At 71.2% G+C, this 228,694-nt stretch carries 193 protein-coding genes and 8 pseudogenes (2 of these 201 cut by a window edge); 92 read left to right on the top strand and 109 right to left on the bottom strand.

Annotated features, from left to right (window positions below):
• On the bottom strand, positions 1–391 hold the 5' portion of the coding sequence (locus tag ACLIN4_RS34290; protein ID WP_411576547.1) for a TetR/AcrR family transcriptional regulator. The gene continues 182 nt to the left of window position 1, outside the view; the window shows 391 of its 573 coding nt (coding positions 1–391); it begins with the start codon at positions 389–391; its stop codon lies off the left edge, out of view.
• Between the two features lie 62 nt (positions 392–453).
• Between ACLIN4_RS34290 and ACLIN4_RS34285 the strand changes: the two genes are divergently transcribed.
• The 7 genes and pseudogenes from ACLIN4_RS34285 to ACLIN4_RS34255 all read left to right on the top strand — a co-directional run bounded on the left by ACLIN4_RS34285 (position 454) and on the right by ACLIN4_RS34255 (position 5,478).
• Positions 454–1,425, top strand: a complete 972-nt coding sequence (locus tag ACLIN4_RS34285; protein WP_107476041.1) for an SDR family NAD(P)-dependent oxidoreductase — start codon at positions 454–456, stop codon at positions 1,423–1,425.
• Between the two features lie 106 nt (positions 1,426–1,531).
• Positions 1,532–1,675, top strand: a pseudogene (locus tag ACLIN4_RS34280) (short-chain dehydrogenase); the annotation flags it as partial.
• A gap of 444 nt (positions 1,676–2,119) precedes the next feature.
• Positions 2,120–2,656 carry a dihydrofolate reductase family protein gene (locus ACLIN4_RS34275; protein WP_411576546.1) on the top strand — a complete coding sequence of 179 codons (537 nt, stop codon included), beginning with the start codon at positions 2,120–2,122 and terminating at the stop codon, positions 2,654–2,656.
• A 5-nt stretch (positions 2,657–2,661) separates the two neighbouring features.
• Positions 2,662–2,769, top strand: a pseudogene (locus ACLIN4_RS34270) (IS5/IS1182 family transposase); the annotation flags it as partial.
• 25 nt (positions 2,770–2,794) lie between these two features.
• On the top strand, positions 2,795–3,382 hold the full coding sequence (locus ACLIN4_RS34265; RefSeq protein ID WP_411576545.1) for a PH domain-containing protein: 588 nt from the start codon (positions 2,795–2,797) through the stop codon (positions 3,380–3,382).
• Positions 3,383–3,455: 73 nt separating this feature from the next.
• A complete protein-coding gene (locus ACLIN4_RS34260) occupies positions 3,456–4,316 on the top strand; it encodes an MBL fold metallo-hydrolase (RefSeq protein WP_411576544.1) in 861 nt (286 codons plus the stop codon).
• 544 nt (positions 4,317–4,860) lie between these two features.
• Positions 4,861–5,478: a hypothetical protein gene (locus tag ACLIN4_RS34255; RefSeq protein ID WP_411576543.1), complete on the top strand. Its 618-nt coding sequence runs from the start codon at positions 4,861–4,863 to the stop codon at positions 5,476–5,478.
• Positions 5,479–5,562: 84 nt separating this feature from the next.
• Here ACLIN4_RS34255 and ACLIN4_RS34250 read toward each other — a convergent pair whose 3' ends face one another.
• From ACLIN4_RS34250 to ACLIN4_RS34225, 6 genes are all read right to left on the bottom strand, one after another.
• Entirely contained in the window at positions 5,563–6,513 is a 951-nt protein-coding gene (locus ACLIN4_RS34250) for a formylglycine-generating enzyme family protein (protein WP_382053296.1), read from the bottom strand.
• Positions 6,510–8,042: a sulfatase-like hydrolase/transferase gene (locus ACLIN4_RS34245; RefSeq protein ID WP_411576542.1), complete on the bottom strand. Its 1,533-nt coding sequence runs from the start codon at positions 8,040–8,042 to the stop codon at positions 6,510–6,512. The genes ACLIN4_RS34250 and ACLIN4_RS34245 overlap by 4 nt, the downstream gene beginning before the upstream one ends.
• Positions 8,039–9,040, bottom strand: coding sequence for an aliphatic sulfonate ABC transporter substrate-binding protein (locus ACLIN4_RS34240; RefSeq protein ID WP_179342226.1), 1,002 nt, complete (start codon positions 9,038–9,040; stop codon positions 8,039–8,041). The genes ACLIN4_RS34245 and ACLIN4_RS34240 overlap by 4 nt, the downstream gene beginning before the upstream one ends.
• A 112-nt stretch (positions 9,041–9,152) precedes the next feature.
• Positions 9,153–9,962: an ABC transporter ATP-binding protein gene (locus ACLIN4_RS34235; RefSeq protein WP_411576541.1), complete on the bottom strand. Its 810-nt coding sequence runs from the start codon at positions 9,960–9,962 to the stop codon at positions 9,153–9,155.
• Positions 9,959–10,816: an ABC transporter permease gene (locus tag ACLIN4_RS34230; protein WP_381912101.1), complete on the bottom strand. Its 858-nt coding sequence runs from the start codon at positions 10,814–10,816 to the stop codon at positions 9,959–9,961. The genes ACLIN4_RS34235 and ACLIN4_RS34230 overlap by 4 nt, the downstream gene beginning before the upstream one ends.
• Positions 10,803–12,068, bottom strand: a complete 1,266-nt coding sequence (locus ACLIN4_RS34225) for an ROK family transcriptional regulator (RefSeq protein WP_381912099.1) — start codon at positions 12,066–12,068, stop codon at positions 10,803–10,805. The genes ACLIN4_RS34230 and ACLIN4_RS34225 overlap by 14 nt, the downstream gene beginning before the upstream one ends.
• 238 nt (positions 12,069–12,306) lie before the next feature.
• Between ACLIN4_RS34225 and ACLIN4_RS34220 the strand changes: the two genes are divergently transcribed.
• The 5 genes and pseudogenes from ACLIN4_RS34220 to ACLIN4_RS34200 all read left to right on the top strand — a co-directional run bounded on the left by ACLIN4_RS34220 (position 12,307) and on the right by ACLIN4_RS34200 (position 16,720).
• Complete coding sequence (locus ACLIN4_RS34220) at positions 12,307–13,662, top strand: family 43 glycosylhydrolase (RefSeq protein WP_411576540.1); 1,356 nt, start codon at positions 12,307–12,309, stop codon at positions 13,660–13,662.
• 274 nt (positions 13,663–13,936) lie between these two features.
• Positions 13,937–14,399 (top strand): annotated as a pseudogene (locus ACLIN4_RS34215) (pyridoxamine 5'-phosphate oxidase family protein).
• A gap of 317 nt (positions 14,400–14,716) precedes the next feature.
• A complete protein-coding gene (locus ACLIN4_RS34210; RefSeq protein WP_107476052.1) occupies positions 14,717–15,490 on the top strand; it encodes an SDR family oxidoreductase in 774 nt (257 codons plus the stop codon).
• Between the two features lie 29 nt (positions 15,491–15,519).
• A complete protein-coding gene (locus ACLIN4_RS34205) occupies positions 15,520–15,840 on the top strand; it encodes a nuclear transport factor 2 family protein (RefSeq protein ID WP_411576539.1) in 321 nt (106 codons plus the stop codon).
• A gap of 46 nt (positions 15,841–15,886) precedes the next feature.
• A complete protein-coding gene (locus tag ACLIN4_RS34200; protein ID WP_381912095.1) occupies positions 15,887–16,720 on the top strand; it encodes a MerR family transcriptional regulator in 834 nt (277 codons plus the stop codon).
• A 131-nt stretch (positions 16,721–16,851) separates the two neighbouring features.
• Here the strand turns inward: ACLIN4_RS34200 and ACLIN4_RS34195 are convergent, their stop codons facing one another.
• On the bottom strand, positions 16,852–17,766 hold the full coding sequence (locus ACLIN4_RS34195; RefSeq protein ID WP_107476055.1) for an SDR family NAD(P)-dependent oxidoreductase: 915 nt from the start codon (positions 17,764–17,766) through the stop codon (positions 16,852–16,854).
• Positions 17,767–17,914: 148 nt separating this feature from the next.
• On the opposite strand from ACLIN4_RS34195, the gene ACLIN4_RS34190 reads away from it, so the two are divergent.
• Positions 17,915–18,784: a helix-turn-helix transcriptional regulator gene (locus tag ACLIN4_RS34190; protein ID WP_107476056.1), complete on the top strand. Its 870-nt coding sequence runs from the start codon at positions 17,915–17,917 to the stop codon at positions 18,782–18,784.
• A 443-nt stretch (positions 18,785–19,227) separates the two neighbouring features.
• Positions 19,228–19,761, top strand: coding sequence for an EF-hand domain-containing protein (locus tag ACLIN4_RS34185; RefSeq protein WP_107476057.1), 534 nt, complete (start codon positions 19,228–19,230; stop codon positions 19,759–19,761).
• 89 nt (positions 19,762–19,850) lie between these two features.
• On the opposite strand, the gene ACLIN4_RS34180 is transcribed toward ACLIN4_RS34185, so the two are convergent.
• The 4 genes from ACLIN4_RS34180 to ACLIN4_RS34165 all read right to left on the bottom strand — a co-directional run bounded on the left by ACLIN4_RS34180 (position 19,851) and on the right by ACLIN4_RS34165 (position 24,114).
• Positions 19,851–20,756, bottom strand: a complete 906-nt coding sequence (locus ACLIN4_RS34180) for a class I SAM-dependent methyltransferase (RefSeq protein WP_107476058.1) — start codon at positions 20,754–20,756, stop codon at positions 19,851–19,853.
• A gap of 81 nt (positions 20,757–20,837) precedes the next feature.
• Complete coding sequence (locus ACLIN4_RS34175) at positions 20,838–21,944, bottom strand: NAD(P)-dependent alcohol dehydrogenase (RefSeq protein ID WP_290013553.1); 1,107 nt, start codon at positions 21,942–21,944, stop codon at positions 20,838–20,840.
• Between the two features lie 2 nt (positions 21,945–21,946).
• The gene (locus ACLIN4_RS34170; RefSeq protein WP_411576538.1) at positions 21,947–23,350 is read right to left on the bottom strand and encodes an aldehyde dehydrogenase family protein; all 1,404 of its coding nucleotides are present in this window, start codon (positions 23,348–23,350) and stop codon (positions 21,947–21,949) included.
• Between the two features lie 8 nt (positions 23,351–23,358).
• Entirely contained in the window at positions 23,359–24,114 is a 756-nt protein-coding gene (locus ACLIN4_RS34165; protein ID WP_107476059.1) for a (5-formylfuran-3-yl)methyl phosphate synthase, read from the bottom strand.
• A gap of 425 nt (positions 24,115–24,539) precedes the next feature.
• On the opposite strand from ACLIN4_RS34165, the gene ACLIN4_RS34160 reads away from it, so the two are divergent.
• Positions 24,540–25,100: a DUF6328 family protein gene (locus ACLIN4_RS34160; RefSeq protein ID WP_107476060.1), complete on the top strand. Its 561-nt coding sequence runs from the start codon at positions 24,540–24,542 to the stop codon at positions 25,098–25,100.
• 520 nt (positions 25,101–25,620) lie between these two features.
• Here ACLIN4_RS34160 and ACLIN4_RS34155 read toward each other — a convergent pair.
• From ACLIN4_RS34155 to ACLIN4_RS34145, 3 genes are all read right to left on the bottom strand, one after another.
• Positions 25,621–27,978 (bottom strand): Orn/Lys/Arg decarboxylase N-terminal domain-containing protein, encoded by a 2,358-nt coding sequence (locus tag ACLIN4_RS34155; protein ID WP_373420250.1) that lies wholly within the window; start codon positions 27,976–27,978, stop codon positions 25,621–25,623.
• A 341-nt stretch (positions 27,979–28,319) separates the two neighbouring features.
• Positions 28,320–28,853: a 2'-5' RNA ligase family protein gene (locus ACLIN4_RS34150; protein ID WP_107476062.1), complete on the bottom strand. Its 534-nt coding sequence runs from the start codon at positions 28,851–28,853 to the stop codon at positions 28,320–28,322.
• Positions 28,854–28,903: 50 nt separating this feature from the next.
• Positions 28,904–29,503, bottom strand: coding sequence for a TetR/AcrR family transcriptional regulator (locus ACLIN4_RS34145; protein ID WP_107476063.1), 600 nt, complete (start codon positions 29,501–29,503; stop codon positions 28,904–28,906).
• 116 nt (positions 29,504–29,619) lie between these two features.
• On the opposite strand from ACLIN4_RS34145, the gene ACLIN4_RS34140 reads away from it, so the two are divergent.
• The 3 genes from ACLIN4_RS34140 to ACLIN4_RS34130 all read left to right on the top strand — a co-directional run bounded on the left by ACLIN4_RS34140 (position 29,620) and on the right by ACLIN4_RS34130 (position 31,470).
• Complete coding sequence (locus ACLIN4_RS34140) at positions 29,620–30,441, top strand: SDR family NAD(P)-dependent oxidoreductase (RefSeq protein WP_289908248.1); 822 nt, start codon at positions 29,620–29,622, stop codon at positions 30,439–30,441.
• 44 nt (positions 30,442–30,485) lie between these two features.
• Positions 30,486–30,590, top strand: a complete 105-nt coding sequence (locus ACLIN4_RS34135; RefSeq protein ID WP_290013546.1) for a helicase associated domain-containing protein — start codon at positions 30,486–30,488, stop codon at positions 30,588–30,590.
• A 568-nt stretch (positions 30,591–31,158) separates the two neighbouring features.
• Positions 31,159–31,470 carry a hypothetical protein gene (locus tag ACLIN4_RS34130; RefSeq protein ID WP_179342228.1) on the top strand — a complete coding sequence of 104 codons (312 nt, stop codon included), beginning with the start codon at positions 31,159–31,161 and terminating at the stop codon, positions 31,468–31,470.
• Between the two features lie 172 nt (positions 31,471–31,642).
• Here the strand turns inward: ACLIN4_RS34130 and ACLIN4_RS34125 are convergent, their stop codons facing one another.
• Positions 31,643–32,443, bottom strand: coding sequence for a class I SAM-dependent methyltransferase (locus tag ACLIN4_RS34125; RefSeq protein ID WP_381912086.1), 801 nt, complete (start codon positions 32,441–32,443; stop codon positions 31,643–31,645).
• A gap of 605 nt (positions 32,444–33,048) precedes the next feature.
• On the opposite strand from ACLIN4_RS34125, the gene ACLIN4_RS34120 reads away from it, so the two are divergent.
• Positions 33,049–36,774, top strand: a complete 3,726-nt coding sequence (locus ACLIN4_RS34120; protein WP_411576537.1) for a tetratricopeptide repeat protein — start codon at positions 33,049–33,051, stop codon at positions 36,772–36,774.
• 272 nt (positions 36,775–37,046) lie between these two features.
• Here the strand turns inward: ACLIN4_RS34120 and ACLIN4_RS34115 are convergent, their stop codons facing one another.
• Genes ACLIN4_RS34115 through ACLIN4_RS34105 form a run of 3 tightly spaced genes read right to left on the bottom strand, consistent with a single transcriptional unit; the run spans position 37,047 to position 39,871 of the window.
• Positions 37,047–37,739, bottom strand: a complete 693-nt coding sequence (locus tag ACLIN4_RS34115; protein ID WP_107476065.1) for a response regulator — start codon at positions 37,737–37,739, stop codon at positions 37,047–37,049.
• 5 nt (positions 37,740–37,744) lie between these two features.
• Entirely contained in the window at positions 37,745–38,965 is a 1,221-nt protein-coding gene (locus tag ACLIN4_RS34110; RefSeq protein ID WP_290012640.1) for a sensor histidine kinase, read from the bottom strand.
• Between the two features lie 27 nt (positions 38,966–38,992).
• The gene (locus ACLIN4_RS34105) at positions 38,993–39,871 is read right to left on the bottom strand and encodes a CPBP family intramembrane glutamic endopeptidase (RefSeq protein ID WP_107476066.1); all 879 of its coding nucleotides are present in this window, start codon (positions 39,869–39,871) and stop codon (positions 38,993–38,995) included.
• A gap of 318 nt (positions 39,872–40,189) precedes the next feature.
• On the opposite strand from ACLIN4_RS34105, the gene ACLIN4_RS34100 reads away from it, so the two are divergent.
• Positions 40,190–41,755, top strand: a complete 1,566-nt coding sequence (locus tag ACLIN4_RS34100) for an alpha/beta hydrolase (RefSeq protein ID WP_290012641.1) — start codon at positions 40,190–40,192, stop codon at positions 41,753–41,755.
• Between the two features lie 215 nt (positions 41,756–41,970).
• On the opposite strand, the pseudogene ACLIN4_RS34095 reads toward ACLIN4_RS34100, so the two are convergent.
• Together ACLIN4_RS34095 and ACLIN4_RS34090 are read right to left on the bottom strand one after the other, a co-directional pair.
• A pseudogene (locus tag ACLIN4_RS34095) lies at positions 41,971–42,300 on the bottom strand (nuclear transport factor 2 family protein); the annotation flags it as partial.
• A gap of 322 nt (positions 42,301–42,622) precedes the next feature.
• Positions 42,623–43,048 (bottom strand): contact-dependent growth inhibition system immunity protein, encoded by a 426-nt coding sequence (locus tag ACLIN4_RS34090; RefSeq protein ID WP_290012642.1) that lies wholly within the window; start codon positions 43,046–43,048, stop codon positions 42,623–42,625.
• A gap of 216 nt (positions 43,049–43,264) precedes the next feature.
• Between ACLIN4_RS34090 and ACLIN4_RS34085 the strand changes: the two genes are divergently transcribed.
• Positions 43,265–43,810, top strand: a complete 546-nt coding sequence (locus ACLIN4_RS34085; protein WP_107476084.1) for an MOSC domain-containing protein — start codon at positions 43,265–43,267, stop codon at positions 43,808–43,810.
• A gap of 456 nt (positions 43,811–44,266) precedes the next feature.
• On the opposite strand, the gene ACLIN4_RS34080 is transcribed toward ACLIN4_RS34085, so the two are convergent.
• Complete coding sequence (locus ACLIN4_RS34080; RefSeq protein ID WP_107476070.1) at positions 44,267–44,662, bottom strand: Imm7 family immunity protein; 396 nt, start codon at positions 44,660–44,662, stop codon at positions 44,267–44,269.
• Positions 44,663–44,728: 66 nt separating this feature from the next.
• Complete coding sequence (locus ACLIN4_RS34075; RefSeq protein ID WP_107476071.1) at positions 44,729–45,196, bottom strand: MarR family winged helix-turn-helix transcriptional regulator; 468 nt, start codon at positions 45,194–45,196, stop codon at positions 44,729–44,731.
• 309 nt (positions 45,197–45,505) lie between these two features.
• Between ACLIN4_RS34075 and ACLIN4_RS34070 the strand changes: the two genes are divergently transcribed.
• The gene (locus ACLIN4_RS34070) at positions 45,506–46,690 is read left to right on the top strand and encodes a phospholipase D-like domain-containing protein (protein ID WP_107476072.1); all 1,185 of its coding nucleotides are present in this window, start codon (positions 45,506–45,508) and stop codon (positions 46,688–46,690) included.
• Here ACLIN4_RS34070 and ACLIN4_RS34065 read toward each other — a convergent pair.
• The gene (locus ACLIN4_RS34065) at positions 46,620–46,949 is read right to left on the bottom strand and encodes a hypothetical protein (protein WP_257101380.1); all 330 of its coding nucleotides are present in this window, start codon (positions 46,947–46,949) and stop codon (positions 46,620–46,622) included. The two genes, ACLIN4_RS34070 and ACLIN4_RS34065, sit on opposite strands and share 71 nt — an antisense overlap.
• Before the next feature lie 4 nt (positions 46,950–46,953).
• Positions 46,954–47,142, bottom strand: coding sequence for a hypothetical protein (locus ACLIN4_RS34060; RefSeq protein ID WP_257101381.1), 189 nt, complete (start codon positions 47,140–47,142; stop codon positions 46,954–46,956).
• Between the two features lie 109 nt (positions 47,143–47,251).
• On the opposite strand from ACLIN4_RS34060, the gene ACLIN4_RS34055 reads away from it, so the two are divergent.
• Together ACLIN4_RS34055 and ACLIN4_RS34050 are read left to right on the top strand one after the other, a co-directional pair.
• Positions 47,252–48,088 carry an AraC family transcriptional regulator gene (locus tag ACLIN4_RS34055; RefSeq protein ID WP_290012741.1) on the top strand — a complete coding sequence of 279 codons (837 nt, stop codon included), beginning with the start codon at positions 47,252–47,254 and terminating at the stop codon, positions 48,086–48,088.
• Positions 48,089–48,170: 82 nt separating this feature from the next.
• Positions 48,171–48,641 carry a cupin domain-containing protein gene (locus ACLIN4_RS34050; protein WP_107476073.1) on the top strand — a complete coding sequence of 157 codons (471 nt, stop codon included), beginning with the start codon at positions 48,171–48,173 and terminating at the stop codon, positions 48,639–48,641.
• A gap of 55 nt (positions 48,642–48,696) precedes the next feature.
• Here ACLIN4_RS34050 and ACLIN4_RS34045 read toward each other — a convergent pair whose 3' ends face one another.
• Positions 48,697–49,014 carry a hypothetical protein gene (locus ACLIN4_RS34045; protein ID WP_411576536.1) on the bottom strand — a complete coding sequence of 106 codons (318 nt, stop codon included), beginning with the start codon at positions 49,012–49,014 and terminating at the stop codon, positions 48,697–48,699.
• Positions 49,015–49,088: 74 nt separating this feature from the next.
• Between ACLIN4_RS34045 and ACLIN4_RS34040 the strand changes: the two genes are divergently transcribed.
• Positions 49,089–49,856 (top strand): class I SAM-dependent methyltransferase, encoded by a 768-nt coding sequence (locus tag ACLIN4_RS34040; RefSeq protein ID WP_290012646.1) that lies wholly within the window; start codon positions 49,089–49,091, stop codon positions 49,854–49,856.
• Between the two features lie 502 nt (positions 49,857–50,358).
• Here the strand turns inward: ACLIN4_RS34040 and ACLIN4_RS34035 are convergent.
• The 7 genes and pseudogenes from ACLIN4_RS34035 to ACLIN4_RS34005 all read right to left on the bottom strand — a co-directional run bounded on the left by ACLIN4_RS34035 (position 50,359) and on the right by ACLIN4_RS34005 (position 58,741).
• A complete protein-coding gene (locus ACLIN4_RS34035) occupies positions 50,359–50,538 on the bottom strand; it encodes a hypothetical protein (RefSeq protein WP_290012648.1) in 180 nt (59 codons plus the stop codon).
• Between the two features lie 87 nt (positions 50,539–50,625).
• Complete coding sequence (locus ACLIN4_RS34030) at positions 50,626–51,213, bottom strand: NADPH-dependent FMN reductase (protein ID WP_107476076.1); 588 nt, start codon at positions 51,211–51,213, stop codon at positions 50,626–50,628.
• A 95-nt stretch (positions 51,214–51,308) separates the two neighbouring features.
• Positions 51,309–52,220, bottom strand: coding sequence for an NADP-dependent oxidoreductase (locus ACLIN4_RS34025; RefSeq protein WP_290012651.1), 912 nt, complete (start codon positions 52,218–52,220; stop codon positions 51,309–51,311).
• A gap of 200 nt (positions 52,221–52,420) precedes the next feature.
• Positions 52,421–53,638: an FAD-dependent monooxygenase gene (locus ACLIN4_RS34020; RefSeq protein ID WP_290012653.1), complete on the bottom strand. Its 1,218-nt coding sequence runs from the start codon at positions 53,636–53,638 to the stop codon at positions 52,421–52,423.
• A complete protein-coding gene (locus ACLIN4_RS34015; RefSeq protein WP_107476087.1) occupies positions 53,635–55,032 on the bottom strand; it encodes an MFS transporter in 1,398 nt (465 codons plus the stop codon). The genes ACLIN4_RS34020 and ACLIN4_RS34015 overlap by 4 nt, the downstream gene beginning before the upstream one ends.
• A gap of 360 nt (positions 55,033–55,392) precedes the next feature.
• A pseudogene (locus ACLIN4_RS34010) lies at positions 55,393–57,926 on the bottom strand (FtsX-like permease family protein).
• On the bottom strand, positions 57,923–58,741 hold the full coding sequence (locus ACLIN4_RS34005) for an ABC transporter ATP-binding protein (protein ID WP_289908263.1): 819 nt from the start codon (positions 58,739–58,741) through the stop codon (positions 57,923–57,925). Before ACLIN4_RS34005 ends, ACLIN4_RS34010 begins: the two are co-directional and overlap by 4 nt.
• 524 nt (positions 58,742–59,265) lie before the next feature.
• On the opposite strand from ACLIN4_RS34005, the gene ACLIN4_RS34000 reads away from it, so the two are divergent.
• Positions 59,266–59,934, top strand: a complete 669-nt coding sequence (locus ACLIN4_RS34000) for a response regulator transcription factor (RefSeq protein WP_107476080.1) — start codon at positions 59,266–59,268, stop codon at positions 59,932–59,934.
• Positions 59,927–61,018 (top strand): sensor histidine kinase, encoded by a 1,092-nt coding sequence (locus ACLIN4_RS33995; RefSeq protein ID WP_290012657.1) that lies wholly within the window; start codon positions 59,927–59,929, stop codon positions 61,016–61,018. The genes ACLIN4_RS34000 and ACLIN4_RS33995 overlap by 8 nt, the downstream gene beginning before the upstream one ends.
• A gap of 401 nt (positions 61,019–61,419) precedes the next feature.
• Here ACLIN4_RS33995 and ACLIN4_RS33990 read toward each other — a convergent pair whose 3' ends face one another.
• Positions 61,420–61,845: a winged helix-turn-helix transcriptional regulator gene (locus ACLIN4_RS33990; RefSeq protein WP_257101428.1), complete on the bottom strand. Its 426-nt coding sequence runs from the start codon at positions 61,843–61,845 to the stop codon at positions 61,420–61,422.
• A gap of 109 nt (positions 61,846–61,954) precedes the next feature.
• On the opposite strand from ACLIN4_RS33990, the gene ACLIN4_RS33985 reads away from it, so the two are divergent.
• Positions 61,955–62,806 (top strand): alpha/beta fold hydrolase, encoded by an 852-nt coding sequence (locus ACLIN4_RS33985; protein ID WP_107476373.1) that lies wholly within the window; start codon positions 61,955–61,957, stop codon positions 62,804–62,806.
• Positions 62,807–63,238: 432 nt separating this feature from the next.
• On the opposite strand, the gene ACLIN4_RS33980 is transcribed toward ACLIN4_RS33985, so the two are convergent.
• The 5 genes from ACLIN4_RS33980 to ACLIN4_RS33960 all read right to left on the bottom strand — a co-directional run bounded on the left by ACLIN4_RS33980 (position 63,239) and on the right by ACLIN4_RS33960 (position 67,528).
• Positions 63,239–64,699: an amidase gene (locus ACLIN4_RS33980; RefSeq protein ID WP_290012659.1), complete on the bottom strand. Its 1,461-nt coding sequence runs from the start codon at positions 64,697–64,699 to the stop codon at positions 63,239–63,241.
• A gap of 174 nt (positions 64,700–64,873) precedes the next feature.
• Positions 64,874–65,593 carry a cation transporter gene (locus ACLIN4_RS33975; RefSeq protein ID WP_290012742.1) on the bottom strand — a complete coding sequence of 240 codons (720 nt, stop codon included), beginning with the start codon at positions 65,591–65,593 and terminating at the stop codon, positions 64,874–64,876.
• The gene (locus ACLIN4_RS33970) at positions 65,593–65,928 is read right to left on the bottom strand and encodes an ArsR/SmtB family transcription factor (protein ID WP_107476384.1); all 336 of its coding nucleotides are present in this window, start codon (positions 65,926–65,928) and stop codon (positions 65,593–65,595) included. Before ACLIN4_RS33970 ends, ACLIN4_RS33975 begins: the two co-directional genes overlap by 1 nt.
• Positions 65,929–66,062: 134 nt before the next feature.
• Positions 66,063–66,668: a dihydrofolate reductase family protein gene (locus ACLIN4_RS33965; RefSeq protein ID WP_290012660.1), complete on the bottom strand. Its 606-nt coding sequence runs from the start codon at positions 66,666–66,668 to the stop codon at positions 66,063–66,065.
• 179 nt (positions 66,669–66,847) lie between these two features.
• Positions 66,848–67,528 carry a TetR/AcrR family transcriptional regulator gene (locus ACLIN4_RS33960; protein ID WP_107476369.1) on the bottom strand — a complete coding sequence of 227 codons (681 nt, stop codon included), beginning with the start codon at positions 67,526–67,528 and terminating at the stop codon, positions 66,848–66,850.
• Positions 67,529–67,601: 73 nt separating this feature from the next.
• Here ACLIN4_RS33960 and ACLIN4_RS33955 point away from each other — a divergent pair, with 73 nt between their 5' ends.
• A complete protein-coding gene (locus tag ACLIN4_RS33955) occupies positions 67,602–69,104 on the top strand; it encodes a monooxygenase (RefSeq protein ID WP_290012661.1) in 1,503 nt (500 codons plus the stop codon).
• Positions 69,105–69,375: 271 nt separating this feature from the next.
• On the opposite strand, the gene ACLIN4_RS33950 is transcribed toward ACLIN4_RS33955, so the two are convergent.
• Both ACLIN4_RS33950 and ACLIN4_RS33945 read right to left on the bottom strand, forming a co-directional pair.
• Entirely contained in the window at positions 69,376–70,488 is a 1,113-nt protein-coding gene (locus tag ACLIN4_RS33950) for a sensor histidine kinase (protein ID WP_290012662.1), read from the bottom strand.
• Between the two features lies 1 nt (position 70,489).
• Positions 70,490–71,254, bottom strand: a complete 765-nt coding sequence (locus ACLIN4_RS33945) for a response regulator transcription factor (protein WP_289908271.1) — start codon at positions 71,252–71,254, stop codon at positions 70,490–70,492.
• Positions 71,255–71,499: 245 nt separating this feature from the next.
• Here ACLIN4_RS33945 and ACLIN4_RS33940 point away from each other — a divergent pair, with 245 nt between their 5' ends.
• Positions 71,500–72,069 carry a DM13 domain-containing protein gene (locus tag ACLIN4_RS33940; RefSeq protein ID WP_107476365.1) on the top strand — a complete coding sequence of 190 codons (570 nt, stop codon included), beginning with the start codon at positions 71,500–71,502 and terminating at the stop codon, positions 72,067–72,069.
• Between the two features lie 164 nt (positions 72,070–72,233).
• On the opposite strand, the gene ACLIN4_RS33935 is transcribed toward ACLIN4_RS33940, so the two are convergent.
• Both ACLIN4_RS33935 and ACLIN4_RS33930 read right to left on the bottom strand, forming a co-directional pair.
• The gene (locus ACLIN4_RS33935; RefSeq protein WP_411576535.1) at positions 72,234–74,579 is read right to left on the bottom strand and encodes an esterase-like activity of phytase family protein; all 2,346 of its coding nucleotides are present in this window, start codon (positions 74,577–74,579) and stop codon (positions 72,234–72,236) included.
• Positions 74,580–74,775: 196 nt separating this feature from the next.
• Positions 74,776–75,522, bottom strand: coding sequence for a DUF1838 family protein (locus ACLIN4_RS33930; protein WP_107476364.1), 747 nt, complete (start codon positions 75,520–75,522; stop codon positions 74,776–74,778).
• A gap of 500 nt (positions 75,523–76,022) precedes the next feature.
• On the opposite strand from ACLIN4_RS33930, the gene ACLIN4_RS33925 reads away from it, so the two are divergent.
• Positions 76,023–77,189, top strand: coding sequence for an alanine--tRNA ligase-related protein (locus ACLIN4_RS33925; RefSeq protein ID WP_307651611.1), 1,167 nt, complete (start codon positions 76,023–76,025; stop codon positions 77,187–77,189).
• A gap of 241 nt (positions 77,190–77,430) precedes the next feature.
• Here ACLIN4_RS33925 and ACLIN4_RS33920 read toward each other — a convergent pair whose 3' ends face one another.
• The gene (locus ACLIN4_RS33920; protein ID WP_107476362.1) at positions 77,431–77,871 is read right to left on the bottom strand and encodes an OsmC family protein; all 441 of its coding nucleotides are present in this window, start codon (positions 77,869–77,871) and stop codon (positions 77,431–77,433) included.
• 199 nt (positions 77,872–78,070) lie between these two features.
• On the opposite strand from ACLIN4_RS33920, the gene ACLIN4_RS33915 reads away from it, so the two are divergent.
• Entirely contained in the window at positions 78,071–78,844 is a 774-nt protein-coding gene (locus ACLIN4_RS33915) for a class I SAM-dependent methyltransferase (protein ID WP_289908273.1), read from the top strand.
• 118 nt (positions 78,845–78,962) lie between these two features.
• Here ACLIN4_RS33915 and ACLIN4_RS33910 read toward each other — a convergent pair whose 3' ends face one another.
• A complete protein-coding gene (locus tag ACLIN4_RS33910; protein ID WP_289908274.1) occupies positions 78,963–79,706 on the bottom strand; it encodes a nitroreductase in 744 nt (247 codons plus the stop codon).
• A 102-nt stretch (positions 79,707–79,808) separates the two neighbouring features.
• Here ACLIN4_RS33910 and ACLIN4_RS33905 point away from each other — a divergent pair, with 102 nt between their 5' ends.
• Positions 79,809–80,402, top strand: a complete 594-nt coding sequence (locus ACLIN4_RS33905) for a TetR/AcrR family transcriptional regulator (RefSeq protein ID WP_411576534.1) — start codon at positions 79,809–79,811, stop codon at positions 80,400–80,402.
• Positions 80,403–80,625: 223 nt separating this feature from the next.
• Complete coding sequence (locus tag ACLIN4_RS33900) at positions 80,626–81,090, top strand: hypothetical protein (RefSeq protein WP_411576533.1); 465 nt, start codon at positions 80,626–80,628, stop codon at positions 81,088–81,090.
• A gap of 37 nt (positions 81,091–81,127) precedes the next feature.
• Here ACLIN4_RS33900 and ACLIN4_RS33895 read toward each other — a convergent pair whose 3' ends face one another.
• Entirely contained in the window at positions 81,128–81,289 is a 162-nt protein-coding gene (locus ACLIN4_RS33895; RefSeq protein WP_289908276.1) for a hypothetical protein, read from the bottom strand.
• A gap of 253 nt (positions 81,290–81,542) precedes the next feature.
• Here ACLIN4_RS33895 and ACLIN4_RS33890 point away from each other — a divergent pair.
• Positions 81,543–81,932: pseudogene (locus ACLIN4_RS33890) on the top strand (zinc-binding dehydrogenase); the annotation flags it as partial.
• A 233-nt stretch (positions 81,933–82,165) separates the two neighbouring features.
• Here ACLIN4_RS33890 and ACLIN4_RS33885 read toward each other — a convergent pair.
• A complete protein-coding gene (locus ACLIN4_RS33885; RefSeq protein WP_381939591.1) occupies positions 82,166–82,807 on the bottom strand; it encodes a maleylpyruvate isomerase family mycothiol-dependent enzyme in 642 nt (213 codons plus the stop codon).
• Positions 82,808–82,877: 70 nt separating this feature from the next.
• Here ACLIN4_RS33885 and ACLIN4_RS33880 point away from each other — a divergent pair, with 70 nt between their 5' ends.
• The gene (locus ACLIN4_RS33880; protein WP_100044306.1) at positions 82,878–83,321 is read left to right on the top strand and encodes a MarR family winged helix-turn-helix transcriptional regulator; all 444 of its coding nucleotides are present in this window, start codon (positions 82,878–82,880) and stop codon (positions 83,319–83,321) included.
• A gap of 257 nt (positions 83,322–83,578) precedes the next feature.
• Positions 83,579–84,226, top strand: coding sequence for a maleylpyruvate isomerase family mycothiol-dependent enzyme (locus ACLIN4_RS33875; protein WP_382022497.1), 648 nt, complete (start codon positions 83,579–83,581; stop codon positions 84,224–84,226).
• A 145-nt stretch (positions 84,227–84,371) separates the two neighbouring features.
• Here the strand turns inward: ACLIN4_RS33875 and ACLIN4_RS33870 are convergent, their stop codons facing one another.
• The 3 genes from ACLIN4_RS33870 to ACLIN4_RS33860 form a co-directional block, all read right to left on the bottom strand.
• Positions 84,372–84,944, bottom strand: a complete 573-nt coding sequence (locus ACLIN4_RS33870; protein WP_107476382.1) for a GNAT family N-acetyltransferase — start codon at positions 84,942–84,944, stop codon at positions 84,372–84,374.
• A 193-nt stretch (positions 84,945–85,137) separates the two neighbouring features.
• The gene (locus tag ACLIN4_RS33865; RefSeq protein ID WP_107476355.1) at positions 85,138–85,803 is read right to left on the bottom strand and encodes a maleylpyruvate isomerase family mycothiol-dependent enzyme; all 666 of its coding nucleotides are present in this window, start codon (positions 85,801–85,803) and stop codon (positions 85,138–85,140) included.
• Positions 85,804–86,209: 406 nt separating this feature from the next.
• Entirely contained in the window at positions 86,210–86,860 is a 651-nt protein-coding gene (locus tag ACLIN4_RS33860) for a hypothetical protein (RefSeq protein ID WP_411576532.1), read from the bottom strand.
• Between the two features lie 167 nt (positions 86,861–87,027).
• Between ACLIN4_RS33860 and ACLIN4_RS33855 the strand changes: the two genes are divergently transcribed.
• Positions 87,028–87,327: a hypothetical protein gene (locus ACLIN4_RS33855; RefSeq protein WP_257002914.1), complete on the top strand. Its 300-nt coding sequence runs from the start codon at positions 87,028–87,030 to the stop codon at positions 87,325–87,327.
• 324 nt (positions 87,328–87,651) lie between these two features.
• Here the strand turns inward: ACLIN4_RS33855 and ACLIN4_RS33850 are convergent, their stop codons facing one another.
• The 3 genes from ACLIN4_RS33850 to ACLIN4_RS33840 all read right to left on the bottom strand — a co-directional run bounded on the left by ACLIN4_RS33850 (position 87,652) and on the right by ACLIN4_RS33840 (position 89,442).
• On the bottom strand, positions 87,652–88,383 hold the full coding sequence (locus ACLIN4_RS33850) for a dienelactone hydrolase family protein (RefSeq protein ID WP_107476353.1): 732 nt from the start codon (positions 88,381–88,383) through the stop codon (positions 87,652–87,654).
• A gap of 373 nt (positions 88,384–88,756) precedes the next feature.
• Positions 88,757–89,239 carry a GNAT family N-acetyltransferase gene (locus ACLIN4_RS33845; RefSeq protein WP_257101426.1) on the bottom strand — a complete coding sequence of 161 codons (483 nt, stop codon included), beginning with the start codon at positions 89,237–89,239 and terminating at the stop codon, positions 88,757–88,759.
• Positions 89,236–89,442: a hypothetical protein gene (locus ACLIN4_RS33840; RefSeq protein ID WP_107476352.1), complete on the bottom strand. Its 207-nt coding sequence runs from the start codon at positions 89,440–89,442 to the stop codon at positions 89,236–89,238. Before ACLIN4_RS33840 ends, ACLIN4_RS33845 begins: the two co-directional genes overlap by 4 nt.
• 101 nt (positions 89,443–89,543) lie before the next feature.
• Here ACLIN4_RS33840 and ACLIN4_RS33835 point away from each other — a divergent pair, with 101 nt between their 5' ends.
• The 4 genes from ACLIN4_RS33835 (at position 89,544) to ACLIN4_RS33820 (ending at position 93,654) form a co-directional block, all read left to right on the top strand.
• Complete coding sequence (locus tag ACLIN4_RS33835; protein ID WP_257101425.1) at positions 89,544–90,206, top strand: ArsR/SmtB family transcription factor; 663 nt, start codon at positions 89,544–89,546, stop codon at positions 90,204–90,206.
• Positions 90,207–90,464: 258 nt separating this feature from the next.
• Complete coding sequence (locus tag ACLIN4_RS33830) at positions 90,465–91,727, top strand: MFS transporter (protein ID WP_107476350.1); 1,263 nt, start codon at positions 90,465–90,467, stop codon at positions 91,725–91,727.
• A gap of 160 nt (positions 91,728–91,887) precedes the next feature.
• Positions 91,888–92,511 carry a histidine phosphatase family protein gene (locus ACLIN4_RS33825; protein WP_381912040.1) on the top strand — a complete coding sequence of 208 codons (624 nt, stop codon included), beginning with the start codon at positions 91,888–91,890 and terminating at the stop codon, positions 92,509–92,511.
• Between the two features lie 168 nt (positions 92,512–92,679).
• Positions 92,680–93,654: an aldo/keto reductase gene (locus tag ACLIN4_RS33820; RefSeq protein WP_107476349.1), complete on the top strand. Its 975-nt coding sequence runs from the start codon at positions 92,680–92,682 to the stop codon at positions 93,652–93,654.
• Positions 93,655–93,672: 18 nt separating this feature from the next.
• Here the strand turns inward: ACLIN4_RS33820 and ACLIN4_RS33815 are convergent, their stop codons facing one another.
• The gene (locus ACLIN4_RS33815; protein ID WP_107476348.1) at positions 93,673–95,136 is read right to left on the bottom strand and encodes a PLP-dependent aminotransferase family protein; all 1,464 of its coding nucleotides are present in this window, start codon (positions 95,134–95,136) and stop codon (positions 93,673–93,675) included.
• A 98-nt stretch (positions 95,137–95,234) separates the two neighbouring features.
• On the opposite strand from ACLIN4_RS33815, the gene ACLIN4_RS33810 reads away from it, so the two are divergent.
• Positions 95,235–95,699, top strand: a complete 465-nt coding sequence (locus ACLIN4_RS33810) for a GNAT family N-acetyltransferase (protein ID WP_269960484.1) — start codon at positions 95,235–95,237, stop codon at positions 95,697–95,699.
• Between the two features lie 23 nt (positions 95,700–95,722).
• Here ACLIN4_RS33810 and ACLIN4_RS33805 read toward each other — a convergent pair whose 3' ends face one another.
• Positions 95,723–96,292 carry a chloramphenicol phosphotransferase CPT family protein gene (locus ACLIN4_RS33805; protein WP_107476346.1) on the bottom strand — a complete coding sequence of 190 codons (570 nt, stop codon included), beginning with the start codon at positions 96,290–96,292 and terminating at the stop codon, positions 95,723–95,725.
• 180 nt (positions 96,293–96,472) lie between these two features.
• Here ACLIN4_RS33805 and ACLIN4_RS33800 point away from each other — a divergent pair, with 180 nt between their 5' ends.
• The 3 genes from ACLIN4_RS33800 to ACLIN4_RS33790 all read left to right on the top strand — a co-directional run bounded on the left by ACLIN4_RS33800 (position 96,473) and on the right by ACLIN4_RS33790 (position 98,773).
• The gene (locus tag ACLIN4_RS33800) at positions 96,473–97,042 is read left to right on the top strand and encodes a YdeI/OmpD-associated family protein (protein ID WP_107476345.1); all 570 of its coding nucleotides are present in this window, start codon (positions 96,473–96,475) and stop codon (positions 97,040–97,042) included.
• Between the two features lie 220 nt (positions 97,043–97,262).
• Complete coding sequence (locus ACLIN4_RS33795; RefSeq protein ID WP_107476344.1) at positions 97,263–97,745, top strand: GNAT family N-acetyltransferase; 483 nt, start codon at positions 97,263–97,265, stop codon at positions 97,743–97,745.
• A gap of 302 nt (positions 97,746–98,047) precedes the next feature.
• The gene (locus ACLIN4_RS33790; protein ID WP_411576531.1) at positions 98,048–98,773 is read left to right on the top strand and encodes a GntR family transcriptional regulator; all 726 of its coding nucleotides are present in this window, start codon (positions 98,048–98,050) and stop codon (positions 98,771–98,773) included.
• Positions 98,774–98,788: 15 nt separating this feature from the next.
• Here ACLIN4_RS33790 and ACLIN4_RS33785 read toward each other — a convergent pair whose 3' ends face one another.
• The 5 genes from ACLIN4_RS33785 to ACLIN4_RS33765 are packed head-to-tail and all read right to left on the bottom strand — an operon-like array spanning position 98,789 to position 102,942.
• Positions 98,789–99,661 carry an amidohydrolase family protein gene (locus tag ACLIN4_RS33785; RefSeq protein ID WP_411576530.1) on the bottom strand — a complete coding sequence of 291 codons (873 nt, stop codon included), beginning with the start codon at positions 99,659–99,661 and terminating at the stop codon, positions 98,789–98,791.
• Positions 99,658–100,686, bottom strand: a complete 1,029-nt coding sequence (locus ACLIN4_RS33780) for an aldo/keto reductase (RefSeq protein WP_179342261.1) — start codon at positions 100,684–100,686, stop codon at positions 99,658–99,660. Before ACLIN4_RS33780 ends, ACLIN4_RS33785 begins: the two co-directional genes overlap by 4 nt.
• Positions 100,686–101,441: an SDR family NAD(P)-dependent oxidoreductase gene (locus ACLIN4_RS33775; protein WP_364911329.1), complete on the bottom strand. Its 756-nt coding sequence runs from the start codon at positions 101,439–101,441 to the stop codon at positions 100,686–100,688. The genes ACLIN4_RS33780 and ACLIN4_RS33775 overlap by 1 nt, the downstream gene beginning before the upstream one ends.
• Positions 101,438–102,802 carry an enolase C-terminal domain-like protein gene (locus ACLIN4_RS33770; RefSeq protein WP_307651621.1) on the bottom strand — a complete coding sequence of 455 codons (1,365 nt, stop codon included), beginning with the start codon at positions 102,800–102,802 and terminating at the stop codon, positions 101,438–101,440. The genes ACLIN4_RS33775 and ACLIN4_RS33770 overlap by 4 nt, the downstream gene beginning before the upstream one ends.
• Complete coding sequence (locus tag ACLIN4_RS33765; RefSeq protein ID WP_179342260.1) at positions 102,802–102,942, bottom strand: hypothetical protein; 141 nt, start codon at positions 102,940–102,942, stop codon at positions 102,802–102,804. The genes ACLIN4_RS33770 and ACLIN4_RS33765 overlap by 1 nt, the downstream gene beginning before the upstream one ends.
• Before the next feature lie 333 nt (positions 102,943–103,275).
• On the opposite strand from ACLIN4_RS33765, the gene ACLIN4_RS33760 reads away from it, so the two are divergent.
• Together ACLIN4_RS33760 and ACLIN4_RS33755 are read left to right on the top strand one after the other, a co-directional pair.
• Positions 103,276–104,322, top strand: coding sequence for a helix-turn-helix domain-containing protein (locus ACLIN4_RS33760; RefSeq protein WP_290012686.1), 1,047 nt, complete (start codon positions 103,276–103,278; stop codon positions 104,320–104,322).
• 148 nt (positions 104,323–104,470) lie between these two features.
• Entirely contained in the window at positions 104,471–107,149 is a 2,679-nt protein-coding gene (locus ACLIN4_RS33755) for a M4 family metallopeptidase (protein WP_411576529.1), read from the top strand.
• Positions 107,150–107,207: 58 nt separating this feature from the next.
• Here the strand turns inward: ACLIN4_RS33755 and ACLIN4_RS33750 are convergent, their stop codons facing one another.
• Both ACLIN4_RS33750 and ACLIN4_RS33745 read right to left on the bottom strand, forming a co-directional pair.
• On the bottom strand, positions 107,208–108,266 hold the full coding sequence (locus ACLIN4_RS33750; RefSeq protein WP_289908289.1) for a DUF6215 domain-containing protein: 1,059 nt from the start codon (positions 108,264–108,266) through the stop codon (positions 107,208–107,210).
• A 119-nt stretch (positions 108,267–108,385) separates the two neighbouring features.
• The gene (locus ACLIN4_RS33745; RefSeq protein ID WP_107476337.1) at positions 108,386–109,321 is read right to left on the bottom strand and encodes an SDR family oxidoreductase; all 936 of its coding nucleotides are present in this window, start codon (positions 109,319–109,321) and stop codon (positions 108,386–108,388) included.
• 269 nt (positions 109,322–109,590) lie between these two features.
• Here ACLIN4_RS33745 and ACLIN4_RS33740 point away from each other — a divergent pair, with 269 nt between their 5' ends.
• Positions 109,591–110,439, top strand: coding sequence for a helix-turn-helix transcriptional regulator (locus tag ACLIN4_RS33740; protein ID WP_100044329.1), 849 nt, complete (start codon positions 109,591–109,593; stop codon positions 110,437–110,439).
• On the opposite strand, the gene ACLIN4_RS33735 is transcribed toward ACLIN4_RS33740, so the two are convergent.
• A complete protein-coding gene (locus tag ACLIN4_RS33735; protein ID WP_411576528.1) occupies positions 110,361–111,206 on the bottom strand; it encodes a YrhB domain-containing protein in 846 nt (281 codons plus the stop codon). The genes ACLIN4_RS33740 and ACLIN4_RS33735 overlap by 79 nt on opposite strands.
• 530 nt (positions 111,207–111,736) lie before the next feature.
• Here ACLIN4_RS33735 and ACLIN4_RS33730 point away from each other — a divergent pair.
• Genes ACLIN4_RS33730 through ACLIN4_RS33720 form a run of 3 tightly spaced genes read left to right on the top strand, consistent with a single transcriptional unit; the run spans position 111,737 to position 115,151 of the window.
• Positions 111,737–113,026, top strand: a complete 1,290-nt coding sequence (locus ACLIN4_RS33730; RefSeq protein ID WP_411576800.1) for a uracil-xanthine permease family protein — start codon at positions 111,737–111,739, stop codon at positions 113,024–113,026.
• Positions 113,023–114,444, top strand: a complete 1,422-nt coding sequence (locus tag ACLIN4_RS33725; protein WP_411576527.1) for an amidohydrolase family protein — start codon at positions 113,023–113,025, stop codon at positions 114,442–114,444. Before ACLIN4_RS33730 ends, ACLIN4_RS33725 begins: the two co-directional genes overlap by 4 nt.
• A 14-nt stretch (positions 114,445–114,458) precedes the next feature.
• Positions 114,459–115,151 (top strand): sulfite exporter TauE/SafE family protein, encoded by a 693-nt coding sequence (locus tag ACLIN4_RS33720; RefSeq protein WP_107476376.1) that lies wholly within the window; start codon positions 114,459–114,461, stop codon positions 115,149–115,151.
• A gap of 20 nt (positions 115,152–115,171) precedes the next feature.
• Here ACLIN4_RS33720 and ACLIN4_RS33715 read toward each other — a convergent pair whose 3' ends face one another.
• On the bottom strand, positions 115,172–116,212 hold the full coding sequence (locus ACLIN4_RS33715; protein WP_107476333.1) for a substrate-binding domain-containing protein: 1,041 nt from the start codon (positions 116,210–116,212) through the stop codon (positions 115,172–115,174).
• Positions 116,213–116,790: 578 nt separating this feature from the next.
• Here ACLIN4_RS33715 and ACLIN4_RS33710 point away from each other — a divergent pair.
• The 4 genes from ACLIN4_RS33710 (at position 116,791) to ACLIN4_RS33695 (ending at position 123,412) form a co-directional block, all read left to right on the top strand.
• A complete protein-coding gene (locus ACLIN4_RS33710) occupies positions 116,791–119,133 on the top strand; it encodes a beta-N-acetylglucosaminidase domain-containing protein (RefSeq protein ID WP_290012693.1) in 2,343 nt (780 codons plus the stop codon).
• 603 nt (positions 119,134–119,736) lie between these two features.
• Positions 119,737–120,969 carry a sensor histidine kinase gene (locus ACLIN4_RS33705; RefSeq protein ID WP_107476332.1) on the top strand — a complete coding sequence of 411 codons (1,233 nt, stop codon included), beginning with the start codon at positions 119,737–119,739 and terminating at the stop codon, positions 120,967–120,969.
• The gene (locus ACLIN4_RS33700) at positions 120,966–121,640 is read left to right on the top strand and encodes a response regulator (protein WP_100044335.1); all 675 of its coding nucleotides are present in this window, start codon (positions 120,966–120,968) and stop codon (positions 121,638–121,640) included. The genes ACLIN4_RS33705 and ACLIN4_RS33700 overlap by 4 nt, the downstream gene beginning before the upstream one ends.
• A 467-nt stretch (positions 121,641–122,107) precedes the next feature.
• On the top strand, positions 122,108–123,412 hold the full coding sequence (locus tag ACLIN4_RS33695) for an MFS transporter (RefSeq protein ID WP_257101422.1): 1,305 nt from the start codon (positions 122,108–122,110) through the stop codon (positions 123,410–123,412).
• Between the two features lie 222 nt (positions 123,413–123,634).
• Here the strand turns inward: ACLIN4_RS33695 and ACLIN4_RS33690 are convergent, their stop codons facing one another.
• Positions 123,635–124,030, bottom strand: coding sequence for a RidA family protein (locus ACLIN4_RS33690; RefSeq protein WP_100044336.1), 396 nt, complete (start codon positions 124,028–124,030; stop codon positions 123,635–123,637).
• Between the two features lie 130 nt (positions 124,031–124,160).
• Between ACLIN4_RS33690 and ACLIN4_RS33685 the strand changes: the two genes are divergently transcribed.
• The 3 genes from ACLIN4_RS33685 (at position 124,161) to ACLIN4_RS33675 (ending at position 129,419) form a co-directional block, all read left to right on the top strand.
• Positions 124,161–125,132 (top strand): helix-turn-helix transcriptional regulator, encoded by a 972-nt coding sequence (locus ACLIN4_RS33685; protein WP_289908294.1) that lies wholly within the window; start codon positions 124,161–124,163, stop codon positions 125,130–125,132.
• Between the two features lie 249 nt (positions 125,133–125,381).
• Positions 125,382–127,169, top strand: a complete 1,788-nt coding sequence (locus ACLIN4_RS33680; protein WP_290012696.1) for a beta-ketoacyl-[acyl-carrier-protein] synthase family protein — start codon at positions 125,382–125,384, stop codon at positions 127,167–127,169.
• Positions 127,170–127,259: 90 nt separating this feature from the next.
• On the top strand, positions 127,260–129,419 hold the full coding sequence (locus tag ACLIN4_RS33675; protein ID WP_381939533.1) for an acyltransferase family protein: 2,160 nt from the start codon (positions 127,260–127,262) through the stop codon (positions 129,417–129,419).
• A 16-nt stretch (positions 129,420–129,435) separates the two neighbouring features.
• Here the strand turns inward: ACLIN4_RS33675 and ACLIN4_RS33670 are convergent, their stop codons facing one another.
• Together ACLIN4_RS33670 and ACLIN4_RS33665 are read right to left on the bottom strand one after the other, a co-directional pair.
• On the bottom strand, positions 129,436–131,175 hold the full coding sequence (locus ACLIN4_RS33670; RefSeq protein WP_290012698.1) for a lysyl oxidase family protein: 1,740 nt from the start codon (positions 131,173–131,175) through the stop codon (positions 129,436–129,438).
• 209 nt (positions 131,176–131,384) lie between these two features.
• Positions 131,385–132,026 (bottom strand): TetR/AcrR family transcriptional regulator, encoded by a 642-nt coding sequence (locus tag ACLIN4_RS33665; protein ID WP_381912017.1) that lies wholly within the window; start codon positions 132,024–132,026, stop codon positions 131,385–131,387.
• A gap of 180 nt (positions 132,027–132,206) precedes the next feature.
• Between ACLIN4_RS33665 and ACLIN4_RS33660 the strand changes: the two genes are divergently transcribed.
• The 3 genes from ACLIN4_RS33660 (at position 132,207) to ACLIN4_RS33650 (ending at position 136,119) form a co-directional block, all read left to right on the top strand.
• On the top strand, positions 132,207–133,157 hold the full coding sequence (locus ACLIN4_RS33660) for an NAD(P)-dependent alcohol dehydrogenase (RefSeq protein WP_100044363.1): 951 nt from the start codon (positions 132,207–132,209) through the stop codon (positions 133,155–133,157).
• Positions 133,158–133,752: 595 nt separating this feature from the next.
• Entirely contained in the window at positions 133,753–135,054 is a 1,302-nt protein-coding gene (locus ACLIN4_RS33655; protein WP_290012699.1) for a phytase, read from the top strand.
• Positions 135,055–135,192: 138 nt separating this feature from the next.
• Positions 135,193–136,119 (top strand): NAD-dependent protein deacetylase, encoded by a 927-nt coding sequence (locus ACLIN4_RS33650; RefSeq protein ID WP_100044342.1) that lies wholly within the window; start codon positions 135,193–135,195, stop codon positions 136,117–136,119.
• Positions 136,120–136,159: 40 nt separating this feature from the next.
• Here the strand turns inward: ACLIN4_RS33650 and ACLIN4_RS33645 are convergent, their stop codons facing one another.
• From ACLIN4_RS33645 to ACLIN4_RS33620, 6 genes are all read right to left on the bottom strand, one after another.
• Positions 136,160–136,969: an endonuclease/exonuclease/phosphatase family protein gene (locus ACLIN4_RS33645; protein WP_382086087.1), complete on the bottom strand. Its 810-nt coding sequence runs from the start codon at positions 136,967–136,969 to the stop codon at positions 136,160–136,162.
• A 174-nt stretch (positions 136,970–137,143) separates the two neighbouring features.
• A complete protein-coding gene (locus tag ACLIN4_RS33640; protein ID WP_107478606.1) occupies positions 137,144–138,736 on the bottom strand; it encodes a hypothetical protein in 1,593 nt (530 codons plus the stop codon).
• 167 nt (positions 138,737–138,903) lie between these two features.
• On the bottom strand, positions 138,904–139,917 hold the full coding sequence (locus tag ACLIN4_RS33635) for a DUF2891 domain-containing protein (RefSeq protein WP_411576526.1): 1,014 nt from the start codon (positions 139,915–139,917) through the stop codon (positions 138,904–138,906).
• Positions 139,917–140,567 (bottom strand): pyroglutamyl-peptidase I, encoded by a 651-nt coding sequence (gene pcp / locus ACLIN4_RS33630; protein WP_107478608.1) that lies wholly within the window; start codon positions 140,565–140,567, stop codon positions 139,917–139,919. The genes ACLIN4_RS33635 and pcp overlap by 1 nt, the downstream gene beginning before the upstream one ends.
• Positions 140,568–140,618: 51 nt before the next feature.
• Positions 140,619–141,593, bottom strand: coding sequence for a DUF979 domain-containing protein (locus tag ACLIN4_RS33625; RefSeq protein WP_411576525.1), 975 nt, complete (start codon positions 141,591–141,593; stop codon positions 140,619–140,621).
• On the bottom strand, positions 141,590–142,219 hold the full coding sequence (locus ACLIN4_RS33620; RefSeq protein ID WP_411576524.1) for a DUF969 domain-containing protein: 630 nt from the start codon (positions 142,217–142,219) through the stop codon (positions 141,590–141,592). Before ACLIN4_RS33620 ends, ACLIN4_RS33625 begins: the two co-directional genes overlap by 4 nt.
• Before the next feature lie 191 nt (positions 142,220–142,410).
• Between ACLIN4_RS33620 and ACLIN4_RS33615 the strand changes: the two genes are divergently transcribed.
• From ACLIN4_RS33615 to ACLIN4_RS33590, 6 genes are all read left to right on the top strand, one after another.
• On the top strand, positions 142,411–143,163 hold the full coding sequence (locus ACLIN4_RS33615; protein WP_411576523.1) for a LamB/YcsF family protein: 753 nt from the start codon (positions 142,411–142,413) through the stop codon (positions 143,161–143,163).
• Entirely contained in the window at positions 143,160–143,822 is a 663-nt protein-coding gene (locus ACLIN4_RS33610; protein ID WP_411576522.1) for a 5-oxoprolinase subunit B family protein, read from the top strand. The genes ACLIN4_RS33615 and ACLIN4_RS33610 overlap by 4 nt, the downstream gene beginning before the upstream one ends.
• Complete coding sequence (locus ACLIN4_RS33605) at positions 143,819–144,676, top strand: biotin-dependent carboxyltransferase family protein (RefSeq protein WP_107478610.1); 858 nt, start codon at positions 143,819–143,821, stop codon at positions 144,674–144,676. The genes ACLIN4_RS33610 and ACLIN4_RS33605 overlap by 4 nt, the downstream gene beginning before the upstream one ends.
• A 146-nt stretch (positions 144,677–144,822) precedes the next feature.
• Positions 144,823–145,905: a P1 family peptidase gene (locus tag ACLIN4_RS33600; RefSeq protein WP_411576521.1), complete on the top strand. Its 1,083-nt coding sequence runs from the start codon at positions 144,823–144,825 to the stop codon at positions 145,903–145,905.
• Between the two features lie 109 nt (positions 145,906–146,014).
• On the top strand, positions 146,015–146,929 hold the full coding sequence (locus tag ACLIN4_RS33595; protein ID WP_107478611.1) for an AurF N-oxygenase family protein: 915 nt from the start codon (positions 146,015–146,017) through the stop codon (positions 146,927–146,929).
• Positions 146,930–146,952: 23 nt separating this feature from the next.
• Positions 146,953–148,476, top strand: a complete 1,524-nt coding sequence (locus ACLIN4_RS33590; protein ID WP_411576520.1) for an FAD-dependent oxidoreductase — start codon at positions 146,953–146,955, stop codon at positions 148,474–148,476.
• A 126-nt stretch (positions 148,477–148,602) separates the two neighbouring features.
• Here ACLIN4_RS33590 and ACLIN4_RS33585 read toward each other — a convergent pair whose 3' ends face one another.
• From ACLIN4_RS33585 to ACLIN4_RS33565, 5 genes are all read right to left on the bottom strand, one after another.
• On the bottom strand, positions 148,603–149,424 hold the full coding sequence (locus ACLIN4_RS33585) for a siderophore-interacting protein (RefSeq protein ID WP_411576519.1): 822 nt from the start codon (positions 149,422–149,424) through the stop codon (positions 148,603–148,605).
• A gap of 65 nt (positions 149,425–149,489) precedes the next feature.
• Positions 149,490–151,049 (bottom strand): APC family permease, encoded by a 1,560-nt coding sequence (locus tag ACLIN4_RS33580; RefSeq protein ID WP_289908306.1) that lies wholly within the window; start codon positions 151,047–151,049, stop codon positions 149,490–149,492.
• A gap of 249 nt (positions 151,050–151,298) precedes the next feature.
• Positions 151,299–152,327: an MASE1 domain-containing protein gene (locus ACLIN4_RS33575; protein WP_107478614.1), complete on the bottom strand. Its 1,029-nt coding sequence runs from the start codon at positions 152,325–152,327 to the stop codon at positions 151,299–151,301.
• A gap of 52 nt (positions 152,328–152,379) precedes the next feature.
• Positions 152,380–153,210, bottom strand: a complete 831-nt coding sequence (locus ACLIN4_RS33570) for a PP2C family protein-serine/threonine phosphatase (protein ID WP_107478615.1) — start codon at positions 153,208–153,210, stop codon at positions 152,380–152,382.
• A gap of 205 nt (positions 153,211–153,415) precedes the next feature.
• Entirely contained in the window at positions 153,416–155,242 is a 1,827-nt protein-coding gene (locus tag ACLIN4_RS33565; RefSeq protein ID WP_411576518.1) for a glycoside hydrolase family 35 protein, read from the bottom strand.
• Between the two features lie 206 nt (positions 155,243–155,448).
• Between ACLIN4_RS33565 and ACLIN4_RS33560 the strand changes: the two genes are divergently transcribed.
• Positions 155,449–156,489, top strand: coding sequence for a LacI family DNA-binding transcriptional regulator (locus ACLIN4_RS33560; RefSeq protein WP_100045133.1), 1,041 nt, complete (start codon positions 155,449–155,451; stop codon positions 156,487–156,489).
• Positions 156,490–156,543: 54 nt separating this feature from the next.
• Here the strand turns inward: ACLIN4_RS33560 and ACLIN4_RS33555 are convergent, their stop codons facing one another.
• Entirely contained in the window at positions 156,544–160,554 is a 4,011-nt protein-coding gene (locus ACLIN4_RS33555; RefSeq protein ID WP_411576517.1) for an endo-alpha-N-acetylgalactosaminidase family protein, read from the bottom strand.
• 379 nt (positions 160,555–160,933) lie between these two features.
• Between ACLIN4_RS33555 and ACLIN4_RS33550 the strand changes: the two genes are divergently transcribed.
• Positions 160,934–161,548 (top strand): dihydrofolate reductase family protein, encoded by a 615-nt coding sequence (locus ACLIN4_RS33550; protein WP_382086058.1) that lies wholly within the window; start codon positions 160,934–160,936, stop codon positions 161,546–161,548.
• A 50-nt stretch (positions 161,549–161,598) separates the two neighbouring features.
• Here ACLIN4_RS33550 and mgrA read toward each other — a convergent pair whose 3' ends face one another.
• On the bottom strand, positions 161,599–162,645 hold the full coding sequence (mgrA, locus tag ACLIN4_RS33545) for an L-glyceraldehyde 3-phosphate reductase (protein ID WP_411576516.1): 1,047 nt from the start codon (positions 162,643–162,645) through the stop codon (positions 161,599–161,601).
• Positions 162,646–162,869: 224 nt separating this feature from the next.
• Here mgrA and ACLIN4_RS33540 point away from each other — a divergent pair, with 224 nt between their 5' ends.
• Positions 162,870–163,760, top strand: coding sequence for an SDR family oxidoreductase (locus ACLIN4_RS33540; RefSeq protein ID WP_100045129.1), 891 nt, complete (start codon positions 162,870–162,872; stop codon positions 163,758–163,760).
• A 41-nt stretch (positions 163,761–163,801) separates the two neighbouring features.
• Here ACLIN4_RS33540 and ACLIN4_RS33535 read toward each other — a convergent pair whose 3' ends face one another.
• Both ACLIN4_RS33535 and ACLIN4_RS33530 read right to left on the bottom strand, forming a co-directional pair.
• A complete protein-coding gene (locus ACLIN4_RS33535) occupies positions 163,802–164,464 on the bottom strand; it encodes a phosphoribosyltransferase (RefSeq protein ID WP_382020842.1) in 663 nt (220 codons plus the stop codon).
• Positions 164,465–164,538: 74 nt separating this feature from the next.
• Complete coding sequence (locus ACLIN4_RS33530; protein ID WP_382020845.1) at positions 164,539–165,210, bottom strand: dienelactone hydrolase family protein; 672 nt, start codon at positions 165,208–165,210, stop codon at positions 164,539–164,541.
• A 357-nt stretch (positions 165,211–165,567) separates the two neighbouring features.
• Here ACLIN4_RS33530 and ACLIN4_RS33525 point away from each other — a divergent pair, with 357 nt between their 5' ends.
• The 9 genes from ACLIN4_RS33525 to ACLIN4_RS33485 all read left to right on the top strand — a co-directional run bounded on the left by ACLIN4_RS33525 (position 165,568) and on the right by ACLIN4_RS33485 (position 177,930).
• Positions 165,568–166,572 carry a glycoside hydrolase family 125 protein gene (locus ACLIN4_RS33525; protein WP_381912000.1) on the top strand — a complete coding sequence of 335 codons (1,005 nt, stop codon included), beginning with the start codon at positions 165,568–165,570 and terminating at the stop codon, positions 166,570–166,572.
• 184 nt (positions 166,573–166,756) lie between these two features.
• Positions 166,757–167,779, top strand: a complete 1,023-nt coding sequence (locus tag ACLIN4_RS33520; protein WP_289908316.1) for a YncE family protein — start codon at positions 166,757–166,759, stop codon at positions 167,777–167,779.
• 113 nt (positions 167,780–167,892) lie between these two features.
• Entirely contained in the window at positions 167,893–168,696 is an 804-nt protein-coding gene (locus ACLIN4_RS33515) for an SDR family NAD(P)-dependent oxidoreductase (RefSeq protein ID WP_257101570.1), read from the top strand.
• 447 nt (positions 168,697–169,143) lie between these two features.
• Positions 169,144–169,974 (top strand): class I SAM-dependent methyltransferase, encoded by an 831-nt coding sequence (locus ACLIN4_RS33510; protein WP_100045144.1) that lies wholly within the window; start codon positions 169,144–169,146, stop codon positions 169,972–169,974.
• A gap of 331 nt (positions 169,975–170,305) precedes the next feature.
• The gene (locus ACLIN4_RS33505) at positions 170,306–171,394 is read left to right on the top strand and encodes an urea transporter (protein ID WP_382052278.1); all 1,089 of its coding nucleotides are present in this window, start codon (positions 170,306–170,308) and stop codon (positions 171,392–171,394) included.
• A 100-nt stretch (positions 171,395–171,494) separates the two neighbouring features.
• Positions 171,495–172,115, top strand: coding sequence for an SRPBCC family protein (locus tag ACLIN4_RS33500; RefSeq protein WP_381911995.1), 621 nt, complete (start codon positions 171,495–171,497; stop codon positions 172,113–172,115).
• Positions 172,116–172,151: 36 nt separating this feature from the next.
• Entirely contained in the window at positions 172,152–174,464 is a 2,313-nt protein-coding gene (locus ACLIN4_RS33495; RefSeq protein WP_107477520.1) for an FdhF/YdeP family oxidoreductase, read from the top strand.
• A 432-nt stretch (positions 174,465–174,896) separates the two neighbouring features.
• On the top strand, positions 174,897–177,023 hold the full coding sequence (locus ACLIN4_RS33490; RefSeq protein WP_411576515.1) for a SpoIIE family protein phosphatase: 2,127 nt from the start codon (positions 174,897–174,899) through the stop codon (positions 177,021–177,023).
• Positions 177,024–177,255: 232 nt separating this feature from the next.
• Positions 177,256–177,930 carry a hemerythrin domain-containing protein gene (locus tag ACLIN4_RS33485; protein ID WP_306416632.1) on the top strand — a complete coding sequence of 225 codons (675 nt, stop codon included), beginning with the start codon at positions 177,256–177,258 and terminating at the stop codon, positions 177,928–177,930.
• 12 nt (positions 177,931–177,942) lie between these two features.
• Here ACLIN4_RS33485 and ACLIN4_RS33480 read toward each other — a convergent pair whose 3' ends face one another.
• Positions 177,943–178,092, bottom strand: a complete 150-nt coding sequence (locus tag ACLIN4_RS33480; protein ID WP_257101567.1) for a hypothetical protein — start codon at positions 178,090–178,092, stop codon at positions 177,943–177,945.
• Positions 178,093–178,190: 98 nt separating this feature from the next.
• Positions 178,191–178,364 (bottom strand): hypothetical protein, encoded by a 174-nt coding sequence (locus tag ACLIN4_RS33475; RefSeq protein WP_179342407.1) that lies wholly within the window; start codon positions 178,362–178,364, stop codon positions 178,191–178,193.
• Positions 178,365–178,475: 111 nt separating this feature from the next.
• On the opposite strand from ACLIN4_RS33475, the gene ACLIN4_RS33470 reads away from it, so the two are divergent.
• Positions 178,476–178,646 (top strand): hypothetical protein, encoded by a 171-nt coding sequence (locus tag ACLIN4_RS33470; RefSeq protein WP_381939495.1) that lies wholly within the window; start codon positions 178,476–178,478, stop codon positions 178,644–178,646.
• A gap of 137 nt (positions 178,647–178,783) precedes the next feature.
• Here the strand turns inward: ACLIN4_RS33470 and ACLIN4_RS33465 are convergent, their stop codons facing one another.
• On the bottom strand, positions 178,784–180,004 hold the full coding sequence (locus ACLIN4_RS33465; RefSeq protein WP_107477518.1) for an ABC transporter substrate-binding protein: 1,221 nt from the start codon (positions 180,002–180,004) through the stop codon (positions 178,784–178,786).
• 714 nt (positions 180,005–180,718) lie between these two features.
• On the opposite strand from ACLIN4_RS33465, the pseudogene ACLIN4_RS33460 reads away from it, so the two are divergent.
• Positions 180,719–180,805: pseudogene (locus ACLIN4_RS33460) on the top strand (1,4-alpha-glucan branching protein); the annotation flags it as partial.
• Between the two features lie 194 nt (positions 180,806–180,999).
• Here ACLIN4_RS33460 and ACLIN4_RS33455 read toward each other — a convergent pair.
• The 5 genes and pseudogenes from ACLIN4_RS33455 to ACLIN4_RS33435 all read right to left on the bottom strand — a co-directional run bounded on the left by ACLIN4_RS33455 (position 181,000) and on the right by ACLIN4_RS33435 (position 185,640).
• On the bottom strand, positions 181,000–181,716 hold the full coding sequence (locus ACLIN4_RS33455) for a hypothetical protein (RefSeq protein ID WP_179342405.1): 717 nt from the start codon (positions 181,714–181,716) through the stop codon (positions 181,000–181,002).
• Positions 181,717–181,744: 28 nt separating this feature from the next.
• Positions 181,745–182,585 (bottom strand): annotated as a pseudogene (locus tag ACLIN4_RS33450) (IS5 family transposase).
• Positions 182,586–182,952: 367 nt separating this feature from the next.
• Positions 182,953–184,167 carry a phospholipase D-like domain-containing protein gene (locus tag ACLIN4_RS33445; RefSeq protein WP_100045123.1) on the bottom strand — a complete coding sequence of 405 codons (1,215 nt, stop codon included), beginning with the start codon at positions 184,165–184,167 and terminating at the stop codon, positions 182,953–182,955.
• A gap of 358 nt (positions 184,168–184,525) precedes the next feature.
• The gene (locus ACLIN4_RS33440; protein WP_107480516.1) at positions 184,526–185,023 is read right to left on the bottom strand and encodes a hemerythrin domain-containing protein; all 498 of its coding nucleotides are present in this window, start codon (positions 185,021–185,023) and stop codon (positions 184,526–184,528) included.
• 194 nt (positions 185,024–185,217) lie between these two features.
• Complete coding sequence (locus ACLIN4_RS33435) at positions 185,218–185,640, bottom strand: ATP-binding protein (RefSeq protein ID WP_100045121.1); 423 nt, start codon at positions 185,638–185,640, stop codon at positions 185,218–185,220.
• Positions 185,641–186,459: 819 nt separating this feature from the next.
• On the opposite strand from ACLIN4_RS33435, the gene ACLIN4_RS33430 reads away from it, so the two are divergent.
• A complete protein-coding gene (locus tag ACLIN4_RS33430; RefSeq protein WP_307651640.1) occupies positions 186,460–188,358 on the top strand; it encodes a CASTOR/POLLUX-related putative ion channel in 1,899 nt (632 codons plus the stop codon).
• 145 nt (positions 188,359–188,503) lie between these two features.
• On the opposite strand, the gene ACLIN4_RS33425 is transcribed toward ACLIN4_RS33430, so the two are convergent.
• Positions 188,504–189,037, bottom strand: a complete 534-nt coding sequence (locus tag ACLIN4_RS33425; protein WP_107479508.1) for a GNAT family N-acetyltransferase — start codon at positions 189,035–189,037, stop codon at positions 188,504–188,506.
• Between the two features lie 164 nt (positions 189,038–189,201).
• Between ACLIN4_RS33425 and ACLIN4_RS33420 the strand changes: the two genes are divergently transcribed.
• Both ACLIN4_RS33420 and ACLIN4_RS33415 read left to right on the top strand, forming a co-directional pair.
• Positions 189,202–189,684: a GNAT family N-acetyltransferase gene (locus tag ACLIN4_RS33420; RefSeq protein ID WP_257002993.1), complete on the top strand. Its 483-nt coding sequence runs from the start codon at positions 189,202–189,204 to the stop codon at positions 189,682–189,684.
• A 456-nt stretch (positions 189,685–190,140) separates the two neighbouring features.
• A complete protein-coding gene (locus tag ACLIN4_RS33415) occupies positions 190,141–191,442 on the top strand; it encodes an alpha/beta hydrolase family esterase (protein WP_373420341.1) in 1,302 nt (433 codons plus the stop codon).
• A 122-nt stretch (positions 191,443–191,564) separates the two neighbouring features.
• Here the strand turns inward: ACLIN4_RS33415 and ACLIN4_RS33410 are convergent, their stop codons facing one another.
• From ACLIN4_RS33410 to ACLIN4_RS33400, 3 genes are all read right to left on the bottom strand, one after another.
• Positions 191,565–192,416, bottom strand: coding sequence for an oxygenase MpaB family protein (locus ACLIN4_RS33410; RefSeq protein WP_289912773.1), 852 nt, complete (start codon positions 192,414–192,416; stop codon positions 191,565–191,567).
• A 224-nt stretch (positions 192,417–192,640) separates the two neighbouring features.
• Positions 192,641–194,062, bottom strand: coding sequence for a sugar porter family MFS transporter (locus tag ACLIN4_RS33405; protein ID WP_107479510.1), 1,422 nt, complete (start codon positions 194,060–194,062; stop codon positions 192,641–192,643).
• The gene (locus ACLIN4_RS33400; protein ID WP_382086053.1) at positions 194,055–194,906 is read right to left on the bottom strand and encodes a phytanoyl-CoA dioxygenase family protein; all 852 of its coding nucleotides are present in this window, start codon (positions 194,904–194,906) and stop codon (positions 194,055–194,057) included. Before ACLIN4_RS33400 ends, ACLIN4_RS33405 begins: the two co-directional genes overlap by 8 nt.
• Positions 194,907–195,029: 123 nt before the next feature.
• Between ACLIN4_RS33400 and ACLIN4_RS33395 the strand changes: the two genes are divergently transcribed.
• Positions 195,030–196,055: a LacI family DNA-binding transcriptional regulator gene (locus ACLIN4_RS33395; protein WP_289912776.1), complete on the top strand. Its 1,026-nt coding sequence runs from the start codon at positions 195,030–195,032 to the stop codon at positions 196,053–196,055.
• A gap of 278 nt (positions 196,056–196,333) precedes the next feature.
• On the opposite strand, the gene ACLIN4_RS33390 is transcribed toward ACLIN4_RS33395, so the two are convergent.
• Positions 196,334–197,050: a lytic polysaccharide monooxygenase gene (locus tag ACLIN4_RS33390; protein ID WP_411576514.1), complete on the bottom strand. Its 717-nt coding sequence runs from the start codon at positions 197,048–197,050 to the stop codon at positions 196,334–196,336.
• Positions 197,051–197,283: 233 nt separating this feature from the next.
• Here ACLIN4_RS33390 and ACLIN4_RS33385 point away from each other — a divergent pair, with 233 nt between their 5' ends.
• Positions 197,284–198,912, top strand: coding sequence for an amidase (locus ACLIN4_RS33385; protein WP_290012720.1), 1,629 nt, complete (start codon positions 197,284–197,286; stop codon positions 198,910–198,912).
• A gap of 207 nt (positions 198,913–199,119) precedes the next feature.
• On the opposite strand, the gene ACLIN4_RS33380 is transcribed toward ACLIN4_RS33385, so the two are convergent.
• From ACLIN4_RS33380 to ACLIN4_RS33365, 4 genes are all read right to left on the bottom strand, one after another.
• Complete coding sequence (locus tag ACLIN4_RS33380; protein WP_143657596.1) at positions 199,120–199,419, bottom strand: hypothetical protein; 300 nt, start codon at positions 199,417–199,419, stop codon at positions 199,120–199,122.
• A gap of 420 nt (positions 199,420–199,839) precedes the next feature.
• A complete protein-coding gene (locus ACLIN4_RS33375; RefSeq protein ID WP_411576513.1) occupies positions 199,840–200,268 on the bottom strand; it encodes a DUF6892 domain-containing protein in 429 nt (142 codons plus the stop codon).
• Positions 200,269–200,624: 356 nt separating this feature from the next.
• Complete coding sequence (pepN, locus tag ACLIN4_RS33370) at positions 200,625–203,042, bottom strand: aminopeptidase N (protein ID WP_411576512.1); 2,418 nt, start codon at positions 203,040–203,042, stop codon at positions 200,625–200,627.
• Between the two features lie 304 nt (positions 203,043–203,346).
• Positions 203,347–203,790 carry a winged helix-turn-helix transcriptional regulator gene (locus ACLIN4_RS33365; RefSeq protein WP_411576511.1) on the bottom strand — a complete coding sequence of 148 codons (444 nt, stop codon included), beginning with the start codon at positions 203,788–203,790 and terminating at the stop codon, positions 203,347–203,349.
• Positions 203,791–203,924: 134 nt separating this feature from the next.
• Between ACLIN4_RS33365 and ACLIN4_RS33360 the strand changes: the two genes are divergently transcribed.
• Positions 203,925–204,797, top strand: a complete 873-nt coding sequence (locus tag ACLIN4_RS33360) for an aldo/keto reductase family oxidoreductase (RefSeq protein ID WP_289912788.1) — start codon at positions 203,925–203,927, stop codon at positions 204,795–204,797.
• A gap of 360 nt (positions 204,798–205,157) precedes the next feature.
• Here ACLIN4_RS33360 and ACLIN4_RS33355 read toward each other — a convergent pair whose 3' ends face one another.
• Both ACLIN4_RS33355 and ACLIN4_RS33350 read right to left on the bottom strand, forming a co-directional pair.
• Positions 205,158–206,129, bottom strand: a complete 972-nt coding sequence (locus ACLIN4_RS33355; RefSeq protein ID WP_107479532.1) for a pirin family protein — start codon at positions 206,127–206,129, stop codon at positions 205,158–205,160.
• Positions 206,130–206,218: 89 nt separating this feature from the next.
• Positions 206,219–207,049 carry an alpha/beta fold hydrolase gene (locus ACLIN4_RS33350; RefSeq protein WP_289912792.1) on the bottom strand — a complete coding sequence of 277 codons (831 nt, stop codon included), beginning with the start codon at positions 207,047–207,049 and terminating at the stop codon, positions 206,219–206,221.
• Positions 207,050–207,286: 237 nt separating this feature from the next.
• Here ACLIN4_RS33350 and ACLIN4_RS33345 point away from each other — a divergent pair, with 237 nt between their 5' ends.
• Entirely contained in the window at positions 207,287–208,276 is a 990-nt protein-coding gene (locus ACLIN4_RS33345; RefSeq protein ID WP_289912795.1) for a GlxA family transcriptional regulator, read from the top strand.
• A 123-nt stretch (positions 208,277–208,399) separates the two neighbouring features.
• Positions 208,400–209,038: an HD domain-containing protein gene (locus ACLIN4_RS33340; protein ID WP_100045104.1), complete on the top strand. Its 639-nt coding sequence runs from the start codon at positions 208,400–208,402 to the stop codon at positions 209,036–209,038.
• A 12-nt stretch (positions 209,039–209,050) separates the two neighbouring features.
• On the opposite strand, the gene ACLIN4_RS33335 is transcribed toward ACLIN4_RS33340, so the two are convergent.
• Positions 209,051–209,809 carry a PIG-L deacetylase family protein gene (locus ACLIN4_RS33335; RefSeq protein WP_107479535.1) on the bottom strand — a complete coding sequence of 253 codons (759 nt, stop codon included), beginning with the start codon at positions 209,807–209,809 and terminating at the stop codon, positions 209,051–209,053.
• A gap of 407 nt (positions 209,810–210,216) precedes the next feature.
• On the opposite strand from ACLIN4_RS33335, the gene ACLIN4_RS33330 reads away from it, so the two are divergent.
• Entirely contained in the window at positions 210,217–210,861 is a 645-nt protein-coding gene (locus tag ACLIN4_RS33330; RefSeq protein ID WP_269956078.1) for a dihydrofolate reductase family protein, read from the top strand.
• 43 nt (positions 210,862–210,904) lie between these two features.
• On the opposite strand, the gene ACLIN4_RS33325 is transcribed toward ACLIN4_RS33330, so the two are convergent.
• The 4 genes from ACLIN4_RS33325 to ACLIN4_RS33310 form a co-directional block, all read right to left on the bottom strand.
• Positions 210,905–211,633 (bottom strand): DinB family protein, encoded by a 729-nt coding sequence (locus tag ACLIN4_RS33325; protein WP_107479529.1) that lies wholly within the window; start codon positions 211,631–211,633, stop codon positions 210,905–210,907.
• A 60-nt stretch (positions 211,634–211,693) separates the two neighbouring features.
• Positions 211,694–212,587, bottom strand: a complete 894-nt coding sequence (locus ACLIN4_RS33320; protein WP_107479528.1) for an aminoglycoside phosphotransferase family protein — start codon at positions 212,585–212,587, stop codon at positions 211,694–211,696.
• Between the two features lie 138 nt (positions 212,588–212,725).
• Complete coding sequence (locus ACLIN4_RS33315) at positions 212,726–214,303, bottom strand: amidohydrolase (protein ID WP_107479527.1); 1,578 nt, start codon at positions 214,301–214,303, stop codon at positions 212,726–212,728.
• Positions 214,304–214,309: 6 nt separating this feature from the next.
• Entirely contained in the window at positions 214,310–214,522 is a 213-nt protein-coding gene (locus ACLIN4_RS33310) for an MbtH family protein (protein ID WP_107479526.1), read from the bottom strand.
• A gap of 88 nt (positions 214,523–214,610) precedes the next feature.
• On the opposite strand from ACLIN4_RS33310, the gene ACLIN4_RS33305 reads away from it, so the two are divergent.
• Complete coding sequence (locus tag ACLIN4_RS33305; RefSeq protein WP_411576510.1) at positions 214,611–215,726, top strand: alpha/beta hydrolase-fold protein; 1,116 nt, start codon at positions 214,611–214,613, stop codon at positions 215,724–215,726.
• A gap of 86 nt (positions 215,727–215,812) precedes the next feature.
• On the opposite strand, the gene ACLIN4_RS33300 is transcribed toward ACLIN4_RS33305, so the two are convergent.
• From ACLIN4_RS33300 to ACLIN4_RS33290, 3 genes are all read right to left on the bottom strand, one after another.
• A complete protein-coding gene (locus ACLIN4_RS33300; RefSeq protein ID WP_370443954.1) occupies positions 215,813–215,890 on the bottom strand; it encodes a 50S ribosomal protein bL37 in 78 nt (25 codons plus the stop codon).
• Between the two features lie 142 nt (positions 215,891–216,032).
• Positions 216,033–217,733, bottom strand: coding sequence for an ABC transporter ATP-binding protein (locus ACLIN4_RS33295; protein WP_107478731.1), 1,701 nt, complete (start codon positions 217,731–217,733; stop codon positions 216,033–216,035).
• Positions 217,720–228,694, bottom strand: the 3' portion of a protein-coding gene (locus ACLIN4_RS33290; protein ID WP_411576509.1) for a non-ribosomal peptide synthetase. Its footprint extends 35 nt past the window's final position; 10,975 of the gene's 11,010 nt are visible here — the last part of the coding sequence; its start codon lies beyond the right edge, outside the window; the stop codon is at positions 217,720–217,722. Before ACLIN4_RS33290 ends, ACLIN4_RS33295 begins: the two co-directional genes overlap by 14 nt.

Genomic DNA, 228,694 nt, shown 5'->3' with positions numbered 1-228,694 from the left:
TCTCGGCGATCCCTCCGAGTAGGTCAGGGTTGTCCTCGATAACCGTCGCGACATCGCGCGTCAGCGGACCGATGTAACGGCCCGCCCACTGGTCGAACGCTTCGACGAGACGCTCCGAAAGGGGGCGACCCCTGTCGGCCAGGACCTGTTCGACCGCGGTGATATCGCGATCCAAGGCTTGGGCGACCGCCGCACGGAACAGAGTCTCCTTCGACGAGAAGAGGAAGTAGAGCCCGGGCCGGGAGATGCGCGCTGCTCGCGCGACCTCCTCCATCGAGGTCTTCCGGTAACCGAATCGCGCGAACGTGGCCATGGCGGACTCCAGGACCAGGGTCCGACGGTCGGCATCAGCGACTGTCGACAACGGGTGGCCGGCGTCGGGACTGCTCATGGAACGAGCATACGAGCGAGAATCTCACTATACAAATCAAGTCTAGTCCGTATAGTCGCGCCATGGACACTCGCAAGCTCATCTCCACGCCCTTCACCTCCTCCAGCACCGCGGAAGAGGTGTTGCGGGACATCGACCTCACCGGCGTCCGCGCGATCGTGACGGGAGCCTCCTCCGGACTCGGGGTCGAGACGGCTCGTGCGCTGACGGCTGTCGGCGCGGAAGTGACACTCGCCGTCCGGAACACGACTGCGGGTGACGTCGTCGCCGAGGCGATCGAGAAGTCGACCGGAGGAATCCGGCCCCGCGTCGTCTTGCTCGACCTCGCCGACAGGACCACCGTCACACGGTTCGCCGAGGCGTGGAGCGGCCCGCTTCACCTGCTCATCAACAACGCCGGCGTGGTCACCGGTGGCCTCGAACGGACGCGTGAGGGCTGGGAGCTGCAATTCGCGACGAACCATCTCGGCCACTTCGCGTTGGCCACCGGCCTTCACCATGCCCTGGGCCGGGGAGCGGTCGACCGCGACGGAGCACGGATCGTCTCGGTCAGTTCGACGGCACACATGCGGTCCGGCATCGACTTCGACGACCTCCACTTCGAGCGCCGCAGCTACGATCCGCAGATCGCCTATGCCCAGTCGAAGACGGCGAACTCCCTCTTCGCCGTAGAGGCGACCCGCCTGTGGGCGTCCGACGGTATCGTTGCCAACGCGGTGAATCCCGGCGGTATCGCAACGGGGCTGCAGCGGAACTTCACGCCGGAACAGAAGGCGTCGCTCGACGCGGCCGAGGCCGCCGGAGTCTTCACGTACAAGACGGTCGAGCAGGGGGCCGCCACCACAGTCGTCGCGGCCGTCGCCCCCGAATTCGCTCGCTCCGGAGGCCACTATCTCGACGATGCGCAAGAGGCCTACATAGTGCCGAACGACGCCGACCTGGCGCAGCACCCGCACGGTGTCAAGGAATGGGCACTCGACCCCGCCACCGCCCATCGCCTCTGGGCCGTCTCGACCGACCTGCTCCGCATCTGACTTCCCGACCTCACGGCAAGCCTCACCGACGCGACCCACCGCTCGTCCGCGAGCCCGCGAGCCTGCGAGCCCGCGAGCCTGCGAGCCCGCGAGAGTGATCCGACCCCTGAAGACCGCCCCCGACAGGCTGGACCTCGATCACCTCGACGCGGTGGTCCACAACGCAGGGGTCGCGCGCGATGCCCCGCCTCGTCGGGAGACCGGGGACGGTCGCGAGCCGATGTCCGGCACCAACCACCTCGGCCACTTCACGCGACCGGGGCCGGAACCGGTACCAGGGACCTCGGCCGGTCTGGCCTGGCCATCCGGAGCTGGATGTCGCTCGGCCATCATGTGTGCGCAACCTACCGCCCGTCTTGGGCGGTTTCTGGGCAGGGATGAGGCCCTTCCGCAGGTGGCAGGCAGCACGATCCTCCGCACGGGCGCGATCCTCTCCGTCGCGCCCCAGTCGAAGTCCGCCAGGTCGAACCCGACTGCACCGCGCCCCATGTCGTTCTGGTCCCGCAGGGTCAGCGGCACCGCGAAGCGGAAGCTTCGGTCAACGGAGGCGAGATCGGACACGGCAGGCATCAGCGCGTCCATGAACACCGCGGTGGCGCATCGGGCAGGTCGGGGTCGTGGCTGCCACCGGAGAAGATGCTGCTCACCGACCTATGATGCGATCCCGGTCCTCCACCTGCTTGGAGAATGACGCATGACCGATATGAGCACCGGCAAAGTGGCCGTGAACAGGGCGATGTCCCTCGACGGGTTCATCGCCGGCCCCGGCCACACGATGGACTGGATCTTCGAGCACATGACGTCGGCGACGTTCCCAGAGGTGATGACGGCCACCGGCGCCATGCTCATCGGCCGGGGCACGTACGAGGTCGGCAAGCGCATGTCCGACGAGAACACCGGCTACGACGGCGGGGCGCAGTTCGTCCTCACCCACCACCAACCGGACGAGCCGGACCCCAACGTCACCTTCCTCACCTGTGACGTTGAGGAAGCCGTGGCCACGGCCCGCCGCGCCGCCGGCGACAAGAACCTGGAGATCCTCGGCGCCGACGTGGCTGCCCAGTGCCTGCGGCGCGGTCTCGTCGACGAGATCCTGGTGTACGTGCTGCCTGTGCTGCTCGGCGACGGTGTCCGCTTCGCACCCCCGGGCCTCGACCGGATCGACCTGGAACTGTTCAGCAACGTCCAGTCGGGCGGGGTCACCATGCTGCGTTTCCACGTGCGCAAGTAGGCACAGTGTCCCTCACCGGCGGCGATCGCGATGACGCCACCCGTCTGATCTCGCTGCTGCAGGCGGTCCCGCCCGCGCGGGGCAAGCACGGCCGGCCCGGGCGCGCCCGGAGACTCGCCCACCGGTGTCGGCCAGGAGTTGACACTGCGTCCGCCCCGCTTTGCGCGGGATCGGCGATCGATCGGCTGGTCGACCGCGCAGGCGCTGGCCGTCTTCCTGCCTACCACGCTGATCCTGGTGCTGCTCGGAGTGCTGATCACCCCGGCTCACGACTGGCTGTTGCTGCTGCGCAGGCTGCGGTGGGCGTTCCTCGCGGGCGCAGGTCTGGGGAGCCTGCTGGTCCTGCTCGGGTCGTTGCTGTCGGACGTGCCGATCCACCTCGGTTGGGTTTCCGCACCGGTTGGGTACGTGGCCGGGGCGCTGTTCGCGTTCGACGGCGCCCGCAGTCTCGGGCACTGCATCACCGGCCGTTACCTGGTGACCAATCACCGCTCGGTGAAGCGCCGAACCGTCGCGCTGCGCCGCGACGGCGTGATCGGCTGGAAGGTCACCCAGCGGGCGTGGCACCGCCGTTCGTGCCTGTGCAGGCTGACGGCCACCACGGCGGGCGGTCGCGGCGCGTACGACGTGAAGGATGTGCTGATGCCTGAGGGGCTACGCTTCACCGACGCGTCGGTGCCCGGTGCGCTGGAACCCTTCGTGACCTGCCGGGAGGTACCCGCGTGATTCCTCGATCGCCGGTCGTGCAGGGCGATGGGCGGCTCGCCCGCCGTGTGGAAAGCGTGTCAGGATCACGGCCATGGCTACCAGCGTTCCTCACATCGACATCGGCTCGACCGAGGTAATCGCCCTCGCCGACGCCGAGGGACCGTTCTTCTCCCCGCGGGCCGAGGCATTCCCGGAGGCCACAGCCGAACAGTGGGCCGAGGCCGACCGCTACGATCCGGGTGGGGTCGATGCAGAGGGCCGCTGGTGGCTCCAGTTCCGTGCGTACGCGATCCGCAGCGACAAGGGCCTCACCGTCGTGGACGCCGGGATCGGCCCGGCGGACAGCCCCGCCGCCTCGTGGGCGCCGGTTCCCGGTGCCCTTCCCGCCTCACTCGCCGCCGCGGGCATCGACCCGGCCGAGGTCGACACCGTGGTGCTCACACACCTGCACACCGACCACGTCGGGTGGGCTGTCGTCACCGAGGCGGCTGACCCTTCGGGGAGCGGTGCGGCACCCGACGACGCTTCGGCCGACGGCCGTCGCCCCTATTTCCCGAACGCCGAGTACCTGCTCCAGCGCGACGAGTTCGACGCTCTGGACCTGCTCAACCCGCAACTCCGCGAAACTCTCGTCGACCCGCTCGCGGCCGCCGACCGGCTCCGGCTCCTGGACGGGGACACGCCACTGCGAACCGGGCGCGTGGTCACCACGCCCGGTCACACACCCGGGCACCAGAGTGTGCTGGTCGCCGATGGACACGAACTGGTACTGGTCACCGGCGACCTGCTGGTGCACGCGCTCCAACTGCTTCACCCCGAGCTCGCCTACGCACAGGAGTGCGACCCCGAGGCGGCCAGGCATTCGAGGGAACGCATGCTACGCCGTACGTCCGCCACCACCACGTTTCACCTTGCGACGCCGCATCTGACGGAGCCTTTCCTCTCCGTGTGACGCCTTCTGGGGACACGGCGGCACAGTCCGGGGCGCTGGAAACGCTTGCCATGACCGGCGCCGACGGCCGGCGGCAGACGGCCGGCGCGGTGAACATACGGCGGTGGAGCAAGTTCGACTCCTCGGGCACGCCGAGAGGGACGGCTGGCAGTTGATGACCTCCTCGCATCCGTAGAGGTCGCGGTTCTGGTGACACCGTCAGCGCACGCAACAGTCCAGCACCGCGCGGGCCCCGGCCCCCCATACAAGCAGGGCGGCCCGATCCACATCGAGTTTCACGAGCTCATCCTCATCGACCGCCACATGGGCGTTCCCGCCCTCCCGGTTGCCGGCGACGAATGAAGCAGTTGCCTCCACCGAGGTCAGACCAGACGACGCATCGCATGCTGCGCGCTTCGTCGCAGACCTCGCGGACCGAGCACCGAACACGTCATCGGCACACCGCTCGGCGGGATTCCCCCCTCGTGGCGAAGGAGTCTCGGAGAGCCGCGAGCAGAGCCGCACGTGGGACCGCCTCATAGCGGGCGGTGGGTACCCTGCGGGAATGAGCAACGCGATGTGGGACGCCCTGACGGTGACGTCCCTCCCGGAGATACGGCGCCGCGCCGCCGTCATGGACGACCTTGCCGAGGTCGAACCGGTGACGGTGCCCGGCGCACGCCGTCTGGCCTGGAACGACCGCGGCGGCCAGTCCGCGGTCTGGTACTTCACGGAGGACGGCCGCGTACTGCTGCTGACCTTCGACCACGAGTCGCAGTTGAATCTGTACGCCGAGGACGATTTCGTCCTTCAGGAGTCCTTCTTCGAGGGTGTCCCCGACTCCCTCGTCACCCTGGTCCGCGACCGTCCCGAGAACTACGAGTCGCTCAACCTGACGGACGCCACGACGGGCCGGACGATCCACTACGCGGGCGGTGTCTTCTGGTACGACGGCACGCGCTGGCACGTGTCCGACGGACTGGCGGAGTACTGTCGCCGTGAGGACCTGGACCTCTTCGGCGAGTCCGGCTTCGACTACTGCCTGGACGCCTACCGCTTCGGCCAGGACTTCACCCCGGAGTCCGTCGCGGCGGTCCGGGAGGACGACGGCCGGTACGAGGACGACCAGGAGAAGGAAGCGGACCTGGCCGGTCTCCGTGAGGTCTTCGACCGGCACCGCTGACGAGCGCGGGCAGGGCGGCGGTGGGACGCGGCGAACCCCCCGACCCGGGTTCCCCCCCTCCCCGCAGACCGAGGCGGCACGGGGCTACGCCGCGTCGTTGGCGCAGCGGAAGCCGAGGTTGGCCGAGGAGGAGTCCGGGGTGTTGGAGGAGCGGGCGGCCACCCGGTAGCGGTTGCAGTAGGAGTGGTGGCAGAGGTAGGAGCCGCCGCGCATGACGCGTGCCGTGCCGGTCTCGGGGCCGTGCGGGTCCTCGCGAGGGGAGTGGGCGTAGTAGGTGGGCGAGAACCAGTCCGAGCACCACTCCCACACGTTGCCCGCGGTGTTCCACAGGCCGAAGCCGTTGGGGCGGTAGGCCTTCACCGGGGCGGTGGTCAGATGGCCGTCCTCGGCGGTGTTGGTGTGGGGGAAGCGGCCCTGCCAGATGTTGCAGCGCCAGCGGCCGTCCGGGGTGAGTTCGTCCCCCCAGGCGTAGCGACGGCCGGCCAGGCCGCCGCGTGCCGCGTACTCCCACTCCGCCTCGGTGGGCAGGCGTTTGCCCGCCCACCGGGCGTAGGCGCTCGCGTCGTTCCAGGAGACGTGGACGACGGGGTGGTTCTGCCGGCCGGTGATGTCGGAGCGGCTGCCCTCCGGGCGGCGCCAGTGGGCACCTCTGACGTTGATCCACCACGGGGTTCCCGCGGCGTCGCCGAGGACGTCGGCGGAGGGGGCGTCGACCGCGAGGTGGAAGACGGCCGAGGATCCGTGGCGTTCGGCGTCGGTGACGTGTTCCGTCGCCTTGACGAAGGTGGCGAACTGGGCGTTGGTGACGGCCGTCTCGTCGATGTGGAACGGCTTGAGACGTACCGGGTGGACAGGGGTCTCGCCGTCGGTGAGGTAGCCCTCGTCGAAGGCGTCGCCCATGGCGAACTCGCCCCCGGGCAGGCGGATCTGCCCGCGGGTCGAGCGTGCTCCGGCGGGTACCGTGGACGCCGGTGCGGTGAGGGCGACCGGTGTACCGGAGGCCGGGGCGCAGCAGGTGGGGCGGTGGCGGGTCACGGTGTTCCCGGTGTTGCCGGACAGGGCCGGTAGGTGGACTCGTCGAGGCCGCTCAGGGTGGGGTCGTGGGCGACCTCGCCGACGTCGTACATCGAGGTCATCCAGTGGTGGAAGTTGTCGCCGCGCTCCCGCAGCACGTCGTACAGCCGGCGGGTCATCCGGGAGCGGACCTCCGCCTGTTCGGGATGGTCGTGGATGTTCTGCAACTCGTCCGGGTCGTTGTGCAGGTCGTAGAGCTCGTTGACCGAGTCGGGGTTGACCACGAGTTTGTAGCGGTCCTCGCGCAGCATGCGTTGCGGGTAGGGGAAGTGGTGGCCGTGGAACTCGCAGACGATGTCCTCGTCCCAGTCCGCCGCCTCGCCGTGCACGAGGGGCAGCAGGCTGCGCGAGTCGACCGCGGGTTCGGGGTCGATGCCGGCCAGGGCGAGGATGGTCGCCGTGCAGTCCAGCAGGCTGACGAACTCGTCGCGTACGACGCCGCCGGGGGCGCCGGGAACGCGGAGCAGGCCGGGTGTGCGGTAGATGTCCTCGTACATCGCGGGGCCCTTGTCGTGCAGCCGGTGGGCGCCGGTGAACTCGCCGTGGTCGCAGGTGAAGAAGACGGCGGTGTCGTCGGCCAGTCCGAGGCGCCACATGGCGTCCATGACCCGGCCGATCTGCCGGTCGATGAGGGCGACGTAGCCCCAGTAGACCGCGATGAGTTTGCGGGTGGTCTCGATCGGCATGGTGTCGAAGGTCCAGTGCGCGCTGTAGTTGCGCTGGACCGGTGGTTTGCCGTGGAAGGTCTCGGCGATCGACCGGGGCAGCTCCACGTCCGCCGGGTCGATCAGGTCGAAGTACTCGTCGGGGAGGATGTACGGCAGGTGCGGTCCGAAGAAGTGCAGGGCGAGGAAGAATGGCCGGTCTCGTTCGCGGGAGTCCGCTGCGTACTGTTCCAGCTTCTCGATGGCGCGGGTGGCGAGGTAGTGCTCGAAGGTGGCTTCGACGGGCTGGTGCAGCCGGGCGGCGAGGAGGTTGCCGGGGCCTCCGTTGGGCAGGGTGCCGCGGACGCGGTCGCTGATCTCGTACGGCGGCAGTCCGTGCTCGGCGAGGTAGGCGAGGTAGTCCGGGTGGTCCACCGGGTTGTGCCAGCCGGGCAGTTCTGGGCCGTCGAAGCCGTAGTCGGCCGCGGTTCGCCTGGTGCCGACGTGCCACTTGCCGATGAGGCCGCAGTTGTAGCCGTTCTCGCGCAGGGCGTGGGAGAAGGTGAACTGGTCCTCGGCCAGGTCTTCGAGGTAGCCGACGTTGCGCTCGTGGTTGGCGAGCAGCTTGTGGCGGAAGGGTGCCTGTCCGGTCAGCAGGCTGGCCCGGGCCGGGGCGCAGATCGCGGTGGGGGTGTACCAGCGGTCGAAGCGGGTGCCGGTGGCGGCGAGTTCGTCGAGTACGGGGGTGTGTGCCAGGGGGTTGCCGTACGCCCCGAGGGTGTCGGCCCGGTGCTGGTCGGTCATCAGGAAGAGGATGTTCTTCCTGGACGTGTCGGACGCCGTCACTTGCCCGCTCCGATGAAGAGGTCTCCGGTGTAGTACTTCTCCGGGTCGACGGGCTGCTTCAGCTTGCCCGCGTCGACGAAGTAGTCGTTCATGCCCTTGAGCCACGTGTGGACGGTGCCGTCCCGGGTCAGTTCGTCGAGTTCCTCGACGCTCAGCAGTTTGTTGTTGGCCGCGTCGGCCTTCACCTGGTCCGCGGGGAGGTCCAGTTTCTCGGCGGTGAGGGAGATGGCCTCGTCGGTGTGCTCGGACCGGAAGGCGATGGCTTCGCGCAGGACGGCGAGGACCTTCCGCACCTTGTCCGGGTTCTCGGCGACGAGCTCGTTGCCGGCGACGAAGGCGGTGGGGAAGGCGACGTCTTGCTCGAAGTCGCTGTTCTCGGCGAGTTCGACGAGGTCGGGGACCTGCTTCTTGATGGTGGCCGCCGCCGGGTACCAGAAGCCCGCGCCGTCGACCTTCTTGGAGGAGACGGCGGACACGATGGTCGACGGGTCCATCGGGACGATCTCGAGGTCGTCCTTGGTCATGCCCGCCTTCTCCAGGGCGAGCGAGAGGATCATGTCGCCGGAGGTGCCTTCGGGGACGGCGACGGTCTTGCCCTTGAGCTGCCGCATCGAGGTGATGCCCGGCTGGGCGAGGACCCGGTCGGAGTTGCCGAGGGTGTTGATCGCGACGATCTTGGCCTGGCCCGATGCGGGGAGCCACATCGCGCCTGGTCCGATGTACCCGAAGTCGAGGTTGTCCGTGCCGAGCGCCTGGATCTGCAGGGGTCCGTTGGTGAACACCTTGCTCTCAGCGGTGAGTCCGTGCTTCTTCCACAGGCCCTTGGCATCGGCGATGGCGATGAGGCTGGCACCGTTGAAGTCGCCGATGTAGCCGAAGCGCACCTTGTCGCCCGAGTCGCCGGAGGAGCCGCCGCTGCCGCAGGCGGTCAGCAGGGCCAGCGCGGCCGCGCCGGCGAGGGTGGCGGTGAGGTGTCTGCGTATGAGGGAGGGGGGCATGGTGCTGGTCCCTTTCCGGGGCAGGGAGTCGTTTCCGGAGCAGGCAGTCGTTTCCGGAGCAGGCAGTCGTTTCCGGGGCAGGCAGACGTCGCGGGTAGGCAGACGTCGCGGGTCAGGTGGTCGCGGAGCCGGCGGCCGCGGGCGCGGTGCGGCCTTCCTGGTGGTAGACGGAGTGCCACACGCGGTTGCGCAGTGCGGCGAACTCGGCGCTGAGGCGGAACGACTCGTCGCGGCGCACGGCGGGGTCGACCTCGATGACGTCGTAGACGCGCCCGGGGCGGGCCGCCATGACGATCACGCGATTGGCGAGGAACACGGCCTCGTCCACGTCGTGCGTGATGAACAGGACGGTGCGTCTGTCCTGGCTCCACGTCCGCAGCAGCTGCTCCTGGAGGGTGACCCGGGTCAGGGCGTCGAGGGCGCCGAAGGGTTCGTCCATGAGGAGGATGGAGGGGTCGACGGCGTAGGCGCGGGCGATGGCGCACCGTTGGCGCATGCCGCCGGAAAGGGTCTTGGGGAGCGCGTCGGCGAAGCGTTCGAGGCCGACCAGTTCGATGAAGTGCTCCGCCCTGCCGCGTCGTTCGGCCTTCGGGACACCTGTGGTCCGCAGTCCGAACTCGACGTTCTGCCGCACGGTCAGCCAGGGGAAGAGGGCGTACTGCTGGAAGATCACCCCTCGTTCCGGTCCCGGCCCGGACACGGGTGCGCCGTCCACCAGGACGCGGCCCGCCGTAGGAGTGGCCAGTCCGGCGAGGATGTTCATGAGGGTGCTCTTGCCGCAGCCCGAGGGGCCGACGACGGTGACGAACTCGTGCTCGGCGATGTCGAGGGAGACCTCGTCGAGCGCGGTGATGGTCTCGCCGCCCAGGGCGAACGTCTTGGTGACGCCCTGGACGGATATCTTGGCGGGCTTGCTGGTCATCGGCGTTCCTGCCATCCGGTGAGCTTGCGTTCCGCGAGGAGCAGGATCCGGTCCATGAGCAGGCCGAGGATCCCGATCGAGATCAGGCCGACGAAGATGGTCGGCAGGTCGTAGTAGAGCTGGGCGCTCTGCATGCGGTAGCCGAGGCCCTGCTGGGCGGCGATGAGTTCGGCGGCGACCAGGGTGGCCCAGGCCGAGCCGAGACCGACGCGCATGCCGACGAGGATGAAGGGGGTGGAGGCGGGCACCACCACGCGGGCGAAGATGGCCGCGTCCTTGGCTCCCAGGACACGGGCCGCATCGATCAGTGTGCGGTCGACGTTCACCACGCCCTGGAAGGTGGAGATCACACACGCGAGGAACGCGGCGAGGAAGATGACGAAGATCTTCGGCGTCTCGTCGATGCCCATGACGACCACGGCCAGCGGGATGATCGCCAGCGGTGGGACCGTGCGGAAGAACTGGATCCACGGTTCCATCAGACCGCGGGCGACGCCGTACCAGCCCATGAGGAAGCCGACCGGTACGGCCGCGGCCGTACCGAGGGCGAAGCCGATGAGGACGCGGGTCAGGCTGGCGACGACGTCCTCGCCGAGCGTCCCGTTCTCGATCAGCGTTCCCGCCCGGGAGACCACCTCGGGCGGTGTCGGCAGTTTGAAGCCTGCGGCCGCCAGGGCCCACCACAGCGTGATCCCGAGGGTGACGGAGACGGTGTTGAGGAGGAGGGGGAGGCCGCGCCGGCCGGCCCGCCGGGGTTCCGCCGGGGCCTTCGAGCCGTCCGGGCCGCCGGCGTCGTCCGAGGCCGGGTCTGTCTGCTCGGACGCTGCGGCGCCCTGCTTGTCAAGGACGGACATGGGCGGCTCCTTCGGTGGTGGTGTCGCGGGCGGCGGTGCCGCCCTTGACGTCGGCGGTCTCCGGGTACCGGGCCAGGAGGGGGGAGTTGTGGAAGACGGCGGCGAGGGCGCCCAGGGCACCGTCGTCGTCCGAGAGCCGTGCCGCCTCGACGGCGGGACCGGCCGGCGCGGTCGGGAAGAGATCGGCGGCGAGCGTGGCGGCGACCTGCTCGACGATGACGGGGGCCAGTTGGGTGATCTCGCCGCCGATGACGACCTTCGAGGGGTTGAGGGTCATCGTCGCGGCCCCCACGACGCGGCCGAGTGCACCGGCCGCCTCGCGCAGCACCCGGTCGGCGACGGGATGGGCCCGGGCCACGGCGTCCGCCAGGTCCCCCAGGTTCTCCAGGGGCAGACCGAACTCCCAGCAGGTCGCGAGGATCGCGGGGACGGAGGCGACCGTCTCCAGACAGCCGCGTTTGCCGCACCGGCACGGCCGGCCCGCCGGTTCGACGGTCACGTGTCCGAGTTCGCCGGCCAGACCCGACGAGCCGGTCACCAGGTGCCCGCCGACGACCAGCCCGCCCCCGACACCGTCCGACAGGCGTACGTACACGAGGTCGGCGACGCTGTCGGCGCCGCTGATGGCCTCCGCGAGGGCCGCCAGGCGTGTGTTGTTGTCGACGATCACCGGGGCGTCGAAGCGTTCGGCGAAAGCGACGTCTACGCCCTCGGGGGCGGGGCGGAGCACCGTGCCGAGCGGTGAGGTGCGAGGACGGGCCGTTCCCTCCGGCGCCGGGTAGGGTCCCGGCACACCGATGCCGATGCCCTGGAGGGCTCCGTAGTGGACCCCTGCCTCGGCGGTCAGCCGTTCCACCAGCGCGAGTGCGAGTTCGGTCCGCTCCTGCCAGGGCGTGGTGTCCTCGTAGCGGGTCGCGCCGGAGGCCATGATCTCGTGCGAGGCGTCGGCGACGGCGACGTGGACGCGCCGATGTCCGAAGTCGACGCCCATGAACTGGGCCGACGCCGGGTCGAGCGCCAGCCGTTCGGCCGGTCGGCCGCTGCCTTCGCGCCGAGACGCGTCCGTGTCCACGACGACGATGGCGCCTCGCTGCAAGAGGTTCCCCGTGATCTCGGAGAGGGTCGTGCGGGACAGGCCCACGACCCGGGCGATCTCACCGCGGCTCATGGCGCCGTTCTCCTGCAGCGCGCGCAGGACACGTTCCTCATGGGTTCGCCTGACCAGTGCGTGCACTCCGCTGGGCATCTGCATGCCGGTCAAGGTAGGGAGGCCGAGTTATTCCGTCAACACCCCGACAGAAAGCCGAAACGACTTGTTCATAAGCGCAGGTGGCCACAATCCTTTGCCAGCACGCCTCACCTGATTATTTGTTCGGGGTGTTGACGTAAATGTGTGGCCGTTCGCATGCTGTGCGCCATACCCCCGTCCCGCGGCTCGCCTTGAGCCGCGCCCTGAGGGTCCCGGCGGGGACGACGAAGGAGAACGCGTGATGGCCGATGCCCAGCACCGTGTGCGCCGACGTTCCTTGCTGGCCGGTGCCGCCGGCGTGGGGGCGGCAGCCGCCCTTCCGACGACGCCCGCCCACGCCGCCGAACCGGCACCGGAAGGCGCCGCGTCGGTGACGTCACCCGCCGCTTCCGCTCCGCGTCAGCCGGCCAACTGGCCCGACCCCGAGCCCTACGGTGTCGCGGACACCCGGCTGGACCTGTGGCCGCGGGAGGACAACTCCTTCGTCCTCCCGCTGCAACTGCGCCCCCGGGACGAAGAACTCGGCCGGGTGTGGATGCGGGACACCTACGTCAACTGCTTCGTCGTCGACGGCCGCCCCCTCTACGTGGCCACGGGCACCACCCGCGTGCCCGGGCTGGACGCGGCGGGCCCGTGGAACGACGGGATCTTCGTCTGGGTGTCGCCCTCGCTCGAAGGGCCCTGGGGACTCGCCGACACGACCGGGATCCGGCCGGACGCCGAGAAGGGCAAGGTGTGGTCGCCCGAGTTCGCCGGGGAGAACCGGCCCGGCCGAACGGTCGTCGCGCCCTGGCAGGAGTACTGGCACGACGACCGGTTCGGCAAGCGCGGCAACGCCTGGGCCCCGGAGCTGCACTACTTCAAGGGCCGCTGGTACATCGTCGCGTGCATGGGCGACCACTCCCGCAAGGTCGGCTCCTTCATGCTGGTCAGCGAGGGCGGCGTCGAGGGACCGTACCGGCTGATCGAGGGGAACCTGGAGAAGCCCTTCGGTGAATCGTTCATCGGGGGGCCGAGTTTCATAGAGCCCGGCGCCTACCACCACATCGACGGCGGCCTCTACAGCGAGGGGGACGACGCGTGGCTCGTCCTCCACAACGACCTCTACGCCAGGTTCCGGGACGACATGGAGGACATCGTCACGCCGACCGACCTTCCGAGGTTCCGGCAGACGCCCTACTCCCCCGAGCCGTACCTGGAGGGCGCGTACGTGTTCAAGTACAAGGGCAAGTACTACCTGGTCCACGCCGCGTGGGACCGCACGTCGGTCGATGCCTACGGAAGCACCCGCAACGCCTACGACCCGCCCGGGACGGGACGTGTGCAGTACCAGTACGACGCGATCGTCGCCGTCTCCGACCGCTTCGAGGGCCCCTACTCCGAGCGGTGGACCGCGGGCGTGGGAGCGGGACACAACAACTTCTTCGAGGACCACAGGGGCGGCCTGTGGGCGACGTTCTTCCGCAACCCGGCCCAGGGCCACTGGAAGCACCCGGAGCGCGTGGCCGATTCCGCCGTGCCCGGTGTCGTACGGCTGGAGTGGACCGGCCGGAGAGGTGGCCGCCTGTACGTGCGGCGCCGCGACGGGCGCCAGTGACCGGCATACGACTCCTTGAGCCGGTGGGGGACGAACGGCGCTCGTCGTCCCCCACCCATCGCCACGAGCAGCGATCGAAGGGGGGCCGAACAGACGCGTGCCCGCCGCCGAACGGTGGAGCGAGGCCGCCTGCCGTGTACTCGGGGAGGCTGGCTCCTTCCGTGCGGACGGGGAGCAGCACGCCGTCGGTGGTCCTCTGCGCGCGGCCGGTGCCCGGTGTACGGTCTCTCGGCGGCTCTGAAATTCCCGGGCGGGCATGGACGTTGGGCAGGTCATGACTCAGGGACCAGCACCTCGCCCACTGTCCGACGAAACCCTCTCCATCCTGCTGGGCAAGCAGCAGTTCGGCACGCTCGCCACCGTCAAGCGCAATGGCCACCCTCATCTGACCACCATGCTGTACAGCTGGGATCCCGAAGCCCGCTTGGTGCGGTTCTCGACGACCGCAGACCGGGTCAAGGTCGGGCACCTGCGGCGCAATCCGCGTGCGGCGCTGCATGTGCAAGGGGGCGACGTGTGGTCGTTCGCCGCCGCTGCAGGCGAGGCCGAGGTGTCCGAGAGTACGACCGTCCCCGGTGACGCCGTCGGGCAGGAACTGCTGGAGATGGTCCCGCGAGACGCGAAGCCGGAGGACGAAGGTCCCTTCCTGGAGCAACTCGTCGCCGACGCCGGGTGGTCTGGTCGTCCGGTTGAAGGTGGACCGCCTGTACGGCACGGCGCTCGACGTCGACGGCTGACGGCTGACGGCTGACGGCTGACGGGGCATCAGACGCGTGCTGGTCACCGCCACCGTGGAGGCCTGCGACCAGCACCGTCGCCTCGTGACGGACTGCGAGGTCGTCGCATCGCGTGACCTTGCCTGTCCGGCAAGGAACCTTGACGGCTCGCGCACCGGCGGGGCCGTTTGGTCAGTCGGTGGGATGGGTGCCGGGGGCGTGGCCGAAGGCGCGGCGGAAGAGGCCGGAGCGGCGCGCAGGATGTCGTGCAGCTCGCGAAGCCCCCCCCGTGGTCCGGGCTTGAGTCTCTCCCGGGGAGAGGGCCCAGGCTGACGGACATGAACAGCAACGATCTCGACGGACGCGTCGCCGTGGTGGCGGGCGGCAGCAAGGGTGCCGGACTGGCGACGGCGCGACGGCTGCGGCAGGCCGGGGCCAGGGTCGTCACCATCGCCCGCACCTCACCGGAGACGTCCGACGCCCTCTTCGTCCCCGCCGACCTGAGCACGTCCGAGGGCGTTCTCACGTCGTCCGCCGCCGTGACCGACCTCGTCGGCGTGCCGGACATCCTCGTGCACGTCGTGGGCGGATCCCACGCCCCGGCCGGTGGGTACACGGCTCTCGACGACGACCTGTGGGCACAGGAACTGGCGCTCAACCTCCTGCCCGCCGTCCGTCTCGACCGGGCGCTGGTCCCCGGCATGGTGACCCGCGGTTCGGGCGCGGTGGTGCACGTGACCTCCGTCCAGCGCCGGATGCCGCTGCACGACTCGACCCTGGCCTACGCCGCGGCCAAGAGCGCCCTGACCACGTACAGCAAGGGGCTCGCCAACGAGGTGGCGCCCGCGGGTGTCCGCGTCAACTCGGTCGCCCCCGGCTTCATCCGCACCGACGGCGCCGAAGGCCTTCTGGCACGCCGGATGAGTGAGGGCGGCATCACCCGCGAGGCCGCGCTCGGCGATCTGATGCGGGTGCTCGGCGGCATTCCGCTGGGACGACCCGCGGAGCCCGAGGAGGTGGCCGAGGTGATCGCCTTCCTGGTCTCGAACCGGGCGAGCGCGGTCACGGGTGCCGAGCACGTGGTCGACGGCGGCACGCTCCGCACGGTCTGAACCCCAACCAGCACGACAATGGAGGCACCATGCACGACACCCGTGGATTCGTCGAGGAGTACTTCGCCGCGGCGACCGGACCCGACCGCGAGCGCTACTTCGCGCTGTTCGAGGACGACGTCGTCGTACACGACGACGGACGCGGCGTCCAAGGACTCGCGGAAGTCCGCCGCTGGCGCGAGGAGACGCCGGACGTGCACTACGGCGTTCGCGAGGTCACCGGCACTCCCACCGTCCTCGAAGCAGTCGCGGAGGTCTCGGGTGACTTCCCCGGCAGCCCGGTCACCCTCCGCTTCGCCTTCGAACGCGACGCACAGGGCAAGATCACCACGCTGACCATCACACCCTGACCACCGGCACGGTCCCCGACCGGTCACCTGCGACGAGGAGAGCACCATGGCGGAACGACTGACGATCGGAGAGTTCTCCCGCATCACGCACCTGAGCATCCGCATGCTCCGCCGCTACCACGAGCAGGACCTGCTCGTCCCCGCCGAGGTCGACCCGGACACGGGCTACCGCTACTACTCCCCCGCCCAGGTCCGGCCGGCGCTGACCATCAGGCGCTTCCGCGACCTGGACCTCCCGCTGGCGGACCTGCGGCGCTTCCTGCGGGCCGAGTCCGCCGGCGGAACGGGCGACGACACCGCCCAACAGGTCGTCGTCGCGCACCTCCGCCGGCTGGAGGACCGGCTCGGCCGCACCCAGCGAGCCCTCCGAACACTTCGGGAACTCCTAGACCCGGGGACCGAGCGGACGGTGACGCTGGAGGAGCTCCCGCCCCAGCGGGTCCTGGCGGTGAGCCTCGACGTGCCGGAGGCGTCGGACCTCGGCTGGTACGACTCCGCGATGCGCGACCTGGACGCGGCAGCCGCGCAGCGCTCCGTCCATCCGCCGGGCGGCCGCTACGAGCACTCCCTCTTCACCGCAGGCCACGGCCGCGCCACCGTCTACCGGCCCTTCGACGCACCGCTGCCGCCGAGCGCACCGGACACCGTACGCGAGCTACACCTGCCCCGGCGGACCGCCGCCGTCGCCACCCATCGAGGCGAGCACGACGACATCGACCTCACCTACGCCGCGGTGGGCTCCTACGCCGCCGGCAACGCCCTGCGCTCACACGGTCTGGTCGAGGAGATCTACCTCGTGGGACCTCGCGACACCGACCAGTCCGACCAGTGGCGCACACTCGTGGCGTGGCTGATCGCCCCGACGATGACTGATCAGTGAGGTACGAGGTACTCACCACCGGCCCCGACAGTATGGACTCCTCGCAGGTGCGGGCTGCCCGACGTGGCCCGAAAGCGGGAGCGGCCAGTCCCCCAGCGTACTGCCGACCGCAGCGCACCCACCCTGGCTGCTCACGACGCGGTGAACCGTTCAGCGGCCTCCCAGAGTTCGGCTTCACGCCGCGGGTCGTAGGACTCGTCCGACGAGCGGTCCGCACGGCCGCGGTCGACGTAGGAGCCGGTCGGCGCCTGGGTCCTGCCGAGGACCACGTCGGCGAGGCAGCGGCCCGCCGTGTCGCGGCTGGTGGCGAACGGGGTGAGGGCCATCGCCGGCAGGATGCGCCGCATCGCGAACCGGGAGACGGGGTCCGCGTGGCGGGCGAGGCCGGTGCCGGGTACGAAGCCCGGGTTGTAGGCGACGGCGTCGATCCCGGCCGGCAGGCGGCGCGCGTACTCGTGCACGAGGTAGATGGCGGCCAGCTTGCTCGTCGAGTACGCGGTGCGCCCGGCTACCGCGGTGTCCGGCTCGGGGAAGGCGCGTGTGCGGGCGAGAACGTCCGGGGACTGCCAGGACGGGCCGGGCACCATGCCCATGTTGTGCTTGAAGTCGCCGAAGTGGGTGTCACTGGCGGTGATCACGATCCGGGCGGGAGCGGTGAAGCGGTCCTGGAGCACGCGGACGAACAGATGGTTGGCGAGCACGTTGACCGTGAAGGTGGACTCGAACCCGTCGGGTCCCTCGGTAAGCGCGTTCGTGTGCTGGATGCCCGCGTTGCCCACGAAGCCGCGCAGCGGCGGCAGATCACCGCCGTCCAGCCGGTCGCGGATACCGGTGGCGGCCGAGCGGACGCTCACCAGCGAGCCGAGGTCCGCCGAGACGTGCGAGACCGTGTTCCCGCCCTTGGCGAGTTCCGTGGCGAGCTGTGCGCCGGAGGAGCAGCGGGCGACGACGATGAGGTGCACGTCCGGCAACTGGCGCAGGATGTGCTCCGCGGCGACGCGGCCGATCCCGCGGCTCGCGCCCGTCATCACGATGGTGTGCTTCATGGAAGGCCCCTTCACTGGTCAGCCGATGTGGCCCGGCTCGGGCCCAGCCCCACGTTCGCCGCTCGTGCCATCGCCGGCCAGTGCCGTCCCCGTCACCAGGACCGGCAGTACCCAGGCTGACGTGTCGCCGCTCGGCGAGAATGAACCCATGGCTGCCTCCCGTTCCGATTTCGCCGCGCTCCTGCGCGCCTGGCGCGACCGTCTCTCCCCGGCCGACGCCGGTTTCACAGCGACGGACGGCCGCCGGGCCCCGGGGTTGCGCCGCGAGGAACTGGCGCAGTTGGCCGGGGTCTCCGTCGACTATGTCCTGCGCCTGGAACAGGGACGCGCGAAGAACCCCTCGGCCCAGGTCGTCGGCGCCCTCGCCCGGGCCCTTCAGCTCTCCCGCGCCGAGCGCGACCAGCTGTACCGAAGCGCCGGGCTCCTGCCGCCCCGGGACGGGACGGTCAGCACCCATGTGCCCCCAGGCATCCAACGGCTGGCCGCGCGGCTCGGCGACGTTCCGATCGGCGTGTTCACCGCCGACTGGACCCTTGTGTGGTGGAACGCCATGTGGAGCGCCCTGCACGGCGACCCCGCCGTCATCCCGACGGCCGAACGGAACCTGGCCCGCGCGCTCTTCGGCGACGGCGCCGCACACGCCTCGATGCTTCCCGTCCAGTCCGAGCGCGGACCGGACGCTTTCGAGGCGTCGGTCGTCGCCGACCTCAAGGACGCCGTGTCCCGCTACCCTGCGGACCGCCAGCTCGATCGACTCGTGCGGGAACTGCGGGAATGCTCCCCCGTCTTCGCTCATCACTGGGCCACGCGGACGACCGCCGCCCCGCACACGACTGACTGCAAGAGGATCCGGCATCCGAAGATCGGCGACATCCTGCTCGACTGCGACGTCCTCGTCGTTCCCGGGGCCGACCTGCGCATGGTCACCTACACGGCAGCGACCGGAAGCAGCGACGCGGGGAAACTGGACCTTCTTCGCGTCACGGGTGGCCACCGCAGCGCCACAGCGCTCATCTGACCGGCGGCCGCCGGACGGTTCGACGAGCAGACCGGGCGAACCCGACGGTGCGTCGGGCCACCGCCTACTGCTGAGCCGTCCGCTCGCCATGAGTGCGCCGCCCTCGGGGACGGTCAGGCCGACCAGCCATAAGGGTCCACGACGACTCCGGCTCGGCGCCGGATGCCGTGATCGGGTCGGCCCGGAGAGGCGGAGGTCGGATGGCGACGAACGGTCCGGTTGCGACAGCACAGGCATCCGACTTGTCGCAGACGGTCATCGGGCAGTCCTTGCACCACCAAAAGCGGAGCTCGGGAGCGTACGGACATTTATGGCTGTTCCATGGGACATGGCCGCTACGCGCATGGCGGCGGCAGGACGTTCGCGCCTTGCCCCGCTCGGTCACGTAGAGGCACTCATTGGGCAGGCCCGCGATCGTCGGGCCGCAGCAGACAGGTGATGGAATGCGAGACGAGGCCGCCAAGCGGGTCGAGCTGGTCTTCTCCCTCTTCGACGCCAACGGCAACGGAGTCATCGACTCCGACGACTTCGACCTGATGACCGACCGTGTCGTGGAGGCGGCAACCGCGTCGGACGACAGCGCCAAGGCCGCCATCCGGGCTGCGTTCCGCCGCTACTGGACGACACTGGCCGCCGTACTGGACGCCAACGGTGACGGCGTGATCACCGTGGACGAGTTCCGTCCGTTCGTGCTCGATCCCGAACGCTTCGGCCCCACCATCGCCGAGTTCGCTCAGGCGCTCTCCGCGCTCGGCGACCCCGACGGGGACGGACTGGTCGAGCGTCCCCTCTTCGTCTCGCTGATGAAGGCGATCGGATTCGAGGAGGCGAACATCCACTCATTGTTCGACGCCTTCGCTCCGGACGCCGCGGACCGCATCCCCGTGGCCACGTGGGCCGCCGGCATCGAGGACTACTACGCGCCGGACATGGCGGGGATCCCGGGCGACCACCTGGTGGGCACCCGGGCCGTCTGACGTCGCTCGTCCGGGGGCGTTTCCGAGCGGGGCCCGCGGCAGGCCCCGCTCTCCGGCGCGCGCGGACGCCGTCGCGAGCGCTGCGAACGTCAGGGCGCGGGCTTGCGCGCGAAGACCCACCGGTTCCCCTCCAGCGCGTCGTTCGGCTCGGGAAGGGGGCCACGTCCGTACCGGCGGGTGAAGTCGAAGGGCGTGTGCATCGAGGTGGACCAGCCCCTGGCCGTCAGGTCGCCGGCGGAGTCGGGTCGTGACCCCTTGTCGAAGAGGAGGAGGAGGTCGATGCCGATCTGCTCGCGCGTCGCCGTGTAGATCGCGCTGTCGCGGTACGCCAGCAGGTCCTTCTCCAACTTGGCCTCGAAGGCCAGCGCGCTGCCGCCGGTGGCCAGCCTGTCCACCGTGTCGACGAGGAACGACTCGGCGGGGCCCGGCAGGTAGAAGAGCAGTCCCTCGGCCAGCCAGACGCTGGGCGCGGTGGGGTCGAAGCCGACCCCGGTCAGCGCGCCGGCCCAGTCCGCGCGCAGATCGACCGGGACGGGGACGCGCTCCGCCTTCGGGGCGGCCGCCAGGTCCGTGAGCACTCGCTGTTTGAAGACCAGTACGCCCGCCCGGTCGATCTCGAAGACCGCGCACCCCGACGGCCAGTCGAGCCGGAAGGCACGGGTGTCCAACCCCGCGCCCAGCAGGACCACTTGCCGGGGACCCGTCCGGACCGACCGGAGCAGGAAGTCGTCGAGGACCCTGGTCCTCAGGCCGAAGTACCGGGCGAAGCGGCCCCACAGCGGGTTGCCGTCCCCGTCGGGGACCTGCTCGATGCGCACCGGCCAGTCCGCGCACGCCGGGGCGGCGCGCACGAAGTGTTCCGCGTAGACGTCCTCGGCCAAACTGTCGTCGCGGTGGGTCTCGATCGCCCGTGCGGCGGCGACCAGGAAGGCCGTCAGGCCCACACCCTCGTTCACACCTTCCGCGTCCATGTGCTGCGGCGCCGTGCCGGTCATGTCTCCTCCGTTAGCGGAAGTGGGGGCCGCGAGCTTCCTGCTCGTCGGATGCGGTGAGGACCGCGGTGCTGCGGACCGTGCTCACCGGCTCCTCGCCTGCGGGAGCAGGACGGGTTTGACCACGAGGCCCGCGTCGCAGTCGCGCTCGGCCTCGTTGACGTCGGCCAGCGGGTAGGTGCGGATGAGTCGGTCGAAGGGGAAACGTCCGGCCTGCCAGAGCCGGGTCAGCAGCGGTATCAGCAGACCGGGTACGGCATCCCCCTCGCAGATGTGGCGGATGCCGCGGCCACGGTCGAGCGTTCCCGGTTCGAGTGGCAGCGCGGTGTGGAGCCGTGCCACCAGGCCGATAGTGCCGGTGGGGCGCAGTGCGCGCAGCGCCTCGTTGATCAGTGGGGCGGAGGCGGTCGTGTCCAGCGCGTACTGCGCGCCACCGCCCGTGAGCCGCCGGATCTGCTCGGCCGGTGCGGACGTTCCGACGGGCAGCGGGAGCGCGCCGAACTGCTCGGCCAGCGCCAGGCGACGGGGGTGCCGGTCCACGGCCACGGACAGTGCGCCGGCGGCGGTGGCCGCCATCACCGCGGCCAGGCCCACGGCGCCCGCGCCGAGCACGACGACGGTGTCGCCCGGGCCGGCGGCGAAGGTGTTGAGCACGGCTCCGGCTCCGGTGAGGAAGCCGCAACCGAGCGGGCCGAGCAGTTCGACGGGCAGGGCGGGGTCGACCCGGACGGCATTACGGGCGGAGACGAGCGCGTACCCGGCGAAGGCGGACTGACCGAACCACCGGGGGGCCAGTGCCGCCCCGGACGCGTCGGTGAGCCGCGGCGCTTCCTCCGCACGGCCGCCGAAGAGGTTGAGGGAGGCGAAGGAATCGCAGTAGGCGGGGGCCGCCGCGCGGCAGTTGCGGCAGTGCCCGCAGGAGTCGAAGCTCAGCACCACGTGGTCACCGACGCCGATCGCGGTGTCCGAGCCGCCGCCCGTCCGCACCACGACCCCGGAGCCCTCGTGGCCGAGCACCACCGGCAGCGGGCTCCTGCCGGCCGAGCGCCGGACGGCGAGATCGGTCCGGCACATCCCGCAGCCGGCGATTTCGACCAGGATCTCGCCCTCGGCGGGCTCCGTCGCCAGATTCACCTCCTCGACCGTGAACGGACCCTCGTACGAGCGCAGTACGGCCGCCTGGAAGCTCACCGTCACTCCCCCTGCGGCCGGTGGACCACGAACGGGCGGAGGTTGCCGTACAGTCCCCACGGCCCGCCCGCGACACCGACGCCGCTGTCCTTGACGCCGGCGAAGGGCTGGGCGAGGGAGAGTTCGGCGTGGTGGTTGACCCAGGCAGTGCCGCATTCGAGCCGGTCGGCCACCGCTTCGGCCCGGTCGAGGTCGGTGCCCCACACGGAGCCTCCCAGTCCGAATCCCGTGCCGTTGGCCGCGTCGACGGCTTCGTCCAGGCTCCGGTACGGCAGCACCGGCAGCACCGGCCCGAACTGCTCCTCGGTCACCACCGGGCTGTCGGGCTGGACGCCGGTCAGGATCGTGGGGGCGAAGAAGTAGCCCGGCCCGTCGAGCCGGTGGCCGCCGGCCGCCGCCCGGGCGCCGTCCGCCAGAGCGTCCCGTGCGATCTGCTCGACCCGGGCCAACTGGGGGGCGTTGGAGACCGGTCCCAGCCGGGTGCCGGGGTCGAGGCCGGGCCCGACGGCGACGGCCTTGGCGCGCTCGGCGAGGGCTTCGACCACCTGGGCGTGGAGCCGGACCGGGGCGTAGACGCGCTTGACCGCCATGCAGACCTGCCCGCAGTTGCGGAAGGCGGCCCAGAACAGCCGGTCGGCGATCCGGTCCACGTCGACGTCGTCCAGCAGGACGGCGGCGTCGTTGCCGCCCAGTTCCAGGGTGACCCGGGCGAGCGAGGCCGCCGCCGCTCCGGCGACGGCCCGACCCGTGGGCACCGATCCGGTGAAGGTGACGTGGCGGATGCCGGGGTGGGTGACGAGGTGAGCGCCGAGCGGCTCGCGGCCGGTGACGACGGTCAGCACGTCCTCGGGCAGGGCGGTGGCGAGGACGGACCCGAGCAGCCGGGTGGCGAGCGGGGTGAAGGGGGACGGTTTGAGGACCATGGTGTTGCCCGCGGCGAGCGCGGGCGCGAACTTCGCCGCCGCGAGTTGGAGGGGGAAGTTCCACGGCACGATCGCAGCGACGGGTCCGAGCGGGCGCCAGCGGACCTCGCTGCGCACCGGCCGGCCGTCGGTGATGCGCCGGGTCCGGGGGGCCAGGCCGGCGAAGTAGCGCAGGCGGGCCGCCGTGCGGGCGACCTCCGCGTGCGACTCGGCCAGGGGCTTTCCCTGTTCCCGGGTGAGCAGCCGGGCGAGGTCGTCCCCGGCCGCCTCGACCGAGTCGGCGGCCGAGAGCAGCGCGCTGGTGCGGGCGTCGGGATCGGCGCGCCAGCCGTGCCAGGCCCGGCGGGCCCGGTCGACGACGGCGTCCAGCACATCCGGTCGCTGGTCGGGGGCCTCGTCGAAGACCGTTCCGGTGGCCGGATCGACGACCGTGAGACGAGAGGCCCGCTGTTCGGGGGCGTGGTCGGGTAAGGGGGTCGGCATACCGGCGGTCAGCTCGCCGCGGTGACGCCGGCCCGGTGGTCCCGGGCGTGCCGGTCCATCTCGGCCCGGAAGGCGGCCACCAGGTGCGGCCGGATGCGTCCGGCGTCGCGGTCGCCGCCCTCGCAGACCGCTCCGCGCACTCCGACGATGTCCGTGCCGATCCGGGTCAGCGGGCCGAGGTCGGTCTGCCTGACACTGCCCGCGAGGGCGGCGAGCAGGCCGGCGGCGTGGGTGCGGCGGACGAACTCGGCGCAGGTGTCCGGCGGAACGTGGTCGAACAGCCGCGTGCCGTCCTTGATCGCGGTGTCGAGCATCGCGGCGTCGGCGCCGGAGCGGGCGGCGATGTCGGGCAGGGCGAGCGGGTTGACGCAGCCGACCCGGTGGGCGTCCGCGTAGCCGGAGGCGACGACGAGCGCTTCGGGACGGTGGTCCTTCACCGCCCGGACCACCGCGCGCATGACCGCGATGCCCTGTTCGGGCGTCGTGCATCCGTAGAGACCGACCTTGATGTACGTGGCCCCCGAGACCACCGCGCCGAGCGCGGCCTGCGCCACGGTGCCGGGTTTGTACGGAACGTCCCCCACGGTGGCGGAGACCGGCTTGTCCGCCGGTACCGCGTCGCGGATCTCCCGGATGACCCACGGGAAGTTCGCGCCCAGGGACCCCTCGTCGGGCTTCTTGACGTCGACGATGTCGAGGTGTTCCGCCGCCTTCGCGCAATCGAGGGCTTCCTCGACACCGTCCGGAGAGATGAGAAGCAACACCGTGGACTCCTTCCGTCACCGGCCCCTGACCGAGCGGCAGGGGACCGCGGACCACCTGGCCCATGCGCGGTGTGCTCATCATTTCCGTCACCCAGCGGAGCCGGGAGGGCGCAAAGGGTATTCATCGGGTGCTCTCGCCCACTTCCGATGCGCCGTACATAACGGGACATAGCTTCTTCACTGAAGAGATCCAGCCACTGCGGCGCCGGGACGTCGGTGTTCCGTCGACGCGTCCGGATGCTCCACGAACCCCGGGTTGCATCGCCATAGACGGTGGAGAGCCGGTGTCCGGGCGCCATGGGTGTCCGCCACCGGTTCACGCGGACACTTGCAGAGTCCCCACGGAAGAATCGTCAGGTGCCTTCTGCATGTGAACGGCTTCAACGGGCACATGCACGTTCCATGACGGGAGGGGAACGACGAACATGACGACTGAGCCGATCACGTGGTCGGAGGCGAAGCCCGGCAGTTGCGGCGCGTGCGCAGGACACGGCACCGAGTCCCCGGACGAGGTGCCGGAGACGCCGCGCGAGCGCGTCAACCGGAGGTGGAACGAGATCATGCAGGAGACGCGCGTCGCTCAGACGGGCGTCCAGATCCTTTTCGGCTTCCTGCTCAGCGTCGCCTTCACACCTCTCTTCCACGACCTGGGAACGTTCGAGCACGCCGCCTACGTCCTCACCGTGGTCTCGGGTGCCACGGCCACCGCCTGCCTGATCGCCCCGGTCTCCATCCACCGCTTCCTTTCGGGGCAGCGGATGAAGGACGAGATGGTGGAGGTGGCGCATCGCCTGATGATGTGCGGCATGCTCCTGATGGCCGTGACCATCGGGTGCACGCTCCTCCTGATCCTTCACGTGGTGGTGCCGGGGCTCCTGGCGAAAGTGCTCGTGGGCGGCGTCATGGCCTGGTTCGCCCTGTCGTGGTACGCCCTTCCCCTGTGGCTCCGCCGCCGGTCCGCCCGGCGCGCAACCCGGGAGGAGTGAACCGTCAGCGCGTCGAAGGACGTACACCGTCTGCTGAACGCGCCGGCCGCCTCCATCACCGCCCGCTGCCCCGTCGGCTACGGGCCCGCCGCAGTCGTCGACCGGCGCGGCCTTCGCTCCGCCCGGGACGACAGCGGTGAGACGCCGTTCCGATCACCTACGGCGCCCTCCGCTCCGTCCTGAACGGCGCATACCGGCCCCCTGCCGCAGTGATCACCGGGCACCGTCCTTCGCAGCGCCCTGCCCGGCCGCCACGGTCTTCATTCCCGCCGCCACGGAGGGTCCCCGACGCTCCAGGGCGATTCCCGCGTCGGGTGGCCTCCCGGCAGGTCTCGGGCCCGGCGGGACGGGAGGGGATGCCGCGCAGAAGACCCTCGAAGCCGCGGAGCCAGCCCCTCGGCGACGCCGTTACGCAGATCAACTGGGCCGCGGCGTGAGCGAGCGGGCCAGCCGCTCAAGGGAGCGACCAGGCTGTGCTCGACGTGGTCCGGGCGCCTGCCCGGCGGAAGCGCCTGCAGTCTCAGCCCACGGCCCTGACGCCCTCCTCCCCCCGCCGTTGCGTCGGCGTCATGGCCCGGGCCGGGCCCTCCTGGTCATCCGGCCGCAGGCACTCGATCAGGTAGTCGCCGGTGTCGGGGACGCGGGTCACCCCGTGGGTCTCGCTGCCGAAGCCGGGGAAGCTCCGGTCGAAGGACTCCAGGGCCGTGAGGTAGCGGAGGAGAGGCCCGTCCTCGGGTCCGACGCTCTCGCCCGGCATGAGGACCGGGATGCCGGGCGGTGTCACGGTGACCATCGCCGCGGCGACCCGGCCCGGCGCGTCCGCCAGGCGGACACGTTCCGTACCGCCACGGACCAGGCGCTGGTAGCAGTGCTGAGGCGGAGCGACCGGGTCCGGGAGTTGCTGGAAGGCCGTGTCGAGGAGTTCGACCAGGCGGGCCCGGCGCAGGTGGTCGTGCATCTCCTGACACAGGTCCCGCAGACCCCGCCCCGAGTAGCGGCTCGAGTGCTGGGCGACCAGCGCGGGCAGCACGCGGTCGAGCGGCGCGTCGTCGTCGTAGAGGTCCTTGAAGTCCATCAGGGCGTCCAGCAGAGTGCCCCACTTGCCCTTGGTGATGCCCATGGAGAACAGCACCAGCGTCGTGTAGCTGTCGGTCTTCTCCACGACGATGCCGCGTGTGGTCAGGTAGGCGGTCAGCACCCGGGCGGGGATGCCCCAGTCGCCCATCTCGCCGGTCGCGTCGAGCCCCGGGCAGGTCAGGGTGACCTTGATCGGGTCGAGCATGCAGTAGCCGTCGGTCAGGCCCGGGAAGCCGTGCCAGTCGGCATCGGGCGCCAGGTGCCAGCAGGAGGGCTCGGTCCGCAGCAGGTCCGCCGGAGCCTCGTCGAAGGGCAGCCGCGCCCCGCTCTCGGGGTCGGTCACCTCGGTCGGCTGCCACACTCCGAAGAACCAGGCCGGCCGGTCCCCGGCGGCCTCGATCCGACGTCCGATCCGGACCATCTCCTGGCGGAACCGGACCGCCTCCGACACCGCCTCGTCGACCAGCCACTGGCCTTGCGGACCGTCCATCATCGCCGTGGCCACGTCCAGCGAGGCGATCATCGGATACAGCGGTGAGGTCGTACCGTGCATCATCAACGCCTCGTTGAACCGGTCGTGGTCCACCGGCGCCCGCGGCGCCGGCCGCACGTGCACCATGGCTCCCTGGGACAACGCCGCCAACAGCTTGTGCGTGGACTGGGTCGCGAACACCGTCGGCCGATCGGCCCCCGGGAAGGCGCTCGCGTCGACCGACATGCCGTAGCGCCCCTTGTAGAGCGGATGAAAGCGGGCGTAGGCGAACCACGCCTCGTCGAAGTGGAGCCGGGGCGTGCTCGCCGCGAACGCCCGGGCTGCCGTCACCGCGTCGTAACAGAGTCCGTCGTACGTGGAGTTGGTGAACACCGCGTACTGGGCACGCGCCGACACCGCGTCCGCCGTGAGGGGACTCTGCGCGCTCCGCGCCGCGACCGAATCCGCCGCGATCTCGGCCGGTGGCAGCGGTCCGGCGAGACCGTAGCCGTTGCGGGTGGGGACCAGGTACACCGGCCGCGCGCCGGAGACGACCAGGCCGTGCAGGACGGACTTGTGGCAGTTGCGGTCCACCAGGGCGATCTCGTCGCGGGTCACGCTGAAGTGGCCGACCAGACGGTTGCAGGTGGAGTCGCCGTGCAGGACGAAGTACGTCTGATCGGAGCCGAAGATCCGCGCGGCGTTGCGCTCGGCCTCACCGATCGGACCGGTGTGCTCGAACAGCGAGCCGAGTTCCTCCACCGAGATCGACAGGTCGCTGCGCAGCAGCCGTTCCCCGAAGTAGTCGTGGAAGGCGCGGCCCACGGGCGACTTGAGGAAGGCGACACCGCCGGAGTGCGCCGGGGTGTGCCACGAGTACTCGTGGGCGTCGTCGAAACGTCGCAACGCCTTGAAGAACGGTGGAAGCAAGGCGTCCTGGTAGGCGCGCGCGGCGGTGGTGATCCGCCCCGCGACGAACGCCGGCGTGTCCTCCAGCGGCCATACGTAGCCCACCACGGACTGAGACACCCACAACGGCAGCTCGCGGAGCCCCTCGTCCTCCATGACGAGGAACACCGGCAGGTGCTGGAACCGGCACCCGATCCGGCGCAGTACCGTGGCTCCGCCCGGGCCGTCATCCGCTGCGGGCGGCAGGTCCCAGGCGACCACCGCGGCGGCCAGACCGGCCTCCGTCCTGAGCACCGCCTCCGCTTCGGAGGCACTCCTCACCCAGCGGACCTGTAAGCCGCTCGTCCGGATCCCGTCGGCGACGCGCGCCAACTGTCCGGCGGCACCTGCGCCCTCCGGGTGCTCAGCCACCGCCACCATGATGATGCCGTCGGTCACGCCCGTCCCCCTCGTGTGATGCCCTGCCGGTTCCCGGCCAGTGTCCTCGCCCTGAGGACGCGCCGATCTCCCGACGGCGCCCAAACCACCCCCCAGGGGCACAGCACGGATCGATCCTTGACTCGCCGGCTGCTCCACGGCCGGGGCGTCCCGGCAGTCCTCGATCGCGTGCGACGGCCAGCCGTTCCGGGCGCTCGCGGCCTCGGCGGTCCTCAGTCCTACTGCATCGTGGCGGCCATGGATCAGCCCCGTGGGTACGTCTGTCCGGGAGAGATCGCCGGCGTGAAGCACCGACGCGCTGCCGACCGGTGGCGGCAGTTCGTTCAGAGGCGGGGTCCCAGCACTTCCAAGGCACCGGTCACGGTGTCGTAGCTGCGCAGGGTGGTGAGTCGGGCCGACAAGGGCGGCGCCGGCAGCAGGCCGGGGACGTGCCGGCCGGCGAACGCACCCGCCCGCCGGGTTCGGCCGAGGGTGATGTGCGGGTTCCAGTCCCGAGGGCTGTGGAACGGACTGAGCGATCCCGGTGGGCTGTCCGAAGCCACCGCTTCCCACACCCGGCGATGCAGGGACGCCAGCGCGGAGTCGAGCTCCAGAGACCAGGCCAGCACCGAGGTGGGACGCTCGAAGCGGACCGTGCCGGCGAACCGTACGGGCAGTGGCAGGTCGGCGGCCGCCTCTGCGAGTTCCCAACGGATCGGGGCGGTCAGCTCAGGGCAGGTGGCCAGCGTGAGGTGCGGTCTGTTGGTCGTTGAGGGGTGTCGCGCCTGGCTGGGCAGTCCCGCCTCCGCCAGCCGCCGCCAGGCGTCCCGGACATCGAACTCCGCCGCCTCATCCAGAAGAAGCTCCACCGTGCGCACCCACCGCAGCCTATCGGCGGCCGGGCGGCTTCTCGCGCTCTCCTCTTGGTTCAGGGGGCGAAGGCTTTGAGGGTCGCGTCGACGAGTGCGTCGGCGTAGGCAGCGGTCAGCGGGCCGCTGCGGTGCAGCCAGCGCTGGAAGAGGGGGGCGTAGAGCACTTCGAGGACCAGGTCGAGGTCGGCGGCGGAGTCGAGCTGGCCGGCCTTCTGGGCGCTGCGCAGTCTTGCTCTCTTCGCCTCCTCCAGCGGCTGGGCCACTTTGTCACGGTACTCGGCTGCCAGTGCGGCGTCGTTGGCGATTTCGGTGTTGAGGGCGCGGATGAGCCGGTCGAAGGGCGGGTTGGTGAACTCCTCCACGGTGGCGCGCATGACCAGCTTGAGGTCTGCTTCGAGGTCTCCTGTGTCGGGGAGCGTGAGCGATTGTCCGTCCGCGTCCTCGCTGAGAGCCAGTAGGGCGGCGAAGACGACGGCGCTCTTGGACGGCCAACGTCGGTAGATCGTCTGTTTGCCGACACCGGCACGGACGGCGATGGCTTCGACCGTGACCTTCTCGTACGGCTCTTCCGTGACCAGGGCACGGGTGGCCTCGAGGATTGCCTGCCGAGAGCGCTCCTTGCGCCGGGAGTGGTCCGGCCCCTTGTCGTTGGGCATGCGGACAGCCTACCCCTGTAACGAAACGAGACGAGCCGTATTGATAGGCCGCAGCAGAAGCACTAGACTAAAAACGAACCGAGACGAACCGTTTCATTTACTGAGAGTGAGATTCAGTGACAGGCGCACGAGTCTGGCTCATCACCGGCGCCTCCCGCGGGCTGGGCAGGGCCTTCGCCGAGGCTGCCCTGGCGGGCGGCGACCGCGTGGTGGCGGCCGCCCGCAACGTCGGCCCCCTGGAAGAGCTGACCGAGAAGTACCCCGGCCACCTGGTACCGCTTCCCTTGGACGTCGCCGACCGCCAGGCGGTGTTCAAGGGGGTGGAGCGAGCAGCAGCCGCGTTCGGCAGGCTGGACGTCGTGGTGAACAACGCCGGCGGGATGCTTTACGGCATGGTGGAGGAAGCCACGGAGGAGCAGATTCGGGCGCACTTGGACGTGAACTTCTTCGGCGCCGTGTGGGTGGCCCAGGCCGTCCTCCCGCACCTGCGCGCCCAGGGCGGGGGGCGTCTGCTGCAGGTCACCTCGATGGGCAGCGGCGGCGGCATGGCCACCGTCGGCTACTACGGCGCGGGCAAGGCCGCGCTGGACTCGGTGAGCGAGGCACTCGCGATGGAGGTCGAAGGGTTCGGCATCAAGGTCACCATCGTGCAGATGGGCGGCTACAACACCGGCCTGTTCACCGCCGGCACCACGAGCACCGAACCCATGGCGCAGTATCAGCCCCTGCGCACCGAGATGGAGGCGATGTGGGGCGACGCCGTCGCCCCGGAGCCGGACACCGCCGCCCCCGTCATCATGGAACTGGCCGCACTGCCGGACCCACCCCGGCGGCTGATCGTCGGCAGCCAGTCCTTCGACCACGTCCTGGAGATGGACCAGGCGCAAGCGGATCAGTACCGATCCTGGGAGCAACTCAGCCGTATGGCTCCGGGCTGATCGACCCCAGCCTGCCGATCTCGCCCCGCCCGGAACGAGACCGGGTGCTCAAGCTCGGCGCGTGGATCGGGAACCAGCGCAGCAGAGCCGCGACGCTCTCCCCGGAACGGATCGAGCAGCTCTCCGCCATCGGCATGCGATGGACGTGATGGGAGCCATCGTCGCCTCGGCCGGTGCGCTCGCGACCGGCCGGGGGCGTAAGGGGCGCGCCATGTGGCGTGCGTGCCGAGCCCGCACCGGGCAAGTTCCAGCCATGAGCGCGCGAGGTCGGCCGGGGCTTCGGGGAGGGGCCGGCCGGTCTTCGCCCGCCGAATCCCGGCGCCGGGCCACGGCTGTGCTCGCGGCCTTGTAGGCCCGGTCCCACTGGCCCACTCCCCGGCACCGCAGCGGGAGGTTCTGCCAGGCCCGGGCCGGCCCGGCGCATTACCGCGGCGGTCGCCTCCGGGGCGGTGTCGGCGTCTTCGACATGGATGCGCGGCAGGACCAGGTCGTGCCCTAGGTGCACGCCACCGCTGCGCGGGCGGATCGCGAGGGCATCGGGCCACTTGCGGAACGACGACGGCGGGGCCTCGCTGGTACCCCATACCGAAGACGCGCTTTGGCTGGCCCGGACGACAGATCCACGGGACAATGCCGAGTGACAAGCCGTCACCCACGTGGCGGCGACTGTGTCAGGTCCCGGGGGGTGCCGCTGTGTCGCGGGGATGGAAGATCACGGTGGCCGTGCTGGCGACGATCGGCGTCTTGTCCACACCGCTGGTCTGGCTTTTGGGCAGTCCTGGTGCGGGACAACTGGCCGGGGCCACGGTCCAGGCTGCTGTCGGCATCGCCGCCCTGGTCTGGACCTTGCTTCAGCGTCCGTCCGCTACCGGGCCCACGGACCAGGCCACCCGGACAGGAAATGCCAGCCGCGGCGGCATCACCGGAATCCGGCGGCCTGGTGGCAGGGGACGTGGCACGGCCACAGTGGAGCGGACGGGAGAGGCCAGTGGCGAGAACTCCGTCTCCGGCATCGACTACTCGAACTAAGGCCTGTCCGACGGGTCGAGTGAGCTGGTCAGGACGGCGCCCTGGCATGCGGCGCTGAACGATGGGCCGTATGTCACCCGATGCGGGCTGAAGCAGGCGGGGATGGCGGGGGTCGCGTTACGTGCCTGGCGCGCGAAACGCTCATGCTGCTCCGCACAGGTTCCGCCGACGGCTAGTGACCGGCTCCGGCCTTGACCGCTTTCGTGGCGAAGTAGCCGGAGAGCCAGCCGGCGGTGGCGTCCGAGTGGTGTGGTGCCTCGGCGAAGCCGGTGATGGCGAAGCCCGCCGCGATCTGCCCGCCGAGCTGCTCGGTGAGCGTATGGCTGTACTCCACCGGCGCGTCGAGGCCCCACAGCCGTTCCCGCTCGGCGGGCTCCAGGTGAGTGATGTCGCTGTAGGGCAGACTGTGGCGCACCACCAGCTCGCCGCGCGCCTCCAACGACTCGGCGTCGAAGAGGTAGACGTCCGGGTTGAGGAAACCGGACAGCAGCGTCCCGCCGGGGCGCAGCACGCGGTGGCACTCACGCCAGACCGGCTCCAGCTCCGGGATGAACAGGTTGGAGACCGGGTGGAGGACGAGGTCGAACGAGGCGCCCGGGCACGTACTCAGGTCGCGCGCGTCGCCGAGCACGGTGCGCAGGTCGAGCCCCTCCCGCGCCGCCACCACCTCGTCCTGCGCCAGCTGGCGGGGCGAGTTGTCGAAGACGGTCACCCTCGCGCCCGCCGCGGCCAGCACCGGGCCCTGCTGCCCGCCACCGGAGGCGAGGCAGAGCACGTCGCAACCGGCGATCTCCGGCGGGAACCAGGTCGGATCGACCGGCTCGTACCCGATCAGGACGACGGACCACTGGCCGGCCCGCGCCTTCGCGATCGCCTCGGGGCTGACCGGACGTGACCACTCGTTGCCCTCCTCCACCTCGCGGTCCCAGGCGAGGCGGTTGTGCGCGACGGGGTCGACGGGAGTCTGGCTCATGCGCCGTACCCTAGTTGCCGCACCGCGCACGGTGTGCCGATGGCGGCATCGAAGGTGCCGCTGATCCGGTCGAGGAGTTCTCCGTGCTGTTCGTGCCGGGGGTCGGTGAACGCGGCGAGGAAGTTCGCGTAGCCCGGGGCCGCCGCAATCCTCGGACGGGCAGGCTCGACGGCCGATCAGGCAGCGCGGATGCGGTGCGAGGGCGGGGGAAGCGCGGGGTGGAGGGGAAGGGCTGGCCCGGGCGGCACGCGCCTGCCGGCGCGAGGCCGTGAGAACGGCCCAGTCACGGTTTTCCGGAAACACCGAGCGGCCGGGGCCGCAGGCCATAGCGTGAGCGTATCGACTGGACCTCCTGACCGGCCGGACCGCCGGAAGGAAGGCGTTCGAAGACCAAGCGGGAGGCAAGCCGGGTGGTCAGATGGGGCAAGCGTCGGCGGGGCATCGGGAAAGCGGCCGACGCGACGACCAGTGTCAGCGACACCGGGGACGCCACGGCCGGGCCGGGCGCCACCTCGGTCACCGGATATGTGGGAGCCGAGCGAGGCGACGCCGCCGGCCCTGTGCACGTGTCGGGAACGGGGAACGCCCAGGCGGGTCCGGGTGGTTTGGCGAGCACCGGCCCGATCATCGGCTCCCAGATCAACATCGGCCCAGGACGCCCCTACCGGCTCGAGCGGTTCTCCTTCGCGCCGGCGGTGGACGACCAGGCCCTCCCCAGCGTGTTCGGCGACCAGCCCAGCAGGCTGCTCGACGCACGCAGTCAGATCGTCCCGTTCAGCGGCCGTCATGAGGAACTGGCCGCCCTGGCCGAGTGGCGCGACGCCGGGACGGCACCGCTGTCTGCCCTGCTGCTCCACGGCCCGGGCGGTGAGGGGAAGACCCGACTGTCGGCGAGGTTCGCCGAGCTGTCCGCCGAGGCCGGGTGGCAGGTGGTCGAGGCATGCCACCGCGACAGCCCTCGGCCCCGTCAGGAGGAACCGGTCCCGGCCGAGGGCCGGGGACTGCTGGTGATCGTGGACTACGCCGACCGCTGGGCGCATCCGGAACTGGTCGAGCTGTTCCGTGACCCGCTGCTGGCCGGTCCGGCCGCCCGGGTGCTGCTGATCGGCCGGACCGTGCAGTGGTGGGCCGCGATACGCGGCGAGCTGCGGTCCGTCGGTGCCACGGTCGCGGACCTGCCGCTGCGTGAGTTCGCCGCCGGTGTTCAGGATCGCGAGCGGGCGTTCGTGGCGGCACGCGACCGCTTCGGTGCCGTTCTGGGGGTGAGCGAGCCGATCACCGAGGTCGTGCGGGGGCTCGACACCCCGCCCTACGCGCAGGTGCTGACGCTTCACATGGCCGCCTTGGTCACGGCGCTCGCCGCCGGCCGGCCCGGCAGCCCCGTACCGGACAGCGTCGAGGAGATCGCCGCGTACCTGCTGGACCGTGAGCGCATGGGCTGGCGCCGGCTGTACGGGTCGCGGCTGGCGGGAGAGGAGTTCGACACGCCGCCGACGGTGATGGCCCGTGCCGTGTTCACCGCGGTGCTCGCAGGACCGGCATCGCACGCGGAAGGTGTCGACCGGCTGGATGGACTCGGGCTGCGGGCGGCCGACCGTGTCGTGACGGACCACCGGTTCTGCTACCCGCCCCTGGACCGCGCCCAGGTGCTCGAGCCGCTCCGTCCCGACCGGCTGGCCGAGGACTTGGTCGCCCTCCTGATGCCCGGCCACGACGTCTCCGGTTACGACCCGGACCCGTGGACCGCGTCCGTGGCCCGGACTCTGCTGGCCGCCGACCGACCCGACATGCCGGTTCCCGCCTTCGCGGACCGGGCGGTCACCGTGCTGGCCTCTGCCGCGGACCGCTGGCCGCACGTCGGAGCCGAACTCGGCAGCCTGATCCGGCAGCGGCCGGAGATCGCCGTCGGGGCGGGCAGCGCCGCGCTGGTCGCGCTCAGCCACGCCAGGTACGTGGACACAGACGTGCTCCTGGGAGTCGAGATGCGGCTCCCCCAGCAGCGCCACGCCGACCTCGACGTCGGCGCGGCCGCGGTGACCGAGCGGCTGGTGCGCGAGCGGGTGGACGACACGACCCGCTTGCAGGACGCGGCGTCCTGGTACGCGCGGCTCGGCGTACGTCTGGCCCACGCCGGCCGCAAGAACGAGGCTGTCCGCGCCAACCACAAGGCCCTCGCCGCCCTGCACCGGCTCGACGAGCTCGACCCGCGGACGTACGGCACACATGTGGCACTGTGTCTGATGGACATCGGCGGCTACCAGTCCGACCTCGGACGGCACAAGGAAGCCGTGGGTTTCACACGGCGGGCGATCGAACTGCTGCGCAAGCGGGTCGAGGAAGGGTGCCGTGAGGCCCGCCCCCAACTGGCCCTGGCCCTTGCCAACTTCGGGAACCAGTTGCAGAACACCGGGCAGCGGGGCAACGCGGTCGAAGCCGCCCGGGAATCCGTCGCGCGGTATCGCGAGTTGGCGGGGAGCGACTTGGCGGACCCGCCCCGTCTCGCCTTCGCGCTGTGCGGTCTGGGTACCCGCCTCATGGCAGCCGGCCGGAACGAGGACGCCCTCACGGCACTCGTCGAGAGCGTGGCCAGGTACCGCGAGTTGGTGGCTGCCGCTCCGCAGACGCATCTGCCCGGCCTGGCACGAGCCCTCACCAACCTGGGGACCGCCCAGCAGCGCCTCGGGCAAAGCGGTGAGGCGGTCCGGTCCGCCGAGGAATCCGTGCGCATCCGCCGAGACCTGGTCGAACTCAACGGCCAGGCCCACACCGCCGACCTCGCCACCTCGCTGCTGAACTACGCGGGCCGGCTCGCCGACGTCGAGGAGGACGAGGAGGCGGTCGCCAGAGCCGAGGAGGCCGTGAAGCTGGCCAGGCGGCTGTGGAGGACCGACCGGCTCGCCCACGAGGCCCTGCTGGCGAACGCGCTGGCGAGCCAGGGAGCCGTCCTCGCGCGCGCGGGCCTGGGCGGCGCGGTGGCGTCTCTGCGTGAGGCCATCACGCTCTACGAGCGGCTGGTCGTCGTCGATGACGGACACCGGACCGCGTTGCACACGGCCAGGCACAACCTCCGGGCCCTGAAGGCGGACAACGGACCGGACGGCGCCTTCGCGACCGAGGCCGAACCGGACGACGAAGCCGTGAACACCTACAACGAGGGTGTCCGTCTCGCCAGGGCCGGAAGCCGCGAACAGGCGCGGGAGTGTTACCGGCGCGCAGCCGAAGCGGGGCTCCCCCAGGCCATGTTCAACCTCGGGAACATGTGCTGGGAGGGCGGTAATGCGGCCGACGCGAAACTCTGGTGGACCCGGGCCGTCGCCGCCGGCAGCCTGGAGGGCTGCTTCAACCTGGGCGTACTGCACTGGAGGCAGGGCGACCGGGACATGGCCCGCCACTGGTTCCGCCGGGGTGCCGAGGCCGGCGCGACGAACGCCATGACGTCCCTGGGCGCGGCACTGTGGAGTGACGGCGATCTCACCGCTGCCGAACGCTGGTTCCGTGCCGCGGCCGAGGCGGGCGATCCCGACGGCGACCACCGGCTGGGGCTGCTGCTGGATGAGCAAGGCCGACACGACGAGGCCGGAGCCAGATTCGAGCGGGCGGCCGAGGCGGGGCACGCCGAGGCCGCCGGGTCCCTGGCCGACCATCGCATGCGGCACGGCCGGCTCACCGACGCACACCGCTGGTGGCGGCTCGACCAGGTACGGCAGGACCCTCCGCCTCCGTCCCGGTCGGAGTCCGATCCCGTGACCGAGCCGGGTCGCGCCCATCCCCTGGTGGACGCCGCCTCGGACCAGGGCATCCCCGTCCTGTCCCTGCAGCCGGACCAGATGGTGGAGCTCGCGGGCTCGATCCTCGACGGGCAAGTGGCGAAGCTGGTCGGTGAAGGCCGCCTCGAGGAGGCAGTCGCCCTGTACCAGGAGCAGGCGGCAGGGTACCGACGGCTGCTGTCTTCCGGCGCGGAGGGCCGTCTGCCGCTCAGCGCCGCGATGACATACCGCCTGCTCCAGCAGCACGCGACGTACCTTGCCGCCATGGCGCCCCTCGAACAGGCACTGGGACGCGTCGACCAAGCCTTGGCTCACAGCGAGGAGGCCGTGACGGCCTTGGGCGCGCTCGCCGCGCGCGGCGGTGACCTGTTGCCTCACGCCTGGGCCCAGTACGTGTTCGCCGCGATCCGTGCCGACGCCGAAACCGACACCGAGCGGGCGCTCCGGGCGGTCGACGAGGCGATCCAGGTATTCGGCCGGCCGGATCACGCATCACATGAGCAGACGCTGCAACAGCTGTCCAAGGCACTCGCCGTGAAGGCGGCCTTGCTTCGTCTGCACTGAAACCGGTCGTACTCACCGAGTCGGTGCCCAGCGGCGCGACCGACGCCTTCGCGACCGGCCCCGAGCCGCTGCGGGACCGGGGGGCACCGTGCGGGTGCGGACGGTCGGGGCCGACGTCGAGGTGGACCCTGGTCGGCAGAGGGGCCGATGCGGGAAGCTGCCGTGGGGGGAGGCCTGTCGGCATGCCACCGGCGCACCACCCCCAGCGCTGGAGCCCTCGCGGTTACGGATGTCCGCCAGCCGGTTCTGTACGGGGCACACGCGCAGGTCGGTCACGGTGTGCCGGGCACCAGTCCGACCCGGTACGCGAGGACGACGGCCTGGACGCGGTCGCGCAGGCCGAGTTTCGCCAGGATGCGCGACACGTAGGTCTTGACGGTCTCGGGCGTGATGAACATCGACGCGGCGATCTCCGCGTTCGACAGCCCCTCGGCGATCAGTTGGAGCACCTCCAGTTCGCGGCGGGTCAGCGCACGCACTACGTCTTGTCTGGCCGGCCGGGACGTGTCGGCCGGTCGCAGATGCTGGGCGAAGTGACCTATGAGGTGGCGGGTTACGGCGGGTGCCAGCAGGGCCTCGCCCCGGGCGACGGTCCGGATGCCGTTGACCAGCTCCGCCGGAGGCGCGTCCTTGAGGAGAAAGCCGCTCGCTCCGGCGCGCAACGCGTCGTAGACGTAGGCGTCGACGTTGAACGTGGTGACGACCAAGACCTTCGGTGCGCCTTCGGTATCGGGGCCGGCCAGTTGCCGTGTCGCCTGGATGCCGTCGAGCAGGGGCATCCGGATGTCCATCACGACCACGTCGGGGCGCAGTCGCCGCGCGGTCTCGACCGCCTCGTGGCCGTTCTCGGCCTCCCCGACGACCTCCATGTCGGGCTGCGCGGAGAAGATGGTGACGTAGCCGGTCCGCACCAGTGCCTGGTCGTCGCAGACGAGCACACGGATCGGTGGCGGCGCATCGCTCACGGGACTCACTCCTGTAGGGGTTTGGACGGGATCGTGGCACGGACCTCGAACCCGCCTCCGGGCCGGGGACCGGCCTCCAGTCCACCATCGAGCATCTGCACCCGTGCGCGCAGCCCGGCCAGCCCCCGTCCGCCCGAGGGACCCGGCTTCCGCTCGACCGGTGCGGCGGCAGGTCCGTCGGTGGTCACCACGATCTCGATGTGCTCGTCACCGTGCCGGAGCAGGACCCGTGTCGGCTTCCCCGCCGCGTACTTCAAGGCGTTGGTGAGCGCCTCCTGCACCACCCGGTACGCGGCCAGCTCCACGTCCACGCTCTGCGGCCGCCGCTCACCCTGCTCGCCGAACTCGACCGACTGACCCGACCTGCGGGCCTGCTCGACCAGGTCCCCCACCCGCCCGAGGGCGGGTGCCCGGCCCACACCCGCCGGGTCAGCGGACGCCGACTCGCCGGTCGCCTCCAGGACACCGAGCAGGTACCGCAGTTCCGTCAGCGCCCGACGGCCGGTGTCGCTGACGGCCGTCAGTCCCTGGCCGGCGCGTTCCGGCGCGGTCGTCAGCAGGAACTGCGCCGCGTCGGCCTGGACCACCATGGCCGTCACGTGATGGGTGACCACGTCGTGCAGCTCGCGGGCGATCCGCGCCCGCTCGGTGGCCGTGGCCACCTCGGCAGCCAGCCGCCGTCGCTTCGCCTCCTGTGTCCGCCGCGTGCGCACCGTACTTCCCACCAGCCAGGCCGCGGCCGGGGCCAGAGAGAACGCGAGGTAGTCCGGGAGCGAAAGCGGTGAGCCGAGGTGGTTCAGGACGACGGCCAGCACGGCGTAGCCCGCACTCGCCATGACGGCCAGGCCGTGGCGGAAGCGGACCTGGTGGGCCCCGGCGGAGTACAGCGCCAGGTACAGCCCCAGGCTCGCGAACGTCGTCGCGAAGCCCAGTGCCTGATGCACGGCGAACGCGCCCGCGACGACGGCCAGACAGGCTGCGGGCCACCTGCGGCGGACCGCCAGCGGCAGGCACTGGGCCAAGAGCAGCCCGGCACTCAGCCCGTTCGGCGGCCGCTCGGGCAGGTCTCCGATCTGCGCACCGAGGTTGGACAGGGTCGGCACGAAGGCCAGCAGGGTGAGCGTCAGGGCGAGGACGCCGTCCTTGAGAAGAGCGTCCCGCTCCAGCCACCGGTCGAACGGCGCACGGAGCAGCGGGTGGCTGCGCCAGGGTGTCTGACGTGACATCACTTCTGTTTCCTCCAGTCGCCTGTCTCAGCGGCTCGCGCGTCGGCGGGTCTTGATGCCACCGTTGCGGTGGGCGAGGACGAGCATCGAGACGGCGAGGGCCACGCCGACGAGGACGGGCACGATCGACGTCTCCAGGCCGAAGTCGCCGCCGTGCAGGAGGGTGGAGCCGTGGACGTCGACGGTGAACAGGCCCTCGGGGGTGTGTCCGGAGACCGGGATACCGAGCAGCTCCTGCGTGGTGTTCCAGGCGAAGTGCAGACCTACGACGAACCAGATGTTACGCCGCCACAGGAACGCGGCTCCGAGCAGGACGCCCGCTTCCAGAGCGATCGCCACTCCGCTCCACGCGTTCGCGCCCGGGGCGCCCAGGTGGGCGACACCGAAGAACAGCGAGGTGATCACGATGGCGGCCCCGCTGCCCCACAGCTTCTCCAGGGCCTGCAGGGCGAGACCGCGGAACATCAGCTCCTCGGTGACCGCCGCGCCGATCTGCACCGCGGCCGCGGGCCAGACGACCGACACGAAGCCGTCGCCCGCCCAGGAGAACGAGTAGCCTCCGAACGCGGTGACCACGAGGGCGGAGGCAAGGACGAAGCCCAGGCCGATCCCGCCGCCCAACAGCACCTCCCGGCCGGCCCCGGACCGGGCGATCTCCGGTGTGGAGCGTCGTGCCACACGGCGCATGACACAGCAGTACACAGCCACCGCGGCGACCGCCCCCAGCACCGGCACAGGGCCGGGACCGGTCGCCGTCAGCCCCGAGACCAGGCCGACGCCGACCATTCCCGCCAGCATCCAGCCCAGCGGAGTCCGCACGATCCGACCGAAGCGGCCGCCACCCCGGTCGCGGTCCTCGCCCGGGCCTGAGCCTGCGCTGTGTCGTACGGCGGACGTCGTGCCCATGGTGGCCTCCCCGGCAGTGGGTCACCCCTGCGGCGACCTGACGACCACACTAGGAATCCGCAGACGTCCACGAATCACCCCTGCATGGACAGCTCATGTAGCTCTCCCGGGGGATGCACCACCCGCCCACGCCCTTTCCGCCCGTTCCGCCACGGGACGCGGCCGAAGCACTGGGGGGCGCGGCTCAGGGTCCCCCGAGCGAGCTACCTGTTTCGTCCTCTCTGGGGTGACGTGCGCCACCGGGGATCTCTTGTTGACTCGAATCGTCAGCACAACGGCCGGACAAGGCCGACCAGCCCAGTAGCTAAGGACAACACCATGACCACGGCACGCAGTTCCGCGCAGCTCGGTTTCCCCAAAGGCCGCCGAATCGCCGCAGCTCTCCTGGTTTCCACGCTGGCAGGGACCGCACTGGCCGCGTGTGGCACCGACGCCAAGGACTCGCAACCGGCCAAGATCACCTGGGGCAAGTGCCCGCCCCTGGCCAAGGGACAAACGCGTGACCCCAACCTGGCCTGCGGGACGTTGGAGGTGCCACTCGACTACCGGAACCCGGACGGCACGAAGATCGACGTGGCCGTCTCCCGGCTGTCCACCGCACAGCCCGGGAAGCGACATGGCGTTCTGCTGCTGAACCCCGGCGGGCCGGCCCTGGGCGGTCTCGGCATGCCCGAAACCATGGCGTCCACACTGCCGAAGTCCGTGCTGGACCGCTACGACCTGATCGGTTTCGACCCGCGCGGCGTCGAACACAGCACCCCACAGAGTTGCGGTCTGAAGGACCCCAGCGTGTCCGGGCTCTTCCCCTATCCTGCCGAGGACGGCTCGATAACCAAGAACGTGGCCCTCGCCAAAGCCGACGCCAAGCAGTGCGCCGACACGGTGGGCGAGAACCTGCGGTACTACAGCACCGCCAACACCGCCCGCGACATGGACCGCATCCGACAGGCGCTCGGTGAGAAGAAGATCTCCTACTGGGGCCAGTCCTACGGCACCTACCTCGGCACCGTCTACCGCTCCCTCTTCCAGGACCACACCGACCGGATGGTCCTCGAAGGCAACGTCGACCCCACCAAGGTATGGGCCGACCAGGTGGCGGACACCTGGGGCAAGGGCATGGCCGACCGGTTCCCCGATGCCGCCCGCGTCGCCGCTGCCCAGGCAAGCACCCTCAAGCTGGGCACGAACGTCGAGGAGGTGACCCACAGCTACCTCACCCTCGCCGACCGGCTCGACCGCACGCCCGCAGCGATTCCCGGCGCATCGGTATCGCTGGACGGGCCGCTGCTGCGGAACATGACCTACGCCCTGCTTCAGCACAACGACACCCTTCCCGTACTCGCCAAGTTCTGGAAGGCCGCCGACAACCTGACCCACGGCAGCACCACGGCCGCCGACACCGCGGTTCTCAAGCAGGTGTTCGCCGACACACCGAAGCCCCCGGGCATCCCCGCGGACAACCAGGCCACCATGTTCATGGCTCTCACCTGCGGCGACGCCGAATGGCCGCACGACGTCGACGGCTACGCCGCCCGCACCACCGCCGACCGTGAGAAGTGGCCGCTCACCGCCGGCATGCCCGCCAACATCTGGGCATGCGCCTACTGGGACAAGCCGGCTGAGGCGATGGTCAAGGTCGTGGAGGGCGGCCCGCGCGACACCCTGATCCTGCAGAACCGCCGGGACAATGCCACCCCGTGGGAAGGCGGCGTCGGACTGCACAAGTCCCTCGGTGACGGCTCTGCCTTCGTCGGCGTCGACAACGGCGGGCACTACGTCTACGGCGAAGGCTCCGCCTGTGCCGACGAGGCCACCGTCGGCTTCCTGACCACCGGCCACCTGCCGGACGAGGACGTCTACTGCACCGACGTCACCCAGAAGTAGCCCGCCCGAACGCGGTACTTGCTTCCCCGTCCAGCCCGGCGCAGTTCTCGCCGGTGGAGCCCACGACAGCCTGCCCCCCCCAGCAGCCGGCGAGCCGACCGGTCAGGCCGGTTCACTTCGAACGCATGGCCGTTCTGAGCTGGCAGGCAGCGGGACAGGCCCGTGCTGAGGGTGCCCGTGTCCTCCGCGGCATCTTCGCGAATGGCCGGTGGTCTTCACGAGCCCTTCGCTCCGAATGCCTGCGCGACAGCCAGGCTGTCCTCGTAGACGTGGTGCCGGGTGACAAGGCCGCCCTCGACGGTGAGATGCAAAGCGAACCGAGCCTTGTAGGCACGTCCGGTGGGACGGGCGGTCTGCCGAATCTCGCCCAGCACGACTGCATCGCTTCCGTCGATCAGGATGCGCTCGACCTCAGTCGCTACTTGCTCCGGCACGTGGTTCTCGGCCAGCTCAGGATAGTGGGCGGCCGCGTCGGCCCGGGTAGACCGGTGACGGATCCACGGCGTGGCAGTACGGCCGTGCTCGGCCTCCGGCCAGTCGAGCTTTGGACGCAGGAGCCGATGACATGAGCCTCTCGAACTGGCAGCCGTTCTTCTCGGCGACGCGGCAGGAGGCCAAGTTGTCGACCTGATGCAGGAGTTCTAGGCACACCGGACCATTGGCTAGGAAGGCGTCGAAGGCCCCCAGGCGGTCAGCGTGTTCATGGCTCTCTGGGCCACGCCTCCTCTGCAAGCCTGTGCCACCGTCCAGTAGCGGACCTCTGCGGAAGGCTCACAGCACGCGCTCGCTGATGTGAAAGTGAAGACGCGAGCGGTCATCCGGTGGACCCCGATCCACGGACCGGCAAGGTCCGTGGATGGCCTGGGGTCAGTGGAGCGATTCAGGCCGGGCGACGAAGCGGGTGAGCTCCTCAGCGGCGCCGCGGGGCAGGACAGCCACCGCTGTGTCCGGCAAGGCCGTTATCACGGTGCGCAACCGCGTCCTGAGATCCGGGAACATGTCCCAGGCCGAAGCCGGGGCGTTCACAGCGGCAAGCAACAGGTCACCCTCGTAGAAATAGGCGTCAAGCATCGGCTCGTCAAGCAGCAAGCGCACTGCGAGCGGAAGCACGTAGGACAGTGCCACCTGCTGGGAGACGAGGGTACGTAGATCCGCCGGCCCGAGTTCTCCTAGCGCAACCCGCCGTAGCTCATGCACCCTGCGCACCAAACGGGTTGCGTCAGAGCCAGGAGGCGCCCAGGCAGGCGGGTCCAGCTCATCGAGCGTGCGGTCGAGGTGCAGCAGACGGTCCATAGGGTTCATTGTTGCTGGATCAGGAAGGGAATCTCCCACTCAGATCACTAGGAGCTGTCTCCTCCTTGGTGTTCAGTGACGGGACGGTGCCCGTCGGGTGCCGGACCTGACGTATCCGCCCGATGAGGTCACGCTCATTGCGTGCTTCCCGCACAGCGCTGGTTGCACCGCCCCTATGATCGACCGACCGCAGAACGACAACAGGTGGGGGGCGTGATGCCTGGTCAGGTGGCCGCAGTCAGCCGTAACGAGGTGTACTCGTTCAGCAAACCCAATCGCGACTCCATCACGTTGCTCACGGGGCTCGGAGTGGAAGGAGACGTTCACGCAGGTGAGACGATCCGTCACCAGTTCCGCATGACCTACGAGCCTGACCTGCCCAACCTGCGCCAGGTCCACCTGATGCACGAGGAACTCTTCGACGAACTCGCGCTCAAGGGCTTCGAGGTCTCCGCGGGTCAGCTCGGCGAGAACATCACCACGCGCGGGGTGGACCTGTTGGGCCTGCCCACCGGCGCTCGGCTCCATCTCGGGGAACATGTGGTGCTCGAGGTGACAGGACTGCGTAACCCTTGCTCGAAGATCAACGACTTCCGCAAGGGGCTGCTCGGTGAGGTCTTCGCCATGGACCCCTTGTCCGGCGAGTTCACCTTCAAGTGTGGCGTCATGGCTGTGGTCCGCCGTGGAGGGGCCGTGCGTCCCGACGATCCCATCCGGGTGGAGCCCCCGCCCCTCCCCCACCGCCCGCTGGAACGGGTCTGAGTTCATTTTCCGTGGCCACCGGCGTGCCGCTCCTGCGCCTGGCGATGCCGGTCGTGTACGGGCATCGCGCGCTGCTCAAGGCCACGCGTTCCAGCGTGTACCTCGCGGGCCAGTCCCGAAGTCCCGGACACCAGCGGGACGTACTTCGACAGCAAGGCCACCGCGTGCGCGTCCAAGTGGGTCAACAGCTGGCGACGGCAGGGCGAAGCGGGCGTGGAGGACCGGCCATCGGCGCACGATCGGCCGCGATCGCAGTCTGGAGCATCCACTACAACCACCACCGACCCCACAGCAGCGCCGACGGGAGACGCCCCAGACGTCGAAGACGCAGTCGATACCGACGAGTTGTTCCAGGACTCCTGGGAAGAGCGCCGACCACGACCCGATCAGGATCCACACGTAGACGAGCGCCGCGCACAGAGACTCTGGCTCCGAGCGTGGACCGCCGCCGGTGCCTCACCCAGTGAAGGGATCTTCCACCGTAGGGATGTACGGAGACAGCAATGCTTCCGTGTGCTGCGTGACCCTGCCGCGGACGAGCCTCAGCACGCGTACCTCGTTCTCGTGTTCCGGTTCCTCGTCATCGATAACGTGGAGGAGCCCGTAGGAACCAGGGGCAACCACGGCCACATGCTCGAACAGTTCGACCACGTCAGGCGACGAGCGGTGATTGGAAGAGCCGCCGAGGTGGATGAACGGCTCGCCGTTCATCCACCTCAGATCAAGCAAGTACGGGCTGTCCATCTGCGCAAGGTGAAGGTGGAGTTCATCGACGATCTGCCGCAACCGGGGCTCATCGTCGTCATCGGTTGCGGTCTCTCTGACCGTGATCCACCCGTGGTACTCAAACATCTCACGATCATAGTGATGACCTGCTTCACCGTTCCGATCGCAGCATGATCCGTCGGACACGCCCTGTCAGGCGACTGTCCCGCCCGCGTTGCGGATCAACCGCTGGAGGACCTTCAGCGTGGTGACGTAGTCGGCGTCGTCGATGCCCTCGTGGAGGGCGGCGCGGATTGCGGGGGCGTTGCGGGCCAGGTCGATGCGGGCCTGTTCCCCCTCTGCGGTGAGCCACAGCCGGTCCCTGGCGTCCCGAATCAGCCAGCCGCGTTCCAGGAGCCCCTCGGCCTCTGCCGCCAGGTCGTCCTCGGGGCGGATGTAGGAGGCCATGGCCCGGCGGAGCTCGGACAAGGTCATCCCCTCTCCGTCGGGCGAAATGTCGTTCTTCGACAAGTTGCGCAGCAGCCAGTACTGGGGCTGGGTGTAGCCCTTTTCGGCCTGCTGGGCCCTGGTGTACGCGATGAGCGCCTCGTGGGCGACACCGGTCCAGTACGCAGCGGGCTGCCCGGCGAGTTCGGCGTCGGAGATCTGCTGGGTCGTCATGGGTGTCCCCTCCAGGTGTTTCAGCGTGGAGCCCGCACACCGTGCAGGTCACGCCAAGAACGTAGGACCTCAAGGACAGTTGAGGGCAAGCGGTTGGTCTTCCCGGCGACCGTCGGCATCTTGCGTGACGGGCCGCCGACGGAGTCGGAGGCCCGCTTTCGTACTGTGGACCGGGGCTGGGCAGGCGAGTCATCTCGGGTCGACGCCGGGTATCCACTGCTCTGATGTCGGGGCGCCAGCACCCACCGACAACGAACAGGACAGCGTAGCGGGGTGAGCGATTCCGCTGACCGGTTAGCATGCGGCGTGATGACGAATCAGCGTCTGAGACGCAACTCCCTCCAGGTAACGCTCATATCCGTCCTGGCTTTGATGCTGGCTGTGTTGGGTGCACCGCCCGCGACGGCAGCGGTGAGCGGCTGCGAGGCCGACGGCAACTATGAGGTCTGCTTCACCTACGGTGACTCAACGGACACCTTGATCGCCAACCGGATCGCGGCCAAGGTAGAAGGTGCGGCCATGGCTGGAGGGCAGAGCGGTGACTACATCCGGGTCGCCATGTACCAGTGGAGCGCGTCCGGTGGCGGCGACGGGGTCATGGCGGCCTTGAAGATGGCCCGCGACAGCGGATTCGACGTGAAGGTCGTGGCAGGCGACCACGTCACCACCGAGGTCGCTGATCAGCTGAAGGGCTGGGGCATCGGAGTCAATCGCTGCGGTGTGAACAGCGGCGGCGACTCGGTCGCCTGCACGGGCGAGTCCGGTGCCATGCACAACAAGTTCCTCCTGATCAGCCGGGGCACCAGCAAGACGGTGCTCCAGACGTCGTCCAACTTTTCCACCACGCAGGCACAGCATGCACAGAACCTGCTGATCAGCCAGAACGACACGGGGCTGTTCTCCCATTACCTGGGCTACTGGAACCGTATGAACGCCGGCAAGTGGACCTATGACGGTGTGACATGGGACGTGGACGACAGGGCACGCGACGGCAGCAACGACCTGTCCCGTGCCTACTTCTTCCCCATGACGGGCAAGGCCCCGCTGACCGGAGTGCTGCAGAATGTCACCGCCTGCACCACGGGCAACGAGCGCGTGTGGCTGGAAGCCAGCTTGTTCGCAGACGGCGCCTACTCCAGCGGCATCATCAGCGAGCTGAACCGACTGGTCGGTATCGGATGTGACGTCAAGGTCATCGTCCAGAAGTACGACGGCAAGAAGTACATGCTGGACGCGGGCTACAAGGGCAAGCTGGAGTGCCACGGCCAGCACCACAACAAGCTGACCCTCATCGACGCCTTCTACGCCGGCGAGTGGCGCAAGGCGGTCTTCGTCGGCTCGTACAACGTCACCCAGAACTCGCTGGACAAGGCCAACGACACGATGCTGCGCGTCATCAACGGGTGGGTCACCAACCGCTACATCAACCAGTTCCAGGCACTGTGGATGGCCGACGTCGACTGCGACGACGATCCGGGCAGCGGAAGCTCCTGACGCGAAACCCGGGGCGGCCGTCATGCGCTTCGTGGGCGACGGTGACCATCGCGCCCCGGCACTGCAGCAAGTGCATCAGAGGGCTCGACCCGACGAGTTCGCCCCAGTCGACGACGACCACGCGGGCGCCCTGCCGATCGAAGTCCTCGGCGTCAAGGAGCCTGATGACACCGCTGGGCGTGCAGGGGCGCAGGCCACGCTCGTCGCGGGCCAGGCGGCCGGCGCTGGCGGTGGTCAGGCCGTCGATGACCGCCGCCACCGCCTCATGGGTAGCGTGCTGGGGCAGGTGGTCGGCGTTCGGCGGCGACGTACACGGCGCTGGCCGGGTCGTCGCCGACCAGGATGGTCGCAAGGCCGGGCATGCGCCCGCCGATCGCGGCCCGGGGGACGTGTCGGCGACCCGGGCAACGGATGCCCCGGGCGATCCGGGCGCCGTCGATCGTGGTGGTCATGATGGCGAACCGCTTTCTGAGCCAGCAGGATCGTCACCAGCCGCAAACGGCGGCGATCAGTCCTTGGACGGTGGCCTTCCTGCGCTGGGCGGCTCGTACACTGACGAAAATGGAGGACCACACGGCCACCGGGATCAGTGCACGTCCGACGCCCGTCCTGCGGCAGTACGTCGACTCGTATGTCGGCTTCGACCTCCGCGGGCTCCCGACGGGGGTGCACTGCGGCCCGCCGAGCCGCGCGCTCACTGCGGTTATCAGCCTGTCAGATCCTTTGGAGGTGGCGGCGGGCGTTGACGACGGGTCACCGGTCACCCGATTCGGCAGCGTGGCCGGCGGCCTGAGGTGCCGGTCCGTCGCGATTCACCACGACGGACGCCAGCGAGGTGTTCAATTGTCGCTGACACCGCTCGGAGCCCGGGCCATCTACGGCATGCCCGCCGCCGAGCTCGCCCACCGACTGGTCCCACTCGACGAGCTTCTCGGAGCGCTTGCCGTCGAGCTGGTCGACCGGCTCCGATCGGCGACAACATGGGCGGCGCGGTTCACCGCGCTGGACGAATTGCTCCTCCGAGCTGTCGGCCGTGCCGCCTGCGGCGACCGTGTGCACTGGGTGCGCCCCGAGGTAGCCGAGGCGTGGCGCCGCCTCGTCGCCGCGCGGGGTTGCGTCCAGGTTGGTGCGGTCGCCGAGGAACTCGGCTGGAGCCGCCGGTACCTCACCGAGCGGTTTCGCCGTGAGGTGGGCCTGTCGCCGAAGACCTTCGCCCGAGTCCTGCGCTTCGAGCACGCGCACGAACTGGCGGTGGCGCAGGAGCCGCTCCCGTGGGGTGATGTGGCAACGGTCTCCGGCTACGCCGACCAGGCCCATCTCGTTCGGGACTGGCGCGAGTTCACGGGCCGATCGCCGACGGCCTGGCGTCGCGGCGAAGTCCTCCTCGGAGCCGGGTAGCGGCCAATCGGCCGCCCGTCGCGGCGGCTTCTCTTCCCATTTCTTCAAGACCGCCCGATCGCTGTCGTGGACGATCGTCGGCATGAGACTCGTCAACCACGGACGCAATGCCATGGACCTGCGGACCACCCCCGTGCACCTCGGACTGGGTTCGAGAGCGAAACCCGTCGAGGGCTTCGCCTGGGACCCGGAGGTGCTCCAGGCCTACAGCGCCGCGGTCGCGGCAGACGGCGCCGAGGGCCGGATGGTGATGATCTTCGACGGCGACGGGCTCGGTGACCATTGGGAGAGCCACCCCGCAGGAGACGAACTGGTCGTTTGCCTCAGCGGGTCCGTGACGGTCACCCGCGATGTGGACGGGGTGCCCGACCGCGTTCTGCTCGGGCCGGGCGAGGCCACCGTCAACCCGGCCGGGGTATGGCACGTGGTCGACATGGAGGGGCCGTCGTCCATCCTGTCCATCACTGCGGCCCTCGGCACGGAACACCGTCCTCGGACCGACACCCACCCGACCGAACGCGTAGGCACGCCCAGTACGGAGGAAGCGCCGTGACCACACGCATCGCGTGCCTCGGCGACAGCATCACCCGCGCGCAGTTCAGCGTCGACTAGCTGGACTTCTCGGACGACGCCACCCCTCCCGGTGACGTGCAGCCTGCGCCAATCGACCCACCGCCGATTTCGTACCGGGCGGTGACACCCGCAGCGGTCGTCGGCGACTTCTTCTGCCGCAGCCTCGACACGACACACAGGTCGAGGCAGACGATCAACCCAGAGGCCCCGGCGTGGTCGATGCACTGTGCACGGCGCTTGCCCGGCGTCGTGAAATTGATCTGCACCACCAGCAGGGCGCCGATGCCGATGGGGAGTTTGATCAGGGAATACCCAGCGCCAGCCGTCCTTCTCCGGACTTCGATGTGTCTCATGAGACATCAGCTCGTGTCTGTGCCCCCAGAAAGGATCAAGCACCGCATGGACCGCTCGTGTCAGGATGCTGGGCATGTCTGGTCGCGCGCTGAGTTTCGGAGTGGTGGCGGAAGCATACGAGCGGTTCCGGCCGGGGTATCCCGTGGAGCTGTTCGACACGGTGATGGCCTATGCGGGCCGCCCGGTCCGGACCGCCCTCGAGATCGGCGCCGGGACAGGCAAGGCAACCCGCCTGTTCGCTCAACGAGGGGTCACGGTCACCGCGACCGATCCTGACGGGGCCATGCTCGCCGAACTGCGGAAGCACGTGCCGACGAGCGTCAGAACGACCCAAGCCGCGTTCGAGGACCTGCGACCGGGCGAACGGTATGGACTGGTCTATGCGGCGGCAGCGCTGCATTGGACGAACCCGGACGGCCGGTGGTCGCGCGTGGCCGCGCTGCTGGAACCGGGTGGCGTATTCGCCTCGTGCGGCGGGCCGTTTCGACTGGCTGACCCGGCTGTGGAGGCAGCTGTCCGCGCGGCGCGAGCACCCTTCTTGGCGAATGACGAGATCCCGTCGCCTGACGGGACGCCTCCGGATCAGGAGATGCAGTGGCCGGGTACGGAGCTGCAACAGTCCGAGTGGTTCACCGGCGTTCGGCAATCCGTGATCGCACGGCGCGTGACGATGAGCGCTCGCGACTACGTTGGTCATCTTTCCACCGTCTCGGCCTATCTCGTCCTGCCGGCCGCAGAGCGAGAGCAGGTATTCAGTCGGATCATGCAGGTACTGCCGGACAGAGTCGAGATGGCCGCTGACATCACCGTCCATCTCGCGCGTCGGCGCCAGGAGGATTGATCACGGCACCTCACACCATGTCAGGCCGCCGGCCCCCGGCTGGTTCCGAGCCACTTTCACTCGCGTGTGGCTTGTGTTCGGTCGAGCGGGATGACGACGGCTGAGCGTTGTGCGGTCTGCTCGCGAAGAGCAGTGTTCTCCGCGAGCAGAGCCGCGCTGACCGTGGCGGCGGCGTCGACTTCGTCTTGGAGTCGTTGTCGCTCTTTTTCGGTTCTTTCGCAGTTGGCAACGGATGCGGGCGATCTCCGCGCCCCGGGCTTGGTCGTGTTCGCTTGCCGCGCTGTGGCTGACGTGGAGCGGTGGCAGAACCCGGCTGGCCAGCGACTGCTCGGCCTCCTCGCCCAGCACGGCGGAGCCGGCCAGTGCCTCGATGTCGCGTTCGGTGAGCGCGGCTACCTCCTCCGGGCCCGGCCAGTGGCTGCCATCATCAGGATCCGATAAGCCTGCAGATCGGAGTTGTACGGGAACAACTGCCTCACCAGGCCCCTGACGACGGCGGCCTTCACAGCGACCGGGCCCATCGCTTGCCGAACAGCGGCGTCGCGATCGTGGAGGTGATCGTGTACGCCGTGGTCGCCCACGCCTGCAGGGTCTGGCCGTGCAGGTGGTCGGCGATCGTCCGCATCGACGCGGCGACGATGACGAAGCCGAGCGAGGACAGCGTCAGCCCGATGATGACCACTCGTACGGCGCGGAACTCCGGTGTTCCCGGCGTCTCCGCGTCTCCGCGGCTACGCGGCTACGCGGCTACGCGCACTCAACTCACCGGTCAGCCCTCGTACGGACGTGCGGCGCGGCCGTCGCGCAGGGTCCGGCCCCACCAGTCGAGCTGGTCCAGCAGGACGGCGGCGGCCTTGGCACAGCCGCCCTCGTCGAGCGGGCGGCCGTTGTCGTCGAACTGCTCCCAGGCCATGTGGAAGCTGACAGTGTCGCGCAGGGTGACGGCGTGCAGCTCGGCGAAGACCTGCCGCAGCTGTTCCACGGCCCGCTGGCCGCCGGCCATGCCGCCGTAGGAGACGAAGCCGACCGGCTTGGCGCGCCACTCGCTGTAGACGTAGTCGATGGCCAGCTTCAGGGAGGCCGGGTAGCCGTGGTTGTACTCGGGGGTGATGACGACGAAGCCGTCGAGGCCGCCGATGCGCTCTGCCAGTCCGGGCGCGCCCTCCGGGGCACCGGACGGGTCGAGGGAGAGCTTCAGCTCCTCCACGAGGGCGGGCTCGGACAGGTCGATGACGTGTGTTTCCATGTCGTCGCGCTTGTCGATCTCGGAGATGAACCACTGCGAGACCTTGTCGGCGAACCGGCCGGTGCGCACACTGCCGATGAGCACGCCGATCTTCAGCGGGGCCTGGGACATGGGGGGTTCCTCGATTCGGTGTAAGACGGGCGGGGAGGTGGGGTAACGCGGGGTGGGGCGGTCTCCGGGCGGTGCGCCGGGACCGCCCGGCGGTGTCAGCCGACCAGCAGAACGATCTTTCCGCGGCCGTGACCGGTCTCCAGCTCGCGGTGCGCGTCCGCCGCATGCGCCAGGGGGAAGGTCTTGCGGACGTGGACCTTTAGCTTGCCGTCGGCGACCAACGCGGCCAGGTCGGCGAGCCGCTCGGCGGAGCGCTGGCTGCCGATCCAGCGCACGCCCAGCTCCTGGTAGGCGTCGAAGGCGAAGATGGTGCCCACCCGATCCTTGTCCTTGACCAGTTCGGCCGCCACACGCAGGCCCTCGACGCTCGCGGCGTCCAGGGCGGCGTGCACGCCCTCGGGCGCGGCCTCGCGCACCCGGTCGATCAGGCCCTCTCCGTAAGTGACCGGGATCGCGCCCAGCTCGCGCAGGTACGCGTGGTTCTCCTCACGCGCGGTGGCGATCACCTTGGCACCCCGCAACACCGCGAGCTGCACGGCGATGGTGCCGACGCCCCCGGCGGCGCCGTTGATGAGCACGGTCTCCCCCTCGCCGATCCGGAGGATCTCGATCGCCGTGTGAGCGGTCTGCCCGGAGGCGGAGAGACTGCCGGCCACCTCCCAGGAGAGCGCGGCGGGCTTGGTCACGATCTGGTCGGCGGGGGTGACGACGTACTCGGCATAGGTGAGCTGGGTCCGGTACCCCAGCACTTCGTCGCCGACGGAGTAGTCGGTGACGCCCTCGCCGACCTGGTCCACCACGCCGGCGAAGTCGCCGCCGGTGATGTGCGGGAAGGTGACGGTGAATCCGGGCGGGTTCCAGCCGGAACGAACCGCGCAGTCGCTGGGCTGTGAGCCGGCCGCCTTCACACGCACCCGCACCTCGCCCGGGCCCGCTTCGGGAGTCGCAACCTCCATCAGTTCCAGGACCTCGGGCCCTCCGAACGCGTGGAAAGCGGCAGCCTTCATGTTCAACACCTCTTCGAAGCGACGTCTTTGCGGTCGTGGGCCCGTGGTGGAGGGCCCGTTGCAGAACCTAGAAACTCAAGTTCGCTTGAGGTCAAGCGTCGCCTGGAGGACGCGTTCGCGCCCGCGCCCTCCCACCGCGCTTGCCCTTGGCCAGGTCCAGGGCGGCGAGCAGACGCCGTACTCCGTCGTAGGGGGCAGGTTCACGACGTGGGCGTGAATTCGGGCAGGGTGAGGGCCGAATGGGCCGGGCGTCCCTCCTCGGCGGGCATGGCGCTGAGATTGCGCAGCCTGTCGTTGCGTTCCTTCAGTGCCTGGGGCGTGGTCGGGAAGAGGGTGGCACCGCCCTTGCCCACCAGCGCCTGGTTCATGGTCACGAACTCACGGGTGGAGTGTTCGTAGGCCGCGAAGCCCGTGGCGTGGTCCCGTTCGGCCAGGGAACCGGCGAGCATGTAGGCGCCGACGAGGGAGAGGCTGGTGCCCTGCCCGGTGAGGAACGAGGGCGCCCACGCGGCGTCGCCCACCAGCGCGACCCTGCCGCTGGACCAGCGGGGCATGCGGATCTGGCTGACCGCGTCGAAGAACACGTCGTCCGCGTCGCGCAGGGCGGCCAGCATCCCCGGGACCTCCCATCCGTCATCGGCGAAGACCGTGGCGACCAGGTCGCGTTGGGCCCGCGGGTCCCGGAAGGCGTCGAACGGCGGTTCCGGCTGGGCGAAGTTCAGGAAGGCGTGCACTTCGTCGTCACCCACGGCGTAGAGGGCCGCGGCCCTGCCCGGCGCGTTCCACATCACGGTCTCGTGGGAGAGGCCGAAGGTGTTGCGCATGGTGAACACGGTGAAGCAGTAGCCCAGGTAGTGGTGGAACCGCTCCTCGGGCCCGAACAGCATCTCCCGGGTGCGTGAGTGCGTGCCGTCCGCGCCGAAGACCATGTCGAAGGTACGCCTGCTGCCCCCGCGGAAGGTGACGTCGACTCCATGGCCCGACTGGTCCAGGGTGTCGATGGAGTCGTTGAACAGGAACTCCGCGTCGTCACGGACCACCGTGTAGAGGGCGTCGGTGAGATCGCCGCGCCGCACCTCCAGGTCCCGTCCCGCGACACCGCCGGTGACGGTGTGCGGGTGGAGCAAGGCCACTTCGCTGCCGTCCTCTTCGAGGAAGGTCAGCCGGCGCAGGTCGATGTGGGAATCCCGCAGTCGGGGAAGGATTCCCATCCTTCGGACGACGTCCAGTGCGGTGCCGCGCACGTCGATGGGGTAACCGCCGCTGCGCGGCGCGCCCGCCTTCTCCACCACCGTGACCGCGTATCCGTAGCGGTTCAGCCAGTACGCGAGGACGGGACCGGCGATGCCGGCTCCGGAGATCAGGACCTTGCGCCTCGGCGTGGTACGGGTCTTCGTCTGCTGGTCGGTCAGGGTCATTCCTTGACTCCTTTGCTCATGGTTCGGACGACAAGCAGGGACAGCACCGCGACGACTCCGGCGATGAGGAAGCCGGCGGTGAAGGCCGATTCGGCCGGGACTTCCGATCCGGAGGACGTGCCCGCGGTGAGGAGCGCGCCGCCGAGCATCCCGCCGACGGCGGAGCCCAGCACGCGGGTCACCAGGACCAGGCTGGTGGCGATGCCGGTGTCGCCTTCGTCGACGGAAGAGGCGATGCTGGTCACCATGGCGGTGACGCACAGGCCGTTGGCCAGCGCGATCAGCGCCTTGCCGACGGCGATCTGCCAGACCTCGGAGTGTGCGACGGACAGTGCGAGCAGGGCGGCGGCCATGAGGACGGCCGCGGTGGTGACCACGGCACGCGAGCCGAAGCGCCGCTCCCCGATCCCGCCGAGCGGGCCGGCCAGCGTCGCGGCCACGGCGCCGGGCAGGAGGACGAAGCCGATCTCGGTGGCGCCGAACCCGAAACCGTATCCGTCGCCGGACACGTCGAGCAGCTGTGGAACGAGATAGACCCCCATCGCGGTGCCGAGGCATATCACGAAAGTCACCACACACGACTTCCAGATCACGGGCCGTGCCAGCATGCGCAGATCGACCATCGGCGCGGCCGCGCGGCGTTCCACGGCCGTCCATCCGGCCACGAAGGCGGCAAGCACCACGATGAGGGCGACGAACGCGAGTGGCTGTGAGCCCGCCTCGGGCGCCAGCGCGAACACGAGCAGGAGGGTGACCAGGATCCCGCTCAGGAGAAGCAGGCCGGGCCAGTCGATGCCGGCGTTGTCCGGTCGTCCGGGCGGATCGGAGGGCATCAGTCGGTGCACCAGCAGGGTGAACCCGATGACCGCGAAGGTCGGCACCGCGAACATCCAGTGCCGGGAGAACGCCTCCGCCACCGGCCCGGCCGACAGCAGTCCCACCATCGAGCCGCCCACGAACATCCCGCTGACCAGCCCGATGGCCGCCTTGGACTCTCCCGCGGGGAGGTGTTTGCGCACCACGATGAACGACAGAGGCAGTGCGCCCACCATGGCCCCCTGAAGGATCTGCCCGAGCAGCAGCACCGGCAGGTTGGGCGCCAGGGCGGACACCAGGCCGCCGACCGAGACCACCGCCATCAGCCGGATCAGGATGCGCTTTCCGCCGTAGCGGTCCCCGAGCTTGCCCGCGAACGGTGTGACGAGGGTGCCGGTGATGGCGAGCACGATGTTGAGGAGCGCCCCTTCGGCCGGACTCATGCCCAGCTCGCGTTGCAGGAGCGGGAGCGTCGGCGCCACGACCGACTCAAGGGCGCCGGTGGAGATCGCCAGCATGCCGAGGGCCGCGACGGCGGCCTTCCCCATGCGGACCGGAGGGGCAAGGGCTGTGGTCATGAGCGTCCTTTCCGTTGTTGCCGGGCGGGTAGGGGGCCTGCCGCCCGCCTGGCGCTGCCGGCCGCGCCGACGGGCGACGGCGCCGGTGGGAAGTCGTTCGTCGAGGGCGCGGCCGGTCCGGTCGTGCTGGGGGCCGCGTGGTCGGCCGAGTGGACGGACGCGTGGCCGAGGACGCGTACGGCCGGCGCGACGAGCGCTGCCGCGAGTACCGCGAGACCTTCGTGCACCCGGCACAGCTCGGCGCCGATGACCGCTCCGGCGATGATGAGCGCGACGGCCGCGGTTCGCCGCAGTGCCCTTCGGGCGCGGGCGGCTCCAGCCGGGGCCGGCATGTGCCGGCTGACGCGCCCTGTGCAGGCCCTACGACCGGCGGCGCAGCGCGGCCCGGGCCGGCAGCGTCACCGCGAGGAGGGCCAGGACCACACCGGCGGCCGCGAAGGAGGCGTACAGCAGCGGCGGCGCATAGGGCGCCTCGCCGGTCACGCCGCGCATCATCGGGATCAACGTTGCCGCGGCGATCGCGGAACCGATGACCAGGCCCGCCGCGGAGACCAGCAGGCTCTCCCAGCTGAGCATCGTCAGGACCTGGCGTCGGGTGGAGCCCACCAGGCGCAGGGTGCCCAGTTCGCGACGGCGGTCCAGGACCGTCATCACCAGCGTGTTGACGGCGGCTATGGCGGCGAATCCGCCGAGGACCGCGGCCATGGTGTTGTTCAGCCAGGCGCCCAGCTTCGCGTCGAGGCTCTTCTCGGTGGCGTAGCCGGAGGCGTCGGTGACCTTGCCCAGGGCCGTGAGTGACTTCTCCGAGCCACCGCGTACCAGCAGCGTGCTGTCGAAGCCCGAGGTGACATGGCCGGCGAGGGACTCCCGGTCCATGGTCACCGTGGCCAGGCCGAGTCCGCGGCCGTAGACCGCGACGACCTCGGGGCTGGCCTCGGTGCCGTCGGGCAGGTAGAGCGGAAGCCTGTCCCCGACGCCGACGTCCGCCGAGTTCGCCAGCGTCTTGTCGATGGCGATACGGCCCTGACCGAGCCGGTCGAGGCTGCCCTCGCGTACGTCCAGGTCCTGCACCTTCGCGAGTGCGGCACCGGAACCGCTGACACCCTGGGTCGCCGCGCCCTGGAGCGACTTGAACTCGCCGGAGCCGGTCGGCACCAGCACCTGCGTGTTCAGCAGGCCGACGGCCGCGTCCACGCCCGGCGCCCGTGCGGCCTGTGCCGCCGCGTCCACGGGGAGCCCTGCCGGGTCCGTCACCACGTGGTCCGCGGTGATGCCCGCGCGCAGCTGCTTGTCGGCGGCCCGGCTCTCGCTCGTGTGCATGAACACGAGGGTCGAGGCGAAGGCCATGGCGAGCACGATCGGGGTGATCGCGGAGGCGAGGCGGCGGGCGTTGGTTCGGGAGTTGGCGGCCGCGAGCTGGGCCGCCGGGCCCGCCCCGCGCAGCGGGAGGCCGAAGAGGGCCGCGCACAGCCGCGCCACCAGCGGGCCGAGCAGCGCGACGGCGAGCATGAAGAGCATGACGACGCCGAGGGCGGCGCCGGCCGCGTCGTCTCCCGCGGAACTGGCGGAGACACCGGTGAGGACGCCCCCTCCGACGAGGGCGCCGATGCCCAGCGTCGTACGGATCAGGCCGGGCCGCAGCCGCTCCACCGATGCCTCGGCGAGCGCCTGTCCCGGCTTGATCCTGGCGGGCCGCCGGCCGGCCGCCCAACCGGCACCGAGCGCGGTGAGCAGTCCGATGACGACGGCGGCGAGCAGAGGCAGCGCGGACACGTGCAGGTCCACGGCCTGCGGGACGGCACCGCGGTCCTTCAGCTCCCCGAGCCACCAGTGCGCGAGCCCGATGCCGGGCAGGCAGCCGAGGATCCCGGCGAGTGGCGCGACGAGCAGTGCCTCGGAGGCGACCGCCCGGCGGACCTGCCGCGGGGTGGCGCCGACGGCACGCAGCAGCGCGAACTCGCGGGCCCGCTGGGACACGGACAGGGCCACGGTCCCGGCCGCGGTGAAGACGGCGACGATGGCGGCGATGCCGCCGAAGGAACCGCCGATGCCGAACAGTGTGACCTTGGCGTAGCCCAGGCCGGGGTCCTCGACGGCGCCGCGGTCGTCGCCGGCGTGCACCTTGGCACCGGAACCGGCGAGTGCCTTCTTCACCGAGTCGGCGAGTGCACCGGCGTCGGTGCCGTCCTGGGCCAGCACGGCGATGGCGTCGGCCTTGCCGGGGTGCCCGGCCAGCACGGGCGCCTGGGAGTCGGCGAACCAGACCAGGGCTCCGGCGTCGCGGGCGGTGTCCGCGGCTCCGGTTCTGGCGACGCCGGCGACTCGGAAGTCCTGCTGACCGGATGCGGTCTGCAGCACGACCGTGTCACCGACAGCGGCATGCGCGGCGCGGGCCGTACCCGCGTCGAGCACGACCTCGCCCTCGCCGGGTGCGGAGCCGGTGGTCAGCGCGGTACCGGTGAAGGCGTGCGCGCCCCATCCGTGAGCGGTGAGCACACCGCCCTCGACGGGCAGTTCGCGTGTGCCGGGACCTGCCCTTCGTGCGCCACGCGCACCGGGAAGGTGAAGTCCGCGACGGCGGTGGACGCGCCCGGCGCCTTCGCGGCCTCGGCCACCAGCCGGACGTCCAGCCGCGCGGTGTCCGGCAGCGGGGTGGCCTCCTTCTCCTGGTCCTCGCCACTGCCCGTGACTACGTACTCGTACTGGTCCGCCGCCACGACGACCGGCGCCTGTGCATACCGCTGTGCCGGCACCGACGCGCGCAGGCTGGTCTCCAGGAGGATTCCGCAGGCCGAAACGATCAGCGCGGACATCAGGAGCGCGAGGAAGGTCCCCGCGAAGGACGCGGGCTTGAAGCGGACGGCCTCACGGGCCAGTCCATTGGGACGCCTCATGCCACCGCACCTGCCATCGCGCCCGTACGGGAGGTGAGCCGAGTCATCCGCGCCGCGATCTGTTCCGCCGAACCCCGTTCGAGGTGGTCGGCGAAGGTGCCGTCGGCGAGGAACAGCACACGGTCCGCCCAGGCTGCCGCGGCCGGGTCGTGGGTGACCATGACGACGGTGGCGCCCAGGGTGTCGACCGCGTTCCGCAGCAGGCCGAGGACCTCGGCGGCGGTGCCGGTGTCGAGGGCGCCGGTGGGCTCGTCGGCGAAGATCACGTCCGGGCTGGTGACCAGGGCACGGGCCACGGCCACGCGCTGCTGCTGGCCGCCGGAGAGTTCTCCGGGGCGGCGGCGCGCCTTGTCGGCGAGCCCGACCTGCGCGAGCACCTCGGCCGCCCGCCGACGGTCCTGGCGCTCCCCGGCCAGCCGCATCGGCAGCAGTACGTTCTGCTCCACGGTGAGTGAGGGCAGCAGGTTGAACGCCTGGAAGACGAAGCCCAGGCGGCTGCGGCGCAGCTCGGTGAGCTCGTTCTCGCTCATACCGGTGATCTCCGTACCGCCCAGGAACACCGACCCCGACGTGGGCCTGTCGAGCCCGGCGGCACACTGCATGAAGGTGGACTTGCCGGACCCGGACGGGCCCATGACCGCGGTGAACGTACCCCGAGAAAGGCCCAGGTCGACACCCGCGAGGGCGTGCACCGTACCCGTGCCACGGCCGTACTGCCGCTGCACACCGCGCAGTTCGACGGCGAGACCGGGCGTTGCGGCCGGGGCCGTCGGCCGCTCGTCCACCGTCTGCCGCTTGCCCTTGCGTAGCCTCATGTTCCGCCCTTTCGCGATCTTTTCGTTCCGACGGGCTACACAGTGCGGGGACGGCTGCGCGCCGGGCGTCATACCCGGGAGCCAAACTGGAGGTGCTACCCCGGTAGGGGGTGGTGGGGGCAGGCCGCCCTTGTCGGCGGTGAGATTCGCCGAGCTGTGTCATGTGCAACCCCGGATCGGGTGCCCTGCGCGACCAACGGCACAGCCGATGGACAGCCCCAGGCACACCCCGATAAGCGCATGCGGACCGCGCTGCCCCGCCGTAGCCGATCGACAGGTACGGCCCCGTTCAAGCGGACTCGGCCAGTACCGCTGTCGCCGTATGCCGGGCTGCGGGCACTCCGCTGAGGCCGGCCATCCTGGACACCGCCCGCAGTCGGCACAGCACGTGCTCGTCGAGCACTGACAGTCCAGAGACGTTCGTCGCCGCTCCAGGACGGCCACGGCAGTGGTGGCGCGGTGTTGTCGGCGCGTCCGCCGTTTTCGATACGTGGACGATACGTGCCCGCTTGTAGCCTCGGAACATGCGCGTGTTGATCGTCGAGGACGAACCCTATATGGCGGAAGCCATCCGCGATGGCCTGCGGCTGGAAGCGATCGCGGCGGACATCGCGGGCGACGGCGGCACCGCCCTGGAACTGCTGAGCATCAACACCTACGACATCGCCGTCCTCGACCGCGACATCCCCGGCCCTTCCGGAGACGAGATCGCCGAGCACATCGTCGCCTCCGGCAGCGGCACGCCGATTCTCATGCTGACCGCGGCCGACCGCCTCGACGACAAGGCGTCCGGCTTCGGTCTCGGCGCCGACGACTACCTCACGAAACCGTTCGACCTGCGGGAACTCGTCCTCAGGCTCCGGGCGCTCGACCGCAGGCGTGCTCACAGTCGGCCCCCGGTCCGTGAGATCGCGGGGCTGCGGCTGGATCCGTTCCGGCGCGAGGTCCACCGGGACGGCCGCTACGTCGCGTTGACGCGCAAGCAGTTCGCCGTGCTCGAGATCCTCATCGCCGCCGAGGGTGGTGTCGTCAGCGCCGAGGAACTTCTGGAGCGCGCGTGGGACGAGAACGCCGATCCGTTCACCAACGCCGTCCGCATCACTGTCTCGGCGCTGCGCAAGCGGCTCGGCGAGCCCTGGGTCATCGCCACCGTGCCCGGCGTCGGCTATCGCATCGGAGGCGACGGTGGATAGAGCGCCCGGCCTCAGCGTCCGCCTCAAGCTCACCCTCAGCTACGCCGGGTTCCTCCTGCTCGCCGGTGCCTTGCTGCTCGCCGCCGTGGGCTGGTGGCTCCTGCGAGAAGGATGGTTGCAGACCAACGAAGAGGGGGCATGGAGAGCGACTCCGGGCACCACCTTCGTACGCGGTTTCACTCCCCTCGCGGCCGCGACCATGGTGTTCCTCCTGTTGTTCGGCCTCCTCGGAGGATGGGTCCTCGCCGGCCGTATGCTCGCCCCCCTGACCCGTATTACGGACGCCACCCGCACCGCCGCGACTGGGGCGCTCTCGCACCGTATCCGGCTGCCGGGCCGCCAGGACGAGTTCCGCGAACTCGCCGATGCCTTCGACGCGATGCTCGAACGGCTCGAAGCACACGTCGCCGAGCAGCGGAGATTCGCGGCCAACGCCTCGCACGAGCTGCGCACCCCGCTGGCCATCTCGAAGTCGCTTCTCGACGTGGCCCGCACCGACCCGTCACACGACACCGGCGAAGTCCTCGACCGCCTCCAAGCTGTCAATACCCGAGCGATCGACCTCACTGAAGCGTTGCTCTTGCTCAGCCGGGCCGGCCAGCGGTCTTTCGCCCGGGAACAGGTCGACCTGTCCCTCCTGGCGGAAGAAGCCACCGAAACGCTGCTCCCCCTCGCGGAAAGGAACGGGGTCGCCATCGAGACACGCGGCGACTTCACCCCCACGAGCGGATCGCCGGCGCTCCTGCTGCAACTGACCACGAACCTCGTGCACAACGCGATCGTTCACAATCTGGGCGAACAGGGCATGGTGTGGGTCACTACCAGCGCCCACCCCGACACCGTGAAGCTCACCGTCGAGAACACCGGCGAGAAGCTGACCCCACCCGTGGTCTCGACGCTCACCGAACCGTTCCAGAGGGGCACCGAGCGCACCCACGCCGACCAGGCGGGCGTCGGCCTCGGATTGACGATCGTCACCAGCATCACGCGCGCACACGACGGCACCCTCACCCTCACCCCGCGTGACACCGGTGGTCTGCGCGTCACGGTGCAACTGCCCGCGCGTACGTACCAGCGGTCGTGACAGGGGTCCCGCCCGCTACGCTTCCGTTCCGGTGGCCGTCGCAACACCCCAGCTCACCGGGTGCGACGGCCTTTCCCGATGGTCCTGGTCGTAGCGGGGGGTAAGCGCGATCCCGAGAGGTGTGCTCCGGGCAGCCGCTCGTCGCCTCGGCGCCCCGGCGCCCCGGCGCCCCGGCGCCCCGGCGCCCCGGCGCCCCGAGACCAGTTCCGCCTGCTACACGGACAGCCCGCGAGAGCCGAAGGGGGCCCATTCCATTGTGTGTGGAGCAGCCTTATTGACTTGCCGTCAGAACAAGAATGATCTGACACCCATTGCCGGAGGCTCGACTCCCTCGCTGTGACAGTCCGGCCGGTCGCTGCGTGGCGATCGCTCTCGTTGCCGCCATCAACGAGTGGCTGTGGTCATCGCTCTTCCTGTCCGGTCTGTCGTGCCTCGGCGAGCCGGTTACTGCGGTCGATCTCCGGCATGTGCGTCTCGGCCCAGACCCGCAGGGCGGAGAGCGGCCTTTCGAGGGAGAGGCCGAGCTCCGTGAGTCGATAGTGGACGGCGGGCGGCACCGTGGGTTCCACACGGCGCGCGACCATGCCGTCACGGACCAGGCTCTGCAGCGTGACGGACAGCATCTTCTGCGAGATGCCCGGAATGCCACGCCGAAGTTCCGCGAACCGGAGCTCGCCGGGAGCCGTCTCGGCCAACACCTTGACCACCATCGACGTCCATTTGGTTCCGATGCGGTCGAGCAACTGGCGGGTCGGGCAGAGCGGATCCAGCACATCACCGCGCTCACCGGACCGCCGGCTGGGTTCGCCGGACATGGACGTGGTCACCCGGGGCTCACCACCTGATGGGAAAGTGCCGTCTTGGAAGGATCAGGTTAGTTCCCTACCGTGACCTTGTCACCATTCCTCACCACCCCACCCACCCCTGGAGTCCTCCATGCCCGAACTACGACGCGTCCCTGTCAACGGTGTCGAACTCAACGTCGCCCTCGCCGGATCCGGCCCGGCCGTCCTGCTCCTGCACGGCTTTCCGCACACCTGGGAGCTATGGACGGACATCATGGCCGACCTGTCCGACCGCTACCGCGTGATCGCGCCGGACCTGCGCGGATTCGGCGCGAGCAGCCCGGCCGCCGCCGGGCATGACGCCGGCACCCTGGCCGAGGACGCCGCAGCGCTTCTCACCGAGCTCGGCGTGCCTTCTGCCACGGTCGTGGGCATCGACGCGGGTACCCCACCGGCCTTCCTCCTCGCCCTGCGCCACCCTCGTCTCGTCCAACGCCTGGTCGTCATGGAGTCCGTGCTGGGCGGACTGCCCGGCGCCGAGGACTTCCTCGCCGACGGGCCCCCGTGGTGGTTCGGCTTCCATACCGCCGCGCCCGGACTCGCCGAGACCGTACTGGAAGGGCACGAGGCCGCCTATATCGACTGGTTCCTGCACACCGGCACGCTCGGCGACGGAGTGCCCCCCGCCGTCCGGGACGCCTTTGTCCACGCATACACGGGCGGTCACGCGTTGAGCCGAGCCTTCTCGTACTACCGGGCCCTGCCCGAAAGCGCACGACAGATCTCGCAGGCCGTCGCCGCCGCCCGTCTGACGGTGCCCACAATGGCGTTGGGCGCCCACCCTGTCGGCGCGGCGCTGGAACGCCAACTCCGCGCCGTCACCGACGACCTCACCGGACACGTCATCGAGGACTGTGGCCACATCATTCCACTGCACCGACCGAACGCCCTGCTCACGCTGTTGCATCCGTTCCTGGCCGGTGACGACGCGATTGCGGCGTGACCGACCGAGGCAGCCTCCGAATGCGCTGAGCGGCCTGATGTGCCGTTCGGCGGATTCGACGGCAGACCCGGAACGGCCTGCAGTGCGAGTGAAAGCGCCTCGACTTTCCGCGCCCCGGCTGTTCCCCGCCCCTGTCAGCGGTCTGCTCGCCCGTCTGTTTCCAGAGGCCCCGGGCGGCGCGGACCCCTGGCTCACCCTGTTGTGGGCCACCGGCCGCGCCGAACTGCCGGGGCACCCTCGCCTCACCACCTGGCGCTCGGACAGCACACCGCGGGCATAGGAGCGGATCGGCTCCAGCCGTGGCCAGGCCGGTGATCATGCCCGTGTCGCGGGAGGTGGGTGACATCAGCGTTCCCGGGAGCGGCTGCGCGCATACGGAGGATGTCCTCGTGGTCCGTACCTCGCCGTCGACGGACACCCAGGCAGTACGCCCTACTTCGGCGCCTGGAAGCCGCCCATCTCCTGCTCAAGCAATTCGGCCAGCCGCAGCGGGGTGCGGTCCTCGAGCATCGGACCGATGAGCTGCACTCCCACCGGCAGACCCTCAGGCGACGGGCCCGTCGGCACAGCGGTGGCGGGAAGACCGGGCAGGGTGGCCAGCCCCGCCCAGACGAGCTGGTCGAAGTACGGACAGTCGAAGCCGTCGATGTCGAGCCGGCGTTTCATCAGGTCGGGGTTGTGGTCGTGCGGGAAGGCGGGAGTGGGCGTGATGGGACACACCACGGCGTCGAACTCGGCGAAGAACTGCCGCCAGCCATGGCGGTGGAGCTCGCGCAACCGGTTCACCTCGATCCAGTCACGGTGGCTGAACACCATGCCGCGCAGCCGCGCCGCATCGAGGCTCTCGTCGTCTGCGCTCAGTTCGGCGGCACGGGCCCGCAGCTGCTCGTACGATTCGATGGGAAAGCGTGCAACGGAGCCCGAGAACAGGAACTTCGTGTAGAGCACCGCGGCTTCGGTCAGGTCGGGCAGGAGCGGACTGTCCCGCTCGACGCGGGCACCGCAGGCGACGAGCGCGTCGGCCACCCGGCCCACGCCGGCCCGGACAGCGGAACCGGTCGGAATGAGCGGATGCTCGTCGAGGACCAGGACCCGGAAGTCGCAGAGCCGTTCGTGGCGCGCGGGCGGCAGGGTCAGTTGGTACGCCCTGCCCAGCGTCAGCGGGTCCGGTCCGGCCATGACGTCGAGCAGGAGGGTGAGGTCGCGAGCGGTACGCGCCATCGGACCGACGACTGCGAGGTCGTGCTCGACCGGCAGGGCCGGCCCGGGCGGCAGGACCATCCCGCGGCTCGCCGCCAGCCCGAGTGTCGGCTTGTGCGCGTAGATGCCGCAGAAATGCGCGGGGGTGCGCAACGAACCGGCGAGATCGGAGCCGATGGACAGCGCGCCGAAACCGGACGCCAGGGCCGCCGCCGAGCCGCCGGAGGACCCGCCCGACGTACGACGGTGGTCCCAGGGGTTGTTGGTGGTCCCGTAGATCTCGTTGAAGGTCTGCACGTCCTGCAACCCCACGGGCACATTGGTCTTGCCGAGCACCACCGCGCCGGCGGCCTTGAGCAACGACACCTGCACCGCGTCCTCGGTGGGCACGAAGGCCCGGTGCGGCTGCTGCGGCCGCATTCCCCAGGTCGTGGGCAGCCCCGCGATGTCGTACGACTCCTTGACCGTCACCGGGATGCCCAGCAGTGGCCGGTCCTCACCTCGGGCGCGCGCCCGGTCGGCACCGCGCGCGGCGGCCCGTGCACGGTCGAAGTCCGGCACACAGATCGCGTTGATCTCTTCGTCGTCCCGTTCGATGCGGGCGATCGCCTCGTCGGTCAGCTCCGCCGAGGTCACTTCACCGGCACGCAAGGCAGCCGCGAGTTGTTCGGCCGTCGGAAAGTTCCGTTCCATGATCCGACCGTATGGGCCTGCGGGAGAGGGCACGAAATGTCGCTCGGCACAACGGGATGGGCGGCTCAGACGGGTGGCCCCATGCCCAACTCGCCTTTCTAGCCGTCCTCTTCGGCGCCGGGGCGACCGGTGCAGGATGTGGTCGCCGCTGGGGGCGCTTCACGCCGTGAACGGTCAGTCGCAGCAGGCGCAGCCCGGAGGGCAGTTGCCGCACGCTTCTGCCTCGGTGTCGCCGGTGACCGTCGCCACCGCCGGGGCGCAGCAGCCCTTGCCCTGCCAGGCGTCGCGGCCTTCCTTGACGGCGATGGCGGCGATGGCGAGGGCGGCGACGGGGTCGGCCCACGACCAGCCCAGGGCGGCGTTGAGGCCCAGGCCGACCAGGAGCACGGCGGACAGGTACGTGCACAGGAGGGTCTGCTTGGAGTCGGCGACCGCGGAGGCCGAGCCGAGTTCACGACCGGCCCTGCGCTGCGCGTTCGACAGGAAGGGCATGACCGCCAGCGACAGGGCGGCGATGGCGATGCCGAGCAGGGAGCGTTCCGCCTCGGCCGTGCCGGTGAGCGCCCGGACCGCGTCAAAGGTGACGTAGGCGGCGAGGGCGAAGAACGAAACCGAGATGATCCGCAGGGCGGTCTTCTCCCGGGCCTCGCGCTCAGCGTGCTCGCGGGCGGAGAACTGCCATGCGACCGCGGCCGCGGAGGAAACCTCGATGACCGAGTCGAGCCCGAAGCCGATCAGGGCGGTGGAGGAGGCGATCGTCCCGGCGGTGATCGCGACGATGGCCTCGATGAAGTTGTAGGTGATGGTGGCGGCGACCAGCAAGCGTATGCGCCTGGCGAGCGCCTCGCGGCGGGCCGGTGACGGCGCGAGGGATATCGGTGTCCCGGCAGCCATCAGCAGCACGCCCTCTCATCGGCGTCCGGGCACGTGCGGTCGGTCTCGACGGCCACCACGGCGGTGCGCAGGTCGTCCAGGGCGTGGCCGAGGCGTTCGTCGGCGAGTTCGTAGCGGGTGCGGCGCCCGTCGGGCACGGTGACGACCAAGCCGCAGTCACGCAGGCACGCCAGGTGGTTCGACAGCCGCGTACGGGAGATTCCGAGCGCGTCGGCGAGGTCGGCCGGGTAGCTGTGGGCCTCGCGCAGGGCGAGCAGGATCCGGCAGCGGATCGGGTCGGCAAGGGCTCGGCCGAACCGGGTCAGTATCTCGATGTCGGGAGCAGTGGTCAGCACGGCCACGACAGTACACGACTTCCTGAATTCAGGAAATCATGGATTCTCCAAGTGGGCGCTTCCAGAGGTTGACCCTCGACGCTCGGCCGCCGGCGCGACGGGCCCGCCGTCGGCGTGCGCGCCGCACCCGCCTTTCAGTAGCTGTCGTAGCTCGGCTTGCCGTTCGGCCGGTACACGCCGACGACGGTGCCGCCCTTCGTCGTCGACACACTGACCGGCTCCAGCGCGGTGGGGATCGTCCCGTCGGCGAACAGCCGCTTGCCGGAACCGATGATCACCGGATGGATGGTCAGCCGGTATTCGTCCACGAGGCCGTGCCGCATGAGGGTCTGGGCGAGATCGCCGCTGCCGACGACGTTGATGTCCCCGCCGTCGGACGCCTTCAGTTCGCGTACGGCGTCGACGACATCGCCCTCCAGCAGCGTGGAGTTCTGCCACTCGACGGACGTGAGGGTCCGGGACACCACGTACTTGTGCATGCTGTTCATCCGACGGGTGAACGGGTTGCCGGGATCGGCGGTCGGCCAGTACGACGCGAAGATGTCGTACGTCTTGCGTCCGAGCAGCATCGCGTCGGCGTGCTCGTACCAGCCGGCGATGGCCGTACCGACCTCGTCGTCGTCCACCGGCTTCTGCCAGCCGCCGTGCTCGAAGCCGCTCTCCGCGTCCTCGTCCGGACCGCCCGGCGCCTGCATCACGCCGTCCAGCGTCAGGAACGTGCAAACGATGATCTTGCGCATGGTGCGCTCCCTTCGTCGACGGGTAGACCGCACAACCGCTGGAAACTCATCGCGGGGACTTCCGGGGGCGCGCAGCGCTGGGCACTGGCTGAGGCGGGGCGTGTTGCAGGGCGGAGCGGTCGGGGCATCGGTCCGACGCCCGCACACCGAGGACGCCTCCGTCCCGGAGCGGGCGTCCGTCAGGCCTCGCCGACCGGACACCGCCGCGCTCTGAGGCCGTCGATGAGCAGGCCGAGCCCGTACTCGAAGTGGCGGTCGAAGTCCGTGCCGGCCAGCGCGGACAAAGCGGCGCGCAGATGCGGGTACGACCCGTCCGCCACCGCGGCCCGCAACCGTCCGGCGGCGCCCGGTCCTCCGTTCTCCTCCGAGTCGGCGGCCTGCTCCTCCAGGGTGTGGCCGACGGTGAAGTTCGACACCGCGTAGAGCGTCCGGGCCGCGTCGTCCGCGGGGAATCCCGCGTCGAGCAGAACGCCGACCAGCGCGTCGGAGAAACCGAGGACGTTGCCGCCCGTCGGGTGCGTGCCGGCGAAGACCCGTGCGCCGTCGCGGTGGTCGAGCAGGGCCGCTCGCAGGGCGCGCGCGAAGTCCGCCAGCCGCTCGTGCCAGGGAGCGTCGCCGCTCGCCAGAACGTTCTCGGTGACGCCCTCCATCATCTGCTCCGACATGGCCGTGAGCAGTTCCTGCTTGGTGGCGTAGTAGCGGTAGAGCGCTCCGGCCCGCACGTCCATCGCCTCGGCGAGACGTCGCATGGTCAGGGCGTCCAGGCCCGACTCGTCGAGCAGTTTCAGTGCGGTCCGCAGGGTGCGCGGACCGTCGATGCGCGACGGGCGCCCCGGGCTGCGGGTTGACGAGGAACTCATGCCCGCCAGTATAGTGAACATCGTTCACGTGAACGGTGTTCACTAATGGTGTGGGCAAGAGAGGGTGACTTCCGTGAAGGACGACGTGATCGTTGTGGGCGGCGGCCCGACCGGCCTGATGCTCGCTTGCGAACTGGCTCTGACGGGCGTGCGGACCCGCGTCCTGGAGCGCCGGACGGAGCCGCAGCGCGACTCCCGGGCACTGACACTGCACCCGCGCAGCGTGGAGCTGCTGGACCAGCGGGGCCTGCTCGACCGGTTCCTGCCCCTCGGCCGCACGGTCCCCGGCTGGCACTTCGCCCAGCTTCCGACCCGGCTCGACTTCTCCCGGCTCGACTCCCGGCACGGCTACACGCTCTTCATACCCCAGGCGCGCACCGAGGCACTGCTGGCCGAACGGGCGGCCGAGCTGGGGGTGGAGATCACGCGCGGCCACGAGGTCACCGGCGTGCGCCAGGACGACGACGGCATCGAAGCCGAGGTGCGGGGGCCCGGAGGCGCAGAGACCGTCCGGGCCCGGTACGCGGTCGGCTGCGACGGCGGGCGCAGCGTGGTGCGCCGGGCCGCCGGGATCGGCTTCCCCGGCACTGACGAGACACTCACCGGCGTCCTCGGTGACTTCGCGGTGATGGACACCGGTCCCGCGGCCCTGGACGCCGCCCGGGCCGGCGGCGTGCTGGTCGCTCCGCTGGAGGACGGGGTCACGCGGCTGGTCGTGGTGGATCCGGAACGGATGCGGGTGCCGGCCTCTCAACCGGTCACCCTGGAGGAGTTCCGCCGGACCCTGCTCCGGATGTGCGGCACCGACCTCGGTATCGCCGACCCCCGCTGGCTCTCCCGCTTCGGCAACGCCACCCGGCTCGCGAACCGCTACCGCGCAGGTCGCCTCCTGCTGGCGGGCGATGCCGCTCACATCCACTTCCCCGCCGCGGGCCAAGGGCTCAACACCGGCCTCCAGGACGCCGCGAACCTCGGCTGGAAGCTGGCCGCCGAGATCGAGGGCTGGGCGCCGCCGGGCCTGCTGGACAGCTACGAGGCCGAACGCCGCCCGGTGGGGCGCAAGGTCACGGAGAACACCGAGATCCAGACCCTGCTCATGGAACTCACCCTCGTCCCCCGGTACCGACGCCCCGCCACCGCCCTGCGCGCCCTGCTGGACGAGCTCCTGGGCCAGGACGAGGTCAACCGCATGCTCGCCGCCCGGGTCTCCGCGCTGGGCACCGCCTACCGGCCCACGGTCCTCGACGCCGATCCGCTGGTGGGACACCGGATGCCGGACATCACGCTGAGGGCCGCGGACTCGCCCGCCGGCCGGGTCTACGACCTTCTGCGCACGGCCCGGTTCGTCCACCTCGACCTGGCACCCGCGCCCGGCACCGCAACGTACACCGACCGCGAACACAGGACGCGTGTCACCACCGCGCTGGTCACCGCGCACGACGATCACCCCGACCTGCGCGGCGCGACCGAGGTCCTCGTACGGCCCGACGGCCACGTCGCCTGGGCCAGCCGCACCACCGACCCGAAGACGCGCCGCGCCGAGCGCTCGGCGGCCCTCACGGCTTGGGCCGGATGAGCGGCACAAGGGCACGCAGCCCCACCGGGCCTGTCCTTCCATCAGTCCGGCCGGCCGTACCTCGACCCACCCGGCGGCACGCCGTTGGAACACCCTGCGGGAGCACGGGCACGGGACCGTCCGCTCCGACGTCCGCGAGGTCCCCGGCGACGACGTGCGCGACCATGGGGCCGTGGCGCGGGCCCCGGCAGGGGTGGACGCCGCGTGTCACCACGAGGTGCTGCCGGCGCGTTTCTCGCCGGCGGAGCTGGGCCGACAGTGCCCCTGGGCCTCACCGCTCCGCCGACGGCAGAAGGACCTCGAAACGGCAGCCGCCCGGGATGTTGCGAACCGTGGCGCGGCCGCGGTGGGCCTCGACGATGCCGCGCACGATGGCCAGGCCCAGTCCCGCGCCGGCCGGGGGCGTACGGGCGTGGGTGCCGCGCCAGCCGGTGTCGAAGACGCGCGGCAGGTCCTCCTCCGGGATGCCGCCGCAGCCGTCGGTCACCGAGACCACCACGCCCTCGGACGAGCGCTCGGCGGCGACCGCGACCGTGCCGTCGGCGGGGGTGCGGCGGATCGCGTTGACCAGGAGGTTGCCGAGCACCCGGCTCATCTCCTTGCCGTCCACCTCGACCGGTACGGCGGCCACGGCGTCGCCGACCAGCCGCACACCGTGCTCGCGGGCGAGCGGGTCCGCACCCGCGAGGGCGTCGCCCACCAGGTCGTAGAGGGAGATACGGGACGGTGCGAGCAGGAGGGCGCCGACCTGGATGCGGGAGAGCTCGAAGAGGTCACCGACCATGTCGTTGAGGCGCTCCACCTCGGTGCGGATCTGCCGCAGATAGCGGTCGGGGTCCGTCGCGACGCCGTCCTCCAGGGCCTCGGACATGGCGCGCAGACCGGCCAGCGGGGTACGCAGGTCGTGCGAGATCCAGGCGACGAGTTCACGCCGGGAGGTCTCCAGGGCCCGCTCCCGCTCACGGGACTCGCCCAGCCGGGCGCTCGTGGCCGCCAGTTCCCGGCTGAGCGCGTCGAGTTCGGCGGTGGCCGGTGTGGCGGGGGCCGCGTAGTCGCCGCTGTCGCCGAACGAGCGTGCCGCCGCGGCGAGTTCACGGCTCCGGGCGACCACCCAGCGGCCCAGCAGCAGCGCGGTGGCCAGGGAGACGACGGCGGCCATCGCCACGACGGTCGTCACGACGGACAGGTCGTGCGGGGACAGGAACATCGCCCAGGCGACCATGAGGGTGCCCGCGAGCATCGCGAGCACGGCCACGGCCGCCACCACGGCGAGCGACGCCGTCAGCGAACGCCGCCGGAGCAGCCGCAGCACGCCCGCGCCGGCCAGGCCGGTGGCGGCGGCGCCGGTGAAGGCGTAGAAGGCTATGAGGAGGATGTCGGGCATGTCAGTCCGCCTCCCGTCCGGCAGGGTCGAAGCGGTAGCCCACGCCCCACACCGTCTGGATCAGCCGGGGCCGGGCCGGGTCCTCCTCGACCTTGCCGCGCAGCCGCCGTACGTGGACGGTGACGGTGGACAGGTCGCCGAAGTCCCAGCCCCACACCTCACGCATCAGCTCCTCCCGGGAGAAGGCCTGCCCCGGGTGCCGGAGGAAGAAGGCGAGCAGGTCGAACTCACGCAGGGTCAGCGCCAGTTCGGCGCCGTCCTTGGTGGCCCTGCGGGCGGTGGGGTCGACGGTCAGGCCGGCCGCGGACGGCGGGCGCGGCGCCGCGGCGGGCCGGGTACGGCGCAGGACCGACTCGACCCTCAGCACCAGCTCCCGCGGACTGAACGGCTTGGTCACGTAGTCGTCGGCACCGACCTCGAGGCCCAGGATCCGGTCGTCCTCGTCACCACGGGCGGTCAGCATGATGACCGGCACGGGTCCCGCGCCGCGTAGCCGCCGGCACACCTCGAAGCCGTCCATGCCGGGCAGCATCAGGTCCAGGACCACGAGGTCCGGCCGGTGCGCGGCGGCTCGCCCGAGCGCGGCGGGGCCGTCGTCGGCCCGGTCGACGACGTGGCCCGCGCGTACCAGGTATCCGGCGACGACCTCGGCGACCGTGGGATCGTCGTCGACGACCAGGATCCGGGCAGGACCGGTCGGGGGCGGCACGTCCGGGGACCGGCCGGGGGACACATCCGCGGAGGCGGACTCGTGGGACTGCTGCATGCGCCCAGCTTCGCACCGCGTGCACGCGGGTGTGGTCGCCGAGGGCTGCCCCAGCCGTGACGTCCGCGTTTCGTAAGGAAAGGCGGAATGCATCGGTTCCTGGCCGGCGGCGCCGGCGGTCCTGGCGCTGCTCCTCGACCACCAGCCGGCCACTGGCGTAAGACTTTCGTCATCTGCCGGGTGGCCCGTGGCGGCCGGTTCTCGCATTGAATGGTCCCAAGTCAACGACCTTCGGGAGGGGCGCAATGGGACGTGTTCGTGGGGTGCTGGTCAGACCATGGGTGATCGGGGCGCTGACCGTGGCTGTCGCCGTGGGCGGCTTCGGCTCCTACTGGTTTCAGCCGTGGAAGCTGTGGCAGGAGAAGACCGTCGACGAGGCACTGCCCGGGACCGCTGCTCCATCGCGGCCGTCCGCTGGGGAGCCGTCCGGTGCCACGCCTTCCACCCCGGCCCCGGCCGGACCGGTGACCCTGGCGAGCGGCGGGCTGATCAGCCACGAGCACGCGACCTCGGGGACGGTGAGACTGGTGCGGCTCTCCGACGGCTCCCACATCGTGCGTGTCGAGAACCTCGACACGAGCAACGGGCCGGACCTGCGGGTGTGGTTGACCGATGCGCCGGTGAAGCGAGGGACGGCCGGCTGGCACGTGTTCGACGACGGGGACTACGTCAGTCTCGGGAAGCTCAAGGGGAACAAGGGCAACCAGAACTACGCGGTACCGGCCGGTGTCGACCCGTCCCGCTACACCAGTGTGAGCGTCTGGTGCGACCGTTTCGACGTGTCGTTCGGTGCCGCCGAACTCACCCGGGTCTGAGGGCGGGCCGGCGGAGTTCGTCCCCCTGGGGCTCACCGCGAGGAGAGCCGGCCGAACCGGGAGAGGCAGAACTGTCCGTGTGCCGTCGAGGAGGGGGAAGGGATCGCGGGCGGCTGGGCCCCCTTCCCCCCTCTCCCCCACGGCTTGGTCAGGTTCTGTCGGTGTCAGCGGCGGTGGCCGAAGACCTGTCGACTCGTTCCGAGGTCCAGGAAGACGGTCTCCCCGGTCGCGTCGTCCAGACCGTCGTTGTCGGTGACGGCGTAGACGTGGCCGTCTCCGCCCACCGTCAGACCCTCGAGCTTCTCCTGCGTCCAGCCGTTCGTGGCCCGCAGGTCGGGCAGCACGTCGTGCGCGAGCCTCTTTGGCAGGACTCGCAGAGTGCCCTCGGGCGCCGCCGACGTCGGCAGGTCGACGGTGTAGATGCGCTTGACCTTGGCGGCCGGACCGTTGAGCTTGTCGCGCTCGATGACCGCGAGCCGGTCACCGACCACCGTGATCTCGGAGAGCCCCATCCAGTCGCCGGGCGTGCTGGTGGACTCGAGCCGGTACCCGAACCAGCTCCAGGTGCCGGCTGTCACGTCGTAGCGGCCCAGTCGCACGACACCCGCCGGGTCGCCCGTGACCTCACGCTGGAGGGCGGCCCAGACGATCTCGTGCCCGCGTCGGTCCGTGGTGGCGGTGACGCCTTCGAAGCCCTGCTTGCCGAGGCCCGCGGCGACGTCCGCCGGCAGCGGGACGACCTGCCGGGTCACGCCCCGCGCGTCGAGCCGGACCAGCTTGTTGTCCGCGCCCTTCTCCCCCTCGACCGCGAGCCAGAAACCGCCCTGCGGCCGGGCGTGGATGCCCTCGGCGTCATAGCCGACGGGCCGCCCGTCGGCGTCCTTGACGGTCAGCTCCCGGGTGATGACGGCGGGGCGGCGGGCCGTGTCGACGGTGAGGACTCGGGTGGTGGAGTACGCGGCGTCGGTGACCGTGTAGAGCTGGTGCGGCCGGCCCGGCACGGCGGACAGCGCGCCGAGCGCCCCCCAACCGATCGGGGCACGGTGAGCGTCGTCGGCCGAGACGACGCCGGGGAACGAAGGAGTGTGTCCGGTGTCCCGGCCCAGGCGGAACAGACTCACGGACGCGCGTACGCCCGCCTCGGCGTCGTCCTCCTCGCTGGAGACCGCGAGCAGTCCGCGCGACGGTATCGGCAGCAGGCCCTCGGGGCCGTTGGTGGCGGGCAGCAGCTGGCGGAAGACCGGCCGGGTGGGCCGGCTGACGTCGTAGACGGCGACGAAGTTGTCGCGCTCGGATCCGACGAAGGCGTAGGGCACTCCGTCGTACTCGGCGATCGCGATGCCTTCCGGCTCGGGGCCCTTCTTCCCCGCCCGGCCCTCGTTGTGCAGGCCGTGGCGTACGGCGAGCCGCTCGAAGCTGTTGCCCGCGTCCCAGGCGGGTCTGCCGGTGCGGCTGTCGAACACGGACCAGCCGCGCGTACCGCCGCGCCAGTCTCCCTCGTTGGCGGTCGCCAGGTAGCGGTCGTCGAGCCAGCCGACGGCGTCGGGCTCGCGCGGGACGTTCTCGATGGCCCCGCTCTGGTCGATCGTGCCGTCCTCGACGGTGTCGATGCCGCGCACGGAGGCGGTGCCGGCGCTGAACGCCTTGGTGATCCGGCCGGTCGGCAGGTCGATGAGAACGACACCGTTGTTTTCCTGCAGCGTCACCGCGAGCTGGTTGCGGCTGTTGATCGAGACGTACTCCGGCTCGGGGTCCGTCGGTTCGGTGATGGACGCCTTGGCGAGCACGGGCAGCGCCCGGCCGTCGGCCATGGTCAGCGGGACCACCCGGGTCCGCCACTGCGCGGGAGCTGTGCCTCGGCCCAGGTCGAGAATCTGCACGAAGCCGGCCGGTGCCTGCGGCAGGTCGCCCTCGTCACGGCCGGGCGGGGTCGCCTCCTCGTCCCGCTCGTTCTCGATCGCGATGGCGGCGTACCGCTTGTCCTTGCTGAGGGCGATGGAGTCGGGCTGCCCGCCGAGGTCGAAGCTCGCCACCCGCTTGCGGTCGCGAAGCGAGACGACGTCGAGCCGTCCGGAGGGCCGGGCGTAGCCGGCACTGGTGTTGACGACCACCAGGACGTACTGTCCGACCACGGTCACCGAGGTCGGCTCGTCCTCGGCGTCGCCGAGCCGATCCAGTGACAGGGTGCCCAGGCCGCGCGGGCGGTCGGGGTCGGCGATGTCGAGGAAGCCGATCCGGCGGGCCACCGCGTCGGTGTAGACGAGGGTGCGGCCGTCCTCGCTGACCGAGGAGATCTCCGCGACGGTCCCGGCCTCCGCGTCCTCACCGGCCGGACGGTTCTGGAAGACCGGGTAGGTGGCGGTGCGCTCGAACAGGCCCGGCCGCTGCCGGTGCTGCTGTTGCCCGCGATGCGACTCCTCCACCGGCGCGGCTCCCGCCGTCCCCAGGGTGCCGGCGGCTACGACCAGGGCAGCCAGCGCGGCGCGGGTTCTCTTGCTCTTCGGGGACATCTTTCCTCCGGTCCGGTCCGTTCCGTCGCCGAACCCTTGCAGCCGAGGACGAGTGCGAAGAGGACGGTGGGTGAATGGCGGGCAAAGTCCGGGAGGTTCGGGCTCCGGGTCGTACGGTCGGGCTCCGGGTCGTGCGGTTCGGGGCGTGCCGCGGGCGGAGCCGCCTCGCCGGGACGGACCTGCGGCGGCTTCGCGGCTACTTCGGCGGGTGCAGTTCGCGGAAGTAGGTCCAACTGGTCTCGTTCGGCTCGGTCCAGATCTCCGGGGCGTGGGCGAACTCGGGGTGGTGGTCGGCGACGTACGCGCGGGTGCGTTCGGGGACTTCGGCGTACGAGCCGAGCTTGCGGCCTCGGCAGTGGAACGTGAGACCGCCGGGGCGCTGCCCGCGCGCCATCCACGGCAGCCACGGGGACATGCGGGTCCACGACATGGTGGCCGGGACGCTGGGTGCCCGTCCCGCCAGGTCGGAGCGGCGGGCGAAGAACTGGAAGCACTCCAGCGCCTTGTACGTGTCGCCGGCCGAGTGGACGGGGTACTCGGCGACCGGCAGGGGCGAGGGGTAGGCGAGCGGGATCTCCAGGCTGAAACAGACCTGTTCACCGAGTTCGGTGACCGGGACCGGGAAGGGGCGCCATTTCTGATTGGCCGGGTCGTTCCATACGTGTACCACCGGCAGGTCCTGCCAGGTCTCCAGGATCTCGCGGGTTCCGGGGTCCAGGTAGAAGGCGGCCTCGCGGGTGAGCAGCCGGTAGGCGTCCGGGCCGTCCTCGGCGTCCTGGACGAGACGTGCGACGTTGAGCCCTTCGAAGCCGAAGAGGCGCTCGTAGGGCTCGTCCGGGGCCCAGGAGTACACGTCGCCGGTCCACCAGTACGTGACCTCCTCCCCGTCGAGCGAGGCCCGGGTGCGGGCGAGGGAACGGACCAGTTCCGCGGGTGTCGTCATGGACGTACCTTCTCAGTGCCGCCGGGGACGTGATGCGGCCGCGGAGCTTTTTGGCCGACTCGAGTCGGCGGCCGGGGCCGCCGTCCGGCGAAAACCCCCGCGGTCCGCCTGTCGTCGGTGCGCGCTCACCGTGCACCGGCGAACCGGTCCTGCTGCGGGCCTTGGCCGCGAGCGCACCGCAGTCGGAGCGGAAGTTCCGTGGGCCGCGGCGAGCACGACCGTCTACGTGGGAAGGTCCCGCAATCATGGATTAATCACGTGCCTCGTGCGACGGGGTGCGTTACCTTGGGGCCATGAACATCATCGGGCGAAGCGTCTTCATGACCGCGCGAGCGACCAGCTCGCCGGTTGCCGCCGCCTGACCTTCTCCCCTCCCCCATCGGCGACCGGAAACGGCCCGCCGATGGTCACGTGGTGCTCTGTCACCTCCGCCTCGCTGCGACGATCGCGCGGTCCCGTTCTCCGGTGCCTCTCTTGCCGCGACGCGAAGGAGTCACCTCATGAACACCGAGCAGCTGATCCGTACGTTCGTCGAGTACTACGAGGACCAGGGCCATCGCCGGATCACCGGCTCGACGCTGCTGCCCCCGCCCGGCGACCCCGTACTGTTCACCACCTCCGGAATGCATCCGCTCACCCCGTACCTGGAGGGCCGCCCCCATCCGCTGGGCCGGCGGCTGGTCAACGTGCAGCGGTGCCTGCGCACCACCGACCTGGACGAGGTCGGCGACAGCACCCACCTGACGGTCTTCGAGATGCTCGGCACCTGGTCGCTGGGCGACTACGAGGGACCGCAGAGCCTCGACTGGGGTTACCGGCTGCTCACCGAGGGACTGGGCGTCGATCCGGGCCTGTTGCACGCCACCGTGTTCGGCGGCGACGACCAGGTCGGGCCCGACGTCTCCTCGCTCCGGCTGTGGCAGGAGCGCGGTGTGCCCGTGGAGGAGACGGTGGAGGACAACTGGTGGTCCAACGGGCCGGTCGGCCCGTGCGGACCCGACTCGGAAATCTTCCTGTGGACCGGCGACACCCCGCCCCGCTCGACGCCCACCCGCGACGACCGATGGGTGGAGGTGTGGAACCACGTCATGATGCGCCATCGTCGCCTCGACGACGGCAGCCTCGTGCCGCTTCCGCAGCGCAATGTCGACACCGGCTTGGGTCTGGAACGCCTCGCCTCGCTGCTGCAGGGCAAGCCGTCGGTGTTCGAGTGCGATGTCTTCGAACCGTGGCGGCGTCTCGTCCCCGCCCTGTGGCCGCTGGACGAGCCGTCGCTGCGGCTGGTCTGCGACCACCTGCGTTCGGCCGTCGTGGTGGTCGGCGACGGGGTCCGCCCGGCCAACACCGGGCAAGGCTATGTGCTGCGGCGCCTCCTGCGCCGGGTACTCACCGTCCTGTGGCGGGACGACCCCTCACGCGGACTCGGCGACCTGCCCGGCGAACTCCTCTCGCACACGCTGGGGCACTTCCGGCAGGAGGGCGGCACCGAGCCCGTACGCCGACTGCTCCTGGAGGAAGAGCGCCGGTTCCGCCGGCTCCTGGAGCTCGGCCGGAAGGTACTCGCCCGGCCCCGTTTCCGGGGCCCGCTGGGAGAGGAGGACTTCCACTACCTCCACGACACCCACGGCCTGCCGCGCGAACTGGTGACGAGCCTGCGCGAGGAGTGACGCCTCGGCTCTTCGTCCTGTCCCCTTCGGTCGCTGCACGGCCGGAGCGCCGGCACAGCACAGCACACCAACGGTCCGGCGCGGTCGTCCGCCTGAACGGCACCCTGGTCCCGCGTTGTTCCTCGCGCTGACCGACGTCGAGGGCCGGCAGGACGAATGCACTCGGTGCCTCGGTGCCGCAGGCGCTCGCGCGGGGCACAACGCTTCGCCGGTGCCCCGTCGAGCGGATGGGGCCCGGTGGTCAGGCGTTGGTGACGGTCGTGGTCACGGGTGTGCCGATCTCGACGGTTCTGCTCACGGTGCAGAGACGGTCATGGGATGCCTGGACTGCCCGGGGGAGGATGGCGCGGGCGCGCTCCGCTCCCTCGTCGTCCGGGAATTCCACGGTGAAGGTGGCCTTGAGGTTCGTCATGCGGTTGCCCAGGTCGTCGCTGACCTTGTCCCCGGTGACCGTCACGGAGAACTGGGTGGGCTCTGCGTGACGGCCGGTGGCTACATCGACGTCCACGGCCGTGCAGCCGCCGATCGCGGCCAGGAGCAGCTCCACAGGGGTGAATCCGGTGTTCCGGTCGCCTTCCGACGACGTACCGAAACTGATTGATCCTCCGCGGGCATTGGTCGCTACGAACTGCCCGCTGCTGGTGCGTTCGACGACGACGGAACGTTCCGAGTGTTCGCTCATGGCGCCGACATTAGCCGCGTCGACGCACGAGGCCACGCCGCCGTTCCGACTGACCGTCGAGGACGCGGGCCCCTGGACGCTGCGGGCAGGCGGACTCAGAGCTGAGCGGCCTGCCCGCCGTACCCCGCCTGACCGTGAAGGAGAGCTGGACAGTCGAGCAGGGCGACACGACGGATCATGTGACTACTAGGCTGCGACGATGGAACGCGCAACCGCCGTACCCGACAGCTCGGCCCAGCCTGGAGATCCGGGCCGGGTGAACGACTACGACAGTTTCGCCGAGGCGTACGCGGCGGAGAACGAGAACAACCTCGTGAACGCGTACTACGAACGGCCCGCGATGCTAGCCCTCGCCGGAGACGTCGCCGGCCGCCGGGTCCTGGACGCAGGCTGCGGTTCGGGCCCCCTCACCGCCGCACTTCGCGACCGCGGTGCCACCGTCACCGGCATCGACGCCAGCGCCGGAATGCTGGCCCTGGCCAGGCGGAGGCTCGGTGACGACGTAGCACTGCACGTGGCCGACCTGAGCGACCGATTGCCGGTCGATGACGGCGCGTTCGACGACGTGGTCGCGTCGCTGGTCCTGCACTACCTGGAGGACTGGGGGCCGACGCTGACCGAGTTGCGGCGAGTGCTCAGGCCCGGCGGTCGGCTGATCGTGTCCGTGGACCACCCCATCACGGCTTACACGCACGGGGATCCTCGGCCTGACTACTTTGCGACCACGAGCTATACGTTCGACTGGATGCTCGGTGGGCAGTCCACCCCGATGCGACTTTGGCGCAAGCCGTTGCACGCGATGATCGATGCCTTCACCACCGCGGGTTTCCGCCTCTCCGTCATCAGTGAGCCGCAGCCCGACCCAGCCGCCCGTGAACTGTTCCCCGACGGCTTTCACGACCTGTCGACCAAGCCCTGCTTCCTGTTCTTCGTCGTCGAGGCACTGCCGTCGGTCACCGGCTCGGTGGACTAGGCCTCGGGTCCTGGGCGGTCGGCCACCGGCCTTCGACAAGGACGACGACGGATACGACGCGACCGTGCTGGTTGCATTGCTCAACGAGTCGCTGTGACCAGCACTTTCGCGACCGGCTCTAGATGTGGAATGTGGTGGTTGCCTCCAGAGCCGCCCGGCCGGTCATGACCCGGTTCACCGGCGCGTCCTCGTCGGCGTAACCGAAGGAGATCCCCACGAGCAGCTTCCCCTCGTCCACTCCGAGTTCGTCGCGGACGGTGTCGGCGTAGAAGCTGAGCAGGCCCTGCGGGCAACTGGCCACGCCGTAGGCGGCCATGGCCAGCAGCAGCGTCTGCAGGTAGGCGCCGGCGTCGGCGGCCAGTCGCGGCCCGCCGTCGCCGGTGACGAACAGGAACGCGGCATGGGGCGCCCCGTAGAAGCCCAGGCTCTCGGCGTCGTAGGCCGCGCGGGCCGTGTGGTCGTCGGGGCCGATGCCCAGCGCTCCGTACAGGTCCGCGCCGAAAGCGGCCCGCCGTTCCTGGTGGACGGGGGCGTACATGTCCTCGGAGTACGGGTAGTCGGCCGTGAGGCGTCGCTCGGCGTGGGCCGTTCGCAGGGCCTCGGCCAGACGGTCTCGCCGCGCGCCGCCGACGACTTCGACCCGCCACGGCTGCGCGTTGGAGTTGGACGGCGCGGCGCCGGCCAGGGAGAAGATGCTGTGCAGAGTGTCCTGGGGTACCGGGTCGGGGCGGAAGGCGCGGGTCGCGTGGCGCCCGCGGATCAGCTGCTCGGCGTACTCCCACGTTCGTGTCCCGCCCGTCCGTGTTCCGCCGGTGGCCGGCGCCTCGCTCGTGCGTGTCCGGGTGAAGATCGGTGCGCTCATGGAACTCTCCCTGAAATCGACGAAGTAAACGGAACCGTTTACTTAGGAACACACTATAGCCAGCCTCCCCCTCAGAAGTAGACGAGTACGTATACTTACTTCATGGCCACGGTGACGACGGCGCCTCGGCGGCAGGGACGCGGAGGACGGGAGCGCATCCTGGCCGCCGCGGCTGGACTGTTCGCGGCCCAGGGGATCAACGCGACCGGTATGGAGCAGATCGCGGAGCGGGCGCCGGTGTCCAAGCGCACCCTCTACGCACACTTCCGGACCAAGGACGAGCTGGTCCTCGCCCACCTCAAGGACCTCGCTTCCACGGGGCACACGCTGGAGGGCGCGCTGGCACGCGAGGACATTCCTCCCCGGGAGCGAATCCTCACACTGTTCGACCCGCCCCCGGCCGGCACGGATCCGGTGCGCGGATGTCCGTTCATCGATGCCGCCGTGGAGTTTCCCGACCCGCAGAACGCGGTTCACTCCTATGCCCGCGAACGGAAACTGCTGATGGTGCGGCTGGTGACCGAGTTGGTGGCGGAACTGGGCTGCCGCGAGCCCTCCGTCCTCGCCGAGCAGCTCGTGACCCTCGCGGACGGCGCCGCCAGCCGCGCCATGGTGCTGGGCGACCCGAACTACGGCCGGCACGCGCGGGCAGCGGCGGAGATCCTCCTGGACAACGCACTGCCGACGACGGTCTGACCGGCCCACCGGGTTGCCCGGGTTCGCCCCGCACCTGATCGAAGATCCCGTCACTCGGCCGAGAGAAGACCAGGACCTTCACAGCACGCCCTGGCCAGTCGCGGAGCAGAGAGACGCCGAGCCGTCCCCGGAGGGATCTCGGAGAGGGCCGACCCAACGGGCGGACCTGTCCGCATCACAAGATCGGCAGCGGGCGGTCGACAAGCGCTGGTAGTAATCAGCCATGGCAGGAGATCTGTGGACGCCGGTGGCTTCGATGGTCGGTGTGGCGGTGGGAGGTGGGCTGACGTATCTGACCCAGCTCACGACGCAACGGGCGGCCGACCGGGCTGAGGAACAAAGACGGACTGCGGCGCTGGCGGAGGAGCGACGTGCGGAGCGCATCAGGACCGTATTGGAATTCGTCCGGTTTGCCCTGGAGGCTGAGGGCGTCGCACATGCACGACCGCCCCAGTGGGAGGTCGGTGATGAGTGGTACCGGACGGCCAGGCCGGCGATGGACGGCCTGCGCATAGCCGAGAACGGCGTCCAACTCCTGTGCGCCCCTGACCTTCACGCACCGGCGACCGCCTACACCCGCGCCTTGAATCAGGCGGTCTGGCAGGAGGGCGACGGGACCAGCGTGGCCGAGCTCTTGGAGCCGTTCAAGGCGGAGTTCCTCGCCGTCGCCCGCCGCAGCCTGGACTGACACCGCAAGGCGACGGCGAAGGCACGTCCTTCCCCGGTCAGGTGCGTAGTCGTTCGAGTTCGTCCGCGCGGCGGTGGTCCTTCGGGCGGCCGAGGGCTCGCCGCATGCGGATCAGATCGTCAAGTCCGGCGTAGCGGATGGTGAAGCCCGCGGGGTCACGAGTGGTCTCGGCCCTGGTCAGGCAGGGGGTGACATCCATCGTGCCCCAGCGAAGGGCGGGGGTGCACAAATCTCCGCCGGCACCGGGTCGGCCATGACGCTCGGGTCGAAGGGCTGTCCAGCAGGGCGTTGTCGGCGCAGTACGGAGTGGGCCGGAGGCCGGTCGCGATGGCGCTGGAGTGGGTGCGGCCGACGCCTCGCAAGCAGATTCCCCCTGATCTCGCGCCTGGATCCGTTCAAGGCGACGATCGACCAGATCTTGCGGGATGACCTGGACACCGCGAAGCACTCTTGAACGCAACCACGAGTTCCTCACCTCTCTCGGCGCCGTTCCCACCACCTACGGCCCCGGACTCGCCCAGCGCCTCACCACCCTCGCTCCGCACGGCGTCGACATCGTGCTCGACACCGCGGCCTCCGGCTCCCTGGACGACCTCGTCGCGATCGCGGGGGACGCCAAGCGCGTCGCGACGGTCGCCGACCACGCGGGCGGGCAGCGCCTGGGCGCGCATGTGGTCAACGCGGAGAACGATTCCACTCTCCTGTCCGCTGCGGCGGAACTGGCCGGGCGAGGCCGCTACACACCCCGTATCGAACGGGCCTACCCCCTGGAGCGGATCGCCGACGCCCACGCGCACGCCGAGCGCGGACGCACCCGAGGAAAGATCGTGATCTGCATCTGATCAGGCCGATCTGTATCTGAACGGGCCCACAAGGTAGGTAACGCGCAACGCGCGGGCCCGCGTGGCGAGCGTGCCTTCGATCGGTACCGGCGAGCGGGCGGTCCGGAGCGGGCCGATCTCCATGGCGCCTCGTCAAGCGGGCCGCCCCCGCCCAGGAACCGCACGTGGCACATGAGTCGTCGTCCACGGAACACTGGCCACATCCGGCTTCAGCCGCCCCGTGAGCGAATGTCTCAGCGGGTTGCGTGCGAGGACTTGAGGCGGTCGACACCGTCACCGTGCAGGGTGTCCAGGCAAGCGGTGCGTCCGGTCAGCAGCAACAGTAGGGACAAGGAGGGCCCGCGGACCTCCGGCCCGTCGCCCACCGCCCAGTCGGAGTCGGTCGCCCGGAGAGAGAGGCCGGCCAGGCGGCGTTCGGCACGGAAAGGCCAACCCATCGCCCAGACCCGCCGCAGTGCTTCGCGGCTGTGTTCGGCTGGAACGGGAAACTGTCGACCGAGCGGGAGGGCGATGTCCTGGCCGTGGACGATTGCGTCGAACAGCGCGTTGCGGGTGTCCAGCACCTTCGCCGTCCGCCGGGTGTCGGCGTGGGTGCGGATCGCGGCGATCAGGTCCGCGGGGTCGCGGGATCCATGGCGCCGGGCCAGCACGGTATTGATCCGGTCGGGACTGAATCGTGCACGCCATGCGACCGCGATCATGTCCCAGGTGGTGATGGTGGGGACGAGAGCGAGGTGCCCCGCAACGTCCCGCACACGCCAGCCCCGGCACAGCGACTCGTGCTCCCATTCGGCCGGGGCGAGCTCTTCCAACAGGTCGGCAATCCGCAGACGGGTCGCGCGGACCGCGGACCAGTAAGGGTCCGAGTCACACATGACAGCCTCCAAAGGTCCGCATATCGGACTATATTAGTACGAGGTACGGACCTTCTGCAATGATGGAGACATGCCCGACGACGACGCTGACGAGCTCAACCTCGGACTCCTGATGTTCATCCCCTACCGCTTCATGGAGTCGGCCGTGATGGCCGCCCTGAAGTCCGCCGGGCACGACATCTCACTCACCCAGGCCCGGGTCTTCCAGCGAATCGGCCCGGAGGGGACGCGGCTGGCCGAGCTGGCCGAGGCGTCACAGGTCAGCAAGCAGACCATCGGGTCGATCGTCGACCAGCTCGAACGAGCCGGGTACGTCCGACGCATGCCCGACCCGCGCGACGCACGAGCCCGACTGGTCACCATCACCGCCCGGGGACACGAACTCATCGAACTGAGCCTGCCCATCGTCCGCGACATACAGAGGCAATGGACGGCCCACCTGGGCCCCGGGCGCACCCGGCAGCTGAGACAGGCCCTGGAAGCGCTGCGGGAGATCACCGATCCACACCGCTGACCTCCTGTGCCCCATGCCCACTGGCCCGCGGACCGGAGACCGCGCGATCTGCGCACCGAGATCATCGCGTCGGCCGTCCAGCCGTCGAGGGTGTCGGACCGGAATCACAGGCGTCGAGGCGGTTACGGACGAGGGCTACGAGTCGGTCGAGGCAGCACCCGGTGACACAGGCGAGGGACCGCTCCGCGCGATGAGTTTTGCGGTGATCGTGAGTCTGCGTCCCTACGGGGCAACAAGCCGATCATCGAGGAAAGACGATGGCCATGGGAAGTCCGGAACGCGTCAGTGATGTCTGGTCGATCGTGCACACGGAGCGTGCGGCACTGATCCACGACCTTGAAGGTCTCGATGACAAGCAGTGGGAGCAGCCGTCCCTTTGCGAGGGGTGGACGGTCCATGACGTCGTGGCCCACTTGTCCGACTCGGCTCGCACGACGCGCCTCGGCTTCGTGGTCGGCCTCGCCCGGGCGCGGTTCGGCTTCCATCGCCAGAACGCTGACGGTGTGGCGCGCGAGCGCGGTGACTCGCCGCGGGAGACGTTGGCGCGGCTTCGTCGGGCGGCCTCGCGGACGTCGACCCCTCCGGCGCCCCTTGACAGCCGGATCGTCGAGCAGGTCGTCCACGGTGAGGACATCCGCCGCCCGTTGGGACTCACCCGCCTCTACCCCCGGGACGCCGTCGTCAGGGCGATCCGCTTGCAGGCCCGTACCCCGGCGTCGTTCGGCGGCGCCAAGGAACTCGTGGCCCCACTGCGCCTCACCGCAACCGACGCCGAGGTATCGATCGGCGATGGTCTGGAAGTGACCGGACCTGCACTTTCGCTGCTTCTCGCCATCACGGGACGGCGCGTGGCGCTCAACGACCTGGACGGCCAGGGAGCCGATGCGCTGAGGCGGCCGGCCTGACGATCGTGGCTAGGACCTCGGCCTGCCCACTGACGACTTTGCGATCGACGTCGCCGCCGGTGCCTGGGACGACGACTCGTCCGCGAAGGCATCTTTTCCCCCCCTCCCCCGGACGCGACCTCACCGGAGGCGGAGAGAACGCGCTCTATCGAGCTGGGATCGGCTTCGCCGACGGCCGCCACTCTCGCCTGATCAACCCGAACACCCACGTGTCGGACACCTCGCCGTTCACGACGCAGTCTTCTCGCAACGTCCCTTCCCGCACGAATCCGATCTTTTCCAGGACCCGGGCGGACGCCACGTTGCGCGTATCGGTCTCGGCCTGAACTCGATTCAGGTCCAGTGTGTCGAATGCCCACTGCAGCAAGGCGTGCGCGGCTTCCGTCGCGTAACCGTGGCCCCACATCGCATCGTCGAGGCAGTAGCCCAATGACGCGCTGCGGTAGTCCGGATTCCATTCGGTCAGACCGCACCAGCCGACGAAGGCCCCGTCGGAAGCACGCTCGATGGCCACCCGCGCCCCGGTGCCTTCGTCCGCCACCTTCTGGCAGATCGCGATGAAGCGCTTCGCGCGAGCCTGATCGCTCCATGGCGCGGAGTCCCAGTAGCGCATCACACGGGTGCTGCTGTGCAGCGCGAAGAGGAGGTCCGCGTCGGCGTCGGTGAAGGGCCGCAGTCGCAGGCGAGCGGTACGGAGCACGGGAGTGGCCAAAGTCATGGGCGCCATCTTGGCTCCTCCCGGGTCGGGCAGAACACCGAATATCCGCTCTCGGTCCGGTCCGCACGACCAAGGCACCACCTCCTGCCAGCAGACCTTGCACGCCCACAAACGGCGACGACCCTTCACGACAGGCCGGCCCGGACTCCACGTCGCCGCGGTCCGAGGCAGGGCCGGATGCCACAACGTCGTGTCACGTTGTTCCGCAGCGACTGCGCAGGAGTTCCACGCCGTCGCCTTCGAGATCGTCGCAGTACGTCGCGCGGCCGGTCATGGCCATCACCAGAGCCAGCGTGGGACCGGACACGAGTGAGCCGGAACCGGTGGTGAAAGGGCTGTCTGTGGCGACGAGTCTCAGACCATCGATGCGTCCTTTGGCGACGACCACGAGGTCCGAGCCCTGGTAGTACTGGGCCACCTGCGTAACGACCTCGATCGGGTAGTCGTGACGGATGCCCAGGGGCCGTCGGATGTCTTCTCCGTGCACGATCGTCTCGCCCAGCATGGCCAGGACGGGCAAGAAGGGCTTGGTCGTGCTCTGGACGCTACGCCGGAACAACTCAAGGGTGTCGCCCGGAGTTGTGCCCAGATACTCGGCCACACGCATGGCCACCTGCTTGTCGAAGTCGAACCGACAGCGGATCACCCCGGTGAGCCAGCGCACGCCGTTGAGGTTCGCCGCCGCAGTGAGATGCGCCAGCACCTGACGCACCGTGAAATCGCTGCACAGCGACGGTGTTGCCCACTGCTCGTCAGTCAGATCCGCGAGATCAGCCGTCAGCGCTGCTCGCTCAGCGTGGATCAAGGGCCAGACCCCCGTCCCGCGGCTGCTGTCTGCTGTCAGTTCCGGATCAGTCACTCGGGGATCTCCTGTCACGGGTCGCGCTCTGCATTGCCCCTGGGCCGGATCGGGTGGGTGATCGGCAGGGGTGTCGGTACAGGAGACTCTTGCTACGGAGCAAGTCATCGCTCGTAACTGCCTCCCCTCTTTTTTCTGGCGATGGTCGAGGCTCTGGTCGCCCAAGGCGCGCCCGAACTCGGCGGGGTACGGCCGGTTCCTTCACGCTCCGGGCGAGCATCTCTGGCGTGCCTCCGCGGAGTCCGGGATGACGTTGCCCCGGGCCCCGGCAATGACCGATGTCGTGGACCAGGAGGCCCGGCGACAGCCCTCCCCCAGAACTCCGCGGTTCGCTGTGCCGATCGACCGGACCGCGAGCCGCGGAAGTACCCCGGCCGTGCGCAGGACGCACGCTGTGGAAGCCCGCTCAGCCCACGAGCGCGGCGGAAGGATCCTCCCCGTTCTGAGCCTGCCGGGCACGCTCCGCGAAGACCTCGGCCAGGTCTCGGGCACCGTCCTCGTCCACGCCGCCCTTGCCCGCGGAAGCCGCCTCGGTCCACAGCAGCGTCGTGCCGACCCGGGTCTGGGTGATGGTGCCGGGCTCGCCGTGGAAGCCGGCCGAACCGAGCAGGGCGTCGCGCTCATCGCCCACGGGGCCGAGCGTGAAGGTCTTCGCCTTCTGGCCCACCCTCTTGCTGTAGTAGCCGTCCCAGAGCACGTCGTACGCCTCCCGGGCGGCCTGCTCGCTGTCATAAGCGATGATCAAGAAGCTGATGTGTGCGGCGTTGTCGTCGTGCTGGAAGGTCGAAACGCCGTAGAAGCGCGAGCCCTCGCAGCCCGCGTTGTTCTTGATGGGGCAGGCCTGCTGGCGGTAGAGCTTGTTCATGGCGACGGCAGTGGGCCGAGCCGACTCCTGCCAGCCCGTCATGGCCTCTCCGTTCGGCAGCGTCTGCCTCACCTGCGCCTTCGTGAGCACCGCCGACTGACCCTCCCCACCGTCGTCCTCAGCACCGCCGCAGGCGGTCAGCAGCAGCGCCGCCGCGGTCGCCGCGCACCACCGGTAGCTCCTCATGATCATGCCATCACCCCTTGGTGAGTGATCTTATGCGGACCGCCTTCGCGTTGAGCCTCTCGGGACAGCCCCTCCGGAGCTATGTGAAGTCCATGTGTTGACAGCGCGGGGATGGCGTGCCCGAGGGTCGGCTATGGTTCGGCCATCGACTTGTGAACGAGAGGGGGGCGCCTGTGAACACGCCTCATCAGCCACCGCAGCCGTACGGGCACCAGCCGTACGGGCAGCCACCGCAACCGCAGTACGGGCAGCAGGGGTACCCCCAGCCGCCGCAGCCTTACGCGCCGCAGCCGATCATCATCAACAACAACGTGTCGGCGGCCGCTTCGGCTGCGGCGTTCGCCGGCGGGTACGGCCGCAGGAAGCGTCAGTCCTTCTGGGCGCACTTCTGGCTGTTCCTGTTCACTGCCGGTCTGGGCAACATCGTCTACGCCTGGTACGTGAGCGACTGGAACAAGAAGCGCGGACTGTAGCGGGAGCACGGCACGCACATCCGCCTCGCACCGGCGGCGACCCCCGGGGGCCGGAGAGGCCGGCCGGGGCCCGCGCCGGTGCGAGGACGGGACGGCAAAAGGGCAAGTCGTCCCGATCCGAGCAGGCCGCCTGCCGAACACCCAACGTCGAAGACACCCTTGACGGCACAGGTGCCAACCGGCGAAGCAGCGCGGTCGACGGTTCGAGGGCGAGGTCGACGTGGGTCGAGGTGCATCCGCGTGGCCGCGACGATCGACGTCTCCCTGACAACCGACAACGGCTGGACGGCTACCGCCTGCTGGTGGCCTGACGGCCGCCCTACCTCACTTCAGATGTCGGGTGAAGAACTGCGCTGCGGCGTCACTCGCGAACTGCGGCACGCCGGTGTGTCCGCCCATGTTGGCGTGGAGCGTCTTCTCCTTGGAACCCAAGGTGTCGAACAGGTCCAGAGCCGCCTGCCGGTCGTTGCCTTCGTCGTCCCACTGCAGCAAGACGTGCAGCGGAAGGCTGACCTGCCGAGCCTCCTCGAAGACGGCGCGAGGTACGAAACTCCCGGCGAACAGAACGGCGGCCGAGATGCGCGGCTCGACCACGGCCAGCCGGACCCCGATGGAGATCACTCCCCCCGAGTAGCCGACCGGGCCGTCGATCTCGGGCAGCGACAGGAGGGCGTCCAGGGCGGTCTGCCACTCCGGGACCGCCTTGTCGACCAGCGGAAGGACGAGCCGGTCCACGATGTCCTCGTCGACCGGTTCGCCGGCCTCCAGCGCCCGGCGCAGGTCGGCGCGGGCCTGCTCGGCGGCGGCGGATCGGGGCCGGTCGCCGCTTCCCGGGAGTTCGATGGTGGCCGCGGCGAAACCCTCCGCCACGGTCTGCCGGGCCCGGGCCACCAGTCGGGGGTACATCAGGTGCAGTCCGCCGGGGTGGCCGAGCAGGATCAGCGGCGCCGGCGCCGATGCGGATCGGGGCGTCCACAGCATGCCGGGGATCTCGCCGAGGACGAATCCGCGCTCGAGGACACCGTCGTCGAGGCGCCGCTCAGAAGTGAAGTGCATGGTCGTGCCTTTCGGGAGTGCTCACGTACGGCGCTCCCGGACGACCTATCGTCCGACCGTGACCCCGGAGGGGAGCACCCATGTCGATACTGCGTTCACGGGTACCACCTCCTCGTTCTCTCGCACGGCCGCCGGAAACGTAGCAGTTGTCGCGGTGGTCAGCCAAGCGGTTTCCAGCGCAGGGTCCACGGCCGGACGGCGAGGAGCCGAACACAGAGCTGCTCGGGGGCACATCGCGATTTCCGAGGCCCTCTCGGCCCGCTCCTCACACCAACGACGGCAGGCGTCATCGACGGCCTCGCCGAAGCCGACGTCTCAGGCGGGTCGGACAAGGCATGCCGGGTGCTGAGGAAACATCACCAAGACCTGGGGGTCAGACGGCTGGGCGATCTTCACTCGCCGGCCCGCCGATGATGAAGCGCATGCGAATCTTCCTGTTGCTCTCCCCGTGCCGGCTCACCTCCCGGAAACCGTGCCGCTGGTAGAAGGCATGGGCACGGGTATTGATCGCGAGCACGTCGAGGACGAGGTGCCGGCCCCGCCGGGCTGCGGCGTCGATCAGGGACCGGATCAACCGGGCACCGATGCCTCGCCCCTGGTAGTCGGGGTGGAGTTCGATCCGCCCCAGGTAGACCTCGGTCTCGCGGAAGTCGACGACCAATGTGCCCGCGTCGGCGCCGTCGACGGTGATGACCTGCCATCGTTCAGGTTCGAACCCCCGCTCGTGATAGGCGCGCTGCGCTTCGTCGTCCCAGCCCCAGATCGCCTCGACGTAGTCGCCCATGGCGGCCTTGTGGAGCTGGAAGCAGAACTCGCTGTCGGCCGGGACCGCCGGTCGCAGGGCAACGGCGTTCACGCGGCAGTCCTTCCAGGGCGTTCGACCAGCCGGCCGCGCTCGAAGCGGGCTCCGTCGCGGACGAGGGTGACCGGATGGGGGCGGCCGTGCCTGAGCCGACGCCGCCCGTGACCTTGGCCCGCAGACGGACGGCGCAGGGACGTGGCGGCGGCGCCCAGATCCTCGTCGGCGAGCGGGATGAGGTGATCGTCCGCGAAGCCCATGGCGTCCTCCGATCTCGGGGGGGGTGGGGAGACGGCCATTCCCCTGAGGCTCGCCTATGCTAATCCATGGATTTATGGAGGATGCCTTGCCGGAGAACACGATGAGCGGGACGAAAGCGCAGCTGTACGAGGCGTTCGCAGCCAGCGGCAAGGCGCTGGCCAGCGGCAAACGTCTGGAGCTGCTCGATCTGCTGGCCCAGGGCGAGCGCACCGTCGACGCGCTGGCGAAAGCGGCTCGGCTGAACCTGACGACCGCGTCGGCGCACCTGCAGACTCTCAAGCAGGCCGGCTTCGTGGCCACCCGCCGGGAGGGCGTGCGCATCCATTACCGTCTGGCCGGCGATGACGTCGCCCAGCTGTTCACGCTGCTGCGCAAGGTCGCCGAAGCCCACCACGCCGCCGTACCGGCTGCCCGTGACGCCTATCTCGGCGAGTACACCGCAGCCGAACTCAGCCGTGAGGAACTGCGGGTCCGCATCGCAGCCGGGGACGTCATCGTGCTCGACGTGCGGCCGGTGGAGGAGTACCGGGCCGGGCACATCCCCGGCGCGCTCTCCATCCCCGTCGAGGAGCTGGCCGACCGGATCGACGAGCTGCCGGAGGAGGTGGAGATCGTCGTGTACTGCCGCGGCGAGTACTGCGTCCTGGCCTACGACGCGGTACGGCTGCTGACCGACCGCGGGCGCCGGGCGATCCGGCTGAACGACGGCATGCTGGAGTGGCGTCTGTCGGAGTTGCCCGTCGACGCCTCGGATCTGACGTGACCGCACGGGCAGCGGCCTTCGGCAGACCCAGGCGATCATCACCACCCACCACGACCCGGACCCCGCCGACCACACCGAGCGCGGCAGCGCGGACAGCGTGATCCTCCTGTCCTTCGGCCTCGTGGGCCGCGACGACCGCATCGCCGACCTCGCCCAGGCTCGGCACCACTGCCGAACGCCCGTCGTGCACCGGCCCCGGGCCGTCAGGTCAGACCGACGGCCGGCGCGTACGGCGCACCACTCACCCCGGAAGAAGGCATGACCAGCACCGCACCCGCCGACACGGCTTCCATATCCGACCCGGCCACGGCTCAGGCCCGGATTCTGCGCGTCCTGGTCGCCTCCCAGGTCCTCAGCGGCGCCGGGCTCGCGGCCGGCGTCACCGTCGGTGCCCTGCTGGCCCAGGACATGCTCGGCTCCACCAGCTTGGCCGGGCTGCCCAGCGCGCTGTTCACCGCCGGATCCGCACTCGCCGCCGTCGCCGTCGGCCGCGTCTCCCAGACCCGAGGACGCCGCCCCGGACTCGCCGCCGGATACCTCACCGGAGCCATCGGTTCCGCCGGCGTCATCGTCGCCGCCGTACTGGACAACCCGGTCCTGCTGTTCACCGCCCTGTTCGTCTACGGCGCCGGCACCGCCACCAATCTCCAGGCCCGCTACGCCGGAGCCGACCTCGCCGCACCCGGCCACCGTGCACGAGCCGTCTCCACCGTCCTGGTCGCCACCACCCTCGGCGGCGTCGCCGGCCCCAACCTCGCCGCGCCCACCGGCACCTTCGCCGAAACCCTCGGCATACCGAACCTCGCCGGACCCTTCATCCTCTCCGGCGCCGCCTACGCACTCGCCGCCCTGGTCCTCGCGCTCCGGCTGCGGCCCGACCCGCTGCTCCTGGCCCGCACCCTCGCCGAGGCGCGGGCCGCCGACACCGCGACCGACAAGGGCACCACCGACGCGGGCGACACGACGGAAGGCCGCGGGGGCGTCGTCCTCGGTGCGCTGGTCATGGTCCTCACCCAGCTCGTCATGGTCGCGATCATGACGATGACGCCGGTCCACATGCACGACCACGGCCACGGCACCGCCGCCTCCGGGCTCGTCATCGCCATCCACATCGGCGCCATGTACCTGCCCTCCCCGCTCACCGGTTGGCTCGTCGACCGCTACGGCCGAATGACGACTGCCGCCGCGTCCGGCATCACCCTTCTGGCCGCCGGCATCCTCGCCGCCGCCGCGCCCGGCGACTCCGTCGCCCTCCTCGCGCTCGCCCTGGCACTGCTCGGCCTCGGCTGGAACTTCGGCCTCGTGGCCGGCACCGCGATCATCACCGACACCGTCCCGCTCGCCACCCGCGCCAAGACCCAGGGCCTGGTCGACGTGTCCATCGCCATCGCCGGTGCCACCGGCGGCATGGCCTCCGGCATCATGGTCGCCGCCACCAGCTACCCCGCCCTCGCCCTCACCGGCGGCATCCTCTCCCTGGCCCTGCTGCCGGCCGTCGCCGCCACCGCCTACCGCCGATGAACCCGACGAACCACGACATCCCCGCTGCGGACCTCACCGTCGACGGCGCCGGGCTCCTCTGTGTCACCCTCCTGCTCGCCTTGGGCCAAGGGAACCGGCCCTCAGGGAGGCAGCGTCTATTTGCTGCACATGATCGCCCATGGGCACGGAGGAGCTCGAGATGACCGGCACGGCCACGCGATACCTCTACCTCGTCCGGCACGGCCAGGCATCACCTGACGAGAGCGGACTGACAGAGGCCGGTCGACGGCAAGCCACACTGCTCGGCCAGCGCCTCCGGGACATTCCCTTCACTGGCGTTCATCACGGTCCCCTGCCTCGGGCAGAGCAGACCGCACGTTTGGTCAGCGACCAACTGAAAGGCGTCCCTCTACAGGTTTCCGAAATCGCTGGTGACTACGTGCCCTACATACCGGAGAGGGACGAGCTACCGGCTGAATCAGCAGACTTCCACCTCGGATTCCTCTCCTGTGCCACCGACGAGGAGCGGAAGAACGGACCTGCGCTGGCCCGCCAGGCACTTGATCTGTTCACCGGTCCGGTGGACGGCGGGCAGGACCGGCATGAGCTGGTGGTCACCCACAACTTCCTGGTCGCCTGGCTCGTCCGGGACGCCATGTACGCACCGAAGTGGCGTTGGCTGGGCCTGAACCACGGCAACGCAGCACTCACGGTCATCCGCTACGCGCCGGATCGACCCGCCTCCGTCCTCCTTGCCAATGACATGCGGCATCTGCCCACGGAGCTGCGCTGGACGGGCTTTCCTCCCGAGCTGCACATCTGAACGCGGCTCGGACACCGGCGCTCGCGCTGCACCGCGCCGACCTGATCGGTCCGGTTTTTCCGCGCGTCTTTGGACCGGGACACCGGACCGTTGTGTTCCTACGGTGGTTCCGTTCCTGTCCGAGCCCGCAAGTCATGGACGTGCGGGGGAAATGTGAAGGTGACACCGATGCTCCGACGCCGTGTCGGGGGCCCGTCAGGCCCCGTCGTCAGCGCCCTGTGCCTGGGCGCGCTGCCCTTCGGCACCACCGTGGACGAGAAGACGTCCTTCGCCATTCTCGACCGGTTCGTCGAGGCCGGCGGCGATCTCATCGACACCGCCGACAATTACGCGTTCTGGGCCCCCGGCGGGACCGGGGACGAGAGCGAGAGCACCGTCGGCCGCTGGCTGGCGAGCCGCCACCTGTACGACAAGGTCGTCATCTCCACCAAAGTGGGGGCCCGGCCCACCGTCCCCGGCAGCGGTCTGGAGACGGCCGAGGGGCTGTCGGCGCCGGTGATACGCAAGGCCGCGGAAGCCAGCCTGCGACGCCTGGGCACCGATCGCATCGACCTGTACTGGACACACATCGAGGACCGGTCCGTCCCGCTGGAGGAATCGCTCGGTGCTCTTGAGGACCTGGTCAGCGGTGGCAAGGTGTCCGTACTGGGCTGCTCCAACCACGCCACCTGGCGAACCGAGCGGGCCCGAGCGATCTCCCGGGCCAACGGCTGGACGGCGTACACCTGCGTCCAGCAGCGCTACTCCTACCTCCAGCCGCGTTTCGACATCGGACTTCCGGAGGGCGGACACGTCCATGTGAGCCCCGAACTCCTCGACTACGTACGCAGCGAACCGGACTTGACACTGATGGCCTACTCGTCCCTGCTCTCGGGCGCGTACACACGGCCGGACAAGTCCTTGCCCGCCGCCTACGACCACCCCGGCACCCGTCAGCGCCTGGCCGTTCTCGGGGAGGTGGCCGCCGAACTCGGTGCCACGGCCAACCAGGTGGTACTGGCCTGGCTGCTCGGGGGTGATCCGCCGGTGATCCCGATCGTGGGGGTGAGCTCCGTCGAGCAGCTGAACGAAGTACTGGGCGCCTTGGAGCTGGAGCTGCCCGGCGAGAGCAGGGTGAGGCTCGACCTCGCCGCGACGGGCTGAGGGGCCGCGCGCCGGCCTTCAGCCCGCCCGTTCCCCGGCTCTCCCGTCCTTGGAGGCTCGCCGGTCACGGAGCCGGGCTGCGTCGACGGCCCGTGCCAGGCGTCTGACGGCGCCGGGCACGGCCTGGTCGGCCAGGTTGCCGTAACCGAGGACCAGCTCCGGGCCGGCGCCGTCCCCGGCCCGCACCATGCGGTAGTCGTCGAGGTCCGCCAGCCGCACGTCGTGCCGGGCCGCCTCCTCGACGACGGCGGGCGCCGAGCAGTCCGTCAGGGACAGCAGCAGATGGAAACCCGCCGCCGCACCGGACACCCGGAACCCGGGCAGTGACGCCGCGAGTTCGCCCAGGAGGTGGTCGCGGCGCCGCTTGTAGCGCAGCCGGGATGCCCTCAGGTGCCGGTCGTAGGCACCGCGGTCCAGGAACCGGGCGAACGCCTCCTGGTCGATGACGGGTGGTGGCATGCCTCCGACGTGCTCCGCGGCCAGGGCGGCGGCCCAGCGCGGCGGCGCCACCGCCCAGCCGATCCGCAGCGCCGGTGAGAGGGTCTTGCTGACCGATCCCATCAGTACGACGTGCTCCGGGGCCATGCCCTGGACGGCGCCCACGGGGTGGCGGTCGTAGCGGAACTCGGCGTCGTAGTCGTCCTCCAGCACCAGGCCGTCGACCTCACGGGCCCAGGCGACCAGATCGGCGCGGCGGGCCGGGGCGAGGACCACACCGGTCGGGAACTGGTGGGCGGGAGCGACGATCACCGACCGGACCTGCGGCGCGTGCCGCAGCAGGTCCACCCGCAGGCCGTCGCCGTCCACGGGAACCGGGACGGGCACCAGACCCGCCGCCCTGACCGTGGCGCCCAGCCGCGACCACCCAGGGTCTTCCACGGCCACATGGGAGTGCCCATCGGCACGCAGGACGCGGCACACTCTGAGCACAGCGTCCAGCGTGCCGCCGCAGACGACGAGTTGCCGGGCGTCCAGCGACGCGCCGCGGCCCCGCACGAGGTACGCCGCGAGCCGTTGCCGGAGCCGGGCGAGTCCGGCCGCGTCGGGGTATCCGAGCTCGCCCCACGTCAGTGCACCGGTGGCTTCCCGTACGGCCTCCGCCCACTGTCTGCGGGGAAACGCCCGCAGGTCGGGCACGCCGGGAAGCATGTCGAACTCCGGCTCCCACCGCGTACCGGCATCGGCAGGGCTCGTTGCCGGTACCGGGACGGCCTGCGCCCGGACCCTGGTGGCCGAGCCGCTGCGCGCCTCCAGATACCCCTCGGCGACGAGCTGCGCGTACGCCTCCGTCACGACCCATCGCGAGCAGCCCAGGTCCGCCGCGAGAGTCCTGCTCGGCGGCAGGGCGCTGCCGGAGGCGATACGCCCGCCGGTCACGGCTGCGCGCAGCGCGCGGGTCAGCCTGACGTGCATCGGGCCCTCTGCCGGCCGGCCTAGTTCGAGGAAGGTCCCCCAGGCCGAGTCCGTCCGATCGTTCGCCACGGCTGCCGATGCTACCGACTGTCCGGGGCGGTCCGGCGGCGGGCTTCACGGCGGCCCGCCGTCGTCCGGAGCCTGAGCCGGTCTGCGAGACTGTGCGGATGAACGTCAGACTCGCCGAGACCCAAGACCTCCCCGGCTTCCTCGCGTTGGCGGCGCAGGTCGAGCACTGGTTCGGCCCGATGGTCGGTGAGGCCGGCTTCCACGCGGCGGTGCGGGACCACATCGTCCGGTCGGAGGCTCTCGTGGCCGCCTCCGCCGGCTCGCCTCTTCTCGGCGGCATGCTGTTCGGTGCGACGGCGCCGGTCTATCACGTTCACTGGCTGGTCGTGTCCGATCAGGCGCGTGGCACGGGCGTCGGCCGGGCGCTCATGGACGACGCGATGCGCCGGTGGGTGCGCGGCCCCGGCACCATCGAGGTGGTCACCTTCGGCAGCGACCACCCCGGAGCACATGTGAGCGGCGCCCGCGCCTTCTACGAGCGCCTCGGCTTCGTTCCCGGGGAGGCCGCCGACCCGGGGCCCGAGGGGGGTTCACGGCAGGTTTTCCGCCGTACGGTCGGCTGAGGCGCGCTTTCGGGCCGGCGTCCTCACGTCTGCCGTCGGCTCGGCAGGTGGCGTTCGCGGAGGCGGGTGAAGGCGGTGGGGGTGGGGCGACGTGGAAGGAACTTCTTGATCCGCTCGGCGCATTCCCGTGGAGTCGCCGTGCTGGTGTCGCACTCCAGGTCGTAGTCCTCGTGCCCGTGCACCAGGTCGTACTGGTACTCCGCGAGGCCCGTGGGCCGGTCGCCACGGGCCAGTTCGCGACGGACCAGTTCATCGAGCGGGCAGCGGACACCGACGAACAGAACGTCCTCGGGCCGCAGCACCGTGAGGCAATCGAGCAGGCGCCAGGGTTCGCTCAGGACATGGTCGACCACGATGTTGTTGCCCACCTCGGCCATGGCCGCGATCGAGCGGTGAAAGCCCTTCCTGGTACGCCGTAGGGCGGCGTCGAGCTCGTCGGGGTCGAGGGCCCGTTTGGTGCGCATCGCGTTGAAGCTGTCCACTGCCAGGTGGAAGTAGACACCTTCGTCCAGGATGTCGAGCAGTTCCCGGGCGATGCTCGACTTCCCGGAGCTGGAAGTGCCGTTGAGGAAGATGATCTGCCCGGATTCCATGGACCTCATGATCACATGCTCTTGAGCGGCGGGTGCGGCGAACGTTCCGGTACCCGCCTCGCCGTCGCGGTCCACGGGGGCGCCGCTGGGGGGAGGGAGCAGGGCGTCCTGGTGCGGGCGCGCGCCTCGCGGGTCGCCGAGAAGGACCCGCGTGCCACCCGGTTCTGATTGGATCGGGCCATGAGTGAGCCAATCATCTCCTTCGAGGATCAAGTCCAGTGGGAGCAGTGGCTGGAGGAGAATCACGAGAGTGCGGCCGGGGTGTGGGTGAAGATCGCGAAGAAGGCCAGCGGCATCCCGAGCATCACCTACGCCGAAGCCCTCGACGTCGCCGTCTGCTTCGGGTGGATCGACAGTCAGCGCGACAAGGTCGACGATCTGTACTGGCGGCAGCGTTTCACGCCACGGTCCAGGAAGAGCCCCTGGTCCCAGGTGAACCGGGAACGGGCCGAACGGCTGGCCGCGGAGGGTCGTGTCCGGCCGGCGGGCCGGCGGGAGGTGGACGCGGCCAAGGCCGACGGACGGTGGGAGGCGGCCTACGCCTCGCAGAGCAGGATGACCGTCCCGGACGACCTGCAGGAGGCCCTGCTGGAAGATCCCGCGGCAGCGGAGTTCTTCGCGACCCTGAACAGCAGGAACCGGTACGCGATTCTGTATCGCGTGCAGAGCGCCAAGAAGCCCGAAACACGCGCCAAGCGGATCGAGAAGTTCGTCACCATGCTGGCGAACGGAGAAAAGATCTATCCGTGACGTTCCGTTCCTGGCGTCCTTCGGTCCCGGTTCGCCGGCGGTCCTTCGGCCGTCGGCCCCGCCCCTCCGCGGGCTACCATGGAGTCATGGAGTGTCTTGCCGCTGAGCGCACGCGTCACTGAGGGCCCTGCTCACCGCCGATCCCATCGGCCGCGAGCGGGCCGGCAGAAGTCCCTGTTCTGCCCGGGCCTCGAGCCCTCAGCCCGAAAGGCGCACTCCCATGCTCATCCGCGCATTCCATCGGCACGATCTGGTGCCGCTCACCGAACTCACCATCGACACCTTCCGCCCGTTCTACGAGGAGTCCTTCCGCCCCCTGGTGGGTGAGGTGGTCTTCGCCAACCAGCACGGCGACTGGCGCGAGGACTACCGCCGGCAGGTCGCCGGGCTCCACGCACCCGAGCGGCACGCCCACGTCGCCGTCGCCGAGGCCGAGGACGGTCTCGCGGGCTACGTGGCGTGGACCGTCGCACCTGAGCGCAGGAACGGCAGCATCACTCTCCTCGCCGTCCGCGCACGGCACCGCCGCAACCGTGTCGGCACTGCGCTGTGCGAGCACGCCTTCCAGGAGATGCGGGCCCTTGGGGCGGAGGTGGTGGAGATCGGCACCGGAGGCGATCCCTTCCACGCTCCTGCCAGGGCCCTGTACGAGGCCCTCGGATGCACCCCGCTCCCGGTCACCGTCTATTACCGGCGGCTGTAGCCGGGGCCGGCTCCGGGACGGAGGCCCTCGTGCGTCCGTCCCGGGCCGGGCCCGTTCGGCGGGCCGGTGTCCGGTCCGCTCATCCGGCGGTGGCCGGGCGGGGTCGAAACGGCTCGGCGTCGGATCAGGCGCGGGCGCCGGGCCGAGGTTCACGTTGCCCGTGAGCGGCTCGCGCCAGCCACTGCCGTGTGCGGAAACGGTCCTCGGCGTCCCGCTGCTCCGCGGTCCCGCCGTCCCCGGGAACCCCCCGGTCACAGCACTAGACTGCCGGTGGCCGCAGCCCATCGAAGGCAGGGAGAAGGATGCCGGCACACGATCCGGATGCCACCGGCGCCGAGGGCGGTGCGGGTGAGCCGTCAGCGCGGCCGGTCCGGCAGGTCCTGTCCGACAGTGTCTACGAGGACATCAAGGCCATGGTCATGGACCACGAGATCGCTCCGGGGGCACGCGTCGGCATCGAGGCGCTGGCCCGTGCGCTGGGCGTGTCGCCGACGCCCGTGCGCGAGGCTCTGGCCCGGCTGGAGTCCGACGGCCTCGTCGTCAAACGGTCCCTGGCCGGGTACCGGGCGACCGAACTGCTGACCCGGCGGGGCGTGGCAGAGCTGTTCGAGATGCGACTGCTCCTGGAACCGCGCGCGGCCGCCCTCGCCGCCCACCACGCCGACGAGCGGCAGCTCGACGGCATCGAGGCGACGCTGGAGGCCATGCAGGCCCACCCCGGTCCCGGCGGGCCGTACGCCGCCTACCGGGACTTCGCGGCCCTCGACCAGCGTTTCCACGACGCCGTCGCGGAAGCCGCGCACCGGCCGCTGCTCGCGGACGCGGTGGAGCGGCTCCACTCCCATCTGCACATCTTCCGGCTGAGCGCGGTCCAGGACGCCGGTGCCCCCACCCTGGACGAGCACCAACGCGTGGTGCGGGCGATACTGCGCCGCCGGCCCGAGCGTGCCGCCGAGGCGATGGCCGAGCACCTCACGCGGAGTCTGGAGCGCCAGCTGTCCCGGTTCGGGGGCAGTGACCGGAGCTGACGCGGCGCGCGCCGGTCACCCGGTGTGCGTCCCGCTCCCGGTCATCCGGTACACGCGCCGGGCGGTACCCGACCACACCTCGGCCCGCTCGGCCTCGGTGAGGGAGGCCGTGAGTTCACGGGCGGAGCGCACGACGCCGCCGTAGCCGGCGGCGAGCGTGCACACCGGCCAGTCCGAGCCGAACATCAGCCGGCGTGGCCCGAAGGCCTCGATCACGGTGTCGGCGTACGGGCGCAGGTCGTCGACCGTCCACGACGTCCGGTCGGCCTCGGTGACCATGCCGGAGAGTTTGCACACCGTGTTCGGCCGGGCGGCCAGGTCCCGCAGTCGCCTCGCCCACGGATCGAGCGCGCCCGAGGCGATGGGTGGCTTGCCGAGGTGGTCCAGGACGAAAGTGAGTCCTGGTACGGCGGTGGCCGCCCGCGTCGCCGCGGGCAGTTGGTGCGGCAGCACGACCAGGTCGTAGACGAGCCCGGCGGCGGCGATGGCGCGCAGGCCGCGCAGGACGTCCGGCCGGGTCAGCCAGTCGGGGTCGGGCTCTCCCTGGACCTGGTGACGTATGCCGCGCAGGAAGCCGCCGCCGGGCAGGGCCCGCAGTGCCTCCAGCGCGTCGGGCACGTCCGGCGCCGTCAGATCGGTCCAGCCCACGGCCGCGCCGACCGGACCGCCCGCCTCGGCGAGGGCCAGCAACTCCGGTGTCTCGTCGGCGATGTTGACCGTCTCCACCAGTACGGTGGCCGTGACTCCGGCCGCCCGTGTCTCGGTCTCCAGGTCGGCGAGGACGAAGGAGCGCCGCAACGGCGCGAGGCCGGGAGCGCGGGTCCATCTCTGGTCGCGCGCGGCGAGGTCCCACAGGTGGTGGTGGGCGTCGATGAAGGCGGCGGTCAAGCGGGGTGTCCTTCCGGGACGGGCGCGTCGGCCCGGAGCAGTTCCCGCTCCCGCAGGGCGCTCCACAGCGCGCCGGGAATCGGCCGGTGGTACCGCTCGGCCGTGTCCTGGACCTGGGCGGCCGACCGCGCGCCGACGAGGACCGAGGCGACCGCCGGGTGCCCGAGGGGGAAGCGGACGGCGGCGGCCCGCAGCTCGACTCCGTGTGCCCGTGTCACATCCCGCATCCGCACGGCCCTGCGCAGCAGGTGCTCGGGGGCCGCCGCGTAGTCGTACCTGGCTCCGGGCCCCGGGTCGGCCAGCAGCCCCGAGTTGAGGACACCACCGACGATGACGCTCTTGCCCGCGGCCTCGGCGGCCGGCAGCAACTCCTCCAGCGCGCCCTGCTCCAACAGGGTGTAGCGCCCGGCGCAGAGCACCGCGTCGACGTCCGTGTCGGTGACGAAACGGGTCAGCATCCGGCTCTGGTTCATTCCGGCGCCGATGGCGCGTACGACACCTTGTGAACGCATTTCCTCCAGGGCTGGGTACGCCTGGGCGAAGACCTGCTCCGCGTGGTCGTCGGGGTCGTGGAGGAGGACCAGGTCCACGCGGTCGAGTCCGAGCCTGGTGAGGCTGTCGTCCAGCGAGCGGCGTACGCCGTCGGCGCTGAAGTCCCACCTGCGCCGGTGGGTGGCCGGCACGGCGAAACCGTGGGCCAGGTCGTCTCCCCCGCCGTCGTGCGGTTCGAGCAGGCGGCCCACCTTGGTGGACAGGGTGTAGGCGTCCCGGGGTTTTCCCCGCAGGGCCGCGCCCAGCCGTCTTTCCGACAGGCCCAGACCGTAGTGCGGGGCGGTGTCGAAGTAGCGGATGCCGGCGGCCCAGGCCGCCTCGACCGTGGCCGCCGCGCCGTCCTCCCCCACCTCCTCGTAGAGACCGGCGATGGCGGCGGCGCCGAAGCCGAGGGCCGTGACGGGGACACCGCTGCGGCCGAGGGTGCGCAGCGGCAGTTGCTCGCGGGGCGTGCCGTGGCCGTCGGTGGCCATCACTGTCCCTTCGGGCGCAGCCGCAGTCCCTGCATCCCGCCGTCCACCGCGAGGGCGGTCCCCGTGACGCTCGCCGCGGCCGGGCTCGCCAGGTACACGATGGCCGCGGCGACCTCCTCGGCGGTGACCAGGCGGCCCATCGGCTGCCGCGCGTTCAGCGCCGCCCGTTCCGCCGCCGGGTCGGGTGCGCGGTCCAGGAGCCGGCCGACCCAAGGGGTGTCGGCGGTGCCCGGGTTCACGCAGTTGACGCGGATGCCCTCGCGGACGTGGTCGGCGGCCATGGCGAGAGTGAGGGCCTGCACGGCTCCCTTGCTCGCGCTGTACAGGGCGCGCTGGGGGAGGCCGGCGGTGGCCGCGATGGAGCACGTGTTGACGATCGCCGGGCTGTCGGAGGCGCGCAGCAGGGGCAGTGCCGCCCGGGTGGTGCGGACGATGCCCAGGACGTTGACGTCGAGTACCCGGTGCCATTCCGTGTCGTCGTTGTCCTCGACGGTGCCGGCGGCGCCGATGCCGGCGTTGTTGACCAGGATGTCGAGACCGCCGAGGTCGTCGGTCGCGGCGGCGACGGCGGACCGTACGGAGGCGTCGTCCGACACGTCGGCGAGGTGGGCGCGCAGGGGCCGGTCGACACAGGAGGGGTCGCGGTCCAGGACGGCGACTTCGGCGCCGCGTGCGGCCAGCAGTTCCGCGGTGGCCCTGCCGATGCCCGAGGCTCCTCCGGTCACCAGGGCCTTGAGGCCGGTCAGTTCACTCATGCGTGGCTGCCCTTCTCCTGCTCGGCGGCGGCGCGGTCGGCTGCCCAGAAGTCGCCGTCGGGGTAGCGGTAGGCGGCGATGGAAGCGGCGTGCATGCGGGACGAGAAGCCGGGTGCGGTGGGGGCCGTGTAGTGGCCGTTCGCCATGACGACCGGGTCCTCGAAGTGCTCGTGCAGGTGGTCGACGTATTCGATCACCCGGTCCTCGGTGGTCCCCGAGAGGGCCACGAAGTCGAACATCGAGAGGTGCCGCACGAGTTCGCACAGTCCGACGCCGCCCGCGTGCGGGCAGACGGGGACGCCGTACTTGGCGGCGAGGAGGAGGACGGCGAGGTTCTCGTTCACGCCGCCCACGCGGGCCGCGTCGATCTGCAGTACGTCGATCGCCCCCGCCTGGAGGAGTTGCTTGAAGACGATGCGGTTCGGCACGTGCTCGCCGGTGGCGACCTTGATCGGCGCGACGCCCCGGCGGACGGTGGCGTGGCCGAGGATGTCGTCGGGGCTGGTGGGCTCCTCGATCCAGTACGGGTCGCTCTCGGCGAGCGCCTTGGTCCACTCGACGGCCTCGGCGACGTTCCAGCGCTGGTTGGCGTCGATCGCGATGCGGATGTCCGCGCCGACCGCCGCACGTGCCGCGCGCAGCCTGCGGACGTCGTCGGCCAGGTCCGCGCCGACCTTCAGCTTGATCTGTGTGAAGCCGTCCGCGACCGCCTGTTCGGCGAGCCGCACCAGCTTCTCGTCGGAGTACCCGAGCCACCCGGGAGAGGTGGTGTAGCCGGGGTACCCGCGCTCCAGCAGCAGGGCCTCGCGGGCGAAGGCGCCCTCCTTGCCCTCGCGCAGCAGCTTCAGGGCGTCGTCGCGGCTGAGCGCGTCCTCGATGTACCGGTAGTCCACCTGATCGGCGAGCCACTCGGGTTCCGCGTCGGCGAGGAGTTTCCAGACCGGCTTGCCGGCGCGTCTGGCCGCCATGTCCCACACCGCGTTGACGACGGCGCCGACCGCCATGTGCATCACGCCCTTCTCGGGGCCGAGCCAGCGCAGCTGACTGTCGCCGTTCAGGGCGCGGCTCACCGTGCCCGGGTCGGCGCAGACGGCGTCCACGGGCAGGCCGACGACGTGGTCGCGCAGCGCGCCGATGGCCGCCGCCTGGACGTCGTTGCCGCGGCCGATGGTGAAGGTGAAGGCGTGTCCTTCGAGCGGCCCGCCCGCGCCGTCGCGGGCGTCGGTCCGCAGGACGACGTAGGCGGCCGAGTAGTCCGGGTCGGGGTTCATGGCGTCGGAGCCGTCCGACTGCCGGGAGGTGGGGAACCGGATGTCGATGACGTCGAGACCCGTGACGCGGGCCGGGGCGTGGTCGCTCATCACGCGTTCCCGAGGGTCTGTCGCCGGCGGCGGAGTCCGTCGATCGCGGTCCACCACTCGCCGGGCCCGGCCTCCTCGACGGTTGCGGCCAGGCGGGCCGCGGTGACCGCCGCGGTCGTGGTTCTGCTGCGTCGGCTCACGGTGGGCGCCCCACTGGAATCAAATAGGATTTGGTTGTCGTGATGCTGGAGGAGGGCGCGGGTCCACGTCAAGGTCCGTGCACGGACAGGGCGTCATTCCTCCATGATGTGGCCGCTTTTGGCGGCATGGGATCCGTGCGCGGTCCGCACGCCCTCCACGCTCGACGACGCCGAGATCGTATAGAAACATGGAGGTTCTACGGCCCCGGAGGGCTGGTGGTCCAGCGCTCCCCGCCGAGCTGCTGGACCGCCGGGCGTGGACGGACACGCCGTCCCTGTGGCGATGTCCTCGCTACCCTGACGACCGGAGCAGCGCGGGAGAGTGGGGCGGGCGTGGGAGAGCGGACATCGCAGCAGGCCGACCCGGCCATGCTGGCACCGCTGGGGTTCGATGCCGTGGAGGAGGCCGTGTACCGGTCGCTCGTCGAGCAGCCCGGCAGCGGGGCGGCGTCCCTCTGCGAAGCCGGTCTGGACATCGAAGCGGTGACACATGCACTGCGGGGTCTTGTGGAACGAGGGCTGGCCAGCGCCGAGCGTCACGACGACGGCCTGCGGTACCAGGCCGCTCCCCCGCTCCTCGCCCTCGGGCCGGTGCTCGAGTCGCGCCGCGCGGCCCTCTACCGGGTCGAGCACCTGCTCGCGGAGATGGCCGAGAGCCACCGGGCGGCCCAGAGCCGCGTCTCCGGTGCGCCGGTCGAGGTGCTGACGGGGGCGGCCGCGATCCGGCGCCGTCTCGTCGCCATGCAGCGCGACGCCCGGTACGAGGTCCGATCCCTGGTCCCCGCGATGGACTCGCCGGTCGTGATCAGCCACTCGGACAACGTCGAGATCGAACTGGAGGCGGTCCGGCGGGGTGTGACCCTGCGGTCCGTGGTGGCGCGCGCCTGGCTCGAGGACCCGGAGGCAGCCCGGTCGCTCGCCGAACTCGTCACTCAGGGCGAGCGGATCACCGTCGTCGACGCGCTGCCCGTGAAGCTCGTGATCGCCGACCACGACGTCGCCCTGCTCCCGCTCGACCCGGAACGGGACGAGGTGGATGAGCCGGTGGCGCTCGTCGTGCACCGCAGCGGCCTGCTCACGGCACTTGCCGCCCTGTTCGAGCAGTACTTCGCGAAGGGCTGGCAACTGAACGGCGGCCCAGGGCCGCAGCCGGATCACGGCTGTGCCGAGCCCGCCGAACCGCGCACGGTGCTCGATCCGCTGGACCGGCAGATCGTGGCACTGCTGCACGTGGGCCTCACCGACGCGGCGATCGCCCGTCAGCTTCGCATAGGGCACCGCACCGTGCAGCGGCGGCTCCGCGCGCTGATGGAGGAGGCGGGTGCGGCGACCCGGTTCCAACTGGGCTGGTACGCCGCGGTGTCGGGCTGGCTCGAGTAACTCCTCCCCGAGGCCTGTGGCGTGATTGCGCCTCGGCGCCTTTACGCCATGCCCCGTCTCTTGTACACACCACCTTCCGTGCCGAAACATCTGCCTCATCAGTCGCGAGGGCAGCCGCCCTCGCGAACTCATGTGCTGTGGAGGCCTCGTGAGGACACATCGGATCCGTCGGATCCTGGCGGCAGGCGTGGTCGCGGCGGCGACCGGCTCGGTACTGCTGACCGCTCCGGCCCAGGCGGAGGAGCCGGACGACCCCGGTGCCCGGGTCGCGCCCCGTATGACGCACGGGCTCGACAAGGGCACTCGTAAGGGCACACCGGCCGAGGCGGCCCGCGCACACCTCAAGGAGCACCAGGACACCTACCTGGTCCCGGCCGAAGACCTGGCGACCGAGCGGACCACGAAGTCCGGCGACCAGTCGTCGGTGCGGTTCCAGCAGAAGCACCGGGGCGTTCCGGTCTTCGGGGCCGAGTACGCCGTGCAAACGGAGGCGGCCGGGGCCGGAAGACAGCGGGTCACCTCTGCCACGGGCACCCTCTTCCCGGAACTGACGGTGTCCACCACCCCGAAGTTGACCGAGGCCACCGCCCGGCAGCGGATGCACAGCCTCGACCGCACCGTCGCCGGCGTCGACGGCGCGAGAACCGAGGCACACGGCCTGACGGTACTGCCCGGCTCCGACGGCGGACGTCTGGCCTGGCACTTCACCGTGCGGGGCGCGGCGGCCGACGGTTCGCCCGTGCGGCAGGAGGTGTTCGTCGACGCCCACGTCGGCGGGATCGCCCTGTCGTACAACAACATCGACGCCGCGGACGCGGTGCCCGCGGAGGGCACCGGAGTGAGAATGGACGGCGTCGAGGAACGCATCGCCGTGAACAAGGAGACCGACGGCTCGTACACGCTCGTCGACTCCTCCCGCGACATGTACGACACGGCCGGGGGCCAGATCCGCACCTACGACGCGGCCCGCAAGAACTACCTCGACGTCGCGAACGGACCGGTCACCGAGGACGTCGAGGTGGTGTCCTCGCCCGCGGACCGTTTCGACGGCGCGGCCACCACGTCCGGCGCGGTGGACGCCCATGTCAACGCGGGCAAGGTGTACGAGTACTTCAAGAACGAGATCGGCCGTGACGGCATCGACGGCAAGGGCGGCACGATCCATTCCGTCGTCAACGTCTCCGCGGGGGGCAGGGACTACGCCAACGCCTTCTGGGACGGCACCAAGATGGTGTACGGACACATGGACGGCGTACCGCTGTCGGTCGGTCTGGACGTCGTGGGTCACGAAATGACGCACGGTGTCACGGAGCACAGCGCCGGCCTGGTCTACCTCAACCAGTCGGGCGCCCTCAACGAGGCGATATCCGACTACTTCGGCAACGCCATGGAGACCGCGGACAAGGGCATCGCCATGAGCGACCCGACGTCCGGCCTCGTCGGCGAGTACCTGTGCAACGGCGCGAAGCCGCTCGCGGAATGCGCGCTGCGTGACATGAACGACGGACGCACGGCGGGCGAGGACTACGTCCGCGCCACCCTCGACATCGACAACGGGGGCGTCCACTACAACTCCACCATCGTCTCGGGTGCCTTGTGGGACATGCGCGAGGAACTGGACACCCGGCTCGCCGACCGCATCGTCTACCGCGCGGCGCAGAACTACCTGACCCCCCTGTCCGGCTTCAGCGACATGCGCAACGCGGTCCTCCTGGCCGCCAAGTCGATGAAGGTCTCCGAGGCCGACGTCGCCGCCATCACGAAGGCCTTCGACGACCACGGAATCGCGGAGGGCTGGGAACGGCGGTCGGGCACCCAGGACGGCCAGGTCCTGAGCCGGGACGCGCTGCCCGCCTACGAGGTCTACAGCGGCGTCGAGGAACAGGCGGCGCAGATCAACGGTGACGTGTACGCCATCGGCCACGGTGACGCCGTCGCCTGGAACACGGGCGGTGCCGCGTTCGGGATCACCGTGGGCCGGTTCGGCAAGCACCCGCAGCGCGAACTCGCCGAGAAGGACGCCTACCTCCTCGACCCGTCCCTCGACGACGACCGGATCGTCTTCACCCGCATCACCGCCGACGGCATCGGCGTGTACCGGACCGGCGCGAAGGGCCAGGGCGCGGTCAAGGCGCTCGTCGACGGACCCGGTGACGAGATGGAACCCGCCACCGAGGACGGCCGTCTCGCGTACATCCTCAAGAAGGACGGCAGGAGCGACGTGATGCTCCGCGACCGCGACGGCTCGACGGTCAACCTCACGCCCGATGCGGCCGGTGACGCCGCCCGCCTGACCATGAAGCACGGCAAGGTGGCCTGGACCGACGGCGCCGGCGAGTACGTCAACGTGTACGACATCGCCGCCGGCACCCACCAGCGGATCCGCATGCAGGCCTACCTCTTCGGCGAGGTGTCGGACATCCAGCTCACGGCGGACCGGGTCTTCTGGCGGGAGACCAGCAACTTCCTGATGCGCTTCGACTCCTTCTGGTTCGCGCCCACGGGCGACCTGTCCGCCAAGAAGCGGCTCGGCAACCCGCGCTCCACGTACGGTGGCCAGTTCTCGGTCAACGACGAGTACTTCGCCTACTCGACCTACGACGCCTGGGGCGCCGCGGGCAGCTGGTCCGGCTACCTGGGCAAGGTCCAGGCGGCGCCGGTCGCCGACGTGGTCGCCGGGACCGCGGAGTTCACCCGGGTCTCGTGCTCGTCCGGCTTCCAGCTGGCCCCGTCGCTCGGCACCGGGCAGCGGGCGGTGTGGCTGGACACGACCGCCGCCTCGACGGACGTCGTGACCCGCGGCTCGTTCGCGCGCACCTGCGAGTAGCGGGACGGAACGTCGAGGGGCCCTGCCGTCCGTGGACGGCAGGGCCCCTTCGGCGGTTTCAGGCAGCCGATCCGGGAATCGTCGGGAGAACCTTCTCGGCGACGGCGAGAAGGACGCTGTCGTCCGGGAAACCTCCGGTCGTGCTCCAGACGGTGATGTCGTAGTAGCCTCCCCGGTCCTTCCGGTCGAAGGCCACCGAGAGTGTCCTGGCCAGGGGGCCTTGTCCGACCGGTCCGCCGGATGCGCCGCTTCCGAGATCGATGGTGATCTCCATGGTGTGGTCCGAGGAGAAGACCGCGGGCCGGCCGAGAACCTGGGCCGGCTCGTAGTCCGTCTCGCCACCGATCTCCAGCACCTTCACGTACTGGGCGATCGACAGGTCGTTGTAGGTGGCCGAGACATGGACCGTGTACGTGTCGAACGTGACCTCGGCCTCCGGCTGGGCGACCTTGCCGTCCGTCAGGGGTGCGGTGTTGCTGCTGCGGGACGTCGCGGTCGCGAGCTCTCCCGGGGTTCCCAGGAGCTGGGCCAGGTCGGGCCGGTTGAGCGCCTCGCACAACTCGTCACCGGTCACCGCCCCGGACGTCTCCCGGTACGCCTTCGGCAGTTCCTCTTCCGCCCCCGGGCACGAGACGGCGCGCGGCGTGTCGTCGTCGGAGGGCAGCACCTGCGGGGCCGCCCACATCGCGACCCCGAGCGCCGCGAAGAGGCCCAGGGCCAGGGCGGCCTGGCCCCACACGTTGGGCTCCTTCCGCGTGGCGTCCGGGACGGGGCGCGTCCCGGGAGCGACCTGCCCCTGGGTCCGGGGCGGGGCCTGGACCGGAGCCCCGGCCGGGGGCGGTACGGCGGCCTCGGCCTGGAGCGGTACGGCGGCCTCGGCCGTGATTCCGTCCGCGTGGGCCGCCGGGCTCGGTTTCCGGCGTGCGCGAAGGGCGCGGACCACCGCGCGGACGCGTATCGCGGTGAACACGACGAACACCACCGCGAGACCGGCCGCGGCCCAGTCGTCATCGCGGAGGGCGAGATACATGATCCGTACACCGAGAACGGTCCCGACCACGATGAACAGCGGCTCGCGGACCCAGAACGGCAGGAGACGGAGGAGGAAACCCAGCACTTGCTGATATCACCAGGCCAAGATCATGTCCGCTATGACGGAAGCCACAGTTCCGGTGGGTGGCCGCGTGCCCGTCCGGTCCTGACCTGGGCAGGCGTTCCTCCCCCGCCGGCCACCGGTCAGGAGCGAACACCCACGAGTTCCTCGGACATCCGCCAGATGCGCTGCGCGTCCTCGACGCCGCGCAGGCGGCTGTAGGGCTTCTGCTCCGCCGGAGGGCCGCCCAGATGGCCGGGCCCGCTCGGACCGTAGAACGCGCCGCCCTTGGCCTCGGGGGAAGTGGCGGCGTGGAGGGCGGGCAACTGTGCCGTGTGCACCGTTCCGACGATGACGCCGCGGGCGGACAGGGTGCGGATCAGGCGTACGCCCAGCGTGTCCTTGGCCCGGCCGACCTCGGGGCGGGCCGCGAGGAGGCTCGTCGGTGCGACTCCCGGGTGGGAGAGATTGCTCGTGATGCCCCAGCCTGCCGCCTTGCTGCGCCGGTCGAGTTCGAGGCCGAAGAGGCCGAAGGCGATCTTCGACTGGCTGTAGGCGCGCATGCCGTTGTAGGAACGCTCCCAGTTCAGGTCGTCCCAGTTGATGGCGTTGCGGTTCGCCGCGACGCTGACCTGGGACGTCACTCGGGCCCGACCGGCGCGCAGCAGCGGCAGCAGGTGGTGGACCAGGGCGAAGTGGCCCAGGTGATTGGTGCCGAATTGCAGTTCGAAGCCGTCGGCCGTCGTCCGCCGGTCGGGCGGGGTCATGACGCCGGCGTTGTTGACGAGGATGTGCAGGGGGCGGTCTTCGTCCAGCAGGGTCTTGCCCAGTTCCTCGACGGAGGCGAGCGAGGAGAGGTCGAGGGCGCGCAGCGACACGTTCGCGTCGGGGATCCGCTCACGGATCCTGGCTGCCGCTTCTTCGCCCTTGCGCGGATTGCGGACCGGCATGACGACCTCCGCGCCGGCGGCTGCCAGGCGCAGCGCGATGCCGAGCCCGATGCCGTCGCTCGCACCGGTGACGACAGCGCGCTTCCCGGTCAGGTCGGGGACGGTGATGTCGAAGTCCTGGCGTGGCATGGGGGCACTCCCTGACGGTGTCGGACGATGTCGTTGCTCCCACCGTGCTCCCGACGTCCGGACGTATCCAGGGACTACCGATCCCCCGATACGCGCGGCCGGGACTCGGCCGACCCGCGCGGACCGCGCGGCATCGGGCCCGCCGTGCGCCCAGCGCCGCGAGGCGGCAGCGTCGGAGAGGGGGATCGGGGATCCGTGGATCAGCGCACGTGCGCGCGCTAGACAGGTGCGCGCGCTGGGAAGGGATCGGTACGAGAGGGAGACCACGTATGGAGATCGACCGGGCCGGGCTCGCGGCGTTCCTGCGGCGCCGCAGGGAGCTGCTGCAACCCGAGGACGTCGGCCTCCCGCGCGGGCAGCGGCGCAGGACCAGCGGGCTGCGCCGCGAGGAGGTCGCCGAGCTGTGCCACATGTCGACCGACTACTACTCCCGGCTGGAGCGCGAGCGCGGCCCGCAGCCGTCCGAGCCGATGATCGCCTCGATCGCGCAGGGGCTGCACCTCTCTCTCGACGAGCGGGACCACCTGTTCCGCCTCGCCGGGCACGCGCCGCCCGTCCGGAGTGCGAGCACCGTCGGCGAGCACATCAGCCCCGGCCTGCTGCGCGTACTCGACCGGCTGGACGACACGCCCGCGGAGGTCGTCACCGAACTCGGGGAGACGCTTCGGCAGACCCCGCTCGGCATCGCCCTCACCGGCGACACGACCCGCTACACCGGCCCGGCGCGCAGCATCGGCTACCGGTGGTTCACCGACCCGGGCACCCGCGAGCTCTACGCGCCCGCGGACCACGCGTTCCTCTCCCGGATGTTCACGTCGGGCCTGCGCGAGGTGGCCACACTGCGGGGCCCCGGTTCCCGCGCCGCCCGCTACGCCGAGCTGCTGCTCGCACAGAGCGCCGAATTCCGCGGCCTGTGGGACCAGCACGAGGTCGGCGTCCGCCCCAGTCACGTGAAGCGCTTCGTCCACCCGGAGGTCGGCGCCCTGGAGCTGAACTGCCAGACCCTCCTCGACCCGGAGCAGTCGCACCGCCTAGTGGTCTACACCGCGGTCCCGGGCAGCGAGAGCCACGACAGGCTGCGCCTTCTCGCGGTCCTCGGCCCGCGGGCGCTGCGCTGACCCGGTTCACCGGCGGTCGTCTCGCCGGACGGCGCGGGACGTACTCGACCGGGCTCTGGTCGAGGGGAGCCTGGGCGCCGTTTCGAGCCCCAGGCGGCGCCCTCCTGAGCTGTGGCCGGGAGCGTGTTCGTCGAGCGAGACGGGACCGGGGCGCGCGACCGGCATACCGACTGGCTTTCCCGTCGCCCCTCGGGTCTGTGACCCGCTCGGGTCTCCGCCCCGCCCAGAACCGTCTCCACGGCAAGTACCGGGTTGAGAGGCTCCACGAGTGCTTCGGTGGCGACGGCCACGAGACGCGCGGGCGCGGCACCGTCCAGCAATGCGCTCACGTATTCGATGGCCTCCGCGGGCGAGAACATCGGCAGCCTCCGGCGCAGTGTCCGCACGGCGTGCACGCGTCCGCGCGCAGCGGTGACTTCGCACAACGCGTCGTGCAGATCGTCTACTGCGGTGCGCACCGGCAGCCCACGTATCCGGGCCCGATAGTCGGCCTCCCACTCCCCGGTCACCGCGGAGACGACGCCGACCCGGTGCAGTCCCCCGTCGACACGGTCGACCAGGTAAGGCCCGTTGCCACCCAGCATGAACTCCGGGTTCCGCGTGCGTACGAACCTCTCGGAGGTCCAGGAGACGATCCACACCAGCTCGTGCTCCTCGACGTCGACCACCGCCATCCGCAGTGCGTCCGCACCCGCGGCCCGCCACTGCTGGTAGTCGCGCTCCAACTGGTCCTCGACAGCCCGAACGGCGGCCTCTCGCTCGATCACGCATGCAGCTTCCCGCACCGGCCCCTCTGCCGCCCAGCGAATTCACACGCCCAGAGCGCCTACGAGGGGGCTGGCAGACCGTTCTGGCCAGTAAGTACGACAGCAATGGAGCAAGTGCCCTGTGCCAGGCGGCAGGCCCGCCGGGGCGTACTGACCACGTCGGGCGTGCCCCGGGAGGGGTAGCACCTCGTCGGCTCCGGCACCCCTTGACGACGACCCGGCCGCCTCCCATACTGACGGCCAAATCGATTTGGCCAAATCGATTTGGCTCTCCGTCCAGGGCCGGATCGCGGCTGAAACCCGAGCGTGCCCGTATGCCCGAACGGAGCCCGAACGTGTCCCATCCCCGCAAGAGCCGGCTCGAAGCCGGCCAACGGCCCGCACCCGGTCGAACAGCGGCCGCCCACCCGGCCGGTGAGCAGGCCGATACCGACGCCACCGGTGCCGCCACCGCCGGTACCTCCTCCGCCGTCACCGGCGACCGGCCGGCGCCTCACCCCGTGGACGAGTCGCGTCCGCTGCTGCGGATCATGCTTTTCGGCGTCCAGCACGTCCTCGTCATGGCCGCCACCCCCATCTCGGCGATGTTCCTGATGAGCGCCACCCTCGGGCTCGGTGCCGAACTGACCGTGGAACTGCTCTCCGCCGCCTTCGTGCTGTCCGGCGTCGGATCGCTGATCCAGTCTCTGGGGCCCTGGAAGTTCGGGCCACGACTGCCTTTCGTCATGCTGCCGGGCGGGGCGCCGCTCATCCTGTTCCTCTCGATCGCCGACCAGCACGGGTTGCGTACCGCCACCGGCGCGGTGATCCTCACGGCGGCGTTCTACTTCGTCGTACTGCCGGTCTTCTCGCGGTTGCTGAGGTTCTTCCCCGCCCTCGTCATCGGCACCATGATCGTCATCGTGGGCGTCAACCTGGTGAAGGTCGGCGCGGTGCTCGTCACCGGACAACCCGGCACGCCTGGCTTCGCCGACCCCGCCGATCTCGGACTCGGCCTGGCGACGATCGGGTTCACCGTCGCCTTTTATCTGGTCTTCACCGGCATCATGCGCCAACTCGCCGTGATGATGGGCCTGCTCGCCGGCACCGCCCTCGCCGGTGTGCTCGGCGCGATCGACGCCGGCGGTGCCGGCGATGGCGAACTCCTCAGCCTGCCGGAGCCGATGCCCTTCGGTTCGCCCGTGTTCAATCTCGTCGCCGCGCTGCCCCTGATGCTGTACAGCCTGGCCTCGATGGCCGAGGCCACCGGACAGACCGTCATCAACGCCGAGGCCGTCGGCAAGGACATCGACGCGCGGACCGACGTACCGAAGACCGTCCGCGGTGATGCCCTCACCTCCCTCCTGGGCGGATGCTTCGGCCTGCCGCTCATGGTCACCAGCGGGGAGAACATCGGCATCGTCCGCGTCACCGGCGTCCGCAGCCGGTTCGTCACCGCCGCGGCCGGAGCCGTCCTCATCGTGATCGGATTCCTCGCGCCCGTGAGCCGCGCGATCAGCGTGATCCCGTCCGCGGTCGTCGGCGGCACCGCCATGGTCGTCTTCGCCGTCATCACCGTGCTCGGCATCCAGATGCTGGGCCGCTCCGACCTCGACAAGCACACCAGCACGTTCATCTGCGCCGTCGCCCTGGCGCTGGGGCTGCTGCCGATCCTCGTTCCCGGTGTGTACGGCCACTTCCCGCCGAACGTCCGCATCCTCCTGGAAAGCGGCGTCGCCGTCGGCGCGTTCGTCGCCGCCGTCCTCAACATCCTCTTCCACCACGTCCGGCCGGGTGTCGCCGCCCGTCTGACCACGGCACGCACAGAAAGCGACCGATGAACCGTTCCGAACGCGATCTCCTCGCCTCCCCCGGCCCGCTACTCCTCGAGCCGGACAAGGTCCTGCTCCCCGAAGGGCCCGTCGACGGCTGGGCCGTGGTGGTCCGCGACGGCCGCTTCGAGGCCGTCGGACCCGTGGAGGAGGTACGGCGCGCCCGACCCGGGCTGCGGCCCGTACGGTTGCCCGGCCGGCTGCTGATGCCCGGCTTCGTCGACGCCCACCACCACCTGACGCAGAGTTTCGGCGCCGCCCTCGCCTTCGGCGAGCCGTCGGAGATCTTCCGCCGGGTCTGGGTGCCGCTGGAGGGCGCGCTGGACGAGGAATCGGCGTACACCGCGGCCAAGCTGGCCGCGCTGGAGGCGCTGCGCGGCGGGTTCACCACCGTCGCCGACGCCGGCACCCGCGCCGGCGTGGACGTCGACGTGGTCGCCTCGGCCGCGCGCGACGCCGGGATCCGCTGCGTACTCGGCCTGGTCTGCAACGACGCCGACGAGACCGGCGGCGGTGACGGCCGGCCGACCGTGCTGGAAAGGGCCGAGAAACATCTCGCGCGTTACGACGGCGACCCGCTCGTCCACGCCTCCCTGGCCGTCTCCATCCCCGAGGCGGCCACCGAGGAGACCCTGCGCGCGACCGCCCGCCTGGCCGCGGAGGCCGGGGCCGTCGTGCAGATCCACGTCAACGAGCATCTGGCCGGCGTGGAACGCTCCCTCGTACGGCACGGGGCTCGGCCCCTGGAGCATCTGCACCGGATCGGCGCCCTCGGCCCCCAGTTGCTCGCCGCGCACGCCACGCTCCTCACCCCGCGCGAGCTGACCCTGCTCGCCGACACCGGCACCGCCGTCAGCTACAACCCCGTGGCCAGCGCCTGGAAGGGCAACGCGGTCGCGCCCGCCACCGCCATGGCCGAGCGGGGCATCCGCTTCGGACTAGGTACGGACGGCACCCGCGGCGACGGATTCCGGCTCGCGGAGGCCGCCGAGTTCGCCCAGCGGCTGGCCTACGGCCTGGTCAACGGAGACTCCTCGTGCGGGGCCGGATGGACCTGGCTGGAGCACGCGACCAGTGGCGGCGCCGACGCCGTCGGGCTCGGCGCCCGCACCGGCACCATCGCGACGGGCATGGCGGCCGACTTCCTCCTCGTCGACATCGACACCCCGGAACTCGCCCTCTCCTGGGACCTGCCCTGGGAGCTCGTGCGCCGCGGCAACCGGGACCAGATCACGGCCGTCTTCGTCGCCGGGCGGCTGCGCCTGTGGCACGGTGGGCCGGTCGACTGGGACGGCCCCGCGTTGGTGCGGCGCGCGGCCGAACTCGCCCGCTCCGCCGTGGAACGGGCGGATGTCACCAGGGTGCACCCCACCTCCACGACGGCACGGGCGCTGCACGGGGAACGGGAACGGAGCACGGCACGGTGACGCTCGCGACACTGATGATCCTCGCGGTCACGGTGGCCGTGGCCGCGTTCGTCCAGGGCAGCAGCGGGCTCGGCTTCGCACTGATCGTCGCCCCCGTGGCCGGCATCATCGATCCCCACCTGGTCCCGGTCTTCGTCCTGGCGTCGATGATCCCGCTCAATCTGTACGTCGCCTGGCGGGAGCGGGCGTCGCTCGACCTGCGCGGCGCGGGCTGGATCACCGCGGCGCGGCTCGCCGCCACCCCGGCCGGGCTGGCGGTGCTCTGGCTGATCCCGGAGCGCAGCCTCGGTGTGTTCGTCGGCGTGGCCACCGTGCTCGCGGCAGTGGTGAGCCTGGCCGCGCCCGCGTTCACGCCGGGCCGGGCCGCCTATGTCGGCGCGGGTGCGGTGACCGGGCTGACGGAGACCGCGACCGGCGTCGGCGGGCCCCCGCTGGCGCTGGTCTACCAGCACCGGCCGCCCGCCGAACTGCGCTCCACCGTTGCCGCCTGCTTCCTCGTCGGAGAAGTGGCCTCCCTGGCGCTGCTGTTCGGCACGGGGGAGGCACAGGTCACGGAGCTCGGCCGGGCCGTCGTGCTGCTGCCCGCGATCGCCGTGGGCGCGTGGCTCAGCCGTCTGGTGCACCACCGGCTGGACGCCCGCAGGACGCGCCTTTTCGTGCTGGTCTTCGCGCTGGTCTCGGGGCTCGTCCTGATGCTGGGGGTGTGACGGGCCGGTACCGTCCGGGTTCAGGTCCGGGCGGTACGCCCCGACGATGCCCGCGGGATCACCCTCGGTTCCGGGGACACGGCCACCGACGGCGCGGCGGTGTCCCCGCGCAGCCGTCCCAGCAACAGTTCCACGGCGTCGGCCGCCGCCCGGTCCAGGTGCAGATCGACCGCCGTGAGCGGTGGCTCGCAGGTGCGGGCGCGCAGGCCGTCGTAACGGGTGACGACCATGACGTCGTCCGGTACGGCCCGCCCGCTGTCCCGGATCGCCCGGACGGCCCCCACCGCGAAGGCGTCCACGAGCGCGCAGACGGCGTCGATGCCGGGGTGCTCGGCGAGCAGGGCGGCGCAGCACTCGTACCCGGCCTGCTCGCCGCCCGACTCCGGCACCCTCGCCACGACCGGCGTCCAGCCGTGCTCCTCGGCGCGTGCCTCGTAGGCGGCGACCGCTTCCACGGACGAGTGCCGGGAGCCGGCGCCCACGATCAGCGCCGGGCGGGCGGCGCCCTGCTCGCGCAGATGATCCAGGAGCATGTCCGCGACCAGGTGGCCGCGCAGGTCGACGTACGGGGCGTCCTCTTCGGGCGCCACGGGCCGGCCGAGCGCCACGTACGGCAGTCCGCGCTCGCGCAGTTGGGCGGCCGCCGCGTCCTCGACGTCCGGCTCGACCACGATGGCCCCGTCGATGTCGACGGAGTACAGCGCCGAACCCGACTGCACGGGCGGCACGAGCACGAGCGCGTAGTCGTGGAGCAGGGCGCTCTCCGCCGCCGCGGCGGCGACCTCCATGTAGAAGCCCAGCCGGGACGGTCCGCCCGCCACCGCGAACGGCATCGAGGAGGCGAGCGCGATGGCCTTCGCCTGCCCGCGCCTGAGCCGCTGCGCCCGCAGATTCGGCCGGTAACCCAGCTCCGTCGCCACCTGCCGGATGCGCTCGCGCGTGCGGGGGTCGACCTTGCCGAGCCCGTTGAGGGCGTGCGACACGGTCGTACGCGACACCCCGGCGGCACGTGCGACGTCCGTGATCGTGGGCGGCCTCGGACCCGAGGCGGACGGAGCCATCTGGAACGGACACCCCTCACCGGCAGTTGGTTGACCCAGCCATCTTCGCCGATCAGCCTACGGCCACCGGCCGCGGGCGGTCGTGCCGAAGTGGTGGCTCGAGCGGCAGCGGCGGCCGACCCCGTCGGGCGGGGCCGATCCGTGGTGGCCGGTGGCGGGACTCATGGTCCGGCCGGATCTCCCCGGTGCCGTCGGGCCCGGGGTGGCCGGGGTCGCTCGGTGATCCATGACGCTGCCGTGCGCGTACTCGCTCCAGCCCCGAAGGCCGGGTGGTGATCACCGCTTCCGGAGGGCCGCCACGACGTGACGCGCGGGAGCGGGCCGCTCCCTTCGCTGCGTCCGGAGCGGCCTGTGCGCGCCTCGAACGGCGCGCATGTGCTCGGCGATCGGCGTTGGCCAGAGTAAACGGAATGAACAAAGAGGTCTAGACCCCACACGTCTTACCTCTTGCGCCACCGATCCCCCATCATCCTTTAGGACAAGGGAACTTGTTGGTCCAGACCAAGCTTGGAGAGTCCATGCAAAGACGCGCGAGCACCATGACCACGGTCGGTCTCTGCTTCGCACTCGCAAGTACCATGGCACTCGAGACGCTGCCGGCCGCTGCCGCGGACCCCCACCCCAGCGCGGCATCCGCCGTGCCGACCGTCTCGCCGACCCCGCAGTCCCTCACCTCCGCAGGTGAGGACGCCGTCGTGACCGGCCGAGTGATCCTCGTGGCCGACGAGACCACCGACGCGGCCGCCCGGGACCGGCTCGTGAGGGAACTGAAGGCGCACGGCGCCGCACGGGTCGACGTCGTCGCCCCCGGAAAGGAACCCAGGGCCGCCGCCGGCCTGCTCACCGTGCGCCTGGGCCCGGGCACACGCCCCGACATCGCGGAGGCGCTCGGGAGCACGTCGGTGCCGGACCGTGCGGAGGGCTACGCCCTGCTGGCCACCGGAGCCGGAAAGGGCTCGCGGATCACGCTCGGCGGCAAGGACGCCGCCGGGCAGTTCTACGCCGTACAGACCCTGCGCCAGCTCTTCGTCCGCGCGAGCGGCACGACCTGGAAAGTGACGGGTGTGCGGGTGAGCGACTTCCCGTCGATGCCGCTGCGGGGCACCATCGAGGGTTTCTACGGGCAGCCGTGGACCCACGCCGAACGCCTCGACCAGATGGACTTCTACGGGGACGTCAAGGCGAACACGTACATCTATGCGCCCAAGGACGACCCCTACCACCGGGGCAAGTGGCGCGAGCCCTACCCGGCGGACAAGCTGGCCGAGTTGGGTGAGCTGGTGGACCGGGCCACGGCGAACCACGTGCGTTTCACCTTCGCCGTCTCCCCGGGGGAGTCGATCTGCTACTCCGACCCCGCCGACCGCAAGGCGCTCAAGGACAAGCTCCAGGCGCTGTACGACCTGGGGACCCGCGCCTTCTCCATCCCGCTCGACGACATCAACTACACCCGCTGGAACTGCGAGGCCGACCGGGCGGCGTACGGCGAACCGGGCGCGGGAGCCGCCGGCAAGGCGCAGGTCGACCTGCTCAACGACGTCCAGCGCACCTTCGTCGCCACGCACGAGGGCACGTGGCCGCTGCAGATGGTTCCCACCGAGTACTACAACAACACGGACTCGGCCTACAAGCAGGCCCTGCGCGGCACCCTGGACCCGGCGGTCGAGGTCCAGTGGACCGGCGTGGGCGTCGTGCCCACACAGATCACCGACGACGAGGCGGAGCAGGCTTCGAAGGTCTTCGGCCGCGACGTCTTCGTCTGGGACAACTACCCGGTCAACGACTTCGGCAACACCGCCGGGCGGCTGCTCCTCGCGCCGTACGCCAAGCGGGAGGCCGGCCTGTCCGAGCACCTGTCCGGCATCGTGGCCAACCCGATGAACCAGCCCTATGCCAGCAAGGTGGCCGTCTTCGGCACCGCGGACTTCACCTGGAACGACCGCGCCTACGACCCGGTGAAGAACTGGCGGAGCGCCATGGCCTACCTCGCGGGCGGCGACCGGAAGGCCACCGAGGCCCTGCTCGTCTTCGGCGACCTCGAACACATGGCGCCGACCTTCGGGGACACGCCCTGGCAGCCCCAGGCACCGGAACTCGCCCGCCGTGTGGCGGAGTTCTGGGCGTCGTGGGACGAAGGGGACCGTGCCGGAGCGGTCAGGTCCCTGCGCGCCTACGCGCGGACCGTGGAACGTGCGCCGGCCACCATCCGCGGCGGCCGGGTGGAGAAGGGGTTCACCGTCGACGCAGCCGCCTGGCTGGACGCCACCGAGCTGTGGGGCACGGCGACGGTGAGGATGCTCGACGCCCTCGCGGCCCGGCAGGCCGGCGACAAGGAGACCTCCGACCGGCTGCTGGCCGAGTCCGACGAACTGCAACGGCAGGCCCGCGCCGTACGGATCGATCCCCCGCGCAACTCCTGGGGCGCGGTCCAGCCCAAGGTCGGCGACGGCGTGCTCGACACGTTCCTCTTCGAGGCCGGCCTGCGGCTCCAGCTGTGGGACTCCGCGGGAGGCGCGGAGAACCTGGCCCTGAAGGGGACGGCCTCGGCCTCCAGCGTGGAGCAGGACCTCGACCGGCTGGCCCCGCGTCACGTCAACGACGGCCGGGTGGGCACCCGCTGGGCCTCGGGCTACTCGGACGACGAGTGGGTGCAGATCGAACTCGCCGCCCCGGCGAAGGTCGCGGCGGTGACCGTCGCCTGGGAGAGCGCGTGTGCGACGGAGTACACCGTCCAGACCTCCACGGACGGGGTGAACTGGGAGACGGTGTCCACGCAGCGCCCGGACGGCTGCGGGAACGACGTCGTCCGGCTCCCCGGTGACGAGGCCGTGAGCCACGTGCGTGTGCAGGGCGTCGAACGGAAGACGACCTGGGGCTACTCGATCCACGAGCTGGGGATCTTCGGAACTCCCGTCTCCTGACACCGCGCCCGGCCCCCGGACGGGGGCCGGACGCACACGGGAGAACGGCTGAGGTGAGCATGTACAGCCACACGCACGACGGTGCCAGGAATCCGGGGCGCAGGGCGCTGGCCGGGGCCATGGGAGCGGCCGCGGCCGGTCTCCTGCTCGCTCCTCGCGAGGCCGCCGCCTCGCCCGCCGCCGCGGGGTCGACGGCCGCCGCGATCGCGGGACTCCCCGTGCTCGCCGCGGGCGAGGACTGGCAACAGGTACCGTCGGCCACGCCGCCGGCGGCGGCAGATCCGGTCGGCTCGGGCTGCCGGCCTCCTCTCTCGGGCCCCCTGACGGCCCCGGTGGGCGACTGGCCCACCCCCTACCCGGGTATCACACCGGTTTGGCTCCCTGGTGTGACGCCCCGCACCGCACCGTCTCCCTACCGTCCTCGCTGTCAACCCGGACGAGACCGAGGGAGGCGGACGGATTGCACCCCCGTACACCTGCGGTACGAGGCCGACGCTCCCGCGGGCGACTGGACCCTGGCGGTCGCCTTCTGCCGTCAGGTCCCGCGACGCCTGCGCGAAGTGGGGGAACCGCCGCGCACACGTCGCACATAAGGTGGTGCCCATGACCTCAGTGGAGGAGGACCGTCCGCGCGCACTGCTCGCGGGCGCGTCCAGCCGGTGGGTGCGGCTGCTGCCGTGGGGCGTGGCGTTCGTGCTGTGCGTCGCCCTGCTGCCCACCACGATCCAGGTGCTCACCGCCGACTACGGCCTCAACGGCGGCGTGGCGAGCGCACTGGCCGTCGCGCAGTCGGCACCGCTGCTGCTCGCCGTCGTCCGCCCGCTGCGGGCCTGGTGCGTGATCTTCGCCGCGGACGCGGCCGGCGCGCTCGCCCTGCTCACCGTCGACTTCGAGGAGCGGCTGCTGTGGCCGTTCCCGCCCATGGAGATCGTCGGGTACATCGGCCTGTGCGTCGCCCTCGCCCTGCGCGAGCGGCGCCGGACGCTGCTGCTGGTGTGGCTGGCGACGGCGGGCGCGAACGCCGGCCTGGGGTTCGTCGCGCCCCACGGCACCGACGCCATGAGCCTGCTGCTGACCATCCTCAGCGGCGTCACGCTCCTGCTCGTCGCCGCGCTCCGCGAGCGGTACGAGGCGCAGCGCAGGCTGGCCGAGCAGGAGACGATCAGCGAGGCCGAGCGTGGCCGGCGGACCCTGCTGGAGGAACGCGCCCGTATCGCTCGCGAGTTGCACGACGTGGTGGCGCACCACATGTCCGTCATCACGGTGCAGGCGGACACGGCCGCGTACCGTCTCGACGGGCTGCCGCCGGACGTGCAGGAGGAGTTCACCTCCATCGCGGCGACCGCGCGGGAGTCCCTGGGCGAGATGCGCCGGCTCCTCGGCGTACTGCGGAACGAGGAGGCGCAGGGCGAGCTAGTGCCCCAGCCGGGTCTGACGCGGATCGGGCAGCTGGTGGAGGCTACGGTGCGGGCGGGCGTACCGGTGGAGTTCACCCCCTGCGACGCCGACGTGCCCGAGGCGGTGGGCCTGTCCGCGTACCGCATCGTCCAGGAGGCGCTGGCGAACGTCGTGCGGCACGCGCCGGGTGCCCCGACGCGGGTGTCGGTGTCGGAGTCCGCTTCCGAGGACGGTGCCCGGCTCATCGTCCTCGTCGTCAACGGGCCGCCGCCCGAGCCGTCCGCCGCGCCCTTCGAGGAGGGCGACACGGGGCACGGCCTCGTCGGCATGCGCGAGCGGGTACGGCTCGTCGGCGGCACCCTCGACACGGGACCGCTGCCGGACGGCGGTTTCCGGGTGGCCGCCCTGCTTCCCCTGACCGAGAAGGACCTCACGTGACCACACGCGTCATCATCGTCGACGACCAGGCCATGGTGCGGGCCGGCTTCGCCGCGCTGCTGGCCGCCCAGAGCGACATCGACGTCGTGGGCGAGGCCCCCGACGGTGCGCAGGGCGTCGAGCTGAGCCGCCGCACCCGTCCCGACGTGGTGCTGATGGACGTTCGCATGCCCGAGATGGACGGCCTCGAGGCCGCGCGCCGGCTCCTCTCGCCCCCGCCGGGAGTGACTCACCGGCCGCGCGTCCTGATGCTCACCACGTTCGACGTGGACGACTACGTCTACGAGGCGCTGCGGGCCGGAGCGAGCGGCTTTCTGCTGAAGGACGCGCCGCCGGCCGACCTCATCTCGGCGGTACGCGTGGTGGCCTCGGGCGACGCGCTGCTCGCGCCCTCCGTGACGCGCCGGCTCATCGCGGACTTCGCACGGCAACGTCCCGTCACCCGGGGCAAGCCCGCGCTGCGGCTCAAGGCCCTGACAGAACGCGAGACCGAGGTCCTCACCCTGGTGGCCCGCGGCCGGTCCAACGCGGAGATCGCGTCGACGCTGGTGCTGGCCGAGCAGACGGTGAAGACGCACGTGAGCCGCGTCCTCACCAAGCTCGACCTGCGCGACCGAGCCCAGGCGGTGGTCTTCGCGTACGAGTCGGGGCTGGTGGCCCCGGGCGAGTAGGACGGTCCCGACGCTCGCACGGTCCCGGCGCCGAGTCCCCGGTACGGCCGCCCCCCACCCTGTACGGCGGCAGCACCTCCCCATCGGCTCCCGGGTACGACGCCCGTAGGAAGCCGCGCACCCGCTGCCGGCCTGCCAGCGGCGCCTGCCTCGCCGGATGCCGCCCGGGACCGGCGAGAAAGGACGTTTCGCGGCTCGCCCGAAGGGGCTAGTGTTCGCGCAGCGAGTGACTCCCGAGGAGCGAAGACATGGTCGGTCGTCCCAGCACGCGTTGACGCCGAGGCCCTGAGCGGCCGGTCATCGCGTGCTGCCCTTGACGCGCGGCACAGCGAGCCCTTTTTCTTTCCCGCTGCCGGAGACGGTCGGTGCACTGCGCGCACCGCTCGTGCGCCGGTCGGCGGGTCTCGTCTTCGGCCGTCCGAGGGGTCCCCGTGCCGTCTTCTTCCTCCGTCGCACCCGGTTCCGATGTGCCCGTTCCGTCAAGCCTGTGGCGGGACGGCGACTTCCGCAGGCTCTGGGTGGGCCAGACGGCCTCCCAACTCGGTGAGCATGCGGCGCTGGTGGTTCTGCCGCTGTTCGCCGTCCTCGCACTCGACGCCGGTGCCGGCCAGTTGGGCGCCCTGCGCGCGGCGGGCCAGGCGCCGATCCTGCTGCTGTCGCTCTTCGCCGGGGCGTGCGTGGACAGGTGGCGGACCCGCACGCTGATGGTGCTGACGGACGCCGGTCGCGCCCTGGTTCTGGGCGCCGCCGCCGTGGCCGGCCTCCTCGGCGGCCTTGGCCTGTGGACGCTGTTCGTGCTGGCCTTCGCCGTCGGGGCCCTGTCCGTCTTCTTCGACGTGGCGTACCAGGCGTCTTCGGTACGGCTGCTGAGGCGTGACCAGTTGGTGCGGGGCAACAGCGCGCTCGAGGGCAGCCGGTCCGCCGCGCAGATCGGCGGTCCCGCCCTCGGCGGTGCGCTGGTGTCCTGGCTGTCGGCGCCGATCGCGGTCGCGACCAGTGCGGTGTTCTTCGCGCTGTCGTTCCTGTCCGTCCGACGGATCCGTCGCCGCGAATCCGTCCCGGAACGCTCGGAACACCCTCTCCGGGTCTGGCGCCGGATCCACGAGGGCCTGCGCTTCGTCGCCGGCGACACCTCGCTGCGGACCGTCTGCCTCGCCTCGGCCGCCTTCCAGTTCTCCTTCGCGGCGGTGATGACCGTCTATCTCCTGCACCTGCCACGGGAACTGCACCTGTCGGGCACCGCCGTCGGGCTGGCACTCGCGGCGACGGGCCCCGGCGCGCTCCTGGGCTCGCTGCTGGCCGCCCGCCTGCCGAACCGCTTCGGGTACGGCACCGTGCTCGTGTCCGCGGCAGCACTCGGTGACGGTGTGTTCCTGTGCGTGCCCGCGCTGCACGGCAGCTCCGCGGTGACGGTTCTCGCGCTCGTCGCGGTCAATCTCGTCTTCGGGGTCTTCAGCCAGCTGGTGAACGTCACGGTCATGGCCGTCCGGCAGACCCTCACCCCGGACGGGATGCAGGGCCGCGTGGCCGCGACGATCAACTTCGTCGGCATGGGGCTCGCCCCGCTGGGCTCGCTGCTCGGCGGCTGTCTCGCGCAGGTCTGGGGAACACGCACCGGTCTCCTGGTCGCAGCCGCGGGCATGCTGCTGTCGCCGGCGCTGATGGCCCTGTCCCCACTCGCCCGTCTGGGACGAACGCTTCCCGCTCCCCGGGAGGCACCGCCGGCCCAAGTCGGCGACGCCGCCGGCCGGGAGACCCTCGTCGACCCATGAGACCGCTGCGGTCGGGACACTGTCGAAGGCGGAGGCGTCCCGAGCCGGACCGGCCCGCTCGCGCTCCCGACCGTCGCGGCGGACCGTCTCCCTCCCGCGGGAGACGATGCCTCCGCTTCGACCGGGACCTGAGACGGGCTCCACACTCTCGACGAACCGATCCGGCCTCCGCCCTCCCCTGCCCGTTCACCGGCCCGGGCGGGCGGAGGCGGCGCGGTCGCGTCAAGCGACGGCGGTCCCCTCGAGCTCGACCAGCTGGCCGGGGATCGCCAGGCGTGTCACCCCGAGCATCGTGGTGGTCGGTGCCACCCCGGCGGCGCCCAGCCGCGACGCCAGCACTCCGTAGTGCGGGAACAGCAGATCGACGTCGGTGGTGTACACGTTGAGCCGGACGAGGTTGGCGAGGGACATGCCCGCCTCGTCGAGCACGGCCTCCAGATTGTCGAGGCTCAGCGCCAGCTGTGCGGCCATGTCGCCGTCGTGCTGGGGCCTGCCGTCGCCGTTCATCGCGGTCTGTCCGGAGCAGTACAGGGTCCGGGTGTGCCCGGACACGATCTCGCCCTGGTTGAATCCCATGTCCACCGACCACTTCACGGGGTTGACTGCCGTTCGTTCCACTGCCACATCTGCTCCGTTCGGTTTTGGGTACGTACGGTCGTCGGGGCGGTAGTCGCCGTCGTCGACCTCGGTGCACAAGCGTTGCGGGGAATCACGACACCCTTGGTCATGTAATCGATAGGGTTCTCGGATGCGCGCCGATCGGCTGGTGTCACTCGTGCTGCTGCTCCGTCAGCGCGGTCGGCTGACCGCGGACACGCTGGCCCGTGAGCTGGAGGTGTCCACCCGTACCGTCCTGCGCGACATCGAGGCGCTGTCCGCGGCCGGTGTCCCGGTCTACGCCGAACGCGGCCGGCACGGCGGGTTCGCACTGCTGCCCGGTTTCCGGACCGAGCTCACCGGACTCAACCGCGACGAGGCCCTTGCCCTGCTGACTGCCGGATCGGGGCGCGGCGAGCAGGTCTTCGGCCTCGGCTCGGCGCTCGCTTCGGCCATGCGCAAAATGGTTGACGCGCTGCCCGAACCCCACCGGGACACCGCGAGCGACGCGGCCCGTCGAATTCTCGTCGAGCCGGAGACCGACCTGCTCTCACGCCGTTCGGCCCCCGAGCCGATGTCCGACGCGGCGATGACCGAGATCCGGCGCGCGGTGTTCGCCGGCCACAAGCTGTGCCTCCACTACGCGGCCACGGGCCAGGAACCGCGGTGGCGCACGGTGGACCCGATCGGCCTGGTCACCGTTCGCGACCGGGGCTACTTGCTGGCCACGAGGGCCGGCGCGGACCGCACCTACCGGCTGACGCGCGTACTTGCCGCCCAGGAACTCCCCGAACCGGCGCAACGGCCCGACCGGGTCGACCTGGACCAGGTCTGGCGGGAACGCTGCGCGCGGTTCCTGTCCAGCGACCACATCGCCGTGTCGATACGGGTGGACCCGCAGCGGCGCGAGGAATTGCTGAGTACCGCGGTGGCCGTGCGCGCCGCGGAGTCCGACGCGGACGGCCGGCTGCGGCTGGAGGTCACGTTCCAGGATCTGCGGCACGCCGAGTGGGCACTGTGGCAGCTCGGCACGGACGCGGAGGCCCTGGCCCCGGCATCGTTGCGGACCGCTCTGCGTGAGCGGGCCGCCGCGATGGCCGCCCGCTACGGAGCGTCTTCCTGAAGGGCCCGCCCGCCCTCCACCCCAGTGATCGTCAGCTCTGCGGTGCGTGACGTTTCACACACAGCCATCTCGCTCTGCCAACTCCCCATCGCCGACGGCCTTTTGTCGGTGTGTCACGTGTCACCCGCCAGGTAGACGGGTACAAAACGGACATGTCCTGGGTTCAACAATAGCCGGTTCGCACTTCGTGCAGAACACTCATAAGCGCTACCAGTACGACAGTTCGGACCAAAGAGAGCATGCACTGACATGACCCACTCCCCCGAAACGCCTGAAGTACCGATACGCCCGTACACGGTCACCGCCGCCGAGGTCGTCCCCGGAGATCTGCTCGCCCTGTCCCACGAGGACGCGGCTCAGCACCGGTGGCACGTGGTCACGCACACGCAGCCCGCGTCCCCGGAGGTGATCCTGGTCGTGCTGCGGCCGCCGCTGGGCGGGGTGGACCACGAGGAGGAGCTGCGGCGCGAGCAGCGGGTGACCGTCGCCGGGCGGCGGCTCGACGTGGCCGCGGTACCGCTGGTGAGCTCGCCGGCCCTGGACGACGTCGAGTTCCGCGACGGGGACCGGATCACCCGCCTTCGCGCCGTCGACCCGCAGGCCGCGCACGTGACGTACGTACGCCGCTGGGGTGCCTGGCACCGGGACACCGAACAGGACGCCGACGGCGTGACCGACGCCGACGTGCGCCGGTGGGCCGCCGAGGCCGACCGGGAGGGCAACGTCGTACGGCACGACCCGCGCCCCGTACGGGAGGCCGAGGCGGCCGGAGTGCGGCGCGTCGTCGTCACCGGGCTCGGCGCCGTCACCCCGCTGGGCGTCGGTACCGGCGAGTTGTGGCGAGGTCTGCTCGAAGGGCGCCACGGCATAACGGAGTTGGCGGACGAGGAGTTCGACGGACTGCCGGTGCGGATCGCCGGGACCGTGCCGGTGGACCCGGCCGGGCTGCTGCCCCGGCAGGCCGCACGGCGGATGAACCGCGCCGCCCAGTTCGCCGTGCTGGCCGCCCGTGAGGCCTGGGCCGACGCCGGGTACGCGGACGGCGGTACCCGCGAGAGCGGCCTCGACCCGGAGCGGGTCGGCGTGAGCCTGGGCGCCATCCTCGGGGACGCGTCGGTGCTCGTCGGCGGGGACCGGAAGCTGCGGGAGAAGGGGCCGCGCGGTGTCTCCCCGCTCACCACTCCCATGACCGTCCCCTCGCAGGCCGCCTCGCAGGTCTCGCTCGACCTGCACATCACCGGCGAGGCCCGCACCGTCACCAGCGCGTGCGCCTCCGGCACCGAGGCGATCGGGCAGGCCGTCGACCGCATCCGGTACGGCCGGGTCGACGTGGCCCTCGCGGGCGGCGCCGAGGCGGTCGTCACGCCGGCGATCATGGCGTCCTTCGCCGCCATGCGCGCCCTGGCCGAGGGCGACCCGTCCGCGGGGTCGCCGTCCCGCCCGTTCGCCAAGGACCGTGACGGCTTCGTCAACTCCGAGGGCGCGGGGATACTCGTCCTGGAGTCCGAGGAGCACGCCCGCGCCCGCGGGGCGCACATCTACTGCGAGGCCGCCGGCTGGGGCCTGTCCGCCGACGCCCACCACGTCGCGGCCCCGGATCCGTCCGGCGACGGCATCGCGCTGGCGCTGCGGCGGGCGGTGCGGGACGCCGGCGGCCGGATCGAGGACGTCGTCCACGTCAACGCGCACGCCACCGCAACCGTCGACGGCGACCTCGCCGAGGCACGGGCGGTCCGTGGCGTGCTGGGGCGACGCGATGTGCCGGTCACCGCTCTCAAGGGTCACCTGGGGCATCTCCAGGGCGCCGCGGGCGGGGTCGAGGCCGTCGCCGCCGTACTCACCCTGCACCACGCGGTGGTGCCTCCCACGGTCGGTTGCACCGAAGTCGACGACGCCGTCGACCTGGACCTCGTCCGCGGCGGACCGCGGACCCTCCCGGCCGCGGGCGACCTGGTCCTGAGCAACTCCTTCGGCTTCGGAGGCCACAACGCGGTACTGGCTCTGCGCCGGGTGGGCCGACCGGCTGAGCAGGGGTGAACCGGGGGTGTCCCCCGATTGAATCCTCCCGGCTGACGCCAAGTCGGGGCACAACGGCGGAACCCCGCCCGGGGGCCGGACAGATCTTCCATGCCGAAGCATCTCAGCCGCCCCGAGGAGTCACCCCTGATGCCGAGCGTCATGTCCGCCGAGACACCTGCCGCCCCCGCCGCCGGCAGGTCGGCACCACCCGAGGGCCACGCCCTGCGGCTCGACATCCAGGGGCTGCGCGCGGTGGCCGTCGGGCTGGTGGTGGTCTCCCACAGCGGGGTGTCCCACGTCGGCGGCGGTTACGTCGGTGTCGACGTCTTCTTCGTGATCTCCGGCTTCCTCATCACCTCGCTGCTCCTGCGCGAACTGGCCGCCACCGGGCGGGTGTCGCTCCGTTCCTTCTACGCGCGTCGGGCCCTGCGGCTGCTCCCGGTGTCGTCCCTGGTCATCGCCGTCACACTGGGCGGGGCGTGGCTGTTCCTGTCGAAGGCCCGGCTCGCCGAGTACGCCGGTGACGCCCTCGCCGGCGCGCTCTACACGGTCAACTTCCGCCTGGCGGCGACCGGTACGGACTACCTCGCGCAGGACAGTCCGCCGTCGCCGTTCCAGCACTTCTGGTCGCTCGCCGTGGAAGAGCAGTTCTATCTGGTGTGGCCGCTGCTCCTGCTGCTCACCTGGCGGGTCGCCCGCGGCCGGCGCCGGCTGGTCGTGGCGCCGCTGGCGGTCCTGTGCCTGGGTTCCTTCGCGGCGGGCGTGCTCGTCACGAACTCCTCGGCTCCCTGGGCGTACTTCGGCTCGGTCACCCGCGCGTGGGAACTGGGCGCCGGCGCGCTCCTGGCACTGGCCGCCGCCCGGCCGGCCCGGCTGCCGGCCGCCGTCGCCGCCCCGCTGTCCTGGCTGGGCCTGGCCTGCGTCGCCCTGGCCGCGGTCCGGTACGACGACGCGACGCCCTTCCCCGGCCACCACGCGCTCGTGCCGGTCGTCGGCACGGTGCTCGTCCTGGCGGGCGGCGGCACGGCCACCCGGTACGGTGCCGGGTGGCTGCTCGAACGGCGACCGCTCGTGTGGATCGGCGGGCTCTCGTACGGCTGGTACCTGTGGCACTGGCCGCTGCTGGTCATAGTCCCGGCGGCACTGGGCCGCGCCGACGGCACCGCCGAAGTGCCGCTCGCCCTCGGGCTGTCCGCGGCGGCGCTGGGCCTGGCGTGGCTGACCCTCCGCCTCGTCGAGAACCCCGTCCGCCACCACCGGGCCTTCCGCGGGCGCCCCCGCCGTGCCCTGGCCCTCGGGGCCGCCCTGTCCGCGGGAGTCTCGGCGCTGTCCCTGACGGCGACGGCGGTCCCGCCGACGATAGAGGTCGGCGGCCCCGCCCCCGCGCTGGCACGGACCCTCGCCGACGCGCCGGCCCCGCGGACACGCCTCGGCGAACTCCTGGCGTCGTCCCCCACCGCCCTGCCCAGCAACCTCGCCCCGCCGCTGACCGAGGTGAAGTCGTCCCGCTCCGCGGTCTACCGGGACGGCTGCCACGTCGACCGTTCCGCCGTCCGCGTCACCCGCCCCTGCGTCTACGGCGACCGGACATCGTCCCGTACGGTCGTCCTCTTCGGGGACTCCCACGCGGCCCAGTGGTTCCCCGCCCTGCAACGGCTCGCCACCGCACGCGGATGGAGGCTGGTCTCGCTGACGAAGGCCTCCTGCAAGGTGGCCGACGTGACCATCGTCAGCGAACACGAGCCGTACACCGCCTGCGACACCTGGCGCTCCAACGCCGTGGCGCGGATCAAGACCCTGCGCCCGGCTCTGGTCGTGGTCTCCTCCTCGGACGCCGGCGACGCCGCCCGCCCGGCCGCCGACTCCCTGCACCAGTGGGCCTCCGGTTTCGAGAGGACCTTCCGGGAGCTCGGCACCTCCGGCGCCCGCGTCGCCGCGCTGCTCGACACGCCCTGGCCGTCGGGTGACCCGATCGACTGCACCGCCAGGAACTCGCTGCAACTGCGCGCCTGCGCCAACCACCTGCCGGGCGCGATCCGCGACGCCTCCCGTGGACTCGCCGTACGCACCGCCGCGGCCGAGACGGCCGCGACGGTCATCGATCCCACCCCCTGGCTCTGCGTCCCCCGCACCGGCATCTGTCCCGTGGTCGTCGCCGACACCGCCGTCTACCGCGACGGCAGTCACCTGTCGGAGGCGTACGCCGAGGCACTCGCCCCGGTGCTGGCTCCGTCGCTGGACCGCCTCGTGGACACGCCGCGTCGGTGACCTCCGCGGCGTCCGGTCAGCCGGCGTTCACCAGGTCGTGCGGCGGCACGGTCACCGTGCGCTTGCCCGGCTTGCCGCCGAGCACGATCTTGCGCAGGGCGCTGTTGTTGTCCAGGTCGGTCTCCTTCAGCCGCTTCTCCGGGTTGGCCAGCACCTGGATGTAGTACGTGCCGTTGGGAACGCCGGTGATGTCGAAGGACTGGCCCGGCAGGTCCTGGGAGTACGTGTCGCCGGAGCCGACGTCCAGCACCTCGCGGACGGAGATCGAGTTCTCCTCGCCGCAGGCGGTGGCCAGGTCGGTGTTGTACGGGTGCCAGTTGGCGTTCTTCACCGTGTAGTCGATCGCGTCGGTGTTGGCCAGGCAGAAGGCCTCCTTGCCGCTGCGCACGGCCTCCTTCTTGTCCGCCTTCAGCAGGCGGTAACTGGCGAAGTCGGTGAAGTGCCAGTGCATGTGGCCGGGGCGCGGGTCCCATTCCATGGTGCCGGTCGGGGTGTAGCCGACCTGCTTGCCCTCGGCGTCGTAGAAGTACTGGTAGGCGTCCATCTTGGCCTTGCCGGGCGACCGGAAGCCGTCCACCACCAGTTGGGCCGGCCCGGCGTTCCACACGTTGGCGCTGAAGGCCAGGTAGTCCTTGCCGGGGACGTCCTGTTCGCCGTCGCTGACGACGATGCCGTAGGCGGGCAGGGAGCGCAGGTCGGGCTTGGGCACGTCGGGCACGGAGGGTTTCCCGGCGGGTCGCTTCGACAGCGGCCGGAGCGCCGGGGCCCTGCGGGAGCCGTCGGTCTGGCCGCTCGCGTCACCGACCCGGGTGGAGCGCACGGCCTGTTCCTTCTTCAGCGCCCACGGCAGGGCCGGCGGCGCCGCCGTGAGCGGTCCGTGGCCCACGTTGTACGTGGGGCCGGCGCCGCTCGTCACCGGCGCGGCGGCCTGGGCGGGCGTCGGCGCGTGACCGGGTCCGTGGCCCGCGTGCGCGGTCGGCGCGTCGTGCGCCGCCCCGTGTCCGGCGTGCTCGCCGGCCGCGGCGGACCGGGACATCGGCTCGTCCTCGAAGCTGCGTTCCTCGACGGTCAGCTTCACCGTGGCCGGCTTGTCGGCGATGCCGAACAGGTCGCGGTACTTCTTGGCGATCTCGACCTTCGCGGTGTACGTGCCGGCCCCGAGCTGGACCGGCTCGGAGTAGGAACCCCCGTACGTGTTGGCGGCCCAGCCCTTCTCGACGCCCCACACGGAACCGAGGGTGAACGGGTTCGTGGGGCAGCTCTCCGGATACTTCGAGGTGGCGGGCGCGTCGGGGCGCACCCGCCCGCTGGCGTTGTTGGGGCAGAAGTCCTCGGCACGGCTGAGGACCTTCTTGCCGGCCTTGTCGGTGACGGTGATCCGCACGAAGCCGGGCAGGCCGGAGAAGTCCTTCACCGTGCCGCCGGGCAGCTTCTTCGCCTTGGCCGTGCCGCCCTCGTAGACGGTCTGGGTGATGGTCACCGGGTCCTTGTAGGACTTGCGGGTCACCTTCAGTTCCAGCGGCGTCCCCTCGGCGGTGAGGTAGGTGCCGAGGTCGAGGTGGACGCCCGGATCCTCCTTCCAGGAGGTGAGCGTGAGCGAGGTGGTCGCGGCGATGAGGCTCAGCCTGGGCTTCGTGGCCGCCTTCGCCGGCTCCGAGGCGGCGGCCACGAGGCCGGCCGTCACTGCCAGGGCGGCGACGATCGTGGTGCCGGCGAGCAGCGGGCGCCGCAGCCGGGTGGTGCGCGGTCTGGTCATCGTTCCCTCGTCCTCCGGGCCGACGCGGTGGAGGGCCCTTGCTGTGGTCGCGCTGTGAGAGGAACGCGCCGGATGCTCGGTTGTCCGCGGGACGGAGGACGGCGGCATGTTGGCCGGATGAATGCCGTTACGGAGGAAATCGGGCCGTTGTCACGAAATGGGGCCACCTCGGGGCGGGAGTTCTGCTAATGGGTGCGGCGCCGGACCGCCTACGACGCAGGGGCGTGCAGATGTGCGAGGTCGAGGCCGGTCGGCGGCGGCAGTGGCGCCCGTTCGGTGCCGGCCCGGAACGCGTCGAGGAGCAGGGCGACGAGCCGCCTGGAGGCGGCCTCGGGATCGGGGGTGCCGGTCAGCGCGCTGTTGGCGAGCAGCAGCACGGTGATGTCGGACGGGTGGAAGTCCGGGCGCAACTGCCCGGCGCTCTGTGCCCGTCGCACGAGGGCCGCGAAGCCGCGCTCTCCGTCCAGCCGGCGGCGGGAGTGGTCCGCGGCTGTCTCGGGGAAGGCGTCGAGGAAGGCGGTGGTGAAGCCCCGTTCGGCGGCCTGCAGGGAGCAGATCTTCTCGATCACGTGGCAGAAGCCGCGCCACGGGTCGGGGTCGTCCAGTGCCTCGTCGAGCGCGGCCGTGCAGGCCTCCACCTGCTCGGCGAACACCTCCCGGATGAGGTCGTCACGGGTGGGGAAGCGCCGGTAGAGCGTGGCGACGCCCACTGACGCCCTGCGGGCGATGGCCGACATCGGTGCCTGAACGCCGTGCCGGGTGAAGACCTCGCGGGCGGCGTCGAGGATCTGCTGCCGGTTGCGCCGGGCGTCGGCGCGCAACCGAGAGGATTTCTCGTCGATCCTTCTCACCTCCGGGCCAAGTGGACGATGGCGTCCACTTGGCATCGTACGTTCGAGACGAGAACCACGACGAACGAGATCGACGGCGAACGTGCCACGACGAACGACATCGACGGCGAACGTGCCACGACGAACGAGATCGACGGCGAACGTGCCGCGACGAACGGGGTGCAGACAGTGTCCGAGACCATGCGAGCCGCCATGCACGACCGCTTCGGCGGCCCCGAGGTGCTGTACGTGGGGACGGCGCCGAAGCCCGCCCCGGGACCCGGCGAGGTGCTGGTGCGGGTGCGGGCGACCAGCGTCAACGGTGGTGAGCTGCTGGCCCGAGCGGGCCGAGTGCGGCTCGTGTCGGGACGGAAGTTCCCCCAGCGCACGGGTCTCGACTTCGCCGGCGAGGTCGTCGCGCTCGGCCCGGCCGCGACCGGTCCCGCCGTGGGCGACCGCGTCTGGGGCATCATGCCCCGTACCTCCGGATTCGGCAGCGCGGCCGAGTACGTCGCGGTCCGCCCGCGCCAGCTGGGGCGGATCCCGAAGGGGCTCGACGCCGTCGAGGCGGCCGCGCTCCCCGCGGGCACCACGGCGATCACGGCGCTGCGCGACAAGGCACGGCTGCGCCCCGGCGAGCGCCTTCTCGTGCGTGGCGCGGCGGGCGGCGTGGGCCATGTCGCCGTCCAGCTGGGCAAGGCGCTGGGGGCGCACGTCACCGGGCTGGCCCGTGCGGACAACCTCGGCCTCGTCCGCGGCCTCGGCGCCGACGAGGCCTACGACTACCGCGCCACCGGCCCGGCCGACCTCGGCCGGTACGACGTGGTTCTCGACACCGTGGGCAAGGACCTCGCGGCCCACCGGCGGCTGCTCGGACCCGCCGGCCGCATGGTGACGATCGCCTTCGACCTGGATCGCCCGGTCGCCTCCCTCGGCTACCTGCTGGCCAGTACCGTGCACGGCCGCCGCCGGGTGCGCTTCTTCAGCGGCAATCCGAGGACCGCGCTCTTCAACGACCTCGCCGCCTACGTGGCGGACGGCGCGATCCGTCCGGTCGTGGACACCGTGTTCCCGCTCGAGGAGATCGGCGCGGCCCATCGGGCGCTCGAAGCGGGCGGAGTGCGGGGCAAGTTCGTCGTACGGGTCGACTGACGGCCCGAGTTCGGACCGGGTGGCCGGCGGGCGGGGTCGGACCACGTCGGCGGCGGCGGTGCCGGTGTGTCACGCCGATCTCAGGAGGTTGTTGTAGAGGCGCCTGAGGTGTTTGGCCACCGGGCACTTCGCACCGTCCGCCTCGCATTGACGGCAGGTTTGAAGGTGGTGTTCGTAGTCCTCGCGCGCCTGCTCGAGTCGGTCGTACGACGGGTTCATCCGGCTGCTTCCTGTCGGTCGTCCGGGCACCCGGGATCACGGGCGCACGGGGAGGGGTGAGCTACCTCAGTGGTCGGGTGAGGTGCGGAGATCAACTTTGATCTTGTTACTTGGAGTAGAGCAAGCCGAGCCGGGGCATCGTGCCCGCGCGGACCGGCCGGCAGTGCTTCCCGGACGGACCTATCGCGCACCGGGTACGGGAGGCGGCGCCGTTCACCCCGTGGTCGCTCTTCCGTCGCCGCCGAGTGGCCGGCGCGACGCCTGTCCTCCGCCTCCTCTCGTGAACATGTCACATCGGCCCAGTGGTGGGAGCGCCGCGGCCCCGTCGGCGGATGTACGCCGGCTGCGCCCCGCTCCCTGACGAAGGAGACCGTTCGTGCACGCGTTCACAAGACGTCGTTCCGGTGCCGTCGCGTCGGCGGCGACCCTGGCATTCGCCGCCGTGGTCGCGGCCGTACCCCCGGCGGGTGCCGCCGCGCCGCCCGAGGTCGGCCCCCGGGCCGAGACCCCGGCGATGTTCGACGACGACGAGGGCGGGAACGCCAACGCCGACGACCCCGCGATCTGGCGCAACGCGGCCGATCCGGACGCCAGCCTCGTCATCGCCACGGCCAAGGAGGGCGGTCTGCGGGTCTACGACCTCGACGCCCGGGAGGTGCAGTCGATACCCGCGCCCGCGGCGCCCGGACCGGACCACGCCCCTGGCCGCTTCAACAACGTCGACCTGGTGCACGGCATGCCCCTGGGCTCCGGCGCAGCGGACCTGGCCGTGGTCAGCGACCGCGGCAGCGACAGGCTGCGCGTCTACCGTGTCGACGGCGACCGGCCCGGCGCCCCGCTCACCGACGTCACGGACGCCTCCGCCCCGTGGATCTTCTCCGGCTCCCAGGAGGAGGTCGACGAGGAGAGCACCGCGTACGGCCTGGCGACGTACACCGACGCCGCCACCGGCAAGTCCTACGCCCTCGTCAGCCAGAACGCCACGACCCGGGTCGCGCTGCTGGAGCTGACCGCGACCCGGAGCGGCACGGTCTCCTACCGGAAGGTCCGCACCCTGGACCTGCCCGCCGCGTTCACGATGCCCGACGGCTCGAAGTGGTCTCCCTGCGGCGAACCCGGAGAAGGGCCGCAGGTCGAGGGCATGGTCGTCGACCCGGAGACGGGCACGCTCTTCGCCGGTCAGGAGGACGTCGGCATCTGGCGCCTGCCGGCCGACCTGCGGGGCAGGCCCGTCCTGCAGGACAAGGTCCGCGAGTACGGCGTTCCCGCCCGGTACGACGAACCGTCCGACGAGTGCGTGGCGGGCGAGGACCCCGGCTTCGGGGGCGACCGCGTGTCCGCGGACGTCGAGGGTCTGACCCTGCTGAAGCAGGACGACGGGGACGGCTACCTCCTCGCCTCCAGCCAGGGCGACGACACCTTCGTCGCCTACGACCGGGAGCGGTCCGACGGCCACGAGTACGAGGGCGGCTTCCGGGTGACCGCGGCGTCCGAGGCGCTGGACGGCTCCGAGGAGTGCGACGGCGCGGACGTGCTCGCCGAACCGCTCGGCGCCAAGTACCCGAACGGCCTGCTCGTCGTCCAGGACGGCCACATGGCCCCGGAGGACGGCGAGCGGGAGGCGACGGGCTTCAAGTTCGTCGACCTCGCCGACGTCCTGGAAGCCCTCGACGACTGACGCGTGTGCGGCGGCCCGGAGCCGGGTCGCCGCACACGGCACCCCATGACGCCGATCACCGGGGCGTCCCGGCACACCGGTGACCGTCGCAGCAACCGTCGGCCCTGCCTCGGGCGCCCCGTTCCGTACCCTTGCCGCATGCGCATGCGCCCCACTCTGAGCTGGACCCCCGCCGAGGACCTGCCGCCGGGCACCACCGACCTCCAGCCGGTCGCCGACGCCCTGGCAGCCGGCGGTGTGCTCGTGCTCAGCGGGGCCGGGATCTCGACGGAGTCCGGCATTCCCGACTACCGGGGGGAGGGCGGGAGCCTGAGCCGGCACACCCCGATGACCTACCAGGACTTCACCGCCGGTGCCCCGGCCCGGCGCCGGTACTGGGCGCGCAGCCACCTCGGCTGGCGCACCTTCGGCCGCGCCCGTCCCAACGCGGGGCACCGGGCCGTTGCCGCGTTCGGACGGCGCGGCCTGCTCGCGGGTGTGATCACCCAGAACGTCGACGGCCTGCACCAGGCCGCCGGCAGCGAGGACGTCGTGGAACTCCACGGAAGCCTGGACCGGGTCGTCTGCCTCTCCTGCGGCGCCTTCAGCCCGCGTCGTGAACTCGCCCGGCGGCTCGAGGAGGCCAATCCGGGCTTCGATCCGGTGGCCGCGGGCATCAACCCGGACGGTGACGCGGACCTCACCGACGAGCAGGTCGGGGACTTCCGGGTGGTGCCCTGCGCCATCTGCGGCGGCATCCTCAAACCGGACGTCGTCTTCTTCGGGGAGAACGTCCCGCCGCGGCGCGTCGAGCACTGCCGCGCGCTGGTGCGGGAGGCCACCTCGCTGCTGGTGCTGGGATCGTCGCTGACGGTGATGTCCGGCCTGCGTTTCGTCCGCCAGGCCGCCGAGGCCGACAAGCCGGTGCTGATCGTCAACCGGGACCCGACCCGGGGCGACCGACACGCCCTCGCCCGGGTATCGGTCCCCCTCGGAGCGGCCCTCACCGGCGTGGCGGACCGGCTGGGCATCCCGGTCGGCGACGACGGACCGGGCCGTCCGGCGGCGGCCCCGCCCACCTCATAGGGCCGGAACGGTCACCGGGCCCGCGCTCGGATGCGCTCCCTCACGCGCTCCGAGCCGGGTCCACATCCGTGTGCAGCAGATGGTGGTCCGAGTACGGGGTGGGGTGCACGCGCTGTTCCACGGAGCCGAGGCCGCGCAGGAAGACGTAGTCGAACCGGCTGTTCCAGTCGGTGGTCGGCTCGCACGTGGCACCGGGGGTCGGAAGGCACTCGGCGTCCGAGCCCGCGGCCAGTTCCCACAGCGGGGAGAGCTCGGGAGCGTCCGGCACGGCGTTGAAGTCGCCCAGTACGATCGCGCGCTCGTGGCGGGCGACGGCCGCGGCGAGCACTCCGGTCTGGTGTGCCCGTACCGGCTGCTGACGCCGGTGGGCCAGGTGGGTGTTGAAGACCCGCACCGTGTGGCCGCCCACCACGGTGGTGACCGCCATGTACCCACGGTCCTCGGAACCGCCGTCGGGGTACTCCACGCTCACGCGGTCGGTCATCGGTGACGCGGACAGGATCGCCTGCCCGAAGGCGCCCGGGTTCCACGGTGTGCCCCCGCAACGGCTCCGCTTCCGGAGCACCGTCCCGTACTCGACGTGGTAGACCAGCCCGTAGAGGCTCGCCAGGTAGGCCCGGATCTGCTCGACGTCCCGCACGCACGCTTCCTGGAGGCCGATGACCTGAGGCGCGCGGGTGGCGATGTCCGCGGCCCGGTCGACGTTGCTCACCTCGCAGGGGTTGCAGATGTTCCACGTCATGACCCGGTTCGGTACGACGTCGTCGGCGGCGCCGGCGGGCAGCGGTCTGGCGAAGAGGGCACCGACCGGGGCGCTGGGGCCGAGGAGCACGAGACAGGCCACGGTCATGGCCCCCGCGAGCAACCGCGTCCCCTTCGCGAACACCGCCCGCCCCCTTCGCTGTGGCCACACCTGGCATCCGACGTGTGCACGCACGAGACTACGGGACCGCGAGCGGCGGCATTGCGGGGAGGCGTGGGACGAGCACGCGCCGGCCCACGCCCGCCCCACCGTCCGCCGGGGCTACGGCCGGTCGTCGATCCAGGTCAACTTGTGCCCGTAGAGCACGCGCTGGCAGTAGTCCGTGCCCGACGGGTCACTCGGGTCCCGGTTCTCCGTGCAGTCGGCCGCCGCCCCCGGACGGTGCTCGGAGACGGACCACAGCCGTCCCGTGCCGCGCTCGACGTACAGGTCCTCGGCACCACGTGCCGTCTTGACCGCCTGGCCGTCCGGGACCAACTGCCCGTCGCTCCACCTGTGGCGCCACAGGTTGCCCGGCTCGTCCGTGCCCTTGGACTCGTTCACGTAGAGCGTCCCGTCGTACGCCGCCGCGCCCTGCGCGCCGCCGTTGGTCATCGGCAGGTAGTTGGCCCAGCCCTGCGCGGGTACGTCGGCCGAGCGCCCCGCCAGGTCGGCGACCGGATAGGAGGCGACGCGGCCGGTCGACGGGTAGCCGCTCTCCGGGCGGCAGTACTCGCCCATGATCAGCCGGTCCGGGACCGTACTGCGGTCCAGGGAGATGTACGAGGCCTTCGGCGCGCCGGTGGAGACGCAGGCGTAGGAGCCCTTGGGGTTGCTCTGGGTGGCCTTGAACTTCCACGCGGCCACCTGCGGCATGACGTAGCGGTAACCGAAGCTGTACCAGACGTTGTTGTGCCGGCCGACCTTCGTCTTGTCCTGGACGTCAGCGGTGGTCTTCACGCCGTCGGTGTCGGCGCCCATCGCGTCGTTCGTGCTCGCGTCGCCGTCCGGGTTCAGGTCCATGATGTAGCGCATGTCGAAGACGCGCAGGCCGTTGCGGGTGTCCGCGACGTAGAGGTAGTTGCCGTACCAGACGATGCCGCCGGCGTGGACGCCCTTCTGGATCGGGTACTCGGAGGCGTGCAGCCCGTCGAAGGAGATGTGGTCGGCCGAGTTCACGTACGTCCAAGCCAGCAGGACGTGCCGGTACTTGACCTCGGGGCTGCCGGTGGCCGGGTTCGTGCGGCTCTGCACGAAGGTGACGCGGACGCCCTTCTGGTTGCAGGCGTCGTTGTTCTCCAGCTCGCCCGCGGTGCAGTCGCCGCCCGGGTCCGGATCGTCCTCCCGACCCGGGTCCCAGCCGTCGTAGGAGGCGAACAGCTGGATGTTCCCGGCGTCGCCCCACAGCTCGTTGTCCTTGGCGTCGGAGACGCCCGTGAAGCCCTGCGGGATCCATTCGCGCGAGACGGAGTCGTCGTTCTCCAGGCAGTACTTGAGATCGGGGTCCGGCGCGGTGCCGAACGGGTCGCGTGAGCACCACGGCCGGGCGTCGCGGTTCGCGGCGACCAGCAGGTTCTGCACGCCCGACTTGGGCAGCACCGAGTCGAGGCGGGTGACCCGCCGCGTGGTCTCGGCGTTCATCGCGCCGGGCGACAGCGTGAAGTCGCCGGGCGCGGCCTCGCCGCCGGGGCCGGTCCAGTCACGGGCGAGGCTCGGCGAGGGGGTGCCCTCGTCGGCGCGGGGCTCCTGTATCCAGGAGTCCGGCACGTCCGGCGGAAGATCGTCGGCGTGACCGGGCACCGCCAGGCCGGTGAGGGCGAGCGTGGCCGCGGCAGCGGTCGTGAGCCAGGCACGACGTATTCGGCTTCTCAGCATGTGGGGGGAGCCCTCCGTTGTCCGCTCGACACTTGAGTCGAACGGAGGCTCCCAAAACACTTGTGCGAGCGCAATGTTGATTGTGCGTCAGGCGTGGCCCGGTGCGTGCCGACGGCGCCTTCTCCGACCGCCCTCGGACCGGCGATCACCCGCTGGGAGCCGGTCGATCAGCGGCCGCCGACGGGGTCGAGCGCCAGCGCGGCGAACGTGGCCAGCCAGTGGTCGGTGGTGAAGTCACCGCGTTCCACGGCCGGCAGGCCCGCCGCGAGGTGCGCGTCGGCCGCCTTGCCCAGGCGGGCGCGGACCGGCCCGTCCGGCAGGGCGTCCGCGAGGGAGCGCAGCGCGGCCGCCCTGCTGAGGGTCAGGCCCAGCAGATGGCCGATCTGCGGGTCGGCGTGGTCGGAGACGACGGGTACGTCCAGCAGCGGGCACGGGGCGTCGGAGCGCAGCGCGGGCAGGAAGCGGTCGAGCCAGGCCGCGAACGTCTCCTTCGAAAGCACCCGGCGCACGGCGTCGGCCTCGCTCAGCGCCGGGGACAGGAAGTCCTGCCCGGACGGTTCCCAGTGTGCGGGCGCGTCGCGGTCGTGACCGAACCAGGTGAGGAGGCGTTCGCGCACCGCGCGGTCGGTCGCGGCCGACAGCTCCGCCGAGTCGAGCGCGAGGCCCAGGGCGAAGGCACTGTTGGGGTGGTTGCCGTGGCGTACGGGATACGTGGCCTTGGGCAGCCAGTCGGCCAGCAGCCCGTCGACGGCGCTGACGGCCGGCTCCAGCGCCGCGGCCCAGCGGGCACCGGCCTCCCCCGGCAGGGCGCGGCACTCGGCGGCGAGGGCCAGCAGCCACGCCCAGCCGTAGGGCCGCTCGAAGGAGGGCCGGTCGCGGAGGTAGGCGGCTTCCACGGCCAGGTTGCCGGGGGTGAGGTGCCGGTCGAGTACGGCGACGGCCTGCTCGGTGTCCGGCAGTGCGGGTGTCCCGCCGTGGCGGCGCAGCAGGCGGACGAGCAGCCAGTGCATGTGGACCGAGGAGTGCCAGTCGTAGGCGCCGTAGAAGGCCGGGTGCAGTGAGCGGGGGGCGAGGTGCTCGTCGGGTGAGGTGATCAGGTGGGCGGGGAAGTTGGGGTACTCGCGGGTGATGTTGGCGAGGGCGAGGCGGGCGAAGGGGGCGGCGTGGGTGCTCAGCGGCATCAGTGGGTGGCTCCTTCGGTGACCTTGAGGTCCTGCTCGGCCGGGGTGCGGGCGGCGGTGGACAGGAGGGCGCGCAGGCCGTGGGCGACGGTGGCGGGCGGCAGGGAGGGCGCGGTGCCGTCGGTGACCTGTTCCGGCGCCCAGGGCACGTGCACGAAGCCGCCCCTCACGTGCGGGAACTCGGTGGCGATGAGGTGACCGAGGCCGTAGGCCACGTGGTTGCAGACGAAGGTGCCGGCCGTGTTGGAGACGGCGGCCGGGACGCCGGCCTCGCGCATCGCGGCGACGCACGCCTTCACGGGGAGGGTGGAGAAGTAGGCGGCGGGGCCGCCCGGGACGACCGGTTCGTCGATGGGCTGCCGGCCGGCGTTGTCGGGGATGCGCGCGTCGTCGAGGTTGATGCCGAGGCGTTCCACGGTGACGCCGGGGCGTCCGCCCGCCTGGCCCAGGCAGAGCACCAGGTCCGGGGTGTGGGCGCGGACGGCGTCGCGCAGCACGTCGAGGGACTTCCCGAACACGCAGGGCAGCTCGGCGGCGGTGACGTCGAGCCCGGCGGGTGGTTCGGCGGCCACCAGGGAGGCCGCCTGCCAGGAGGGGTTCACGCGCTCGCCGCCGAAGGGGGCGAAGCCGGTGATGAGGACACGGGTCATGAGCATTCCTTGCGGGTGGGGCGGGCGCCGGCCGTGACGGGAGCCGGGGGCTCAGAAGGCGAAGAGCGCCATGATCACGGTGCAGCAGCCGAGCAGCGCGATGCCCGTCGGCAGCTGGGCCTTGATCGGCCCGTACTGGTCCTTGAGTTCGAGCAGGGTGGCCGGGACGATGTTGAAGTTGGCGGCCATCGGGGTGCACAGCGTGCCGGCGAAACCGGCCAGCATGCCGATCGCGAGGACGGCGGGCTCGTTGCCGTGCATCTGCTGGATGAGGATGGGCCAGCCGATCGCCGCGGTCATCACGGGGAACGCGGCGAAGGCGTTGCCCATGATCACGGTGAACAGGAACATCCCGACGCAGTACGCGATCACCGCGAGGTACTTGGAGTCCTCCGGCAGGACGTCGTTGACGATCTTTCCGACCTGGTCGCCCACGCCCGCGGCGGCGAAGATCGAGCCGAGTACGGCCAGGAGCTGGGGCAGCAGCAGGGCGGAGCCCATCGCCTCCAGCATGGAGCGGCCGGAGTGGAGCGGGACGGCCACCTTCTTCTCTCCGGTGATCAGCATGCCGACGACGAGGGCGGCGACACAGCCGAGCCCGAGCCCGAGGAGTGTGGCCTTGCCCGATTCGAACAGGCCGGACTCGTCCAGCACGGAGGCGCAGACGATGGCGACGAGCGGGATGGTCAGCGCGGGGATGAAGATCTTGCTGCCCAGCCGCGCGGCGGACGCCTCGCGCTGCTCGCCGGTGGTGGTGACCGGGACGCCCTTGCCGAGGAAGTTGAACCCGGCGAGCACGATCAGGGTCAGGACGGCGACGCCGAGCGGTTCGGCGGGCAGGGTCCAGCCGCCGTTGCCGGCCGTGGCGTTGGCGACGCCGGTGCCGTAGGGGAAGGTGAGCCCGAGCAGGCCCCAGAAGGCGGCGGACGTCCAGCGCTTGGGATTGCTGCGGTCGGTGGCCATCTGGACGGCCATGACGACGATGACGAGGCCTATCAGCCAGTACAGCCATTCGACTTTGATCACTTGTCGGCCCCCTCGGGAAGCGGCAGGTCGTGCTCGGCGGCGGCGACGGCCATCTCGCGCTCCAACTGCTTGTCCATGAGCAGCAGCCGGGCGCCGTGGATGACGAAGGCGCAGACCGCGAGCGGGATCGCCCACAGCGCCAGCTGGGTCGGTTCGATCTGCTCGTGGTACGTGGAGTTCACGAAGCCGGTGATCAGCAGGATGGAGCCGATGGCGATGAAGCAGTCCTCGCCGAAGAAGACGCCCACGGTGTCGGCCGAGGCGGAGTAGGACCGCACCTTCTCGCGCAGCCGGTCGGGCAGCTTCGCTCCCGTGGAGCGTTCGGCGGCGGCCTCGGCCATGGGCGCCACCAGGGGCCGCACGGTCTGCGCCGGACCGCCGATGAGATTGCGGGCCTGCTCGCGCAGGCCGTAGCGCTCCAGCAGGCCGATCACCGGGAGCACGATGGCGTAGACGGTGACGGAGCGGCTGTCGGCGAAGGAACGGCCGAAGGCCGCGAGGACTTCCAGCGGGTTAATCTTGCCGAGCAGTCCGGTGACGATACCGGCGACGCCCACCACGAGGACGGGGTTGCGGCGCGTGACGAATCCGAGGATCACCACGACCACACCGAGTAGAACGATCATTCGGTGGCCTTCAGGCATGAGGGGGCAGGGCACGGATCCGGGGCAAACGGAACCGATGCTTCATCGGTCCGGACCATAGCCCCGGATGCGTGGCAGATGCACGGACACTAGCTATCGTTCAACGATCTAACAAGAGTGGAATCCTTATTGACCTCTTGTGGGATCGTTCAACAATCGTCTACGTTCGTGGCGTGATCGACCTCAACGCAGATCTCGGTGAGGGCTTCGGCCGCTGGACCCTCACCGACGACGACGCCCTCCTGTCCGTCGTCACCAGCGCGAACGTCGCCTGCGGTTTCCACGCCGGCGACCCCTCGGTGATGCGCCGCGTCTGCGACCTCGCCGCCGAGCGCGGGGTGCGGATCGGGGCCCAGGTGTCCTACCGTGACCTGGCGGGCTTCGGCCGGCGCGCCATGGACGTTCCCGCCGAGGAACTGGCGGCCGAGGTGGCGTACCAGATCGGCGCGCTCAGGGTCTTCGCCGAGGCCGCCGGGGCGGAGGTGGCCTACGTGAAGCCGCACGGCGCGCTCTACAACCGCACCGTCCACGACGCCGGCCAGGCCCGCGCGGTCGTGGCCGGCGTGCGGCTCGCGGGCGGCGCGCTGCCCGTGCTCGGACTGCCCGGCTCACTGCTGCTCGCCACCGCCGCGGACGCCGGGCTCACGGGTGTCCCCGAGGCATTCGCGGACCGGGCCTACACCCCGCAGGGCACCCTCGTGTCCCGGCGCGAACCGGACTCGGTGGTGACGGACGAGGACGCCGTGGTCCGGCGGGCGCTCGCGTTCGCGGTGCGCGGCTCGGTCGAGGCCGTGGACGGTACGACCGTCGAGGTCGCCCCTCGTTCGCTGTGCGTGCACGGCGACACGCCGAACGCCGCGAGGATCGCGGCACGGGTGCGGGAGGCACTGGAGACGTCGGGGGTCTCGATCGGGGCCTTCGCGTGACCCGGGGCCCGGTCCTCACGGCACGTCCCGTCGGCCGGCACGCGCTGCTCGTCGAACTGCCCGACGCCGGGCGCACCGCGGCCTTCCACGCCGAGGTGCTGCGCCGGCGGGCCACCGGGACGATGCCGCCCGTCGAGGAGGTGGTGCCGGGAGCGCGCACGGTCCTGCTGGACGGCGTCGGGGACCCGGAGGCACTGGCCCGCGGGCTCGCCGCCTGGCAGGTCCCGCCCGCGGCTGACGGCGACGGGGAAGTCGTGGAGATTCCCGTGCGCTACGACGGGCCGGACCTCGCCGAAGTGGCGGCCCTGTGGGGGGTCGCGGCGGACGAGGTCGCCGCGCTCCACACCGCCCACGCGTACCGGGTCGCGTTCTGCGGATTCGCCCCCGGCTTCGGCTACCTCACCGGGCTGCCCGAGGAGCTGCACGTGCCCCGCCGGGCCACGCCCAGGACCCGGGTGCCGGCCGGTGCGGTGGCCCTCGCCGGCCCCTACAGCGCCGTCTACCCCCGCGCCACGCCCGGCGGGTGGCAGCTGATCGGGACCATGCCCGACCCCGGGCCGCTGTGGGATCCGGGGCGGGAGCGTGCGGCGCTGCTCGCGCCGGGGACGCGCGTGCGGTTCGTCGTGGCGGACGCCGGTCCCGCGGCGGTGGCGGCATGACGGCCGAGCTCACCGTCGTGCGGGCCGGCGCGCTCACCACGGTGCAGGACGCGGGCCGGCGCGGGTACGCCCATCTGGGGGTGCCCCGCTCCGGGGCCCTGGACGCGCCCGCGACGCGGCTCGCCAACCGGCTGCTCGGCAACGACCTGGGCGCGGCCGTCCTGGAGACCACGCTGACCGGCTGTGCCCTGCGGCCCGACCGCGCGGTCACCGTCGTGGTCGGCGGCGCGCACTGCTCCGTCACCGTGGACGGGCGCCCCGCGGCCTGGGGGCTGCCGGTGCGCGTACCGGCCGGTGCGGTCCTGGACGTGGGGGCGGCGACGGCGGGCGTGCGTTCCTACGTGGCGGTGGCGGGGGGCGTCGCCGTCGAGCCCGTCCTCGGCAGCCGCTCGACGGACCTCCTGTCGGGGCTGGGCCCGGAGCCCCTGCGGGACGGGACCGTCCTCCCGGTAGGCACCCCCGCTCCCCCGGTCCCCGTGCCCGCCGCCGCCCCTTGGCCGGGACCGCCCGCCGAACTGGTCCTGCCGGTACGGCTGGGGCCACGCGCCGACTGGTTCACCCCGGGCGCCCTGCGCACCCTCACCTCGGCCACGTACCGCGTCTCACCGCACAGCAACCGCATCGGCCTGCGCACGGAGGGGCCTGCGCTGGAGCGGGCGTCAGCGGGTGAACTGCCCAGCGAGGGCATGGTCCTGGGCGCGGTGCAGGTTCCGCCCGACGGACGCCCCGTGATCTTCCTGCACGACCACCCGACGACCGGGGGCTACCCCGTCGTCGCGGTCGTCGCGGAGCGCGCCCTGGCCGCGGCGGCCCAGGCCGCGGTGGGGACGCCGGTGCGCTTCGCCCTCGGCTGACCGGGCTGCGGGCGCGCCGGGCCGCCCACGTCCGCACGACGGGAGAAGGACGGCGGACGAGGCGGGCAGCCCGGACGGGCGGGCGGACGCACCCGCGCCGCACGGGGCCCGCGCCCTTCGGCGGACGCGACGCATAACGTCCTCCCATGGAACAACCGCCTCTCCCCCGGCCCTCGTCCGGCACCGACCGGCGCCGCGCCCGTGACTTGGGCATCGTGATCGGATCCGCCGACACCGGCCCCCTGAACGCCATCACCGACGTACCGGGCGTCCGCGTCGGCCACTCCACCGTGCGGCGGGAGCCCGACGTGCACAGCGGAGTCACCGCCGTCGTACCCCACCCCGTCGGCCCCCGGACGCCCCGGCCGGCCGGGGTGTTCACGGGCAACGGCTACGGCAAGCTCATCGGCACCACCCAACTCGCCGAACTCGGCACGCTGGAGACCCCGGTGCTGCTCACCTCCACCCTGTCCGCCTTCCGCGTCGCCGACGCCCTGGTCGGCTGGATGCTCCAGCGGCCCGGATGCGAGGAGGTGCTCAGCCTGAACCCCGTGGTCGGCGAGTGCAACGACGGCCTGCTGTCCGACATCCGCGCACGTCCGGTGCGGGAGGAGCACGTGCGGGCGGCCCTGGACACCGCCACCGGCGGTCCGGTGGCCGAGGGGTGCGTCGGCGCGGGCACGGGAACCGTCGCGCTGGGCTTCAAGGCCGGCATCGGCACCGCGTCACGCGTCCCGGTCCTGGCGGGCCGCCGCTTCACCGCGGGCGTGCTGGTGCAGGCCAACTTCGGGGGAACGCTCCGGATTCTCGGCCGCACCCTCACCCCGGCCTCCTTCGGCGCCGACGGTCCCGCACCGGCCTCCGACGCGGGTTCCTGCATGATCGTGGTGGCCACGGACGCACCGCTCGACGCGCGGCAGCTCACCCGGGTCGCGCGGCGCGCGGTGTTCGCGCTGGCCCGCACGGGTGCGTCCTACAGCCATGGCAGCGGGGACTACGCCATCGCCTTTGGTACGGCGTCGGCCTCGGCGGCTCCGGTGGCGGACGCGGATCTCGGCCCGCTCTTCGAAGCCGTGCTCGACGGCGTCGAGGAGGCGGTGCTCAACTCCCTGCTCGCGGCCACCACGACCACCGGCTTCGGCGGACGCACGGTCCCCGCGCTCCCGGTGGACCTCCTGCTCGAGAACCTCGCCGCCCCTCCGCACCACCCTTCGGTTACCACCGGGTAGTCACAGGGCACTCCTTGCTATAAGGTCCGTCAACAAGGAGACTGTGTTACCGACGGTAATAGCAGTGCTGGGCGAGGATCGTCCCCGACTCGACTCGAGGAGCCCCTGCATGGCCATCAACATCCCGCGGCCAAGGACCAAGAGCCACACCCCGGAGGAGAGCATCGCGCGGCGGCTGCTCGACTCGTCCGCGCAACTCTCGTACGACCCGCTCACCGAGGTCGACTGGGAGACTCCGCTCGACGAGAACTTCCACGGGGCCAGCCCGGAGTGGAGCACCCTCTACGGGACGCGGTACTGGGACGAACTGACCGACGCCCAGCGCAAGGCCCTCACCCGCCAGGAGGCCGCCTCGGTGGCCAGCACCGGGATCTGGTTCGAGATGATCCTCCAGCAGATGGTGCTGCGGGACATCTACGCGAAAGACCCGACGGACGACACCTTCCAGTGGGCGCTGACCGAGATAGCCGACGAGTGCCGCCACTCGATCATGTTCGCCCGCGGGGCGAAGAAGCTCGGGGCGCCGGCGTACCGGCCGCACCGCTTGGCGGTCGAACTCGGCAGGCTCTTCAAGACCGTCGCGTTCGGCGAGGCGGCGTACGCCGCGATCCTGGTCGCCGAGGAGGTCCTCGACGTCATGCAGCGGGACTGGATGCGCGACGAGCGGGTGGTGCCGTTCGTCCGCACCATCAACAACATCCATGTCGTGGAGGAATCGCGGCACATGAAGTTCGCCCGCGACGAGACGCGCAAGCACCTCGCGCACGCCGGACGGATCCGTCGCCGGGTCCACGCCCTGCTCATCGCGGTGGCCGCCTACGTCATCGTGACCAGCATGGTGAACCGGAAGGTGTACGCCAACGCCGGGCTGGACGAGGAGCGCGCGGTCCGCGAGGCGAGGGCCAACGAGCACCACAAGTCGATGATGCGCTCCAGCTGCTCGGGGCTGATGGCCTTCCTTAGCTCGGTCGGCCTGCTCACCAAGCCCGCGCTCTTCTTCTACAAGCGCGCCAACCTCATCTGACGACCTCCCGGCGAGCGGACGACATGACCTTCGCGATCACCCAGAACTGCTGCACCGACGCCGCCTGTGTGGCAGTCTGCCCGGTCAACTGCATCCACCCGGCCCCCGGAGAACGGGACTTCGGCGCCACCGAGATGCTGTACATCGACCCGGCCGCATGCATCGACTGCGGCGCCTGCGCCGACGCCTGCCCGGTGGACGCCGTCCACCCGGCCGAGGAGCTGCCGCGGGCGCAGCAGCAGTACGCCGGCCTCAACGCCGCCTACTTCGAGCGGTCCGGGCGGCCGGCGCCGCAGGGGGCGGCGGACCACGGCCCGAACTTCCACGCCTGGGGCACACCGCACTTCGAACGCGTCCTGCCGGCCGACTTCGCGCCGCTGCGGGTGGCGATCGTCGGCACCGGCCCGGCCGGGATGTACGCCGCGGAGGACCTGCTGCTGCACACCCGTTCCGAGGTCACGCTCGTCGACCGGCTCCCCGCGCCCGGCGGGCTGATCCGGTACGGCGTGGCGCCGGACCACCCGGCCACGAAGCGGATCGGCGAGACCTTCGCCCGCTTCCACACCCATCCCAGGGTGCGCATGCACCTCGGTCTCGACGTGGGCACCCACGTCACGGCCGAGGAGCTCGCCGCACACCACGACGCGGTGATCTACGCGGTGGGAGCGTCCACCGACCGGCGCCTCGGCATACCCGGTGAGGACCTGCCCGGCAGCATCGCCGCGACCACGTTCGTCGCCTGGTACAACGCGCACCCGGAAGTCGCCCCGGACGCCGTCGCCCTCTCGGCGGACCGTGTCGTCGTGGTCGGCAACGGCAACGTCGCCCTCGACGTCGCCCGCATCCTGGTCGCCGACCCCGGGACGCTGGCCGGCACGGCCATCGCCGGCCACGCGCTGGAGGAGCTGCGCCGCAGCAAGGTGCGCGAAGTGGTGCTGCTCGGACGCCGGGGCCCGGAGCACGCCGCGTGCAGCGGCACCGAACTGCTGGCCCTGAAGAGCCTCCCGGGCGTCGACCTGGTCGTGGACGACCACGATCCACGCATCGGTGCGGCGATCGATTCGTCCGAGGCGTCGGAGAAGGCCCGTCTGTTCCGGGACCTGCCGCGCGAGGCCGTCGACTGGTCCGCACCGCCGGACGCGTCGGGGCCAAGGCGTCGCATCGTCCTCCGCTTCCACTCCGAGCCCCTGAAGATGCGCGGGGACGAGCAGATCCGGGCCGTACGGGCCACCGGCGGCGCCGGTGAGCAGGAGATCCCGGCGGGCCTGGCACTGCGGGCCATCGGGTACCGGGGAGTGCCGCAGGCGGGACTGCCCTTCGACGAGGGATCGGGGACCGTACCGCACGAACGCGGCCGGGTGACCGGCCTGCCCGGCACCTACGTCGTGGGCTGGATCAAGCGCGGGCCGTCGGGCGGCATCGGCGCGAACCGCCGGTGCGCGGCCGAGACGGTCGGCACGCTGCTCGACGACGCGGTCGCCGGCCGGCTGCCGGCGCCCACCGCCGGGGCGAGGGCGTTCCGCCGTCTGGCGCGCCGCCGCCGCTGAGGTGAAGCCGGCCGTGGCGCGGGGGCGTCGCAGATGCGGCCGGGTTCGGCCGGGTGTCGCCGATGAGGCCGCGTAGGCCACGTGTCGCCGGCCCGGTCAGGTGTCGCCGGTCTGCCCCGGGCGGCCTCAGGCCGCCTGGGCCGACGTCTCGTGCCGCCAGAATCCCGAGAAGGTGATGCGGTCCTTCGGCAGTCCGAGGCGGTGCAGGTGCTTGCGCCCCTCGGTGGCCAGGGTCGACTCGCCGACGACGAAGGCGTAGCCCCTCGGGCTCACGGAGGTCAGCCGGAGCACCTCGTCGAGCGCCGCGGCGCCGGGCACGCGCGCGCCGTCCCGGCGCACGACCCAGGAGACGGTGACTCCGTCCGGTGCGTCCAGGGGGCACCTGTCGTCGGCGGTGGGCACCTCCTGGATGAGCCGTCCCACGGTGTCCCGGGGCAGCGAGCGCAGAATCGACGCGGTGGCGGGCAGCCCCGTCTCGTCGGCCGCGATGACGACCTCGGAGGCGTCACCCGGACGGTCGAACAGGATACCCTGGTCGAGGACCGCGAGGGCGTCGCCGGGGCGGGCGGCGCAGGCCCAGACGGCCGCCCTGCCCTCGACGGCGCCGGTCGCGTCGCGGTGCACCACGAAGTCGATGTCCATCTCCGCCGCCTCCCGGCGGAAGTCGGCCACCGAGTAGTTGGCGCAGTGCGGCCGCTCCTGCTCGGGGATCTCCAGGTAGGGCTGCCACCAACGGGTGCCCGTGAACTCCGGCAGCCGCAGGCGGCGCTGGTGGGGAAGCTGGAGGAACAGGCGGAACCAGTGGTCGTACCCCAGCCACGGGAACTCGCCGAGCTCCGCTCCGGTGACGGTCACCCGGTGCATCGACGGGGAGACCCGCTCGGTGCGCACGACGCGGGCACGGAACATCCTGGGATTCTGCGGTGTCAGCCGCCGGACCTTCGCCATGAGAGAAGGCTAGCCTAAGCTAACTCGCGCGCACACGAGGGAGAGTGGCCCGCCGCCCCGCTCCCTCAGTCCCCGGCGACCAGAGCGGGTGTCGACCTCGTGAGCACCTCGCCGCGGAAGAAGGCGGGGCTGCGCCGGCTCATCACCAGCATGATGACCACGCCGAGGAGGAGCAGGCCCACGCCGATGACGAACACCGAGCCGACCCCGAGCACGGACGATCCGCTTCCGTAGGCGGGGTCCCACATGTCGGCGAGAGTCTTGGCGAAAACGGCCGCGAGCAGCACTCCGCCGAGCACCGGGAAGACCCCCTTGAACAGGAGGTCACGGCCCGACCGCAGGAGGTCGGCCCGGAAGTACCAGGCGCAGGCGAAGGCCGTCAGCGCGTAGTAGAAGCAGATCATCAGGCCGAGCGCGTAGATCGTGTCGACCAGTACGTGCTCGCTGACCAGGGTCATCACCGTGTAGAAGACGCCGGTCGCGACCCCGGCGGTCACCGTGGCACGGCCCGGCGTGCGGAAGCGGGGGTGCACCTCGGCATAGGAGGCGGGCAGCGCCTCGTACGCCGACATGGCGAGCACCGTGCGGGCCACCGGGATGAAGGTCGTCTGCAGACTGGCCGCGGCCGACGCCAGCACGGCGACGAACAGCATGATGCCGAGCGCGGGGCCCATGACCGGACCGGCGAGCGCGGCGAAGACGTTGTCCGAGGTCTCGGGATTGGCCAGCCCCAGCCCCTGGTCGCCGGAGCCCACGACCATCTGCGCGGCGACCCCCGTGGCCAGGTAGGAGCCGACGAGCACGACCATGGCGACGAGCGCGGCGCGGCCCGGCGTACGGCTGCTGCCGCTGGTCTCCTCGTTGGCCGTCAGGCAGGCGTCCCAGCCCCAGTACATGAAGATCGACAGCGAGAGTCCCGCCGTGAAGGCGGCGAAGGACTGCACGGCGAAGGGGTTGAGCCAGGACCAGGAGAACTCGGCCGAGGTGGCGAACTCCGCGTCGCCGGCCTTGCTGAAGGCCATGGCGACGAACACGGCCAGGACCAGCAGTTGCAGCGCGACCAACGTGTACTGCAGGCCCTTGGTCGCCGTCATGCCGCGATAGCTGATCACGGTGGCGATGGCGATCAGCGCCAGGCAGGTCACGATGTGCACGGCCTTGTTGCCGTCGAGCGCCGCCACCGAATCGCTGCCGGTGACCTCTCCGGCGAGCAGCCAGAAGTACGAGGTCGCCACACCGGCCAGGTTCGACAGCACGATGATCGTGGCGATGACCAGGCCCCAGCCGCACATCCATCCCACCCGCGGCCCGAAGGCCTTCACCGTCCAGGTGAAGGAGGTACCGCAGTCGGGCATGGCCTTGTTCAGCTCGCGGTAGGCGAAGGCCACGAGCAGCATCGGCAGGAACCCGGCGAGGAACACGGCCGGCATCTGCACGCCGACCTCACCGGCGGTGGAGCCGAGGGTCGAGGTCAGGCAGTAGACGGGGGCCACGGTGGAGACCCCGATGACCGCGCTGCCCAGCAGCCCTACCGAGTTGCCGCTGAGGCCTTTGGTCCGCATGCCATCGGCGGTGGCTCCGTCGCCCGTGTCATCGGCCCCAGGCCTTACGTCCAGCTCAGTCATGAACGAGACGTTAAATCCTGCGGTTTCCGTGGTTCCGGTTCCCGACAGCACCCCCGGTCGACCCGTTTCACCATGGTTCATCGGGTCGCGATCAGCATTCAACCTTCATTTCAAAGCCGCCTGAACCATCACGGCCACTGATCTCGACAACCGGGCGGCGACTGTCCGATATCCGGTTATCGCAGCCCTGGCCGATTCCCGGCACCCTGACCTTTCCCTGAGATCTGCGTCACACCTCGAGGCGCCCGGTCAGGACCCGCCCGGGGCCGCCTCCTCCCCCGGCGCACCGGGGGCACTGTCCTCGGTGCGCCGGTGCGGGCCCAGGGGTGTTCCGGCGCTCAGGTGCTGCAGGGCCTCGACCAGTTCCTGACAGGCACGTTCCACCGAGCGCCGGGTGTGGAGCTGCTCGCTGATGACGGAGGAGAGCAGCAGCGCGGTGAGGGCCATGGTTCCGTTGAAGGCCTGGAGCTTCACCATCACTTCGACATCGGTCAGCCGGCCGAAGGAGCCCGCGTCGTCACCGGCCGCCGCCGTCGCCATGACGGAGGCGAAGAGGGCGCACGGCATGCTGCCCGCCAGCTGGAAGCGGAGCGCGGCCCAGATCAGCAGCGGATACACCAGGAACAGCATGCTGACCCGGCTGTACGTGGCCAGCGGCACCAGCACGCCCGCGGCCACCACGAGCACCGCCGCCTCGGCCCACCGGCCGTGCGGAGGTGCCCGGCGGGCGCGGTACAGCAGGAGCAGCAGCGGGGTGACGATGACTACGCCCATGGCGTCGCCCACCCACCAGGCCAGCCAGACGAACCAGACGTCGCCCGCGGGCAGCTTGCCCCCGAGGGCGAGCATGCCGACGCCCGCCCCCGAGCTGATCAGCATGGCGGCCAGCGCCCCGAGGAAGACGAGCGCCAGACCGTCGCGGATGCGGGCCAGGTCCGTCCGGAACCCCACGGCACGCAGCATCAGGTACGCGCAGACCGGGGCGGCCGTGTTGCCGGCCACGACCCCGATCGCCGCCGGCCCCGGCGCAGTGATGGACGCGACGACCAGCAGGGCGCCCACGGCGATGCCCGGCACGCACGCCGGACCGAAGAGCAGCAGACAGGTCACCGCCAGACCGGTGGGCGGCCAGATGGGGGTGACCACGGCCCCCTCCGCGACCAGCTGCTGCGTGAGGCCGAGCCGCCCCGCCGCGTAGTAGCAGACGGCGACGAGCAGCGTCCCGAGAGCGAGGACGACCGGTCGGGGCCACGCGCGAATACCCACCACAGCAGCCATCAGACACCGTCCGCAACGCGACGGCGAGGCGGGAGGCACCCCCCGCACCGCCCTACGGGGGAACGGTGCGCGGGTCGTGGCCCACGACGAGCACGGCAGCGTCGTCGTCGTGTCCCACCAGCTCGGCGTTCTTCAGCACGGCCGCAGCGAGCGCGGGGGCGTCCATGCCGGCGACGGCCGCGATGCCCGCCAGCCGGACGACTCGCCGCAGGCCCTCGTCGACGCTCAGCGCGGGTCCTTCGACCACACCGTCCGTGAGCAGGACGAACACTCCGCCCAGCGCGAGCCGGTACCGGGTCACCGGATACTCCACTCCGCCCAGGACTCCCAGCGGCGGCCCCCCTTCGTCGTCGGACACCCCCGCCTTGCCGTCGGCCGTGGCCCAGACGCAGGGGATGTGTCCGGCCCGGGCGCTCTCCATCACTCCGGTGGCGGGGTCGAACCGCATGAAGGTGCAGGTGGCGAAGAGGTCCTTGCCGAGGGAGAGGACGAGGTCGTTCGTCCGGGCGAGAAGGTCGCCGGGCTCGCCCGTCACCGAGGCCAGGGCGCGCAGGCCGGCGCGCACCTGCCCCATGAACGCCGCCGCGTCGATGGCGTGGCCCTGCACGTCACCGACCGAGAGGGCGACCCTGCCGTCGGGGAGCATGAAGGCGTCGTACCAGTCACCGCCCACGTTGAGCCCGGCGTAGGCGGGCGCGTAGCGGGCGGCGAGGTGGAAGCCGGGGATCACGGGCAGCTCCGCCGGAAGCATGTCGCGTTGCAGGGCGATGGCGAGTTCCACCTGGGAGCGCCGCAGCTCGGCGAGCTCCCGTGCCCGCGTGGTCAGTGTCGCGAGTCTCTCCAGGAGCTCTTCGCCGTCAGATGCCGGACGCCTGCGGAACATCGACCGCTCCGGGGTCGCGCACGGACCGGCCGGCTCCGACGGATTGCCCTCGCCGCATGATCCGATCCGCCCGTCCTTCGCCGGAGGGCACCCCCGTATGCCCCGAACACGGCAAGTCTTCCATCTACCGGCGACGCGGGCACGCCGGGCGGACCCGGCGGTGCCGAGTGCGGGCCCGGTACCGGCGCGGACCGGGCCCGGGAGTTCAGTCGAAGGTCTCGACGTACTCCTGCGGCGGACCCAGTTCGGGGTGTCCGCGCAGTTCCACGCGGTCTCCCGACTCCTCCAGTTCGAGGAGGGTGAGCGTGTTGTCCCCGGCGGTGGTGAGGGGCGCGGGCAGATAGAGCGTGGTCTGCGGCCCCACGTTCCAGTAGCGGCCGAGCAGGAAGCCGTTGATCCAGACGAAGCCCTTGCGGAAGCCGGGGAAGGCGAGGAAGGTGTCGGCCGCTCCGTCGGCGGTGAAGCCGGCCGTGGCGAACCCCGCCCCGCCCGGTCTGCCGGGCAGGGCCGGTGGCGTCGCGGAGGGCTCCGGCGAGGCGGTGACCCGGTCCAGGTGGTCGGCGGTCCACTCGTCGAGGGGCAGCGGGCGCACGGTCCACCGGTGCACCCGTCGGCGGTCGATCCGGACCGCGCCGAGGATGCCCTTGCCCTGCCCGAGGAGCGGCCCGTAGTTGATGCGGCCCTGGTTCTCCACCAGGAGATCGAGGCGGACGGCCCGGCCCGCCCCGTCGAGGGCGAGCGTGCCCGTCTCGCGGTCGAGGACCCCGGCCGGTTCGCCGTCGACGAAGACCTGCGCCCGGTCGTGCAGCCCGGACACGCCCAGTTCGACCGGGCCGTGCGGCAGCACGGGGTGCGCCCGGTAGAGGACGAGCCCGCCGGACAGTCCCAGTTCCCCGAAGGTCAGCGGGTCGGGCGAGTCCACGGCCTCGGAGGCGGTTTCCAGGGCCGTCAACAGGTCCGGGCCCGGTGTGACGGGGAGGGTGCGGGCGGGAAGGAGCGCGGGCGGGGCGGGCAGTGGCCGCCGCGGCCGGTCGGTGACGGTGAGCAGCACCTCGCGCATCCGGTGGAACTTGTCGGTCAGGGCCCCGTGCTCGGCGATCGGCGCGTCGGAGTCGTAGCTGGTGACCGTGGGCTGGAGGGCGCCGTCCGCGTGGTTGGCGCCCGCCCACAGGCCGAAGTTGGTCCCGCCGTGCGCGGGGTAGAGGCTGACCGAGCCGCCCTCGGCGAGGATCTCGGACAGGGTGGCCACCGCACTCCCGGGCGACCGTGTGTGGTGCTTCTCGCCCCAGTGGTCGAACCAGCCGTTCCAGAACTCCGCGCACACGAACGGCTCCCCGTCGCGGCGCGAGCGCAGCAGCCGGGCGGCCTCGGCGGCGCGCGAGCCGAAGGTGGCGGCCGCCAGTACCCCGGGGAGGGTGCCGCCGTCGAGCATCAGTTCGGTGGGACCGTCGGCGGTGTAGCACAGCTCGGTGATGCCCCGCTCGGTCAGGGCGTCGTGCACCCACCGGACGTAGCCGTGATCGTCGCCGTAGCTGCCGTACTCGTTCTCCACCTGGACGGCGACGACCGGGCCGCCGTGGGCGGCCTGGAGGCCGGCGAGCCGGGGCACGAGGACGTCGAACCAGCGGGAGACCTCGTCGAGGTACGGGGCGTACGAGGAACGCAGGCGCATGCCGGGCCGGTCGGTGAGCCAGGCGGGCAGGCCGCCGTTGTCCCACTCGGCGCAGATGTAGGGACCGGGGCGCAGGACGACGTCGAGCCCGGCTCTCGCGGCGAGGTCCGCGAAGCGCTCGACGTCCCGCCAGCCGTCGAAGCGGTGCTCGCCCGGCCGCCGCTCGTGGAAGTTCCAGGCGATGTAGGTGTCCACCGTGTTCAGGCCCATCGCCGCGAGACGCGCCAGGCGGTCGGCCCACTGCCGCGGGTGGACCCGGAAGTAGTGCATCGAGCCGGCCAGGACGCGGTGCGGCCGTCCGCCGCGCAGCAGTTCGCCGTCCGGATGGGTCAGCAGGGCGGTCGGCGCCGTGCGGTTCATCCGGCGGCTCCCGCCGTTCGCGTACGCGTCTCGGGCACGGCCCCTCCTCGTGGGCGCGCGGGTCGGTGAGTGCACGGGTGGGTCCGCGCGGCTCCCGCGCCCGTGGCCGGAACTATGGCACAGAATGTTATCGATGCCAATGTCACAGGGCTCGCGGCCCGGACCTGGCCTGTATCATCCGGAGCGCCTACGCGAGAGAGGACCCCATGGAGACGGCGAAGGGTGCGGGGGCAGCCGGACGGGCGCCCGGTATGACGGACGTGGCCCGGGTGGCGGGGGTCTCCGCGCAGACCGTGTCGCGCGCGCTGTCCGGTCACCCCAATGTCCGCCCGGAGACCCGCGCCAAGGTGCTCGCCGCCGTCGAACAGCTCGGCTACCGCAAGAACAGCGCCGCGGGGACGCTGTCCTCCGGACACAGCCGGACCATCGGCGTGGTCACGCTGCAGACGACGTTCTACTCGCGGGTGACGCTGACCTTCGGCATCGAGCAGGCGGCCCGCGCGGCCGGCTGGTCGGTGGTCACGGCCTCGACGGAGTCGCTAGACACCTCCGTCGTCGAGGCGGCACTGACCCGGCTCGCCGACCAGGGCGTCGAGGGCATCGTGCTCGCCATCCCGCTGATCCACGTCAGTCCGCGCATCGAGCAGCTGACCCGGTCGCTGCCGACCGTGACGGTGGACGGTTCCCGCACCGCCGCCTCGGAAGTGGTGGCCGTCGACCAGGTGGAGGCGGGCCGGCTGGCCACGCGCCACCTGCTCGACCTGGGGCACGAGACGGTCTGGCACGTGGCGGGGCCCGACGCGTGGCTGGACGCGCAGAGCCGGCTCAAGGGCTGGCAGGAGACGCTGGAGGCCGAGGGCCGCGGCGTCCCGCCCGTCCTCACCGGCGACTGGACGCCTGCGTCGGGCTACCGCAACGGACTCGTCCTGGCCCGGATTCCCGAGGTGACCGCCGTCTTCGCGGCGAGCGACGAGATGGCCTTCGGCGTCATCCGGGCACTGCACGAGTCGGGCCGTCGCGTGCCCGGGGACGTCTCGGTCGTCGGGGTCGACGACATCGACCTCGCGGCGTACTGCTCGCCGTCGCTGACGACCGTCTCCCAGTCCTTCACGGACATGGGGGCGCTGGCGTTCCGTCACCTGCTGCGGCACATAGAGGACCCCACGGCCGGACCCGAACCCGCCTCGGTCGAGCCGAGACTGGTCGTGCGCACCAGCACCGCCCCGGTCGCCGACAAGGCCGGCTGACACCGGGACGGTGCGCGCGCGGCGGCCACCGGGGGCGGTGCCACCGTGGCCGAACTAGGCGCGCCGGGTGGGCCGTTCACCCGGCGGGAAACCGGTGGGCGGGTCGGCCAGGGCGCCGAAGACGCGCAGCTCGGCGGCCGCGGCGAACGGCTGTCCGTTGAGCGCGTTCAGCGCGGTGAAGCGGACGTGGGAGGCACGCACCGGGTCGAACGAGACCCGCTGGACGTGCTGCGCGTCCACGAGCGACCCCTCGGCCACCGTCGTCCAGTTCCGGCCGTCGTCGGAGACGGCGACCGCGTAGTCCTTGACCCGGCCGTTCGGCCCTCCGCTCTGCCGTCCGAGGTAACCGAGGCCGTTCACCTCGGCCTCCCCGCCCAGCTTCAGGGTCACCCAGTGCGGGTAGGGCGCGTCCGCGTCCGTGTAGTCGGTGTGCCAGATGGTGCCGGGGTCGCCGTCGAGCACGTTGCCGACCGGGCCCTCCGCGCTGCCGGAGGAGCGGTTCTCCGAATCGGCGGTCGCGGTCATCGAGGACGGGGAGAGCACGGGTACGTCGGAGACGGCGGCCCCGGCCCGCGCCGTGACCGTCTTGGTGACGCCGGAGTCGTCGTAGAGGGCCGTCGCCTTCCAGGTCGCCGTCGTGCCCGCGGCGCTCTCGGGCGGGGTGAGCAGCCACTCGGTCGTGACGGTCTTGCCCGGGGCGACCGAGCCGAAGAGGTTTCCGTCCTTCTCCTTCACCTCCACGGTCCAGCCGGCCGGGACCCCGTCCAGGGTGACGGCGACGTTCTCCGCGTCGGTCGCCTCGTTGTTGGTGAACGTCGTCCGGTACTCACCGGGCGCGCCCGGGCTGAGGTCGGCGCCGACGGGAGCGGTCAGCCGGGCGCAGGCCGGGCCGCCGTCCACCGGCCCGAGGTCCGTGACCCGGAAGTCGTCGAGGACGAAGTCCGTGCCCGCGGCCCCGCCGAGCTTGCGCAGACCGACCCAGGTGTCGCCGCAGCCGGCGACGATCTCCCTGGTGTACGTGGCGGTGTCCAGGGCGGGTTCGAAGGTCTCGCGGGTGATCTCCCTGGCCTCCGTCGTTCCGTTTCCGACGGTGTCCGCGCCGGTCACCCAGGCCCACTGTCCCGGGACGTTGGTCTGGTAGCGGAAGGAGACGGCGTACTTGTGCCCGGCCTCGAAGGGCACGGTCGCGGGGACGGTGCGGTACACCAGCCCGGTGTTCTCCGCGTGCGACTTCAGCGAGTGTCCGGCGCCGATGACGTCGTCGACCGCCTTGCCGTCGAGTGCGCCGTCGTCGTACGGCTGGTGGCTGTTCTTCCACTCCTTCTGGCTGTAGGGGGCGTGCAGTTCGCTGATGCTGGTGCGGGGGTCGGTGACACCGCCGGCGTCGCCCTTGACGAACGGACCCCAGCCGGGCTGGTTGCCCTCGAAGTCGTTCTGCGCGATCACCCCGCTGTCGGGCGGCGGCAACGGCGCGGTGGTGTCCGGCATGACCCGCAGGTCGTCGAGGACGACGGCCGCGGCTCCGGGTTCGGCGGTGACGGCGACGGTGGCCTTGCCGTCCGCGGGAGCGGTGAAGGCCACGGAGGCGCGCTGGGAGTAGGTGTCCCGCTTCTCGTCGGCGGCCGTCCAGTTGCGCGCCGGGGTGATGTCGAAGGTGTTCTCGGCCTCCTCGCCGGCCCCGGTCACGCTCAGGGTGGTGGCGCGCCGGTGTCCCGCGGCGATCTCCACGTCGGCGCTCAGCGTGTACCGCTTGCCGGGGGTCAGGCCGTCCACCCGCTGGGACACTCCGGAGGCGTCCGGGCCGAGCCGGGCCACGTTGTCGCCGTTGCCGGCCCGAGCGACGGCCGCGCCGCCTCGCGGGTGCCAGGCGTCCAGGTCGCCGGCGTTGAAGCCGGGGTCGGCGAGGCCGGTGCCCTCGCCGTAGCGCGGGTCGGTGTGCGGTGCCTTGCCGCCGTGGGGCACCAGTACGTACGGCCGGTTCGCCTCGGCGGTCAGTGTCACCTGGCCGTCGCGTGCGCTCACCTGCCGGGCCGCGGTGCGCCCCTGGTCGGTGAGCTCGTACAGCGTGAAGTCCTGCGTGCCGGCGAACTGCCGGGTGAGGTCGAAGGTGTGCGTGCCGCCGGAGCCGCTGTAGTAGTACATCTTGTCGGCGTCGCTCGGTGACGAGGTGCCGTCCTTCTTGTCGGCGTGGCCCCAGGGCAGCAGGTAGGTGTCGCCGTCGAGGACCACCGCGTCGCCCATGGTGATCCGGCGCTCGCCGTCCGCCCTGGTGACGGCGACGCCGCCGGTCAGGCGCGCGCTCCTGCCGAAGTCCCAGTCCATCACCTGGAAGTGCTGGAGGAACTTGGTGGGCAGGTTGTCGGTCCAGATGTTGCGGTAGAAGGCGTTCCAGTCGTCCTGCCCGGTCCAGCCCTCGAACTCCTTGATGCTGGAGCCGCCCAGCAGCGGGTCGACGTTCCACACGTCTCGGTCGGAGTTGGCGAGGAAGCGCACGATGTTGGAGTTGATGCCCTTGTTGGTCGCGCCGCCGTAGTTCTTGTCGCTCGCCCAGTGGGACCAGACCGAGGTGCCCTCGAACTTGTACGACCACTCGGTGGTGACCTCGAAGCCCATCTTGCGCAGCTCGGAGGCGAGTTCGTCGGCCAGCCAGCCACTGGAGTAGTAGACGTCGATGTAGACGCTCTTGAGCTGCGGGTGGTCCTTGCGCAGTTGCCGGAAGCGGTCCAGGACGGCGCCGCTGCCCAGGTCGGTGCGCTGGTCGATGTGGTAGGCCTGGTTGAGCCAGTTCCAGCCCATCCCCTGGCCCTTGATCAGCACATCGCTGAAGTTCTTCGCCTGGGGGTACGCCTCGGTGGCGTTGACGTGGACGGCGAAGTCCGCGTTGTAGCGGGCGCCTCCGCGGATCAGCTCGTTCAGTTCGGCCCGTCCGCCCGCCCGGACGTTCTCGTTCCCGCCGTAGTCCGGGTGCCCGGAGTCGTGTCCCTCGCTCGCGTATCCCTTCTCCAGGACCCACTGGCCGAGGTCGTCCGTCGCCATCGAGATCCGCTTGACGTTGTCGAGCGTCTTGAGGAACGGGTTGGTGGCCTGACTGGCGAAGTTGAACGGGATGTGCTGGACGACCCGTTCGGGCACCCGGTCGGCGCCCAGCGGGCGGGTCATGTTCTTCCGGTGGGCGATGGCGGCGTCCTGCCAGTCGACCCGGGAGTCGCGGTTGGTGTCCGTGGCGAGGACGACGGTGGTCCTCGGCAGCTCGTAACGGGAGACGCGCGGATCCTCGGCGCCCTTGGGCGCGTACGTGTAGTCGCCGACGGACAGCTCGGCGCGGCGTGCGCCGTCGCCGGCGTCCACGATCCGTGACTGGAGCCGGGTGTTCCAGTTGTCGTTGTCGCCCTGGGCGAAGTCGTCGGTGGCGTTCGTGATCAGACCCGCCGCCAGTCCGTCGTGCGCGACGAACCCGTAGGGCGTGCCGACCGGTGCCTTGTCGGGCTCGGTGGCGCCGGTGATGTCGATGAACCGGTCGGCCGTCGTCGTGGAGTCGGTCGATATCTTCGTACGGGCGAGGCTCGCCCCGCGGTCGGCGGAGTCGACGGAGACGAGTGACTGGCCGGGGATCGCGAGCTCGTTGACGGTGGCGGCGGCGCTGCCGGAGATCTTCTCGACGGCGAAGACCACGGTGCGCCGGTCGGTGACCGTGATGCTGGAGGTCAGGGTGAGGTCCGGCAGATCGGCGAAGGTGGAGGTGTAGGTGGCCTTGTGCCGGTCCTTCTTCATCGTCGTCCGGGCCTTGTGCGCCTTGCCGTTGACGGTGAAGGTGTCCAGGACCTCCGTCCTGCCGTCCAGCCGACGGCCGTCGAGGTCGTAGGAGACGACCTGCGGGAACTCCTCGGCGACCCGCACGGTCAGCCCGCCGCGCGACAGCGCGACCGGCGTGGCCGGATCGTCGGGTTCGCTCGGCGGGACCGGCGACCACGTCGTGGACGCGTCCGCCGGCGAGGCGGGTGTCGGGGAGCCGGATGCCGGGGAGCCGGCGTGCGCCGGCCCGGCAGCGGTCGACAGAACGCTCATGACCAGCATCGCGCCCACCGCGGCCGCGGCGCCTGATCTCCATCGGGTCGTACGTCTGGGTGTTCGGGGTTCTCGCAGGTTCATGGCTACCATCCAGCGGCTCCTCGGGCCGGCACTGCTCACCGGAGAACACGGGGACCATAGTGGAAATGGCATCGATAACACCAGGGTGCGTGCCGACGGAACCGCGCACGTCCGTCACCGGCCCGCGAACGGGCGGGCTCTCCCCGGCCCGCCGGTCGACGGAGGGCTGCTCAGGCCGACGGCATTCCCGGCGCGGTGACCGGCCTCCCCGTCGCGTGCCCGGGGCACGGCGACTCGTCCTCGCGCACGAGCGGCACGCACGATGAGTTCGGGGAACGTGGCGAGTCTTCCTTGTATGACTCGCATCATCGCCGACATCTCGATCTCGCTCGACGGCTTCGTCACCGGCCCCGATCCCGGCCCGGACAACGGTCTGGGCACCGGCGGTGAGGCCCTGCACACCTGGGCGTTCTCCGACGACCCCGACGACCGGCGCCTGCTGCGGGAGGCGACCGCCCGTTCCGGGGCCGTCGTCCTCGGCCGCCGGCTCTTCGACGTCGTCGACGGGCCGAACGGCTGGGACGACACGACCGGCTACGGCGCCGGCGAGGTCGGCAAGCCCGCGTTCGTCGTCGTGACGAGCTCGCCACCGGAATCCGTGCGCCTCGCCGACCTCGACTGGACGTTCGTCACCACCGGTCTGTCGGACGCCGTCGCCGCCGCGCGCGAGCGGGCCGAGGCCGCGTCGGCACACAGCGGCAAGGACCTCGACGTGATGCTCATGGGCGGCGGTGCCACGATCGGCTCGGCGCTCGACGCGGGACTGGTCGACACGCTGAGCCTGCACCTCGCCCCCGTGTTGCTGGGCTCCGGAACGCCCCTGTTCACCGGCGGGACGCGGCGCACACTGGTGCGGCGCGGTGTGACTCCGACGTCGACGGCCACCCATGTGACCTACGACGTCCTGTGACAACCGAGCACCGTGGACGAGGCGGTGCCGGCCCAGTGCCCGCCGGTGGTTCAGCCGAGGGTGCCGGTGCGGGCCCGCCGCCAGAGGTCGACGCTCTCGTCGGCCACCGCGTGCTTGTCGATCTCGGCGAGTTCGTCCTCGCCGAAGGCGAGGTTGTCCAGCGCGGCCACGTTCTGCTCCAGCTGTTCGGTGCGGGAAGCGCCGATGACCAGGGAGGTCACGCGGGCGTCGCGCAGCGCCCAGGCGAGCGCCATCTGGGCCAGGCTCTGCCCGCGGCGGGCGGCGATGTCGTTCAGGGCGCGCAGCCGCCGGAGCATGTCCTCGTCGAGCCAGTCGGCCGCGAAGGACTTGCCCTGCGTGGCGCGGGAGCCCTCGGGGATCCCGTCGAGGTAGCGACCGGTGAGCAGGCCCTGGGCGAGAGCGGTGAACCCGATGACGCCGAAGCCCTCGTCGGCCGCGGCGTCGAGCAGGCCCTCGGTCTCGATCCAGCGGTTGAGCATGTTGTACGACGGCTGGTGGATCAGCAGCGGGGTGCCCAGGTCGCGCAGGATCGCCGCGGCCTGCCGGGAGCGCTCGGCGTCGTAGGAGGAGATGCCGACGTAGAGGGCCTTGCCCTGGCGCACCGCGGTGTCCAGCGCCGTCATGGTCTCCTCCAGCGGCGTGGAGGCGTCCAGGCGGTGGGAGTAGAAGATGTCGACGTACTCCAGGCCCGTGCGCTTGAGGGACTGGTCGAGGGAGGCGAGGAGGTACTTGCGGGAGCCACCGCCCTGCCCGTAGGGGCCGGGCCACATGTCCCACCCGGCCTTGCTGGAGATCACCAGTTCGTCCCGGTACGGTGCCAGGTCCTGGCGCAGGATCCGGCCGAAGTTGATCTCCGCGGCGCCGTAGGGCGGGCCGTAGTTGTTGGCCAGGTCGTGGTGGGTGATGCCGAGGTCGAAGGCGCGCAGGGCGATCTCCCGCTGCGTTTCGAACGGCTTGTCGTCGCCGAAGTTGTGCCAGTAGCCGAGTGACAGCACGGGCAGGTCGAGACCGGAGCGTCCGGTGCGCCGGTACTGCATGGTGCCGTCGTACCGGCCGGGGGCGGCGACATGGTTCATGGGGTTTCTCCGTGGTGCGAAGGATGGTGACCGGTCCGTGACTGCGGACGTCGCGTCATCATCGCGCGCGGTTCGTGCGGCAGTCCAACAAGAACGGCTCATGGCATTGAGCACTCCCGCTTCTCGACGCCGTCGCCGACCGCGTCCCGCATCCCACCTTTCGGCCGGCCCTCCCGGGGAACACGGTCGCTGACTTCCCCGTACGACGACACCAGGAGGCCGACGTGGCGGACGACCAGCGCGACCAGCAGGACCCGACGGACCAGTACCCCCGCCCCGACTTCGCCGCCCAGGACCAACCGCACCCGGGCTGGAGCGGGCCGATGGACCCGCCGCCCGACCACGGTGAGGATTCGTACCGCGGGTCGGGCCGGCTGAGGGGCCGCAGGACCGTCATCACGGGCGGTGACTCCGGCATCGGCCGCGCGGTGGCCCTGGCCTTCGCCCGCGAGGGCGCCGACGTGCTGTTCACGTACCTCGCGCAGGAGGAGGGCGAGGCGCGGGAGACGTCACGGCTCGTGGAGGAGGCCGGGCAGAAGGCCGTGGCCGTCTCCTGCGACATCCGTGCGGAGGACGAGTGCCGGGCGCTGATCGACCGGGCGGTGTCGGAGTTCGGCGGCATCGACGTCCTGGTGAACAACGCCGCGTACCAGATGGCGCAGCCCGACGGCATCGAGGCGATCCCGACGGAGCAGTTCGACCGGGTGATGCGGACCAACCTCTACGGCATGTTCTGGCTGACCAAGTTCGCGCTGCCGCACATCCCCGCGGGCGGCAGTGTCATCAACACCACCTCGGTCCAGGCGTACAAGCCCAGCCCGCACCTGCTGGACTACGCGATGACCAAGGGGGCGATCGTGACCTTCACCCAGGGTCTGGCCCAGATGGTCGCCGAGCGCGGCATCCGGGTGAACGCGGTGGCGCCGGGCCCGGTGTGGACTCCGCTGATCCCGGCGACGCTGCCGGACACGGTCGAGTTCGGCAAGCAGAGTCCGCTGGGCCGTCCCGCCCAACCGGCCGAGCTGGCACCGGCGTACGTCTACCTCGCCTCCCAGGAGGCCGGTTACGTCACCGCGGAGATCCTCAACGCGACCGGAGGGACGCCGCTGCCCTGAGCCCCGGATGCGGTCCCGCTCCCGCTCCCGCCGATCGCGTCTCAGGCCCCGCGCGTCGAGGTGCGTCGGGCGTCCAGCACCCGGACCACCTCGTCGTCGCCGACTTGGTCGAAGTCGTCGTACCAGAGGCCGACCGCCCCGAAGTCCGGCGGCTGCTGGAGGCAGACGACGTCGTCGGCTTCCGCACGCATCTCGACGGCGGTCTCGGGAGCGCTGACGGGCACGGCCAGGATCAGCCGGTCGGGTCGCAGCGGGCGCAGGTGGCGCAGGGCGGCGCGTGCGGTGGCACCGGTGGCCAGGCCGTCGTCGACGACGATCACGGCGCGGCCCTGGACGTCGGGCGCGGAGCGGTCACCCCGGTAGAGCAGGGTGCGACGGTTCAGTTCCTCGCGTTCACGGGACACGTCGGGAGCGAGCCGGTCCTCGGTCAGACCGAGCATCCGAAGGGCGCGCTGGTCGAACAGCGGCGGGTCGTCGCCCACGATGGCGCCGATGCCCGTCTCCGGCCGTCCGGGAAGACCGATCTTCCGCGCCACCAGCACGTCCAGCGGTGCGCCGAGCGCGTGGGCGACCTCGGCGGCCACCGGTACGCCCCCGCGGGGCAGCGCGAGAACGAAGGGCCGGACGAGTTCGCGGCCGGAAGCCCACTCCCTGAGCCGAAGACCGAGCTGCCGGCCGGCTTCCCGGCGATTCTGGAATCCCATGACCTGTCCGCCTGTCTCTTCGGGGAATGGAAGGCTGTGGCCGTCGGGCTCGCACCTCGGGTTCACCGGTGGCCTCAGCCGGAGCGTTCATCGGCCGCTCCCCGGGTCAGGTGCTCACGGAACCAGTCGGCGGCGGCCTCGGTGACCTGCTCCAGGGCGCCCGGCTCCGGGAAGAGGTGCGTGGCGCCCGGTACGACATGAGTTCGATGGGGCGCCGAAAGCTTCCGTGCCGCCTCGCGGTTGAGTCCGAGAACCGTCGTGTCGTCGCCTCCGACGACGAGCAGCACCGGGGCGGTGACCAGGGGCAGCGCGTCGCCGGCCAGGTCCGGCCTGCCTCCCCTCGACACCACCGCGGACACCCGTCGAGGTCGCTCCACGGCCGCCATGAGGGCGGCGGCCGCTCCCGTGCTGGCGCCGAACAGGCCCACCGCCAGGCCCGCCGTGTCCGGGCGCCGCTCCAGCCAGTCGACGGCGTCCGCCAGGCGCCGGGCCAGCAGGGCGACGTCGAAGCGGTGCTCGCCCGTGGCGGTGTCCTCGCGCTCCTCGTCCTCGGTCAGCAGGTCCAGCAGGAGAGTGCCCAGCCCGGCCCGGTGCAGACCGGCGGCGACCGCCCGGTTGCGCGGGCTGAGACGCGAACTGCCGCTGCCGTGCGCGAACAGAACCGTGCCCCGCGCCTCGGCGGGAACCACGAGGTCGCCGGTGAGGGTGACGTCTCCCGAGGGCACCCTTGCGGTTTCGGAGACCATGTGCGCTCACATCCCGGAGCTTTCCGTACGCGCCGGACGGGTACCCGGGCGGACGAACCGACACACCCCGCCGGGCGCCGGGCTCGGCCACCGGCTTCGCCCTTGGCCCCTGACCGTGACGACCTGGTGATGTCGACGAAGGCGGGGCCGTTGCCCGGACCGAACGGTGTGCCGAGCGGGCGGGCGACGGCCGATCGCGGTGAACGGGTTGCCGTCGCCTCCTGGTCAGCCGTCCGCTTGGCCCGGTTGCCCGTCCGTGCCTCCCGCGCCGGGTGAGCGCAGGTGGAGGACGACGGCCGCCGTGCCGAGAGCCGGCACGTCGACGGGGACGGCACGGTCCGGCTCCGGAGTCACGTCGTGCGTGGCCGAGCCCAGGTTCCCGGCGACCTGTGCGAGAACCCCTGGGTGTGGGAGGAGAAGTACGAAGTCGACTCCCTCGCCTTCCCCCTCCTGCTGGCCCACCGCTTCTGGGCGGCGACCGGACGGACCGACCACGTCTCCCGGACGCTCCGCACGGCGCGCACCGTCATCGCGGTGTGGCGCACGGAGCAGGACCATGAACGTCTCTCCGCCTACCGTTTCCGTCGCCGGGGCGGTCCACCCGGCGACACGCTGCCCGACGCCGGACGAGGAACGCCGGTCAGGCGAACCGGCATGACCTGGAGCGGGTTCCGTCCCAGCGACGACGCGTGCCGCTACGGGTACAACGTCCCCGCGAACCTGTGTGCCGCGGCCGCCCTCGACGGCGTCGCCGAACTGGCCCGCCACGCCCGCGCCGCCGAACTCGCCGAAGACGCCGCCCGACTGGCGGCGGAACTCCGGACGGCCGCCGTCCAGCACGGCACCGTCCAGCACCCCGAGTTCGGCTCGATCTACGCCTACGAGGTGGACGGCAACGGCAACGCGCTGCTCATGGACGACGCCAACATGCCCGGGCTGCTTTCGCTGCCCCTGGTCGCGCACGTTCCCACCACGGACGCGGTGTACCTCGCCACACGACAGTTCGTCCTCTCACCGGCGAACCCCACCTGGCACCGCGGGACAGCGGCCGAAGGCGTCGGCAGCCCGCACACGCCCGATGAGCACATCTGGCCCATCGCCATCGCCGTACAGGGTCTGACCAGCAACGTCAGAGCCGAGCGCATCAACGCTCTGGAGACGCTCCTGTCGACCGACGCGGGCACGGGCCAGATGCACGAATCGTTCCACAAGGACGACCCCCGTCGCTTCACCCGCCCATGGTTCTCCTGGGCCAACGCGATGTACGCCGAACTCGCCCTGGACATCGTCGACCTCGGCACCCGACCCCTGTGGGCCTCTCCCCCACCCACGTCACAGGCTCCCCGGCACCAGATGTCGTAGGAGCTCGCGACGATCTCCCTCCCCCGGGCCCGGCACGTCCCGCCGGCGAAGCAGCTTCGTCGAGCCGGGCGAGCCGGTTTGCCCGGCACGACCCGCACGCATCAGTCTCGTCAGAAGACGCGAGGCAAGCGCACCACCTCGCGCAGGAAGACGGACAGGCGAGAGACCGAGGTGAGCAACTGTGGTGACGCGCCGAACAGTGATCACGGCAGCCGGGGCAGGAGCGCTGGCGTCCGGGCTGCCCACAACGGCCTCCGCCCTACCCGGCACCGCCGGCACGGACGTGCTGGCGGTGGTGGAGAAGAGCGGTCACGCGGTGGGGTTCTACGACGCCGGATCGGGCCGACGGATGCGGACCGTCCCACTGCCCGACCACCCCCACGAGATGGTCGTCGACTCCCGCAAGCGGTTCGCGTACGTCGGACACTACGGTGTGCGCATGTCCTCGACCGCCGGCGAGGGCGGTGCCGCGGTCTTCGTCATCGACCTCGCCGGACGAAGCCTGGCCCGCACCATCGACACCCGGCCGTTCAACCGCATCCACGGCATGGGCATCGACGAGCGGGACCGGCTCTACGCCCTGAGCGAGGAAAAGGCCGTGCTGCTCGGCTTCGACACGCCCGCCACCGATGAGGCGCCGACCAGGGCGGTTCCGGCACACGGCATCAAGACGCACCTGTTCACCCTCAGCCGCGACGGTGAACGGGCTTATGTGACCGGGTTGTTGTCGCACACGGTCAGCCTCGTGCGCCCCCACGACGCCTCCGCCCCTCCCCTCGTGGTGACTCCCGGTCAGCTGCCCGAGAGCAGCTGCCTGAGTCCGGACGAGAAGATCCTCTTCGTCGGAGTCCGCAAGAGTTCCTCCCTGGTCGCCATCGACGCGCGGACCATGAAGGTGGTGCGGACCCGGAAGGTGGGCGGGGACCCGCTGCGGGTGTACTCCGTCGACGACGACCGGTTGCTGGTGACGGACATCGTCTCCCACACCCTCACCCTCTACAGCACGGCACTGCGCCGGATCCGTTCCCTGCGCCTGAAAGGCGTCCCGGCCGCGGTCTCCTTCCATCCCGACCGGTCCACGGCCTACGTGTCCCAGCTGGGCACCAACGACATCGCGGTGATCGACATGGACCGGTTCGCCGTCATCGGCGGCTTCGGTACCGGTCTGGAACCGGACTCCTCGGTTCTGCTTCCGGCGGGCGCGTAGGCAGGGCGCCGATGCCCCGACGACCTGCACGAGGGGGTGCTCCGTGCGGCGACGCGGGTACCCGCTCGCGGGCGCCACGTCGTGGCCCCGGCGCGGAAGGAGGTGACGAGGCCGTGAGCACGGGAACGGGTACGGCACGTACGGCCCTGGTGACAGGTGCTTCCTCGGGAATCGGCGCGGCGTACGCGCGGCGGCTGGCGAAGCGGGGGTGGGACACCGTCCTCGTGGCCAGGAGAGCGGACCGCCTCGACGACCTCGCCCACCACCTGCGCGCGGAGGGGGACACGACGGTGGAGACGCTCGTGGCGGACCTGTCGGACCCCGAAGATCTCGCCCGCGTCACTGAGCGTGCCGCGGGGGACGACATCGGTTTTCTGCTCAACAACGCGGGGATCAACGGCTACGGCCCCTTCGCCGAACTCGCCCCGCCCCTGCTGCGCAAGGTGCTCGACATCAACGTGCTGGCCGTCACGGTGCTGGCGCGCGCCGCGGTGCCGGCCATGCTTTCCCGCGGCCACGGCACTCTCGTCAACGTGGCCTCACAGCTGGCGTTCGCCGGCGCTCTGCCACCGGGTCCACTGCCCGAGCGCGCGGTGTACGGGGGCAGCAAGGGGTTCGTCGTGACCTTCACCCGTACCCTCGCCGCCGAACTGGCCGGCACTCCCCTGCGCGTCCAGGTCCTGTGCCCGGGACTGACGGCCACCGAATTCCACCGCTCACGCGGCCAGGACCCCGTCCCGGGTCGGGAGCCGTCGGTGCACGAGGAGGGTGGGGCGCCGGTCGGCGAGGTGATCGACGCTTCGCTGGCCGCCCTCGACGCCGGAGAGGTGGTCTGCGTGCCCGGCCTCGCCGACAACGGCCCGGTGACCGCCCTCGAACAGGCCGAACTCGCCCTGCGTGCCGCGGCCCGCCGCTGACGAGGACTCCAGGCGTCCCCCTGCGGAGTCCCTTGCTCAGGGGAAGCACGACCCTGCGCCGCGCACGGGCGTGCGAAGGCTGGGATGCTGGAGACAGCGCTGCCCGTGACGATTCTCCGGACAGGGTGGTGAGCGCCGTGGCCGAGAACTACCCGAGCACCCCGGATCCGGCCGTCCCGTCCGCCGGTCCCTCTGAGGCCCCTTTCCCGCGCACGCGGCTCGTGCTTCCCGGCCGGCCCACGGCGTTCCTGCGGCGGCCGGTGCGCGCCGTGGCGGCTGCGGCGGTCCGGCCCGCCGTCGGACGGCCTCGTCTCACTGCCCTGCCCCCCGGTCCGGTCCATCGTCATGATCGCTGTCTCGGGCTTGATCATCTGGGTCGGTCCGTCGTGCAGCGCGGTCCCGATCCGCTGTGCCCGACAAGCCGTACGGATGAAAGAGGAGCACGTCATGACGGAAACAGCGAACACCCGCGAGGCAGACCTCGCGCTCAAGGCCAAGCACCGGACGATGTGGGCGCTCGGCGACTACCCGGCGATCGCGAGGCGTGTCGTGGCGGGCCTCGGCCCCGTCCTGGTGGACGCGTGCGCCGTGAAGGAGGGGGACCGGGTGCTTGACGTCGCCGCCGGATCCGGGAACGCCTCGATCCCGGCCGCGCTGGCCGGCGGCGATGTGGTCGCCTCGGACCTCACTCCCGAACTGCTGGCCGTGGGGCGCGCGGAGGCGGAGGCGCGCGGAGCGGTACTGAGCTGGCAGGAGGCCGACGCCGAGGCGCTGCCGTTCGAGGACGCCGCCTTCGACACGGTGATGTCCTGCATCGGCGTCATGTTCGCCCCGCACCACCAGGCCGCTGCGGACGAACTGGTACGAGTCTGCCGGGCCGGTGGCACGATCGGGCTGCTGAGCTGGACTCCCGAAGGGTTCATCGGTCGCATGTTCGCCACCCTCAAGCCGTATGCGCCGCCCCCTCCCCCGGGAGCGCAGCCGCCGCCGCTGTGGGGGAAGGAGGAGCACGTACGGGCGCTGCTGGGCGACCGGGTCACCGACGTCGTCTCACGCCGACAGTCGATTCGCGTGGACGCGTTCAGCGATCCGGAGGACTTCCGTGAGTTCTTCAAGGCCGCTTACGGACCGATCATCGCCGTCTACCGGAACATCGGCGACGACACGGAGCGCGCCGCCGCCCTGGACGCGGCCCTCACCGACCTGGCCCGCGACGCGCTGCGGGACGGGGTGAGCGACTGGGAGTACCTGCTGCTCACCGCCCGCCGGAGCGACTAGGCCGCATCCGACCGACCGCTGCAGGCAGCGGCCGAGGACCGGTCTCGCTTCCCCCTGCGCCGCCGCGTCACCGACGCGGTCGGCCGAAAGACAGGCATCGGGGTCACCCCTGAACACCGGAACTGCCCGCCGACAGGCCGCGGGGTACGGGTGCCGGTCGGAGGCCGCCGGTGTGCCGCACGTCCACCGGATATCGTATTGCGGAAACCAAATACCGCTTCGCAGAAAGATCGGGGGACGGGACGTGCGACGCTCGGTACGAGCCCGGTGGTGGGGGTCTTCAGCACACGCGCCGGGCTTCTGCCCGCAGGTGCTGCGCGGCTTGGGCCAGGTGGTGTTCCAGGCGAACGCGTGGACGGGGGCCGTCTTCGCCGCGGCCCTGTGCTTGGCCGACTGGCGGTTCGCCGCGTATGCGGTGGGGGGCGCAGCCCTGGGTACCTGGACCGCACGCGCGCTCGGAGGGTCACGCCACCGGCGGGAGGCAGGTCTCGAGGGCTTCAACTCCGCGCTGCTCGCCCTCTGCTTCGCCGTCTTCCTCGGCCGGGACCGGCCGGCCACGGCGTTGGTCGCCGCCGCGGGCTGCATCGTGGTCACCATCGGCACGGCGGCGGCGGTACGTCTCCTGAGCGTCTGGAACCTGCCGCCGCTGACCCTCCCGTACTGCCTCCTGGCGGTTGCGGTGACCGTGGCCGCGCCCGCCTTCCGGCGGATCTGGCCGTTCGATGCCGGCCTCGCCGCGCTGCCCGACTCGGCCTCCGGGCGGACCGCCCTGCACTTGAACGAGCTGGTGCCGGCGTTCTTCCACAACGTGTCCCAGCTCTTCTTCCTGGAGCTGTGGTACGTGGGCGCGCTGTTGCTCGCGGGCCTCCTCCTCGCAAGCCGGACGGCCGGGCTGATCGCCTGCGCGGGCAGCGTGACGGGCATCGTCACCGCCTGGGCGCTCGGTGCGCCGGCCGACCGGATCGCCGACGGCACCATGGGCTACAACGCGGTGCTGGTCGCGCTCGCCCTGTGCGGGGTGTTCCTGCCGGCGACGCCGACCACGCTGTTGTTCGCCCTGCTCGGCGCCGCGACCGCGACGGCTCTGACCCCCACCGTCGCCGCGCTGCTCTCGCCGTCCGGCGGGCACGCCTTCACCTGGCCTTTTGTGCTGACGACGTTCGGCTTCCTGGCCGCTGTCCGCTCCTTCCCGCGGTTGTCCGGCGCGGACCGCGCCCCGGGCTCCGTTCCGGCAGCGGGCCTCCGTCGTCGTACCGGTGGTCGTCCGTGCCGGAGATCCGCGCGGGCCGGGTCGTCGACCGGTCGGGCACGTGAGCGGCGCGGGGACGATACGGAGCCGGTCACGTGCACGGTGAGGTCGAGCCTCATCCACGCGGGCCGGGTTCGGGCGCCCGGTCCGCGTACCCCCGGCCCGAAGTGACTCGAAACGCCGGATGTGGGAACCGGGAGGGGAAGCCCCGACGCACGAGGGGACGCCGGGTGCCCGGACGCCTGGTTCCCTCACCGGAAGAGAGACCACGATGGCGCAGCAGAACGACGGCCTTCGGGCCGCACCGAGCACACCGGGGACGCGCACCGACGGTGACGGGGGCACGCGCCGTCGTCCGTTGCGCGAGCGGCACGTCGACCAGACGGTCGAGGTGGCGGTGCCGGTACGGACGGCGTACAACCAGTGGACGCAGTTCAAGTCCTTCCCTCGGTTCTCGGCCGTGGTCCGCGACGTCGAGCAGGTCCGGCCCACCGTGACCGCCTGGACCATCGGCTACGGACCCCTGCGCCGCCGCTTCGCGGTCGAGATCCTGGAGCAGGACCCCGATACCTACCTGGCCTGGCGCGGCCTGGAGCAGAGGCCGTGGCACCGGGGCGAGGTCGAGTTCAGGCCGACGGAGTCCGGCGGCACCGCGATCACCGTCCGGATGCTTCTGGAACCGCGGGGAGCCGCGAGGATCCTCACCCGTTCGTCCCGGGCCGCCCGGCTGACCACCCGACTGGTGCACGGCGAGCTCATGAGGTTCAAAGGGTTCATGGAGGGGCTGGGGCAAGAGGGCGGCGCCTGGCGCGGCACCATCCGCAACGGCCGCGTGCAACACGATCGACCGGAGCCGCCCAGGAGCCGGGTGGCCCAGTGGCCCGTCGGCTGACCGGAGGGCCGGACACGGCGAGAGAAAGGCGAGCACATGCAGAACCCGCCCGGTGAGGAGCCGGAGACCAGCCTCTCCGTGACACCGCCGAAGAAGTGGGCGGCCGGAGTCCCCGCGGTCGTGCACGCGCTGGAGTACTCCCTGGAGCAGACGTCCGCGCGCAAGGCCGGGGTGGACCTGCTGGCCATGAACCAGGTGGGCGGGATCGACTGCCCCGGCTGCGCGTGGGCGGACCCGGCCCCGGGCCGGCGCCACCGCAACGAGTACTGCGAGAACGGTGCCAAGCACATCAACGACGAGGCCACCACGCGGCGGGTGACCGCCGGCTTCTTCCGTGAGCACAGCGTCGCCGACCTCGCCGGCCGCTCCGACATGTGGCTCAACCAGCAGGGCCGGCTCACCGAGCCGATGATCAAACGGCCGGGCTCCGCACACTACGAGCCCATCAGCTGGAACGGCGCCCTGGGGATCCTCGCGGAGGAGCTCACATCGCTGGCCTCGCCCGACGAGGCCGTGTTCTACACCTCGGGCCGCGCCAGCAACGAGGCCGCCTTCGTCCTGCAGCTCTTCGCCCGCGCCTTCGGCACCAACAACCTGCCCGACTGCAGCAACATGTGCCACGAGTCCAGCGGCTTCGCCCTGAGCGAGACCCTGGGGACCGGCAAGGGCACCGTCAGCCTGGACGACCTCCACCACGCCGATTTGATCTTCCTGGTCGGGCAGAACCCGGGCAGCAACCACCCGCGCCAGCTCAGCGCGCTGGAGGAGGCCAAGCGGAACGGCGGCCGGATCGTGGCCGTGAACCCGCTCCCCGAGGCCGGGCTGCGACGCTTCAAGAACCCACAGCAGCCGCGCGGGATCGTCGGACGCGGCACCCAGATCGCCGACCGCTTCCTGCACATCAAGCCCGGCGGCGACCTCGCCCTGTTCCAGGCCCTCAACCGCCTGCTGCTGGAGGCCGAGGACGCCCGGCCCGGCACCGTCTTGGACCACGACTTCATCGACGCCCACACCACCGGCTTCGAGGAGTTCGCCCAGCACGCCCGCACGGTGGACTGGGGCGACGTGTGCACGGCGACCGGGCTGACCCGCGAGGAGATCGAGAAGGTACGCGACGAGGTCCTCGAGAGCGAACGCGTCGTCGTCTGCTGGGCCATGGGCATCACCCAGCACAAGCACGGCGTGCCCACCGTCCGGGAGATCGTCAACTTCCTGATGCTCCGTGGCAACCTGGGACGCGCCGGCACCGGTGCCTGCCCGGTACGCGGCCACAGCAACGTCCAGGGTGACCGCACCATGGGCATCTGGGAGCAGATGCCGGACACCTTCCTCGACGCCCTGCGGAAGGAGTTCGGCTTCGACCCGCCGCGCGCCCATGGCCTGGACTCGGTGGACTCGATCAGGGCGATGCGCGAGGGCCGCGTCAAGGTCTTCCTCGCCCTGGCCGGCAACTTCGTCCGGGCCGCGCCCGACAGCGACGTCACCGAGGAGGCGATGCGCTCGTGCCGGCTGACCGCCCACATCTCCACCAAGCTCAACCGCTCGCACACCGTGTGCGGTGACACCGCACTGATCCTGCCGACCCTGGGACGCACCGAACGCGACGTCCAGGCCGACGGCGAGCAGTTCGTCACCGTCGAGAACTCCATGAGCGAGGTGCACACGTCCCGGGGCCGCCTCGAACCGGCCTCCCCCATGCTCCTCAGCGAGATCGCGATCCTGTGCCGGCTCGCCCGGCTCACCCTGGGCGACACGGCGGGCATCCCCTGGGAGACGTTCGAAGGCGATTACAACACCATCCGCGACCGCATCTCCCGCGTCGTGCCGGGCTTCCACGACTTCAACGCACGCGTGACCCGGCCCGGGGGCTTCCTGCTGCCCAACCCGGTCAACGAGGGCGTCTTCAACAACGAGGTCGGCAAGGCCCTGTTCACCCGCAACGAGAGCGTGGTCCCCCGGGCGCCCGAAGGCCATCTGCTGCTGCAGACACTGCGCTCGCACGACCAGTGGAACACCGTCCCCTACACCGACAACGACCGCTACCGCGGCATCCACGGCAGCCGCCACGTCGTACTCGTCAACCCGGCCGACATCAGCGCACTCGGCCTCGCCCAGGGCGATCACGTCGACCTGGTGAGTGTGTGGTCGGACGGCACCGAGCGCCGGGCCGAGAACTTCCAGGTCGTCCCCTACCCGGCCGCCAAGGGCTCAGCCGCCGCCTACTACCCCGAGACCAACGTCCTGGTACCGCTGGACAGCGTCGCGGACATCAGCAATCAGCCCACGTCGAAGGGCATCGTCGTCCGCCTCGAACCCGTCCTCGACCGGACGCAACCCTCACCCGCCTGAGCTGCGGCACGATTCCGAGGGGGCCCGCGACTGCGGCGGGCCCCGTCGTGTGCCCGGGCTGTCCGCCGCAATTCGCTGCTCCGCCGTGCCGAGCGGCCCCAGTCCTTCCCGCGACTGATCCGCAGCGCCCGTTCCAGCCGACGCGGCGGAGCCGAGGGCCGCGGGCGCCCCGGCAAGGAGCCGCGGCGCCCGCGGGTGAGCAGTAGTCGGCCGGACCTGCCTGCCGGGGACCGGGACGCGCGTGGGCGCAACCGGCTCGGCGCCGAGCAGAACCACGTCCTCGTCCTCGCCCAGCCGATCGCAGCGCCCCGTCCGCGAGACCCGGCTGCCGCATCGGGCCTCCCGGGGAGGACCCAGGCGCACCTTCCGCGCAGTCACGTCGGCACTCGGCTGCACCGCCAAGAGCGCCCGACTTGGCATACCGTCGTATTTGTGAGTGATGACCTGCCTGTCCGCGACGACGACACGGCTTCCCTGGACGAAGCGCTCAGCGCCACGGTCCGTCGCACGGGGGCTTTGGCAGGTGGTCTGTACCTGTTGGCGGCACGGGAACCCATGCTGGGTCTGGCCGCGGTGTGCGGTATGCCGACGGCGACCGTGGCTCCGTGGCGGCGGGTGGCGATATCGGCAGCGGGGCCCCTGTCGGAGGCTGTGCGGGAGGACCACCTGGTCTGGGTCGGCCGCCAGGAGGACCTCGCCCGCGTGTACCCGAACGCCGCGGCCGGCATGCCCTACCAGTTCGCGGCGGCCTTCGCGCCCCTGCACGGTGACCGCCGCTACGGGGCGATGGTGCTCGTGTGGTCCAGGAGTCACCCGCCGTCCCTGACCCCGCGGGAACGCGGACAGATCCAGTCCAGCGCGCGGCGCCTCACCCAGGTACTGGACCAGGCACCCGCCTCGTGGGCCCTCCCGGACCAGCCGCGCACCGTGCCGCTGCGACGGCCCGACATGGCTTCGGCACAGGCCCGGCTCGCCGCCGTCGACCTGGTCCAGCGACTGCCCGTCGGCGCGCTCGGCCTCGACCTGGAGGGGCGCGTCACGTACCTCAACGACGCCGCGGCACAGCTGCTGGGCCGCCCGGCCGACCGTCTCCTGGGCACCATGCCGTGGCAGGCCGTGCCATGGCTCGACGACCCGGTCCACGAAGAGCACTACCGCGCGGCGGTCTTCAGCCGTGAGCCCGTCGCCTTCACCGCGCTGCGCCCGCCCGACAGCTGGCTCGACTTCCGGCTCTACCCGGACGAGAGCGGCATCAGCATCCTCGTCTCCCGCAACAGGAGCCACCAGCACCCGCCCGACGGGCCACCACCTCGTATCAGCGCCCCGCTCACCTCTCCGCCAGGCCCCGCCACGGGGCGGGTCCACCAGCTGATCCACCTGTCGGCCGCACTCAGCCAGACCGTCACCACGGCCGACGTGATCGACGTGGTGGCCGACCAGATCCTGCCCGCCTTCGGAGCCCAGGGCATGGTCATCTCGACCGCCGACTCCGGACGCCTCAAGATCACCGGCCAGCGCGGGTACGACCCGCGCACCATCGCCCGCCTCGACGGACTGCCCCTGGAAACGGACGTGACACCCGCGGGTCACGTGCTGCGCAACGCCACTCCGGCCTTCTTCGCCGACCCCGACGAGATGGCCCGGGCCTATCCGAGGGCCCCCGCACTGAGCGGCAAGCAGGCATGGGCGTTCCTCCCACTGGTGGTGTCCGACCGGCGCGTCGGCTGTTGCATCCTGTCCTACGACCGGCCGCACCCCTTCGGTGCCGGTGAACGCGCCGTGCTCGTCTCGCTGGGCGGGCTCATCGCCCAGGCGATGGACCGCGCCCTGCTCTACGACGCCAAGCACGACCTGGCCCACGGCCTGCAGCAGGCGCTCCTGCCGACGACCCTGCCGCGCGTCCCCGGCCTCGACGTCACCGCCCGCTACCTGCCGTCCGCCCACGGCATGGACATCGGCGGTGACTTCTACGATCTGATCCGTCTGAGCGACACCACGGCCGCCGCCGTCATCGGGGACGTACAGGGACACAACATCAACGCCGCCGCCCTCATGGGACAGGTCCGCACCGCCGTCCACGCCACCGCCAGCGCACACCCCGAGGAAGTCCTGGTCCGCACCGACCGCGTGCTGGCGGACCTGGAGACGGACCTCTTTGTCTCCTGTCTCTACATCCACATCGACCTCGCCGGCCACCGCCTTCACCTCGCCAGCGCGGGGCACCCTCCCCCGCTCCTGTGTACCGTGGCGCCCACACCGCACACCCGCGTCATCGACGTGGAGCCCGGCCCTCTCCTGGGCATCGGCTCGACGCCGGGAACCGACTACCCGGTCACCACCACTCCCCTGCCGACCGGATCGCTTCTCGCCCTCTACACCGACGGCCTTGTGGAAACGCCGCACACCGACATCACCGAAGCCATCGACGCCTTGGCCCAGCACCTCACCACCGCGAGCAGCCGACCCATCAGCGATCTCGCCGACGACCTGCTGCGCTACGCCGTACCGCGGCACACCCACACCGACGACATCGCCCTGCTCCTGCTGCGCAACCGATGAGACGTGTCCGCGTGCCGTCCCGTAACGCGATGACCGACGTACCGAGCTCTCGCCACACTCCCACCTCATCTGTCCTTGGAGGTGGCGCGCAGAGCAAGGCCCCAGAGGGGACGGCGCGGGGTGATGGATCACGCCCCGGAGGGGAACCCCGACTCTGCGGACCGGCCGCACCTCGGCACTGAGGAAGGCGGCGGTCCGGGTACCCAGACGTTACCGCGAGGCAGGAGCGACCGTGACCACCTCGATCACCCGCCGGGATTCCGCAGCGCTGGGAGGCAGTGGAAGCGTCCTGATGCGCCAGCGCAGGGATCACGCCCGGCTCGACACGATGATGAATCGCTGGCTGGCCGGCGGTGCGGACGAAGAGCTCGACGTCCTGTGGCAGGACATCGTCCAGCTGGTGTTCAGCCACGCCTTCGCGGAGGAGACTGTTCTGTGGCCCGTCCTGCGCCGAGTGGCTCCCGACGGCGAGGAGCTCACCGGTCGCGTGGAGGAGGAGCACCAGGCGATCAACGAACTGGTCGCGCGGGTCGAGAGGTCGCCCGACGACCCTCGGCGGGCCGAGTGGATCCGGCAGGCGTTCACCCTCATCCGCCAGGACATCCGGGATGAGGAGGACGAGCTGCTGCCTCATCTGCGGGACGCGTTCAGCGATCGCCGGTTGCGGCGGATCGGCGCCACGTGGGAAGCGGTGCGGGCGGCCGCTCCGACCCGCCCCCACCCCGGCGTCCCGCGTCGCCCGCCGGGCAACGCTCTGCGAGGTGTCCCCCTCAGCGCGTTCGACCGACTGCGTGATCTCGCACCGGTCAACGGCCCCGCCGCCCGCCGCGCCTTCTTGGTGGCCCTGGGCGCCGCTGGGGCTGCGGGCGTCGTCTTCCGCGTGGTCCGTGAGCGGCCCGGTCGGTGATCACGCGTTCCTTCAGGACTGGGGCGGCTGACGGCGCATACGCAGCCGTCGGCCTTCTCCTTGGAACACGTCGTACGCCGTGGGCGCCTCGTCGAGCGAGCGGGTGTGGGCCGCCAGCTGCGCCGTCTCGATCTCACCCGCGGCCAGCCGGTCGAGCAGCATCGGGAATCAGCAGCCCGCGGCCGCCGGAGCGCGCCGGTGCGGAAGCCCGACGCGGGTGGCTGCCGTCTGCCACAACAGCGCAAGCCGACAGCCCAGACCTACGGGGCGCCGGGCGGCGTCTTCGGCTCGAACACGCTCTGCGGGTTGGCGGCTGCCTGGTGCAGTATCTGTGCCAGGTCGCGGTGTATCCGGTCGGCTTCGCCGCGGACCTGGACGGGGATGTCGCCGCGCTCGGCGACGAGGCGGTCGTACACGGGGGTCTGCTGGAACACGGTGGGGCTGCTTCCCTTCAGCGGGCGGTTCGCCGGTCTGGAGCAGCCTACGGGCCAGTCAATGCGGACGTTCTCACCGGGCGCCACTCACCGACGATCAGGGTCTTCCCTGTGCCGCCGCTGGGCTCACCACTGGTCGGCAACGGCATCACCGCCTGTCTGCAACTGATCAACAACCTCGAAGTCAACGAAGTCGTGCTCTATGCCCGCATGGAGAACGTGGAGGAGAGCACCCTCATCCGACCGGGCGCCAGAGCGAACCGTGTGGTCGGCCTGTCGTGAGGTCACGTCAGGTGAGTTTCACCGGCACTCTTCCCGCTCCTTGTCATGTGAGGCACTGGCCCGCTCGCTCCCCATCCACGACGGGGCTGACCAGTGGTTGAGGTCGCTCGGGCCAGGGCAGCTCGCGGCCCGCCCAGTCAGGTGGGGCGGAGTTCGCCGGTGACGGGGACGTCGGGGGCGTCGTGGTTGGTGACGATGGTGAGGCTCGGGCCTTTCGGACCGGGATGCCACTGACCGCCGGCCAGGCCGAGGAGCGCGATGTTGGGTGTGGGGCCCCGCTTCCAGTCAAGCGTGCCCGCGATGGTGGACAGGGTCGTGCGGGCAAGGGTGTGGGCGACGGCGGCGTGGTCGGTGGGGTCGTCGGCGGTCGTGAGTGCGTGGTGGGCGGTTTCCACGAGGGCGTGGGCCAGTCCCAGGGGCTGCAGCCAGGATTCGCCGGTGTCGCGTTGATAGGCATGGGCGAGGTCGGCGCAGGTGGTGCCGTCGAGGCTGGAGCGGTAGGGGTGGTTGGGGCTCCAGTAGACAAGCGTGGCGACGCGGGCGTCAGCGAGTTCGTCGTGGATGCCTGGGGTTGTGGTGGTGTGGGTGTGGGGGTAGGTCAGCCACCGAGAGCAGGTGATCAGCCGGGGCCGTAGTCCGGACTGACGGGCCTGCTGGTGAAAGAGGGCAAGGTCGGTGGCGGTGGCGGCGCTCGTGACGATGTCGACGCCGTGTTCCCGCATCCGGCCGACCTGTGCCTCGAAGTCGGTAGCGGGTTCAGTGTAGGAACCGAGGTCGGTCAGGGTGTGTCCGCGCGCGGATGTCACCGGCGTGAAACCGTACTCGTGGTGGCGGAGCAGGCTGCCCTGGAGGTCGTCGTTCCACAGGCAGCCGACGGTGTGAGGGCCGTCGATCTGTTCCCACATCCGGGCGAAGACGGTGGCGATGTCGTCCAGTCCCCAGGCGAAGTGGTAGGTCCAGCGGAAGGCATGGCCCGGGTCAGCGCCACGGGAGTGAACGTAGGCCTGCCACGGGAAGGTGGTCGACAGGCACGGCACGCGCAGTTCCTCGCAAGCGTCCGCTACCGCCGGCAGCACCTGCGTGCCGGCCATGGTCAACACGATGTGAGCCTGGTCGGTGGTGACCAGGTCGTGGACGGCCTGCCGGGCCGCCGCGGGGTCGGAACGGCTGTCGCGAACGGCAACCGTCACGTCGTAGTGGCGGTTGCCGTGCCGGACGCGGGCCAACTGCGGCGCCGACGCCCTCAGGACGTACGTCAGCGGCTTGCCCAATGGAGCCAGACGTCCCGTCAAGGGCGCCACCACACCGATCGTCAACCTGGCCGAGGCTGTGCTCACCTGTACTGCCTGCTTTCTCATCGCTCGTCGGATAAGGGGGCCAGTGGAGCGTGACGGTGGACGACGCACGGCTCACCGGCCCCGTGGCGGGCCTGTGCCGAACTCTTCGAATCAGTGGCTGGACCGGTCCACGGGGATGCACGCGGTGCGGCTCATCACGGGCACCGCCGGCACCGGGGCCACCTCGATACGCCGCGCACCGAACACCTGCACCTTGGTTTCTCCCCATCTACCGTTCCCGGCCGCGTCGGCCGGTCCACCGGCCATAACGACGCTCCGACCGAACGGCATGGCCCCGGACCGGTGAATCATCAGCACGATGGTTGATCAACCCCCCGAAAGAGGACGAACCCCTCAGACCGTTGACAGCCGTACGAGCGGGGAGCATGACGCGCAGCCGGCCTACGCCTGCCGCCCGCCCCTTGCCCGCTCAGCCGGCCCTGGGGGCGAGGAACCCCCGGCGGCGTCGGGCACCCACCGAGCGCCCGGTACTTCCGAAGTGATCGGCGTACGCCACAGCGTGCCGTTCTGCCTCAGTGCGCCCCCTCGCCGCCCGTTGACGTGTGAGTCAAGACCGACTCGTGAGCGGGGGCCGTGCTTTGTCGCGGGCGACTTCACCACCGCGGTGATCTGGTCGTCGGTGACCGACCGGTGGCCGCCGGACCGCGGCATGTCACCCAGCCGGCGATCCGGTGCTCGACGAACCGCGTCCGCCGGTGGCCCAGCGCATGCGGTGAGTTCATGGTGGTCATCGATACCTCGGACACCCGGCCGACCGCCTACTTGGTGCCGCTCACCTATCGCGGTGCCCCACTCGACGGGCGGAGCATGCCTTCGCCGCACCATGGCGCGCCGGGTCCTACGTCCCGCCCCGGACAACGCCGTCTTTCCGCCGCAGGTGACTGGCCACGTTGCCGGCGCCTGGCATGTGCCGGGTGCAGCCGCGCACGAGGGTGTTCGTTGTCTTGCACAACGCCAGACAGGCAGCCCAGGCTGGGTCCAGCTAAAAGGTCGTTTCAGAAAGGCGGGTCGTCCGCGCAGCCCTCGGCGTGCACCTGCATGTCCACGTCTTGCCTGAAGGGAGTTACGTCTTCTCCCCAGCGAGCGAGCGTTTCGATCGCCCGCCGCCGGTACGGGGAGTCGTCGGCAGCAAGAGCGCGGACAGCCTTGCGTAGAGGTTCGACGTGGTGGGCTAGTAGTGGTGAGGTAAGCAACGGAAGTGCACTGGCCAAGGCGGCCCTGCGGATCTCTGGCTCGCGGTCCGTGAGGAAGGGGTGGATGGCATCAAAGAGGGTGGGCCGAAGGACGCGGAATGCTTCGATGTCGACGGCATATCCGTCAGGTGACTCTTCGTTGGCGTCTTCGACCGTGCTGCCGAGCCAGTCCAGAAGACCGACGCGAAGGAAGAATCCAGGCTCCTCAGCGGAATGTGATGCTTCTCCCCGTCTCTTGTCAGTGACGATGGCAAGAGTCCGCGGGTGCCCGAGGATCGCCGCGACGAATGACGCTGCAGGGGCCGTGGCGCTGTAGAAGGTGTTCTGATGCGTGACGGCGTGCTGCAGGTCGCGGAGGGCAGCGCCTTGGTTGCGTGCGTCGTCGTCGAGTAGTTGTCGCAAGATCGCGGGCGTCGCTGGAGCAACGTTCGGACAGCAGTGCTCCACCGAACTCCAGTCTGTCCGTAGCAGCAGTTCCTCCGGATCAACGGCACGACCGTGCGCACTCTCCATGCTCATCCGGCGAGTGTGACAGCCGGCCAGTGCATCACTGCCGCCAGGGCCGGACAGCCTGGTCACTGGGCTGGCGCTTGGACAATTGGCGCAGGCAGATGACGCAGCACGCAAGTTGCAGAAGCCCTAGATGCAAGTCGGCGTGACGCTCGTAGCGGGTTCGCAGCCGCTTGAACTGATGGAGCCAGGCGAAAGTGCGCTCGACCACCCAGCGCGTTTTGCCAAGCCCTGAACCGTGGGCGACGCCGCGCCGGGCTATGAGGGGCTTGATGCCGCGCTTCCACAGCAGACGACGGTACTTGTCGAAGTCGTAGCCGCGGTCGGCAAACAACCGCTTGGGCTTGCTTCGAGGCCGGCCTCGCATTCCTCGTATGCGGGGGACAGCGTCGAGCAGAGGGAGCAACTGGGTGACATCATGCCGGTTCCCACCTGTCAGCGAGACAGCGAGCGGAGTGCCGCGGCGATCGACGAGCACATGGTGCTTGGAGCCGGGCCGGCCCGATCGACCGGCGACGGTCCAACATGGTCCCCCCTTTGAGAGCACGGACGTGCGATCCGTCCACGGAGCAGTCGTCCAGGTCCAACGAGCTGGCGCGCCGCAGTTCAGTGAGCAGGGCGGCGTGCAGACGTGGCCAGACGCCAGCCTCGGTCCAGTCCCGCAGCCGACGCCAGGCCGTCACTCCAGAACAGCCCACCGTCTCCGCAGGGACATCGCGCCACGCAACACCGGTCCGCAGCACGTACATGACGCCTGCGAGAGCCGCCCGGTCGGGAACACGCAGCCGCCCGGGACACCGTCGGCGCCGTTCGGGAGCGGGCGGCAACAGCGGGGCCACCCGCTCCCACAGAGTGTCAGGAACAAGATCAGTACGCACCCGGCGACACTGCCGTCCAAGATCACCGAGCGCAAGACCTGCGACTCAACTCATTCTGAAACGATCAGTAAGAGCCGGGAGCCGACCCTGCGGCCTATTCACGACGCCGGGTGCCGCTGACCCGGGCGAACCCGATCTCATGGCGGAGGCCGACGTCACCGCCGCGCCGCTGGACGGGGCACGGTGCGGCTGGACCGGGAAGAGCACCGGCTCCACGGCTTGATCGCCGCACGGAGGAATCTGCCACGGACGTGAGACTGATCATCTCCGTCACACCGCGAGACCGTCTGCAGAGCACCAGGACAGTCCTCCGTCGGTGTGGTCTTCAGGCCGGTGACTGCGCCGGTCTGTTCTGCCGGTGGGTCGTTCACAGGTAACGGCGAATGGGCTGGACCGCGTACTCGCGGGTGCGTTGGAGGAGGGAGCGTCTCTTCCAGCGGCCGGCCTGCATGGATCGGCTCGCCGCCGTGTCGGCGTCGAAGTGGGCGTCGAGGGTTGCGGTGAACTCTTCGTCGAGGACGGCGAGCATGACTTCCTCGTCATGGGCGAGAGAGCGCCGGTTGAAGTTGGTCGAGCCGACGAGAGCCGCCGTGCGGTCCACGGTGATGACCTTGGTGTGCATCATCGTCGGCTGGTACTGGTGGAGTTTCACTCCGCACGCGAGCAGGTCCTCGTAATGGTGCTGCCCGGCCAGCTGGCAGACCCGCTTGTCGGTGTGCGGTCCGGGCAGCAGGATCTCCACCTCGACGCCCCGCCGTGCGGCGGCACACAGCAGCTCGACGAAGTAGGCGTCCGGGGAGAAGTATGCGGTGGCCAGCCGGAAGCGTTCCTCGGCCGACTCGATCATGACCCGGATCAGGGTCTGCATGTCCTGCCAGCCGAAACTGGCCGAGCCGCGCACCACCTGCACCACGGCATCGCCCTGCGGGCGGTGGCCGGTGAACCGGTCGCGGTCGTCGAAGAGCTCGTCGTGGCACTCGGCCCAGTTCTGCGCGAACGCGGCCGCGATGCCGTCCACGGCCGGCCCCCGCACCTGCACATGGGTGTCCCGCCACTCGCGCGGATTGCGGGCGTCCCCGCACCACTCCTCGGCGATGCCGACGCCGCCGGTGAAGGCCACCTGCTCGTCCACGACCAGCACCTTGCGGTGGCAGCGGTGATTCTGCTTGAGGGGCGACAGGTACAGCGGCTTGCGGAACCAGGCCACCTGTACGCCCGCCCGGTCCATCTCCTCCAGCAGGTCCTTGTCGATCAGCCGGCTGCCGAAGCCGTCCAGCAGCAGTCGCACCCTGACCCCGTCCCGGGCCCGTTGCGCCAGTGCATGCGCGAATTCGCGGGCTATGGCACCTTTCCAGTAGACGAAGGTCATCATGTCGACCGTGTGCTCGGCGGAGCGGATGGTGTCGAGCATGGCCGGGAAGATTTCGTCGCCGTTACGGAGGGCGACCAGCGCGTTACCTTCGGTGGCTGCGATACCGATCAGACGCTCCAGACGGCGCCGTATCCGTACGGCCCGCTCACCGAAAGCCCCTCCACCGTGTGTGCCGTCCGCGGTATCCGGTATGTGCTGGGTGCCGGTCATTGTTCTCCTTCCGGTCCCGACGAGAGGCGGAAGCACCTGCCGGGACATTCCGTCACCGGCTCGGGCCGCCGTCGTGCACGGCGACTTCGGCGACAGGCGCCCGATGGCTGGGCCGCGGCCGACGACGTACGGCACGGTAGCCGTTCGCCGGGGACATGGCGCAACCGGCCCCCACACCGTGCGAGCGGTCACGGAGCAGGTGGAGGAGGTCGCAGTCGGCGGTACGCGACCTTCTCCACCTGCTGGATGTCACCCCTTGTGACGCGGGAAAGCCTCCGACGTCCCCGGCCCGCACCACGGACGTCACCGGTCGCCGACCACGTGGTTGATCACCGCCGGGCTCTCGACGAAGCGCGGGTCAGTCGTCGGCGGCCGTGACCAGCTTGCGCACGTTCTCGACACTGCCGCAGCCGGACTCCAGGTACTGTGCGCGCGCCTTTTGGAACTTCTGCCCCAGTTCCCTGCGGCGGTCATCGGCGACGTTCTCCCGGGCATCGTTGAGGAGTGTGCGTTCCTCCTCGTCCGCGTGGTGATTGACCGCAGTGACCAGCTCTTCGAGCTTCTCCTCCCACTCGTCGGAAGCGGTGTCCTCCACCTCCAGCAGCGCCAGCAGCGCTTCATTGGCTTCGTGGTGCTCGTGGACACTGTGGTCGACGTCCTCGCCCTCGACGTTCTTGTACCGGCGCAGGGCGGGGTAGACCTCGTCCTCCTCGGCCGAGGCGTGCGCGATGAGCAGGTCCGCGAACTCCGCCAGGGCCGCGGCACGGTCCGCTTCGACATTGCGCATGGTGCGGAAGAGTTCCTCCATGCGGCGGTGGTCCTGCAGGATGAGCTCGACGACATCGGTGGACGGCACAGGGTCTCTCCTTGCTGCGTGTGACGGTGATCCGGTCTCGCGGATACCCGGTGTTCCTCGGATGAGGCTCGGCGGCTTTCATCTGCTGTCCGCGTGCCGCGGTGAGGGTTCCGGGGCAAGGCAACGGTGGAGAGGCGGGTACCGCTGACGACGACGGTTCTCGGCGTGACGCTCGATCACCGCCGGCGCCCGCGTCAGTCGGAGTCGGCCGAGGTGGCCGACGGACTGAAGCAGGCGGTCACGGACTTGCCGTGAGGACACGGACGCACCTCCCACGCATCGGCCAGGGCGTCGACGAGAAACATGCCGCGTCCGCCGAGGCGGTCGCCGCTGGGCTCGCGGGGCCTGGGCAGGGCGACGCTGTCGTCGTGCACGGTGATGTGCAGGCACCGACCGTCCCAAACCATCACAAGACGGGCGGTGGAGTGGGCGTGGATGTGAGCGTTGGTGACCAGTTCGGAGACGGTCAGCAGGACGTCGTCCACCGTCCGCGAGAGGCTGTCCGTCCAGCCGAGAGCCTCCAGATGCATGCGTGCCCAGTCGCGTGCCGCCTTCGGCTCGGTATCCATGGGCAGCGAGCGCGCCCAGCCCACCGCCCGCACTGACGACTCGTCCACTGTGATTCCTCCCTGCCGCGCTCGCCTCGCCATCACCCCGATGGGCAGGCTTGACACCCCGACCCCCCCTTGAAGGGATGACCTCGGAAAGCACAGACGGCTGCCACGCCTTCGTAACGGTTCCTGCTGCCACTCCTTCCCCCGTTCGACGGCGCCATGGCCCGTGCAAGGCCCCACGCATCGGTGCAGGGGCGGCGTGCGGAGACGGGGCCGGCCGCAGATCACCACCGACCGGCCTCTGGACGTTCTCCGACTGCCACGGCCGGGCTCCGCCCGTCCGGTTGGGTACCGAGGACGGAGAGGGAGCGGCCCGCGATCGCATAGCCCTCCGACCGCTCCCTACGGGCCCGCGTCCCATGGCCGAACGGCATCCGCAGCCGGTCGGCAAGGACTGCCCGACCGGCTTACCGGCTTCAGCGGCGAACTCCACTCAGCGCGCGACAGGCGATGGCCGCGGCGCCGGTGCGCCGGGGCTTCCGGCTGCCTCGGGACCGAGTCGGGCACGCCGCTCAGCGGTGCGCACCTTCTTCAGGATGACTGCCCGGGATCCGCGTGGCGCCCGCTTCGGCGTACTGGCGGGGGTCGGCGAAGGGCGGCTCGGCGCGGGTGAGTCTGCCGTCTCCGCAGGTCCGCCGCCGTGAACGACTCGGGTACCCGAAGGGATGAACGTTGATCGAACTTCGTCTGCCGCCCGGGTCGGTACCCCACACTGCGACTTGCGTGTCCACGTCCGCGCTTGCCGGCAGGCCCGCGCGGCGCATCGGCCATGCGGTGCCGACGTGACCTCGTGAGAGCGCGAGGAGACGGAAGGGGGGAAGGGTGGCACAGCGACGGACTCCGCTCGGTGACAGAGCCCGTTACTGGTTCGACAGCACCCTGGCCCGCGGTGCCGCCGCTCTCGTGGGCTGGATGGCGCTGCTGTGCCTGGCCGTCGTCGTGCCGACCAGTGCGGTGCTGGTGTGGACCGACCCTGATGCCCCGCCGTCCCTGGTGGACCGGCTGGCGCAGGTATGGCGTCTCACCGGGGAGACACTGCGGCTGGGCGGGGCGACGGGTACGCCGCTGCGGGCGCTGATGTCGGTGCTGCTCGCGCTGGTCACTCTGCTGTACGTCTCCACGCTCGTCGGCCTGATCACGACGGCACTGACGGAGCGGCTCACTTCCTTGCGGCGGGGCCGTTCCACCGTGCTCGAACAGGGGCACGCCGTGGTCCTGGGATGGTCGGAGCAGGTCTTCACGGTGGTGAGCGAGCTGGTGACCGCCAACGCCAACCGGCGCGGCGCGGCGGTTGTGGTGCTGGCCGACCGGGACAAGACCGTCATGGAGGAGGCGCTCAGTACGAAGGTGGGCTCCTTCGGCCGTACGCGGCTGATCTGCCGCAGCGGCCCCACCACCGACCCGGCCGTGTTGCCGTTGAGCAGCCCGGCCACGGCCGGTGTCGTACTGGTCCTGCCCCCTGACGAGCCCGACGCCGACGCGGAGGTGGTGAAGACACTGCTGGCGCTCCGGGCCGCACTGGCCGGGGCGGAACCGCGTCCGCCCGTCGTCGCCGCCGTCCGGGACGACCAGTACCGCCTGGCCGCCTGTCTCGCCGCCGGACCCGGCGGCGTCGTCCTGGAGAGCGACACCGTCACCGCCCGGCTGATCGTCCAGGCCGCCCGCCGCCCCGGGATCTCCCTCGTCCACCAGGAACTCCTGGACTTCGCCGGAGACGAGTTCTATCTGATCAGCGAGCCGGCCCTGACCGGCCGCCCTTTCGGTGACGTCCTCCTGTCCTACTCGACGTCGAGCGTCGTCGGGCTGATGCGAGGCGGCACCCCTCTGCTCAACCCGCCGCCGGAGACGCCGATCGCCCCGGACGACCTGCTCGTCGTCATCACCGGTGACGACGACACGGCCTGCCTGGACGACTGTGCGGAGTTGGCCGAGAAGGCAACGATGGCATCCCGCCCTTCGACTCCCGCGCCGGCGGAGCGAGTTCTCCTGCTGGGCTGGAACCGTCGAGCGCCACTCATGATCGACCAGTTGCACCGACGCGCCCGGCCCGGTTCGACCGTCGACGTGGTGGCGGAACGGGGTGAAGCGACGATCCGCCAGGTGAGCGAGGCCGACGCGGACAGCGGGAACGGCCTGAGCCTGGCGCTGCACCACGGGGACATCACCCGTCCCGAGACCCTGCGACGCCTGGACGTCCACTCCTACGACAGCGTGATCGTGCTGGGCCGCGACCCCGTTCCCGGACAGCCGCCGGACGATCCCGACAATCGCACGCTCGTCACCCTTCTGCTGCTGCGCCGACTGGAAGAAGCCACCGGGCGCGAACTGCCGCTCGTCACCGAACTGATCGACGATCGAAACCGGGCACTGGCCCCCATCAGCCCCGGGGCCGACGTGATCATCAGCGGCAAACTCATCGGCCTGCTCATGTCCCAGATCTCTCAGAACCGGCACCTGGCAGCGGTGTTCGAGGAACTGTTCTCCGCCGAAGGGACCGGGGTTCGCCTGCGGCCGGCGACTGATTACGTGCTGCCGGGGAGTGAGGCGTTCTTCGCCACGGTCGTGGCCTCGGCACGCCGTCGCGGCGAATGCGCCATCGGTTACCGAAGCCACGATGACTCCTCGACGAGTCCCGGCTACGGCGTGCGGATCAATCCGCCCAAACGCGAGCGGCGCCGGTGGACGGCCGAGGACGAGGTGATCGTCATCGGCAAGGACTGACGGAGCGCCGGGCGCCGACGTGCGCCGCGGCCACGACCTCGACCTCGACCGACTGATCGGGGCGGCCGCACGGGCTTTCGCCGGGACGGGCGGGACGTGACGCTCCTCGCGGTGCCGTGCGGACCGCGGCGGGCGGGCCCGGACCCTATTCCTGGTACTGCGTCAGGTCGATCCCGAACACCTTCACGTCGTAGCCGTGGACCGGGTGGCGTACCGCACCTTCCGCCTGCATGCCGAGCTTGTCGGCCACAGCCGCGGAGGCACTGTCGCCCGTGCGCAGTACGGCGATCACCCGCTCGAGACCGCGGTCCTGCAAGGCGAACTCCAAAGCGGCGTGCGCCGCTTCGGAGGCGTATCCCTGCCCCCAGAACACCCGGCCGAGCCGCCAGTTGATCGCGACCTGACCGGCTGCCGCGGCCGGCTCGGTGGCCACGGACAGGCCCACCGCACCCGCCAGTTCACCGGATCCCAGGAGCTCGACCGCGAACACTCCGAATCCTTCGTCGTCCCACTCCTCCTCCCACGCCTCGATGTCCCCGGCGGTCTGCTCGGTCGAGCGCGGCCTGCCGTCACCGATGTTCCGCATCACCGCCGGATCGGCATGGATCTCGGACAGTGGAGCAAGGTCGTCCTCCGACCAGCGGCGCAGAAGGAGGCGGGGCGTGCGGATCTCGGTCATGCCCCCATCCTGCCGATCCGGCGACCGGAGCGCGAACCGCGGCATCGTCCCCAGGTCACCGTGGCGATCGGGCCGGCTGGTGGCCGGCCTCTCCTGGTGCGCCGGGGGCCGCCTCCGGTGCGGAGCGCGGAGGCGGCCCCTCCCGGACGCGTAGAATGTTCCGTGTGCAATCGAGTATCGCGTCCGTACGTGGCGAGACCTTCGTACGCCGGGCGGTCGCCCGGGACGCCAAGCGGCTCACGCGGCTCGTGCGCGGCTCGCGTGCCTACGAAGGCCAGTACGCGGCGATGGTCTCCGGCTACCGTGTCGGGCCCGACTACATCGAGAACCACCAGGTCTTCGTAGCCGTCGACGCCGATGATGTCCCGGGCCGGGTGCTCGGCTTCTATGCGCTGGTCCTCGTGCCGCCGGAGCTGGACCTGCTTTTCGTCCAGGACGGTACGCAGGGCCGCGGCATCGGGCGGCTCCTTGTCGATCACATGAAGACCCAGGCGCGCGCGGCAGGGCTGGACCGGGTCCGGGTGGTGTCGCATCCTCCGGCCGAAGGCTTCTACCGCAGTGTGGGCGCCCTCCCCACCGGAACCGCCCCCGCGAACCCGCCCGCGGTGGCGTGGGACCGGCCCGAGCTGGAGTTCCTGATCCCGTAACTGCCGACGTGCCCCCGTCGTCGTAGTCGACTAGCAGACGAAGCGGGGCGGCACAACCCGTCCGTGCGCACACCGTGCCGGGCGGGTTGGTGGCGTCCGGTGCCATACCGTTGCGTGCTGAGCCACCCCTACGGTGCCGGGCACCGGGCAGATCCGCCGTTCCACGCCGGCGGAGCGACCCGGTGTCCCGCGAACGCCGAAGGAGCCGCCGTGCGATTGCCGACGCTGCGAGAAGCCGTCACCCCGCCGAACCACGTCTCTTCCGCGGTGCCCGCCGACCCGTTGCCACGTCCGACGACCCGCGTGCGGCGTGCGGTGCTGTCCCGTCCGGTGGCCGCCGTGGCCCTCGTCGCCCTCGTGCTCGCAGCGGTCCTGATCGGTCCGGCACCGGCCGGCCGAGCGGCGGCCGGTCTGACCAGGGTCACGAACTTCGGCGCCGATCCCGGCCAGCTGAACATGTACGTCTACCGGCCCACGTCCCTGCCCGCGAATCCGGCGGTGGTCTTCGCTCTCCACGGGTGCACACAGAGCGCCCAGGGCTACGCCGATCACTCGGGCCTGCCCGAAATGGCCGACCGGTACGGATTCCTGGTGGTGTTCGCGGAGACCGCCTCCTCGAACAACCTCAACAAGTGCTTCAACTGGTTCCGGACCGGCGACAACCGCAGGGGCCAGGGCGAGGCCGCCTCCATCCGCCAGATGGCCGCGCACACCGTCACCGCCTACGGCGCGGATGCCCGGCGCGTCTACGTCACCGGCCTGTCCGCCGGCGGCGCCATGACCTCGGTAATGCTCGCGGCCTACCCGGACGTCTTCCACGCCGGCGCCGTCGTCGCCGGCCTGCCCCACGGCTGCGCCGACGACGTCATCAGCGCCTACTCGTGCATGAGCCCCGGAACCGACCTCACCCCGGCCCAGTGGGCCGAGCGGGTCCGCGCCGCCCACCCTTCGTGGTCCGGTCCGTGGCCCCGCGTGGCCGTCTGGCACGGCGACCGCGACACCACCGTCGTACCCCGCAACGCCGACGAGCTGCGCGACCAGTGGACCGCGCTGCACGGCCTGTCCCAGACCCCGGGCCGCACCTCGGTCATCGGCCCGGACTCCACTCGGCGCGAGGAGTACCTGACCGGGAACGGCTCGGTGGCCGTCGAGGTGAACCGCGTCCCTAGCATCGGGCACGGCACCCCGGTCGACCCCGGCAGCGGTCCCCAGCAGTGCGGGAGCACCGGCGCCGCCCACTTCCTGGATTCGATCTGCTCCAGCTACTGGATCGCGCGGTTCTTCGGCCTCGAGGACTCCGAGCACCGGCCCGGCACGCTGCCCGCTCCCACCGGACTGGTCACCACCGGCGCCACCGACACCACCGTCAGCCTCCGTTGGAACCCGGTGGACGGCGCCACCGACTACGCCGTCCACCGCGACGGCACCCGGATCGCCACGTCCGATGCGGTCTCCTACACCGACACCGGGCTCACCGCGGGCTCCACCCACACCTACGCGGTGGCCGCCCGTGACGCCGACGGCGGGACCGGCCGGCTCTCCGGCACGGTCACGGCCAGGACCACCGGCGCCACGGCCACCTGCTGGACGGCCGACAACTACGCCCACGTACAGGCGGGCCGCGCCACGACCCTGGGTGGCTACACCTATGCCGCGGGTTCCGGCCAGTACATGGGCCTGTACAACACGTTCGTCACTCGCACTTTGAAGGAGTCGCCTGCCGGCCACTACACCGTCGCGGACGGGTCCTGCCCATGACACGGAACCAGTCGTGACACCGGGCGCCGCCCGACGTCCGCCGCTGCGCGCCCCGTCATGGCGGGCCGGTCCGACGAGGGGGCACAGAAGGGTCCGGCATCGGGCAGGGCGGCCGTGCCGCATCACTGTGTCGGTGGCGGGGCCATGGCCCAGCGGATGGCGCCTGTCAGGACACGGCCGACGGGGCGTACGGCGAGGTCCTCGACGACCGGCAGGCCTGGCAGTCTGAACGCCTCCCGGGCCCATGCCGGGAGGCAGGTCACGCCGTTCGCCGCGAGTCCGGCGTAGAGCGGCCGTGCTGCGAGGGGAATCGGTGGTCGCAGCAGCAGGAAGCGTGCGACGGCCCTGGCCTCAGGGGTGGCCCGCAGTTCCGGCCGGTAGGCGGAGAGGCGCTCGGACAGGTCGTGACGGTCGCGGGGAGGGTCGATCACTCCCAGTGCCTCAGCCACTCGGGCGGTGTCGGCGACGTAGGCGTCGTAGTCCGCGCCGTCGAGGGGGCGGGCCCCGTAGCGCTGATGGGCGCGGAGGAAGCTGTCGGCCTCGGCGGCGTGGACCCATCCGAGCAGGTGCGGGTCGGCGGCGTGATAGGTCAGGCCCTCCGCGGTCCTGCCGCGGATGCGCTCGTGGATGCCGCGCACGTGGTCGACCGCCCGCTGGGCGTCGTCGGCGGTTCCGTACGTGGTGACCGCGAGGAACGTGCTGGTGCGTTGCAATCGGCCCCACGGGTCGCCCCGGAAGCCGGAGTGGGCGGCGACAGCCGCCATGGCGAGCGGGTGCAGTGATTGCAGCAGCAGGGCGCTGATCCCGCCGATGAACATCGAGGCATCGCCGTGGACAGCGCGTATGGGGCGGTCGGGACCGAACCAGCGAGGGCCTGGGGTGTCGTGGATCCGCGCCCGCGTGGCCGGTCCGTCGGGGCCCGCCACCCGCTCGAACAGGGACTTGCCCACATGCTCGCGCAGCTCGGTCAGCATGGTCGCCTCCACCTGCTTCCAGTATCCAGGATGGCCCGGAGAACCCGACAGCTGCCATGTCAGCTGTCATGTCACATGCCCGAGCCGGCCGCGAGCGCCCCCGCGACGCCGCCCGGTCGACGTACCGACAGCAACCGGTCAGCCCGACAAGGCGCGCGGCCCCGTCCGCCGTGGACGGGCACGGAAGACGGGGCCGGCTGCGCGACGGGAGCGGTGCCGGCATCTCAGGAGAGTTCGAGCGACTTCCGGAAGGATCCACCGCGCTTCAGCGCGCGTTCGATGCTCTCCAGGGACCGCCCCTTGGTCTCGGGCACCTTCGCCGCCACGAACCCGATGCACGCGACGTTCATCAGTGCGTAGACGAAGAACGTCCCGGAGCGGCCGATCGCCTCGATGGCCGTCAGCGCGGTCACCGCGATCAGCAGGTCGACCCCCCACAGGGTGACCGTGGCCAGGCTGGTCGCCGGGCCGCGCACGCTCAGCGGCAGGATCTCCGGACCGATGAGCCAGACCACCGCCTGGATCCCGATGCCGTTGAACAGGATGTACGCGAAGAGCGCGGTGATCACTGTCCACCGCTGGGCCGCCGAACCCTCCGGGCCGAGGAAGGCCAACGCCATGACCGCCATGGCGAGGCCGGAGCCCGGGAGGAACCACAGCATGACGCGCCGGCGGCCCACCCGGTCCACGGCGATGGCGCCGACCACACCGGCGATCACCAGCATCACGCCGATACCGATACCGGTGAGCAGCGCGACCGAGTCGCCGAACCCCGCGTCGACGAGGATCGTCGGTGCGTAGTAGACCACGGCGTTGATGCCGGTGAGCTGGGAGAAGGCCGCGATGCCGACGGCGATCAGCAGCGCGGGGCGCAGCCAGCGCTGCCGCAGGTCGCGCCAGCCCCCGGCGGGCGTGGCCGTGGCCACCTCGGTGATCTCGTCGATCTCACGGCCGACGTCCGTGCCGGGCGGCCGGAGCCGGGTGAGGACCGTCGCGGCCTCCTCGCGCAGACCGCGCTCGACGAGCCAGCGGGGGCTCTCGGGCATGAACAGCATGCCGACGCCGAGGACCACGGCCGGCAGGACGGCCAGGCCGAACATCAGTCGCCAGCCGCCGGTGTCCGACAGGGCCCAGCCGCAGACGTACGCGATGAGCTGGCCGCAGGCGACCATCAGCTGGAACAGCACCATCAGCCGGCCGCGGATCCGGGCGGGCGCGACCTCCGCGATGTACACCGGCACCATGTTGGAGGCGCCGCCGACGGCCAGCCCCAGGACGAAGCGCGCGGCGATGAGGCTGCCCGTGCCGGGTGCCGCGGCGGCCGCGGCGGCCCCTGCCGCGAAGACCACCGCGACACCGATGACGACCTTGCGGCGGCCGTGGCGTACGGCCAGGCGGCCGGCGAGCAGCGCTCCGACCATGGCGCCGAGCAGGATGACGCTGACGACGATCTCCTGCTGCCGGGAGGTCAGGTCGAGGTCGTCGCGCAGGTGCAGCAGGGCACCGGAGATGATGCCGGTGTCGTAGCCGAAGAGCAGACCGCCCAGGGCCGACACGGCCGACACGGCGTAGACGGCGGCGGGCACCTTCCGCGAGTCGCCGGCGGCCTCCTCGGCGGGGTCGGGTGCCGTGGCGAGCTCAGGCATCGCCCATGACCAGACCCTCGATGGTGTGCTTCTGCGTCACCGGTTCCAGCACGTCGACGACCGGGCAGTCGAGGTGGCGGCGGACCCGCTCGGGCAGGGTCTTCCAGTAGGCGCGGGTGACGGCCGTGTCGTGCCGGTCGCCGTTGTCGGCCTCGGGGCCGTCGACGCCGAGGACCAGCACCGGGCGGGACTTGGAGGAGTTGTTCTTGGTGCCGCGGTGGATGGTGAGCGCGGTGCGCGCCGAAATGTCGCCGCGCCGCGGGTACTTGCGCACCGCCAGCTCCTCGTAGCGCGGGTAGTGCGGCCGGGGCGGGAACATGCCGTGGCCGAACTCCGGGCTGTCGTCCCACTGCGTGCCCGGCGCGATCTCGAAGGGCCCCATGTCCTCCTCGGTGTCGACGGCCGTCACGTTGAAGGCCAGGGAGGTCAGTCGCCGCTCGGCGCGCGTCTCCTCCGGCATGGGGAAGTCGCGGTGCCAGGGCTGGTTGACGGCGCCCTCCAGCGGCACGTCGAAGCCGAGTTCGACGATGCGGTAGTCGGGGCCGAGCGTGGCGGTGCAGACGGAGCGCACCCAGGGGTGGTCCACGAGGTCGACGAAGCCGCGCAGCTGCTCGGGGTGGATCTCCACGTAGTAGCGGTGCGGTCCGCGTCCCACGGCGCCGCCGGGCCTGGTCATGGCCTCCTGGAAGGCAACGTCGATGTCTTCGCGGAGCTGATCGGCCCACTCGGGGGTGAAGGCGCCCTTGCGGGCCGTGATGCCGTCCGCGTACAGGGCCTCGACGTCGGCCGTCACGTCCACGTCGAGGTCGGCCGGGGCGATACCGGGGTAGGCGTGCGGACTCATGCGGTGCCTCCTTGCACGTGCAGTCGAACCTGACCCGCACATGTTGCATCGTTGAATTCAACGTGGCAATACCCTGCCTGAACCGATCTTGGCGCGCATTGCACGGCATGCCACGATGTGCGGGTGAGCAGCAGCCTGAAAGACGTAGCCGCCCGCGCCGGAGTCTCGGCGCGCACCGTGTCCAACGTGGTGAACGGAACCGCCCGCGTCTCCGAGGAGACCCGTCGGCGGGTCCAGGAGGCGATCGACGAGCTGGGCTACCGCCCCAATCTCGCCGCCCGCAGCCTGCGGGCCGGTCGGACCGGCATCATCGGTCTCGCCATCCCCGAGCTGCACTCCCCCTACTTCGGCGAGCTCGCCGGGCTCCTGGTGGACGAGGCGGGACGCCGGTCGTGGACCGTGATCATCGACCAGACACACGGGGACGCCGAGGCGGAACGGCGGCTGCTCAAGGGGGACGGAGGGCGGGTGATGGACGGCCTCATCATCAGCCCGTGGGCGCTCCAGGCCCGGGAGGTGGCCGAGATCGCCCGCCCGCTGCCCGTGGTGCTGCTCGGTGAGCGCAGCCCCCAGGGACGGGCGGACCGCGTGGCGGTGGACAACGTGGCCGCCGCCGACGAGGCGACCACCCACCTGCTGACGCTCGGACGCCGCCGCGTCGCCGCCATCGGCCTCCAGCCGCACCTGCACAACGGCACGGCCGAACAACGCGCCGAGGGCTACCGCAGGGCACTGCGCCGCGCGGGCATCACGCCCGAGGCCCGGTGGGAGCGACCGGTGGACGCACTGCACCGGGAGGACGGCGCGCGGGCCATGGCCGAACTGCTCGACGGGGACGCCGTCCCCGACGCCGTGTTCGCCTTCACCGACGAACTCGCCCTGGGCGCCCTGCACATGGCGCACTCGCGAGGGGTGCGGGTGCCGGAGGAGCTGGCGGTCGTCGGGTTCGACGACATCGAGGACGGCCGCTACAGCCACCCCGCGCTGACCACGGTCTCCCCCGACAAACGCCAGATCGCCCAGCGAGCCCTCCAGTGCCTCGCCGACCGCATCTACAGTCCGGACAACGAGGTCCCCGCCTCGGACCTGACCATCCCGCACCGGCTGGTCGTACGGGGCAGCACCACACCCGGGCCGCGGGCGGCCTGAGCCACCTGCCGCCACATCGACGGCCTGCCCCCGTGGGCCGCAGTACCCGGTGGACGTTCCCGGGATGGGTGGGCGCGGGCAGGCGGGGGCCGCTGCGAGCGTCTCGCCGAGCAGCAGCGGATCGTCAGGCTCCCGGCCGCCGCGTCGACGGAGACGATGGCGCCGTGGTCATCGGCGGTGAGGACAGACGCCTGCACGGGTCCTGGGGCTCCCTCCCCCCGCCCGGGCGGCCCAGGCCGGGCCCGCCCTTGTGCAGGTCCCGTCCCGGCAGGACGCCGCTAACAGGCTCCGAGGTCTTCCCAGACGCCCCACTCGCCGGTGGTGCCGGGTTCCTCACCCGTCACCCACCACTTGGCACGCCAGGTGTGGCCGCCGTGCGAGACGGTGTCGCCGCCGTTGTAGACGTTCCCGGCGTTCCAGGCCGCCGCGACGCAGTCGCCCGACTCCCCGTCGCCGCCACCGTCCCCGCCCCCGTCCCCTCCGCCGATGTTGACGTCGATGCAGGAGTAGAAGGCGTTGCCGGTGTCCGCGACGTTCCAGACGGCGAGCACCTTCTGTTTGCCGGTGAATCCGCCGAAGTCCACCTGGTGGCTGACGTCGGGGGCGGGCTGTGCACCGTGGCCGGCGAATTCGGCGATCTTCTGGTTGCCGATGAAGTACTGCCAGTCGGCGGTGGCGTGCCGCGCCGTGTGGTGCCAGGTGAAGGTGTGGGTGGAGCCGACCGGCGTGACCCGCCAGCCCTTGCTGTCGTCGTCCAGTTCTGCGAACTGGGAATTCCCACCGCTGCAGCTGCTGAGCCCCTTCGGGCCCTCCACGCTCTGCGGCTCGTACTTGATCTGACCGCAGTCCACCACACCCGTGGCGCACTGGTCCTGACGGCTCCCCGGTGAGACCACCCACCCGTGGGCGCTCGCCGTGGGCGCCGGAAGGCTCACGGCGACCACGGGAGCGACCAGTACTCCGACGGCGGCAGCGACTCTTCTTTTCATGCGCATGACATCCTGTCCCTTCGATTTCGCATCGGACCAGCCCGCCCCGGCATGCGACGTCACCGACCAAGCATCTGAAGTAGGTCTAGACCTGCATCCCGCAGGTCTAGACCTTAGCGACAGTCGGGAGGCCGTCAAGGGGGCTGGACACGGTGAACCGCCGGACGGCCGGCTCGCCCCAACACGCCGCGGGCGGCTGCCTCTTGTGTCCGTCGGGGCCTTGTAGTGGGCTGTGGCCCATGAGGATGACAAGCGTGGCGGCGCTTACCGCCGCCCTGGCCGTGGCCCCGCTCCTGGCAGCGGGCGCACCCGGCCATCGTGCGGTGGCCGCCCAGCCCACCGCGTCCGGTACCGGACTCTCGTCACCCGCCGCGGAGACCGCACTCGTGCGCGGAGTGGACCTGAACACGGTGACCATTCCCCAGTTGCAGGAGCGCATGCGGCGCGGATCGCTGACGTCGTTCCGACTGACCCTCGCCTACCTGCGGCGGATCGAGGCCGTCGACCCGACGATCAACGCCGTGCTGCGCACCGACCCGACCGCCCTGCGCCAGGCGGCCGCCAGCGACGTACGCCACCGGCTCGGCCGCACCCGTGGCCCGCTCGACGGCATCCCGGTCCTCCTCAAGGACAACATCGACACCCGGGGCATGCCGACGACCGCCGGATCGCTGGCCCTGGCCGGCAGCCCGCCGGCCACCGACGCCGTGCTGGTGAAGAGGCTGCGGGCGGCCGGCGCGGTGATCCTCGGCAAGGCCAACCTTTCCGAGTGGGCCAACTTCCGCTCCGCGAAACCGACGTCGGGCTGGTCGGCGGTGGGCGGCCAGACGCACAACCCGTACGTCCTGGACCGCAACCCCTGCGGGTCCTCCTCCGGCTCGGCCGCCGCGCTCGCCGCGTCGCTGGCGCAGGTGGCGATCGGCACCGAGACCGACGGCTCGATCGTCTGCCCGGCGGGGATGAACGGCGTGGTCGGTCTCAAACCCAGCCTCGGCCTGGTCAGTCAGTCGGGTGTCGTCCCGATCTCCGCCGAGCAGGACACGGCCGGCCCGATGGCACGCAATGTGATCGACACCGCGCTCACCCTCTCCGCGATCAGGGAGGACGCCGTTACCGGAACGACCCGCGGCGATCGCACGCAGGACCTCACGGACGCGGCCACCCGGCCCGGTGGTCTGCGCGGCAAGCGGATCGGACTGTGGCGGCTCCCGTCGCTCGGCGCGGAGGTGGACGCCCTGATGACCCGTACCGCGGCGGACCTGCGTGCCGCGGGGGCGCACGTCGTCGAGGTGACTCCGCCGTACCAGGAGCGACTCGCCGAGTTCGAGTTCCCGGCCCTGCTGAGCGAGTTCCACCGGGACATCGACGCCTACCTCACCACCCGCGACGGGCCTCAGAACCTCGCCGAGCTGATCGAGTTCAACCGCGCCCATCCGGCCGAGCAGACCTGCTTCGCCGGCCAGGAGCTGTTCGAGCAGGCCCTGGCCGCGCCGCCGACCACCGACCCGCGCTACCGGGCGATGCGCGCGGAACTACGGGACCTCTCCCGGCGGTCCATCGACGAGACCATGGCCGAGCACGACCTGGACGCCATCGCCTCCCCGACGAACCCGCCCGCGTGGACCACCGACTGCGCGCGCGGCGACAACGACGTGATCCCGTCCTCCACGCCCGCCGCCGTCGCCGGATACCCGTCCCTGTCCGTGCCCGCCGGGTTCGTCGGCGAACTGCCGGTCGGCCTGCTCCTGATGGCCGGCGACCACCAGGACGCCGGACTGCTGTCCCTCGGGGCGGCGGTGGAGCAGCGGCTGGACGCCTGGCGAGCACCGACGTACCTGCCCACGCTGCCGCCCGAGGACGCGCACTGAGCCGATGGTCGTGTGGAAGCACCGCGCCGATCCGGTCAGGGGGTGGCGGAAGCGTGATCGTGCGCGTGGTCCGCTGTCCGGCCGGGCCTGGCCCAGCGGCGGACGAACGTGACCAGGAAAGGTCATCGAAGGCAGCGCCACAGGGCGACGACCGGCGCCGGTGGTCAACTCTCCGTCGGCCGACGGGGGCTGCCCGCTGCGGGCGGGTCAGTTCGCGTGCACCAGGAGGAGGCAGAAGGCCGCCAGCGGAACGACGGACGAGCCCAGCAGCGTCAGGGCCGCCGGGACTGCTGCACCCAGACGTTCCTTGTTCTTGCGCCGGCCCGAGCGGAACACCGCGCCGGCCGAGACGAACGGCAGCGCCACGAGAGACAGGAGAACCACCGGCGCCCCGAACCGGCTGAACGCGGTGGTACCGGGTTCAGTGGCCGAGTGCCAGGAAGACATGCTGAAGACGATCACCGGACCGGCCAGCAGGACAAGCGCAAGGGCCGCCGACACGGTCACGGTCAGTCCTTCGGTCAGCCGTTCGCCACGCCCGCGCCCCGGGCCCACTCGCGTCGTTCCGCCGTCCACCACGCCCTCCCCCGGCCGGACACCGCTGGCCGGCGTCGCCCACACTCCCGGTCACAGGCGGCGACGGCCGCTGCCGTTGCTCGCGGGTCAGACGCCGACCTGCGACTGAGGGCACTCTACTCGTTCCCCGGCTCGTCACCTCGGCCGGCGCCGAGCGCGCGTACGTCCCACCGCACGACGCGGTGCGGAGACAGGCCACGAACTCAGTGGTGCAGCGGGCTGACGGAGTGACCAACTGCCCCCTATCACGTCTGACTCAGGACTCGACATGGCCCGGCGCTGCCCGACCGATACCCGTTGCAGCACCCCCACAGGAAGAGGCCTGCGTCACCATCCTCCTGCCCGTAGTGGCTAGTCGGCGACTATGCCGCGGGCGCCGAGGACATCCCGCAACTCAGGGGCCAGGAACTCGGATCCGAGGACGCGCCGGAGGTTCGGCAGCAGCACGAGGTCGTCGAGGGAAGCGACGTCGAACAGATCGTCCTCGCCGTCCCAGACCGGGGCGCACTCCTGGTACACCTGGTTACCGCCGTCCATGCACAGCTCCTCGACACCGGCCAGGAGTTCCTCGCCGATTTCCAACGATGCGAAGTAGCTGCGTGCCTCGGGCACGACCTGGTACGTCAGACCGTGCTGCTGCGCGTACTCCCAGGGGTCGTCGCCGAGCCCCTTCTCCTTCAGGAGATCGGCGAGGCTGAACCGAGGGGTGAGGGTCTCGTCGATGTACATCAGCTGCTCGACGACGATGAGCTTGAAATTGAAGTCCTTGAACATGGCCATGCGCACAATCTAGGCCGCATTTCTGCCCCCGGAACCACTGCGGTGCGGCAACGGAGCCCACAGGACGCCGTCCCACCGCTCGCGGACGGCCGCCCGCTCCCTGCCGGGTCACCACGGTGAACCGGGCCTCGTCGACCTTCGCCCGACGGCATCGTGGACGGTGGTGTCGTGCCCCGCGTACGCGATGACCGCCGTCTCGACCGCAGGTCACCGGAGATGGGCCAGGGCGGCAGACGCCGAGGCTCAACGAGACGCCTGGCTGGGACGGCCGGGTACCGGTATCCGGCCGTCCCCGGGCATGAACGACACCCCGGCCGCGGCCCCGTCCCGGCGTACTCGCGCTTGCGGCCACGTGTTCAGCCGCGGGAGCGCAGTATGCGGCGCATCCGGTCGGTCAGGTCCATGAGGTTGGTCCTGACGACCGGGACGGCCTGTGCCGCCAAGTCCTCCGCCTGTCCCACGAAAGTCAGGTCGACACCGAACCGCGGGAAGAGGCTCCTGGTGAAGGTAGAGGCCGGCATGGCGCCGCCGCGGTGCAGGGTCGGCACCAGATCGAGGTAAGCCTGCGCGTACGGCCTCAGTATGTCCTCCTGGCCGGCGCTCCAGAACAGTGCCGCCACTGAGTGGAGCGAAGCCAGCGGCACCGCGCGGTCCGTCACCACTGTCTGCCACACCGCCTTCTTCTCGGCTGCGTCCGGGGTCGCCGCGCGGACCTGGAGTCTGCTGACCCACGCCTCGGGATCGGGGTCACGGTCGAGCAGGGCCTGTGCCTCGGCAGCGGTCGGAAGTCCGAGCTGCGCCTTGCGGACCAGCACTCGCCACTGGAGATCGACGTCCTCCCCGGCCTCGGCCTGAAGCCACACGACCTCCTCCAGGCCGGTCGCAGTGCGGGTGAGGCCACGCAACGCCGGCTTGCGGTAGGCGGGGACACAGGAGAGGCCGCGGCACGCCGCGGCCACGGCTCGCAGCAACCCGTCACGCTCCGACTCCGGACTCCACAGTTCCGCGGCCTCGACAGCCAGGTTGAGATACGGCTCGATCACCGAGGCGGATGTCTCGACGGCCAGCACTCCGGTCAGGCACTGCACGGCTTCGGCCGCTGTGGCTTCCCCGTTGACCAGCATGTCCCAGGCCGTGGTGACGGCGACACCCCGCGCGGTCGCAGTGGGCAGGCGAGCGGCGTTGCCGAAGAACGCGTCCCTGGTCGTGGCATCAGGCCGAGTCGAGGCGAAGGTCAGGTCCTCGTCGTTGACCAGGTACAGATCGGCTCCGGCAGGCAGGTCGAGCGGAGTCCTCTCGCCCGTCAACTCGACTTCGACGAGTGCCGTCCGTTCGAGGTGGTCCCCCGAACGCCCGTAGGCGCCGATGGCGAGCGTCTGCGGGCGCGGTGGACCCCCGGGGCCTCGAGCGACCAGGACGAACCCGTCTCCGCCGCGGGCAAGAGTCAGCCGGTCGGTGCCGGCTGTCTCCAACCAGCCCGCACGCCACGGGTCCAGGTCACGCCCGGCGGCGTCGGCGACCGCTTCGATCAAGTCCTCCAGCGTGGTGTTGCCCCAGGCGTGCGCGGCGAAGTAGGTGGTCAGTCCCGCGGAGAAGTTGTCCTCACCGACATATGCCATCAACTGCCTCAGCACGGACGCGCCTTTGGGGTAGGTGATGGCATCGAACGACGCTTCTGCCTCGGCCACGTCGCGCACCGGCTGGCGGATCGGGTGGGTCGTCGGTCCCTGGTCGACGAGATAGGCCTTGAGCTTCTCCCCGGCCAGATGCGCCGTCCAGGCATCGGTGTATGACGTCGCGCTCACCGCGGCCCAGTTGCTGGCGAACTCCGCGAACGCCTCGTTCAGCCACAGGTCGTCCCACCAGCGCATCGTGACGATGTTGCCGAACCACATGTGCGCGAGCTCGTGCAACAGGTACCGCGCGAAGAGGTCCCATTCCGCTCTCGTCGGCGTGGTTCTGCGCAGGAACCAGTCCATCCAGGTGACACAGCCGAAGTTCTCCATCGCGCCCGGGAACTCGGGGGTGAAGACCTGGTCGTACTTGTGCTGCGGGAAGGGCATGCCGAACTTCTCGGCGAAGAAGTCCAGTCCCTGGGCGGTCAGGGTGAACAGCTCGTCGGCGTCCCGGTCCAGTACGGAGGCCAGCGACTGCCGGGCGAAGAGGCCCAGGTCATGACCGGCTCCGTGACGGCGCAACTCGTAGTACGGACCCGCGTTGACCACGGTGTTGTACGTCGCCAGCGGTGGCGTCGGCGGGAAGGTCCAACGCCGCACGGAGCCGAGGCTTTCGATCCGGGGATCACCGCTGTTGCTCAACACCAGCCAACCGTCGGGGGCGGTCACGGTGAACGCCCACGGCGCCTTGAGGTCCGGCTGGTCGAAACAGGCCCACACGTGACGGGCGTAGTCGGGTGTGAAGTCAGTGTAGACGTACGTCTCGCCGTCGGCAGGGTCGACGGCCTTGTGCACGCCCTGGCCGTCGGCCGAGCACTCCGCTGTGGAGACCACCGTCAGGACGTTGCGCTCGGCAAGGGCGGTCAGTGCGATCCGGCCCTCATCAGCCGACCGCAGCGCGACACCGTTGAGCGTGGCGCTCTCGAACACCGCAGCGCAGTCGACGAAGGTCTCAGCCCCTGGCCGGTGACACGTGAAGGTGATCGTCGATTCGCACCGGACCCACGAGCCCGTCACGAGACCTGTGAGGTCGACGGCGACGTCGTACCGTTCGATCGTCAGCAGGTCTGCGCGTTCCTCGGCCTCGGTCCGGGTCAAGCGTCTGCCGCTCATTGCTTCCCTCTCGAAGATCGGGTTCCGTAGCGAATGCCCCCTCGAGAGGCGAGCTGTCAAGTCGCCCACCCTACGTACGTCCGACCTGCCCGGCGACGGTATTTCCGGTGGTGGCTCACGCCGGTCGGTTCGGCGACGGCGTGCCGCATGCCTGGCGGTCAGCGAACTGTCCGATCAGTCGTGGGAGTCGGTCGGTCATGGGGCGGGATTCGCCGGTTCGCGGCATGGGGTCGTACTTCAAGGGCTCTTCGCAGATGAGGGTGGCTCTTGGACGGTTGGAGGTGAGTCGTCAGGAGGTGCGAGAGTCGTGGTTCTCACGGTTCGCGAGGACCTCGGCCATGTGTGTCTGCGCCCAGTGTCTGAGCCCGCGCGTCGTGTGATGAAGCGAGAGGCCGAGGTCGGTCAGCTCGTAGGAGACGGTGACAGGGACGGTTGGCGTCACGGTACGGGTGAGCAGGCCATCGTGCTCCAGCGACCGCAGCGTCTGGGTCAGCATCTTCTGGCTGACCCCGGCCAGAAGACGAGAGATCTCGGAGTAACGCATCGCCTTCGGAGCGTCTGCGTGTGCTGCACCGGGCGCAGGGTTGTTGTCGCCGCCCAGCGCACACAGGATCAGGACGACCCACTTGTCCGAGATCCGGTCGAGCAGCTGCCGGCTGGGGCACCCTGCCAGGAACGCGTTGTACTCCACCTTGGCCTGAGCCCTCTTCTGGGCCGCCTTCGTCGTCGTCACTGATCGCACCTCTCACCGATGGGTGGGTTACGCACTTCAAAGTGCCTACTTCCCGACAGGAAGTTTCTCTCCAATGCTGATGCAGGGAGGCGGCAGGCGCCACCCCCCGAGTTGGCACGACGAAAGGCAACAGGATGAGCACACCCTCCTTCTCTCTTCCCGGTGGCACCTGGACTCTGGGTGACCTGACCGTCACACGGTTCGGCTACGGCGCCATGCAACTGGCCGGCCCCTGGGTCATGGGGCCGCCCGCCGATCGCGAGGGTGCCCTGGCCGTTCTGCGTGAAGCGGTCGACCTCGGCATCACCCACATCGACACCAGCGACGCCTACGGGCCGCGCGTCACCAACGAGTTGATCCGCGAGGCACTGCACCCCTATCCCGAGTCGCTGCACATCGTGACCAAGGTGGGCGCGACCCGCGACGAACAGGGGGGCTGGCCCACGGCCCGGCGCCCCGAGGATCTGCGCCGCCAGGTCCACGACAACCTCAAGTCCCTCGGGCTCGACGTACTCGACCTGGTCAACCTCCGACTCGGCAACGCCGAAGGTCCCCAGCCCGGCTCGCTCGCCGAGGCGTTCGAGACGCTCGTGGAACTCCAGCAGCAGGGCCTGGTCCGCCACCTCGGGGTCAGCAACGCCACCGAGGAGCAGGTCACCGAGGCACAGAGCATCGCGCAGATCGTGTGCGTGCAGAACATGTACAACCTCGCCCACCGCCACGACGACAAGCTCATCGACCGGCTCGCCACCGAAGGCGTCGCGTACGTGCCCTACTTCCCCCTCGGGGGCTTCACCCCGCTTCAGTCCTCGGCTCTCTCGGCGGTCGCCGCTCGACGGGAGGCGACACAGATGTCCGTCGCGCTTGCCTGGCTGCTGCAGCGATCACCGAACATCCTGCTCATCCCCGGCACGTCATCGACAGCGCACCTGCGCGAGAACATCGCCGGCGCGGGACTCTCCCTCTCGCACGAGGACTTGACCGAGCTGGATGACATCGGCCACTGATGCCCCGTAGCCGAACGGCCCACAAGCCACGGCCGAGGCCACCGTTCTTGTTTCGGTCCCGGTCGCCTTCGCGCGACCGGGACCGGAGCAGGACGATTCGCCCTCACCTGGGGCCCCGGGCCATCGGGGCCGGTCGTGCAGGAGGCAGCCCCACCGTCGACGCGGGCACCGGTCAGTTGCGCGGGGTCAGCATTCGTTCTGATGAACCTGCCCGCAGATGCCCACACCTTGGGAACCGCGGACAGCTTCCGAGGCACACGGGCAGCCAGCGCCGAAGCCCGGCCCCGTGGGGTGTCCGCGTCGTCGGGCGGACGCAGCAACGATCAGGCCCACTTGGCGCGGGAGCCATGTTCGCGCAGGTCAGCGCGCTCTTCGCCGTGCCTTCAGGGGTGCTTTCGGCAGCTCCGGTGCGGGCAACGGTGCCCCGTCGTAGCCGTGCACCTCGCCGAAGCGGTCGCCCTTCATCCAGTCCTCGCGCGCCTGCACGATCTCGTCGTGCGACCGTCCGATGAAGTTCCACCACATGACGATCTCCTCGGGGAACGGGGGTCCGCCGAGCAGTATCAGCCGAGCCGTCCGAGTCGCGTCGTTGGTCAGGGTGAGCCTTTCGCGGCCCGGTGCGACGTAGCCGAGTTCGGTCGGCCGCACGGTCGTTCCGTCGACGCGTACGTCACCGCCGTCGACGAGTACCCCGTGCTCGAAGGCGGTGTCGATGTCCAGGGACACGGTGCCGCCCGGGACCAGCGTCACCTCGGCGCCCAGCAGCGGCGTGAACGTGGTCACGGGTGAGGTGTCCCCGGCCAGCGAGCCGAGGAAGACGCGCACGGTACCGCCGTCGAGCGCCACCGGGACGGGCGCGTGGTGCTGGAAGTCGCGCTCGGTGTCGCGGTGTTCCTCGGGCAGCGCCACCCAGAGCTGGACCCCGTGCAGGACCGTGGTGCCGGGGGTGGAGACCTCGGAGTGGCAGATGCCGAAGCCGCCGGTCATCAGGTTGAGTTCGCCGGGTCTGACGAAGGCGTGGGTGCCCAGGCTGTCCCGGTGCTCGATCTCCCCGCTGAACAGCCAGCTGACCGTCTGCAGGCCGATGTGCGGGTGCGGCGCGACGTCCATGCCGCCCGACTCGGCCACGTCGTCGGGACCGTAGTGGTCGGCGAAGCACCAGGCTCCGATCAGCGTCCGGGCCCGTTGGGGCAGCGTGCGCCGGACGTTCATGGCGCGCGGGCCGCCCAGGGGGACGTCCCGGGCGGTGAGGACCTCCACGCCGGCGGCGGGCGCCTCGTCCACCGAAGCGCCGCACCTCATCTCGGCGGGACGTGTCTCCGTGTTGCTCACCGTGCCGTCCCTTCCGCGCCCGACATGAACGTTTCACATTCAACATTCATGGTGGAGATGATAGGTCCTCCAGCGGAGAACAGCGCGGACTACGACTTCACGAAGTCCAGGAGATCGGGGTTGAGCACGTCCGGGTGGGTCGAGAGCATGCCGTGCGGGAGCCCTTCGTAGGACTTCAGGGTGCCGTTCTTGAGGAGTTCCACCGACAGCGGCGCCGAGTCCGCGTAGGGCACGACCTGGTCGTCCGTGCCGTGCGCGACCAGGACCGGCACGTCGATCCGCTTCAGGTCCTCGGTGAAGTCCGTCTCGGAGAACGCCTTGATGCACTCGTAGTGGGCGTTGGCCGCGCCCATCATGCCCTGCCTCCACCAGTTGTCGATCAACCCCTGGGAGACCTTCGCACCCTCCCGGTTGAAGCCGTAGAAGGGGCCGGACGGTACGTCGATGTAGAACTGCGCGCGGTTGGCGGCCAGGGCCGCGCGGAAACCGTCGAAGACCTCGATGGGAGTACCACCGGGATTGGTCTCGGACTGGACCATCACCGGTGGGACGGCGCCGACGAGCACCGCCTTGGACACCCGGCCCGGCTCGGCCCGCGCCACGTAGCGCGCGACCTCGCCGCCGCCGGTGGAGTGCCCGATGTGCACGGCGCCCTCCAGGTCGAGCGCGTCGGTCAGCGCCGCGACGTCGGCGGCGTAGGTGTCCATCTCGTGCCCCGTCGGGGGCTGGCTCGAGCGCCCGTGGCCGCGCCGGTCGTGGGCGATCACCCGGTAGCCGTGGGAGAGGAAGAACAGCATCTGGTTGTCCCAGTCGTCCGCGCTGAGCGGCCAGCCGTGGTGGAAGACGACCGGGCGACCGTCGCGCGGTCCCCAGTCCTTGTAGAAGATGCTCGTGCCGTCGGAGGTGGTGACCGTACCCATCGCTGTTCCTTCCGCATCTGTGTCGGACGCGGCCGGTGCGCTCGGAGACCACCGGTGCTCGACGCGAGTGGTGTCCGGACCGGCCGGTTCAAGGCCCTGCGTTCCGCGACCCTGGGGCCACGGTCTGATCCACGCCAGCCACCCTACGCCCGTGTCCGGCATGCCTCACTTCCGCCCGCCCGGCCGCGGGGCGGGAGAATGCGACCGGGGCCACGCAGGGACACGGAAGACGGTGACATGGCAGCGAGACCACATGACGTGGGCGTCCTCGTGTTCGACGGCATGAAGATGCTCGACCTGTCCGGGCCGGCGGAGGTCTTCGCGGAGGCCAACCGGTACGGCGCGCGGTACCGGCTGAGCATCCTCTCGCCGGACGGGGCGTCGGTGCGTTCGTCCATCGGCATGCCGGTGCCGGCCGACACGGACGCACGGTCCGCGGCCGCCTGCGACACGCTGGTCGTCGTGGGCGGTGACGCGCTGCCCGATGCGCCCATCGCCCCGGCGCTCAGCGGGGCCGCGAGGGCCCTGGCGGGCAGGGCGGGGCGCGTCGCCTCGGTGTGCACGGGCGCCTTCGTCCTGGCGGCCGCCGGTCTGCTGGAGGGCAGGCGGGCGACGACGCACTGGCAGCACACCACCACGCTGGCCCGCCGCTGTCCGTCGACGCGGGTGGAGCCCGACGCGATCTTCGTCAAGGACGGCGCCACCTACACGTCCGCCGGTGTGACGGCGGGCATCGACCTCGCCCTCGCCCTGCTCGAGGAGGACCACGGGCCGGATCTGGCCCGGAAGGTCGCCCGCTCGCTGGTGGTGCACATGCAGCGGGCCGGCGGGCAGTCGCAGTTCTCCGCCTCGCTCAGTGGCCCGGCACCGCGGACCCCCGTACTGCGGCAGGTCCTGGACGCGGTGCAGGCCGAGCCGACCGCCGATCACAGTCTGGAGGCCCTGGCCGCGCGTGTGCGGGTCAGTGCGCGGCATCTGACCCGGCTGTTCCGGGCTGAGCTGGACACCACGCCGGGAAAGTACGTGGAGCTGATCCGATTCGACATGGCCAAGGCCCTGCTCGACTCCGGGCACAGTGCCACGGAGGCCGCCGCGCTGTCGGGATTCCCCAGCTACGAGAGCCTGCGCCGGGCCTTCGCGCGTCACCTCGGGCTGTCCCCCACCCGCTACCGGCAGCGGTTCGCCACCACCGCGCCGGGGCCGGACGCACGGCCGGGCGGCGGATGAGACGACGGTGACGTGCCATGGCCGTTTCCGAGGGATTGTCGGCCATCGGGTAGCGGACACGGGCGCGGCGTCCGGCGGAAGGTGGAAGCAGGAACGACGGCACCGACCCCCAGGAGAGCAGCCATGGCCGAGAAGATCGCCGGCATCGAGATCCCCGACAGCGAGCTGGCCCGGGAGGCGACCGACCTCATCCGGGACACCACCCCGCCGCTGATCTTCCACCACTCGCGGCGGGTGTACCTCTTCGGCAGCCTCCAGGCCGCCGCGCTGGGCATCCACCCCGACCCGGAGCTGCTCTACGTCGCCGCGCTCTTCCACGACACGGGCCTGGTGCCGCCCTACCGCGGCGACGACCAGCGCTTCGAGATGGACGGTGCCGACCAGGCCCGCGCCTTCCTCCTCGACCACGGCGTCTCCGAGGCCGGTGCGGACACCGTGTGGACGGCCGTCGCCCTCCACACCACCCCCGAAGTGCCGTACCGGATGGCCCCTGAGATCGCGGCTACCACCGCGGGCGTCGAGACGGACGTACTCGGGCTGAACCTGGCCAACCTCACCCGGGCGCAGCTCGACGAGGTCACCGCCGCGCACCCCCGGCCGGACTTCAAGAAGCAGATCCTGCGAGCGTTCACCGAGGGCTTCAGGCACCGCCCCGACACCACGTTCGGCACGGTGAACGCGGATGTGCTGGAGCACTTCGTCCCCGGATTCCGGCGCACGGACTTCGTCGACGTGATCGAGAACTCCGCCTGGCCGGAGTGACCGTGCCCGCCGTCAGGTCGTCAGGTCCCTCTGGGGCGGGGCCGCGCCGACCAGGTCTCGGCGGATGAACCACTCGGTGGCGAACAACCGCTCGCGCGCCTCCGGCGTGAGTTCGGCGATCACTCCCGGCAGGGCTCCCCGTTCCACCTCGGAGCGGTGTGCCAGGACCGCGGCGATCTTCCGGTCCAGCCAGGGCCGGACGTCGACGGTCGCGGTGACGTGTTCGTCCGGCACGCTGAACCGCGCCTTGCGCGCCCCGATCACTTCGCTCAGCGCCGCCACGGCCGAATGCGGATGCGTGGCGAGGTAGAGGGCTCGGGGCTGCCAAGGTGCACCGCTGTCCGGGTCGAACCGCTCGAGTCCGGCCGCCCGGGCCGCGAGTACGGCCACCCGATGGGTGTGCACGTGGTCCGGGTGCCCGGTCAGCCCGCCGTACGCGTCGTGGGTGACGATGATCTCCGGACGGAAGTCCCTGATCCGCGCCACCAGTTTCCGCACCGCCTCGTCGAGCGGCGCGTCGCAGAACCTCGGCATGCCCGGGGCGGAGCCCGGGACTCGCGCGTCGGCGTAGCCGAGCATCCGCGGCGCGCCGGCGCCGAGCGTCCGCAGGGCCTGGGCCAGCTCCACCGCCCGCGGGCTGTCCTCGGCCCAGGTCGCGGTGACGACGGCGGTGCGAGCGCCCGCGTCCGCGTGCCGGGCGAGCACCCCGCCCGCCGACAACGACTCGTCGTCCGGATGGGCGAAGACGGCGAGCAGGCTCGGTACGGACACGGCCATGGACGGGCACCTTCCGGGTCGGACGGGAACAGATCGTACGCGCCGGGCCGTTCCCCTGCGGAGGCCCCGCCGGGTGCGCGTCGGCGCCGCCCGCCGGGACGGCCGGGTGAGCTGTCCGCTCTCGACCGGCTCCTGGACGCCGAGGGCCGGCAGCGCATGCTGTGCCGCGTGCGTCCCACACCGTACGCACCGGGCGCACCATGGAGGCGCACGCCCCGCCTGACCGCGTCCGCCGGGGACGGTGACGCGGGCAGCGCTCCGGTGCGGGCCTGCTCGCGGGCCCGCCGGGCCCGTGGCCGCCGGTCGGACGAGTCGACAGTTCCGCACCGGAGGGCGAGGATGTGAGGCATCGGTGCGCCCGTCCACGAGTCCCGCCACTCGCCCGCGCGGAGGAGAGAGCCATGACCGAACGACCGGGCAGGGTGGTCAGCGACATCACGGTCTCGGTCGACGGCTGCTCGGCCGGGCTCGGCCAGACCGAGGAGCGTCCCTTCGGCGACGACGGCGGCGACGGCTCGGGCGCCGGACTGCACGCCTGGATGTTCGACACCCCCGACGAGAACCGGGCGGAGATCGAGCGGTTGGCCGCCGCGAAGGCGTTCATCATGGGCCGCAACATGTTCGGCCCGGTGCGCGGCGAGTGGGACCGGCCGTGGAACGGCTGGTGGGGCGAGGAGCCGCCGTTCCACGCGCCGGTGTTCGTGCTCACCCACCACCCGCGCGAGCCTCAGCCGATGGCCGGCGGCACCACGTTCCACTTCGTCACCGACGGAATCGCGTCGGCGCTGGCGCAGGCACGCGCGGCGGCCGGTGACGGCGACGTCCAGATCCAGGGCGGTGCCACCACCGTGAACCAGTATCTCGCCGCCGGTCTGATCGAAGAGCTACGGCTGCACATCGCGCCGGTCACGCTCGGCGCGGGGACGCGACTGTTCGAGGGCGTCCCGCCGTTGCGGCTGGAGCAGGTGGCATCGCGGTCGGCGAGTCTGGTGACGCACGTGACCTATCGCGTCCTGGGCTTCGCTCCGGGGGCCGTGCCGAGCTGACCGGCCGGGGCGGCGCCCGCTGCCGCCCCGGCCTCCACGGGTGCTACGCGGTCTGTCCGGGCGTGGTGAAGCGGGCCCGCCACAGGTCCCGCAGCAGCGAGACCTCGGCCAGGTGGTGGATGAGCTCGAGGTTGGCGCCGGCCAGTACCGCGATGAACGGATCGTCGGGGTCGGAGCCGTACGGGTACTGCGAGAAGCCGACCGTGTCGAGCTGCTCGTCGGTGACGGCGGCGACGCTGTCGCGCCAGCGCTCGGTCAGCGCCCAGAACCGTTCCAGCGCCAGGGCGGCGGAGGGGGTGAAGTCGACCAGCAGCCGCGGTTCGTGCCGTCGTTCACCGAAGGTCCACTCCCATCGGCCCGCCAGGTCGGAGTGCAGGTGTCCCAGGCGCCAGGCGATGGTGGTGACCGGCGTTTCGTCGGGTTCGGGCGTACCGGTGTGGGCGAGGACCTGCCGCACCCGCTCGACGCTCACGCTCCAGTCCTCGGCGATCTTGTCGACGCTCATGCCGTCGGCGGCCTGCCGGGCGACCTCGGCGTACTCGCTCGCCGGGATGTCCGGGGCGCCCTTGTCGAGCACCCACTCGCCCGGACCGTACGCCCTGGGCGTCGTCGCCTCGCCGCGTCGCCGCAGGGACCAGCAGTTCGCCACCGGTTCCCACAGGTACTCCTCGTCACCGAGCCCCTCCAGCCGCACCCGGGCCATCTCGCAGGCCTGGTCGAACTGGTCGAGCAGCAGCCCCAGTCGGTCGGTCCGCAGTCCCTCGGTCTCCATGCCCTCCGGCTCCCCTCACAGTCGTGTCCTGCGGCTTCCACCGCGATGTTCATCGGTCCGTCAGCCCAGCAGGGCCTGTGTGATCTGCCTGGTCGTCTGGGCGGCGACCCTCGGTTCGTCGGCGGCGTAGGCCGTGTAGGCGTTCAGACCGGTCGCCAGGGCCCAGCCGCGGCCCCGGGTCCAGGTGGCGTCGTCGACACCGAGCGCCGCGCGGAAGGCGGCTCGGGGCGCGGCCGACATCAGGGTGAAGGCGATGGTCAGGTCGCGGGCGGGGTCGCCGAGGCCGAGTTCGCCGAAGTCGATGACCGCGTGGAGGCGGCCGTCGGTCGTCAGCAGGTTGCCCGTGTGGAAGTCGCCGTGGAACCAGACCGGAGGGCGGTCCCAGTCGGGGGCGCTCAGCGCCGCGTTCCACAGTTCGGTCATGGCGACGGCGTCGAACACGCCGTCGACCTCGGCGATGGCGGCGCGGGTCGCCCGGTCCCGGGCGGCCAGCGGCAGGCCGGTGAGGTCCTGCCGGGCGCCGAGGGACGAGGTCTCCCCGGGCGCGAACCCCTGAAGTGCGCTGAGGAATCCGGCCAGTTCGACGGCGGCCTCGGACGAGTCGCCCAGCGCGTGGACCGTGGCCGCTTCCCCGTCCAGCCAGCGGGTGACGGCCCAGGCCCACGGATAGCCGAAGCCGGGTTCCCCGACCGCCACGGGGACCGGGACCGCCAGGGGCAGGTGCGGGGCGAGCCGGGGCAGCCACTCGAAGTCCTTCCGGGCCTGCCCGAGGGCACCGGAGTGGCGGGGCAGCCGGACGGCGAGGTCCTCGCCCAGCCGGTGGATCACATGGTCCGAGCCCGCCGGTTCGAAGCGTTCCAGCGGCAGCTCCGCCCACTGCGGGAACTGACTGTCCACCAGGCGCCGCACCAGCGAGGTGTCGATCGGGGGACGGTCCGGGGCGCCACCGGTCACCAAGGATGTCTCCTGAAGTCGGCCCACTGCATGCGGCGGGCGGCCAGGGACATGGAACTGCGTGGCTCGCTCCCGTGTCGACCGGTTTTCTCCAGCGGTTCGGCTCTGCCGCGCCGAGGGGGCCGCGCACCGGTGGGATCAGGCGGCCGGCCGGCCGGTCGCGTGACCGTCCACGTACGTCTGCACCACTTCGATGTCCCCGATGCGCGCGGTGTCGACGCGTCGGGGGTCGTCGCCGAGCACGACCAGGTCGGCGCGCTTGCCCGGGGTGAGGCTGCCCAGGTCGTCCTCCCAGTGGCAGGCGCGGGCGCCGGCGACGGTGTAGGCGTGCAGGGCCTCGTCGACGGTGATCCCCTCGCCGGGGCCGATCGTCCGGCCGGACGCGGAGGTGCGCTCGACCATGAACTGGACAGCGCGCAGCGGCGACCCGTCCGTGACGGGGCGGTCCGAGCTGCCCACCAGGGGGACGCCGTGGTCCAGGAACGCTCTGCCGCGGTACAGCCAGGGGGCGCGCTCCTCGCCCATGATCGCGGCGTAGTCGTCGCCGAAGTACCGCAGGAAGTTGGGCTGTACGACCGCGGTGACGCCGAGCCTCGCGAAGCGCGGGAGCTGGTCGGGGCGGATCAGGCCGGCGTGCTCGATGCGGTGCCGGGCGTCGGGGCGCGGCCGCAGGCGCTGGGCCCGTTCCAGGGCGTCCAGAGCCACGTCGGCGGCGCGGTCGCCGATCGCGTGGACGGCGAGCTGCCAGCCGGCGAGGTGCCCGTCCACGATCGTGCCGGCGAGCACGTCGGGGTCGTCCTGCAACTGGCCCGCGTGGTCCAGGCCTTCGTAGGGAGCGGTGAGTGCGGCGGTCCGGGCCATCATGCCGCCGTCGGTGAAGATCTTCAGTGCGCCGACGGACAGCCGGTCGTCACCGAAGCCGGTGCGCAGGCCGAGGTCGAGCGCCCGGGGGATGCCGTCTCTCTCGTGGGCGGCCACCGGGTGCAGGGTGTCGGCGGCCACCATCAGCTGCACCCGCAGCGGCAGCAGCCCCTTGTCGCGGGCGAGTTGGTAGGCGCCCAGCTCGACGGGGCTGTGGCCCAGGAGGGAGCCGCCGACGCCCGCCTCGGCGCAGGCGGTGACCCCCTCGGCCAGGCAGGTGCGCGCGGCCCGCCCGATCGCCTCGGCCAACTCCTCCTGGGCGTACGGCAGGCGCAGCGCGCGGGCGGCGCCCATGGCGCCCTCGGCGAGGAAGCCGTTCTCGTGCGGTACGCCGGCGGGGAGGAGGTCCAGGACGGCGGAGTTGACGACGCAGCCGTGCCCGGAGTCGTGCATCACGTACAGCTTGTGCCCGTGGCTGACCTCGTCGAGTTCGGCGGCGGTCAGGTGGCGGCCCAGGGCCCGCTGGTCGTAACCGGCGATGCTCACCCAGGTGCCGGGCGAGCCCCTGCGGGTGACGGCCTCCTCCACGCGGGCCAGCACGTCGTCGACCCGAGTGCACCCCGCGATGCTCGGGGTGTTCTGCTTGAAACCGGTCCAGGCCAGATGCACGTGGGCGTCGACGAAACCCGGCAGGACTGTGGCGCCCTGGAGGTCGGTCACCTCGCGGGCGGGCAGGGAGGTCACGGCCTCGTCGAGCCCGACGATCCGGCCCCGCCAGATGCCCAGGTCGTGGGCGACGGGGTGGTCGGGGTCCATGGTGAGGAAACGGGCGTTCGTGAGCCGGGTGCAGAGCATCGGGCGTCAGGCGTCCATGGAGCGGGCGAGGGAACGGGGGCGCATGTCCGTCCAGTTGGCCTCGACGAACGCGAGGCAGGCGTCGCGCGAGTCCTCGCCGAAGACCCTCGTCCACCCCCCGGGCACCTGGGCGAAGGACGGCCAGAGCGAGTGCTGGCCCTCGTCGTTGACGAGGACGAGGAAACGGCCGTCGGCGTCGTCGAAGGGGTTCGTGCTCATGCGCGGGGCCTCCCGATGCATTAGGTTAGGCTCGCCTAATCGAGATCGAGCTTAGCTTTCCCGCTTTCCGCTCCACAAGGAGACGTTGATGAGGCTGGTGGGGGAAGAGGTCTTCGCCGCGTACGGACTGCGCGGCGCACCCGGCACCGACGCCTTCTGGGCCGCCGCGCGCACGCCGGCGTCGGTGTCCGACGGCGACGGCTGGACGACGCTGTTCCTGCGGCGCGGGGCCGAAGCGGCGAGCGTCGTCTTCGAGAGCTGGTCGGAGCCGGTGCCGCTGCGCCGGTGGGGCGACACGGACTGCTGGTACGCCGAGGTGCGGATGCCCGCGCGGCTGCGCGTGACGTATCAGTTCCTCGTGGACGGCGCGGCGTACGCCGATCCCCTCAACCCGGAGGGTGCGGGCGGGGACCGGTCGATCGCGGCGACTCCTGACACGCCCGCGCAGCCGCACTGGCCGGTCGTCGGCGCCGCCGACGTGCTGCCCCTGCCCCGCACCCGGTTGCGGTGGGCCGGGGGACGGCTCGGCGGGCGGCGTACGGTGCGGGTCCACCCGGTGGGTGGCGGCGGACCCGTGGTGCTGCTCCTCGACGGGGACGACTGGCTGCACCTGCACCCGGCGATGACCGCCTTCGAATCGGCGGTCGCCGCCGGTGACATGCCGCCGGTCACCCTCGTGTTCCTGCCCGCCAAGGACCGGACGGCCGAGTTCGGGTGCCGTCCCGAGCTGTGGGAGGCGGTCCGGGACGAACTGCTGCCGCTGGTGGCGGAGTCCGGGGTGCCCGCCGACCCGGAACGGCTGGTGGTCGCGGGGCAGAGTCTGGGCGGGCTGAGCGCCCTGTACGCGGCACTGCGGTTCCCGGAGCTGGTGGCACGGGTCGCGTGCCAGTCGGCGTCGTGCTGGTGGACGCCCGGCTCGGCGGACTTCGCCGATCCACTGGGCGGTCCGGTCGGCGGTACCCTCGCCGCGCTCCTGCGGGAGCGGCCGGACCTGTCCGGGCTGCGGGTCGCGTTCGACGTGGGGGAGCACGAACGGCGGATGCTTCCCCACTGCGAGCTGGTGGAGAAGCTGACCGAGGAGGCCGGTGCGACGGTGCGGATCGGGCGCTCGCCGTCGGACCACGACCGGGCGGGCTGGCGGCAGGCACTGCTCCGGGACGTCGCCTGGGCGCTCGCCGGGCCCGGCGGCCGGTCGTCGAGGTGACCCCCTGGCGCTGAGCCCGGCGAGCGGGCCCGGGGGCGCCCCGGGGTGGGCGGCGCCGGCCACCCACCCGGTGCGGCCCGCCGTTCTCAGCTCTGCGGACGGCTGCCGTGGTTGGCGCCGTTCTTGCGGCGGGCCTTCTTCTTGCGACGTCGCTTCGAAGACATCGATACCTCCTTGTTTCTCAGGTTCCGGACGCTGTGCACCGGATTGTCACCACCGGTGATCACAGAGCCCCTTTCCCGTCGACGCGAGCGCAAACACGCGAAACGGAGGCAAACAGGTGGCACACGTCACCGTTCCCGGCGGTCACCGGGCCACGGCGAGGCAGTAGTCCTCGTCGGTGGCGAGGAGGTTGCGGTGCGTGTCCTCGGCGGTGACGACGCCGTCGTCCAGGACCAGGACCCGGTCGGCGACGTCCAGCAGTGCGGGGCTGCTGGTGATCACGACGGTGGTACGCCCTCGGCGCAGCTCGGCGACGTTGCGCGCGATGAGCTGCTCGGTGACGGCGTCGACGGCCGTCGTCGGGTCGCGCAGGACGAGGACGTCGGTGTCGGCGGCGAGGGCGCGGGCCAGGGAGAGACGCTGGCGCTGCCCACCGGACAGGTTCGCTCCCCGGTCGCGGACGGGGTGGTCGAGGCCCTCGCGGTGCAGGGCGACGACGTCGGTCAGCATGGACGCCTCGACGGCCTCCGCCAGCAGGCGGCTGGTCCCCGACGGGTCGATGTTGGTGCGGAGGGTGCCCGCGAAGATCTCCCCGTCGTACGGGTTGACCAGCAGGTGCTCGCGGACCGCGTCGACCGACAGGTCCGCGAGATCCCGGCCCCCGACCCGCACCGCACCCTCGTACGCGTCGGGCGGCACGCGCAGCGCGAGCACCGCCGCGAGGTCGGCCGCCGCACGCGGCTGGTAGGCGGCGACGGCGACGAACTCCCCGGCGGCGACCCGGAACCGCACCTTGCGCAGCGCCCCGTGGCGCACGCCGTCGACCTCCAGCCCGCAGCCCGGGGCCGGCCGCTCCGCTCCCGGGGTCGTCACCGGGGGCGCGGTCAGCACCAGCGCCATCCGTTCCGCGGACGCCCGCGCGATCATCACGTACTTCGGCATCTCGGAGAAGAGCTTCAGCGGCTCCATGATGAACTGCGCGAGCCCCACGGCCATGACGAGTTCACCGATGTTGATCCGCCCCTCGAACGCCAGCCAGCCGGCCGTGAGGGTCACGGCGGCGGCGAGGACCGCGTTGAGGGCCAGCGCGGTGCCCGCGTAGACACCGTTCACCTTCGCGACGGTGACCGCCTGGTGCTTCGCCTCCGTGCTGACCTTGCGGTAGGACCGGAACGCCGCGTGGTTGCCGCCGAAGCCGTGCAGCGGGCGCAGGCCGATGATCAGGTCGGCGACCTTGGCGCCGGCCCGCGCCACCCGGGCCTGCTGCTCGCGCGTACTGGAGCCGATCCGTCTGGACATCAAGCTCAGGACCGTCAGGATCGCGACCGTACCGGCGATCACGAGCACGCCGAGCCGCAGGTCGGCCAGTCCGAGCGCGACGGCCGCGATCAGCACCGCGACCAGGGAGCTGATCAGCAGCGGCACCACCTCGATGATGTCGGCGGTCTGGTCGGCGTCCTCGGTGGCGATGGTCAGCACCTCGCCGGACTTGAGGTCGACGTCCCGGGCCACCGGCTGGAGTCCGCACTCCGCCACCCGGACGCGCCAGCGGTGCGCCTCGGTCGTGTTGGCCTTCTGCAGGACGCGCATCCCGAACCGCCACGACAGCGACACGGTCGTGATGATCACGGCCAGGGCGGCGATGGACACGCCGAGGGAGCCGAGGCTCCGGTCCCGCATCGTGTGTTCGACGATCAGGCCGAGGGCGATGGGGAAGGCGGTCTCACCGGCCTGGTACAGGCCCATGAGGACGGTGCCCCCGGCCATGGCGCCCACATTGCGGCGCAGCGCGGTGCGCAGGATGTCGGACCCCGGGCGGGGCCGCTTCTCGTCAGCAGTTGTCATCGAGGTGGCGGGCAATCGCTTCCGGGGTTCGCAGGGTGAACAGATCGCGGATCGTGATCACTGGACCGTACTCCCGGCGGAGCAGCCCGGTCAGCCGCACCGCCAGCATGGAGTGTCCGCCGAGGGACACGAAATCGCTCACCGCGCTCACCTCGTCGTCGTCCAGGTCCAGTGCCTCGGCGAAGAACTCGCACACCACGGTCTCCGTCTCCGTCGCCGGGCCGCGCTCCCCCGCCGTCGTCAGCGCGCCCAGCGGCTTGGCCTCCGGCAGCGCCTTGGTGTCGGCCTTCCCGTTCACGGTCAGCGGGATGCCGTCGACCTGCGCGTAGTGCGTCGGGCGCAGGAAGTCCGGCAGCCCGGCGCCCACTTCGGCCGCGACCGCCGCCAGGTCGGCGCCGTCCAGCACGAGATAGGCGGCCAGCCGGTACGCGCCGTCGACCTGCGGATCGGGCTGGGCGACCGCGGCGACGAACCGCACCGCCGGGTGCGCCGCGAACACGGCCTCGACCTCCCCGAGTTCGACCCGGTGCCCCCGGATCTTGACCTGCTGGTCGGTGCGGCCCAGGTACATCAGGTTGCCGTCGGACCGCCGGACCACCAGGTCCCCGGTGCGGTACATGCGCTCGCCCGGCGCGCCGAAGGGGCACGCGACGAAGCGGTGCGCGGTCTGCGCCGGCTGCCCGAGGTAGCCGCGCGCGATGCCGACGCCCGACACGTACAGCTCGCCGGGGACCCCGTCGGGCAGGGGCCGCAGCCACGGGTCGAGGACGTACACGTCGGTGTTGTCGATCGCGACGCCGACCACCGGGTCCTGGCACTCGAAGGTGCCGACGCCGAGGGTGTTGATGGTGTACTCGGTGGGCCCGTACAGGTTGTAGCCGACCGTCCCCTCCGTGTCGGCGAGCCGCTGCCACAGGGCGGGGGTGACGGCCTCCCCGCCGAGCAGCACCAGCGCGGGCCTGCGGGCCGGGTCGTCGAGCAGGCCCTCGGCGACCAGTTGCTGCGCGTAGGTCGGGGTCACGTTGACGACGTCGATGCCGTGCTCCAGACAGTAGGCGACCAGGCGGGGCGCGTCACGGCGCAGTTCCTCGTCGCAGATGTGCACCTCGTGGCCGTCGGCGAGCCACAGCAGTTCCTCCCACGACATGTCGAACGCGAACGACACCGTGTGCGCGATCCGGAATACCCGGTGGCCGTGCTCGGCGAGCACCGGAGCGAAGATGCGTCGCTGGTGGTTGACCAGCATGTTGGTCAGTCCGGCGTACTCGGTCACCACGCCCTTGGGCTTCCCGGTCGACCCGGAGGTGTAGATCGTGTACGCGGGGTGCCGCAGCCGGTCGGGGTCGTCGGGGTCGAACGTGGTGAACGGTTCGGCCTCGGGCAGCGGACGGTCCAGTTCGATCAGGTCGCCGGTCAGCCGGGACGACACGGAACTCACCGTGATGATCACCTCCGGGCGGGCGTCCGCGACGATCGCGGCGATCCGCTCGTCGGGATGGTCCAGCTCCAGGGGCACGTAAGCGGCGCCGACGCGCAGTACGGCGAAGAGCGCCACGATGGAGTCGAGGGAGCGCGGGAGGGCGAGGCCCACGGTCGTCTCGGGTCCGATGCCGCGCCGGGCGAGCACCCCGGCCACGGCCCGGCTGCGGTCCCTGAGTTCGGCGAAGGTCATCGCCGAACCGTGCGCCACGAGCGCCACCCGCCCCGGATCGCGGTCCGCGGCCAGGTCGAACCGGTCGACGACGGTGTCCGTGCCGACGTCCGTGCGGGCGGTGGACGTGGGCTCGGGCCCCACCCCCGGCAGCGCGCCGACCGGTCCCGTCGACCGTGCCAGGTCGTCGAGCACGCGCAGGTAGTCGTCGAGGAGGCGGCGGGCGTGCGCGGTGTCGTGGTCGCGGTACTCCAGCTTGACGGTGAGCCGGTCGCCGGGGGTGACGACCCAGGTGAACGGGTAGTGCGTGGAGTCGTCGGCCTGTACCGAGGTGATGCCGTGCCTGGCGTTCATCTCGGCGAAGGCGTCCAGGTCGAGGAAGTTCTGGAGCACGAACAGGTTGTCGAAGAGCGTGTCGTGCCCACTGGCCCGCTGGATCTCGCCGAGCCCCAGGTGCTCGTGCTCCATCGCCTCGACCCGGGCCGCCTGCACGGCCGTCAAGTACGCGCGGACCGTGTCGCCCGGCCGTGGCCGTGTCCACATCGGCACGGTGTTCAGCAGGACGCCGACGATGCCGGACAGTCCCTCGCCCTCGCGGCCGGAGACGGTCACGCCGAACACGGCGTCGTCCCGGCCGGTGTGTGCGCCGAGCAGCAGGCCGAACGCGCCGGTCAGCACCGAGTTCAGCGTGACGCCGTGGGTCCGCGCGGCGGCCCGCAGCCGGTCGGACCGTTCGGCGGACAGCGTGTGCACGAGGGCTCGTGGCAGGTCGTCCGGGAGGGCGGGCGCCGGTCCGGCGAGCAGCGTCGGACCGGGCAGTCCGGACAGGTGCCGAGCCCAGAAGCGTTCCGCTGCGGCGGAGTCCTCGGCGGCGAGTCGCCGGGCGTGGTCCTCGAAACTCGGAGTGGCCGGGACGGGGGTCGGCGGTTGTCCGTCGAGTACGGCCCGGTAGGCGTCGAACAGGTCCCGCAGCACGATCTCGCGGGACCAGCCGTCCCACAGCAGCAGGTGGTAGCTGAGCAGCAGGCCGTCGCGGTCGTCGGGCAGGCGCACCACGGTGAGCCGGATCAGTGGCGGCTCACCCGGATCGAATCCGGCCTCCCGGTCCCGCGCCCGCAGGGCCTCGGCCTCGGCGTCCGTCGCCGCCTCGACCGTACGGACGGCGACTTTCCGGTCCGCCACCAGCACTTGGACCGGGTTTCCCTCCTCGTCGGTGGTGAATCCGGCGCCCACGACGGGGTGCCGGGCGATCACGTGGGCCATCGCGTCGGCCAGCGCGCCGGGGTCGAGGCGCCGGTCGAAGGTGAACCAGCTCTGCGCGACGTAGTGCCCGGCGGGCCCCGTCAACTGGGCCTGGAAGAACAGGCCGCGCTGGAGCGGGGTGACCGGTGCCGTGCGCTCGGCCGTCGCGGCGGCGTCCGCGAGGCGTTCCAGCGCCCGGTGCCAGTGCTCGGTGATCTCGTCGGGGATGCCCTCGGCGAGGGTGAAGGCGGCGTGCAGGCTGCCGGTGGCGTCGTCGGTCCAGGCGTTGACCTCGACGGCGTACGGGCTGCCCTGGTCGCCGGTGGTGAGGTGCGGTGCCCGGGACTCGGCGCTCCTGCCGAGGTAGTTGAACAGCACCTGGGGGCGTGCGGTCAGCAGTGGCGCCGTCTGCGGGTCGAGGTACCTGAGCCGGCCGTAGGCGACGTGCGCGTCGTCGTCGGGGCGGCGTGCGTCGGCCTCCTTGGCGGCGGCCACGGGATCGGTGTGCGCGGTGAGCCGCACGGGCGCGACGGCGGTGAACCAGCCGACGGTGCGGGTGTAGTCGTGGTGCGGGAGGGCGGGGACCCGGCCGTGCCGCTCCAGGTCGATCGCGAGGTCGGTGGGCTCGGGCTGGACTCGGGTGAGCGCGACGCGCAGGGCGCCGCAGAGCAGTTCGGTGATGCCGACGCCGAGGGCGGCCGGCGCGGTCCTCGTCAGGCGTTCGCTCGGGCCGGGCGGGAGGACGGCCGTGGTGTCGCGCCGGGGGCCGCCGGTGGGGAGCGGCGCGGGTGCCCGGAGGGTGGTGATCCAGTGGTCCAGGTCGCCGGCCTCGTGGGTGGGCCGGGAGGCGAGTGCTTCGGCGAATTCGGTGTAGGAGGTGGTGGGCGGTGCCAGGGGTGCGCCGCGCATCGCGGTGGTCAGGTCGTCCAGCAGGATCAGCCAGGAGACCGAGTCGACGGCGAGGTGGTGGACGGTGACCACCAGGGTCCGGCTCGCCTCCAGCCAGGAGAAAGCGACGACGCGCCCGGTCTCGGGGTCGAGCCGTCCGGCGGCGCGGTTCGCGGCGGTCGTGGCGTCGGTGTCCGTCCGGTCGACGGTGATCTCACGGGCGGGTTCGGTGCGCAGGGACCACACCCCGTGGTCGACGCGCAGCCGCAGCCGCAGGGCCGGGTGGGCGGCGACGACGGCGCACGCGGCCCGCTCGGCGTCGGCGAACCCGGTGCCCTCGGGCGCGGGCACCGCCCTGGCCTGGGCGAACCGGGCGAGCGAGCCGCCCAGTTCCCGCTGGCGCAGGATGATCGGCGTGGGCGGGAGCGGGCCGTCCTCGTGGCGGACGGGCGCGGCCTCCGTGGTCCGCCGTCCGCCGGTTCCCTCCGCCGCCAGGTGTTCGGCGATCGCGCGCGGGGTCCTGAACAGGAACACGTCCCTCGGCGCGACCGGCAGGCCGAGGGCCCGGGCGCGGTTGATCACGGTGATGGCGACGATGCTGTCGCCTCCGGCGCGGAAGAAGTCGGTGTCGGCGTTGACGGGCGCGCCGGGCAGGGTGGCGGTGAAGATCTCCACCAGGGTGGCGAGCGCGGCACCGCCTGGGACGACCGCGGGGCCGCGGACGGCGTCCTCGGCGTGGTCCCGGGCCGCGCGCTCGGTGAGTGCCTTGCGGTCCAGTTTGCCGTTGACCGTCAGCGGCAGGGCGTCCAGGGGCAGAACCCGGCTCGGCACCATGTACGCGGGCAGCTTCGCCGACAGGGTCTCGGTGAGGTTTCCGGGCGCCCGGCCCACCACGTGGGCGACCAGGTGGTCGCCGGCGTCCGCGACGGTGACGGCCACGTCGAGCACGCCGTCGAGTTCCCTGATCGCGGACTCCACCTCGCCGAGTTCGATGCGGAATCCCTTGAGCTGCACCTGATCGTCGGCGCGGCCGGTGAACTCCAGCTCGCCGTCGAGCGTCCGGCGGGCGAGGTCGCCGGTGTGGTACATGCGCGTGCCGTCGCCCGTGAACGGGTTCGCCACGAACCGGCCGGCGGTGAGCCCCGGCCGCCCCAGGTAGCCGAGCGACACCTGGTCACCGGCGACGTAGATGGCGCCCTCCTCCCCCGGCGGGACCGGGCGCAGCCGGTCGTCCAGCAGGTAGGTGACCAGGCCGGGCAGCGGGCCGCCGATGGGGCTGACGCCGTCGCCGGTGGCGAAGTCGGCGTCGGTCAGCACCCGGTGGGTGACGTGGACGGTCGTCTCGGTGATGCCGTACATGTTGACCAGCTCGGGCGAGCCGGTGCCGTGCCGGGCGGCCCAGCCCCGCAGCCGCCCGAGGTCCAGTGCCTCGCCGCCGAAGATGACGCGGCGCAGTGCGGGCAGCGGCTCGCCGGCCTGCCGGTCGGCCTCCATGAACCGGTAGAACGCCGACGGCGTCTGGTTGAGCACGGTCACTCCATGCTCGCGGACCAGCCGGTGGAAGTCGACCGGGGAACGGGTCAGCCCGTACTCCGGCACCAGCAGGCGACCGCCGTGCGCCAGCGCGCCCCACAGCTCCCAGACCGCGAAGTCGAAGGAGAAGGAGTGGAACTGGACCCAGACGTCGTCGGGGCCGAAGGCCATGTCGTCCTGGGTGTTGGCGAGCAGCGTCACCACACTGGAGTGCGGGACGACGACACCCTTGGGCCTGCCCGTCGAGCCGGAGGTGTAGATCACGTACGCGGGATCGTGCCAGTCGGGATCGGCGCCCGGGTCATTCTCGGCGGCCCGCCGCCGCTCGGGCTCCCGCCGCCGCTCGGGCTCCCGCCCTTCGCTCTCCTGTCCCTCGGCCTCCTGCCCTTCGGTCTCCTGTCCCTCGGCCTCCTGCCGCTCGTCGCCCTGCACGAGAACGCGCGCGGCCACGCCCGCCCGGGACAGCAGCCGGGTGAAGCGGTCGCGTTGCCCCGCGTCCACCAGGACGACCTGCGGGCCGGCGTCGGCGAGGATGTACGCCAGCCGGTCGTCGGGGTACGCCAGGTCCAGTGGCACGTACGCGCCGCCCGCGCTGACGATCGCGACGAGGGCGACGACCTGTTCCACGGAGCGTGGGACGGCGACGGCGACCCGTCGGCCCGGTCCGGTTCCGGCGGCGCGCAGGGCGGAGGCCAACGCGTCCTTCGCGGCGGCGAGTTCACCGTAGGTGAGGGACCGGGTGGTGCCGTCGAGACCGCACTGGGTGACGGCGACGGCGGCCGGGGCGCGGTCCGCGGCGGCGTCGAACAGCCCGGCCAGGGTGGTCGGGGCCACCGGTGCCGGGCGCCGGGTTCCCTCGGACGCCACGTCGTCGACGAGGGCGTCCGGCCGGCTGAGCAAGCCCGTGAGGGTCCGGACGAAGGTGTGCAGGATGTGCCGGGCGCTCGACTCGCGCAGCAGCTCGCCGTCGTGGATCAGGTTGAAGCGGGGACGCCCGTCGGACGTGCGTTCCACCACCAGGGTCAGCGGGTAGTGGGGAGCGCCCTCGTTCTCGATGCGGGTGATCGCCAGCGTGTGGTCCGGCGCCCGGAGACCCTCGACGTCGGCCGCGACGTCGAAGACCACCAAGGTGTCGAACAGGGTGCCGGTGCCGGCCGCCCGGGTGAGGGCGGACAACGAGACGTGCTGGTGCGGCAGCACCGCGCTCTGGTGTTCCCTCACCGAGGCGAGCAGGTCCCGCGCGGTGGTGGCGGCGGACCACCGGGCGCGCAGGGGAACGGTGTTGATGAACAGGCCCACCATGTCCTCGACGCCGGGCACGTCGGCGTCGCGTCCGGACACCGTGGACCCGAACACCACGTCCGTGCGGCGCAGGATGCCGCCCAGCGTCACCGCCCAGGCGCTGTGCACGGCCACGCTCAACGGCACGCCGGCCGACCGGACGGCCATGTCGATGTCGTCCGCGGGCTCCACCGCGGTGTCCGCGAACCGGTCGGACGGCGAGTGCCCCTGGGCGACGAGGGAAGGGCCGGCGAGTCCGTCGAGCTGTTCGCGCCACACCCGGTCGCTGAGCTCGTCGTCGCGTCGGGCGAGCCGGCGCGCGTGGTCGGGGAAGCCGCCGAGCGGGTGCACCGTCCCCGGCGCGTGGTACTCGGCGAGCAGGGTGCGCAGCATCGGCATCACCGACCAGCCGTCGGCGACGATGTGGTGCACGGTCTGCACCAGCACGTCGCCGTCGGGGCCCCCGCGGACGAGCGTGTACCGCATCAGCGGGCCGGTGGCCAGGTCGAAACCGGCACGGCGGTCGCGCTCGGCGAGGTCGCGGATCTCGTCGGCGGTGATGCCGGGGCGGTCGAGAGTGGTGAAGGGCGCCTCGGCACCGTTGTCCAGTACGGAGACCACCCGGCCGTCGGCGAGGGGCACGAACCGGGCGGCCAGGTTCGGGTGGAGCGTGAGCAGGCGGGTGGCCGCCGCCGCGAGCCGGCCCGCGTCCACCTCGCCCTCCAGGGTGAGCAGTTGCTGCTCGACGTAGCTGCCCGTCGAGGCGTCGTCGTAGACGGAGTGGAAGTAGAGGCCTTCCTGGAGCGGGGTGAGCGGCAGGATGTCCCGCAGGGCGGGGCCGTCCAGGGCGTCGACGTCGGCCTGCGTGAGCACCAGCGGGGCGAAGTCGCTGGGCGAGTGGCCGCCGTGTTCGAGGGCGGCGAGCCCGGTCAGGGCCTGGAGGTAGTAGGCGCCCAGGGACTCGATGTCCTCCTCGGTGAACATCCCCTCGGGCCAGGACAGGGTGGTGGCCAGTCGGTAACCGCCACTCGGGTCGGGTTCGGCGATCGCGTTGAACTCCAGGGGGCGCGGCAGGCGCATCCTCGGGTCTCGCCGTTCCCCCAGCTGCCCGGTCGTGTCGGAGAGTTGCCAGTTCCCGGGCGCGCCCGCCTCGAAGCGGCCCAGGTAGTTGAAGAGCACTTGGGGTGCGGGGGCGTCGAACTCGCTGTCGGCCAGGTAGCGCAGGGCTCCGTAGGAGACGCCGTTGTCCGGCACTCGGGCGAGGTCTTCCTTGACCGCCTTGAGCGCGGCGGCCAGGTACTCGGGGGCGGTGGGGTCGGTGGCGGGTCCGGGGTCCACGGTCACCGGGAACAGGGTGGTGAACCAGCCGACGGTCCTCGACAGTTCGGGTTCGAAGCCGGCGGTCGGCGCCACGAAATGCGGCTCGCGTCCGTGGCCTTCGAGTTCGATGTACGCGAAGGTCTGGTCCTGTCCGAGGTCGCGCCGCCGGCGGGCGAGGGCGACGGCGAGCGCGGTCAGCAGGACGTCGTTGACGCCCGCGTGGAACTTCGCGGGCGTCTGCCCCAGCAGGGCGGCCGTGACCTCGGGTCCCACCGAGACGGTCCGGACCCGCTCCCGGGCGACGGTGTCCGACTCGTTCGGCGTTCGCCTGGCGAGCGGCTCGTCCGGACCCGGCAGGGCACGTCGGAAGCAGGCGCTGTCCGCGTCGAACGCCGCACGTTCCAGCAGCTGCGTCCAGCGCCGGAACGACGTGCCGGTCGGCGGCAGTTCGACCGGTGCTCCCGAGGCGCACTGGCGCCAGCCGGTGGCCAGGTCCTCCATCAGGATCCGCCAGGAGACCCCGTCGGCCACGACATGGTGGGCTACCAGGACGAGCTGGCGGGCCTCGCGCCGCCAGACGGCGCTCAGCATGGTGCCGTGGTCGGGGTCCAGCTCGTCGGTGGCGAGGGCGACGCACTCCTCCAGCGGCCGGTCGCTCTCCCGCCACCGTGGCGCGGAGCCGTCCGCCTCCGGGATGTCGAAGCTCCAGCGGTCGCCGCGCACCAGCCAGGCGCGCAGCATGGCGTGCCGCGCGACCAGGGCGGCGAGGAGTTCGTCGAGGGCGGCGGCGGTCAGCTCCGCCGGGGTGTTGAGGACCACCGACTGCACGAAGCCGTCGATCTCGTCCGTGGTCTCGCCGAGCCACTGCACGATGGGGGAACCCACCACGGTGCCGGTCGGCACGTCGCGGTGGTCCACGAACGCGGTGTCCTCACGGCTCGCCACCGCGGCGAGCGCCCCCAGGGTGCTGTGGGTGAGGATCTGCCGTGCCGTGACGTGGAGCCCCGCCCCGCGCAGGGCACCGAGCAGCGAGATCGCGAGGATGCTGTCGCCGCCGAGCTGGAAGAAGTCCTGGTCGACGCCGACACGGTCCAGTTGCAGCAGTGCCGCGACCGCCTCGCACACCGCGCGTTCCTTCTCCGAGGCGGGCGGGACGACCGAGGCCGTCGTGGGTTCGGGGTCGGGCAGCGCGTTCCGGTCGACCTTGCCGTTCGCGGTGAGCGGGAACTCCTCCAGTACGACGATGTGGGCGGGCACCATGTACTCCACCATGTGTTCGCCGGCCCACGCCTTGACGTCGGCGGCCCGCAGCCCGTCGTGCCCGGCGGCCGGGATCACGTAGCCGACGAGGTAGGTGCCGCCCGCCGTGTTCTTCCTGGCGACGACGCAGGTGTGCCGGACACCTGGATGCTCGGCGAGGCCGATCTCGACGTCCTCGATCTCCAGCCGCATCCCGCGGATCTTTATCTGGTTGTCGGCCCGGCCGAGGAAGTCCAGTGAGCCGTCGGGGGTGAAGCGGGCGAGGTCCCCGGTGCGGTAGAGGCGGGAGCCGTCGTCGGCGAAGGGGTTCGCCACGAACCGGGACGCCGTCAGGCCCGGCGCGTTCACGTAGCCGCGGCCCAGCAGGAAACCGCCGACGTACAGTTCGCCGCCGACGCCGACCGGGACGGGGCGCAGTTCGTCGTCCAGCACGTACAGCTGGGTGTTGGGGTTGGCCCGGCCGATCGACGTCGACAGGCGTTCGGCCGCGCCGCGGTAGACGACGTGCGAGACGCCGATCGTCGTCTCGGCGGGCCCGTAGCCGTGGTACATGGGGATGTCGAGCCGGGTGCGGAACCGTTCGTACAGCTCCGGGGTCAGCACCTCGCCGCCGCACCAGACGTGCCGCAGGCTGTCGAGGCGCCCGGAGTCGCCCGCGATCTCCAGCAGCACGTCCAGCATGGACGACACGAGGTAGGTGAAGGTGACGCGTTGCTCGGCGATGACGTCCAGCAGGTGGTGCGGGTCGCGCTCGCCGCCGGGCCGCAGGACGATCAGCCGGCCGCCGCAGACCAGCGGCAGGAAGACCTCGTTGACGGAGATGTCGAAGGACAGCGGCGCCTTGAACAGCGACGCGTCGTCGGGGCCGAAGCCCAGGATCTCGTGGACCTGCCACAGCAGGCGCTCGCTGATCGCCTCGTGCCGGATCATGGCGCCCTTGGGGCGTCCGGTCGAGCCGGAAGTGAAGATCACGTAGGCCAGGGCGTCGCCGGGGACGGTGACCTCCGGGGCCTCCTCGGGGAGGGAACCGTGACCCCAGTGGGCGAGGTCCACGGCCACCGCCTCGGGTTCGCCGGCGGCGTGCTCTCCCGAGGCGTTGAGCTGTACGGCGACGCGGGCGTCCTCGATGACGACGGACCGGCGGGCGGCCGGCCAGTGCGGATCGAGCGGCACGAACGCGCAGCCCGCCTGGAGCGCTCCGAGCAGTCCGACGACCATGTCCGCGGAGCGTTCGAGGGAGATGCCGACCACTTGCTCCGCGGTGAGCCCGCGTTCCAGGAGTCGGTGGGCCAACTGGGCGGAGCGCCGGGCCGTCTCCCGGTAGGTCAGTGTCCGCCGCTCGTCGACGACGGCGACGGCGTCCGGCCTGAGCCGCGCCTGCTCGCGGAACATCTCCACCAGGGTCGGGCGTACGCGGTCGGCTCCGGTGTCGTTCCAGCGGGCCAGCTCCTCCCGCCGCGCCGCCGCACCGGCCGGTGCGATGGTGCCGACGGGACGGTCCGGGAAGTCGGCGAGGTCGTCCAGGGCGAGGCGCGCGTCGTCGAGCGCGACGCCGTCCGGAAGCGGGACGCTCCGGCCGTCGGCTCCGACGTCCCGACCGCCGCCCGGGGAGCCGCCGTTGTCGACCCAGCGGAGTACGTCGGGAAAGAGGGTGCCGGGTGTGAGGTCGATGCCGTCGGGGCTGCGGCCGGTCGCCCAGTACGACAGTCCGACGGCGCAGGCCTCGGCGATGGTGCGGTCGGGGAAGTGGCCGGTGCGGCGGCGGATGCCGGCCAGTTGCTCGGGA

It is taken from the genome of Streptomyces mutabilis (genome assembly GCF_046628145.1).
GTDB classification, from domain to species: Bacteria; Actinomycetota; Actinomycetes; order Streptomycetales; family Streptomycetaceae; genus Streptomyces; species Streptomyces mutabilis.
The sequence above is the reverse complement of the archived record's forward strand: the minus strand, read 5'-3'. Positions and strand labels throughout refer to the sequence as shown.

Coding starts and splice junctions, on each gene's coding strand:
- ACLIN4_RS34155 (WP_373420250.1), bottom strand. CDS start 27,978: ATGGTGGCGGTGGCTGAGCACCCGGAGGGCGCAGGTGCCGCCGGACAG.
- ACLIN4_RS33565 (WP_411576518.1), bottom strand. CDS start 155,242: ATGAACCGCACGGCGCCGACCGCCCTGCTGACCCATCCGGACGGCGAA.
- ACLIN4_RS33780 (WP_179342261.1), bottom strand. CDS start 100,686: ATGGCCACCGACGGCCACGGCACGCCCCGCGAGCAACTGCCGCTGCGC.
- ACLIN4_RS34240 (WP_179342226.1), bottom strand. CDS start 9,040: ATGCCCCCCTCCCTCATACGCAGACACCTCACCGCCACCCTCGCCGGC.
- ACLIN4_RS34170 (WP_411576538.1), bottom strand. CDS start 23,350: ATGCCGACCCCCTTACCCGACCACGCCCCCGAACAGCGGGCCTCTCGT.
- ACLIN4_RS33415 (WP_373420341.1), top strand. CDS start 190,141: ATGTACGTCTACCGGCCCACGTCCCTGCCCGCGAATCCGGCGGTGGTC.
- ACLIN4_RS33400 (WP_382086053.1), bottom strand. CDS start 194,906: ATGAGTCCGCACGCCTACCCCGGTATCGCCCCGGCCGACCTCGACGTG.
- ACLIN4_RS33795 (WP_107476344.1), top strand. CDS start 97,263: ATGCTCATCCGCGCATTCCATCGGCACGATCTGGTGCCGCTCACCGAA.
- ACLIN4_RS33835 (WP_257101425.1), top strand. CDS start 89,544: ATGAGCGGGACGAAAGCGCAGCTGTACGAGGCGTTCGCAGCCAGCGGC.
- ACLIN4_RS33830 (WP_107476350.1), top strand. CDS start 90,465: ATGACCAGCACCGCACCCGCCGACACGGCTTCCATATCCGACCCGGCC.
- ACLIN4_RS33295 (WP_107478731.1), bottom strand. CDS start 217,733: ATGACAACTGCTGACGAGAAGCGGCCCCGCCCGGGGTCCGACATCCTG.
- mgrA (WP_411576516.1), bottom strand. CDS start 162,645: ATGAACCATGTCGCCGCCCCCGGCCGGTACGACGGCACCATGCAGTAC.
- ACLIN4_RS33720 (WP_107476376.1), top strand. CDS start 114,459: ATGATCCTCGCGGTCACGGTGGCCGTGGCCGCGTTCGTCCAGGGCAGC.
- ACLIN4_RS33740 (WP_100044329.1), top strand. CDS start 109,591: ATGGAGATCGACCGGGCCGGGCTCGCGGCGTTCCTGCGGCGCCGCAGG.
- ACLIN4_RS33620 (WP_411576524.1), bottom strand. CDS start 142,219: ATGATCGTTCTACTCGGTGTGGTCGTGGTGATCCTCGGATTCGTCACG.
- ACLIN4_RS34085 (WP_107476084.1), top strand. CDS start 43,265: ATGCCTGGTCAGGTGGCCGCAGTCAGCCGTAACGAGGTGTACTCGTTC.
- ACLIN4_RS34080 (WP_107476070.1), bottom strand. CDS start 44,662: ATGTTTGAGTACCACGGGTGGATCACGGTCAGAGAGACCGCAACCGAT.
- ACLIN4_RS34160 (WP_107476060.1), top strand. CDS start 24,540: ATGACGACTGAGCCGATCACGTGGTCGGAGGCGAAGCCCGGCAGTTGC.
- ACLIN4_RS34090 (WP_290012642.1), bottom strand. CDS start 43,048: ATGGACCGTCTGCTGCACCTCGACCGCACGCTCGATGAGCTGGACCCG.
- pcp (WP_107478608.1), bottom strand. CDS start 140,567: ATGACCCGTGTCCTCATCACCGGCTTCGCCCCCTTCGGCGGCGAGCGC.
- ACLIN4_RS33645 (WP_382086087.1), bottom strand. CDS start 136,969: ATGACCGTGGCCTGTCTCGTGCTCCTCGGCCCCAGCGCCCCGGTCGGT.
- ACLIN4_RS33915 (WP_289908273.1), top strand. CDS start 78,071: ATGGAACGCGCAACCGCCGTACCCGACAGCTCGGCCCAGCCTGGAGAT.
- ACLIN4_RS33670 (WP_290012698.1), bottom strand. CDS start 131,175: ATGACCAGACCGCGCACCACCCGGCTGCGGCGCCCGCTGCTCGCCGGC.
- ACLIN4_RS33410 (WP_289912773.1), bottom strand. CDS start 192,416: ATGCTGACCGAGCTGCGCGAGCATGTGGGCAAGTCCCTGTTCGAGCGG.
- ACLIN4_RS33985 (WP_107476373.1), top strand. CDS start 61,955: ATGCCCGAACTACGACGCGTCCCTGTCAACGGTGTCGAACTCAACGTC.
- ACLIN4_RS34110 (WP_290012640.1), bottom strand. CDS start 38,965: ATGTCACGTCAGACACCCTGGCGCAGCCACCCGCTGCTCCGTGCGCCG.
- ACLIN4_RS33555 (WP_411576517.1), bottom strand. CDS start 160,554: ATGAGCGTTCTGTCGACCGCTGCCGGGCCGGCGCACGCCGGCTCCCCG.
- ACLIN4_RS33870 (WP_107476382.1), bottom strand. CDS start 84,944: ATGACTTTGGCCACTCCCGTGCTCCGTACCGCTCGCCTGCGACTGCGG.
- ACLIN4_RS34030 (WP_107476076.1), bottom strand. CDS start 51,213: ATGTCCCAGGCCCCGCTGAAGATCGGCGTGCTCATCGGCAGTGTGCGC.
- ACLIN4_RS33585 (WP_411576519.1), bottom strand. CDS start 149,424: ATGGCGAAGGTCCGGCGGCTGACACCGCAGAATCCCAGGATGTTCCGT.
- ACLIN4_RS33775 (WP_364911329.1), bottom strand. CDS start 101,441: ATGAGTGAACTGACCGGCCTCAAGGCCCTGGTGACCGGAGGAGCCTCG.
- ACLIN4_RS33910 (WP_289908274.1), bottom strand. CDS start 79,706: ATGAGCGCACCGATCTTCACCCGGACACGCACGAGCGAGGCGCCGGCC.
- ACLIN4_RS34015 (WP_107476087.1), bottom strand. CDS start 55,032: ATGACCACAGCCCTTGCCCCTCCGGTCCGCATGGGGAAGGCCGCCGTC.
- ACLIN4_RS34230 (WP_381912101.1), bottom strand. CDS start 10,816: ATGTCCGTCCTTGACAAGCAGGGCGCCGCAGCGTCCGAGCAGACAGAC.
- ACLIN4_RS33685 (WP_289908294.1), top strand. CDS start 124,161: ATGCGCGCCGATCGGCTGGTGTCACTCGTGCTGCTGCTCCGTCAGCGC.
- ACLIN4_RS34220 (WP_411576540.1), top strand. CDS start 12,307: ATGGCCGATGCCCAGCACCGTGTGCGCCGACGTTCCTTGCTGGCCGGT.
- ACLIN4_RS34145 (WP_107476063.1), bottom strand. CDS start 29,503: ATGCCCAACGACAAGGGGCCGGACCACTCCCGGCGCAAGGAGCGCTCT.
- ACLIN4_RS33600 (WP_411576521.1), top strand. CDS start 144,823: ATGGAACAACCGCCTCTCCCCCGGCCCTCGTCCGGCACCGACCGGCGC.
- ACLIN4_RS33840 (WP_107476352.1), bottom strand. CDS start 89,442: ATGGGCTTCGCGGACGATCACCTCATCCCGCTCGCCGACGAGGATCTG.
- ACLIN4_RS33950 (WP_290012662.1), bottom strand. CDS start 70,488: ATGCCCGACATCCTCCTCATAGCCTTCTACGCCTTCACCGGCGCCGCC.
- ACLIN4_RS33920 (WP_107476362.1), bottom strand. CDS start 77,871: ATGAGCGAACACTCGGAACGTTCCGTCGTCGTCGAACGCACCAGCAGC.
- ACLIN4_RS33455 (WP_179342405.1), bottom strand. CDS start 181,716: ATGAGCATGGAGAGTGCGCACGGTCGTGCCGTTGATCCGGAGGAACTG.
- ACLIN4_RS33770 (WP_307651621.1), bottom strand. CDS start 102,802: ATGAGCGACCACGCCCCGGCCCGCGTCACGGGTCTCGACGTCATCGAC.
- ACLIN4_RS33650 (WP_100044342.1), top strand. CDS start 135,193: ATGCGCATGCGCCCCACTCTGAGCTGGACCCCCGCCGAGGACCTGCCG.
- ACLIN4_RS33965 (WP_290012660.1), bottom strand. CDS start 66,668: ATGCGCAAGATCATCGTTTGCACGTTCCTGACGCTGGACGGCGTGATG.
- ACLIN4_RS34045 (WP_411576536.1), bottom strand. CDS start 49,014: ATGAGACACATCGAAGTCCGGAGAAGGACGGCTGGCGCTGGGTATTCC.
- ACLIN4_RS33480 (WP_257101567.1), bottom strand. CDS start 178,092: ATGCTGCTCGACCGGCTGGCCGCGGGTGAGATCGAGACGGCGCAGCTG.
- ACLIN4_RS33980 (WP_290012659.1), bottom strand. CDS start 64,699: ATGGAACGGAACTTTCCGACGGCCGAACAACTCGCGGCTGCCTTGCGT.
- ACLIN4_RS33305 (WP_411576510.1), top strand. CDS start 214,611: ATGAGGCTGGTGGGGGAAGAGGTCTTCGCCGCGTACGGACTGCGCGGC.
- ACLIN4_RS34060 (WP_257101381.1), bottom strand. CDS start 47,142: ATGACCACCACGATCGACGGCGCCCGGATCGCCCGGGGCATCCGTTGC.
- ACLIN4_RS33900 (WP_411576533.1), top strand. CDS start 80,626: ATGGCAGGAGATCTGTGGACGCCGGTGGCTTCGATGGTCGGTGTGGCG.
- ACLIN4_RS34100 (WP_290012641.1), top strand. CDS start 40,190: ATGACCACGGCACGCAGTTCCGCGCAGCTCGGTTTCCCCAAAGGCCGC.
- ACLIN4_RS34055 (WP_290012741.1), top strand. CDS start 47,252: ATGGAGGACCACACGGCCACCGGGATCAGTGCACGTCCGACGCCCGTC.
- ACLIN4_RS34105 (WP_107476066.1), bottom strand. CDS start 39,871: ATGGGCACGACGTCCGCCGTACGACACAGCGCAGGCTCAGGCCCGGGC.
- ACLIN4_RS33465 (WP_107477518.1), bottom strand. CDS start 180,004: ATGAGAAAGCAGGCAGTACAGGTGAGCACAGCCTCGGCCAGGTTGACG.
- ACLIN4_RS34260 (WP_411576544.1), top strand. CDS start 3,456: ATGGCTACCAGCGTTCCTCACATCGACATCGGCTCGACCGAGGTAATC.
- ACLIN4_RS33510 (WP_100045144.1), top strand. CDS start 169,144: ATGACGGAAACAGCGAACACCCGCGAGGCAGACCTCGCGCTCAAGGCC.
- ACLIN4_RS34070 (WP_107476072.1), top strand. CDS start 45,506: ATGACGAATCAGCGTCTGAGACGCAACTCCCTCCAGGTAACGCTCATA.
- ACLIN4_RS34225 (WP_381912099.1), bottom strand. CDS start 12,068: ATGCAGATGCCCAGCGGAGTGCACGCACTGGTCAGGCGAACCCATGAG.
- ACLIN4_RS33710 (WP_290012693.1), top strand. CDS start 116,791: ATGGCACTCGAGACGCTGCCGGCCGCTGCCGCGGACCCCCACCCCAGC.
- ACLIN4_RS33930 (WP_107476364.1), bottom strand. CDS start 75,522: ATGACGACACCCGCGGAACTGGTCCGTTCCCTCGCCCGCACCCGGGCC.
- ACLIN4_RS33715 (WP_107476333.1), bottom strand. CDS start 116,212: ATGGCTCCGTCCGCCTCGGGTCCGAGGCCGCCCACGATCACGGACGTC.
- ACLIN4_RS34025 (WP_290012651.1), bottom strand. CDS start 52,220: ATGAAGGCTGCCGCTTTCCACGCGTTCGGAGGGCCCGAGGTCCTGGAA.
- ACLIN4_RS33635 (WP_411576526.1), bottom strand. CDS start 139,917: ATGCCGCTGAGCACCCACGCCGCCCCCTTCGCCCGCCTCGCCCTCGCC.
- ACLIN4_RS33875 (WP_382022497.1), top strand. CDS start 83,579: ATGGCCATGGGAAGTCCGGAACGCGTCAGTGATGTCTGGTCGATCGTG.
- ACLIN4_RS33550 (WP_382086058.1), top strand. CDS start 160,934: ATGACTCGCATCATCGCCGACATCTCGATCTCGCTCGACGGCTTCGTC.
- ACLIN4_RS33745 (WP_107476337.1), bottom strand. CDS start 109,321: ATGCCACGCCAGGACTTCGACATCACCGTCCCCGACCTGACCGGGAAG.
- ACLIN4_RS33905 (WP_411576534.1), top strand. CDS start 79,809: ATGGCCACGGTGACGACGGCGCCTCGGCGGCAGGGACGCGGAGGACGG.
- ACLIN4_RS34285 (WP_107476041.1), top strand. CDS start 454: ATGGACACTCGCAAGCTCATCTCCACGCCCTTCACCTCCTCCAGCACC.
- ACLIN4_RS34205 (WP_411576539.1), top strand. CDS start 15,520: ATGCACGACACCCGTGGATTCGTCGAGGAGTACTTCGCCGCGGCGACC.
- ACLIN4_RS33940 (WP_107476365.1), top strand. CDS start 71,500: ATGGGACGTGTTCGTGGGGTGCTGGTCAGACCATGGGTGATCGGGGCG.
- ACLIN4_RS33885 (WP_381939591.1), bottom strand. CDS start 82,807: ATGTGTGACTCGGACCCTTACTGGTCCGCGGTCCGCGCGACCCGTCTG.
- ACLIN4_RS33960 (WP_107476369.1), bottom strand. CDS start 67,528: ATGAGTTCCTCGTCAACCCGCAGCCCGGGGCGCCCGTCGCGCATCGAC.
- ACLIN4_RS33925 (WP_307651611.1), top strand. CDS start 76,023: ATGAACACCGAGCAGCTGATCCGTACGTTCGTCGAGTACTACGAGGAC.
- ACLIN4_RS34050 (WP_107476073.1), top strand. CDS start 48,171: ATGAGACTCGTCAACCACGGACGCAATGCCATGGACCTGCGGACCACC.
- ACLIN4_RS33325 (WP_107479529.1), bottom strand. CDS start 211,633: ATGGAGACCGAGGGACTGCGGACCGACCGACTGGGGCTGCTGCTCGAC.
- ACLIN4_RS33385 (WP_290012720.1), top strand. CDS start 197,284: ATGAGGATGACAAGCGTGGCGGCGCTTACCGCCGCCCTGGCCGTGGCC.
- ACLIN4_RS33850 (WP_107476353.1), bottom strand. CDS start 88,383: ATGCACTTCACTTCTGAGCGGCGCCTCGACGACGGTGTCCTCGAGCGC.
- ACLIN4_RS34000 (WP_107476080.1), top strand. CDS start 59,266: ATGCGCGTGTTGATCGTCGAGGACGAACCCTATATGGCGGAAGCCATC.
- ACLIN4_RS33310 (WP_107479526.1), bottom strand. CDS start 214,522: ATGAGCACGAACCCCTTCGACGACGCCGACGGCCGTTTCCTCGTCCTC.
- ACLIN4_RS33660 (WP_100044363.1), top strand. CDS start 132,207: ATGCGAGCCGCCATGCACGACCGCTTCGGCGGCCCCGAGGTGCTGTAC.
- ACLIN4_RS33345 (WP_289912795.1), top strand. CDS start 207,287: ATGGCAGCGAGACCACATGACGTGGGCGTCCTCGTGTTCGACGGCATG.
- ACLIN4_RS33705 (WP_107476332.1), top strand. CDS start 119,737: ATGACCTCAGTGGAGGAGGACCGTCCGCGCGCACTGCTCGCGGGCGCG.
- ACLIN4_RS34275 (WP_411576546.1), top strand. CDS start 2,120: ATGACCGATATGAGCACCGGCAAAGTGGCCGTGAACAGGGCGATGTCC.
- ACLIN4_RS33595 (WP_107478611.1), top strand. CDS start 146,015: ATGGCCATCAACATCCCGCGGCCAAGGACCAAGAGCCACACCCCGGAG.
- ACLIN4_RS34195 (WP_107476055.1), bottom strand. CDS start 17,766: ATGAAGCACACCATCGTGATGACGGGCGCGAGCCGCGGGATCGGCCGC.
- ACLIN4_RS33560 (WP_100045133.1), top strand. CDS start 155,449: ATGGAGACGGCGAAGGGTGCGGGGGCAGCCGGACGGGCGCCCGGTATG.
- ACLIN4_RS33500 (WP_381911995.1), top strand. CDS start 171,495: ATGGCGCAGCAGAACGACGGCCTTCGGGCCGCACCGAGCACACCGGGG.
- ACLIN4_RS33340 (WP_100045104.1), top strand. CDS start 208,400: ATGGCCGAGAAGATCGCCGGCATCGAGATCCCCGACAGCGAGCTGGCC.
- ACLIN4_RS33730 (WP_411576800.1), top strand. CDS start 111,737: ATGCTTTTCGGCGTCCAGCACGTCCTCGTCATGGCCGCCACCCCCATC.
- ACLIN4_RS33405 (WP_107479510.1), bottom strand. CDS start 194,062: ATGCCTGAGCTCGCCACGGCACCCGACCCCGCCGAGGAGGCCGCCGGC.
- ACLIN4_RS33580 (WP_289908306.1), bottom strand. CDS start 151,049: ATGACTGAGCTGGACGTAAGGCCTGGGGCCGATGACACGGGCGACGGA.
- ACLIN4_RS33820 (WP_107476349.1), top strand. CDS start 92,680: ATGCTCCGACGCCGTGTCGGGGGCCCGTCAGGCCCCGTCGTCAGCGCC.
- ACLIN4_RS34235 (WP_411576541.1), bottom strand. CDS start 9,962: ATGACCAGCAAGCCCGCCAAGATATCCGTCCAGGGCGTCACCAAGACG.
- ACLIN4_RS34210 (WP_107476052.1), top strand. CDS start 14,717: ATGAACAGCAACGATCTCGACGGACGCGTCGCCGTGGTGGCGGGCGGC.
- ACLIN4_RS34190 (WP_107476056.1), top strand. CDS start 17,915: ATGGCTGCCTCCCGTTCCGATTTCGCCGCGCTCCTGCGCGCCTGGCGC.
- ACLIN4_RS33975 (WP_290012742.1), bottom strand. CDS start 65,593: ATGGCTGCCGGGACACCGATATCCCTCGCGCCGTCACCGGCCCGCCGC.
- ACLIN4_RS33495 (WP_107477520.1), top strand. CDS start 172,152: ATGCAGAACCCGCCCGGTGAGGAGCCGGAGACCAGCCTCTCCGTGACA.
- ACLIN4_RS34180 (WP_107476058.1), bottom strand. CDS start 20,756: ATGACCGGCACGGCGCCGCAGCACATGGACGCGGAAGGTGTGAACGAG.
- ACLIN4_RS33675 (WP_381939533.1), top strand. CDS start 127,260: ATGCCGAAGCATCTCAGCCGCCCCGAGGAGTCACCCCTGATGCCGAGC.
- ACLIN4_RS34005 (WP_289908263.1), bottom strand. CDS start 58,741: ATGAGGCTACGCAAGGGCAAGCGGCAGACGGTGGACGAGCGGCCGACG.
- ACLIN4_RS34075 (WP_107476071.1), bottom strand. CDS start 45,196: ATGACGACCCAGCAGATCTCCGACGCCGAACTCGCCGGGCAGCCCGCT.
- ACLIN4_RS34200 (WP_381912095.1), top strand. CDS start 15,887: ATGGCGGAACGACTGACGATCGGAGAGTTCTCCCGCATCACGCACCTG.
- ACLIN4_RS33445 (WP_100045123.1), bottom strand. CDS start 184,167: ATGACCGGCACCCAGCACATACCGGATACCGCGGACGGCACACACGGT.
- ACLIN4_RS33330 (WP_269956078.1), top strand. CDS start 210,217: ATGACCGAACGACCGGGCAGGGTGGTCAGCGACATCACGGTCTCGGTC.
- ACLIN4_RS33535 (WP_382020842.1), bottom strand. CDS start 164,464: ATGGGATTCCAGAATCGCCGGGAAGCCGGCCGGCAGCTCGGTCTTCGG.
- ACLIN4_RS33390 (WP_411576514.1), bottom strand. CDS start 197,050: ATGCGCATGAAAAGAAGAGTCGCTGCCGCCGTCGGAGTACTGGTCGCT.
- ACLIN4_RS33805 (WP_107476346.1), bottom strand. CDS start 96,292: ATGGAATCCGGGCAGATCATCTTCCTCAACGGCACTTCCAGCTCCGGG.
- ACLIN4_RS33800 (WP_107476345.1), top strand. CDS start 96,473: ATGAGTGAGCCAATCATCTCCTTCGAGGATCAAGTCCAGTGGGAGCAG.
- ACLIN4_RS34185 (WP_107476057.1), top strand. CDS start 19,228: ATGCGAGACGAGGCCGCCAAGCGGGTCGAGCTGGTCTTCTCCCTCTTC.
- ACLIN4_RS34125 (WP_381912086.1), bottom strand. CDS start 32,443: ATGAGCCAGACTCCCGTCGACCCCGTCGCGCACAACCGCCTCGCCTGG.
- ACLIN4_RS33895 (WP_289908276.1), bottom strand. CDS start 81,289: ATGGATGTCACCCCCTGCCTGACCAGGGCCGAGACCACTCGTGACCCC.
- ACLIN4_RS33790 (WP_411576531.1), top strand. CDS start 98,048: ATGCCGGCACACGATCCGGATGCCACCGGCGCCGAGGGCGGTGCGGGT.
- ACLIN4_RS33945 (WP_289908271.1), bottom strand. CDS start 71,254: ATGCAGCAGTCCCACGAGTCCGCCTCCGCGGATGTGTCCCCCGGCCGG.
- ACLIN4_RS33570 (WP_107478615.1), bottom strand. CDS start 153,210: ATGTTCCGCAGGCGTCCGGCATCTGACGGCGAAGAGCTCCTGGAGAGA.
- ACLIN4_RS33375 (WP_411576513.1), bottom strand. CDS start 200,268: ATGGCCATGTTCAAGGACTTCAATTTCAAGCTCATCGTCGTCGAGCAG.
- ACLIN4_RS33605 (WP_107478610.1), top strand. CDS start 143,819: ATGACGGCCGAGCTCACCGTCGTGCGGGCCGGCGCGCTCACCACGGTG.
- ACLIN4_RS34040 (WP_290012646.1), top strand. CDS start 49,089: ATGTCTGGTCGCGCGCTGAGTTTCGGAGTGGTGGCGGAAGCATACGAG.
- ACLIN4_RS33725 (WP_411576527.1), top strand. CDS start 113,023: ATGAACCGTTCCGAACGCGATCTCCTCGCCTCCCCCGGCCCGCTACTC.
- ACLIN4_RS33425 (WP_107479508.1), bottom strand. CDS start 189,037: ATGACCGAGATCCGCACGCCCCGCCTCCTTCTGCGCCGCTGGTCGGAG.
- ACLIN4_RS33810 (WP_269960484.1), top strand. CDS start 95,235: ATGAACGTCAGACTCGCCGAGACCCAAGACCTCCCCGGCTTCCTCGCG.
- ACLIN4_RS33530 (WP_382020845.1), bottom strand. CDS start 165,210: ATGGTCTCCGAAACCGCAAGGGTGCCCTCGGGAGACGTCACCCTCACC.
- ACLIN4_RS33935 (WP_411576535.1), bottom strand. CDS start 74,579: ATGTCCCCGAAGAGCAAGAGAACCCGCGCCGCGCTGGCTGCCCTGGTC.
- ACLIN4_RS33880 (WP_100044306.1), top strand. CDS start 82,878: ATGCCCGACGACGACGCTGACGAGCTCAACCTCGGACTCCTGATGTTC.
- ACLIN4_RS33350 (WP_289912792.1), bottom strand. CDS start 207,049: ATGGGTACGGTCACCACCTCCGACGGCACGAGCATCTTCTACAAGGAC.
- ACLIN4_RS34255 (WP_411576543.1), top strand. CDS start 4,861: ATGAGCAACGCGATGTGGGACGCCCTGACGGTGACGTCCCTCCCGGAG.
- ACLIN4_RS33315 (WP_107479527.1), bottom strand. CDS start 214,303: ATGCTCTGCACCCGGCTCACGAACGCCCGTTTCCTCACCATGGACCCC.
- ACLIN4_RS33590 (WP_411576520.1), top strand. CDS start 146,953: ATGACCTTCGCGATCACCCAGAACTGCTGCACCGACGCCGCCTGTGTG.
- ACLIN4_RS33360 (WP_289912788.1), top strand. CDS start 203,925: ATGAGCACACCCTCCTTCTCTCTTCCCGGTGGCACCTGGACTCTGGGT.
- ACLIN4_RS34020 (WP_290012653.1), bottom strand. CDS start 53,638: ATGACCCTGACCGACCAGCAGACGAAGACCCGTACCACGCCGAGGCGC.
- ACLIN4_RS33640 (WP_107478606.1), bottom strand. CDS start 138,736: ATGCTGAGAAGCCGAATACGTCGTGCCTGGCTCACGACCGCTGCCGCG.
- ACLIN4_RS33680 (WP_290012696.1), top strand. CDS start 125,382: ATGACCCACTCCCCCGAAACGCCTGAAGTACCGATACGCCCGTACACG.
- ACLIN4_RS33825 (WP_381912040.1), top strand. CDS start 91,888: ATGACCGGCACGGCCACGCGATACCTCTACCTCGTCCGGCACGGCCAG.
- ACLIN4_RS33300 (WP_370443954.1), bottom strand. CDS start 215,890: ATGTCTTCGAAGCGACGTCGCAAGAAGAAGGCCCGCCGCAAGAACGGC.
- ACLIN4_RS33860 (WP_411576532.1), bottom strand. CDS start 86,860: ATGATCATGAGGAGCTACCGGTGGTGCGCGGCGACCGCGGCGGCGCTG.
- ACLIN4_RS33575 (WP_107478614.1), bottom strand. CDS start 152,327: ATGGCTGCTGTGGTGGGTATTCGCGCGTGGCCCCGACCGGTCGTCCTC.